Below are 192,632 nucleotides of genomic sequence, written 5' to 3'. Positions count from 1 at the left end.
CATTTTAAAATACCCCCATCTCTAATTTTTCTTTTATTTTTTTAACCTCCTCAACGGTCTCATTACTGCAATCGTAAGGAGATTTGTTAACCCTATCAGAGCTTCCCACGCTCTCTTTATAATGTATGAATCCCAAGCATACATCTTTATCTATATTTTCGAGTATATATTTCTCGTCATCTTCATTTTTAATTTTGTTTGCTACAACAAAAACTTTTTCTATACCTAAATCTTTTGCAAGCCTTTTTACATGATGGTATGTTTGAATACTTCTTATTCCAGGTTCTACAACAACAACAAATACGTCCACACCTTGAGCTGTACCTCTTCCCAAATGCTCTATACCAGCTTCCATATCCATGATTACAATATCTTTATTTTGAAGAATCAAATGAGATGTAAGTTTCTTTAGAAGAACATTTTCTGGACAAATACATCCTGTTCCTCCTGTATCTACTGTACCCATAGTTAAAAGTCTTACACCATTATGTTCTTTACAATATCTTTCAGGAATATCATCAACCTTTGGATTTATTTTAAACATTTTTCCAAAAGACCCTGGTGTAGAATTTGTTCTTTCTGCTACCAGTTTTTTCATTTCTGCTATTGGAACGATTTGATCAATTAACTCTTGAGGAAAACCCAATGCCAAGGCTAGATTAGGATCTGGATCTGCATCTACAGCTAAAACATTATAATCTTCTGAGGCATATATCCTGCTCATTATAGCTGCAAATGTTGTTTTACCTACTCCACCTTTTCCTGTGATAGCCATTTTCATTTTCATATGTAGTACCTCCTTTGTGCTGCTAAGATTACTATGAATTGCTTGCAGTAATATTTAATATTATTTTATCTCAAAATGATAACAAAATGCATTTTGTTATCATTTTGAGTATATTTTTAGTATCAATTTGATATTTTAAACATTAAAATCTCTGTTTTACGTCTGTTTATTTTTGGCATAATTATTGCTTATATATTTAGTATAATACTTATATACCTATTTTTTTACGTTTTTCATTAATTCTTTCAACTATTTGTTCAACAGTCTTGTGAGGATCTGGTTCTACAAAGAATTTAGCTCCTACCCACTCTTCTATTTTATTAGTTAGGAAGTCAACTACTGCTGGGCCACCTGTAACTGGAGGAACTACTCCTAGCCATGTGTCTATACCTGAAGATACAACATACGTTCCTATTGATATAGCTTTTTCTGACATATACTCTGGAGCTATGCCAACTACTGGTAGATCACTAATATCTACTCCTAAATGATTAGCAGTTGTTCCAACCAATTCTAAGATACGACTTATATCTACGCATGATCCCATATGAAGTACTGGTGGTATGTCTACTAATTCACATACTTTTTTAAGTCCTGGACCGCAAAGTTCTTTTGCTTCTTTTGTTAACAGGCCTGCTTTAGCTGCTGCTTGAGCTGCACAACCAGTAACAACAACTATTATATCATTCTTAATTAAACCTTTTATTACTTCTAAATGTCCTTCATCATGAACAGTCTTTGGATTGTTACATCCAACTACACCAGCTGCTCCTCTAATAACTCCAGCAACTATAACGTCTGCAAGAGGTTTAGCACTTTGCATTGGTCCTATTTGTGAGTTAACAACTCCATCTAATTTATTTAATATTTCTTCTGTACTATATCCAACTTCTGCCTTAGTTTTAACATTAGGTATTACAACTTTGCTCTTATCTCTATTTTTAAAGTTCATTATAGCTTCTTTTACTATACCTACAGCTGTTTCTAATGGTTTTTCTTCATCCATTTCTATATGAGTTGAGCCTGTTATATGAGCCTTTGGTGAAGTTGTTATGAATTTAGTATGATAGTTTGTTGCTAGTTTAGCTAATGCAGGCATTATACACTGTACATCAACTACTAAAGCTTCTACAGCACCAGTGATAACTGCTAATTCTTGTTGCATAAAGTTACCAGCTAATTTAACGCCATGTCTCATTGTAGCTTCATTAGCTGTACAACACATACCGCAAAGGTTTATTCCATCTGCTCCTTGTGATTTTGCTAATTCAATCATTTCTGGCATTTCTGCAGCTTGTACAATCATCTCTGAAAGTGATGGTTCATGTCCATGTAATACTATGTTTACTTGGTTATCTTCTAGAACTCCTAAACTTGCCTCAGTAGGACGTGAGTGAGGAGTACCAAACATGATATCACTTAATTCTGTAGCCATGTATGATCCTAACCATCCATCTGCTAATGCACATCTCATAGACATTCTAAGCATTTCTTCAGCATCTGCCATACATCCTACATGAGTTGAATGCATAATTGCAACAACTTCTCTATCAAATCCTCTAGGAACTATTCCTAGTTTTTCCCATGTTTCTTTTCTCTTTGCTGGAACTGTTGGTGGTAAAGTAATGCTTCCATATTGTCTTCCAAAATCGTTTAATCCTGCTTGAGCAAGTTCATGAGCTATATCGTATACATCTTTACCCTCAGTTTCAATTCCAAATCTTGAAGCAACTTTCTTTAATTTCTTTTCGTCTTTTACTTTTATAGCTCCATCTGGACTTGTATGCAATAATTCAAGTACTATACTTCTACCATGATCTGCATGAGCTGCTGCTCCTGCAGCCACCATTCTAGCAAAATTTCTGGATACGATAACATCGGCTGTAGCACCGCATATTCCTCTTTCAGCACCTTTACCTGGAACTGGGCTAACTCTACATGGTCCCATAGTACAGTTCCTACAACATACACCAGCAAGACCAAATCCACAAGATGCCTTTAAAATTTCTTTTCTGTCCCAAGCAGTTTCTACGCCGTCTTTTTTAGCTTTGTCTAACATCTGTACTGTAGTTTTGTCGATTGAAAGTACTTTTTCACTCATTTTAATATTCCCTCCTTGATCAAGACTAATTCTTTTCATTTTTAGAAGAATTAGTTCCTTTTTCTTACCTAAAACCCTAATTTTAAATATATTTGAAAAATTTTGAATGAACACAGTTATAATTATAATCCTTTTATGTAAAAAAGAAAAGATACATTGAAGAAAAAATGTTAAAATTTAAACATTCTTTTTTAAAAATTTTTAAGTATTCATTAAAGATTTGCCTAGAAGTTTCTAACTAAGTTTACTTACAATTATATAATAACATAAAAGTCTTTAAATTTCACTACTAAATATTATTAAAATTTTTAATAAATTATGACTTTTACTTTTTCATATATATATGATTAATTTGAAAAGTTTTCTAAAAAAATTTAATAGTTTTTACTCTATATACCTATATTACCACATATTCTTCTTGAATTGCAAAGTGTTTTTTTCTTTGATATTTAATTTATACCGTTAGAAACTTTTACAGTGTAAACTATACTAAATATTTTGTAAAATCATGTAACAATATTAACGATTTGACAAGCTAGAATTCATCTTATATTTTTTTATTTTTTCATAATTGCGATTTGAGACTTTGTTAATTTTTTAGTAAAGTTTGATTTTAATTTAATAATCTTCAGAAAATTTAATGTATATTGTCACAAAAGTATTGATATATATCAATATGAATATAACTATATTTCGACATGTACTTTTTAAATAAAAAAAAATTATTCATTTCACTTTTTTAAACGTATACATTTATATAAAAAGGCACCCTCAAAAAAATTTTAATGTAATAAATTTACTTAACATCCAAATACAATTTTAAAAGTTAATTATTTTTTAAATTTTTAATATAATCCAATATTTATATCATCTAGTGATTGTAGCAAATCTATTAATTAGATCAAATGTTAACTTAACAGCACACCCTTATAATAAAAGCCATCAGAACTAACAATTCTGCTGGCTTACTCTTTACATTTAAAACTATGTTTAATTCTTATATAAACAGATTATTACCCTTCTTTGCTGTATGCTATACCTAACTGTGCTGGTACATTGAAATTTTTTCTTCCAACGGTCAGTACAATTGTAAGAATATATGGTAATGCAATAAATAGCTCATTAGGGAAGAAGGCTCCACTGCCAATAGTTTGCATATATATTGCCAAAGCTTCTGTAAAACCAAATATTACAGTGCCAATAGCCGCACCTCTTGGATTCCAGTTTCCTAAAAAACAAATTGCAAAGGCAATCCATCCACGTCCTCCGATAATATTTGAAGTAAACATACCAAGGTATCCAACTGAATAATAGGCCCCCGCAATTCCTCCCATAATACCAGCTAAAAGTACTACAGAATAACGTACTCTATTGACATTTATACCCGCAACATCAACAGATTCAGGATTTTCACCAGTAGAACGTATAATTAAACCTAGAGAGGTTTTATATAACAAAAAGTATGCAATAGGAATAATAAAATACACAACGTAAGTCAAAATATTCTGGTTAAAAAAAATCTGGCCTATTACTGGTATATCTGAAAGCAGTGGAATCGATAGCTTTGGCAATGGGTTAATCTTAAGTGGCGTCGTTGGTACACCAAACAACACTCTCTGAAAATACGTACAAAAACCAGCTACTAAAATATTTAAGGCCGTACCAGTCACCACCTGATGTTGTTTCATAGTAATACATATCACACCATAGATAGCTGCAACAATAAGCCCACATAGCATGGCCATCATAAGACCAATAGCTGCACTTCCTGTGAGATAGGTACCCACAAAACCTCCCCATGCACCAATTAAACATATACCTTCAATCGCAGTAACCATTATACCTGATCTTTCTGCTATAACTTCCGAAATAGATCCAAATAATAGTGGTGTGCTCATTGCAAGTGCACGACTCAAAAAACTAATAATCATTCTCTCACCGCCTTTTGCAATTTACGTTTTTCTCTATTTTTCTCCAAAGAACTTCGTACAAAGTAAGATGCAATTACAAACACCATTACAGATCCCTGCATTAAATCAATAAAGCTTGAAGGTACATTTACTCCTGGCATCCTACCTATCAAAGTACCAATAACATTTAATGCTGCAAATAATATTGAAGCAAAAATTATACCAATAGGATTTGCGTTAGCAAGTATCGCAATTCCTATACCGGCCGAACCTATACCTGAGTTAAAGTCTTGTATAAGCATATGTTGCACTCCATTTACTTCAGTAAAACCCGCCGCTCCAGCTAAGGCTCCGCTTATAAAAAATGTAATAATGCATATTTTTCTTGATTGAATACCCGACATCTCCGCTGCAGATGCATTGCTGCCAACAACCCTAATACGAAAACCCAGAGGTGTCTTGTACAATAAAATCCAAACTCCAATTGCTACAAGCACTGCAAGAATAAAACCAACATGTAATCGAGTACCCTCTACAAGAGTAGGAATCCATGCCTGCCTTGTTAGAGGATCTGTTTGCGGATATTCTCCTTTAGTTTCCTTTAAAAACGTTCTTAGAAGATAGTTCATTAATGCCAATACTACGTAAGAGGACATCATGCTCACTAAGAATTCATTAGCATTGAATTTTGCCTTCAAATAGCCAATCAATGCACCTACCATACCTCCTCCTATAAAAGTAAGAATACAAACAACAGTCAACAACACTGGTATTGGCATTACACCTTGAAGTTTAAGCGATACTGCTATTGCAATAATAGCTCCCATATAAAATTGACCTTGTGAGCCAATGTTGAAAAGGTTGGCTTTAAAGGTGAAGGCAAAGGATAATGCGGTAAATATCAGAGGTGTAGCTTTAAGAAACACATCTCCCATTGTATACTTATCTGTAATAATTTTCCCTAAAGCTTCTGCAAGCACATGACTCGGACTAATTCTTAAGAAAAGAAGCATCAAACTACTTATTAATAATCCACAAAAAATCGCTAGAAAATTTGCTAATATTAAATCCCTTAATTTTGCATTCATACTTTATTCATCTCGCTTTCTGCGGAATATCCAGCCATTAACAATCCAATTTTCTCAGTCGTTAATTCTCCTTCTTTGTATATCCCCATAAATTTACCTTTAAACATAACAGCAATCCGATCACACAAACTAAAAATTTCTGACAACTCAGTAGATATCAAAAGTACACTCTTTCCATTTTTCTTTTCCTCTAATATAGTAGTATGAATGTTATTTATTGCCCCTAAATCTAATCCCCTAGTTGGCTGATTTAATATTAATAGTTTTTTTCCATTGTCAACCTCTCTTCCTAAAATTACCTTTTGCTGGTTTCCACCAGATAATCCTCCAAGCCTTGTATCCGGTCCAGGTGCTTTAACATTGTATATATTTATAATATCATCAGTATATTTATTTAACTTTTTTCTATCAATAAATCCATGCTTTAACCACTTCCTATCATAACTAGTTCTAAGCATCATGTTCTCAGCTATAGACATATTTCCAACCATTGCATCTCTATGTCTATCTGCAGGAACATATCCTATTCCCAGTGATATGCGTTCTTCTACAGATGTACTAGTAATGTCATCATCATTCATAAAAATAGTCCCCCCAGATACCGTCTGCGATCCACAAACTACTTCACATAATTCATCCTGACCATTTCCACTTACACCTGCAACACCTAGGATTTCTCCTTTATAAATGTCGAAAGAGAGATTATTCAATACCATTGTTTCTTCATTGTTTTTTACAGTAACATTCTTAACCATCAACAATGTTTCCTGATTAATAATGCTCCAGGCCGCCTTTTTCGGTTCAATAATATCTTTTCCCATCATTAGTCTTGAAAGTGCAGTTTCACTTGTATCTTTTCTTTGCAAGTCACCACAAACCTCACCGTTTCTCATAACAATAATTCTATCGGCAACTGCCATAACTTCTTTCATTTTATGTGTAATAAAAATAATAGAGTTTCCCTTTGCCGTGAATTGCAATACAAAATCCATTAGCTTTCCTGACTCCTGAGGTGTCAAAACCGCTGTCGGCTCATCCATAATTAGAACACTTGTATTTAAGTATAGGGCTTTTAGTATTTCTACCTTTTGCTGAGTACCCACATCAAGATTACATATTCTTTCATCGACAGGTATATCAAAATCATAGGTTTCTGCTAATTTTTTTACCTCTTCTTTACATTTCTTGTAATCAATCTTTCCATGCACATTTCCTAAAATAATGTTTTCTGTAACTGTATGTGCTGGTACCAATGAAAAGTGTTGTTGAATCATAGAAATACCTAAGCTCATTGCATCCCTTGGCGAGTTGATTTTCACCTCTTTTCCATCCTTTAGTATAAGTCCTTCATCTGGTTTATATAATCCATATAAAATTTTCATAATTGTACTTTTACCAGCTCCATTTTCTCCCAATAGAGCGAGTACTTCCCCTCTATTTATAGAAAATGAAACATCCTTATTTGCAATTACTTTTGCAAAGTACTTAGATACACCCTGCAATTCAAAAAAAGGCATTTCATTCATCTTATTTCCCACCTTTACGTTAATTACAAAGTGACGCCTAAAAAACGTCACTCTGCTAAACATTATTTTACAAATAACTTTTTCAAATCAACTTTTCCATCTTTAAAGTCTTGAATACCTTTATCTACGGCATCCTTAGTTTCCTTTGTGATATTATCAGTGTATACAGGCAAGAAGATGCCCTCTTTAATCCCCGCCTCGTGAACTGTATTTCCAGTTAATTTTCCATTCATGTACTGCTGAATAGCCCAAACATAGAAAGTTTTAAAATCAAATACAACAGAAGCTACAACTGTATTAGGATTAATTTTTGTCTGATCACTTGAAAAGCCAATAACTTTTGCGCCTTTTGTTTTAGCTGCTTCGATACTTCCAAGACCAACTTCATTTGCATAAACAAACAACGTATCTGAACCATTATCAATCATCTGTTCTGCCATTTGTTTTCCTAAAGCAACATCAGTCCAGCTGTTTGCATAAGCTCTTGTAGCTTTCGCGGCTGAAATACCACGTTTTTTAGCAATTTCAACTGAATTTTTTTCGTATACATCCATAAGGTGCTCCATAGGGGTATTAGGAAATCCTCCTATGGTTGCAAAATTACCATTTTTTGTAACATTACCTGCAATAATAGATGCAATATAACTTGCTTCATATTCTTTAGGGAAAATAGGAGCTACATTACTACCAACTGCTTTTGAGCCATTAACTACACAAAAAGTCGTCTTTGGGTAATTAGGAGCAACTGTGGCAACCGCCTCATCAAATTGTGAACCAGCCGCTAAAACTAAGTTATAACCTTTTTCTGCATATTCTTTAAAGGTTGATTCAAAATCTGAAGCCTTTACATTTTCAACATACTCTATTTTTGTTCCTAACTTCTGATTACACTCCAAGAGTCCTGCATAGTTTGTTGCATTCCAACTTTGATCATTTATTGGTCCTGGAAGCAACAATACAATTTTATAGTCTGCGGCTTTCTTATTTTCCGTGGTAGTATTTGTTGTCTGTGATGAATTGTTTTTCGTCCCACATGCTGAAAGAGAAGTGACCATAGCGATTGTCAGCACTGCTGTCAAAACTTTTTTAACAACACCTTTTTTCATCTTTTTTCCCCCTTTGGAATTCTAATAAACATTTACAACTATTCCTTATGATTAATTATAGTGACTTCCCCATAAAGAGACCATCCGATAAAATTACACTTTTGTTTAATATATTATCCTTCCCACTTGTTTGAAAATTTACCATTCCTGAATTCTATTGGTGAAACACCGTAAATTTTTTTAAAAGTACTACTGAAATACTTTGTATCGTTGTAACCTGCTAGCTCTGCTACTTCAGAAATCTTATATCTAATATCCATCAAATATGTTTTTGCTTTATCCATTCTATAATGTGTAATGTAATCCGACAGATTTACTCCCATCTGGCTTTTGAATAATCTACATAAATAGTTAGGAGTAACATACAATTCTTCAGAAATGCTTTTTAATGAAATTTTTTTTGCATAATTTTTGGCAATATGATCTACTGCTTTTTTTACTATTAGATTTGATACTTCTATCTTACTGGAATACTCTTCTATGCTTTTATCTATTAAATTTTTTTCCACTTCTTCAACAATTAAAAACAAATCATATATATTAGTGGGCTTTGTTAAATATCTCTTAACACCTAATTCAATCGCTCTCTGAGCATATGCAAAATCACTATATCCACTAATAATTACAATGACCACTTCCTTATTAGCGTCACGTAGTTTCTTAATTAAGTCAAGTCCAGATACCCCTGGCATACGAATGTCTGTAATTAATAAGTCCACAGGGTTATCCTCCATGTGCTTAAAGGCAAGTTCTGCAGCTTCGAAGGAAACAACAGAATATTTTTCATTGTAATGAGCAGATAAAACTTTTACCAGCCCATTTCTAATCTTAGGTTCATCATCAATCACAACGATATTCATTTTTACTCCCCCTTGCTCTTCTTAGGAATTCTAATCATGCATTTCGTTCCTTGTCCATTATTGCTAAATACATTAAGTCTAAAGTCATCGCCAAAATATAAACGAATACGACGATCCACATTTTTAATTCCTATATTAGAAACTTCTTCCGTATCATCATTCAGATAACTTTTGATGTATCGCAGTCTGCAGTCATCCATTCCCATACCATTGTCGTTAACTTCTATAAATATAAAACCTTCCTTCTCATACATAAGCACAGTTACTTTTCCGCCATTAATTTTGGGTTCTATCCCGTGGAGAATAGCATTCTCCACTAATGGCTGCAATATCAATTTAGGCATTACAAAATTATATAACTCTTCTGGAATATAAAACTCATAATCCAACCTATTCTCCAAACGATTTTTCTGAATTAGCAGATACGAAAGAACATTGTTCTTCTCATCTTCTATACTAGATATACCATTATTCTTATTTATGCTGTATCTCATGAGGTTTCCAAGCGAAATAATTATTTCACTTACATCATAAGCTTCCCTCTCAATTAGCATCCAATTGATCGAATCTAAAGTATTATATAGAAAATGAGGATTTATTTGCGCTTCCATAGCTTTGATTTCTGCGTTTTTCTGCGCAATCTTCTGCTCATATACCTCACGTATTAAAGAATTAATCTTTCTTATTAAATAATTGAAAGAATCAATAATTTGTCCAATTTCATCCTGCTTATGATTCTCAATGTTCACAGATAAATCTCCGCTCTGTGCCTTTTTCATCGCTTCAGAAAGCCTATTCAGAGGCTTTGTCATCGTGTAGGAAATAGCAATTATAATTATTGACATGCACAATGTACTCATAACTACAAATAACATAATAAAGCTACGTAGGGATGCTGACTGTGGGAATATTCTATCCTCTAATATAACTGAGAAAGTACGCCAACCTGTCAAAGCATTATATTGTCCACAAACATAATATTCTTTTCCTTCACTTGTCATCTGGAACTTGTATAATCCCGAATTAAACTTTTGATTAATAATATCTACCCAATCCTGATTCACTGAACTATTATTTGCGATTATCTTATTATTACTGTCTAGAATAAAAGTATATTGACTCTGCAATGAATTTTGCTCATTAGGCAATAAGGCATCAAAAGATGAAGCGTCAAGTTCAAGAATAAGTACTCCCAGTATTTTCTGACTTTTTTCCTCCACAATTGCACATGAACTTATAATTACCTTTCTTTTGCTTCTATTTGTCGTAAAGTTAACCATACTATTATATAAACCTGAAAAATTTACACTTCCTTTATATTCAGTTGCCTTTTGATATATTTCGCTGCGTTCAATTTCAGGTATAGTTGTAATTGATGCATTTCCTGATTTATCTTTTTGATAAATTACCTGAGCTCCACTTACAACCATTACTCCGTTAACAGCACCAATGGACTTTTGCAAGTTATCAAAAAAATCTGATACAAATACACTCTGCTCTAAATTTTTTGATTTGTTATCTTTTGTTTCAATCAAATGCTTTAATGTCTGACTTTTTGCAGAGTTTTCAATTATTTCACTCATATATTGTACTTTTGAATTGATATTGCTATCTATTAGGTTAATCATACCATTCATATTATGTATACTGTTAGCCATGGCTATTTCTGTTGCGTAATAATGAGAAAATGCACCAATTGCTGTACCTTGGATAGTCAAAGCTATTATAAATATAATTACTAATTTTATACGAAATTTCATTTAACAATTCCCCTCTTAATCAACATTATCTTGAAAACCTCATTGCATTATTTCACTCTTCTTATGCCAATTTATTTATTGTAGTAATTCTACATAAAATCACTTTTCCCTTTAGCGCATTAACATACTAAAAGATTTTATACTGCACCTCTATATTTCCAAATATGCAAAAATAAGCAGTAAAAATTCTAAAAGAATTCTTTACTGCTTCAAAATGATATTCCCATTTTTACAAATTCAAGGTTCTTAAAAACAAAAAAACTAACAGAATTAATGATTCTGTTAGTTTTTATCCTGGCAGGGGCACGAGGACTTGAACCCGGAACCAACGGTTTTGGAGACCGCTACTCTACCAATTGAGCTATACCCCTTCATTTATCAGTATTCCACCTCAACAAATCTGAAATAGTGATTACCGACAAAATTTATTATACTGCAGAAAGTTTAATCAGTCAAGTGTATTTTATTAATTCTATAGATTTTTCTAATCGGTTTTGGTAATATTTTTAGTTACTCCAATAGTTCGCAAAACACAGGTGTTTTTTCGACGAATTTCTCTATTTTTTAATATTTTGGCTCAAACTTTTTAAACTTTCAATATTATATGTAAGAACGTCCTCATATTTATCTTCTCCATTATATAATTTTATAGCTGCTACATTAATATTATACTTTTTTATCAAATCTTCATAGCTTTTAGTTAGCGAGCCATCATTATATAAAAGTATTAAATTTTTGCTATCTTTCAGTTTTGCTTCTATATTAGCTTTTTTATTAACATCTACAGATGATTGTTCTTTACTAACGTCAATTACTTTAAAGTCATTATATTTAACAAAATAGCTTAATTCATCCTCCATAACAATGAAAGTATAATCCGATAAAGAATCCCTAATACTTTTTAAGTCTTTTTGCTGATTTTCTATATTCTTTAGAGTTTCAGCGAAATTTTTCTCATAAATACTTCTATTCTTAGGATCCTTATCTTGTACAGCATTTTTTATATTCATTAAAGCAATCTTATAGTTATCTAAATTTAATAAATAATAAGGATTATCTTTTAAAACATTCTCCTTGTATTTTACAATCTTGTTATATGAAATTAAATTTACGCCCCTTGATACATTTATAACTCCGACATTGCTTTTATTTAAATTATTTATAAAACTATTTGCCCAAGGCTCAAAATCTGCCCCAAGATAAATAAATAAATCTTTCTTAGATATATTATTTAAACTATCATCTGTAAACTGAAAATTCAATTCATTATCTCTACTATTAAACATATATTCAACATTATGCCTATTTTTAACTATATTTTTTACCATGTCATATACCAATTTATTTGTAGTCATAATACTTAAATCTATATCTTTTTTTACTTCCATTTTAGTAGTCTCTACTTCTTTATTCTGAGGGTTTTCTAATTTGCTATTGCAACTTATAAAGAATACTGCAAATAAAATTAGAAATATACTCAACTTATTTTTCAAATCATTCACCCCTAAAAAACACAAATTTCATATATTAAATTGTTATAAATAATGTTAATTTCTTTTTTTACAATATTATTTATAAATTCAATCTAAGCCCCAAAAACAAATTGATATATATATTTTACATAATGTGATTTAACAATGCAAATTATTATGATCTCTTTATATGTAAATTCCAATTGCTTTTAAATCTTATTGAACAAATATTTTTGAATTCTTCCATATATTTTATCATTATGCTAAAATTGAAATGTTAATCATAATCTTTCTTTTCTTTTTGCACTGTTTTGGATAAAATATCATATGAGGTGAATTATAAATGGAGTTTATTACAAATAATGCTGACAGTACGATGAAACTTGGACGAAAGTTAGGTCATTTCTTAAAATCTGGTGACATAGTATGTATCACAGGTGACCTTGGTGCAGGCAAGACTCATTTTACTAAAGGTGTAGCTGAAGGATTAGACATAAAAGATCCTATTACTAGTCCAACATTCACAATTGTAAATGAGTATGAAGGCCGTTTGAAACTAAATCATTTCGATGTTTATAGAGTTTCTGATCCAGATGAAATAGAAGCAATTGGATTTGATGAATATATATTTAGTGATGCTGTGACCATTATTGAATGGGCAAATTTTATAGAAGAACTAATTCCTAAGGAACACATATGGATAAATATTAAAAGATCACCTGAATTCGGTAATGATTACAGAAAAATTTTTATAGAATATTATGGTGATAGATATAACTATATAAAGGAGCTAAAATAAAATTATGAAAGTTTTAAGTTTAGATACCGCTACAGAATGCGCAAGCTGTGCTGTTCTTGATGATGATAAGTTACTTGGTGAAATAAGTTTCAATTATAAGAAACAACATTCAGTTATACTCATGTCTATGATAGATAACCTACTTAGTAATTTAGGTTTAAATATTAACTCATTAGATGGTTTCGTTGTTTCAAAAGGACCTGGATCCTTTACTGGTCTTAGAATTGGAGTCTCTGCTATAAAAGGTTTAAGCCAAGGTACTTCTAAACCTTTTATTGGTGTTTCCTCCTTAGATGCTCTAGCTTACAATTTGGCTTATACTAATGGAATAATATGTCCAATATTAGATGCTCTCAGAGATAATGTATATACAGCTTTATATAAGTTTGAAGGTAACAATCTAAAGGTTATAAGTAAACCTATGATAATCCCAATTGATGATTTAATTTCCGAACTAAACAAAAGGCATGAGCAAGTTTGCTTTATTGGAGATGCAGTTCCTAAATTTAGAGAAAAATTAATATCCAATATAGAAAACACATCCTTTGCTCCTACTCATCTTAATTTAACTAAGGCTTCCTCCTTAGGTGAACTAGGACTAAAACTTTTAAAGGCTAAGACATATGATGATTTATATACCTTTGCTCCACTTTATTTAAGAAAGTCTCAGGCTGAAAGAGAATATGAAAAAAAGATGCGAGGCGCAGAAAATGAATGATATTGATATAATATGTTTAAAATCAGAACATATAGATAGTGTAATAACAATAGATACTTTGTGTTTTGCAATTCCATGGAGTAGAGAATCATTTCAGAAGGAAGTAGACAGTAATAAATTTGCAAGATATATTGTAGCTAAAAAAAATAATATAATAATAGGCTATGCAGGCATGTGGCTTATTCTTGATGAAGGCCATATAACAAACATTGCAGTTCATCCAGAATATAGAGGTATTGGCGCAGGAAATCTTTTATTAGAAGGGCTTATCGAAATTTGTAAATCCGAGTCAATAAATAGCCTTACTTTAGAGGTTAGAAAGTCTAATATAGTAGCACAAAATCTTTATAAAAAATATGGATTTGTAGAAGAAGGATTGCGTAAAGAATATTATGGTGACAATAAAGAAGATGCAATCATAATGTGGAAGCATAATATATAAATTTTGCAGCGCAAAATTTATATGAGAGGACAATTGACAGAGGACAGAGGACAATGAAGGTGAATTTTCTTCCTTACGTCAGAAAACTAATTTATTTATTATGGATTCGTTTCACTAAAGCGAAACATCATCGGTTTAATTAAGCATATCTTAATTAAACCTTATTTACCGAAGGTAAAACTAAATTAAAGATTTTTCGTAGTGTAACGGAGAAAAATCCTCCTTCACTGTCCTCTGTCCATTGTCCTCTGTCCTCTAAAAAAAATAATACGTTGTATTATTTATTCTATTACTATTCTGTTATAGTTTTTCTTACCTCTTCTCATAAGCATGCTGTTGTCGTTGAAAAGCCCTTCAGTTACTAACATATTCATGTCTGTTATCTTTTCATCGTTTACTGTAAGTCCACCTTGTTGAATTAATCTCTTTGCTTCGCTTTTTGATGGAAGTATTTTTGTATTTACAAGAAGTTCTGATATAGTACATCCTAATTCATCTTTTTTTATATAAGATGTAGGTACAGCACTCATATCTTGACCGCCTGAGAATAAAGCTTCTGCTGCTGCTTTTGATTTTTGAGCTTCTTCTTCTCCATGTATGAGTTTAGTGACTTCATAAGCAAGAACCTTTTTAGCTTCATTTATTTCAGCATCTTTAAGTGATCCAAGTCTTCTTACTTCATCCATAGGAATGAAGGTTAAAAGTGCTAAACATTTTTCAACATCTGCATCATCAATGTTTCTCCAATATTGGTAGAAATCATATGGAGATGTCTTCTCAGGATCTAGCCATAATGCTCCATTTTCTGTTTTACCCATTTTTTTACCTTCACTATTAGTTAATAGTGCAAAGGTCATACCAAAAGCTGGCTTGCTTTCTTTTCTTCTTATTAAATCTACTCCTGCTAATATGTTGGACCACTGATCATCTCCACCCATTTGAAGTACACAGCCATATCTTCTATTAAGTTCAAGAAAATCATATCCTTGCATCAACATATAGTTAAACTCTAAAAAAGTTAATCCCTTTTCAAGTCTTTGTTTATAACATTCAGCAGTAAGCATTCTATTTACAGAAAAGTGTACCCCTACTTCTCTTAAGAATTCTATATAGTTGAGATTTAATAACCAATTTGCATTATTCTCCATTATAGCTTTTCCATCAGTAAAATCTATAACTTTAGAAAACTGTCCTTTAAAACATTCGGCATTGTGTTCTATCTGCTCTTTAGTAAGCATCTTTCTCATATCAGTTTTGCCACTTGGGTCTCCAACCATGGTAGTACCACCACCCAATAAGGCAATTGGTCTATGTCCTGCTCTTTGCATATGAGCCATAACCATCATCTGTATGAAATGTCCTACATGAAGACTGTCTGCAGTTGGATCAAAGCCTATGTAAAATGTTATTTTTTCCTTTTCAAAAAGTTCCTTTATTTCTTCTTCGTGAGTAACCTGCTTTATGTATCCACGTTCTAATAAGGTATCATAAACGCTAGCCATTTCGCACACTTCCTTTCTAACTATTTAAAAATTGTCATTCTTTGTTATAATTTATAGTATATATTTAAAGTATTTTTTTATCAACATTTAAATACATAGAATCATGTTTTTGTGTTAATATTTATTATATATGTATAATTCTTAACTGAAAGGATGTAATTTATGCAAAGTTGGCATTTTAGGTCTCTCGTTTTATGTAATGAAATCAATTTAAATGCTATTGCTTCTCATTTTGGTATTAATCGCAAGTTTAAATGGGAAGATCCTCTCATTCTATCTAATAGACAACTAAGTGGTATAGTTAGAGAAACAGAAAATAAATGGGTTTACATATACTATTTTGGAGCCTTAGTTTTTATAAATATGGAGTTTCACGAAATACAAGACTTAACAAAGTATATTAAAAATGTAGACCCTAATCTTAAAAACAATGTTCCCAATGAATATATTGACGAGTATAGACTTGAGGTAGATAGCCAGTATGATTACTCCCTATATAATGACTTAATGACTTCAAATGAGTTTATTCCATACTACCTTGATATAATATCATTGATATTAGCCAAATCTACTTCTTTAAAAAAAATTGAAACAGATATAGACAGACTTTTAGATGGCATAGAGAATATAATAAACTACCTTGATAAAGGAAAGTTTAATATGTCTGATCACGAAATATCTAAAACTTCTGCTAAAGTATTGAGATTTAAATACAATACTATATCCTACCTTATGCTTTTAGATAAACCTAAAGCTGCATGGGATAATGAGGATATAGAGAATTTCTATATTCAGATAAACTCACTTTTTGATTTGGAAGAAAGATATAAGAAAATAAGTCATAAAACTGGAATACTTCAGGATATTACAGATGTTTTTGCTTCATTATCTCATGAGAAGAGAGGCACGAAGCTCGAAATAATGGTTATTATACTTATTTTATTCGAGCTCATAATATCTATAGTAGAGTTTGTATTAAAACATTAAAAAATACTTAAGACTGGAGTTTTACTCCAGCCTTTATATAAATTAATATTTATTTTCTATATAATTAAGCTACGTATTTCTTGATAAATTCAGGCATTTCACTATCGCCATTTATGTTTATATAAAAACTAACGTTATTCTTCTCTGATAGTTTTTCTATCAAATAAAATAATTGTGCCGCATTCTGAAGATCCTCTTCTATAATATTAAACAATCCATCAATTAAAATTGTGTCAATATCATAATCTTCTGAAATTATACCGCACAAAAAACCGTAGAAACCTTGTAGTTTTTCTAAATTAAAGCCTTCTGTAGAAATAAACCTTACATTCTTGTTCAATTGCAACATCGGTCTGTTATCATCATTAATAAAAACAACATGCCCTTTTCCTTCAGCTACCTTATCATTTGCTAAATTAATCAATGCTTTTGTTTTTCCTGAACCTCTTTGGTTACAAAATACATGAACCATGTTTACCACCCCTTACTTTAATATTTAGGTGCCATACTTATAAGTAAATTATATAATATTCAGAATATTTTTTCAACACATTCATGAATAATGTTAGAAAAACATTCCTACATATTATTACACAATTATTGAATAAAAACTCTTTATTAACCAACAATTGATACTTTTAACATTTTACAATTCTTAATTCTACAGTTTTATTTAAAATTTTTGATTCCAGGATATATAACTTTAAATTCATTATCCTTAAAAGAATCTATAAAACTCACTTTTCCCTTATACTTAAAAGCTTTCTGCATTCTATTAAATCCTCTTCCGGGTTTAATAAACCTCCCCTTAACATCCAAGGCTATTATTCTTTCGTATATCCACATATTTCTTTTTATATAATTTATCGAATTGTTATTCTTATTTTTTATTAAAATACCTGGACTAATTACAGCAATACTATTATAGTCAATTACAATTTCTATATCTTTATAAAATATCGTATAGTCTCTATATAGAACAGCATTGCTAATGCCTTCATTTAAGGCCTCTATTGGATAAGTTGCAGGTAATATACTTTTAAGTACCTCTTCACTTTTATCTAGCATTGATAACAAATCGCCCTGTATGATGACTGTTTCATTTAAGCTTTTATTAATTCTATTAGTTATTCTTATCATGTTATGGGGAATATATACACTGTTTATTTTTGAAAAAACTAATAATCCACCTAATGTAACCATATATTTACCTGAATCTTTATCCATATATATAATCGAAGCATTCTCCATGAGCTCTATTCTATTTTCATCAGTTACTTGAATTCCTTGAGCCATAAAATATCTATCAACAATACTGGTTTCAATACTCTTTATATCGCTATTCGGTACAGGACATAACTCAACATTTAAGGTAAGGCTTTCCTGAAGTGCTGATACTATTTCCTGCTTTCTCATAGTATCATTGGTTGACCCTCTTCTTATATAAAATGCTCCATTTTCACGTATTTGGTATGGCTTCTGATGCCCATCATAAATATTTATAATAGCAATATTTTTTTTATCTATCTCTAAAAATTCTAATGAAATCGGTACGGGAGGCTCTATTCTTGAGCTTATGATTTGTTGTATTTTTTCTTCATTTAGTGCCAACTCTACTATCCCCAATATTCTTTTAGTTTTATCTTCTATTCCTATTATAAGGTATCCCCTTCCTCCTTTAGAATTAGCTATAGCGCATATATCCTTTGCTAACTCCTTCCTTCCACTTTCAGTATCAATCTCTATAATTTGTTTAAAGTCCAATTTAGGTCCTTCCGGCTTTTTTAGTAGATTTAAAAACTTCTTCTTTTCCATATTAATAACCTCAAATTCGTTATATAAATATTTATATTCAGATTTCTTACAAATATATTAATAAATTAATTATAATCTATTTATAACTATAATTTAATGCTTATTTAATAATTTAATACCTATATAGCATTATTAATCTATTTTTGCCTTATTTTCGAGAAACTAAAATATTGTTTTTTTAAAAGAATATGATATAATATTTTTTGTAATAGTGTTATGTAGGTCAATTTTTTCAAGGTACTTATCTCTCCTGAATCATAGGAGGAAGTTATCAAGAACAAATTAGTCCTATGATCTTAAGGAGGTTTTTTAAAATGGCAGATAAAACTATAGTATGTAAAGATTGTGGAAAAGAATTTGTATTCACTGAAGGTGAGCAAGCTTTTTACAAAGAAAAAGGATTCGAAAATGACCCAGTGAGATGTCCTGATTGCAGAAGAGCAAGAAAAGCTGAAAAAAACAGAATGAGAGATAGATAATTTAAAGAGAGGTTTGAGCCTCTCTTTTATTATTTTCTTATTAAATTTGCTTTCTTAAATATTTTTCCTAGAGGTATTGCTATTACCATTCCAACTAACACTTGAGCTATATTTCCGGGAATTTCCGCTGATGCCAATATAAAAGCTTGGTTAAAAGCCACATTAGTAGTAAAATGCATTAAAATTACTCCCGCTGCATAATACCCCGCTATCATCCATATTCCCCCTAATGCGCATGCTAGTACATTATTTAATGTACTATTACCTGTATAGCTGCTTCTGTATGCTACAACTGCTGCAATATATCCCATAAATCCTTTTATTACAAATGTAAAAGGTGCCCATATAGCATAAGGAGATAATAAGTCAAACAAGCACATACCAATTGCAGATGACAAGAATGCCTTTCTTCCTCCAAGTAATATTGCTGCTAAAAATACCATACTGTCTCCAAGATGAACCACTCCTTTAACAATAACTCCGCTTGGAATGTTTATTACCGCTGTAGCAATGTATGTCATGGCTGCCATAAGTGCTATCTGAACCATATCTTGAACCTTTACACTACTCAAGGTTGTTTTCTTACTTTCCATAGCCTCAATTCACTCCTTTTCATCATTAATTAATTTTTTCTAATCCAATTATATTATTGTTCTATAAAACTTCAAAGTGTAACGGTACAATATTGACGAGTTTAAATAAAAATTTTGGTAATAATTTTAATAAATAATGTTAATACTAATATTAAGATTACATGAAAAACTTGTAAGAACTTATTTAGGAGGTAATTTTTATGACTTTTTTACGTTGGCTAGGTGGTATTGTTCTATTCTTTTGGATTATAGGATTAATATTTAAAATTGGTGGCGGATTTATAAATCTCCTTCTACTTGTAGCTGCCTTAGTATTTATAGTAGATGCTTTATTTGGAAGAAAAAAAACTATGTAGATTATGTCAAAATAAAGAGCTATTTAAAAAGAGACTGCTTATAATGTAAATCTATACATTATAAGCAGTCTTTTTCATTATTTCCATTGTAATTCTTGTCGTAATATCTGTATTTACTTGTGTACTTGTCCTAATACTCGTGATATAATTTATTTTGTGTATGGAAGGAGGATTAATTAATGTCTCGAATAAATCATAAAGAAATTTTGAGAACAATTAAAGTTATACTTGCTAAAGGTTTAAGCTTATTAAATAAATACTACTTTATTATTATAGGTTTATATCTCTTAAAAAGCGCCGTAAATACTGCATTGCACTCTGATGCTGGAGTTGGCTATAAAGCGTACTTATTTTTATTAGCTTTTGCTAGTTTTACAGCTTACTCTGAACTTCGTAAAGATGTTAGATGGATACCCTATTTAGCCTTAGCAATTCCATTTCTCATGTTTATATCCTATATAAATAATAACGGATATCACTTTTGGGGAAAAATGCTAAGCTGGCAAATGAGTAAAAGTGTTGTAATTGATTTAAATCCTATATTTAGAAAAATTCCTTTTAATGATGCTGCTTTTTTAAGAATCTACAAACCTGAAACTCTTACCTGGTTCTTAAGAATAGTTTATAATAATGGATTCGTACTCCCTATACTGTTACCAATTTATAGGGCGGCTGTATCTAAAGACTTTAAAAAGATGCTTAGATATGGATTATCTGGACATATAGTTCAAGTTTTTCTTATAACACCCTTTTATCTTATGTTCCATTTACAAGAAGTATGGTATGTACTTGGCCATCCAGATGGTCTAGCAAGAAATTTAAGTCCTCAAGCCGCCGCTGGAGTAGCTTTAAATTGCTTTCCATCTATGCATACTTCCATAGCCTTTGCAGCATTTTTATTGGTTATCAGGGAGAAGAACAGATTATTTAAATATGTATGGGGATTTTTCTGTTTAAGCGTAATATTTTCCACAATGTACCTAGAAATACATTGGGTTATAGATGTACTAGCAGGATTAGTACTTGCTTATTGCACTGTTAAACTGGTTGATTTCGTATTAGATAAAGGCAAAGGATTACTACAGAGAATTCTTAGATCTTACTACTATAAAAACATTCCTTCTACCTATATAGGAAATTATTATACAAATTATTTACAATAATACGAAACGGGGTGAACTTCTCTAAATGTTCATCCCGTTTTATATTTAATTATTCAGCTTTACCAATATCAGATAACAAAAGTCCTTTATTGTGATCTAAGGCCCAATTTATTGCCCATTCGCTTTGGAATATTAGAATATCCCTTTCTTTTAGGTCCTTAACCACCTTAGTATCACTTGTTAAAGTAAGCTTATTTACAGGAATATCGGAACTCTCTATCCATCTTATATTTCTATATGCAAGCCTATCCATTTTTATATCTACATTATATTCATGCTTTAATCTGTATTCTAGTACTTCAAATTGCAGTACTCCTACAACTCCTACTATAATTTCTTCAATTCCTATATTTAACTCTTTAAATACTTGTATTGCTCCCTCTTGTGAAATTTCAGTTACACCCTTTACAAATTGCTTTCTCTTCATTGTATCTATAGTTTTAACCCTTGCAAAATGTTCAGGAGCAAATATAGGTATACCCTCAAATCTAAACTTTTTAGGACTTGCACACAGGGTATCTCCAATACTAAAAATTCCCGGGTCAAAAACTCCAATTATATCTCCCGCATAAGCCTCTTCAACAATCTCTCTATCCTGCGCTAAAAATTGTTGTGGCTGAGCAAGCTTAATTTTGTTTCCACCTTGAATATGAAAGACTTCCATGCCCTTTTTAAATCTTCCTGAACAAATTCTCATAAATGCGATTCTATCTCTATGAGCTGGGTTCATATTAGCTTGAATTTTAAATACAAAAGCAGAAAAATCATCTTTAAACACATCTATTTCACCTTGATCCGATTCTCTTGGTAAAGGTGCTGTAGTTTGATTTAAAAACTCTCTTAAAAATGGTTCTACTCCAAAGTTAGTTAAGGCACTACCAAAAAATACAGGAGTAAGTGAACCATCCCTTACTTTTTTTATATCAAACTCATCTCCGGCTATATCAAGCAATTCTATATCTTCTTTTAATTTTTCATGCAATGCTTCTCCAAGCAAGTCTTTAAATACATTATCATCTATATGCCCCTCTGTAGACTCTACTGCAGTTTGACCATGGTTTCCTCCATTAAAGGCTTCAATTAATTTTCTTTCTCTATCATAAACGCCCTTAAAATCCGCTCCTGAACCTATAGGCCAATTAACAGGATATGACTTTATTCCTAGAACATTCTCTATATCCTCCATTAATTCAAAAGGATCTTTACTTTCTCTATCCATTTTGTTTACAAATGTAAATATAGGTATTCCTCTTAGGCTGCAAACATGAAAAAGCTTTTTAGTTTGCTCTTCGACACCTTTTGCAGCATCGATAACCATAACAGCGCTGTCTGCCGCCATTAACGTTCTATATGTATCTTCACTAAAGTCTTGGTGTCCAGGTGTATCCAATATATTTATACAAAATCCATCATAGTTAAATTGCATAACTGAAGAGGTAACAGAAATACCCCTTTGTTTTTCTATTTCCATCCAATCGGATACTGCATGTTTTGAAGCTTTTCTAGCTTTAACAGAACCAGCAAGTCTTATTGCTCCTCCATATAATAATAATTTTTCTGTTAACGTTGTCTTACCTGCATCCGGGTGGGATATTATAGCAAATGTTCTTCTTCTTTCAATCTCTTTAAATAAGTCCGCCACAGTTCTCTCTCCTCTTCTTTTTTTGCTTTCAACAATGATTTTAACTTTATTATTAAGCAATGTCAACTTAGGTTGTATATACTCATTCCCACATAGTAAGAAGATATCCCAAAGCTGTGATTTTGATATGGCCGCTTACTTAGTAAGTTATAATCTGACGTAAAGAAGAGAAATAATATGTCGAAAATTTATTTACTTAAGTTAAACGTTTAATTTTTCACCTATTTAATTTAGATAGGGTAATATAGATTATTCATAAAGTTTATTTTAACAGACTAGATGATATAATAATTCATATATTTATATTTTTAAAAATGTAACTTCGGAGGTTTAATATGTATAAATTAGTCGCCCTTGATATGGATGGAACCTTGTTAAAAGAAGATAAAACTATATCTAAAGAAAACCTTACTGCTATTGAGAAGGCTAAAGAAAATGGTGTGAAATTTGTTTTAGCTACTGGTAGACCTATTAAAGGTATTGAGAAATATTTAAAACAGTTAGATTTAATAGGCGAAAATGACTATGCTGTTTCTTTTAATGGCGCAGTAATTCAAAATACTAAAACAGGTGAAATTATAGCTAAAAGTTATATGAATTTAAATGATCTTAAATATTTATATGAATTAAGTAAAAAACTAAATGTAAATATTCACTTTCTGACTCCTTCTTCATGTGTCACTCCTAAAATTAATAAATATAGCCAATTGGAATCTGACCTAAATAATATACCACTTGAAATAGTTGACTTTGATAACATTGATAAGAACACTACTATAGTAAAAATAATGTTCATAGACCACGAAAGCATTTTAGATAAAGTTATAAAAAAACTTCCTGAAGACATTAATAATAGATATACAGTGCTTAGAAGTGCTCCTTACTTTTTAGAATTCATAAACAAAGAAGTCAACAAAGGCTTTGGAGTTAAAACTTTAGCCAAGAACCTTGGTATAAATCAGGAAGAAATCATTTGTATGGGTGATGCAGAAAACGACATACACATGATAAAATACGCTGGTCTTGGAGTTGCCATGGGTAATGCATTTCCTATAGTAAAAGAAGTTGCAAACTATGTTACCAAAACCAACGAAGGTCATGGAGTTGCTCATGTAATAAATAAATTTATATTAGGCGCTGAAAAAGTATGTTAAAATAGGGTTCCAAACGGAACCCTTATTTCTTATCTTGGTATGAATCCTATTTTCTTCTGCATTTTTCTTATCGTTTTACTTGCAACATAATTTGCTTTTTCTGCACCTTTCTTATATATATTCTCAAGGTACTCTTTATCATCTAAAATTTCTTTTATTCTTTTTTGTATAGGCTCTAATTCCGTAACTATAGCATCAGCAACATCTAGCTTAAATTGTGCATAACCTTGACCTTCATACTTTTTCTCTATTTGCTCCATAGTCATACCTGTTAGGGCATTTAATATTGTCATTAGATTTTTAACACCTGGTTGTTCATCACTATATTTAACTGTGCCTAAACTATCAGTAACAGCCCTGCTAATCTTTTTTCTTATTACATCTGGAGGATCAAGTATTAGTATATAGCTATTCGGATTATCTGCTGATTTTGACATTTTCTTTGTTGGCTCTTGCAAATCCATAATTTTTGTACCTGTCTCAGGAATATAAGGCTCTGGAATATTAAATGTTGGGCTAAATAATTTATTAAATCTTTCAGCAATATCTCTTGTAAGCTCTAAATGCTGCTTTTGATCTATTCCAACTGGTACTAGGTCTGCATTGTAAAGTAATATATCTGCTGCCATTAAAACAGGATAATTTAACAATCCTGCACTTATAGAGTCTCCATATCTCTGAGATTTATCTTTATATTGAGTCATTCGTCCGAGCTCTCCAAGATAAGTAAAGCAATTTAACAACCATGCTCCCTCAGAGTGTGCTGGAACATGTGATTGAATAAATAAAGTATTTTTCTCTGGATCAAGTCCAGCTGCTAGATATATTGCAAGTACTTCAAGAGTCCTACGTCTTAACTCTTTAGGCTCTTGTCTTACAGTTATAGCATGTAGATCTACTACACAATAATAGCAATCATACTCATCCTGCAACTTTACCCAATTCTTTAAAGCTCCTAGATAATTTCCTATTGTTAAGTTTCCTGATGGTTGAATTCCACTAAATATTACTTTTTTCTTTTCATCCATAATAATCACCTATCCTATCTTAAATTAATCATAAAAAAGCCCTATGGTTCTAAAAACCATAGGGCGTGTAATGTCGCTGTGCCACCTAATTTCAAAAAGACAAATAATAAGTCTTTTTCTTATTAAAGATACCTAAAAATATCCTGTCTTTATAACGTAAGACTTACGTCTTGGAACTACTTTTTATTCATCCCGATCCTCAAGAACCCATTCAACTTAATCATAATTGTTGTAATCCCACCATTTACAACTCTCTTCAAATCTGTTTTTAAGTCTACTTACTTTCCTTCATTGGATTTTACATTTTTAATTCTTGTAAATTATATTATTCTTTAAAATGCTTCTTGTCAATACCCTAATGTAATTTTTTTTAATTTGTACTATTTTTTCCATAATCCGTGTATGTTACAATATTCTCTTGCAAACAAAATTTCTGCATCTACTTTGAATATTGCCTCTGGCTTTTCCCCTACTTTAAGACATTTTCTATATACCTTATTAGCAGTGTGCACTTCTATCCATTCAATATGGTGTTCTTCAAGCATAGGATGCTCAACTTCTCCGACTTTAACTATTACTCCACCTTGTATTTTTTCTATAATTGGAACATGCTTTTCAACAGCTGCATCAACCGTATTTTCAACCAGCAAAGTCATTGGTTTATTACAACAAACCAAACTTCCTCCTGCCTTATGAATAACTTCTACCATATTTCCACAAATTTCACACTTATAAACCTGTCTAACCTCTGTCATAATAATTCCTCCCTTTACAAACTTCTATAACCTTATATTATAACCCTAACTTCATGCTCCCCTTCCTTCAGGAAAGGAACTATTCCATTCTCTATGAATTTTCCATCAAGCCAAATGCCCTTCTTCTTATCTCTCTGAATCTGGATATTATACCTACAATCTTTTCTGTTATAATACACTTTATAACCTTGCCATTCATCAGGCACACATGGCTTTATTGTAAACCCTTGATTCCCTATCAGTTTCAAGCCAACTATAGCTTCAATTCCAGTTCTATACATCCATCCTGCTGCACCAGTATACCAACTCCATCCGCCTCTTCCAGTGTGAGGTTCTACAGCGTAAACATCAGCTGTCATAACATAAGGCTCTACCTTATATACTTGACAATCCAAATATGACTTTGCATGATTTATAGGATTTATCATATTGAATATTCTCCAAGCCTTATTATTAGATCCCATATTAGCTAAAGCTAGTATTACCCATATAGATGCATGGGTATACTGTCCTCCATTCTCTCTTACTCCAGGAACATACCCTTTTATATATCCTGGTTCTAATGAAGATTTATCAAAGGCTGGTGTAAGTAAAAGCACTATTCCTTTATCCTCTTTAATCAGATTTCTTTCTAATGCTTCCATAGCTTCTTTTACTCTTGATTCCTTTCCAGCTCCAGAAATAACAGCCCAGGATTGAGATAACGAATCTATTTGACATTCATCATTTTGTAATGACCCTAAAGGTACTCCGTTATCAAAATAAGCTCTTCTGTACCATCCGCCATCCCATGCATTCTTTTCTAGGTTTTCTCTAATAAATTCCTTCAATTCGCTATATTTCTTAACTTTTTCCTCATCATTTTTTAATCTGCATATATCAATAAACTTATCGAGGATACTATATAAGAACCATCCAAGCCATACACTCTCTCCTTTACCTTCATTTCCAACTGTGCTCATTCCATCATTCCAATCACCAGAGCCCATAAGCGGAATGTTATGACTTCCAAAGTTCAGCGACCTCTCTATTGATTTTATGCAATGTTCATAAATTGTACCTTGTTTATCTGATTTTCTTGATATATTGTATCTTTCATCCTCTCCTTCTTTTAATTCGGAATCTTCTAAATAGCCTGCTTTCTCATCTAATATACTGTAATCTCCTGTATTTTGTATATAGTCAGCAGTAACATAAGGAAGCCATAGCAAATCATCTGAAAATCTTGTTCTAATTCCGCTTTCCACTACTGGATGCCACCAGTGTTGAACGTCTCCTTCCAAGTACTGTTTAGATGCACTGTAAATTATATGTTTTTTCGATATCTCTGGGTCTAAATAAGCTATAGGCATTACATCCTGGAGTTGATCCCTGAATCCATATGCTCCTCCTGATTGATAAAATGCAGTTCTTGCCCAGAATCTGCAGGATATAATTTGATACATAAGCCATCCATTTATCATTATATCCATGGATTTATCAGGTGTTTCTATTTGTATAGTATCAAATAAACCTTTCCAAAAGTCCTTTGTATTAATTAATTCTCTCTCAGCGGCGCCTTCTGTACTATATTTATTTATTACCTCTGATATTTTTTCGGCACTTTCCTCCTGGCCAAGAAGTATTAGTATTTCTTTTTCTTCATCATTATCAAGAGTGACTTTAACATTTTCTGCAAGACAAGGATCAAAGCCAGCTCCAACGGTATTAGATAATTTTTTAAACTTGAGTGCTTCCGGAGCATTTACACTCTTTCCTCTCCCTATAAACTCCTTTCTATCTCCAGTAAAAGATACATCTTCTCCTCCAACAATTTTTAGATAACAAATTAATCCTCCAAAATGTTCACTGTAAGGATTTCGTGAATAAATATAATTATCTTTATCATTAAATCCTGTAAATACATATTGTGCTGTCTGTTCATGCGTTACACCTAGGACAACCTTTGCATAATAACTTACAGACAACCTTCTTTTGATATTTGTAATATTCCTTAGCTTTATCCTACACAATTTAACATTTTCATTCATATCAATAAACATAGTCATTTCACCAAAAACACCATATGCTTCATGGGTAAACTTAGAATATCCAAAACCATGTTCTATTAAGTAATCCCCTTTATCTCTTATAGGCTTAGGTGCTATACTCCAAATATCTCCTGTTATTTCATCTCTTACATATATTTCTTCCGCTTCGCTATCTATTACAGGATCATTAGACCAAGTAGTTAGCTTATTCTCTCTACTGTTTTTATTCCAGGTGTATGAAACTCCACTTTCGGATACATGAAAACCAAACTTACCATTTGAGATTACGTTTATCCATGGTGCAGGCGTATTTTCATAGTTTTTTAATACTATACAATAAGAATCATCTTTATCAAACCCACCTAACCCATTAAAATATAGTAATTCTGGAATATCAAATCCATGAGAATGTACGCTGTATTCCTGTTGTTCTGCTATTAATGGTTCCTGTTCACTCTCTAATTTACTACTACTTTCTATTTGAGTTATCAGTGAACCTTTATCAGCTTCTATGACAATTCTTGCTATAGCCATCAATAAATCTATATCTTCATCAGATATAGTGGCTTTGTTATGAAGAAATACTCCACCAGTCTTATTTTGTTTATCTCTAGCATGACTCGAACTTATCAAATCTCTTACAGTATCTTGCATTGATTGAATATAAGAATTACCTTGTAAATTTAATATAACCAAATCTACCTTTAATCCTTTTAAACTCCAATACTCATGAGCATTCAAAAGTTGTCTAACTAAGTTTATATTTTCTTCTTCTTTAACTATAAGCAATACTATAGGTACATCACCTGAAATACCATAGGACCATAGAGAAGATTGACCTTTCCTTATATTCATAATGTAATCTGCCCTATTTTTAAATAGTGTATTTAAAAATATAATTCTTGATGCCATTAGTTGATATAAGTTTGCTTGAGCTGACTTTATGCCTAGATACTTCATTTCTACTTGTATTCCGCTCCAAGAAAGTTCAAAAACTCTATCTATATTTCTCATTTCTGAGTATTTTTCAGCAAGTTGTATTACTTCTTCCTTCGAGTCTGCTACTGCTGTAGCAAAAGCAATTTGACAGGTTTCTCCATTTTCTATCTTCACCCTGACTCTCATACTTATTATAGGATCAAGTACAGCACCTACGGTCATTTTTAATTGAGCATCATTATCCATTGCCTGAGGATTAGATAAATCTCTTCCTCTCCCTATGAAGTTAGCTCTACTCGTTTCATACTGAATTGAACCTATCGAACTTCCATCTAGCGCGATAGTTTGCATAACCCACGGTTGCTTATCCTTTCTCGATCTAGGCCTTCTATTTGCAACAACACAACCTAAGTTCTCCATGTACTCAGTTTTAATAAATAAATTGCCAAATGCAGGATGAACTAAGTCTGCATTATAGTGAGCTAAAGTCACTTCACAGTAGCTTGTAATCTCTACTATTCGTGAGTTATCACTATGGTTAGTTATAGAGATCTTCCTTATCTCTGCATTATCTTCATTAGAAACTGCAATTTCTGTATGCGTTAACAAATTTCCGTCTTTTCTTTTAAATTCTGCTTTGTCTAATGAAAATACCGCCTCATATCTTTCTCCTTCATACTTACATGGCTCATAAGCTGCACTCCAATATTCATTTGAATTAATATTTTTTATATAAAAAAACATACCAGTATCATCTAAGCTTACATCTTCTCTCCATCTGTAAACTGTCATATCATCCCTTTTACTATACCCGCTTCCGCTATTAGTAATCATTAGAGAGTAACTACCATTTGACATTAAATGACTCTCTGGCATTTCTGTATTGGCTGTATGGTATCTTCTTACCGATAAATTCTGCCTTTCTGATGAAATATCCAAAGTATCATATTGCTCTTCTCTATCATATACAATAGACTTAGGTACTTTTTCCTGAAGAAGCAGTTCTGTAGCTTTTACTTTAGGAATTCTATGAAACCTTTCTTGGAGAATTCTGCTATTCAAAACATTGTCTAAAGACATTAAGCTCATACCTTCATGATGTACCATAAAACATTTTACTATGGCACTTTTTTTTCCTTTAGGTACTCTTTCTTTAGTATAGTCTATAGATTCATAAAATCCATATCGTCCTTCCATTCCCATTTCTATCAACCGTTTAATATTATCAAAGGAATTTTTCAAATCAATCATTAGCGCCATAACAGTAGAGTAAGGAGAAATTACCAATTCATTTATAAGACCTCGCTTTAATCCTATACCTGGAACCCCAAAAGCCTTATATTGATAATTTAAACTAACATCAAAATAATAAAACGCAGATTCTGATATTCCCCAAGGTACCCCTCTTTTATCTCCATATCTTTTTTGTCCGGTAACTACAGTTTTATAAGTTTCATCCAACAAGGTATTAGGATAATTTTTCATAATTATGAAAGGCATAAAATACTCAAACATTGTTCCACTCCAAGAAACTAAGCCTTTTCCTTTTCCCATTGATGTCATTGACCTGCCTAATTTAAACCAATGAGTTTGATCTATATCGCCTTTTGCTATAGCTACGAAACTTGCCTGTCTTGCTTCAGATGCAAGTAAGTCATAAAAACAGTTATCTAGCCTATCCTTTTCTACATCATATCCTATAGAGAATAGTTGCCTTTTTTTGTTGTATAACATTTTAAAATCTGTGTTATCTGCTAAAAAATTCAATTTTTCTTTTAAACTTCTAACAGTATCCAAGAGAGTTCTTATTTCACCTTTACCACTTTCTAACAACCGATTTAAATTATCATTCACGGAGTCCTTCTTTTGAGAATAGCTTTCACTAAAATCATGTTGTAAATTTTCTATTTCTTCAGGCATATTGATTAATGCTATTTTTTCTAACAAATTCTTAAGTCTGTTTTTCGTTTTCTCACTTAGATTATCTACAGTTATATCTATCCATGGAAATAACAACTGAATTTCTTTTAAAATATTATTTAAATCATTCTTTAATTTATCATTCCAATATAGCTCCTTATTTTCTTGTTTCTTTTCTATTTCTAAGGATTTGTCTTTAATACTTATAACTATGCTTTTCCAAGCAGACATGTTAAATTCTGTGTTCTTTAGCTTTTCGATTTCATCAGAGTAAAACTCCCTTAATTCAAGTTCACTCTCTATTTCCGTATTTGCAAGCCGTAATGTATCAATTAATCCTTTGCATATGCTCTTATTTGTAGCAGGTCTGCTGAGACATTCATCTAAAGACTCATTAATTAACCACATATAACCTATAAGATTTCCACTATCTACAGTAGAAATATATCTAGGATTGAGGGGTTTTTTACTCTTCGTATCATACCAATTATAGAAATGTCCCCTATATTTTTCTAATGAGTCCATATTTTCCACTATATTTTTCATTCTATTAATTAATTCCAACATTCCAATATACCCCATATCAAATGCGACTATACTAGAAGTTATTCCCATACCCATATTAGTTGGTGATGTTCTAGGGGCTACACCATTATTAGGATCTTCTTGATAGTTATCGGGTGCTAACCAATTATTATCCTCATTTACAAAGTCCTCAAAATAAGCCCAAGTTTTTCTACTTAATCTTCCTAATGTTTCTTTTTGATCTTCATTTAAATTTTCTTTTTCTTGTTCTATATCTTTACTTATCCTATACGCTATATATGGACTTAGAAACCAAATCACACAGGAAGGAAACATTAAAACTGCACTTTCCAATGAACTTTTTAAGGAAATACTAAAAATCAAAACACCTATTATACTTCCTATCCACATAAATTTTATAAAATCCTCTAGGTTTCTGTTTGAACTTTTCTCTACATCCTCTGCTGTCTGCCACTGCAACAAGTTTTTCTTACTTATAGATAACCTATACAAGGTCCGTATGATAGCATCTAACATTAAATAAGCTTGATGAGGTAGAAAACAAAATATAAGAAAAAATTGTTCAATAAGGTTTTTGCCATTCACAACCTTACCACCTAGACTTATTCCTTTAGATGAAGAAATCACAACCTCAGAAACTCCAAAAAATACTGGACAAAGCAATGATATAAAAGCTATCACTAGCCATGTATCAGGATTATAAAACAAAACTAAAGATAGTATAATTAGAATCATAATAAATATTGATAATAAACTTCTTCTTAAATTATCAAATATCTTCCACTTAGATAATTTATTTAACACGGTATCTTTAAATAACCAAGGAATCAGCTGCCAGTCTCCTCGTACCCATCTATGAAGCCTCTTAGCGCTAGAATTATAGTAGGCTGGATATCCATCAATTAATTCTACATCTGTAACTAACGCAGCCCTAGTATAAGACCCTTCAAGTAAATCATGACTTAATACTGAATTTTCAGGTATTTCATTTTTCAAAACAGTATTAAAAACTTCTATATCATATATTCCCTTTCCTGTGAAAATACCCTCATTGAATAAATCTTCATATACGTCAGACACAGCATTAGTGTACATATCTATTCCAGATTCCCCTGAGAAAATCTTTGAAAATAGGGTTTTATTGGAACTTAAAGTGCTTACCCCAACTCTTGGCTGCATTAATCCATGCCCTCTTAATATCTTCTTTTTCTCATTATCCAAATAAGGCTTATTTAATACATGAGCCATAGCCCCTATTAGCTTTCTCGCACTTCCTCTAGGGAGCTGAGTATCTGCATCCAAAGTTATTATATATTTTAACTTATTTAGTTTTTCTATACTGCCACTCGATACATTATAACTTGTGTCTTTTTTGCCCTTTACTAAATTGTTAAATTCTGTTAATTTCCCACGTTTTCTTTCCCAACCAATATATATTTCTTCTTTGGGATTGTATTGCCTATATCTATTAAAGAAATAAAATATATCTTCATCATTTTCACTGTACTTTTCATTTAATTCTTTAATTGATTTTAATGCAGCTTCAATTATATTAGTATCATTTTCTTCCTGCTCATTTTTGCTATCTTTAAAATCTCCTAATAATGCAAAGTATAAGTTTTTATCCCTATTAGCTAAATAATATACTTCCATATCATTTACCAGACTTTTTACTCTAGATTCATTGTTTAGTAATGTTGGAATTACTACCATAGAACTAAATTCTTCTGGTATTGTATCTTTAAATTCAATTTTCGGTATAAAACTTGGCTCTATTAGTTTGCTTATACTCCAATTAAAAATTGAAATAACTATTTCACTACTAGGAATTAGAGCTGCTAAAATTATTACAACATATCTCCACGTACTTACCACAGGGTTGCTATAGTATCCTATGTATGTTACTAAAGCCGATAATACAAGTGTTCCAAAAACTATTATTCCAATATAATTATTTACATTTTCTTTTATAAATCTATACTCTGGACCTTTGCCTTTAAAATTAATCTTTCTTTGTAAACACTCTACTCCTTTATCAACTATATAATAACCAACGTGCTTTTCATATTCATTACTGGTTTCACTATCTGCAGCCTCATGTGAGCATTCTATAGCTTTTTTAGCTATAAAGGATTCCGGAACTCTCATATACTTAGAAAGCTTTTCTATCTTATGTCTATAATAATCCCTTGATTCAAAGTCCATATTTTCATATATATGTAATGGATCCTCTTTTAAAATACTTTCAACATAACTTAATTTTTCGAAGCTTTCTTTCCAATTCAACGCTACTACTTCTCTTATTCCAGTTATTGAATTTCCTATAGAAACTTGATATGATATCTGTTTGTGATGTTCTATGTTTATCATTTTCTCAGAGTTTGTTTCTTGACTATCTAACTTGTTATCTATCCATTCATACACATTATGATTTTCTACTCCATTGTCCCTTAGTACTTTTAAAAGTCTTTCCACCAAGTGTGAAGTAAACGTCGTATTATCTTCTGAGAGTCTTTTAAGTTCCTGCGCAACACTTTCATTGTTAAGTGCATTTATAATTTTATCAGCGATTATATCTCCTTTTTTTCTTTCTTCTTGTGCAAATACTATTCTGTCAACTATCTTACCTATATTCTGAATTAATGCAATTCTTATCATTATAGGTAATGCCCACAATTCTCCACTGGTAATAATTGTATTTTTTTGATATGAGTTTATAAAGTTTTCTATAGCTTCTTCATCAACTCTTCCATCTGTATGTGATACTAATTCAACTGCTATATAGTAAATTCTAGGATAACCTTTCATTATGCCTTTATTCATTATAGGAAGATCCTTATAATACCTTTCAGGCATGTTAACTTTTATATCTTTGTATTCTTTTTGAATTAAATAAAGGTTATCTAACAACCATTCTGCAGCTTGAATAACTTCATTTCTATTTCTAACTTCTTTATCTATGTAATCATAATTCTTCAATATTTGTTTATAACTATTATCCAAACTTCTTATTAGCTTTTTTCTACAGTTTCCCTTTTTAGCTTCAGCAGAATAAGTAGCAATCTCTCCAGCATGCTTCTTTAACTCTTCTTTATTTACATTCAAAGTGGGAACATCATCCATAATATTTTCTTTATCATCATCGTTTCTTTCAGACATAATACTAAGTATATAGGCACTGAATATTAAGATAGTTATAACTAGAAATATGAAATATAGCATATCGATCCATCCTTTCACGTTAAAAGAATTAGTGCTTTGATTATTGTTCCCAACAAATCACAAAATATGAATTTTAATAAAACAAAATGCGTTGAAAAACTCAAAAGTTTTCCAACGCATTTATATATTAATTATAAAAATTCTATTTAAGTGACAACTCATTTTCTATAATTTCTTCAAAAGTCTGTCTTTTGCAAATCAATTTATCTTCACCATTTTTAACTAAAACAACAGCTGGCTTTGGTATTTTATTATAATTGCTTGACATAGAATATCCATATGCACCCGTAGTAAGAACTGCTAAAATATCACCGCTTTCAGCCTCAGGTATTTCTACATTATTTAACAATATGTCTCCTGATTCACAGCACTTCCCAGATATCGTAACAATTTCTTTAGAACTACTTTCTACCTTGTTGGCTATAACGCACTCGTACCGAGCATTGTAAAGTGCAGGTCTTATATTATCCGTCATACCGCCATCTACAGCTACATACTTTCTTATATCAGGTATTTCCTTGATTGAACCTACTGTATAAAGAGTGGTTCCTGCATTACCAACGATTGATCTTCCAGGCTCAATTACTAATATAGGAAGACTCATACCGAGTTCTTTTGCAACATTCTCTGCTTTATTTAATACAACTTCACAGAAATCTTCTATTTTTTTAGGTGTATCTTCAGGTGTATAATATATACCAAAGCCCCCACCTAAGTCTAATTCTTCAACTTGGTATCCAGTTTCATCTTTTATACTTTTTACTAAGGCTAACATAATCTCCACTTCATCTTCATACGGCTTTGTATCAAATATCTGAGAGCCTATGTGGCAATGTAACCCAACCAATTCAATATTAGTAAGTTCTATAGCTTTTTGTACCGCATCAATAGTCTTATTATTTAATACTGTAAATCCAAATTTTGAATCTATTTGTCCTGTTTTTATATATTCATGAGTATGAGCTTCTATTCCTGGAGTTATTCTTAAAAGAACCTTTTGAACCTTATTCTTCTCTTTAGCAATAGCATTTATTTTTTCTATTTCGTAAAAATTATCTACAACAAATCTACCTACATTTAAATTTATTCCCATATCTATTTCTTCTAAGGTTTTATTGTTTCCATGAAAATAAACCTTTTCCATAGGAAACCCACTTTTCCATGCAGTATAAAGTTCTCCCCCCGACACTACATCCAGACATAACCCTTGACTATCTATAATTTGACACATAGCTAATGTCAAAAATGCCTTTCCTGCATATGCTACCTTATTTCCCTTTTCCTTAACCTTAAAGCTATCATAATATCTTCTACACTGGTTTCTTACGAGGTCTTCATCGACAACATATAGAGGAGTACCGAATTTTTTTACCAATTCTATTGTACTAACTTCACCAATATAAAGGTTATTATCTTTTATTTCCATAGTACCAACTAATCTCATAATGGTCATTTCCTCCTAAAAGACTATATTTATAGATTAAAATCTTTCGCAACAGCATTAATTGCTTTTATTTTGTCTTCCTGTCTAATTGCACAAGTAATTCTTATTTCTGAGGTCGTTATCATTTTAACTCCTATGTTGTTCTCACTTAATAATTTAAACATTTTAGAAGCAACACCTGAAGTAGTTTTCATCCCTATTCCTACTACGGAAAATTTAGTTATGTCTTCATCTATAGCAATTTGACCTTTGTTTGAGTAGAATGGTTTAATTATATCTAAACACTCATTTAGGTCAACCTTTGGTATTGTAAAGGATAAATTAACTTTACCATTTACTGGAGCTGTTTGGCTTATCATATCTATATTAATTCTTTTACTTGCAACACTTTCAAACAAACTCGATACGGTATTTATATCATTCTCTATATCCTTTATTGTTATAGCTACGTCCTCATCACTTGTTGCGAGTCCTGTCACTGGCTTGCTCTCCATATTCATACTATTTACCCCCTTAATTACTGTTCCTCTTATATCACTATTACTTAATCCAACATATATTGGAATGTTATATTTTTGTCCAAGTTCTATAGATCTTGAATGCATAACTTGAGCTCCAAGACTTGAAAGTTCAAGCATTTCCTCATAATCTATTTCATCCAGTTTATGTGCATCTTTATATTTTCTAGGATCTACACCGTATATTCCATCTACATCAGTATATATTTCACACATTCCATCCAGCTTCACTGCTATTGCAACAGCTGAAGTATCTGATCCACCTCTTCCAAGGGTAGTTATATGCCCTTCTTCATTTATGCCTTGAAATCCAGCTACTATTACGATTTTGCCCTCTGATACACTCTTTTTTATATTTTCTCCATCTATATCGTCAATAAGTGATTTTCCGTGTTGTCCAGTTGTCTTTATTCCTATTTGATATGCTGTATAACTTATAGCATCATAACCTAATGCTTTAATTGCCATAGCTAATAAAGCACTTGACATCATTTCTCCTGTTGATAAAAGGGCATCTAATTCTCTTTTATCAGGATTATTAGTAATTTCATTTGCAATTCCTATTAAATCATCTGTAGTATCCCCCATAGCTGATACTACAACTACAACATCATCACCAGATTTTTTTCTCTTTACTACTGTTTCTGCAACTTTTTTTATTTTGTCTGTAGTCCCCACTGAACTTCCACCATACTTTTGCACAACAATTGCCATATCATCACTCCCTAAGATCTTATGTTTAATGAAAAATACCCTAAAATATAAAAAATAAAAGCAGCAAAGGAACACCTCTGCTGCAAAAATATCTATGCAACTCCGTGTACCTTTGTAGCTCTCCACCTCCATAAATGGAACTATACAAAATTCGTATAGTCAAGTTTCTATATCTAACTACAGAAACTTAGGTGACAACCTTACACATATTATATGCAAAGCCAGAAAATAATTTCGCCAAAATATTTTCTTCGGCCATAATCCCTTTCTTTATTCCTCACTGTCCGCCAACTAAGAATAAATACTATTAATTAAAGCACCTCTACCCTAAGGTAAGTCTCGTTATTAAATTATATTTAGTTTAACATAAGTAATTATACATTTCAAGCTTTTTTATGCACAAGTTCAATTTATTTTTATCTCATATGTTCCTATGTTTTTACATTAAAATTATGCATACTATTGCATATTTATAAGAAAACGTTTTTATTTATTATATTCATAAAATTCTTTAAAGGATTTTATAGAATATATATAGTCCTTAATTCCACCTAGCTCTCTTATAGAATGCATCGAAAGAATAGGGAGTCCCATATCTACTGAATTTATATTTACATGACTTGAAGATATAGGTCCAATAGTAGATCCACCTTTTTCATCTGATCGGTTAACAAATACCTGAACAGGTACCCCTGCTTTATCGCATATACTTCTATAAATAGCACTAGATACACTATCCGAGGTATAGCTTTGATTCGCACTTACTTTTATTATAGGACCTTTATTAATTATCGGCCTATTTACAGGATCGCTTTTTTCACCATAGTTTGGATGAAGTGCGTGACCTAAATCACAGGATATTATAAATGATTTCGAAAGAGTTCTAAAGTAATCTTCTCTATTTTTATTCATCGAAATTATAATTCTCTCCAGCGTAAAAGCTAGCATTGGAGAATCTGCTCCCTGCTTTGTGTTGCTTCCAACTTCCTCGTTATCAAAACAAACCATCACATTAGTAGCATTTCCTATGTTAACTTCCGTTAATGCTTTGATTCCTGAATGTACCATTATCAAATCATCTAATCTTCCACAGGATATGAATTCATTATTTAATCCCATTACACTTCCTTTTTCATATTCATAAAGATATAAATCAAAATCTAATATTTCTTCCTCTTTTACTTTTAATTCTTCTGCAATAGTTTTTATAAGATATTTTCCTTTTTCAAACTTCTCATTTACTAACGAAAGTAAAGGCAATATGTCTTTCTGTTTATTTAATTCTACACCTGAATTTACATTTCTGTTCATGTGTATAGCTAAATTCGGTATTATTAAAATTGGTCTATTTATATTTAATAGCCTTACTTGTGGTGAGAAAGGATTATCGCTTTTTATTGTTACCCTTCCAGCTATAGACAAAGGCCTATCAAGCCAAGTATTTATTATTGGAGCACCATAAACTTCTGTATTTAGTTTTACATATTGTCCTTCCACTTCCATGTCTGGATTAGGCTTTATTCTAAAACCTGGTGAATCTGTATGTGCACCTATTATTCTAAAACCCTCTTGCTCCAATTCTCCTTTTCCTACAACAAATGCGATTATCGCTGAATCATATTTACGTAGAAAATACTTTCCTTCCTTTTTTAAGTTCCACTTATCCTCTTCCATAATTTCTTGGAATCCACTATTTAATAGAATTTTTCTTACGCTATCTACTGCGTGAAATGCCGTAGGGCTTTCATAAATAAAGTCTATTAATTCCTGGGTTTTTTTTAATTCTTCTGTCATTATTATTCCTCCCGATACAAAATGAAAATAAAAGTTATTACTCTATAATTATACCAAAGTATCTTTTTTTTAGTTATAGACTGCCATCTTTTAATTAAATCATTATAAATCTATATAGTTTCAATTCTTTGATTGTATAAAAATATTACAAATAATATATCAAAATTAATCATTTATGCATAGTATATAATGATTGTAATACAGTAGGAGAGTGTGTTTATGAAAGGTAAAATTAAAAATGTATTTCCAGGAGGAAATACCAGTCAGGGATTTTATTCGTTCTATCAATACATTATTAACCAAGATACAGCTAGAAGGAAAATTTGTATTAAAGGCGGTCCTGGTACTGGAAAATCAACTCTTATGAAGAAAGTAGGAGAATTCTTCAATTCAAAGGGCTATGATATCGAATATCATCATTGTTCATCAGACAATAATTCTTTAGATGGTATAGTTATAAAAGGATTAAATATAGCCATAGTTGATGGAACTGCACCTCATGTAGCGTTTTCCTAAAGGCATATTTGAATTCATAACATTAAAAATTCCAGTGAACTCTTACTTCTTGCTCCATAGTAAATTTATCTTTTTCTCCAATCTCTATACAATCAATCAACTCATTGACTATATAGTGAGTAAGTTTTGAAAGCTTTTTATATTTGTCTATTTTTCTTATTAAGCTTTCTGCAGATGTGAGCTTATTTTCTATTTCACAGATTTTCTTATTTATGTCCTCTTTTTTTAATTTTAAAAATTCTTTTTCCTTTAAAAACAACTCAGCATATTCCTTGAACTGAATCTCTGATATAATACCTCTTACTTTATCGAAGTAAATATTCTTCGAAGCATCCATTATTAGGTTTATTTCTTTATTCACATTTCTTAATTGCCTATTTAAATTTTGAACATTAGTTTCTGTACACTGCTCCTTTAGCAGCTTTGCTGCAATTTTACTATTATTGTCAATCAACTTCATATGAGCATTTATTCTCTCTAATATAACATATTCAAGTTCTTCTAATCTTATAGAATGACTTGTGCAAAGTTTTTTCTTTGTATTACTTAAGTAACATCTGCATCTTAAATAACTGTAACCATTACCATTATTATTCTTGGCCATAGTGTTTTTGCAATCCAAACACTTAACCTTCCCAGCAAATATATGGGCCTCTCCTTTCTTTGTGCTCTTTATCTTAGATTTAATTCTTTTTTGTACTAGATAAAATGTATTTTTATCCACTATCGCTTCATGAGTATTTTCTACAATAATCCATTGATCCTGATCTAAATTTTTCATTTTTTTAGTTTTATAATTAATCTTTTTACATTTATGCTGTACCATATTTCCTATATAGAGTTGATTTTTTAATATACGCTTAATAGTTGTTTTGTTCCAAAATCCATAATCATTTTTTAAAAAAGAATTTTTATATTTAAATCCTTTTAGTTGCTTATACTTTGTAGGATTAGGTATATTTTTCCCATTTAATATATTTGCTATATGATGAGTACCATTTCCTTCAGTATATAACTTAAATATTATATTAACTATTTCTGCTGCTTCTCTATCTACAATTAACTTATTTCTATTCTTAGGATCTTTCATATATCCATAAGGAGGAAATGAGCCTATAAATTCCCCCCTCTTCTGTTTCATACGAAATATCGTTTTAATGGATTCTGATAAATCTTCACAGTACCATTCATTAACTAGTCCATTTATCTGACGTGACTTTTTATTATTTTTGTCTAAAGTATCTACACCATCAACGACCGTTACGAACCTAATTCCCCATTCTAAAAATTTATTATGAAGGTATTTTTCCACTACCTCCATATCTCTAGTAAATCTTGATTGGGTTTTACAGAGTATAATGTTAAATTTTCCTTCCTCTCCATCCTTTAACATCCTATTGAATTCCGGTCTTTCTACATTAAGTCCAGAATAATCATCATCACTATATATCTTATATATGCTCCACCCTTTGTCTACTGCATAGTTCATTAATAAATTTTTTTGATTCTGTATACTCTCACTGTCATCCATAGAACTCTTTTTATTCCTATCTTCATCACTTAATCTACAATAAATTGCCACTCTAAACACTGTAGATACCTCTCTTAAATTACTATACAAAACTCATAAATTATTAAATCTAATATATTTTACTTATTTAAAATTTCTTCTCTATTTTTTATTATCCTGTAAATTAGTTTTTCTAAGACTTCCTTCCTCTTGCTTATATCATTGTTTTTAAAACTCTCAATTACTTTAATTTTACTTTCTTTTTTACACATAAAAATACCCCCATACTAAATTATATGAGGGTATAATAATTATTTATTCAGTTCTTATTATAATAAAAATTAATTATGTCATCTCTCTTTGCTATGCCGCATTTTTTTCAGCAGAAATAGATTGAAAATACTCTTGTCCTTTTTTAGCGTCATATCTTCCTTCCCATTTTGATATAATTACAACAGCTAGTGAGTTACCACAAACATTTACAGCTGTTCTTGCCATATCAAGAATACGGTCAATTCCTGCAATGAATGCCAATCCTTCTACTGGAATACCTACAGATCCTAATGTTGCTAATAATACAACAAAGGATACTCCTGGTACTCCTGCTATACCTTTAGATGTAAGCATTAATACAATAACTAAATTGATTTGTTGTATAATTGATAAGTGTATTCCATACATTTGTGCGATAAATATCGCTGCAATTGCCTGATAAAGTGTAGATCCGTCAAGATTAAACGAATAACCAGTTGGAACAACAAATGTTGCAATAGATTTCGGACATCCGAATTTTTCCATTTTTTCCATTATTTTAGGTAAAACTGTTTCTGAACTTGCAGTACTATATGCAAGTATAAGCTCGCCCTTTAAAATTTTTATAATGCTTATGATACTTGTCCCAGCAATTTTTGCTACTAAACCTAGTACAACAAGAACAAAGAAGATCATAGCACCATAAGTAGTAATAGCAAGTTTTCCAAGTGGTATTAAAGACTTAACTCCGAACTTAGAAACAGTTATTCCAATTAATGCGAAAACTCCAAATGGAGCAACCTTCATAATTTGGTTAGTTACCCAAAACATTGCATCTGCAGTTCCTTGACAGAATTGAAGCACTGGCTTTCCCTTCTCTCCAATTGCTGAAACACCTAATCCAAACATAACAGAGAAGAATATAATTGCAAGCATGTCCCCTTTGGCTAAAGAATCAACAATGTTAGTCGGAACTATATTTACAAATGTATCTGCAAAGCTGTGATGAGCTACTGTCTGAGTAGTTTGCATATAGCTAGAAATATTAGTTTTTGCAAGTGAACTCATATTTATTCCAGTTCCTGGATGGAATACGTTTGCAATAATTAGCCCAAGAACTATAGCTACTGTAGTAACCATCTCAAAATAAAGTATCGTTTTTCCTCCTAATTTTCCAACCTGTTTTATATCTCCAGCTCCTGCAATTCCAACAACAAGTGCTGAGAATACTATTGGCACAACTATCATTTTGATTAAACGTAAGAAGATATCTCCAATTGGTTGTAGATAAACCGAAACTGCTGGGTTACCATAAAATACCGCACCAACAATAATACCAAGAATAAGACCAATAAGAATTTGCGTTGCTAATCCAAGTTTTGCTTTTTTCATTATATCGCACCTTTCCCCTTTATTATAATTTTTCTTTTATGCATATATCCAATTGCATGATTTAGATTTCCTATATTTGAATTTTATAGTCTAAACTATAAAATTCAACTAAAATCTATAAACTTATTTTTGAAATTTTTAAAAATAATTAGTATTAAATTATTTCTGCCAAATGATTTAACATATAAGGTTTTATTTAAAATATAAAGCATTCTGATAAATAGGGGAAAATTTTTTTTAAAATTCATTTATTCTTTCTATTCTGATGTGCGAAGAATAAAACTTTATTAAGCTACTAGAATATTGGCGAATTTTCTGTTATTCTTTTTAAGTATGTAGTATTTAATATACAGATTCAGAGGAGCGTAGATTCTATTGAAAGAAACATTATTTAAAAAAAATCTATATATTATTATTTTAATGGTTGTGATAGTACCTCTAGCTGGAGAATTAAAGTTTTATCCCTTTCCTAACACTTTTCGTGTTACCTTTGGAGTTCCGATTTTTTTTCTACTCCTATTAGCGATACGAAAGGTACCTTTAGTGTTGTGTGGAGCTATTGTTGGAGCCTCTGTTGTATGTTTCCGCTTAGCTTTATCTATTAGCACAGAAGGTTTTTTTCAACTTCAGAACTCTTTTATACTTCATTTTCCTACTTTTTTTTATTATCTTACTTATTCATATGTATTTTATTTAGCAAAATTAAATAGATTCCATCATCATCCACTTATAGTTGGTTTCTTATCTGCTATAATAGAAATAACATCTAGTATTGTTGAACTCTCTATAAGACATTATGTCTTAAAGGATATCATTACTTTTTCAATCTTAAACGAGGTCGTCATTATCGCTGTTATTAGAAGTTTTTTTGCCCTTGGATTTTTCTACGCTATAAAACTTCATGAAGCTGAAATATATTCAATACAACAGCAAAAACAAAATCAACATATGCTCTTACTTATATCTAATTTATATGAAGAATCGATTCAACTAAAAAAGTCATTAAAAGATTCAGAAGAAATTACGAGGAATTGCTACGACTTATATCAAAATTTATTAAACGATCAAAATTCATTTACCTCCGAAGAATTAGCAAAAAAAATCTTAGGAATTGCTGGTCAGGTACATGAGATAAAAAAAGATAATCAAAGAATTTATTCTGGTCTTTCTGAAATGATTTCTGCTGAAAATTCAACAGACTATATGAATGTAGAAGAGATTGGTAACATAATTATTCAAACTAACCAAAAATATGCTCAATCTTTAGGAAAAAATATTGAATTTGTCTTGAGTATTAATGGTGTATTCCCTCCTCTACATGTTTATACAACTTTATCTCTTGTTAACAACTTAGTTTCTAATTCTGTAGAATCTATTAAAATTTCTGGCTTAATTAACATATGCATTAATAAAAATAGTACTGAAATTGAATTTAATATTTTTGATACTGGCTCAGGAATTCCTAAAAAGAAGGCGGAATTAATTTTCAAACCAGGATATACTACTAAATACGATTTATCTGGCAATCCTTCAACAGGTATTGGACTTACTTATGTTAAGGAGGTTGTAAATAACCTTAAAGGCCAAGTTTATATAGAAAGTTTTCCAGAGAAGAATGAAACTATTTTTACTATAAAACTACCAATTAGAAGTTTATCAGAGAAAGGATGATAAAATGAATTTTTTTATTGTAGATGATGATGAAGCTATTCGATCTATGTTAGAAGAAATAATAGAGGATTATGATCTTGGAAATGTTGTCGGCGAGGCTGATAACGGTTCCATTGTAGATAGTCAGCTGCTTAGGCTAAAAAAAGTCGACATTCTCATTATTGATTTATTGATGCCTATCAGAGATGGAATTCAAACCATAAATGATTTAGATGGGGATTTTTCCGGAAAAATTATAATGATTTCTCAAGTAGAAGACAAGCAGATGGTTGGTAAATCTTATTCTCTAGGAGTTGAATACTATATTACTAAGCCAATTAATCGTTTAGAAGTAGTGAGTGTTATCCAAAAGGTAATAGAACATGTTATATTAGAAAAATCTGTATCCGAAATACGTAAAACTCTAAATATTTTGGAGTTTGGCATAGAAAAAAATAAAACTGAAGACAATTACTCAAACAAGAATATAACCCTATCCGGACAATTCCTTTTAACAGAGTTAGGCATGATCGGTGAAAGTGGTAGCTCAGATCTATTAGATATGCTTGAATATTTATCTCAATACGAAAAACAAAATCCATTTGATCATGAGTTTCCTCCACTTAAAGATATATTTACCACTATAGCTACTAAAAAGCTTGGAGGATTGGCAAATCAATTGGACTTACAAAAGGAAATAAAAGCTTCTGAACAGCGAGTTAGAAGAGCTATATTCCAAGCACTAATTCATCTTGCCTCACTGGGCCTTACTGATTATTCTAATCCTAGATTTGAGGAGTATGCTACGAAATTCTTTGATTTTACAGAGGTTAGAAAAGTAATGCTGGAATTGAAAAACGATGTTAAACCATCTATATCAAGAATTCGCATCAATACTAAAAAGTTCGTAAAAGTTCTTTTTTTAGAAGCTAAAAAGGAACTATAAGTTTTAAAATAGGATTTGTAGTCAACTCTTGTTCCTAGACCTTGTGTCTTTATGATACCTTATCCCATGTAGTAGACCCTCAAAATCCAGGTGCCGTAGACGAAGTACTAAACCTGGGGGAATATTGGGATGAAAATGGATTAAAAAAATATAGAGAGAATATAATAGAGACAAACAAACAAATTCAAAATGTCTTTAATAGGGCATATAATTTTATAAATGCAGCAAAACTTATACATGATGATTGGAGCAATTACAATAAAAAGGCTTTAGATTATTCTAGATTGTCATTATTGGAAGAAGATTTAAAGGTTAAAATTCTATCCAATTATGACTTTGCTAAAATAGCAGACGAAAGACATCTATTTGCTACTGCCTTTACACCTAATGGTATTGTAACCTTTATAGATAATCTATGTGAAGATTGTGAAAAAGTATATGTACTGAATGGTGGTCCTGGTACTGGAAAAACTCAAGTTTTAAATTTTATGTTAAAAGAAACAACAAAGCGAGGACTTTTTACTGAAGTTTATCATGACCCTCTTATTCCTGAAAGAATTGAACACATTATAATACCAGAACTAAAAATTGCAATAATAACTTCTAATGAAATAAATAATAAAAAATTTAATGGAATACAGATTTACCTTGAAAATCTAGTTAACTATTCTCTTATTGATAAAGCTGAATTACAAAATGATAAGGATACATTTTATACTTTATTAAATAAAGCTTTATCTGTTATATCCTCTGCTAAAGAACTTCACGATGAACTTGAAGTCTATTATATAGAAAACATGATTTTTACAAATATGGATAAAGCCTACTATAATTTAATAGATAAAATTTTAAAGTACGAAGAAGATTATAAAGAAGAGCAGGGTTAAATATTACCCCTGCTTCCTTACAGCTGTTATGTAGTAATTTTTTTCCTCACTCTAAATCCTTTTGTACTAGAAACACTTCTTCCTATAGAAGTAATCTTTCCAGTAATACATCCTACACAATGAGCAGGCGTATCTCCTGCACACGCTTTTCCCGGATATAAAGCGTACATTTTTCTATACTCTCCTTCTGTTACATTCGGCATAACTACATTGGCTCCGCTTTGAAGCGCCACTATTCTTCCATTCCTACTTATCGTTTCCATAGCAGTAGTAGCTGGAATATTTGTATCAGGCATTAAAAGTCTAGTTATTGCCATAACCTTTAAGCTCATTGTAAATTCCCCACCTTTTTCATTCTTTAAAGGTGTATCCTCATTAGGAATGAATGGTCCAAGTCCTATCATATCTGCTCCTATTTCCTTAAAGAACAAAATATCATCAGCTAAAGATTCTAACGTTTGATTAGGCAATCCTATTAGACTTCCACTACCAACTTCATAACCTAACTCTTTTAAATCTTCTAAACATCTTTTTCTTTCGTTATGACTCATACCTGGATCCAAATCTTCATACAACTTTTTATCTGTAGTTTCTATTCTTATTAGATACCTATCTGCACCAGCTTCTTTATAGGCCTTATATTCCTCAAAGCTTTTTTCCCCTATACTTAATGTAATAGCTACATCTAGCTTTTTAATGTTAGATATTATATATTTCATTTTATCCAAAGTGTAAAATTCATCTTCTCCAGACTGCATAACTATAGTTTTATAACCATATTCGACTGCTTTTTTTGCTAATTCTATTATTTCATCTGGTTCTAATCTATATCTATCTAGATTTTTATTCGATGCCCTCAACCCACAATATAGACAATTTCTCTTGCATATATTGGAAAACTCTATCAAACCTCTCAAATGGACTTCATCGCCTACGTATTTCTTTCTCACTCTATCTGCAGCTTGAAAAAGCTCTTCATTACAACTATCGTCTTTCAATATTGTAACTATTTCTTCCCTATTCAAATTATGACTAAATTCGGCTTCTTTTATTAATTCAACGCTTGTACTCATCCTATGGATAACCCCTTTCTTAATTGCTTTTTAGTGCCCTTATAACTATTTTAATGAAATAATTCAATTTTAACTAGAGATTTATAAAATAATTTATTAAATATATCAAGTTTTTAAAATGAAGTTGGAAACTTGAAACACATATCCCAAATTCTCCAATTTGTTGATAGTCGCTTTAACAGAGTGCGAGGGACTATTAGATCAGATAGTCATCGGATGAATTATTATATAAATAAAAAGGCTTTTATAAAAGCCTTTTTATTTAATCGAGGAAATTGTATAAATATATAATTCATGTAATGCCCTTGTGGACATCACATATTTTAACTTATATTCTTCATCATAGATACTTGTGTTAGTATCTATAAGTATAACAGCATCAAATTCCAATCCTTTAGCAAAATAGCTTGGTAATATAACTTCTCCACTAGAATAAATTATATCTTCTCTATCTAGTATCTTTATTTTTATACTCTTCTTGAGGAGTTTTCCTAAAGCTTCAGTTTCTTTTAAGTCTCTACAAACTACTGCAATACTTTCATACCCTTTCTTCTTTAATCTTGCTACATCCTGAATTATTTTATTCAAAGCATTATCTAAGCTATCTATATGCTTCTCTACAACTTTTTCTCCACTTCTCACTAATGGAACAGTTTTATTGCCTTCAATATACTTGTTTGCATATTCTATTATTTCTTTTGTAGATCTATAGCTTCTTGAAAGGATAAAATTATAAATTTCAGAACCACTCAGAATATTTTTCAATTCTAGCATTGCAGGAGAACCATCTATAGGCATTATTCTCTGATTACTATCTCCCACTATGGTAAACGAATTACATGCTGTGAGTTCTTTTATTACGCTAAACTGTAATGGTGAATAATCCTGAGCCTCGTCTATAACAACATGTTTTACCTCTTCATTATATTTTAATCCTTCTAATCTTATTTTAAGGTAAATAATTGGAGCCAAATCATCATAAGTCAATTCTTTTCTGTCGTTAAATTCATTGTATATTTCGTTAATATTAGGATTGTCTAACCAAAACAACTTTTTCTTTATCCTAATAACTTCTTGCACTATCTCTCTTATTCTGTTTTTTCTAATAAACTCAATATTATTGTATTGAGCTTTAAGCTCACTTTCTGACAGCTTACTAATTGTTTCTTCATGTTCCTTATTTATCTGTCTAACTAAATTGTCTCTTTCATCTTTTATTTTAGAATATATTATTCTCTTTATCTTTTTACTTCTTCTAAATAAAGGCATATCTTTGAAATAAGAATCAAACATTTTCTGTATTTCTTCTTTATTAACAATAACTTTGTCATAAAACTTTATATTTTCTATCTTAAAATATTCATTATCTAGCTCTTGTATTATTTTATCCAATTCATTAATATATTCTAAGGAACCCTTATATGCTACATTTTTATTAAATTCTCTATCTCCACTTAATATTCTTTCCATGTAGTCTTTAAAATTCATTACCTTTTCTAGTCCTAAAATATCCATAGCTAGATCTCTAAATGTATACTGCTTTACTCCTATCTCTCCTAAACTAGGTAAAACTGTTGATATATAATCTATGAATATATTATTGGGCCCTAAAATTAGAACCTTATCCTGTAATACATCCCTATAATTATATAACAAGTAAGCTACTCTATGTAAAGCTATAGTTGTTTTGCCACTACCAGCTACTCCATCTACCACAGTAATCTGATTTCTAGGCTGTCTTATTATTTCATCCTGCTCAGCCTGTATTGTCATTATTATATCTTTTAATTTTTCACCAGCATTTTTACTTAATATCATTTGAAGTATTTCATCTTTTACATCCATACTTGTATCAAACATTCCAAGTAACTCTGCTTTTTTTATTATGAATTGTCTTTTTGATAGTACTTCAGCCGTCATTTCCCCTAAAGGACCATTATATTTTATATTTCCAAGCTTACCTGCATAAAACAAAGCAGCTACTGGTGATCTCCAATCAATAACAATTGGTTCATACTCAAGCTCCTTAGTTAACCCAAATCTTCCTATGTATATGGTTTCATCGCCAAACTCATCTTCAAAACTGAACTTACCAAAGTAAGGTGAACTACTTAATATAGTTAGTTCTTTTAGTTTTTTATCAATAATCCTAAAAGCTTCTTCTCTAACAAACCTTTCATGATCAAAATATTCAATTATTTTATCCTCATCATCTTTGTATTCTTCAAGATTCTTCTTTCTTAGATTTATGATTCCTTCTGTAATTGCTTTTCTCTTATCTGTATACTTGAGAATTTGACCTTTTATTTCTTCAACAACTTCTTTAAGCTTATCTTGTTCAAAAACAAATTCTATTTCCTTTTTCAATTCCCGTTCTAGTTCATTGTTTTCCATAGTGAAAATCTCCATTCTATTCTTGTTCTTTTGATAAATACTCTTTAGAAGCCCCATTCCCTTTTACCATAGCTATAAATTCATCACCCATTAATGTCTCTTTTTCTAACAATTTTTCTGATATCTCTCTCAGCAAATTCATGTTATCTCTAAGTAAATTCTTAACTTTTTCATGAGATGTCTTTATTATTTTTAGAGTCTCTTCATCTATAATTGCTGCAGTTTCAGCGCTGCAATTTAAAACAGGCCTTCCATCTAAATATCTATTTTGAATAGATTCAAGTCCCATCATATCAAATCTTTCAGTCATTCCGTATACGGTAACCATACTTCTTGCTGTTTGAGTTGCTCTTTCTATATCATTGGATGCTCCCGTGGATATTGTGTTAAACTCTGTTTCCTCAGCAGCTCTTCCACCTAACATTACACATATTTGGTCCATCATCTCTTCCTTGGTTATTAAATACTTTTCTTCAGCAGGGAGCTGCATAGTGTATCCTAATGCTCCCATAGTTCTAGGAACTATAGTGATTTTATGAACTGGATCTGTATGTTTTAATAAAGCTGCCACTAATGCGTGACCAACCTCGTGAAAAGCTACCGACCTCTTTTCCGCATCTGATAATATTCTATCTTTCTTTTCCTTTCCAGCTATTATTACCTCAACTGCTTCCTCTAAGTCTTCCTGCACTACTTCTTTTCTATTATTCTTTACAGCCCTTAATGCTGCTTCATTTATTATATTAGCTAAATCTGCTCCAACTGCTCCTGGAGTTCCTTTAGCTATAGCACTTAAGTCTGCCGTAGAAGATATCTTTACTCCTTTTGAATGAACCTTTAGTATATCTTCTCTCCCTTTTAAATCTGGTCTATCTACAATTACTCTCCTATCAAATCTTCCTGGTCTTAATAGAGCCTTATCTAATACTTCTGGTCTATTAGTTGCGGCTAAAATTACAACTCCTTTAGATGAATCAAATCCATCCATTTCAGCAAGCAACTGATTTAAAGTTTGTTCTCTTTCATCATTTCCTGCTATATTACCTTCTCTACTTTTACCTATAGCATCTATTTCGTCTATAAATATTATACATGGTGCTTTTTGTTGGGCTTGTTCAAAGAGATCTCTAACTCTTGATGCTCCCATTCCTACAAACATTTCTACAAAAGCTGATCCTGATATAGAGAAAAATGGTACATTGGCTTCCCCAGCTACTGCCTTCGCTATCAAAGTTTTACCCGTACCCGGAGGACCAACAAGCAACGCTCCTTTTGGGAGTCTAGCTCCTATATCTGTATACTTTTGCGGATTATGAAGAAAATCTACAATCTCAACCAGAGATTCCTTGGCTTCTTCTTGTCCTGCTACGTCATTAAAAGTTATACCTGTTTCATTTTCTGCGTATATCTTTGCAGTATTTTTACCAAAAGACATAACTCCACTACCCATTTTTTTGTCAAGTCTCCCAAATAGTATCCTTCCAATAAACATGAATATTATTATTGGAAGTATCCAATTTAAAATAAAGTTTTTTATTGGATTATTCTCTAAAGGTGATCCACTATACTTGATACCATTTTTAACTTTAGCCTCTTCAAGTTTCTTTATTAAATCTGGGTCATCTATTCTTTCTGTATATAATATCTTACTCTTTTCTCCCTCTTTTAATTTGGGAGTAATAATTATCCTATCTTTAGATATCTGTACTTCCTCAACCTTATTCTGAGAAACATATGTCATAAAATCACTATATTTTATATGCTCAGTTTTCAAATTCATTACATAACTATTAACGACGAAAAGAATAACAGCAACTGCTATTGCATAATAAATGCCGTATTTAAGCTTATTGCCATCAAATTTCTTATTGTTAAACATGTTAAGCCTCCATATCAATATACTTATAAATTACATAATTATATTATATCAACAAAAACCATTTTACCTATAGTTTTTATAAATTGTTTTAAAGTAATTTTCAAATTATACATATTTTTATTTTTCGTTTAGATAAACTAAAGCACACTCTGCAAATACAGCGGCTGCTTTATATATTATATCCTCATCTATATTAAACTTTGGATTATGTAATGGTTTAACAATTCCTTTTTCAAAATTATATGTACCTACCCAAAAAAATGTGCCAGGAACCTTTTCTTCAAAACTTGAGAAATCTTCGCCTATCATAGTAGGCTTATCAATTATAACTAAATTCTTATGACCTATAATATTACTAGCTGCTCTTCCAACAACAGCTGTAATTTCAGAATCATTAATTACAGGTGCATGATAAGGAAAAAAATCAAAATCACATTTAGCCCCATTTGCTAAACATATTCCTTCTATAATAGATCTCATTATATCAGGGATTTTATCTCTAACTTCATAAGTTAATGTCCTTATAGTTCCTTCCATTTCAGCTTTGTCTGGTATTACATTATGCGCTAAACCAGCATTAAGTTTTCCTATGGTTATAACAGCTGGCTCTAAAGGATCTACCTTTCTACTTACTATAGTTTGTAAAGCCATATATATTTCACATGCAACAGCTATAGGATCTATACACTTATGTGGTTGTCCGCCGTGCCCACCTTTTCCGTATATAGTTATCTTAAAATTGTCAGATGCCGCCATTAATGGTCCTGCCTTAATGCCTATTTTTCCTGCTTCAATATTAGGCCAAACATGCGCACCCACTACAGCATCTACTCTAGGATTTTCTAGTACTCCACTGCCTATGGTTTTCTCTGCTCCACCTTCTTTCTCCTCTGCAGGTTGAAATAAGAATTTCACATTACCACACAATTCTTCTTTGATTTCTGATAAAATTATGGCAGCTCCAATAAGCCATGAGACATGGGCATCATGTCCACAGGCATGCATTAAGTTAGGATATTCAGATTTGTAATTTACGTTATTCTCTTCTGCAATTCTTAAACAGTCCATGTCTGCTCTTAAAAGTATAGTTTTTCCTGGATGTTTTCCTCTAAGCACTCCAACAACACCAGTTCCTCCAATATGCTCTTGAACCTCTATTCCATGCTGTTCTAAGGTTTCGGCTATTAATTTTGCTGTTCTATTCTCATGCATGCCTATTTCTGGATGTGCATGTATATCTCGTCGTATATCTATAAGTTTATTTTTTATAGCTTTAGCTTTTTCTAAAATTACTTGTTTATCCACTTAATTCACCTCTTTTTTTATTTGCGAATCTATATTAAAGTATACTATATTATTCATTTGAAAATAAACCCTTAATAACTCACTTTTCAATAATTAAATCTTAAAACCATCTATTTATTTTAGACCAAATTATATATAATTATTAGTAAAAAATAAGTCATAGTTCTCTATGACTTATTTAATATATTACTTTATATTAATATGCTCTACCCCAGTAAACCATATGTTTAGCTTTTTTACCACAACATACACATGTATCAGAAAGATTTTCTTGTGCAAATGGCATACACCTTGAAGTTGCTCCAGTTTCTTCTTTAATTTTATCTTCGCAATCTCTGTCCCCACACCACATTGCTTTAACAAAACCAGTTTTATTTTCAACTATATCTTTGAATTCATCCATAGTTTTTGCAACACTAGTTTTTAGTTCTCTAACAGCTTTTGCAGCTTCAAGCATTGAATTATGTATATCATCTAATAATGCTGGTATTTTAGTTTCTAATTCATCCATAGAAACTACGATTTTTTCTCTTGTATCTCTTCTTACAAGTACAACTTGATTCTTTTCTATATCTTTAGGACCAATTTCTAAACGAACTGGAACTCCTTTCATTTCGTATTCCGCAAACTTCCAGCCTGGCATTTTGTCACTGTCATCTAGCTTAACCCTAGCAATTTTAGATATTCTTTCTTTTAATTCTCTTGCCTTATCTAAAACACCTTCTTTATGTTGTGCTACTGGTGTAATAACAACTTGAATTGGCGCTATTCTTGGTGGCATTTTAAGTCCATTGTCATCTCCATGAACCATAATTATTGCACCAATTGAACGGGTTGTGAATCCCCAAGAAGTCTGATGAACATGCTTAAGCTTACCATCCTTATCACTAAATTGAATTCCAAAAGCTTCTGCAAAGTTTGTTCCAAAGTAGTGTGAAGTTCCAGCTTGAAGAGCTTTACCATCATGCATTAAAGCTTCTATTGTATAAGTGGCCTCTGCTCCTGCAAATTTTTCTTTTTCAGTCTTCTGTCCTCTTACAACTGGCATAGCTAGCATTTGCTCAGCATGATCAGCATAAACATTTAACATTTGTATTGTCTCTGCTTCTGCCTCTTCCTTTGTAGCATGAATTGTATGACCTTCTTGCCATAGGAATTCTGTTGTTCTAAGAAATGGACGAGTTGTTTTTTCCCATCTTACAACTGAACACCACTGATTATATAGTTTTGGTAAATCTTTATAAGATTGAACTACCTTAGCATAATGTTCACAAAATAATGTTTCTGATGTTGGACGTACACATAGTCTTTCTGTTAATTCTTCATTACCACCTTGCGTTACCCAAGCAACTTCAGGTGCAAAGCCTTCAACGTGATCCTTTTCTTTTTGAAGCAAGCTTTCTGGTATAAACATTGGCATATACACATTTTCATGACCTAATTCTTTAAATCTCTTATCCAAATCCTTTTGTATATTTTCCCACATTGCATAAGCATAAGGACGTATTATCATACACCCTCTAACACTTGAATAGTCAATTAATTCAGCCTTTTTAACTATATCCGTATACCATTGTGCAAAATCTACATCCATAGGTGTTATTTGTTCCACTAGCTTCTTTTCATTATCCATTTTAATACTCCTCCTAAATAGACTTATACATTTAATATTGCTCTTTTTAAAGGTAAAATCTAATAAATATTATTGACATAAAGTATGTACTTTAATAGTAAGTCAACTAATTTTGGGCAATATAAAAAGCCTTAAATCCCTAATAGGGACCAAGACTATATCGGCGGTACCACCCTTATTAATATACTATAAATATATTCACTCTTAATTTTTAACGGAATTGACCGCTGTAGCCTACTATTATTTCAGTACAGAACTCTGAGGCAGGTTCAAAACGACTTTTTAGGAATCTTACACCTTACATTCCCTCTCTTAAAAAAGCTTTAGTTTTTACTAACCCTCTTCTTAGTTTTTTAAATACTTTAAATTTATTTTATATAATAAAACATAAACTCAAAGTTGTCAATAGGTTGACAGAATTTATTCATAGAATAAAGTTTATATTTTATTTATAATTAGTTTATGTAAAGTAGATATATAGATTTTAAAATATAATTATGAAAGTCTTTCATAAGCAGACATCTCAAATCTCTGATTTGGTGGTGCTGCTTACCCAGAGGTATTGATCTAGTAATAACTACTTTTACTCATCTGACGTACGGAAGAGAAGTTTCATAACAAAAAATAGAACTAAAATTTAAGAAGGAGTTGTTAAAATATGAAATTCAAGAAAAAAACAGCAATGATTTTAAGCTTTGCTGTAGGTACTTTAATGTTTGCAAGTACCGCCATGGCTGAAGTAGCTTCTAAAAATGGCTATGACCAAGTTAAAGATTCTCTAAAATATACAGCGGAAAGCTGTACTACTAAACTTTCAAATTATACTATGGATGTATCCCTTGTCATGAAAGATAATGGTAATACTATTGCTTCTAATAGTTCTGTTATCAAGTGTAGTGTATCAGATCAGGCTACTGAACGTACAGAAACAACTATAGAAGGCTCAACCAAAAGAGAATATTATAATTACTCTGATAAAAACTCTTTTATAAATAAAGATAATTCTCAAAATGTTTATTATGTTAATGAATATGAAAAACCTCATGAAAATAACTCTTTTAAAAATCCTTTCAAAGAGAAACAAGCTAGTGACGTAGAAAAAATAGCAGATGCCCTTATAGGTAATTTAAAAGATTCTGTTGCAGTTACTCAAAATGCTGATGGAAGTAAAGAGTTATCTGGTTCTTTAAACGAATCACAAATTCCGGCACTAGTTAACGCAGTAGTATCTTTTCAATCAAAAAATGTATTTGGAAGAAACAGGGGCGATAACGAGGACTATATGCCTAAAATTTCAAAAGATATATTTGTAAAAGATGTTACAGGAAAAATGTTAATTGATAAAAATGGTTTAATTCAAAGTGTTCTTGGAACTGGAACAATATCTGGTAAAGATGAAAGTGGTAAAGAACATATTTTAACTTTCGAACTATTAGGAAAATTGTCTAATATTAATTCAACTATCGTTAAGAAGCCCGATCTAAGTGGACAAAAGGTAGAGAAGGTTATAGAAAAAGACTACAATAGGCTATCTAATCCAGAAAAATATACTGGAAAATACAAAAGCGATATCATATTAGAAAAGGATGGAAAATTTGAAAAAATAGGTGAAAGATCGATAAATATTGAACAAATAAATGAAAAGAGCATAAGCGGAACTTATCATGAAGAGTATACAAAAGGTTATGAAGATTATGCATATAACAAAACAGATTTTAAATTTAGTGCAAGCTTTAATAAAGACCACTTTGATGCACCTTTTACTTCTTCTGACTCTAGTATTAAGGGGAACATATCTGTCAATCCGCATTCTGCCAGAATATATTTTAATATAGACTCAAGAAGAAATCAAAATCTTGTATCTGATGACGAGTTCAATAAAGTATTCAATTAATAATAAAACTTGCCAGTATTATAACTGGCAAGTTATTCTTAGCGATATTATTTATATTTGTCTTTGGGGGTATATAAATGGAAAAAGTAATCGAAATTAAAAACCTCTCCAAAATATATAAAAATGGACGAGGAATAATGGACATTAATCTTGATATAAATAGGGGTGATATTTTTGGATTTTTAGGACCTAATGGTGCCGGTAAAACTACTGCCATGAAAATTATGACTGGACTAGTAAGACCGGACAGTGGTGATGTCAAAATTTTAGGGCATAGTGTTCTAGAAGAATTTGAACAATCTATGAAAAAAGTAGGTTGTATTATAGAAACTGCTGAATCTTATTCCTACTTAACGGCCTTTGAAAACCTAAAACAATTTTCAAGGTTTTATGACAATGTTGATAATACAAGAATTGAAGAAGTTTTAGAACTTATAGGACTTTTAAAATATAAAGATGAGAAACCTAGAAAGTTTTCTCTTGGTATGAAACAAAGACTTGGAATTGCTGCTGCAATTTTATCTAAACCTGAAGTAGTTATTTTAGATGAACCTTTAAATGGTCTTGATGTTGAAGGAATGATTGCTGTAAGAAATATTATAAAAGACCTTGCGGAAATAGAAAAAACCACATTTTTCATTTCAAGCCATCTTATACATGATGTTGAGCTCACTTGTACCAGCGTTGGAATCTTATATAATGGTAAAATGCTTAGTGTAGAAACCACCAAAAATATACTAAATGATTATGCTTCCTTAGAAAATTATTTTATTAGCGAGGTGGAGAGAAATGGTAGAATTTAAAGCAGTTATAATTAATGAAATTGAAAAACTCTATAAGAAGAAAAAAGTTTTAGTTGCAGCAGCAATATCACTTATTTTTATCATACTGGGACAAGTATCCATTATCGGTTTAAGAAGTGGCTTTGGAATACGCGGAACTTCTAGTACAGCATTCCCATTACTTGTGCTTTCTGTAGTAGCTAACTCAATTCTTCCTCTATTTACTGCACTTGTCACTATAGATAGTTTTTCTGGTGAATTTGCTCAAAACACTATGAAGATTGCACTTACAAGACCAGTTACAAGATTGAAATTTTTTACTGCAAAAGTTATTTCCATAATGCTATTTGTTTCTGTTAACCTTGTATTCATAATGATTTTTTCCACTATAGCTGGTTTTATTTTTAATTCAAATTCCTTTACAATAACAAGCATTATTAAGATATTTATTGCTTATTTAGTAACATTAATGCCTATGCTAGTTTTGGCACTTCTTATTACACTTCTTACAAACATATTACGGAGTGGTATAGGTGTGTTTTTTGTATCTATCCTTATTTTTATTGTTTTTAAAGCTTTAGGGATTGTTTTTTCAAGCTATTCTGGCATATTTTTTACAAGTATGATGGATTGGTATACATTATGGATTATGAACAATGTTTCTTTTTTAAAAATATTTCGTCAGTTTATGATGCTATCAAGTTATGCTATACTATTATTTACAGGAAGCTATTATTTATTTGATAAAAAAGAGTTCTAAGGTGAAAAAATGGATATAAAAAAACGCTTGATTATTTCCAATACTATAACGGTTTTAATACCAATTATTATTGCATGCTTTACAATATTTATATTTATATTGGTATCCTCAGATATTTTTCATACAGATATGAATTATCAAAATTTCAAAAAAACAGCAGCTATTAAATCAGAGTTATTAAATTCAATAAAAAATATATCTCAATTAAATCCTGAGAATATAGAAGACCCTGAATTTCAAAAATATATGCATCATAAACTTTCAAGTATAAATGGAGAACTTATAATAACTAAAGATAATAAAGTCATATTTTCTTCAAAAGATGTTAATAAAATTGACATAGAAAGATGCCTAGAAGAAAGTAAATCTAAACTCTTTAGTAAGCCAATACAAATTGATAATACATTCTATATGACTGAAGTATCTCCAGTTGTTTTTAAAGATAAGTCTGTAGGAAACGTATTATTGCTAGCCCCTACAGGAAAGGAAGCAGATACTTTTAAAACATTTATTATAACAGTTCTAATTGTATTTTTCGCTTCCTTTGCAGCCGTAAATATATTCATGTCTTATCTTTATTCAAAAAGAATATTGGAACCTATCTCTATTCTAAAAAAAGCTACAGCGGAGATCAGTAAAGGTGACTTAGACTTTGAAATTGTAGAAAATGGAGATTGTGAAATTAGAGAACTATGTGCTGACTTTGAACGAATGAGAATACAACTAAAAGATTCTGTGCGTATGAAAATGAAATATGATGACAATAGAAAAATGTTAGTTTCCAGCATATCTCATGATCTAAAGACTCCTATAACTTCTATAAAGGGATATGTTGAAGGAATCTTAGATGGCATAGCAAATACCCCTGAAAAAACCGAACTCTATCTAAAAACTATTTATTCAAAGGCTGAACAAATGGATGCTATGATTGATGATTTGCTTTTATATTCTAGACTAGATTTAAATAAACTTCCTTTTAATTTTGAAAAAACAGATATTATTAACTATTTTGATTACTGTATTCTTGAATGTGCACCTGAGCTTCAAAAATCAAACATAGAAATTAGTTTAGAAAATAATTTAAAAGAATCAAAATACGTTAAGATTGATAGAGAAAGAATGCGAAGAGTTATAGTAAATATAATTGATAACTCTCGAAAATATATGGACAAAAAACAAGGAAAAATAGCTATCATACTTAGAGAAACTGCTTCTAGCATTATTATTGAAATAAGAGATAACGGGGTAGGCATTAATAAGAATGATATAAACAAAGTATTTGATAGGTTTTACAGAGCAGATCTGGCTAGAAGTGAGACAAAAGGCAGCGGCCTTGGGCTTGCCATTGCAAAACAAATTGTTGAGGGTCATAAAGGTAAGATATGGGCTGTAGGCCATGAAGATAAAGGCACAAGCATAATTGTATCACTGGCAAAAATATCTTAGAACTGGGGATGATATGTATGAAAAGAATTTTAATAGTCGAAGATGATTTAAGTATCGCACAGCTTCAAAAAGACTACTTGGAAGTATCAGGCTTTGAAGTTACTATATGTACTGATGGTGTAAAAGGTTTAAATACACTAAAAGAAAATGAATTTGATTTACTAATTCTTGATGTCATGCTTCCACAGATTGATGGATTTAGTATTCTACGAAGTATACAGGAGACTAAGGATATTCCTGTATTAATGGTTTCTGCTAAAAAAGATGAGATTGATAAAATTAAAGGCTTAAGCCTTGGCGCTGACGACTATATTACAAAACCTTTTAGTCCTGGCGAACTAGTTGCTAGAGTTAAATCACATATTCAAAATTACGAAAGACTAAAAAGTAAATTTACATCCAAACCGAAAAATAATGTTATTGTAATAAGAGGACTAGAAATAATAAAGGATTGTAGACAAGTGTTCATAAATGGTAACGAAATAACATTAGCTCAAAAGGAATTTGATTTATTACTTTATATGGCTGAAAATCCTAATAGAGTATTTAGTCGAGAGGAATTATTCGAGAAAGTTTGGGGACTTGATGCTATTGGTGATATTGCCACAGTTACAGTACATATCGGAAGAGTGCGAGAAAAAATCGAATCTTCTCCCTCTAATCCTCAGTATATTGAGACTATCTGGGGAGCTGGTTATAGGCTTAGGGTATAGTATTACATCCTAAGCCTATTCTTAATCATTCAATTTAACTTTTCTTTATTAATGATACTTCTCATAGATTTATATAAATTTAAATCTATTTAACTCCTGATTTTACACTATTTTTTGCCTCTATCTTTTCTATAATGACATTAATACTTTTTTTAACAAAATCAACTGCTTGAGTCTTAGTCTGTCCCTTATGCTTGACTTGCTGATCTCCTTTTGTAGCAATTGCCTTATATGGGTAATCCTTTTCATTATTCTCTATAACCGTTATTTCATATCCTCTATATTGTTCCATAAGACCTACCCCCTTTATATAAAACTATTATATCATATTCTTAATTATTTGAATATTCTATTATGTGAATTATCTAAATTTATTATACTACTCTTCTCTAAAGTTTTATACAAATATAATGCTTTATAAAAATATAATAAAACTTTTCATATTAAATGAATGAATTTAGATACAATAGGTAAATAGATTTCATTCATAAAAAGAAAAACAAATAATCCAAATAGTGCTCCGATGATACATCCATTTATACGAATCCAATGTAGATCATTACCTGCCTTTTCTTGTATAAAATCATTAAGAGAATCATCCGTCAAATTACTTAGCGTTTTGCTAACTACAATGCCTATAAGATGATGCTCTGATTTTATTATTTTATAAAGAAACCCTTTGATGTAGACTTCCATAGTACGTTTTGCTTTACTATCATTTTTGAAATTTTCCCAGTAACCATGTACTTGTTTTTTAAGCCAATATATAACCGGTTCTATGCTCTTTAGATATAATCGAAAATTTTCTACATCCCCATTTTTATACAATGACTCATCCACTTGAACATTTCCCTTTTTAATACTATACTTTAAAGCAATAATGGTATTCTCTATGACACTATTAAGTTCATTGGTAATTGTAATTTTTTCAATAGTATCTAACTTCCACTTCTCCACATTAAATATTACTTCTTCATCAGTATGTAATTTTTCTATAACTTGTTCAATTTTATTAATCATTTCAATGTGAATAGGATCATTTATGTCTTTTAGTTTTAAAAGCACTTCTAGTATCTGCTCTTGTATAGAATATGCTGCATCTAAAGTATTAACACTATTTGTTTCTTCTGCTAATGTCACTGCAACTTGCATTAGCATTCTTTGAATTCCTTTTTTACTATCTATATTTTCCTTTATAATTTCATTTATCATATTATGAATTTCACTTCTTGTATTCTCTTGTTTTGCTTTTGTTATTATTTCATCTAAAACATTGATAAACAATTTTTCACAATCACTACTTTTTACGGTAAACATTAATATTTTACTTAAATATGTTGTTAAGTCTATTTCTTTTAAATTGTTTTTTAAATCGCCTTCAATATACTTAGCAATTTTATCTACATCTATGTCGTCTAAAAACTTTATACTATACTTCTCAATAAATTCAAATATATATCCTCCCTGCTTTACACTCTTGTCAATATATTCAATTAATATATCAATAATCTTAATTTCTTTTATCTTGCCTTGTAATGTTTTTTCATTTAGCAATTCATTTTCTACCATATATGCTATGGAATTTATAACTTTATCCCTATTTCTAGGAATTATAGCTGTATGCCATGGAAAGCCTAAGGGCTTTTCATATAAAGCTGTTATAGCAAACCAGTCTGCAATTCCTCCTACCAGTGCTGCTTCAATAACAAAACCTAGCATTTCAGTTAAAAAACTTTTATGAAAATAAACTTTTATACAAATAACAGCAATAAATGCTATAAGTAATATAAATAATAGTCTATCCGCTATCTTCTTATTTTCCATATTCCTACTCCTACTAAATTTTATATGTCAGAATAAACACTATAATACCAACTAAACCACCAATGATTGAACCATTTATTCTGACTAATTGCAAGTCATTTCCTGCCTTTGACTCAATCAGTTCTATTAGCATATCATTTGAATACTTGTTTAAATTTTCTCTAACAATCTTACCTATATTTTTATGGCCACTATCAATAAGCTGTGCTGCAACATTCTTTACATAATTATCTACATTTTTCTGAAACTCAATATTATTATTAAACTTATTTCTAATATCTTGAATTTTAAGTTCCGTTTCATAAATAAATTTCTTTATAATGCCTTCTTCCTCCATACCTTTATCTTTTAAATTCTGAAAAAATATTTTTATATATTCTTCAATTCTAAGATTATTTATTTGTTGTACTTTCCATTCTTCAAGTTTTCCCCTGATATGATTATTTTGTTTCAATTCCATAAACTTGATATCAATCCATTCTTTAAGCTTTAATCTATCGCTATTATCTACATCCTTGAAATTATAAAAATAATTCTCTATCTTTTCCTGAATAACCTTTGCGATATTCCCTGACGATAATTTTAGCAGCATATCTAATACAACGACATTAAGAATAATTCTCTTCCTCATACCATTTTCATAGGAATTTTTCGTCTCTTCCACTATTTCAGTAAGTATACGGTGAAAATTATCGGTCTTTATGTAAGAAATACTTTCATCAATTATAAAATTTATTATTTTTTCATCGTATCCATTTTTTATTGATATTTCAATAGCCGAAATCAATGCCTTCCATAAATTAAATTGCGATATATTTTGCGCTATTAAGTTAGCTGCAATCTTACTTACTTCATCATTATGTATTCCAGCAAAGCTTTCTTGAATAATAGAACTGATGATCTTTTTTATATTTTCATACTCCTTATTGTTTGCAGCATACTTTAGAATTAATTTTGAAGTATCGTATTCATTCAATAGTTTTTTTAAATGTTCCTTTGTTAATAGCTCATCACTTACCATGTTACTCAATCCATCAAATATTTTTTCTCTGTTTTTAGGTATTATTTCAGTCTTAAATGATACTCCAAATGGTTTTCTAAATAAGGCGGTTATCCCATACCAGTCAGCAAATCCCCCTATCATTGAAGCACAAAATCCACTACTTACAAGACCTCCAATGAAGGTTTCATGAAATGGATAACTAATCAAAAAACCGATTGTAGCCATAACTAAAATTATAGTTGCTTTATAACGATTCATAATAATTTAATTTACCTCCCATTTAATCTGCTTAGGTTAACTATATTATAGAATCCTTAATCATTAGTTTCAATTAATTTTAAAGTTTTAAATTTCATACTTTCACCAAATTATTCTAAGGTTCTATAATAGAAAAGGAGCTATCGCACTTATTAATTTTCCTTAGCTAACAACATCATACATCCACATTCCTTGAACGACAAAAAAAGATGCCGCTTTAACCTAATTAGGCTTAGCGGCAAAATGGCTATTAATGCAGAATCTACAATTCTTCCTCACTTATTCTTTTGAATGTAATCTCAAGTACAGGAATTGACTTATGACAATATGGACATTCTCCAATTGGACTCTTAACATTCATGCTCTCTTCTTTTAATTCGCCATTCTTTTTCGTCTTTACCGCATCCATACCCGAATAGGTTTCCACGCCGTTTTCATTTTCTTTTTTAAATACAACAGAATTCAAAGGAATGCATTTGTGACAATTTGGACAAAACCCCGGTCTCTGATCACGAAGCCATGAAATCTCAACATCTCCTTGTTTTGTATTTATAACAAATACCTGTGTCTCGTTTTTATTAATATCATAATCTTTCATAATATTTCTCCTTCTCTTTCATGTTATTTCAATTTTAATACATTACACCGCGTAATATGCAAGAGATTTTTAAACAGAATATCCTTGTTTCTATAGTTTATGATGTTGAGTAAAACCAATGGTATTCGTTACACAAAAATAGTACCAGGAAACAGACCCACACAGTGACGTTCCCTGATACGGTGGCTTTTATTTGGAAGTTTGGATCCTGCTGAGAAGAAGTTAGTGGCGTAGGTAGCAGTGACAGTCTATTGTACAAATTTATCGCGCTAATCTCCAGCTTTTCTGTGAAAAGTACATATAATTCTTATCACCCATATCTACTACATATTCTTAAACATATTTTTATCCATACGGTCTAAGAGCAATGCCTTTAGTGTAATTTTCCTTTTGAATTCTAATTTTCAATAACACTTTAATCTTGAAACTAATTTTAATTTTCTACAATATTGCTGCTTAATCCTTTATAACTATTGAAATATACTTTTAGTAATTTCATTATTTTTTTCACTTATAATTCCATTATTATAAATACCAATAATTTTTCCATTATAGTATGTTTCCTTTCCTATTGAGAGCTCCTTAATTATTGATTTAGAAGTATCTTTGATAAAAATTTGTCCTTTAATATTTATATATATATCGTTAATATCTATCAAAGTTTTTATATTAATCTTTTTCCAATCCTTATTAGTTATGCTCCCATAATATATTGTTTGAGTTTTATCATTATTTATTGGTGCTAAGTATATATTATCCTTATTATCTATTCCTAATAAGCACAAATTACTATTTCCATCAACCTCCAAAGGAGAACTATTACCATATTCAAAAACCTTCCTATCTTTTGAGTTTTCATACAGTAAAACATCATCTCGCTTTGTAGAGATAATTTTTCCAATATCATGAGTTACAGTATTAATACTCTTTTCTTGAGCCATTATATTTATTCTGTATATCCTGCTATAATCATTTGAACTTGACAGTTTAACATATATAGCATTAGTGAGAGTAGACATATCAATTGCATCTATCCTTTCATTACCACTATATATAGGTATTTTTATGCTTCTATTGTTTACTTCATTAAATATTTCAACTTTATTATTACTGTCCACATCGTAATAATACAATTTAAAGAACATGTCATTTTTTGTATCAGTTGATCTTTCGGCTAATATTAATCTGTTTCTGTCATAAATCCATTTATAATATACTATTTCCATTCCAACATCTGCTGATACTTTAGTTTTACTAGCATTATCTAAATTTAAAACAAGTAAATCATTGTTCTTTAGATAAGCAAGATATTTCCCATCGTATGATGCCGATGTATTTATACTTCCTTCTTCTAAAACTAATTTTGGCTTTGATACATCTTTAGTTGAGTCGTTTTCTACTTTTTTTGATGAATATGAAGAATTATCAGCAAAATACACAGTTTCTAAAAATACTAATATTCCAAATTGAATTATTAATATTGGCAAAAAACCAATTATAAAAATCTTAAAATATCTCAATCTAATCTCTCCTAACTATTGCTGAACATATAAAGCTGTTGCTACAGTTCTTTCCCCAAGCGGATTACATGGATTGTTTATAACATTGCCTTTATAATACATTGTACTTGATGAACCACCATCTAAATTAATAGCGTTATAAGCATTGTAATCTAACATAATTTTTTGTATATCATGCAATGTTGCCCCTGGCATATTTATTCTTCTACCATCAACTACCAATAATAGTATAGCCCCATCTTTTCTTTGGCCTGCGGCGGTTCTTGCAGTAATACCTTGACCTCCATCTCCACTAAAGGTTGCTTTTCCATTTATTATTAGAGATGGTCCAAAAGATATCGCCTCAGATACTTTAAGTCTTTTCAAATCATTGATACTATGACTCCCTATTATCATTTTCCCTTGATAATCTAATGCCATGACATCTAATTGGTCTGTATCAGATACATCTTGATAAACAATTTTCCCTTGGGAAAAAACAAATCCTGTAGGATATGCTCCTGTCCCAGACCATAAACTCCCACTATTTGATTTATCCATAAATCCTCCCCCATTAATGGCCGCAATAGCATTATGGTCTTTTGCAATATCGCTGGTTCTTTCTCCTTCTTTTGTTAATTTATTTGTATAACCTACCTTAACCATAAGAGGATTTTTAATAACAAGCATATATCCTTTGAACTTTGAGCTATTTATATCATATCTTTCTATGCTATTATCCTGATAATTATTAATTTTAATATTAGAAATTTTTTGTTCTCCACTACCTGTACTCTCTGTATCACTGCTTAATATTTTAGAAATCTCCGAATCACTCAAAAATAACTTTGCAATATACTGATGCTTATAACTTGACATTGAGGTACCAACAATCATCTTTCTAACAACTGGAAATGGTCCATAAAATACTAATAAGCAACTTATTAAAGATGCTGCAAATACTTGAAAAATAAATATTAATATAATAACCACTACTGATATCTTCTTTTTCTTTAGTTTATATACTTTGTTTTTCATCTCTGAACCTCTTTGTTTATTAATAATATTTGTTATTTTATAGAATACTTAAAAATATACTTTCATTTTCACCTTGTTAGATTAAAATTACATTAAAGTCAAATTAAGAATTCCTCAGACTTTTTATTAATACAATACTAAGATAAAAAGCAGCAAAAATTGCTGCTTTTTATTTAAATCTTAAATTTGCTTACTTTTTCTAACATTTCCTTTGAAGACAAATCTAATATTTCCGCAGATTGTGCTATTTTATCTGTAAAATCACTTATTTCTTGAGATGTAGCTGATATTTCTTCTGTTGAAGCTGATATTTCCTCTGCAACTGAGGAAACTTCATTAATTCTTTCTACAATTAAATCTTTATCTTTATTTATATCAATGGACATATCATTTATCTTCTTAACCTTTGGAGTAACTTGTTCTATAGAACTTATTATATCATCAAATGAAGTTATTGAGTTATCTATTACATTTCCTTGATTGCTCAATTCATTATCCATTGATTCTGTTGTATTTATTACTACATTCGATTCCTTAGTAATATTTTGAATCAATTGACCTATCCTATCAGAAGATACTTTGGACTGCTCGGCTAATTTTCTTATTTCATCTGCAACAACTGCAAATCCCTTCCCTGATTCTCCTGCCCTAGCCGCTTCAATAGCTGCATTTAAAGCTAATAAATTAGTCTGTCCAGCTATATTATTTATAAGATTAGTAATTTCATTTATTTCATTAATATTCTTTCCAAGTTCTAATATTCTTTTCTTTACATCTATAAAAGATTGCTTCACTTCATTAACGGAGGTTATTAGCATTTTAAAGCTACTGTTTCCATTTGTAGCCTTTTCATTTACAATCTCTGTATTCTTGTTAACATCCTCAATTAAAGCTACTATTTTTGATACTTTAACTCCAAAATCACCTACATAATTGTTTATGTCATTTAAAGTATCAGCTTGCATTTCAACCCCACTTGAAACCTCTTGTATTACATTTGCCACATCTTTAGAAGAGTTTGCAATTTCACTTGATAACTCTAACAATAAACTTGATTGATTATCAACGGTATTTGATGTAGAACTTATAGACTGAATCATATATTTTATTTTTTCAATAGATATGCCCAATTCCTTCTTCATTATTCCAAACTCGTTAGTACCATTTGCATCTATTTCCACTGAAAAATCCCCTTCTGATATAGTATCTAAATTTTTAGTAAATTCTTTTATAGAATGCTTAATAATATTAATAATTATAATTGTTATAGCTCCCATTATAATAGTTAACAATATAAAAAGGTACACAAATACCTTAACACCAATCATTGCTTTTGCATTTGTATCTGACTTTAATGTATCAGCATCCTTTTTACCATAGGCTATCATATCATCTATAGCACTATCTGCATTATTACATATGGTATCAAAAGTATTAAAATCTTCTACATTCAGTTTTTCACCTGATGATAATTTTGATTTTATAGATTTCCAACCATTATTATATAGTTCATAAGCAGATTTTACCTTTTGTATATATTCATTTTCCTTAGTATCCAGACTTCTATTTTCATAATTCTTAAGTAAATCTCTAATTTCAGTATCTATTTTATCAATTTTTTGTACATACTCTTGTTTATATTCTACTGAAGTAACCTTTGTTATGTAAAATTTTGATTCCATTAAATTCGCTTTTACCTCTGAAGCCTGAGATATTGGAATCAAAGCATTTGCATACATATCCTCTTGCAACACTTTTATATTGTTAATTGTGTAATAGGCAACTCCCCCTAAAAGTAAAAAAGAGCATATAGATATTATTAATATACTGTATAAACCATTTTTGATTTTTAAATTACTACCTAAAATATTTTTTTTATTTTTCACCATAACATCCCCTCCCCATATACCTAATTTTATATTTTTATTATTAAATAGTAAATACCTTTCTAATTCCCCCATTATACACAGTAACTGCTATATCCTTATCCATTCTATTTAGGTACATTTTACCCGATAAATATCCCTAGTAAAATTCTATTTATTTACTTATTTTATATATTTGCGGAATAGTATCTGTTTTTTTAGCATAATACACATATGTTCCAGCTACAGCAAAAAAATTTATAAAATTGTCATTACCTAACTTTATATTGCCGCTTCCATCAACTTTTATCTTGTATATGGAATCATAATCCGAATTATTAATATAATATATATATCCGCTGTCTAATACCATACTACTTGAGCTGACATCATTTAGCTGAGACCTTCCAGTGCCATCACTTACAATTTTATATATTTTATTATGATCCCATCCGTTAACGTAGTAGATTGTTCCTGTTTGACTAACTATATCCATAGGCGCATCATCAGAAAGCTTACTACTATTAGAACCATCTACATTCATGATGTTTAATACATGCTTATTAGAATAATTCTCATAATAGATACTGTTGCCATCAGTATCATAGCTTCTTGTAATTATCTTTAAAGATGTTTTTGAATTATTACTTGTATTAAAAGTAGATAGATTATTATCAGAACCTATATAGTATATAAAATTATTTAGGAGTTCTAAATTTAAAGCTTTTTCATCTAATAGTTTCTTTCTATTTGTACCGTCTGTGTTCATAGCGTATAATTTGTCCGAATCCAACTCATTGTTATAATATATTGTATTATTTGATAATAGCAATTCATAAGCAGAATCATCAGAGATTTTTTTCTTTCCTGTACCGCCGACACTGATTGAATATATTTTATTGTCATCAGACCAGTTTACATAGTATATAGTATTACCATTTTGAATAACTTTAGATGATTTAACTGGAGTTCCAGGAGTATTTTGAATGACAATGCTAACGCTAGATGAAAGGTTTGCATTACCTGCTGTAGCAACTGAGTTTGTTTTTTTAGGAGCTGGACTTTGCTTTGTGTTTGAAGAAGTTGAACTGCTTTTTAATGCTGATAATGGATTTTGACAGCCTGTAAAAAAACTAATTACAGCCATAGTAGTTATTACAGCCTTTAATCTACTCATTATTTTCTCCTTATTAATTCTAATTATATTTTTTATAAAAACACTGAACTTTTTTAAAAATTCAGTATTTTTACTCTATTGATTTAATTTTATTATATTTAATAAGAAATGCAATAGATTACATTAAATTTCGCTATATAATGATTTAAATCCTAATCTTGTTGCTATTTTCTTTTCAACTACTTCATATAGGGTTCCCACTTTACTTTCTAACTTCAATTTATATAAGTAACTTGTTCCAAAAACAATAATATAGGCGCCTATAACATCCATAGGATAGTGATGTCCAACATATACTCGTGAAAAGCCTACAATTATTGATATTACAGTTAACATTCTACTAAGTAACTTACTGTATTTTGTAAGACCTAACGCTATACTCATTGTTCCTGTAGCATGGTCACTTGGGAAGGATGCATCCGTTGCATGAGGTAATAATAAATTCACTTTATTGTGCACAAAAGGCCTGTCCACATAATATATACCTCCAATGATAAAACTTAAAATTAGATTAATTACTGTAATAACAAAAGTATTAAAAGCAATTTTTCTATAGACACAGTTCTTTTTCATAATCCCTAAGATAAATATTATTGCAATAACTGCCATAAATATATAAGGTACATCCTTAGAAAAGAAAATCATTATCTTATCTAAAACATTATTTTTATTTGCTAAATTATTTATTAACCTAAAAATCTCCATATTCATTTTTTAATACCCCTTCTATAATATATTTTGATAAAGAATAGCAACCTTTGCTAAATATCCTTCTCGTAAAATTATAAAGATTAACTTAGAGCAGAATATTCCAATTATGATTCCTGCTATGACATCTGTTGGATAATGAACATATAGATATAACCTTGATAAAGCTATTAGAAATGCTATACCTATAAATATCAGCTTATATTGGCTAAAATACATGGATAGAACTTCAGCAACAGCAAAAGATGATAGAGTATGTCCAGAAGGAAAAGAATAAGATATTGGCTTTGAGATCAGGAGACTAACATTATTTTCACAACCGCACGGTCTAACACGCCTCACTATATGTTTTACTATTCCTTCTCCAATAATGGTACTTATTATTAGTGTCAATATTACTATATTACCAATTAATCTATATGGTTTATCTAAGATTAAAACCATAGCTATGACAATCCAAATGAATCCTAGATTCCCTATACTTGTTACTATAGGCATTAATCTATCTAAATATTTATTTTGCATATATTTTTTAATAGCAAATAGAATATAATTATCAAGATTATGTATTAATGACATCATTAACCTTATTACCCCCATTTCTCTTTTCTTTAATAAATGTAACTATTCCTGGAATAATAGATATTATTATAATAGCTATTAAAACATAGGAAAAATGTTGTTTTATGAATGGTAGGTCTCCAAAGAAGTACCCTCCCCATAAAAATAATACCACCCACATAAATCCACCTAATATGTTATAGGTAATAAACTTTGAATAACTCATTTCTCCTATTCCAGCAACAAATGGCACAAAAGTTCTAATTATAGGTATAAATCTTCCTACTACTATCGTCATGGACCCATGTTTTTCATAAAAACTATGCGCTTTCTTAAGATATTCTTTATTTATATATTTCACATCTTCTTTATCTAGAATCTTATTTCCTATTTTCTGTCCTATGTGATAATTAACAGTATCTCCAATTACAGCTGCTAAATAAAATATCATAAATAAAGGAATTATCTTAAGTACTCCGATAGATGCAAGTGCTCCTGTTGCAAATAAAATAGAATCTCCTGGTAAAAACGGAGTAACAACTAGACCAGTTTCACAAAATATAATTATAAATATAAGTACATATGTCCATATTCCATAATCCTGCACTACTATATTTAAATATTTATCAAGATGTAATATTACATTAATAAAAGCTCCTACAATACTCATATTTTTATCCCTTCTTTACAAAATTTATTATAGATATTAACCAAACACTTATCTTATGCTATACATTATGTTGTCTCAAGATTAAAATCACATTAAAAAACTCTTAGATTTACCTTAAGAAATAATTCTATATTTTTCAACTTAAATCATTAAAATAAAAATAAGGTGAGAGAAATATTTTCTCTCACCTTATGACCTCCAAAATGTTATTCAATTATTCACCTAAATTTAATGTTACAGTCACTTTTGTCCACTTACCTTCTTCACTTTCTACTGCTATATCTCCTTGGTGCATATTAACTATCCATTTTGCAATAGATAACCCAAGTCCTGTACCTCCATTTTCTTTGGATCTGGATTTATCTACAATATAGAATCTATCAAATATATTTTCAATCTCTTCTTTTGGTATACCAACCCCAGTATCACTAATAGTTATTTTTACACTTTTATCTTGTGCTTCCGCACTTACATCTATAATTCCATCATTGGGAGTAAACTTAATACTATTATCTATAAATATTCTTAGCATTTGTTTTATCATCTTATAGTCAGCTAAAATTTTTACTGCATCAGTTCTATTACTGGAGATTTTATGATTTTTTTCTATGAGTTTACTTTCTCTTACTACTTCATCTATTAATTCATTGAGCCAAAATTCTTTTTTTTCTACAAGTTGAGTACCACTGTCACCTTTTGCAAGAAAAAGTAATTTTTCAATCAAGCTGGCCATATTACTGGCTTCTAATTTAATACCATAAATTGATTTTTCCAAGGCATTTCTATCGTCTTTTCCCCATCTGTCCAGTAAATTAGCATATCCCTGAATAACAGCTATAGGAGTTCTAAGTTCGTGAGAAGCATCTGACACAAATTGTGCTTGCTTACTAAAAGCTCCCTGAAGTCCATCTATCATTTTGTTAAATGTGTTAGCTAGCCTCTTCAATTCATCATCTGGACCTTTTACATTTATTCTTTCCTTTAGATTATTAATGCTTATTTTTTCAGCGGTTTTAGTTATATAATCAATAGGTTTTAACATTCTCTTACTTATCATATAACCTACTATTATTGATGCGATAATACCTATAAAATCAGCTATAGCCATAACTCCAAATAATATTTTCATAAAATCGTACTCATTATGCATATCCTTTACTATTTGAACATTTACAGTTCCATTTTTTCCACTTTGTAAATCAACACTTTTATATACTAAATGTCTTTCTTTATCTTCAAGATGTTTTTCTTTGCTCTTTGATTTTTTTTCATTATCATGAGATTCTTTAATTTTATAATCAAATCCTTCAGATGAATTTAATACTTTCCCATCTTTTGTAGTTATTTTTATTGATACATTCTCCTTTGAAGGAATATCTAATAAAAGTTCTTTATCAGATAAATTGATTTTTGAAATAAGCTTATTTGTTATTATGGTTTGTATATCCTCTATTTGCTTATTTGCCTGATTATAGAAGTAATATTTTACTCCAAATAGGATTGCTGCATTTAAAAGCAATAATACTAATGAAAACATGAATGCATATACTATAGTTAACTTAATAGAAATTTTTGCACTTCTAATAATATTAAAGATATATTTAATTTTCTTTAATAACATATCCTACACCTCTTACGGTAGTTATAAGTTTATCTTCAAAATCATCATCAATCTTACTTCTTAAGTATCTTATAAATACATCGACTACATTTGTATCTCCCACATAATCATACCCCCATACTTCTTCAATCAATTGTTCTCTTGTAAGTACAATATTTTTATTAATGAGCATCATTTCAAGTATACTGTATTCTTTCTTGGTTAACTCGATTTCTCTATTGGATCTCCATACCTGATGTGTTTTATTATCCAAAACAACATCTTTAACTTTAAGTATTTCATTATTATCTTTTAATATTACATTTCTTTCATATACCCGTATTCTGGCTAACAATTCTTCTATTGCAAATGGTTTAGTTAAATAGTCATTTGCTCCTACATCTAAGCCTAATACCTTATCAGGTATATCACTTTTCGCTGTTAACATTATAATAGGAACGCTAGAAAATTGCCTTATTCTTCTACAAACTTCTATCCCATTTAAATTGGGAATCATAATATCAAGAAGTATCAAATTATAATCTGTAGTCTCTACTTTCTTTAAAGCTTCTCTGCCATCGAATGCAGCATCCACTTGATAGCCTTCATGAGTAAGTTCCATCTCTATAAATATTGACATTTGCTTTTCATCTTCCACTAAAAGAATCTTAAAATTTTTCAAGTTCTTCACCCCCATTTAAAAAATAGTGGGCTAAGCCCACTATTAAATTTTACTATACACCATTTTTTTAATGGTTTCCACACCTGCTATCTTGATTCCATGTTTGTTTTTTTATTTCATTTTTAACATCATTGACATTTTTTAGTTTTTCAAGATATTTGTGAAAAATATTTTCATTTCCATCTTTGTCCAAATTTAATTTATCATCTGATCCTATAGGTTTTCTGTTTTGATGTTCAATATTCATAATGAAATTCACAATATTCTCTGCAACATAAGGATTATTGTAGTTTCTTTGAGCTTCCTTAATTCTATTTAGTTTTTCTGCACTATTTTCAAGTAAATCACTTATAGTTATTTTTATATTTTTAATATCTTCACACACTACACCAATATTATGTTTTTCAGCAAATCGCGGATTTCCTTCTTCCTGACCAGGTAAAGCATCTATTATAACCAGAGGAACATTGCACGCTACAGCTTCCAGCATAACATTAGGACTTCCTCGTGTAAAAGCAATATCAGAATTGAGCATTAGATCTTGTATGTTCTCTATAAAGCCATATATCTCAATTCTATTACCATATTTATCCATCAATGCTTCTTCTAATTTTTTTCTCAATTTTATATTACGGCCTGCAATAATCTTTACATTACAATTGAAATTATCAAGAAGGTTTTCTGCTATCTTCTTCATATTTCCTGAGCCTTCGCCTCCACTCATTATTAAACAATTTAACGGCTTATCAGCATCATAATAATTTTCCTCTAAGGTTTTTACTATATGATTGTTAAATTTTGACCTAACCGGAAACCCTAATACTTGTACTTTTTCTTTTGAAACTCCAAATTCAACACATTTTTCTTTTGCTTCTTGAGTGGGACTTATAATATAATAAGCTCTTGGATCTGCCCATAATGGACATATACTTACCAGATCCGCAATCAAAGTAATTACTGGTATTTCTATTTTGTGCTTTTCTAATATGTTTATAATAGATCCATTAAAATTAGGATGAACAGATAAAATTAAATCTGGATTTATGTTTCTTAATGCCTGTATAAAATTGTATTCTATTTTTAATTCAACTAATTTGTTAACTAATGATGGATTTGCACATGATAAATTCCATACTATTCTCCATAATTCTTCAGCATTTCTAGTAATTGGTCCATAAGATTTCCCTATGGTTTCCAGAACCTTTTCCCCTAAAGAAAATCCATCTATAACATGAATTTTGACTCCATCATATCCTTGAAATTTTTCATATAAAGAATCTGTTATACTTTTATGCCCATGTCCTGTAAACTCGGCAGAAATAATAAGTATATTTTTAATCATAGTATTCATCCTTTCTATTAAGTCAATTTTGATCTTTTAATAAGAGTCGATTTAACTTTCTTAATGTCCTTTTCATTACTTTTAGCCATTTTTATATAGCAAAAAGCTGAAGGAATAAGGAATAACTGGAATATTATTAGTGCAATTACATAATTATGTGGCTCTGTTTTATATATAGAAACTATTAAAAGTAGAAAACCAAAGCCTACATTCCCTAAAGTCCTCCCTAAACTCCCAGAAAGATTAGCTACACTAAAAGTCGTACCTCTATGCTCTGGAAGATTCACCTCCGCTATAAGTGCAAGCCAATTTGGTGTATTGGCCGATTGTGCAGCTGAAGCAAAGAAAGACAATATAAACATTGCAAGCATCCATGGATTTATAACAATCTGCTTTAATAAACTTAGAAAAATTAAAGTTGAACTGCTATATCTAGGCAACAATAAATCATTCATTGGCACTACAAACATTGCTGAATAAAAAACTGCTGTAAGAAAAACAAAAAATGAAGTCATTATCGCTCTTCCTTTATAACTTTTTTGTTGAATTACATCCCCAAAATATCCAAAAATTGACGATGTCAATCCTCCTATTTGAAATAAAGCAAAAAGATATCCTGCTGCAATGGTGGCTATTTCCATACTATAACCATGATGTTGAATCTTTGAAATATATAATGTGGGAAGCCATATTAAACTTCCAGTTGTAATATTCATAAAAAACCCCTGGAAAAACAATAAAACATTGCTATTCTTTGAGACTATTTCGTATAAATGATCAAATTCAATATTATAATTATATTCGTACCCTTCTTTAATAAGTGCTTTTAATTCAGGCTCAGCTCCTCCTAAAGTGGGTTCTTTTATAAAAAAATATAAGATTACTAATAAGAATCCTATTATGCTGACAATCTCAAATGGTTTTCTCCAATTTGTAGCTGTAGCAACAAGGGAAGCCATCAGTGATCCTACAATTCCACCAAAGCCCTGAGACATTCCCCATAGACTAAGAAGCATTCCTCGAAATTGATGAGGGATATAGTCCGTCAAAACACTAAATCCAATTGATGCTATACAGCCTAATCCTATACCGGTAAAAATCTGAAAAATAATAAGTTGAATATAAGTACTACTGCGAGATGTTAAAAATACTGATACAGACCAAAAAATAGTTCCTATAATAATGAGCTTTTTACGATTAAATTTACCCGATAAATAACCCCAATAAATTGACGAAAGTGAAGTTATTAATATATTGATAGCTGAAACAATTCCCATAGCAGATAAAGGTACATTTAAAGTTTTGGCTATAGAAGTAAAAAGCGGTGGAAACAGCCCTATAATAATGTTATCAAAAGCAGCTAATGCCACAAAAACAAATATTGTATAAATCATCTTTGTATTGCCGATATTCATAATGTTCATATCTCCATAGTTTTCTATAATATATATAAATTCTGATATAGCATCACTGTTTTTCATATTAATAAATCACAAAATACTCAAATTTTTGAATACTGTTTCACTAGAACTATAGATATTTTATTACAAAACAATTAAATTTTAATTAAAATTTAATTAAAATTTTATAAAATCTGTATATTTTAAATCTTACTGTAATTTATATTTACCTTAAACTTTATACATCATAGTTAGTCATATACTCATCTTTAACATTCTCTATTTTAGGTGAAATTCCCTTTTTATAAATTCATACAAAAAAAATTACCAGATATCATTCCGGTAATTTTAAAAATATACTACTTAAACATAAAAATTCTTTACCTTGCCTTGAGATAGTGATAAGAAATATTTCCACATCTCCCAATCATGGAACCACACGTAAAGACAATAAGTCCTGCACCAATAAAGCTCAATCCGACTCCACCCAATAAATTTAGGGTTCACTTCACAACTATTACTATAATGTAGATTACAAGACTCAGATATGATTCCTGATAAATTTTTTGCTTTTTTCTAAAAAGCAAAGTCACTGCCTTTGCGAGAAAAAATCCAGTAAAAATATATAGAGCAGAAATACCAATATAATCTGGGATGTTTAAATTTATTTTACTAGGTACAATTATTTCAAGCCATGGAAGGACAAATAATCTTATAGGAATAAAGACAAGCCAGAGCACCATTCCAATAACAGTCTCTTCTGTAAAGACTTCCTTACCGTCAAATGTTAATTTTGCCAACATACCTTGAAGTATTCCAATCAGAATTCCGACAACTATACGGAGAGAAAGTCCAATTATGATGGCATGAAGAGATTTGAATTGAATGAAACAAATATCTTTTGTCTATACTTTGCTTTTTAAAATGATTCCTAACAAAAAATGCCACACTTTCCACATGGGTAGTTTGTCTTACAATATTATTTTAATATAACTTTTTATATTAAAATAGATTATTCTATAAGGCTTAAATTAATAAAATTATTAAAATTGTAGAGATTAAAAAAAACCGCCGTGTTTTTATATATTTAAATAGACTATAGTATAATTTCATGGCTTGGTGGAAGGTTTTAATCCTTCCACCATTTATATTTTCATAACTTCGTTGATTACGTAATTACATTCCATGAATTTTTTAATTTTAACTTTCTACATCTATATTGGTCAAATATGCCTGCTTAGGATGATTTATTTGTCCTGGATACAGTAGTTTTAATCTATTTTCTTTTACCAGTCTATTTAAATAATTGTTTCTTAATCCTACATCGTTTCTATTCAATAGCTTAGCTAATTCTTTTAATTCTATTGATTTTACTTTACACATCTCCACTATAATATTATCCATAGTGTTAACATCCAGTCTTTTTTTATTTATTGATAACTTTGCAATATCGCTTAATTTATCATATAAACTTTCATCATTATTTATAGAGTCTTCATTATTAATTATGGAGTTAGCAGTACTATTTATGGAGTTCTGTATATTATTTATGGAGTTATCATCTATGTATGGAGTTAAATTAAATTTATCTGATAATAAATATCTTGTACCTCTTCCTTGCCCTTCTGCTTCTAATAAATTTTTATCTATAAGCATACTTAATGTTTTGTTAGCTTCAATAGAATTTTTGTTTATTAATATTTGTAATCTTGCATTAGTTATTTGTAACTGTGAAGTCAGCTATAAGATGGCTTTTGCTATCTACTGCAGTTTGAACATTATAACAAACATCAAGCTTTCCATTGTTTTTCATAAGTCTTGATTCTGGATCTGTTATAGATTTTTGAGTAACATCATTTTCTTTCATCTCTTCGAGATAAGAATTGTATAGATCCTTTTTTCTATTTAATTCTTCAATTTTATTTTGGAGCTGCTCCTTTGTATATTCGGTTCCATGCCTGTCTTCCTTATCACATTTATCCATTTCTTTCATAAATTCCGTTATATTTTCATCTATCCATTTTAGACGGTCGTTCACTTTGACGCAGTAAAATTCCTATCTTTTGTGTTAACAGCCTTAAACTTACTTCCATCTATGGCGATAAGCTCTTTTACGTATAAATTCATTTCTAAACATAGTTTAACAAAGGCTCTGAATACATTTTTTAGAGCCTTTGCATTATCTTTTCTAAAATCAGCTATTGTTCTGAAATGTGGATTTAAACTTAAGGACCACATTGAACACCACTTCAATATGATCCTATAAAAAACTTTATTTAATCTCCTGAGCACTTCCACTTATAACATCTACTTTGAATTCCTTAAATATATCTGAACTACTGGTATTTTCTTTAAATATACGAACTCTATATTTATTTGTTTTATCTGGACCTGAGCAATCAAAGGAAATTTCACCTATATCTGATTTGTACAACATATTTCCATTTTCAGCTTTATAGTCTGCAACCGCATTATATTTTTTACCTACAATATCAATTGCCTTTTGAATTAAATCTGTTGTTCCATTAGACTTTGTTAAAGTTACAACCAGCGCACCCTTTATATAGTTATTTTCTTTATCTAATGTTGTTTTATATATAGCAAGTTTATTACCAACAATCTCATAAAGATATCTCATAGTCTCTTTTCCATTATTATCATTTACTATTATATAATTATATACTGCTTTCCCAGGTGATGAATTTGGAGAAAGCTTTTCTATGAATGAAACTGAGAACTTAAATGTTTTATTTGGCCATGCAGCAATACCTCCATCTTTAAAAACATATTCTTTATCTTGACCATCCTTATAAGTTCCTACTAATTGAAGCATTTGTACATATTGTTTAATCTCATCAGTGGCCTTAACATACTTAACATTTTTATCATAATCAGAAGTAATATTTATACTTTTAAAATCATCGCTTATATTAAATGTAAAGCTAATATTTTTCTTATCGTCTCCATTATGAGTTATAATTAAATATGAATTATTATTTCCAAGATATTGTATACTACTTACTTTGTATGAGAGAGCTGTATCTGGAAAAATGTCTATTAGTCTATAATCATTTCCCTTTTTCTCAATCATTATCGAACGATGCATACCATTTTCTTTAATGGATTTTTCATCATTTAAATTATACCATTCACCTTGCAATTTATTTAATAATTCAGTCATTGTCAAAATAGTTGAACTCTTAGTTTGTGTACTAGCATTGTTTTCGTTAGTACTTACCTTAGCAGCAGTGTTAGATGGTGAGCTTGTGTATTTTTCATTATTTACCACATCTTTACTTTCATTACACCCTCCTAAAATAGCTGTCAAACTTAAAAGTAAAGCTATTGTTATTACTCTTCTTTTCATTATAATATTCATTATAATATTCATTCCTTTCATATTTATAAAAACAACTTGAAATCACTTTGTAATATTATTATACATAATTTTCTTAACTTATTAATTACATTTAGTATACTTTATAGTTACAATTAGGTAACAAAATGTTTATTTTCTGTTATTCACAAAAAAAATAATAAACCAGTATGCTAGCCTATTATTTTCTTTCACCTATTTAATTTATCCTCAATTTAATTATTACATTAGTTCCTTTATTTAACTCACTTTTTAGCTCTAAGCTGCCCCCATGTAATTTTATAATTTTATCACAAACAGCTAAACCTATGCCACTACCAGATTTTTTTGAATTACCTTTAAAAAACTTATCCTTAATTTTCGGAAGATCTTCTTTAGCTATTCCATAGCCATTATCTATTATTTCAATAATCAGCTCATTTTCTAAAGTAGAAACATTTATTAGTATGTTTGAATCTTTCGGTGAAAACTTCATAGCATTATCTAAAATATTAATAATTACTTGTTTAAATCTATTTCTGTCTACTGAAAGCTCTGGGATATTTTCTGTAAATTTTGACTGAAGAGAAATTCTTTCTTTTTTTGCCCTTCCATCATATAATCTTAATATTTCTTCTATCTCTTCTTTTATATCAGTTTTTTCCATATTCAAAACCAGCGTATTGCCTTCTAATTTTGAGAAGTCTAAAAGTTCATCTACCATATTTTTTAGCCTATCCGTTTCTCTTAATATTACTTTTAACCCTTTTTCAATTTCTTCTTTATCTTCAAAACTTCCAGTAAGAATTGTTTCTCCCCACCCTTTTATAGCTGTAAGCGGAGTCCTTAATTCATGGGAAACAGAAGATATAAAACCATTTTTCGTCTCCTCTGCTTTCAAAATTTCTGAAGCCATATAATTTAAAGTATCTGAAAGTTCTCCAATTTCATCATTATAATGTTTGTTTATCCTTTCATTAAATTGCCCTTTTGACATCTTACGTGCTATATCATTAACTTCTTTTACAGGTTCAACAATTGTTTTACTTAAAATAGTGCTTGATATAAAAATACAAATTAAAATTACAATTAATAAAGTCATTGATAAAAATAAATACTTTAAAATAAGGTTATTCACATCTTCTAAAGATGTAACAACTCTTATAACTGCTATTGTATTGGAATCTAAATCCTTAATTGCACTTGATGCAGACATAACTTTTTCATTAGTGTCAATGTTATTACCTGTCCAAGTTGATACTTCACCTTTAAGTGCTTTCTGAAAATCATTCGTTTGTATTTTTTCAGCCGATACTATTTCACTACTTAAAAGAACATTGCCTTTTTTATCTATAATTTGAATTTCTACATTTTGCTGTTCAGTATTATTTTCAACAAGTGGTGCTAATGAGTCACTAAGATTAGCATAATTTTTGTTTAAATATTGATTATAAAATGTAGCTGAAGATTCAGCTTTTTCATTAAGACTTTGTTCTACTGATTTATAATAATAATTTTTTATAGATATCATAAAAATTAATTCAACAGAAAAAAGTACTAAGCAAACACCGATTAAGTAATTTAAAAATAATCTCTTTTTAATTCCTTTCATCTTTACTTATCCTTTCCCCACTTATAACCAAAGCCCCTTACTGTATTGATATATTCTGGTGAAGAAGAATCATTTTCTACTTTTTGCCTTACTCTTCTCATATTTACATCTACAATTTTTATATCACCAAAATGGTCGCTGCCCCAAACACTATCTAGAATTTCATTTCTACTTAAGACTTTCCCTTCATTTTTCAAAAAAAGTTCTATCAATAAAAATTCTGTTTGTGTAAGCTCAATTTCTTTATCTTCTTTGAAAAATCTTTTAGCTTCCAGATCTAGTTTAAATATTCCCGAAGTTAATATCTTTTTATTTTCTATATTGTTTTCATTATTTATTCTTCTTAAAATAGCATCTATCCTAGCAATTAACTCCATTGGACTAAAAGGCTTAACAATATAATCATCTGCTCCATAGGTGAGTCCTGCTACTTTATCAATTTCTTGACTTTTAGCCGTAAGCATTATGATTCCGATTGAAGAATTATTTTCCCTAGTCTTTTTTAAAACTTTATAACCATCAATGCCCGGAAGCATAATATCTAAAAGCATAATGTCTAAATTTTTTTCATTTTGTATAATGGCTAGTGCCTCTTCTCCACTTTCAGCTTCAACTACTTCAAATCCTGCTCTTTTTAAATTAATTACTATGAAGTCTCTTATATCTTCTTCATCCTCTACAATTAATACACGTTTCATAATCTACTCCTTTTTTAAAATTTCCTTTAGTTTTCTATAATCTGCAGCTTATTATCTTTTACCATAATCTCTTTAGAAAAACTTTCTGATTTTACTAAAATTGCTTTAGAGCTTTTATTAACTGCCTGTACAACTATAGAACATCCTTTAAAAACAAGAAAATCAGCCTCATCTTTTTCACTTAATCCTTGCTTATCAGCCTTGTATAATGTACATTTTTCATCATTAAATACTATCAATTCCATTGTTCCATCCATATCTAAATCCTCTAAAATGAAATTGGAACAAGGTGCTGAAAATATTTTTTTGAAACCACTTTCATTCTCTTTGTAAATACCAATATTCTCAATAGAACTCCCTTCCATCTTATAGTCTAGAATAATTTCATTTTTCCTGTCCCCATCAACATCTTTAAAAGTTACCGATTCAATGAAATTACCGTATTCACTTATATATGCTTCATTAGTCCACTTATCTTTTATTTGTTTTAATATAAGGAATCCTATTTTAGAATCATATGATTGCTTTCCTTCTTCTTTTAAAAAAATAATTGCTTCGTCTTTTTTATCACCATCAATATCTATATATTCAATTGATTTTTGATTTTCACCATAAGATGGGATAATTAATCTTACGTTTTTAGGTATGAATTTACCCATAATTTCTGAAATTTGTGACTGTGAAGCTGATAACTTTGGAGGTTTCATAAGACTATTTAATTCATCTTTGTTAGAACATCCTGATGCAAATAATAAAAACATAGATATAACTATAACAACTTTAAATTTCATATAAAGTCCCCCTAAAATATCATTTATATCAAAGCTTTATCCATTTTTTATAAATACTAACTTTATACCTAGGATTTCCATTCAAAACTTTTATAGGAAGTTCGCCGTCCTACCTAAAAATTCTAGCTAGTTTTTGATTTGGATTACACCCATACTTTAATTTTAATTCTTTAATTTGATTGTACACTCCTTTTTAAACAATAAAAAGCGCACTATCTAGGCAGTAATCTAGCCTTTACTACAATTATACATTCTTTTACAAATATTTACCATATATTCCACCGATGTGTTTTAAAACAATTTCTTATTTTCCAAAAATAGTTAGACTTTTACCTACCACCTCAAGAAAAAATCCCCTCAAACCTAAGTCTGAGGGAACATAAAACATACTATGAAATTTTATAGCAAAGCCTTCAAAGCCTTTGCTATAATCCTATTTCTTAACTAACTTAACAACTGTCTCCACGTGGGCAGTTTGTCTTACATTATTATTTTAATATAACTTTTTATATTAAAATAGATTATTCTATAAGGCTTAAATTAATGAAATTATTAAAATTGTAAAGATTAAAAAAACCAGCCGTGTTTTTCTATATCTAAATAAAATATAATATAGTTTCAGGGGTTAGTGGAAAAATGGTGGAAAGTTTTAATCCTTCCACCATATTATATTTTCATAACTTCGTTGATTACGTAATTATATTTAACAACCTTTTTTAAGCCCAAATTGGTATATACTTTGCCATTCTATTGGATTTATTTTCAGGGTCATACACTTTTATCAACTCATCTTCAATTGTATCTGTAATTACTCTGGATACCATTGAATAATTCTTTTCCGAAATATTAAATCGCTCTCTTAAAGATTTGTTAGTCATGAGTTCATTAGCTACATACTTTAAACAGCAATGCTGATAACAGGCTCTTATTTTATCCTTTTTCTCCATATCTTTAAATTCCTTATGAGCATATAAAATAATTCTAAAAGCATTTTCCTGAACTATAAAATCCGGTGCTGGAAGTTGATATGCCTCCACAGAGTTAACTACCTTATCTATGCCACTGCCTCTTTCTTCACAAATTTTCATTCTTCTCATAAGTGATGCTAATTTTTCATTTCTCGATTGAGGTGAATGATCTATTAATCTTAATACACTTATAAGCGGCTGCCCTGGATTACTTATTTCTATCCTATCACAGAATATTTCTATCATAGGTCCTGATCCAACTTCCATAAAATCCTGATGAATTAAAGCATTAGCAGCTAATTCTCTTATTGCTATATTAGGATACATTTTGACTTCTTTTCTCAGTGCTTTCTCTATTACTTCATTTGAAGGAAGTCTATCTTCTATATAATTAATTATATCTTCAAAAACTACTGCATACCCTCTTATAAATTCCTACTCCTTTTGTGTTTCCAATCTATCCTTTCCTGAGTATAATATAACTCTTACAGTCTTACGGGATAATCTTCGAAAATTTTTTAAGTTTTTAGCAAATAAAATAGCACCTAAATTTGTAATATCATATTGATCTGAATTTCTAAGAATAATCTGTTCTTCTTTAAGTTTGTCAATTATGGCTTGCTTGTTATCAGGTAATGGCAGATTCATCATTTCAAAATAATTTGGATAATCAATATTTTTAATTACTTCATCAGCAGAAATATATTCCATTGCAATCCCATCTTCAAAAGATTTAGTTAACGTCTTCATCCATATCTTTCTCGCCTTCTCAGGGAACTTGTTTAAGTCATGTTTATAGCTTCCAACTCTTATGAAATGATTGTTTTTAAAAGCAACCGGCGTATTAAATGCTGCATCTATTTCAAATATTACTATGTTTTTTGATTCATATTCAACTTCATAAATTCTAAAGTCTATCCTTGGAGATAATTGAGTTGCTAACCAATTCTCCAATTCTTGATTCCCAATTTTATATTCTTTAGGTTTGAATTTAGTTCCAACTATATCATGCTTTTTATCTTCAACACCAAATACTAAATAACCAACTTCTCTATCATGAATACAAGCTGAATTTGATAATGCAGATATATATTCCCCTATCAATTCAGGTTCATAATTGTTTTCTTTAAACTCAACCCATTCCGTTTCTAATTCTAATGCTGTAAGCTGTTTAAGCAGCCTGACAAATTCATCATTATTCAAAGTTATCCCTCCACCATAGTAGTTTATAATACTCAGTCACATACCCGTCACATAAATTTTTTTATAAAACTAGTATATCATTTTGCTATTTTTTTATCCAATCACATAACCTTATTTACTTAAACCATTGAAAACACTAGATTTATCACAAATAGCAGTATGAAATCCAGCATTACAGTCACATACCCGTCACATAAAATTACAGCTGTTCTATTCTTATCCAGTCACATAACCATCACATTAAACGTCTTCCATTATACCCTTAAAAGCTATGATTAATTATCTAATTTTGCTTTAATTTATAATCTTACAGTTCCATCTCATTTAAAACATCTCTTAACTTCTTTAACTCATCATTTGTTAAAGTTACTCCCTTACCCATCTTATTATACTCTGGATCCCAATCTCTAATATCAAACTTAGGCTCTTTATCATTCCAACTTATTAGGTTTAATTCTTTCTTCCAACCTTTTGACGATTCTGAAAGAGCTCCTATAGTTTCTTTTATTTCATATTTTATATCTGCCATACTGCCGCCTCCAAATTCACTAAATATCTTATAAATAATTATATACTAAATCTACAAGCATAAAAATCTGACTACCAAAATAAATCACTTTGTACTCATTATCATAATACATATATTCTTAAAATATAAACACTTCTGAAATAACTGATGTTAGCATGATATTGTGAATACATTTGAAAGTTTAGTATCAAAAAATAATTACTAAGAATTCATTTTCATTGATAGTAAATTCATAGTAATTTGCTACTTTTTATTATTTAAATTTCCTTTAACCCTTGATTTTACTTAACCAACAGCGCCACACATTCCACATGGGCAGTTTGTCTTACAATATTATTTTAATATAACTTTCTATATTAAAATAGATTATTCTATAAGGCTTAAATTAATGAAATTATTAAAATTGTAGAGATTAAAAAAACCCGCCGTGTTTTTATATATTTAAATAGAATATAGTATAATTTCACGGCTTGGTGGAAGAATGGTGGAAGGTTTTAATCCTTCCACCATTTATATTTTCATAACTTCGTTGATTACGTAATTACATTTGATGAATTTTTTAATTTTAACTTTCTGCATCTATATTTGTCAAATATGCCTGCTTGGGGTGATTTATTTGTCCTGGATACAATAGTTTTAATCTATTTTCTTTTACCAATCTATTTAAATAATTGTTTCTTAATCCTACATCGTTTCTATTTAATAGCTTCGACAATTCTTTTAATTCCATTGGTTTTACTCTACACATCTCTACTATAATATTATCCATAGTGTTAACATCCAGTCTTTTTTTATTTATTGCTAACTTTGCAATATCACTTAATTTATCATATAAACTTTCATCATTATTTATGGAGTCTTCATTATTAATTATGGAGTTAGCATTACTATTTATGGAGTTCTGTATATTATTTATGGAGTTATCATCTATGTATGGAGTTAAATTAAATTTATCTGATAATAAATATCTTGTACCTCTTCCCTGTCCTTCTGCTTCTAATAAATTTTTATCTATAAGCATACTTAATATTTTGTTAGCTTCAATAGAATTTTTGTTTATTAATATTTGTAATCTTGCATTAGTTATTTGCTCTTCTTGATGTGCTGCTACAAGTGCCACTACTTCATCCTTTAATAAATTATTAAATTCATTTCCAATTATACTTTTTAAAAATATAAGACTCTTTTCTGGTAAAAGAGATATTGTTCTAAGAACCATTGTAATTCTATCTGGTTGAAAGGTTTCTATTATTTCTGGTTTTCTCCAGCTTTGCTCATCCCACACTTTGTAGATATTCTCTATTCCAGACCCTGCTCTCTCACCAATTCCAATTAATGAAAACATCTTAAATATATTTTTATTTCTTGGGTCACTCACACCGCCTCTAATTGCTTACTTAAGAGAAACTCTCAATTCTCCAGGATTTAAAAACTTGAAATAATCTTTATGTTTCTCAACCACTATTCCTCGTTGTCCAAAATAATCAGCATGTATTAGAGCATTAGCAAGCGCCTCACGAAGTGCCTTATGCACTGATGTATCATCCTCTCTTACAATACCTTTAAGTTTAAATGGAATATTAATATCTGAGGTTATCTTATTTATAACTTTAAAATAAAAATCAAATATATTTCCACTCCAAGTCCCATCTTGTGAAGTTACTCTATCTTCCCACCTAATTTGAGATGCGTTATCATTTTTTTCTCTATAATCAAGAAAATATTCAGGGACTTCCTTAGTTATATCCCATTCATTTCCGAACATCAATAAACCTGCAATTGTTAATCCCTCAATATTATTGTCTCTGTCCTTTCCCCATGCTCCAATCCTATTAAGAAATTCCTTATTGTCTAAAGTAGTCCAAGGATGTGATGGTTTTAGAACACTAAATCTGTTTCTATACTTTTCTAGAGACTCTTTATTTAAATCTTCTAATGTATAGTTTTTTAATATTTTCTCATCCTGTGAAAAATCTGATTGATCTGCCAGCATTCTTTTGACTTCTGAATCATTGCATCTATAATCTCCATCAAAATTACGCCTATACGTACCTACAATTGGATTCTGTCCTAGATATATAGGTTTCTGCCTTCGGTGTGCTCTTGGGATATAGATTTTTATTACATCTTTTCCGCTAATATTTATTACTTCAACATCATCGTCTCTTAATATATTTGAACTTACTTTGTTTATATTATTTATTACACTCCAAAAATCTCTTAATATTTTTGAAACTTCGTTAACCCCTTTTACAAAAAAGTTATAACCTTTCTGCTCAATACCGAGCAAAATTATGCCGCCACTTGTATTAGCAAATGCAGAATAAGTTTTCCATAAGTCATTAGGGAGTTCTTTTTCTGATTTTTTACATTCAAGTTCAGCACTCTCATCATTTTCTATAAGTTCTAATAATTCTTTCTCATTCAAATTATTCACCCGCTTTTTTCTTGTTTAATCCTTATAATTTAATTCGATTTATAAGGATTAAGTAATATTTTTTCTCAGCACATATATAGAAGCCTAATATTTTCTTGTCCAGTTTTATACATTTGTTATATGGACTTTACCTTCTTTTACATTTTAATTATATAAAACTAAATTAAATTTTAAATCTATTAATATCTATATTTTATCCTTTTTTAAATAAAGAAAGTCTTTTCTTCTAAAATTTCTTTCTAGATAAACACACTAACATACATTTTCATCAGCATTAATAATATTTATTAATCTTTTGTAGATTTCCTCCCAGTCAGCAGAAAGATTCAAGGTTTTTACTTTAATTATTTTATCATTTATTTTATATTTTATGTTTAACTCCTGTTCTGTAGTTGGATATAACAATATTCCTGATACTGTTCCTAAATAATTACTGTTATTTAGATATGCTAATATTTGGTACAAATTATCTGAAATCAATTTCTTAGATTCACTAAAATTTCTGCTTTTCAACGCAGATGCATAGTATTTTGTATCTATAATTGTTTGAATATGCTCCAACTCATTTTCAATCACCACATCTGTTCTCATTTCAGGAAGATATTCCATACCTATGTTATTAAAATTTTTGTCTAAATCCCATTTAATTTTAGGCGAATGAACTTTATATACTTCTGCTCTTAGATGCTTTTTATAAAAATTCAAAACGAATTTTTCATATAATTTCTCCATCTGCTTATCACGGATAAAATCATGGAATTTAAATTTATTTCCACTTTCATTAGTAATAAGTCCAGAGTATATAAGCTCACAAACATTCATTAACATTTTATAATGTATATTATTGCGACTGTATTTTAATAATGAAAAAACACGTACATTTATTTTAATTTCATCGATCTGAGAAAAATAATACTTAATATCAATAAGTTCTTTTCTTAATCCATCATCAAGGTCATGAGATCTTATTATCATTCCTATAGTAGTTTTTAAAATTTGATTGAAGCATACATTAGATTTAAATTCATCATAGTCACAAACTAATCTTTTTCTTGTCAGCGATTGCTGCCTTATTGAATTCATAATATCTATTTTACCTCTAACCATTGTCAACTCTTCTTTATGATCAGTGTATTCTCTATGAAAGCCACGTTTAATAATGTTGTTAACACCATTTATTATTACTTTAGCTAATAGGTTATAAATGCTATCAAATTTTTCTATACCAACCAGTGTTTTATCTTCTATCTTTAGTGTATTCCATGCATAACATATCATATAATATATGTTTTTTATTGGTATCTTCTGATCTTCACTCATATCTATCACCCTAATAATTCTTCAATATGCTTTTTTGCATTTTCTATATCATCAAACCAATATTCTTCTAACAGGGGAGCTATTTCATACTTAACTATAGTCTGGTACCAAAATACATCTGCACTACTACAATCACAAAAATAGCTGTGACCTATTCTAAAGCCGCTTCCAAGGTTTGGATCGATTTTAATCTCACTATTTAAATAAGAAAATCTTTTAACTATTTTATCTACCAAATCTTTATCTACATTATTACCAAGTAGATATTTTTTAAAAACCTCTGTCTCAAAGGCTGGTGCAAGTTCAAAAAAGCAAAACCGTCTGCGAAGTGCATAATCAATGATTGCTAAGCTCCTATCAGCTGTGTTCATAGTGCCAATAATGTATAGATTTTCTGGAACATAAAATTCCTCGTCCTTATATGTAAGCACTATCTTTTCACCACGTTTGTCAGCTTCAATTAGCATAAGGAGTTCCCCAAATATCTTACTTAAATTCCCTCTGTTTATCTCATCAATAATAAGGAAAAACTTCTTATCAGAGTTCTGCGCTTTATGGCAAAAATTATAAAATGTACCGTATTCAATAGAGAAACCTTTATCATCTGGACGATATCCCATAATAAAATCTTCATAAGAATAACTTTGATGGAATTGTATTAATTTAACACACTCATCGTCTTTTTTACCTATTATTGAATAAGCTAGACGCTTTGCAGCATATGTTTTTCCAACTCCAGGTGCTCCCTGCAGAATTATATTCTTCTTTCTTTTAAGAAGAATAGCTAAAGTGTCGTATTCTTCTTCACTTATAAACACATCCTTTAAGAAATTTTCCTTGTTATAGGTTTCAAAAAAAGTTTTACTTTCTCCCACTGCTCTCTTACCATCAAGATCAACTATTCTTTCAACACTTCTGCAGAATTCATCAAAAGAAGTAATATCTGTAAGTGTTTTAATAGCAAACTTTTCATCTAATTCCCAATGGCCTGTCTTAATCCAGTTAACTTTGCGCAAATGTTTAAATTCTTCTCTATTTTCATCATACTCATAATCTGAAACAACTTCCCCAATACCAAGTAATGTTTTACTTCCTACTTTTGCAAATATTCTATCTCCAACTTGAATTTCATTGCAAAATTGCCACAATGCAAGTCCATCATTCATATAATTGCTTTCTGTTCCATATAATTCTTTAAGTTGTTCTTTAATTTCCTCTTTTGTATCATACGCCGTTAAATCTCCAACTTTATCCCAGCCTATTGCCATAATTCCAATTTCTTTAAACTCACTCCACTTATATCCGTCTTCTCCTGGAGAATATGACCAAGTTCTTTTTTCCTTAACAATGTTTTCTAACTCATTATTTTCTTTATCCCACAACTCTCTTATTTTCTCTGAATGTAAGATAAGTGAATATACATACCCATCATTCATAGGATTTTTTGATTCTATTCCTATTTCCTTCATACATTGAAATAGTTCTCCATCCTGCCCATCAAAAATACTTTTAGATATTTGCAGCTTCCTCTCTTCCTTAAAAACTGATATTACTTTATCTGGATGCTCAATATACCTAATTGCATTTTGAATTATCTCTGTAAGTTCTTCCAATTTGCCATTCATCTTAAATTTTATAAGGTTTTTTAGCCAAACATTTTGCCTTACATAGGCTAATGCCATAGTTCGCTTATCATCATATTGATTTAGTTTATTTTTCATTGATGCTTTTTGATCTATATAACTCACTAACTCCCCAATTATTCTTAACATTCTATACTCTTCAGTATCTTTACTGTAACTACTTAACCATTTTTCATATGAAAAAGGTTTTCTTTCAGATTGTTCAATGAGTGACCTTAATACATTTTCACTAACAGTAATTTTTTTGTATTCATCATATTTATCAATTGCCTTTTGGAAATAATATTCTTCACTTTCTAATATTGTTTTTATTTTTTCACTTTCTGCTACTTCACGCAATTTATCTTCATGCTTATTAAAGAAAAAGAAAAACATATCAACACCCCATATAAATTTTATTATAATAGTTCATCAAAACCATTAATTTTCTATATTTTTTTCTAATATCAGATTTAGGAGTTTTATCATTTTAAGTTATTAGATTTGATTTTTTATTTCAATACAAAAGAAGAGCTATCTCAAATTTAACTTTGAGACAGCATCTTCTTTACCCTGTTTAATTAATTTTCTCGAACTTTATTTTTAAATCAAGTGCAACAACATATTTTAAAAAACTCTCTAATGTTGGTGAGTTACCTAGTTTTTCTAGTCTGGAAACCATTTGCTGAGTTAACCCTGTTTTATCTGCGATATTACTTTGTGTTAAACCCTCTTGCTTTCTTATACTTGCTAAATTTTTTGCTATCTCTCTCTCTAATCTTGCTACATCCATGAAGAATGCATTCCGTTCATCTTCTTTGATTTGCATGTCTTCTTCACTATGGCTAACCCTTTTTAAACTCATTCATTAACACCTCCCTTGATTGTTTTTAGAATGCCTGTATACTAACCATTGTATAAAAAATCAATCTCATCACCTTAAATGGTAAACTACAACACTAAATATTAACTTAATATCCTTCTTTTAATAAATAAATTAATACTCATTTTATTAATTTATTAGTATTCTTACATACTTGAATTTTAAAAAACAGATATACATAAATCATTTAACTAAAAATCATTTTTGATACTTTAATACCGATCTACAATTCAATTTTAATAATTGATTTATTCTAATTTCGAATTAGTTTATTAATATTTTTACATATTTGGATCAAAAATAGGTATACATCAATAATTTAATAAAAAATCAATCTCAATAATTTAACACTAATCTACAATTTAATTTTAATAATTAATTTGTTCTAACTTCAAATTAATTTATTAATATTTTTACATACTTTAAATCAAGAATAAACATACTCAATAATTTAATAAAAAATCAATCTCAATAATTTAAGTTCATTAACAACACTTCCTTTTATTTAGATTCAAAATAGATATAATACATCAGTTGTTCAATAAAAATTAGTTTCAATATCTTATTCCTTTAGTATCAATTTTCCGTTCAGATTTTAATTAAACAATTATATTCATTTTTTCACATCGTCTATCAACACCTCCACATCCTTAAATTTCATTAAATAGAATTTTAAACTTTTAAATGAGAGTTAAAACAATAGCGGTTTCTTAACCTATATAATCCTTTTTTAGGGGGATTGGGTTTGTATAAGGATTATTTTCTCCTTATACAAATCCTTTATACAAATGTTTTACCGAGTTTTTTTCCTAATTTTACTGCCCTTTTTTTTGCTGTATTAAGATCCGATTGTGATGTCTTTCCTTTTTGCTTTTTACAGGCATGAAGTATATGGATTAAATTACAATCTATAACTACGTACATAAATCTACTGTTGTCAAACTTTATCTCGTATAACTTTCCACTTAGTTGCCTTGTATTCATGTACTCTAGAGCTTCTAATCCATCTTTTTCTAGAGACTCAAGGATTATCTTTGCTCTAGCCTTCTCCATTCCTTCAAGTTGATCAATATACTCGGTTATAACATCTTTTCCTCCTTTTGTTTTATAGGTTTCTGTCGCCATCTAATCTCTCCTTATTTATTATGAATACACCATTTTTGATGTTATAACAAAACAATACACCATATTTGATGTATTGTCAATATAAAAACAAACATTTTCCAGTTTTTATTTTTATGCCAAAAGAAGCTATGGACAGGCTTTAACTCTTCGTCTCCTCAGAATAAAAGCTAGTCCATAGCCTTTAATTACAATGGGATGCTCCGCCCCAAACCCAGGTAGAAAATCTCTGCAGGTCTTATAATAGGCTCCCTTGTCGCAAGGAAACTTTGTACAAGCTATTATTTTTCTCTTCACTCGCTGCAGCTCTGCAAGCCTTGGGTATTCCTCTAGGGTCAAAAGCTTCACTCCTTACGTTCAAAAAAATAGCTAGTCCAAAGTAAAAAATAGTGGGAAGCTTCCCAAACCCTCCATCCTGCTCTTTGTTCATTTCATATTATCAATTATTTTATTATTACTTATATTCTCTAATGCTAAAAGCTCATGAATTTATTTTAACTTCAATAATTTAGCATATACTTCTAAATACATTCTTTTCTGCTTTATTATATTTGTTTTTAATTCCAATATATATACTTTCTTGATATCCATATACATTATAATATTCATACTACTTATATATACTATACTTACTTATCATATATATATTTTTATGTATATATGATAAGTTTCCTTCGTTATCTAAATCCAGCACTTTTTATTCCTCGTCAGCTTGTCATAATAATGCTATAAACTATAAAAAAGCAGCAAGCTTCCTGCGGATAAAGTGCTTCTGTAATAAATCTAGACAACTACCTATTTGCAATTGAATTATTAGGGTATTCCTCTTTGGTCCTTCTATCACGCTCAAGCTTTATACTGATTGAAACTTTTAACAAACGCCCACCGCAGCCCTTCAGGGTGGACAACCCCAGGGGAGTCCACTTTGTTCAAGCCCTTATCAGGGCATGAACAAAGCTGCTGAGGATTACTATATTTCCCTTAACCCAAAGTTTTTCACATCATAGGCCGCATCCTTTTTTAAATGTCAAAGGAGCATGCCTATGAAGAATGAACACTTTGACATTTAAAATTTTGTGCTGTGTTTCTCTCTTATGATGCGGTGATAGGAAGTATTTAAAATACTGAACTTCCCCTCATCTCTTTCAATTATACAGCACAAAACCAGTCTGCTGTTCCAGCTACTGCCATAGTTTATGAACGGCTCCAGGAAGGTGCTTGGACTTTTTTGTTCTTGCAGCTTTATTTTGAACAAAAAAATTCTTGAGCAGTAATAGAATATATCATTCTATTACTGCTCAAGAACTTCCAGCGCTTTTTTCCTAAAATACTCTGCCAGACTATATCCTTTATCATATACAGCCTTTTCTACCTTTAAATATGTTTCAAGTTCCATATCAAAATGTATCTGCTTCATTTCCTTTTTTGCCTTCTTTGGCTTATCATATCGTTTCATAAGTATTACCTCCTTTTTCCTTATTCTTGACACAGTTACAAAATTCTATACATTTTAAATTACAGCAATTGGACTATTGCTGTAATTTCTTTAATTCACTATATCTCTTATATCTTTCTAATACACTATAAAAAGTTTCTTCTCTTAATAACATTTTATATAGTCCATAAGCTGTTACTTTTATTACTTTTCTTTCTCTTATAAGCTCCTGTATAGTATCTTTTCTAAATTCATTTCCAAACATAAAGTATAATCTCTGCTTCTTATTTGGTGCCACACACTTATAATTATTTTTCCATTTCTTGCTTATAGCAAGAAAGCCATATCTTTTTACCACCCTTAAATCATAGTTGCTTAGAATTCTTTCTGCATTAGTCATTTTATCAATTCCTCCTCTATGTTTATATTTATATTATTTCCATTGTAATAAATTTTATACATAAAAATGTAATAAATTTCGTATGATTATTTGTATGAAAAATTTAGGTTATCAAGCTTTAAAATATATAAAAAGTTGTTATTTTTATCATTTACTTAAATACCGCCTTTAGTTAGCTTAACAAAATCTAATGAAAGGATTAAAATATCAAGTTTTAATCCAATTTGATTAAATGAAAAAGTAGTATTGTTAGATAATTAATATAATGGTAAAATTACTCTATAACATATATTAAAATAAATTATATTATAGAGTAAGTAGGATAATAATATGAATAATGAAAGAGCAGAAAAAGTTTTTCCAAATTTTTTTTCAAATCTAAAATTACCTGAAGGAGCCAAGCTTGAAAATATTAATGTTTATAGATTATGTATTTGGGGGAAAATAGATAGAGAAGCCTTTTATGGAACTTATGAAGTTCAAATTAAAGGATTAACATCTAATAAAAGTTTTAACAGTAATTCAGATGATCCTGGCGATTATTCAACTTCATGTTATGAAAAAGAAAAGGATATAAAAAGAAGAAAAAAAACATTTAGTAGACATCATCCTGAAGTCAAAGTTGCATATGGCATTACAGAAAGTAGTTGTGGCCCCTGCCAAAGAACAAAGGAACGAGAGCCAAATAAAAAGGATAGCCATGTAGACTGGTGGATATATGAAAATTCAAATCCCCAAGATTATTTTAAGGAGGTGGAATTATAATGGGATTACCAAAACCATATTTTGAAAATATTAAAGGTGTAGGTAGTTTGGATATTGAATATATAATTTTTGAATCAGAGTATCCAGTATTATTTACTTGTAGAGATACTTATAATAATTTATATTTATGTTTATGTTGTGATATAAGAAATGAGCAACGATGGATAATATCTAAAACTAATTCACAAGTTGTTATAGACATGCTTTCTGATAAGATAACATTATATGATTCCTTAAGAAGTCCTTATGATAAAAATTATGTTGTTACATGGTCTTATGTAGAACAAAAAGAAACTGTTTTGGAATGTCAATTTAGTGAAATGGATGAATTAGATTTACCAGTTAAAGATGAATATATTGAAGCAGAAGATGGTGAGTTTGAAGAGTATATTGGAGATTTAGAATTGAATGAAGATAGAAAGTTTAAAATAATCACCACGAGTTCTAAAAAGATGCAATTTCACTCTATGTCTAAAATTAAAATTAATGATCAATATAGAAAAGCAGTTTACATTGGAAATTCATGGGTATATTTTAATGGAAATCTCAATAAAAATTCTCGTAAATATTTTGTTTCGAAATTTAAAAATTCAATAAGTCAAAGTATCTATATAAATAACCAATCAATTTATGATCAGAATTTTATTCCTAGTGGGATTTCAAAATCCTCATGTTTTATCTATAATAATTAAAGGAGAAATAATAATGGAAGCGAAATATAAATTTATTAGTAATAGAATAACAGATTTAAGATTTCATGAAAATATCTTAGGAAAAAAGGATGTAAATATTAAATTTTCTGTAGAAGTTGATACAACAATTATGAACTCTCAAACTGAAAGCGATAAATTTTTAATAAATTTTAAATTTAACATTAAAGATGAAGATGATAATTTTAAATTTAAAATCGAAATTGCAAATATGATTCATTTCATTATAGAAAAAAGAGAGGATTTTGACGAGACTTTTTCGAAACTTTGTTTACCTGATTTATTAGGACGCTCTAGAAAGATGATTAAAGATATTACTACTATAATGAATGTTCAACCATTAGAATTACCACCATTTGAGGATGAAATGTCTTAATAAAATTATAGTGCAAAATATAGAATTTTTTTTGGAGAAGTACTATATTACAGATATTTCAAATTGGTAGTATCCGCTCATTGTGTATTTAAGTAACTTTTGAGTCTCTAGAGAATTAAAGAATACAAATTTAAGAAAAATAGGAAACTATTATAGTTATTGCTTCCTATTTTTTCTTTATTATAATTATTTCATAAACTCTTGGTATCGCTATATAAAAATATCGCGAAATTCAATTTGATATAATCCGATGTATTATATCATCATTGGGCAGCAATCAAATTCTCTAAGTATATCAAATTAATTTATATTACAATTAATAATCATATTCTTCATCATAATTTATACATAACACATTAACAGCTTCATCAAATGTTAAATCTGTTTCATTCATGTATTTTTGAACATCGTCTGAGATTTTAAATTTAGGTTGAGCATCGTAATCATCTTTATAATCTTCTTCACATAATTCGATTGTTAACTCTTCAAAATCTTGATCACAATCTTCCTCAGTATAGTTTTCATCATCTTCTACAAACATGTCCCTAAATACATTATTATCAGAATACTCTTCTAACTCATCCATTTTATTCTCTTCCACAAATATAAAAACATAACAAATTTTATATTACTCTTTTATCATATCATTTTGTTGTTTAAAAATAATTGACTGATCAGCACTGCTTGTCCTCTCAATCAATTCAAATTCGGTAATTACTTTCACTAAATTAGCAATTTGCTGGCTTTGTTGATTTTTATCTTTATAAAAAATAGTTGTTACAACATTAGGACTCAATATTAAATCTTTTAAGATATCCTTATCCGTCATATCTAATGAGTGACCAAAAATATAAACATTATGGATATCATATGGTTTAGATGGAATTGATAAGTTGCAAAAATTTGATGTTTTTTTACAATTTTCAAGGTGTTCCTCATATTCATCTTTTATAAATTTTAACCACACTCTGTATTCGTTTCCAGTTCCTTTTATTATTCGTTGATAATATTTTTTAAAAACAATATAATCTGTATCAACATTTCTTAATTCATTAGGTAAGTACTCATTAATACCAAGCACCATATTGTTTCCCTTTGTAGAAATGTTTGTTTTACCATGAATAAAATGATAATTAGTATTATTGGAAATATCATAAATTTTCTCGTATGTATTAGTATAATTAAAGCTTAATACGTTATCTATTGATATACTTTTAATGTCTGGTGATAAACAAACTGTATTAATTTGCCCAACACAATCTTCAAGATAGATCTCCAAACATCGAATTAGACAATTTAAATCATTCTCTAATTTATTTATTAAATCATTATATCGTTTTTTATCTAGATACTCGTTTAATATAGAATAATTAACAGAGTAAAAATTCTTTAGTTCATCATTTTCAAACCGTTTCTTTCCTATCATGTCATACTTTGTATTGCACTGATTATCAAAACTTTTTATAATTCTTTTAATTTCACTTTCAAAATCTATCCAGTGTATTCCTATAGATTTCACCTTTGTATATTCATTATAAAAATACTTAAGCCAAACGTTATCCTTAATATTATCATATAATTCTTGTATATATGGTTGAGAATTCATTGTATTATTATTAAGAACCACTTTTCTTGTTTCAAATGCTTTAATTACATATTCACGCACTTCATTATTAGTCTCCCACATTTTAATATGTTTGTTTATATAAGCTTCCTTGTTACCTTGCCATGAACTTGTAATTTCAATTTTTTTCGCAAATTCTAAAAAATCGCTATACTTTGTTGGCAACCCATGTGCCAAATCAAAACCATTTCCAACAACCAAAATATTCATAATTCTTATATCTCCCTTAATGTAAATTACTACTACTTCAATCTCATACCTTTTGTCATTAATGATACACGAGAGTTTTTCAGCTAAACGACTTCTACTTTTTTATCGAGCATCTTAGTTTTCAGTTATTAGTCAAATTGGTATAAATTCAACATGTCCAATTTTATAGATAATTAAGAAGTCTTCAACTATAATTTATTAACTCTATTTTCGATATATACTGACGTTCAATTACTCATCCATCAAATTGTAAACCTTACCAAAGTAATGATTACTGTTTTTCTCCTTTACTTCTTCCAATAACTCATCAGGAAGTTCCTCACACGAACTCCATAAATATTTAGTGATTGATCGTTCATGATCATACAATGTGCCTGAAACAACTTCTAAAGTTTCTTTGTCAATAAAAAGACAATCGCTAGCTTTATTAGTATCAAGTAAACTTGCTAACAATACTTTATAACAATTTTCTGCATCATAGTCATCATCTTCTTCGCAATACCCATCCGTACGAACTACATTCCAAATATTCTCTGTATATAATGTATTAGGAATGTCATATATATTATCTACATTCTGCAGATAAAAACCTAATACATCTGCTTCTGTACTATTTATTTTATGACTTATTTTACGTACTCTTTCACCATAATAAGGATTAAATTCATGCCCTCCAGCAGCACCTACCCGATCATAAACTGCTTGAATAATAAATTTATATCCTGGATCAAAACCAGCTTCTAGCAAAAATTTGTCGTTTTTTTCAACCTCTAATACTATATATTTCATATACCCAAATCTACGGTCATCCCATACCTTTACAAATCTATTCTTCATATGCCACCCCATTAAATAACTCATTATAGTATTTTTTGATGGTTGCCCTATAGGCTCCATCTATATATAACTTTGTTGATTTCTTATCATTGTATTTATATCCTAGAAATGCTTTTGTTGCACTATATAATGTTTTTCTTACATAAGATATATTATAACCAAATTCATTAGCCAGATCTGTATCTAATATTAAATTTCTATCATAAATCATTTTTAACATTAATTTGCTTTTATCGTCAAAATGATATTTTATACGATGGTAAATATATTTATGCATTTCATTGCTAACGATATTTTCTATATATTCATAATTTTTATCTTTCCACAGCTCACTAAGTACATCACACACTTTTGTAAAGAATGTCAACAAATTATTCATAACACATCTATATATTTTTTCATCAGAATTATCATTATATAATCCTAATGCACCAATAGACATATGAAAATCTTTGTCTTTATCTTCATAACCATTAATACAATTAACTGTCGGAATTATTACCTTATTATAATATTCATTTAATTCTACTGAAAAATCAGATGCAGATGTTAATACAAACTGCATTAGTGATTCAATTGGTTCATTAGAACTATTTCCGGACAGTCGATCAAACTTATCTATGTTAAAGCTTTGCAACAGTTTTTCAACCCGTAAGAATACATTTGCTAAATTATCAGCTGCTAAATAATCTGTATCAACCGACTTTCTCCATAAATCTATACTCATATTATTAAGCAGTAATGAGTTAATTGAATTACACCTGCTGATAATTGCTTGGCTATATGGTACATCTTTATATATATTTTCACATTTTAGTTTGTCATCCAATATTTCTTCAATGGTTTCAATAATATGTTCGCCCTCATCATTTATACACTTTTTTAAAAATTTAGTCTCAAACGACAAATTCTTAAACAAATATTCATTAAGTAAATCAAAATATTCATTCAATATATTAGCTGTTTTGTCTTTATCACATGCTGAATTTTTCTTAATATAATCCCCTATCGTCTCTTTTCTCTCGTCTTCTGAAAACAATATAGATAGTCCTCTATTTTTAAAATTCAATGAATGCTTTGCTACAAAATCATCTAGCTTTTCTATATCATACTCTCCTTTTATTTCTCTTAATATTTTCTCCCTAATTTTCAAATCAATATTATCTAATTTATGCATATTGACTTTAGAAGTTCTACTTTTGTACTGTTCTTTTATCCATGAATGCAATGTAGCAAAAGAGCTTAAATTTCCGATTAAATCAAGTAATAATTTCATTGCCTTTCTTCTCCTCTCGTTAGCTAACTTATTTAGTTACTTCATCATTAGTTAAATATTCTATGTTGTTATTCAAATCTGCTATTTTTACATAGTGTATATAATTTACTATGTAAAATTTATTAGCAGCTTCCTATTATTAGGCTGATAGACAGTTAACTTTCAGTGTATTAATTAATTTCTAGTCTTTGCCTCATTGTGACTTCTGAATATTGAATCAGCTAAACGAGTTCCTGTTGAAACTAATTTTGACAGTACACGTAACTGTTCTCTACAAGCAATACTTTCTGTCGGATGAGGATAATTTATAGTATGGTCTATTTCCCCCCAAATTTCCTCAAACAAAGTTCTAACTTGTATTTCGCAACAAACACTGCTAATATCATTATTAGGTTTTACTATATAGTGAACACTAGTATAGTAAGTTTCTCTCAATTCTGTTCTTATACTTAATTTTTCATAATATTGCTTGGATTCTGGATCCCAAGTATAGGCTTTAGGTTCTTCAACAAAGCACCAATCACCAACTTCGTTTACTTTTTTAATTATTTGTTCGTGAATATCTTTAAATTGGTCTTGATAAAGATATAAAACCCTGATTCCAATTAAGTCATTTATCTCTTCAAATAAGTTTTCTTTTGTTACTATCTGACCTTTTTGAGCTTTACGTCTAATCTTATCTCTTAAATGCTCAGTATCTTTAAATCTTGACTTAACTGAATGTATTATTGGAAAAGGTTTCTTATTCAAATAAGGGTTTTCATTGAAAAAAAATTGTACTTGTCCTAAAAATCCCTTTAACTCATAACTATTCCATTGGTCTGTATAAAAATCTATTATTGCCTGTTCATTTATATCATTTTTCATTTATAGTACCTCAGCTCTCTTAATAAAATCTTTAGCAAATTCTATGTATTGATTTCTGGTAGCTCTATAACCTGGAAAATGACCACTGTTTACTTCTAATTCCATTTCAGCTAAATATGTTTGATTTTGAGCTTGAAGATTATGATAAACTTCTGGGATATTCCACATAGGACACTTTAATGCTTGAGCAACTGAAGGAAATGTATTATGAGTATGCATAACTGCTTTTTCACCAATTGGATCCATTATATTACAAATATCAGCTCTATTTGCATGGTTAATATACATATCTATTACTTCTGGTATTTTCTTAACATAAGAATAGTGTGCACTTGCTAAGTCATATTTATTTTTCTTTTTAGTATATTTCTTTGCATTATATATAGTGTAACCTATAAACTGCACAAATTTGTTCGGAAAATTTCTTCTCTTATCACTGGAAATTAAACTGTAAATTGTATTAAATTCTTTTTGCCATTGCTCAAGTGAATTTCCGATATTTCTAATTCCATATAAACTAAACATATCTGGTTGTGCAGGAATAAAAAAGCCATCAACAGTAGAAATTATTACTTTATTAAGTATTCCTAAACTTGGTGAAGTATCAATTATAATATAATCATAACTATATATATCATCATATTTTTCACAAATACGTCTAATATTTGTTATGGTCCTAATACTAAGGTTATCACTTTGATATGCACCACTCCACCTCTCAGCAATTTTATTTTCATATTTGTGAATAGATAGCCTTCCTGGGATTAAATCTAAGTTTTTAGATAATCTAAATGGCTTAGGGTATTCTTCAAGTTCATTTAATCCATCTTCAGCAGGTTTAAGTAAAAAATGAATTGACCTAGGACTACTTGTAATTTTCCCCAATCCACCTGCATTTTTAATAGCGTCAGCGAAGTCATCAATAAAAGGATCTTCTTCTAACCAAATACCATGTAACATTTCTTCGCTTAATCCAGAAATAGTTAAATTACATTGTGGATCTAAATCTACAAGTAATACCCTTTTACCCATTTCGCTCAAAGCGTGTCCTAAGTGATATCCAAGAGTTGATTTTCCAACTCCACCTTTGTTATTAAATAATGATACTATTTTCATGTTATTAAAACTTCCTTTCTCTACGATTTATAAAAATCATTTTATTTTCAATAAAATTTATATTAAATTAACTCTCGATTATAGACATAATCAACTTCTCCCACGTCAGAATATTCCTTATTTAAGTATACCATATAACACCATATTAGTAGTTTAATTTACAAATAAATTTATATTTCAATAAAATTCTTCATACACCAGCAAGGGTGGACTTGTCTTGTAACCTTGACTATAAGGACAAGTCATTTTAATGCTTGTACTTAAGGCCAAGAGTTAGGAGCATGTCCACCCCTGTGGCGAAGCGGAATTAAAAGTATCTAATTATAAAAAACTTACTACATTGAGTTTCCTCAAAGGAATCCCCCAGCAGGACCCAATAATACTCCCCTGAACGCTTGTTTATTTTGCTAAACAAAAGATTTGGCGAAGTCAGGCAAGCCTTAACGGCTTGTTTTACTTACGCTAAATCTCCCTTTGTTTAGCGAAGTAGACAAGCGAAAGACCCTAGCAGAATACTTCAGGGGGCTTGGGGTGCCTCCCCATTATATTCTTGCTTTGGACTAACTTATTGTGGTTGTATAAAATTTTAATTATAGAGTTAAAATTGAAAACGGTTAAGTCTTAGAAACATCTTTAAAACCTTCTACCACTATATGCTTGTCCAAAGCTTCCTTCGACTGTAAAGGAGCTCTTATAGGACCTGCAGAGTTTTGCTTCCTAGGTTTGGGGCGGAGCATCCCATTTTAAATCAATGTCAATGGACCAGCTTTTCTTCTGAGGAGAGGAAGATGAAAAGCTAGTCCATTGCTTCATTAATACCCATTAAAGAACTTCAATTATAATCTTTTTTATTGAGCTAAAAATGCTTTACTACCAATCTTAATCAGATGATACTTGTCTTTCTCTAGTTTTTCGATTGCATCCTTAATTTCATCAGTATTTACAGTGATTCCAATTATAACTTGGCAAGCATCTCCATAACTCAAAATGCTTTTAAAAAACTTTTCCATATCTTCACTTCCAATGCTATGTTGAGCTGGTTCATCAAAAATTAAAGAACCAAAATGATTTCCTTGCTTAGCTAATGAAGTCTGCAATAAGGCCATTGTATATGCCCAAATTGCCCTTATGTTATCACTTGCAGAAGAATCAAACTTCATATCAAAATCTTCAATCGTAGGTAAATAATTCTCTTTAGATATTTCTATATTATCTACATTAGAAGTGCTAGTATATCTATATTCTTTTAAGTTATACTTAAATTTATCTTGAAGTAACTGAATTTTAGCTAAATCACTCAATGAAAATTTTTCTTTTGGCATACTTTCCTTGTCTTCCAAGTATTTTTTCCAATCTCTTGATATTTCCATAAATTTGTTCAATATAGTTTTCAATTCAATACTAAATTTCTGCAAATCTTCAATTTTTCGCGCAATACTCATTCTCCTAAATATTACAGTTTCTGATAGATCTTCATTTACAGAATATAAATCATTCCTTATGGATTTAGCTAATCTCTGTAAGGTTATTATATTGGCTTTTATCTTTTGGATTTGTATATCAATTTCTTCTTTTATAGATTCATGTGACTTTAAAGCATACTCTAACATTTTCTTCTGTGCATTAAGATGTCTTATATTTTGTTCTATACTCATGGTTTCATACTGATGCTGTCCAGGAAGTAGCGTATCCTGAATATCCTGATGACATACAGGACATTTTCCATTTGAGGATTGACAACCTAATTGACTACCTAACTTCTGTAATTTTTCTGCATCTTTATTATTAGAAATATCATTTTTTATAACTTCAATATTCTGTTTTAAACTAACTATACTCCGAATATGGTTATTGTATTCATCTTGCAATACATTCAGTGCTGATTCCTTTTCTACAATCACTTCTTCAGTTTCATACAACTCATTCTGAAGTTCTTCAAAATTATCAACTACTTTAGGTCGTATTGTCTTTAAACTTTCATATTCACCTTTTAATCTTTCAATCCATATATCAATAGGATCATGACTTCCATGAAGTTCGAATACATTTACTTTATCATTAAAATCTTCATCTAAAATCTCTGGTAATATTGGTATACCTATGACCTTGCATTCTTCTTTTCCTTGTAAAATAATCAGCTCTTGCCATTGCATTTTCCATTTATCTTTAATATTTCTTTCCTTACTCACTAATTGGTTTCTTTTTCTCTCATTTTCAAATGTATCTAAACCTAAAACAAATTCTGTAACTCGCTTTTTAGCATCCTTTATTCCTAAATATGGCATACCTGAAAAGATATCTGACCATCCATGCTTCTGTTCAATAAACATTGATGAAAAAATAAGTTGAAGATACAATTTCCTTTCGCTATCATCTGATGTTGTTACTATAGGAAGTTTTACATTTAGGAATTTTTCCAAAAAAGAATGAAATCCTTTTGTATTTGTTGCCGAATTTTTCATATGAACATAAAATTCTTCCATTCCTATATCCTCGTTTTTTATCTGCTCTAAATCACCAAAATAGACTGTTACCAATCTGCTATCTCTATTTTTCATTTTAGCAGCTCTAAATATCGTAATACTCTCATATCCATTGTAAATCTCCAAAAAAGCACCTGATTCTAAAACTGGCCATGTATCTGCATCATCTTCAATTACACTTTTATATACTGAAGTTAATACTTTTTCATTTACTCCACCAATAATTTCTTCAAACCCTAAGCAATAATATATAGCTATAAGAACAGAGCTTTTTCCTCTTGTATTATTATCGCTTGCAACAAAATTTAGGCCAGGTTTAAATATTTCATCAAATCCGTATTCTCCTTTAGGTGTTTTTATTCGAACTTTTAACCTTTTTATCATCAACATATAATCTCCTCCAGTTTTCCATTAAGGATTCAATCTTATCCTCTGTTAACTTTGTAGATAAACTATTCAAAAATTCAACTTCATTGTAAAGTATTGTTTTATCTTTTCTAATCTCATCAACTAGCTTTTTTCCTTTACTCGTCAACTTAAACAATCCATTAACTTGTTGCACTATTAATCCATCTGCAGTTGCATATAATAGTGCTCGATTTACCACCGGATCAAAACGTATTATAATACACTCATTAAAACTCGATTCACAGAACTCTTTCAATTTCATTTGCTCATTCCTATTACTTAATGCATATGATATCATGTGCATCTTAATCAATGAGCATCCTTTCCTTCCACAACTAGCAGCTATAATTAAACAAATTACACTTACTTTATAACTAATTCTATAGTTATATGGTACTGCATCTGGTTTTGCATCAAATATTATTCCATTTCTCATAAGTTTTTCTTCATTCATAACATCACCTACATTTAAACTGCATAGAACAGTCTGCCAGCCAACTACTTACCAAATCCATTTTTAATTCCATGATTGAAGTTTTAGTTAAGTAATCAAATTCCTGTTCTAACGTTTTTTGAAAATCACTAATAATTTCATTAAATAATTTACTATTCAATGAACTATCTGTGTTCATCTTAGTTTTTATAGATACCTCTTTTTTATATGCCTGTTCTATACTTAAAATTTGCTCATAAATATCATTTTGGGAAACTCGTAGTTTCTCCATCAGTTCAATACCAATAACATATGATTTCATGTAAGTATCAACAACTTCTTTGAAATCTTCATCTTCTTCATCTATGTTGTTCATCACAGCCCTAACTTTTCTTTTAACATTTGACACTTTCTCTGAATCACATTTAGACCAATCTCCCTTTTTATTACGAAGAACTGTTAAGTCCAACTTTGCATCCATGCTTGTCCTAATTAGCCTAGCCAGTTCAACCTTAAAGTCTTCTGCCACCTTAACAAGAATTTTGAATTCATCACTAATAAAATTACATTGTTCTGAATTCAATTTTTTATATTCTAATACTTCTTTGCGTTTCTTTTCCATATGCTCTATGATTCTTTTATCTTTATATTCTGGTATAACAAAATGCCATTCACACACATTATGAATGCCTAACCCCTTGAGAGTATCTGCATAATCAGGTTTCAACAACTTATTAATGTCTCTAGTCATTTTATTACGCATGTGTTCATATAATTCATTATCTGAATACTCGCGTTCTGGACAATAGCATTGATATACTATTCCGCTTGAGGTAAATCCTTCTATTCCACCATCTCCACATACAGCAGCTGGTATTTGTGTATATCCATATTCTTGATATCTAATTCTGTAACATGAATCACACAGACTTTCCCATGCATTACCATTGAGATATGGCTGTATAAACTCTAAGACCATAATTTCTTATCCTCCAATTATTCTTAAAGAAATAGCATTGGTAAAGTCCGGAGCATAACTTAGCGCACTTATATCTACAATCATACATTCATTAGTATTTTCAAATCTTATCTTTACTAAATGAGCTAATTCATATATTTTAATAATCACTACTTTTTTATGAGCAAAATAATAAGGCCGATTTCGCTTTTGTTTGAGTTCAATAATATAATTTTCCATTTAAATTCTCCTCCTCAAACATTTAATAATTAACCATTGTGCTAATTACTTTACAAAATCAATGAAAATTACTGTGACATACTATTTGTTAACTAATAAGGGATTCATAATTATATTACTACAAATATGTTACTATGCCACCAATTATTTACTTTCCTTATTCTATATTTTTATTATATGCTTTGAACAAACATTATGAATAATTATAAATTTTATTTTCTCTTAAATCTCCAAATGAAATTTATTATATTTATCTCTAATATAATTGTTCATTTTCGTTTTGCTATAACTTTACCTCTTAGCTTATAGAATAAATTATATATTTCCCCTTAAATAGTAACTTTATATAATAAATAATACCACAATTCACCATTATATTCTATATTATGAATAACTTCACAAATAAGTATAGCAAGAATTGTCACCAAAATCTTATCATGTAAATGTATATACTAGAATCAAACTTATATTCAAAAAATAAAAGACACACAAAAACTTTGTATGCCTCTTTTATAAGCATAGAATATTTTTCTAAACATTAACCAAAACTCTTTAGATACAATCCTGTGTTATAATTCTATTTTTTCATTAATGAAGAAAATTTTTTCTCAATATATAAGTTTAACTGAAATTACTATTATAATTAGCAACATTTCTATTTTATTATGTTATTCCAAGTACTAGGTCCTACAACACCATCATCACAGATTCCAATGTCTAGCTGAAACTTTTTTATAGCCTTTAGTGTATCTTCTCCAAAATATCCATCAGCTCCGCATCTCCCAACATCATACCCCTGCTCTATAAGCTTGTTTTGTATAATCTTCACATTATCATCTTCTAAACCAGAATTCATCTTAATTAAATATCCAGGATAACTTGCACAATTCTCCCCTTCTACTGCTTCTTTTTTTATTCTATCTAAAGGAAAATTGCTCCCTGGACAATCTGTTGAGTACAATTCAAAATGTCCATATATCTTACTTATTCCATATTTATTTAATATGGATTTTGTTAACTGCAGCAGTGAACTATACTGAGATTCTACCATAGCTTCAACATTAAAGTTTCCATCTACACATATTCCTATAGATACAGCATTATAATTCAAACAATGTGCTCCTATAGCTTTTTCATCCCTTCCAATATAAACAGTTCCGTCTTTCCTTACAAAATAATGATAGCCACAGCCAGACCACCCATTCTGCAAATGCCATCTATGAATATCCTCTATACTGCAGATTACTGCATCTGCATGATGAAGTATTACCATCTTAGGATTATTACCATAGCTTAATCCATCCCTAAAACTTAAATCAGCATTTATTATATTCAAATTAAACACCTCCAAATATTAAAGCCCTGCTAAAACAGCAGGGCCGTAAAATCTATTTAACTGCAAATTCTTGTGATGTTGTGCTGACAACCTTAGCATCTTTTTTGCCAACTAATGCTCCATTTTTACTTACGAATATCTTCTTAGTAATTATAAGATCCATAGCAGCATTAATATCTGCTTGAGTAACAGCAGGCTTTCCATTTTCATCTTCTTTTATATTATCTACACTTAATGAAAAGTACTTGCCTTCCTGCTCTGTTGTAAATTTCATAGTAAGTTTATGTGCCATCTAAAATCCCTCCTTCTTATTTAATGATCAGTTTAAAGCTTAAACACTAAGCGTTAACTATTACGCTGTGATCAGCTTTTTGAATTTCATTTACTGGATAGTTTAGTAGCTTTTCTACTGCTTTTACTACATCGAAAACATCCTGATCAGCTGCCTTTAAATCCAAGTTACCCAATGTTGCCTTTTTAAGTACTTCCTTGCCCTTTTTATCTACCCCAGTCTTTATTACAATAACTAGGTCAGAAGAAAGTTTAGTTGCTGCTGCTGCCATAATATCCTCTCCTTTCTTTGTCTTTAACTATATATATGCTTTTTTTTAAATTAGTGCAGAAAAAAAGAAACAAGACCTAATCCTGTTTCTTTTCCTGGTTTTTTATAACGGCTGCCATATCTACTCTAAGACCTTCAATAGATTTGATTAATAAATCAATCTTGCTTTCAAATCTTGTAAGGAGATATACGCTAACTGCTATAGGGAACCCCACGGAACTGATTAAATTAACCAGCTGGTCATACATAATATCAACCTCCCCTGCCGCTATGATTATATATATGCTATTTCAAATATTTTCTCAGTTCATTTAATGCTTCTTTTTTTATTTCTATAGCTATTCTATACTTTATATTAAAGTCAGCTGCTGCTTCTTTTAGTGTTTTTCCTTTAATATATACAGCTTCAATTATATCTTTTTCTATCCCCTGGAGTTTGTCCAAAGCTTTCCTAACCTTTTGTGCTTCATCATAGGCTATAACTTCATCTTCCAGAGTAAAATCATGTTCCTTTAAATCAATTATGCTGTCATCCTGAATTTCTCTTAAGTGCTTTATCTCTCCCTTTAAAAGAGCTTTAAAATTATTTATAACTGCACTGTTACAATATGTAGTAAAAGAGCAGTTTCCCATTTTATATAGATGAATTGCTCTTATTATTGAAAGATATCCATGTTGAACTAAATCATCAAATTCATAAGAAGGTATTCTGTATTTAGCTGCCTGCTTAATAACAAAACAGCTGAATTTCTGAATAATTTCATCAACTGCAGAACTGTCTCCGCCTTTAGCTCTCTTAATAAGTTCTTCTATGATAAACACCACCTTTAATTGTATTTACCATCATTATACAATTAATAAGGTGGTGGTATAGCTATAATTGACAAATTGGAAATATCTTTATTTTTTATAAAGTACACTTAATAGGTATCATATTTTTAACTTATAATAATCTTATTAAATTATCACTATGTTATGTGTATTACTATACGAAACAAGCTGTAAATATAATTCTGTATATGTAAAATCTCTTTTCCTATAAGCACATCTTAAACTTGCTGCAATGTTTTTGGAGCTTGCACTGCTTCCTCTAGGTTTTCTACAAAATGCTGCAAACAATTCTATAAAGTCATGTCCTTGATTTATTTCTAATAACTCTTCTGTATTGAGAACTATTGCATTTTGAGAATTGATTTGCGATAACTTGTCCACATTTATTGCAAAATATTGCTGATTCATTTGATTTAATTTTAAAATTATTTTTTCATTTTGAATGTTTTGTGTTTCTTCATCAAATGCATTAGTAATAGAAACACCATCAATTTTAATGCCTAATCCCATAGTTTCATTATTTTTTCGGATTAAACTAAGATATTTTAACTGCTTTAGCAAAACATCCCTCAGCTCATTTGAAGAAAGTCTTCCAGAATAATATTCACTGTAAATGTTGTTAAATACTTCGTCATTTTTAACAAGCATCATTTCCATACAACAACAGTCATAGTAGAATATCTTATTGTAAATGTGCCCGCACTCATAGTCTCTATCTCTTATACCAATTACTCTTGGGTTAGATGTAAAATACTCTTCAACAATCTCAGTTATACCAGTTTTTCCGGTGAAAGATTCAAAAAGAATGACTTTCTCATTAGCAATGTTTTTCCAAAATTTCAAGTCATCCTCTCCTTCAACTACCAAAAAAGTATGCTCCTGTTTTATATCTGCTCCTAAACTCAATCTTATTTCTGATATAATGTCATCTTTAGATAAGTTAGCTCTAATAGAGTTTGTTCCCATATAACTCCCCCAAATCTACTTGTATATCCCAGTGATTATTGATTATCTGTGGGGAGTGTGTTGCTACTATTACCTTTAGCCCCTTATATTCAACAATCTTAAGTAAATCGTCCATAAACATTCTTTGCCAAACTATATGGAGGGATATTTCTGGTTCATCAATTAGCAGTGATGTATTGTTTCTTGTCTCAAATATCAATTCATAGAATAAAACAATTTCTTGTTTCTCCCCAGAAGATAACTGGTTAAGTTTCATAACACTATCTTTGCAATTTTCATCAACAATAACTATTCCATTTTCTCTAGAAATCTTAATTTTCTTAAATGATAGTCTGCTATTAATAATATCAGTGAACAAGTCTAATTTTTTAATAAAATCTTCATATACCTCATACTTTCTGTTAAAATCGTCAAAGTATACTTTAAGTGCTTTTGCATGTTCTTGCTTAAAAAAAACATTAGCCGAATTTTGCATTTCAAAAATGTCATATTTTCTTAATTTTTCAAACTTATTTGTCATTTCAAGCATTTTCTTTTTATATTCATCTTCGCTTATGCCAACTTCTGTATCAAATAACCTATTAGGGTAAGTACTATCTAGCTTATTTGCTATAGATAAATAATCACTTGAAATATCGATAATTAAACGTTTAAACTTGCTAGGCAAATCTTCTATTACATTTACCACTTGTTTTTCATCTCTTAAATTCTTCTTTTGACTTATTAATCTTTGCTCTTTTATAAAATATATAGATCCTATCAATAATCTTATTCGCTTTAGCATACGTTTATATTGTTTGCGCCATAGAATTTTACAATCACTCTGGTTAACATTATTGCAGTTATCTACTATTGAATAATCAATAATTTTTTCTTTTTCGTTATAAAATGGCGTAATTGCTACTTCATCTACTGATAACTTTGAGGTAGGTATTTTGTCCCAAAACTTACTAGTAGTACTATGAAAAATGCCGTTCCTAGTTTTATAATCCTCATCTTTTAAAAACATGCTAACTGGTATTTTTAATCCATTTAATATTATTCCATTTCCACTTTTTGATATACTAATTATTTCTTTTGATGTATCAAAAAAAATATTAAGTTTTTGAAATCTCAATTTCCAAAAGAACGCAATATCGCCTTCATATAAGGCCTCAATTGACCTAAGAATTGTGGATTTTCCATATCCATTTGGTCCAGTTATAATAGTGACCCCCTTAGGGTCAAAAACTATTTCATAATCAAAGCGTCCAAAAAGCTTATCAATTTCTATTTTATTTATCATCATAACAACTCCTATAAATCATCATGTATATATTACCATATTATGAACTTATTACACAATATATAGTCACATTTTATTTCGTGTATAAAAAATTCAACTATAAATATATTATCGTTATGTTTTTATCATTGAAATAACCTTTTTTGTCCTTTTGATTTTAGTTATAAACTATTCTTGCTTCTTAATATTAACATATTTAAAAACAAACACTTAAACTTTCTAAAAAAGAAGACCCTCTACAGCTCTTCTTTCTTGATTACCAAATTTTCTCCCCTAATCCTCATAGAACTTAAACTTAGATTTCCCACTCTTTATCCACCTAATCAATTCACAGCTGGGTACTCTTATTACTCTAGGAGCTATCCTAAGTATACAAAACTCCTTTTTATAAATAATTTGATACGCAGCATTTAACCCTATTTTTAAAACTGCTGCCATTTCCTTCACTGTTAATAATGCTGGTAGTTTCTCCATTTGTTTTTCTGTCATCATTTTTTCTCCCCCAAATTCTCTCAAATGTCTTAAAAAATTAACTCTTCCATACTTATTTTAAAAAACTCAGCTATTTTGGCTACTTCATCAATAGTGAAGCTTCTTTGTCCATTTTCTTTGCGACTATATGCAGCCACTGTCATATTTAAAGTCTTGGACATAGTTTTTTGCTTTATGTTGTTTTTGATTCTCAAAGCCTTTATCCCATCACTTACCCCATAAATTTACCCTCCGAAAAGCTCTTTAATAAATTTATCAGTCTTTTCTTTACCCTGTATTTTTCTTATATCATTACCTGTATTTCTTATAAAACTGCACATACTTGATAGTCTGCTGTAAGTTCTGTCATCATACCTTTCCTTTAACTCCTGCATACTTATGTTAGTTGTTATAATAACAGGCAAATTTACAGTATTTCTTTTTTCTATAATCTGATACATCATAGCCCTTGTCCACTTATTATCTTCTTCAGTTCCCAGATCATCAATAATAATCAAATCTGCATTTTCTAGAGTATTAAGCACTGTAAAAATCCCTTCATCCCCCCAGGTTCTTTTACTTTGACCTATCCTCTCAGTAAGAGCTATAGCTCCAACACATATAACTGGAATTAACTTTTGTACCAAAGCATTAGCTATACATGCAGAAAAGTAAGTCTTCCCATTACCGGGTTCCCCATATATGAGCATCCCCTTATTCTCTGCTTTCATCTGAGCAAACTTTGAAATATACTGTTTTGCAATATTATATAAATTTTCATTTCCAAGTTTATGATCCCAATTCTCTAAAGTAAATTCCTTAAAGTTTTTATTCATCATGCTGTTAGAAATTATCTGTTTAAGCCTAATCTGCTTTTGTCTGTTTATATCCAATGTCTGCTGCCTTTCATAAGCTTCCCTTCTACATCTGCAGGCTCTAGGGTATAATTTAGTTCCAAAAGACATTTTTACAGCTATACCTATAGGTTCTCCGCAAACTTTACACTTTGGTATATTATTAATATCTCTATACACTAAAGCCGATTCCATCTGCTTGGACCTCTCCAGAACCGTCTTCACTGCCTCCATTCTTTAATCCCCCTCTATTTCTCTGATTCAAGTAACCCTCAAATTTCGTCCCAAATAAAGTTTCCGGTCTTAAATACTTTTCCATGTTTGTATTTAGCCATTCAGAAACTTTTATATCTATCACTTTGTAAAAATCCTCTAAAGCAAAATCTTCATCCAATCTTGCTTTTATAAGCTGCTTAGTTTTCTTACTTGCTGCCTTATATCTTGTATCAGCTTTTTTGTTTAAGTAATTTATAACTTGATCATATATATTATTATCTTTAATAGATTTATCTTTTAATAGATTAATCTTTTGTTCCGGATTTAAATCCGGAAGGGTTACGGATTTAAATCCGAATGGGTACGGATCTAAATCCGAGCCCCTCGGATTATAATCCGACTCAACTGTAATATAATCTGATAATAAACTTAAATAGTTACTCCCAATATTGTAGTAAGAATATACACCTTTACTTTTTTTAGTTTTGTGATTTAATATTTCAACTTTAGCCATGTTTTTAAATCTTCTATAAATGCTGTCCTTTTTTAAATTCAGTATAGGAAGTTCCTTCATTATCCCTTCATATTTAAGCCAATAATAAAGCTCTCCTTCTATATTTTCCTTAACCATAGTACCACTATCTTTAAAATCCACAAAATATCTAAGTAATACTGCGTCTACTGCATCTAACCCAAATTCCATTAATTTAGCCTGATTATATCCTAGTATAGTAAACTTCATGGAATCACTTCCTTTGAGCTTTAATAGGTTGATGTCTCATTTTGGAATGTTAATTCTTTTATATGTTCAAGATCCGATAAGTCTTTACCGTTATACTCTCTTAAAAAGCTTAATAAAGTAGGCTTTGTTACTTTAAGCCTGCCAAGTTTAAGAGCTGTCAAAAGCCCGTTTCTAATTAAGTCATATACCGCATTTTTATTTACTTTTAATATTGCTGCTACTTCTTCAACAGTATATAAGTAAGCCTCCATAATTTATTCCCCCCAAATTCATATCTTAAACTGGAAATATATCATCAATCTTAACATTAAAAGCACTGGCTATTAACGTTTGACTTCTTTTCCTTGGGTAATTTTTTCCCTTCTCCCAGCTCCAGTACATCTTTTGATTTGTCCTGCACTTTTGAGCTGCTTCTTCCTGTGTCCAATTGTTAACCCTTCGTAATACTTCCATCTTCTTGTACCATTTTAAATTGTTTAAAACTTTGCCCATTATCATAATTAAACCTCCCTAGCATGTTGTAAACGTTATTTGCGTTAAGTAAACTATAACATTATTTGAGATAACTAGACAAATGTTAAAAAACTCTAAATTCCTATGGTTTTCTACGTTTATTTTTGATTTTCTTATCTTTTCGTTTATTTACGTTTACGAATTGACACCATAACGTTAGATACGTTATAATATAGAAAACTAAACTTTAAGTTGTTAGGAGATTGATGTAATTTGGTTCTAAGTAAAAAAGAATTAGGCTCTTTAATAAAAAAGGCTAGAAATCTAAAATCTGAAAAAATTAATAAACTCTACACTCAAAAAATGCTGGCTTCGGATTTAAACAAATCCCAAAGTTATATTGGAGATGTTGAATCAGGAAGAACGTATCCAAGTTTTAGGCTTTTATCACAAATAGCAGATGCCTGTGGAGTTCCAATAAGCTTTTTTCAGGACAGCGAGCAGTTAAATAAAGATATTGAAGTTTTTATTAAATCACAATTAGGTAAGGCAGAAGGTAAGGATGTATCTAAAATAGCAGACTATATAAAAAATGATCCTGAAACAGATATAGATTACATACAGAATTGCTTAACGGATAACTCTGACACAGTATCTGAAACTCAAAGCACTTACCAGTGCAACAAATTAGAAACTGCTGAAGGGGTTGTGCAGTCTTTGTTACATCATCCAGCAATAAAAGATTTTTGTGAATTAGATATAGATAAATTGAACTTAAATGAAACCTCTGAATTTATAAATGACTTTTTAAATCAGTTAAAGCTTATAAGTTACAAATATAAAAAATAATTTTATTCTAAATTTGTTATTAGCTAAAAATCAGTTATTTTATAACTGTTTATTATAAATAGTAAAGGAGATGCATTCTATGAAGGGCGGCGTAAGAAAAAAAGGTAACAACTGGTACTATTATTTTGATGCCGGAACCGTTGATGGTAAAAGAAAAAGAATTGAAAGGAAAGGTGGTGCTACTAAAAGAGAGGCTGAAAAAGCTCTTAGAAAAGCATTAGATGAATTTGATAATTGTGGTTCTATTATCAATGAAAGTAATATAAGTATATCTGATTACTTTGATTATTGGTATAAGGAGTATGTATTTATAAATTGCAAATATAATACCCAACAGTATTATAAAACAATTATAAATAAGCATATAAAGCCAGCTTTAGGTATATACAAACTTAAAACATTAACCCCGGCAGTCCTACAAGAATTTCTAAATAAAAAATACTTAAATGGTTTTAGTAAAAGCTCTTTATCTGGTTTCTATGGAGTTCTATCAGGAGCATTAAAAATGGCAGTATATCCTTATCAACTAATAAAAGAAAACCCTATGCATTACGTAACTATGCCTAAATATGATCAGACTAGAAAAGATAAAGAAGATTTAAAAGTAATTACTTTAGAAGACTTTAATAAAATAATAAATAGATTTCCTCAAGGCAGCAGTTTTTATGTACCGCTGCAGATTGCCTTTAATACAGGAATGAGAGCAGCTGAGGTTTGTGGGCTTACTTGGGACTGTGTAGATTTAAATAATAAAACTATAACTGTTGAAAAAATAATTATAAAAAAAGAAAGAGAATGGGTCTTTGGAACACCTAAAACTAAAAATTCCAATAGAACCATTCTAATGGGTACTACTCTTTTTAATATACTGAAACAACATAAAAAATTTCAGATTGAAAACAAGCTAAAGTACGGACAATTCTACACTGACAGTAATTTTGTCTGTACTAAAGAAAATGGCGAACCCATAACTACTGATAGTTTAAAATATTTAAGCCGTGTAGTCAATTATGAATTGAAAATATCTTACAATTTTCATTCTCTCCGTCATACTCATGCAACTATGCTTTTGGAAGCCGGTGCAAATATAAAAGATATTCAAGAACGTTTGGGACACAGTAGAATTTCAACTACAATGGATACCTATTCTCACGTAACTAATAAATTAAAACAAGACAGCGTTGATAGGTTTGAATCTATTATTTCCGGATCAAAATAATTTTTCCACCGAATATAAAATTACGGTGGAAAAATGGTGGAAAATCTCTATTTTTAGAGTGTTGATAACCTCTACACCCCTTGATTTTCCTTAACTAGTTTAGCCACACATTCCACATGGGCAGTTTGCGGAAACATGTCTACTGGTTGAATTTCCAAAGTTTTATAGCCCAATTCGTCCATTATTTTCAGATCTCTTGCTAAAGTTCCTGGATCACAGGACACATATACAACCCTCTCGGGCCCCATTTTAGCTATAGCCTCTAAAAGTATGCTCTCACAGCCTTTTCTAGGTGGGTCTACAACTACAACATCAGCTTTTACACCTTTTTCTATAAGCTTTGGTATAACTTTTTCTGATTGTCCAACAATGAACTCTACATTATTAACATTATTTTGTTTTGCATTCTCTATAGCATTTTCTATAGCTTCTGGAATTATTTCTACCCCATAAACTTTCTTTGCCCTTTGAGATAAAAACAATGATATTGTGCCAGTGCCACAATAAGCATCAAAAACAGTTTCATTTCCTGTTAGATCTGCATATTCTAAAGCTTTACTATATAATGTTTCGGTTTGTATTGGGTTCACTTGAAAAAATGATAGCGCTGATATGTTAAACTTAAAGTCTCCTATATAATCACTTATGGTATCCTCTCCCCATAAAGTTTTGCATTGTTGCCCTAAGATCACATTCGTTCTTTTATCGTTTATATTCTGTATAATACTTTTTATCCCTGCTATATTTTCTGTAATTGTTCTTACTAGTTTATCTACATGAGGTATATTTAAATTTTTTGTTACTAATACCACCATGGTTTCTCCAGTTTTAAAAGCTTTCCTTATCATTACATGTCTAATAATACCTTGATGAGCTTCTTCATTATAAGGCTCTATAGCGTATTTTTCACTCCAAGCCTTTATTAACTTAACTACCTCATCTGCAATTTCATCTTGTATATTACAAGTATCCATATGAATTATTTCATGACTTCTAGCAGCATAAAAACCTATTGTTACATCTTTGCCATTTTTACCCACTGGTAATTGCACCTTATTTCTGTATCTATATGGGTTATCCATTCCAATAGTATCATGCACAACTACAGCATTATCTTTTTCGTTAGAGTCTATACCAACAACTTTCAATTTCCCTATTCTTTCCATACAAGCTTTCACTCGTTCTCTTTTAAATTTTAATTGTTCCTTATAGGAATAATGTTGTAATTGACACCCGCCACATCTTTTATATATACTACAAACAGGTTCTACTCTTTCACTTGATTGTTCTATAATATCTACAAGCTTTCCAAAAGCAAAATTTTTATTTACTTTTACAATCTTTGCCTTAACTTTTTCACCTAACAAAGCATTTGGAACAAAGATTGTAAAATCTTCAATTTTTCCTACACCTTCTCCCTCGTACCCCATGCTGCTTATATTTAATACATATTCTTTATTCTTTTCTATTGGAATAACTTTAGCCATATTATCACCTACTATTTAAAATATTACTTAAACATTCTACATTTTTCTAGTTTATTTGTCTATAAAAACATACCACTTTGGTCAAGCTCATATTGAAAAAAAATAGCACCTTTTAAAAAGGTGCAAAGTCAATATAGAATCAGTTGTCTCTAGTTTTCTCATCGTATTATTTTACCCAGATATTTTTCTATTATACATTATTTTCACATAAATCTTCAATAAAAAATTAAAAAGATACTAATTTTTTCTTTTAATTTAATAATTTCTTAATAATTATTATTCATTAAAGGTTATTCTGGCCTTTTTAAGCATTTTTCTTATTGGTAGATTATAAGGACATTTATCCTCGCAGGCGCCACATTCTACACAATCTTTAGCTGTAGCTTTTAAAGAACCATACCTTTCTTCTGCCCATCCGCTCAAATTATATCTTTCTTTATATGCCTGGAAAATAAATATATTAGGTATGTCAATATTTTGCGGACATGGTCCACAATAACCACATCTTCTGCAAAACTCTGTTCCTAAAGATTCCTTTATAGACTTTATCTGCTCTTCTTCATCTTTAGTTAACTCAGTATCTACATCACATACCTTTGCATTTTCTTCTACCTCTTCTACTTTTCCCATTCCTGGTATAGCACAAGTTATATTCTCATTTTTTAAAATATATTTTAATGCCAAAGTTCCTTCTCTAAATGCTCCACCAGCTATAGGCTTCATAGCTATAACGCCTATTTCCAATTCTTTTGCTCGTCTAAATGCCTCCTCTGCTTGATTTTCAACTATATTGTAAGGATACATTATTGTTTCAAACTTTCCGCTTTCAATAGCTAATTTAATTATATCCAAGCTATGAGAGGTCATTCCTATATGCTTTATTTTTCCTTTATCTTTAAATTCCTGCAGAGCACTATAAGCCCCACCTTCGCCTAGAACTTTATTATACTCATCTATAGTTTTTATGTTATGAAATTGATAAAGGTCTATATACTCTGTTCTTAGGTTGGCTAAACTTTGATTCACATCTCTGATCATGCTTTCTTTATCTCTAGACATAGATTTTGTCGCAATAATCCACTTATTTCTTCTTCCTTCTAAAGCCATTCCTATATACTCTTCTGAAACAGAATATCCTCTTGCTGTATCTATGAAATTTATCCCTTTTTCTTCTGCTTTAATTATAACCTCTTTAGCCTGATTATCATCTATTCTTTGCATAGGAATTCCACCAAAACCTACTACAGAAACTTTTAGTCCTGTTTTTCCAAGATCCTTATATCTCATAATATGTCCCCCTCCTTCTTCTCACTGCAAATTTTACATTTATGTCTTTACTTTGTCAATTAGATATTATGTAAAAAAAGGGAACTGTTACACTTATAAAAAACTACAAAAGAAAGTTGACTTATACGCAGGAAGATGTTTCCAAAGATGAAAACACATATAAAAACTTTTTAGTCAATCTTAGCGAAACATTTTAGAAAATCTTAGAATCGTTTATATGTTTGAGGTACGAGTTTATAAATGATTCTTAGATTTTCAAAATGTTGAGCTTTAGATTGACAAAAGTTTTTATAATGTTGAAGCTTGGAAACAGCTCCCGGAGAATAAGTCAACTTTCGGCCGTACTCACCTAAGTGTAACAGCTCAATTTTTATTTTACATTATATTTGTTCTTCCATTATAAACAATTCCTCTTGTAACATCCATTGTTACAAATGCACCTGTTTTTAATATTTCAGTAGCACCACCTGCTCCACATATGATAGGAATTTCATTTGATATACACTCTATAGCAAGATGAGATGTTAATCCACCTTCTTCTGCTATAACTCCGCCAACTCTATCTAAGACTGAAAGATACTCTCTATCTAAGCTTCTTACAACAAGAATATCACCTTTATCTAGATTTTCATCCGCTTCTTTTACATTTTTAACTATTTTTACAGTACCATATCCTGGCTTATTACCTGCTCCTCTTCCTTGAACTAATATGTCTCCAACTATATGAACTTTAAGCATATTAGTAGTTCCCGAATAACTTACAGGTATTCCAGCTGCTATTACAACTAGATCTCCTTTTTTAACATATCCTGTTTTCAATGAAATCTCAACGGATTTTGCAATTAATTCGTCTGTAGACTCAACCTTTTCTGTAAGTATTGGAAATACTCCCCAGTTAAGAGCTAACTTTCTAGCAACCTTGTCACTTGGAGTTACAGCAATTATTGGACATCCTGGTCTATACTTTGATACAACTTTCGCAGTGTGTCCGCTTTGAGTTGCTGTAATAATTGCTGATGAATTTAATCCAGATGCAGTTGCACATGTAGCTAAACTTATAGCATTTGCTACATTATAAGTATGCGCTTCTCTTTTTTTGTTTAATAGTTCTTCATAATTTATTCTAGACTCAGCTTCCATAGCTATTCTTGACATAGTTTGAGCAGCCTCTACTGGCCACTTTCCGTTTGCTGATTCTCCACTTAACATTACAGCATCAGTGCCATCTAAAATAGCATTAGCTACGTCTGAAGCTTCTGCTCTTGTTGGTCTTGGGTTTCTTTCCATTGAATCCAACATTTGTGTAGCTGTTACAACAAACTTACCAGCTTTATTACACTTTTCTATCATCATCTTTTGAATTAATGGAACCTTCTCTATAGGAATTTCTGATCCCATATCTCCTCTAGCAACCATTATTCCATCTGAAAATTTTATTATTTCATCAATATTGTCAACGCCTTCTTGATTTTCTATCTTTGATATTATCTGTATATCCTGTCCACCAAATTGTTCCAATAACTTTCTTACAGCTAATACGTCAGCAGCCTTTCTTATAAAAGATGCTGCCACATAGTCAACACCAACTTCACAACCAAACTTTAAATCCTGAACATCTTGTTCTGTAAAAGCAGGAAGATTTGTTTTTACATTAGGTACATTAGCATTCTTCTTAGTGCTTATCATCCCACTATTTTTTACCATACAATGTATATCAGTTCCAACTACCTCTTGTACTTCAAGGCCAATTAGTCCATCTGCCATTAATATCATATTTCCTGGAATAACGTCCTTATATAGTTCGCGATAGCTTAAATTACATTTTGTAGCATCCCCTTCTACATCTTCTCCACAAACTATAGTAAATTTTGTTCCTTCGATTAATTCAACCTTTTCTGGAAAATATCCAGTTCTTATTTCTGGTCCTTTTGTATCAAGTATTATTCCTATTGGTTTGTTGTATTTCTCTCTTAATTTTTTTACTAATTTTATTCTCTCTCCATGTTCTGCATGGTCACCATGAGAAAAGTTGTGTCTTGAGCAACTCATTCCAGCTTCAATAAGTTTTGATAAGATTTCCTCATTGTCACTTGCAGGTCCAATTGTAAAAATCATTTTAGTTTTTTGCATAGTTTACTCTCCTTAATATAAATTTAAAATTTATTTTTTAAATGATAATGCTTTTGCTTTAGAAGTTGCTTTATTTAGTATGATAATGCTTTTGCTATTTCATAAAGTTTTTCATCAAATTTTCTTGGCATTGCTAGTGCTTCATCAATATCCATATCAATTATTTGACCGTTTCCTACTCCAACTACCTTCCCTGATTTTCCTTCTTGTAATAGTTCTACAGCCCTATATCCCATTCTTGAAGCCCAAACTCTATCCATACAAGTTGGACTTCCTCCTCTTTGAATGTGTCCAAGTATTGTAGCCCTTGTATCTATACCTGTAACATCCTGAACCTTTTTCGCTAATTTTTCAGCTCCACCTATACCTTCAGCCAAAATTATTAAGTTATGCATTTTCCCTCTTAGTTTACCCTCAAGTATAGTTCTACATAACTCATCTTGATTGTATCCTTTTTCAGGAACAATTATGCTTTCTGCTCCACCAGCAAGTCCTGTATAAAGAGCTATATCACCACAATTTCTTCCCATAACTTCTACGATACTTACTCTTTCATGTGATGTTGAAGTATCTCTTAATTTATTTATTGCATCTAGAACAGTATTTATTGCAGTATCAAATCCTATTGTATAATCTGTATAGGACAAGTCATTATCTATTGTTCCTGGTAAACCTATAGTTGCTATACCAAGCTTTGACAAAAGTTGAGCTCCTGCAAATGAACCGTCTCCACCTATTACTACAAGTCCATCAATTCCAAAAGTCTTTAGTATATTTGCTCCTCTTTTTCTTCCTTCTTCTGTTTTAAACTCTTCGCAACGTGCAGTTCTTAATATAGTTCCTCCTCTTTGTATTATGTCTGCCACATTATGCCTGTCCATCGGAAAAATTTCTCCGTTTATTAGTCCACTATATCCTCTTTGTATACCCATTACCTTAAAGCCTTTGTCTAATCCTGCTCTAACTACCGCTCTTATAGCAGCATTCATTCCAGGAGCGTCTCCTCCACTTGTTAACACAGCAATTGTTTTCATATTTATACCTCCTATGACCACTGGGACGTTTTATGTCCCACAAAGATTACACAAAATTTGTTATTTCCTTTTACGTATCAGTGATTTATATTATACCATAAACTCTATATCTTTTCATTACACTGGCAATATAATTTTAATAAAAATCATTTAAGTATTCAATTATTTTTGTTAAATTAATATTAAATTTAAATATTATAGAGGAGATAATCTTCCTCTATAATATTTTGTCTAATAAAGATTAAAAATATACTTATTTCTACATTATCTTAACATTTTCTTCTCCAAATTTGTTTCTTAAAGTGGACATTAATTCTATATCATTCTCTACCCAAAATTCTCTATCCACTCTAAATTTTTTTCTCTCTTTTCTTGTACACAAATAAACTGGAATTGTTCCTCTAAATTTAGAAACTATAGGTTTTAAATCACTTAGAATATTTTTCAAAAGTCCTTCTTCTTCTATTAGTATATACAATTTTTCGGTGTTTATTTTAAGTAGCGGTTCTATTGATTCACATAATATTTTAGGCTGCTCATCTTCCCTCATATTAACTCTTCCTTTTACTAAAACCATAGAATCCTCATTTACCAATTCCTTAAATCTTTGCAATACTTTGGGGAATATAACAATTTCTATCACGCCATATAGATCTTCCAATTTTGAAAAAGCCATTATGTCATTATTTTTTGTTACTTTTTTTGTTATTTCGGTTAATAGTCCACCTAATATCACATTATCCCCGTCTTTTACTTTTGCATCTTGAACTAAAGATTCTTCTAAAGTCTCATTCATTATTATATCTGAAACTTTTATACTAGTCTGTAATTTTAGTGTTTGTTCATACTCCTCTAATGGGTGCCCTGATAAATATAATCCTGTCATTTCTTTTTCCATAATCAATATATATTTCTTTTCAAATTCTTTGATAAGCGGGTATTGTATTCTAATTCCAATATCATCAACATTTTCAAAATCTGTGAAAAGGCTAATTTGTCCATTTATATTTTTCTTTCTGGAATTACTTATTCCATCTAATACCTTTTCATATACTGCAAGCATTCTTGATCTATAAATTTTGAAACAATCAAAAGCTCCTGCTTTTATAAGGCTTTCTACTACTCTTTTATTAATACAATTTATGTCAATTTTATTGCAAAAATCAGATAAATCTTCAAAATCACCTTTTTCTTCCCTCGATTTAACTATGCTGTCAATAACATTTTCACCTACATTCTTTATAGCTGAAAGTCCAAATCTTATTCTATCACCCTTAACTGTGAACTTAGCATAGCTTTCATTAATGTCTGGTGATAATACTTCTACTCCTTTCTCATTTGCAAATCTTATATAATAAGCAACCTTTTCACTGTCTCCTTTTACACTATTCAGCATAGCAGCTGTACATTCTGTAGGATAGTAATGCATTAGATATGCAGTTTGATATGTCACTACTGCATAAGCTGCTGCATGGCTTTTATTAAAGGCATAGCTTGCAAAGTCCATCATTTGGTCAAATATCTTATTAGCTATTTCTTCACTTATACCATTTCTTATACAACCTGGAACTTCTATATTACCATCGGCATCTACTATTCCATGTATAAAGTTTCTTCGTTCTTCCTCCATTACCTTATGCTTTTTCTTTGACATAGCACGCCTTACTAAGTCACTTCTTCCCATAGAGTATCCAGCTAAATCTCTCACTATTTGCATTACCTGCTCTTGATAAACCATTACCCCGTAAGTAACATTCAATATATGCTCTAATTCCGGAGTTAAATATTCTACTTCTCTAGAATTATTTTTATTTTTAATATATTTAGGTATCTCTCCCATAGGTCCTGGCCTATACAGACTATTACCTGCTATAATATCTTCCAAATTGTCCGGTTTAAGGTCCTTCATAAAGGATGTCATCCCAGCAGACTCAAGCTGAAATACCCCTACTGTTTTGCCTTCCCCAATCATTTTGTAAACATTCTTATCATCATAATCTATACTATCTAAATCTACAGCTATTCCCTTATTTTCCTTTATCATATTTACCGCATCTCTAAGAACCGTGAGAGTTCTTAAGCCAAGGAAGTCCATTTTTAGCAATCCTAATTCTTCCAAAGTTCCCATTGTAAACTGTGTAACTATATTGCCTTCATTTTTCTGTAATGGTACAAATTTCACTAATGGTTGAGACGCAATAACAACCCCTGCTGCATGAGTTGATGTGTGTCTAGGTAATCCTTCTAATGCCCTTGCAACATCAATTAATTCTTCAGTTCTTGGCTCATTGTGGTATGCATCCTTTAATTCTGGGTTTAATTCTAATGCTTTATCTATTGTTATAGTTGTGCCTTGAACTGCCGGAATCATCTTAGCTATCCTATCAACCTCAGCATAAGGATAATCCATAGCTCTTCCTACATCTCGTATGCAAGCTCTTGCTGCCATAGTTCCAAAAGTTATAATTTGAGAAACACTATCTATTCCATATTTATCTACTACATAATTTATTACCTCACCACGTCTCTCGTAGCAAAAGTCAGAATCTACATCTGGCATAGATATACGATCTGGATTTAAAAATCTTTCAAAGATTAGACCGTATTTTATAGGGTCTATTTTAGTTATTCCCAAAGTATATGCTACTAAAGATCCTGCTGCTGATCCTCTTCCCGGTCCAGTCATAATACCATTTTCATTGGAAAATCTTATAAAATCCCAAACTATAAGGAAGTAATCTACATATCCCATCTTTCTTATTATTTCGAGCTCATATTCTAATCTTTCATTCAGCTCTTTCGTAATCTCTGAATATCTTTCCTTTAATCCACTATAACATAAATTTTTCATATACTCATAGGGATCTGTTCCTTCTGGAAGCGGAAACTTAGGTAGTTTTGAATGGTGAAAATCATAATCAAAGTTACATTCTTCTGCTATCTTTACTGTATTTTCCAGAGCTTCTGGTGCATATGAGAATAGTCGATACATTTCTTCCGGAGATTTTAAATAAAACTCATCAGATGGATACCTCATTCTCTCTTGCTCATCTACAGTTTTACCAGTTTGTATACATAAAAGTATGTCATGAGCCTTAAAGTCTTCTTTGTTTATATAATGGACATCATTTGTCGCAACTAAAGGCATATTCAACTCTTTCGACATAATGATTAGTTCTTCATTTACTTTTAATTGTTCTTCCATTCCATGATATTGTAGTTCTAGATAAAATCCGTCCTTGAAAGTTTGTTTATAAAATAAAGCCGTTTCTCTTGCTTTGCTTAAGTTTCCCTTAGTGATATAAGATTGAATTTCTCCACCTAAACAAGCACTCAATGCTATTAAACCTTCACTATGTTTTACCAAAAACTCATGATCAACTCTAGGCTTATAATAAAATCCCTCAATTGAGGCCGTTGATACTATTTCCATTAAATTATTATATCCAACTTCATTTTTAACCAATAATACGAGGTGATGGTTTTCATTTTCCTTATCATTTTGCTTTATATTCATTGATTTTGGTGCCACATATATTTCGCAACCTATTATGGGCTTAATTCCTTGAGCCTTAGCCTCTTTATAAAATTCTACACATCCATACATAACTCCATGATCTGTTATGGCTATACTTTTCATTCCCAATTCTTTTGCCCTAGCTATAAGATCTGGAATTTTAGCGGATGAATCCAAAAGCGAATACCCTGTATGCTGATGTAAACTTACCCACTCTGGTTTTTCTATACTCACTGCTTCACCTTCTCTCTTGTAGAAACATTATAGACAAATTGTACTTAAATTATATCACTTTATGCTATATATTTTAATATAGAAAATAAACAAAAAAAGAGTGGCATGTAAACCACTCTTACCACATTTTAATCTTCGAAATCAACAGCAGCTGATGATTCCAACATTGGCTTTAAGTTTGCTAGCACCTCATCTACATGAACAGGATGTACTTGATATGCATCCATATCTTCACGTGAATCAAAAGTTGTAATTAGAGCCAAGTCATAAGATCTAGCTGAACGAACTACATCTATACCTACTTTTATACTCTTTAATGTTGGAACTTTTCCTTCTACTTTCATTATAATGCTTTTAGCTTTTTCCATGTTTTCTTTGCTTTTATCCTTTAATTTGAAAAAAACTACATGTGTAAACATTAGTATCCCTCCTAATTATATTTTTATTTCATAGCTTACCTTCTTAATATCTTCGCTGATAGGAAAGTTTTTGCTACTAAGTCTTTTTTATTATCAAGCATATCTATCTCAACCTTACAAAAGTTTCTTCCTGAATCTATTACATTTGTATTTATTTCTATCATACTATCCATCTGAACTGGTTTTATAAAATATGTATTGATACTATCTACTAATATATTGATATTGTTCTTTTGTCTTAGAGTCATAATTCCTATGGTTGATACAAGCATATTTAGCGAACTCCATGATGCTGTTCCTATAGGATCTAGCATTTCAGGCGTTATTTTACCATGAAAATATCCTTTATCTGCATTCATTTTAAATTCAAAATTTTTAAGTATTGAGTCTTCTAAAGTTTCAGCCGCCTGTGGTTGTCTCGCCATATGCTGAAGAGCTTTAATAACATCTTGCCTTGTTATAACTCCAACTAATTTTTTATTTTTTACTACAGGAAATAATTCTATACCTTCCCACCCCATTATGTGTGCTGCATACGCTACAGTCGTTTTGGGAGTTAAAGTTATTGGATCTTTATGCATCACTTTTCCTATAAGTTCCTCATCAGCATCTTTTCCCGATAAATCCTTCAATGTAACAATTCCTACAACTTTATTATCATCATCAACTACTGGATATCGTTGATGTTTAGTTTCCATAACTACCTTTTTCCACTTTGCTACAGTATCATTTACATTTAAAAAGTATGAATTAGGTTCCATAATATCTTCAATTAAAACAATATCTTTCTTTATAAGATTTTCTGATATAGCCTTGTTTATCATACTAGCAACAGTAAAAGTATCATAGGTTGTAGATATTACTGGAAGACATTTCTCATTAGCTAATTTTTTTATTTCGTCACTACACCCAAAGCCTCCAGTTATAAGCACTCCTGACTGATTTCCTAGTGCTAATCTATGGGCTTCTTCTCTGTTTCCAACAATAAGAAGACAATCTGCTGTTATATATTTTGCCATAGCATCAATCGTCATAGCTCCTATTGCAAATCTGTGTAATGTTTTATATATCCCATCTTTGCCTCCAAGCAAAGTTCCATCAACAATATTTATTACTTCTCCATATGTTAAAGCTTCAATATTTTTCTTCTCTACTTTTTCTATTCTCACAGTTCCAACTCTTGGAATAGTCGTAACTATTCCTAACGCGTCTGAATCCTTTATAGCCCTATACGCTGTCCCATCACTAACACCTAAAGCACTTGCTATACTTCTAACAGAAATTTTTGTACCAACTTCAAGTGAAAGTATATACTTGATTATATCCTCATGTTTTGACATAATCCAACCTACCTTCCTTCTTTTCTTAGCTCTTCTGCTATCTTTTCTATTCTTCTTAATCTGTGATTAACACCTGATTTTCCAACAGCCGGACTAAGCATTTCCCCTAGCTCCTTCAAAGATTCATCGGGATAATTCAATCTGAGCTCTGCAATTTCTCTTAGATTTTTAGGAAGTCTAGCAAGACCTATTTCTCTTTGTATAAGCTTTATACTCTCAACCTGTCTTACTGCCGCATTTACAGTTTTGCTTAAATTAGCAGTTTCACAGTTAACTAATCTATTTACATTATTTCTCATCTCTTTCATTATTCTCACATTTTCTAATTCTAAAAGAGAAGAGTGCGCCCCTATTATGTTGAGCAAGTCTACTATTTGTTCTCCTTCTTTAAGATAAACTATAAAGCTACTTTTTCTCTGTATGACTTTTGAATTTAGACCATATTCATTTATAAGATTACTTAAATCCTCTGCATAATCATTATCATGTGTTACAAATTCTAAATGATAGGTCTTTTCTGGATTAGCAATGCTCCCCCCACCTAAAAATGCACCTCTAATATATGATCTTTTGCATTCTTCAGCTTCTATTACATCTCTAGGTATACTATAGTCTAAAGAAAATATATTTTCGTTTTCTTTGAGTAAACCTACTTCTTTAAGCAAGTCTCTTACTCCCATTTCTTCTGTAATCAATATTATATAGACATTATTTTTTTTTAGTGAATTACTCCTTTTCACCATAATTTTAGTATGAATATTAAAATGTTCCTTTAACATCTTAAATATTAGCCTTGCAATAGCCGGATTTTCAGTAGCAATCTTAAAGCTAAATTGCTTATTGCCACCAAGCAGCAATGTACCACTAACTTTCATTATCGCAGATAGAGCTGCTATTGCCTCTTTCTTATCCATATTCGTATATCTACAAACTTCATTTTTAACTTTTAGCGAAAAAGACATGATTTCTCTCCCTATTTATTTTTATTTTGCTTTAACCTCTCTGATAAATAGAAATATTCAATAATTTTCTTTCTATCAAATAGTAACTTTTTGTCCATAATAGTTTCAATTAATATTGAAGCTAATTTCTCAGAATTATGTCTTATCAATCCATTTCTAACTGTTATAAAGTCACCTTCAATAATGTTTACATTCAACTTTTTTATTTCATCCTCATCTATGGAAACTAAATGTGATGCTTCTTCTTTATACTTTCCTTCTAATTCATCATCAATTTTCCCCACATTTATTACTACATAATCTATAACCTTATTACTAATATGTTTAAATATTGATCTTATATGATCCTCAACACCAAAGCCATCTGTTTCTCCCGGCTGCGTCATTATATTCGATACATATAATTTTATTGCTTGAGTTTTTTGTACTGCATCAGCAATATCTTTAACTAACAAATTAGGAATAACACTGGTATAAAGGCTCCCCGGTCCTAATATTATAGCATCTGCCTCTATTATAGCTTCTACCGCTTCCTTAAGTGCTCTTGCATTCTTAGGCTCAATAAATACCTTTTCAATTGGACTATTCCTTTTTAAAGATTCCACTGGAATATTTGATTCACCCTCTATTATTGCCCCATTTTTAAGCTTAGCTTTTAATACGACATTATCAAGAGTAACAGGCATTACCTTACCTGTTACTGCTAAAACTGAACTCATCTTGTGAACTGCTTCTTCAAAGTTACCAGATATACCATCCATAGCTGCTAGAAATAAATTCCCAAAGCTTTGATTTTTTAACCTTCCATCTTTAAATCTGTACTGGAGAAGTTCTTCCATTAGCGGTTCTGTATCTGCTAATGCAAGAATACAGTTCCTTATATCTCCTGGGGGCAGCATGCCTAAATCAAGTCTTAAGTCACCCGAACCTCCCCCATCGTCTGCGACTGTAACTATTGCAGTTATATTGGAAGTATAGTATTTTAGTCCCCTAAGCATAGTGGACAATCCTGTTCCTCCACCTATGGCTACAATTTTAGGTCCCTTTACCAATAGCCTTTTTTCATATATTAAGTTTTCGAGTTTTTTAGAGTCTAATGAAACATTTAAATAACCCTTATTTATAAGTACAATTATTGAACGCATTCCTTGCGTTATGGACAAGTATAAGACAAAGAGCCCAGAAACAATCAAAAACACATAAAAGGATATATAATAACCGTTATATAATCTTCTATTGGTAAACTCCAAAAATCCAAATGATATAAATAAAACTCCCATAGCACCAAGCATAACCCATCTTTTCACCTTTATACCTGGTCTAAACCAGTCTACTATTTTCATAGTTTTTTACCACCTTTATTAGTGTCTTCCTCTATATCTCTATGATCTATATTTACTTTATATCCGGAAGCTTTAAGCTTCTCAAAAATTGAATTTGCAATAGTTACTGACCTGTGTCTACCGCCTGTGCATCCTATAGATAGTATAAGCTGTCTTTTTCCTTCTTTTAAATAATTAGGAATTAAAAACTTTAACATATCTTCTAGTTTATCAACAAACTCTCTTGTCTCTTCAAATCCCATAACATAATCTCTAACTGGTTGATCATTTCCCGAATACTTCTTAAGTTCTGGTATATAATACGGATTTGGTAAAAACCTCACATCAAATACCAAGTCTGAGTCTATTGGCATTCCATATTTAAATCCAAAAGAGAGCACTGTTATAATTAGCTGAGTTTCCATCTGCCCTTCTTCTGAATAAATTTTTGTTATCTCTTCTCTAAGCTCCCTTGTGGCAAGTTTAGAGGTGTCAATAATTGTATCCGCTCTATCTTTAACTTCTCTTAATTTGTTTTTTTCAAGCAATATTCCATTCAATATTCTCCCATCAGGAGCCAATGGATGTTTTCTTCTACTCTCTTTGAATCTCTTTATAAGAACTTCGTCTGAAGCATCCAAAAATAAAATTTCATATTTATAACCTTCATTTTTTAAATTGTTTAAGCTTTCAAATAAATCATCAAAAAATTTCCCACCTCTTATATCTATTACCAAAGCTATTTTATCAATTTTACCATCAGTTTGATAGCAAGCTTCTGCAAATTTAGGTATCAATGTGGGCGGAAGGTTATCTACACAAAAATATCCTAAATCCTCTAAGCTTCTTATAGCTTGAGTTTTTCCTGCGCCTGATAGACCTGTTACTATAATAAATCTCATAGTCAACCCTCCTGTTGGTGATTTAATATACATCATTTCTTAATACAAATAAATATATATATATTATTATGAAAATATTAATATGCATTTACTTTATAATTATAACACAACAGTTTGTAAGAAGGAATAGAAGATAAAATGGAGAATTTAACCCTATTTTAGTGTTAAATTCTCCATTCTTTGCATCTTTGATTTAACATTTCATCAATCTTCTACATATTGCTACACTCTTCGCCTATAATTCTAACCTCAGTATAAAGATCTACGTCAAACTTATTTTTTACTCTCTTTTGAACAAGTTTAATTAAGTTCAAAACATCCGCAGCTGTAGCATTTCCTTTATTTATTATAAAGCCTGAATGTTTTGTGGATACCTCAGCATCCCCTACACTCATACCTTTTAATCCAGTGTCCTCTATTAACTTAGCTGCAAAATATCCCTCAGGCCTTTTAAATGTGCTTCCTGCTGATGGATATTCAAGTGGTTGCTTTTCACTTCTTCTTCTATTTAAATCATTTATTCTGTCTACAATCTTTTGTTGATCACCCTTATTAAGTTTAAAAGTAACCTCTAAAACAGTATATCCATTTTTAAGTATGGAACTCATTCTATATCCAAGTTCCAGCTGTTCTTTATTAATTACTACTATGTTTCCATTATTGTCTATAATTTTAGCACTTTCTATAACATTGGATATTTCTCCATTATAGGCCCCAGCATTCATTGCTGCTGCTCCTCCAATGCTTCCTGGAATTCCACATGCAAATTCAAAACCTGTCAAACTATTCTCCGCTGCAACATCAGAAACATCCTTTAACTGAGCTCCACTTTGGGCTATTATTATTTCGTCATCTACTCTTATATTGTCAAGTTTACATAATTTAACAACTACACCTCGTATTCCACCATCTTTTACAAGTAAGTTAGTTCCATTACCTATTATAAAGCATGGAACGTTATCTACCTTACATAATTTAACAACCTCTACTACCTGTTCAAAGCTTTCAGGGGTTACTAATATGTCCACAGGACCCCCTACTTTAAAAGATGTATGATTTTTCATTAGCGCATCTATTTCTATATTTCTAACATCTAGTACATTAGTTAATTTCGTACTGAAATCTTTAAATCTATTCATGTCATATTCTCCTTGAAAATTAAATTACGTATCATTTTTAGTATAATGTATGTACACCTCTTAATCAAGATTAATATCTAACAGCTTTCCATTTTCTTTAAATATTTTATAATATTATAAATTCTAATTATTATTTTTGAAATATTCTATAATACTTTGCGCCGCTTTTTTATCTAAAGATGGTGTATCTACTAGTTCTTCAAAAGTTGCCTTTTTTATCATATCTATACTTCCAAATTGCTTTAGAAGTTCCTTTCTTCTTTTTTCTCCAATATTAGGGATATCTTCTAGTACCGAATGAAGAACTCTTTTGTTTCTTAAACTTCTATGATATGTAATAGCAAATCTATGGACTTCATCTTGAATTCTTGTAATTAGCCTCATTACGTTGGATTGAATATTTATTGGAAGTTCTTCATTATTATATATTAACCCTCTTGTATTATGCCTCTCATCTTTTACCATTCCACATACAGGTATATTCATACAAAAATCCTTTAATACCTCTAATGCAATATTAACCTGACCTCTTCCTCCATCCATTAGTATTAAATCTGGAAAAACACAAAATTTTCCTGAACTTAAATCTAATTTTCTCTCCTGTATACCTTTTATCTCCTCCAATCCATGTTTAAATCTTCTCGTTAGAATTTCTCTCATACTATCATAGTCGTTTGCACCTTTTACCGTATTTATTTTAAATCTTCTATAATTACTATTTTTAGCTCTTCCATTTTCAAATACGACCATAGTCCCCACAGAGTCAACACCTTGTATATTAGAAATATCATAGGCCTCTATTCTACATGGAATATCTTCTAAATTAAGTATATCCGCTAATTCCTGCAGAGCTACATTATGAATTTCTTTTTCCTGAATAAACTTTATTTTAAAATTCTCTAATGTCATTTTAGCATTCTTTTCTACAAGATTTAATGTTTCTTTCTTCTCGCCTTTTTGAGGAATCTTTATAATTACCTTCGAACTTCTTTTCATTCCAAGCCATTCCTGCAAAAGTTGATGATCTTCAGTATCTGGAACATATATTGTTTTAGGAATATATGCCGTACCTCCATAAAATTCTTTAATAAAGTTTGAAATAATTTCTTTTTTGTCTATTCCACCAGTATTCTCAACAATGAAATGCTCTCTACCTGTTATTTTACCATCTCTTAGAAAGAACACCTGAATACAGCTGTCCTTTTCATCACTATATATATTTATAAAATCTTCATCCTCAAAGTTACCTGTAATTATCTTCTGCTTTTCAGTAACTTTTTCTATAGCTAAAACTTTATCCCTCAAGGCTGCAGCTTTTTCAAACTCTAAATTTTCTGCTGCTTCATTCATCTCTTCTTTTAAAGCTTTTAATATATTTTTTCCCTTCCCAGATAATAAATCTATAACATCAGCCACTATCTTTCCATAATTCTCTCTATTTATATATCCTCCACAGGGTGCTTTACAAAGACCTATATGATAATTAAGACATGGCCTTACTTTTTCTCCATCTACCTTTATAAACTTTTTACAATTTCTAATAGGGAATATCTTTTTAAGTAATTCTATGGTTTCGTATACAGCTGATACATCTGTATACGGTCCAAAATATTTAGCCCCATCTTTAGCCAATATTCTAGTTATAAAAACTCTCGGAAAATCTTCATTGATTGTTATTTTTATAAATGGATAGTGCTTATCATCTTTGAGTAAAATGTTATATCTTGGTCTATGTTTTTTAATCAGATTACATTCTAAGATAAGAGCTTCCATTTCTGAATCTGTTACTATATAATCAAATTCAGCAATATTTTTCACCATAGCTTTTACTTTTTCAGAATGATTTTTCGAACTTTGAAAATATTGCCTAACTCTATTTTTTAATATTTTGGCCTTTCCAACATATATTATTTCTCCTAAAGTATTTTTCATTAGATACACTCCAGGCTTATCTGGCAAAACCTTTAATTGATACTCAAAATCAAACACATGACCACTCCTGTTAATGTTTATTTATAAAAATCATTGGAATTTTGTATATTGCGAATAGAAGTCCAAATATTGCAAGTAATTCCTCTATGGTAGTCCCTATCTTAGAATTAGTCTTATATGTTATAGGAAACTTTATCTTTTTGTTTTTAAAAGGATATAAAAGAGGCACCCCTCTATTGGTAGCCATATCACATAATAAGTGCATTCCATAGCCTATCATAAAATAGTATGTTAAATAATTTATATTATATATATTCCCTATATAGCCTGCAATAAAGGAAAATATAACCATACCAGAAAGACTATGTGTCAACCCATTTCTATGAGACGATACGGCTATTATCATAAATGATATTCCTAACGCCTTTAAAACAGGTTCTTTAGTATATAGATAATCATACCATAATATTATTATACCAATACACATATAAAGAATAATCTTAGTTGTTTTATTTTTAAATGGAAGTATGTATTTATTTATAACACTTTTAGGATGATCAATATCTGGTAATATAGACGCTATAACCACTACTATTATGCCAATATAATTAAATTTCTCTGGCAATCTACTATAAAGTGATAAGAATGTCACGATTCCAATACCGGCATGAGTTTTACCTTTCATTTTATCTCCTTTTAAGTATACCTAAATCCAAATTTAGACATACTTGATATATTACTGTTTTTATATCCTCATTATTGTCTATATTATACCACTAAAATCCTAATAATTTTACTTTTTACAACAAAAAATTTCCCGGGAAAAATTTTAATATTACAAAATAAAATGTCAGTAAAACTTATTTCAGTTTACTGACATTAATGGCTTAGATATATTATAATCTTATTTTTTTAATGCTGCTCTCATTACTTCTGATGCTATTCTGGCAGCAGCTATACCTCCCTGTCCTCCATCTTCGACAATTACTGCAACAGCTACTTGCGGGTCATTATATGGAGCAAAACCGATAAACCACGAATGAGGCGGAGCATCCTTACCTCCATCTTGATGGTCCGCTGTTCCTGTCTTACCACAAACCTCAACTCCATCTATAGCTGCGTTAACACCAGTTCCTTCCTCAACAACAGATTTCATAAAATCTTTCATAGTGTTCGCGGTACTTTCAGATATAATCTGTCCCAATGCTTCTGGCTGTATAGTTCTTACTATATCTCCTTTACTTGTATCAACCTCTTTAACTAAATATGGCTTCATCATTATTCCACCATTAGCTATAGTACTTGAAACTACTGCCATTTGAAGTGGACTTGCAAGATCACTGCTTTGACCTATAGCACTTTGTGCAATACTTCCTTTTTCATAACTTTTTAATAGAGGAAATTTACTAGCTTCAACTGGAATTCCATCTGCAGGTATCTCCTTGTTAAAATAAAACTTTTCTGCAGTCTCTTTTAGCTTGCTATTTCCGAGTTCTAACCCCAGAGTTCCAAATACCACATTACTTGAATGAGTATACGCATCTCTAAAGCTTAAATTTCCTAATACCTCACCATTAAAATTATGGAGCGAATAATCCTTAGATATATATAAACTTCCATTGTCATCAAAGCTTCTATTTTTTATGCCTGATATATTTTCTAACGCGCTTATTGCCGTTATAGTTTTAAATGTAGAACCTGGCGGATATAGACCTGCAGAAGCTCTGTTTATTAATGGAAGATTCTTATCTTTATTAATACTTGCCCAAATTTCCTGTAAGTTATTAGGATTAAAAGATGGCCTTGATACCATTGATAATATTTCTCCTGTTTTAGGATTTAATGCAACTACAGCGCCTTTATTGTCACCTAGCATATCGTATGCTTTCTTTTGAACGTCATAATCGAGAGTTGTTTTTAAATTATCTCCTACTTTTTTTTCACTTTTCCCTTTGTTTATAATCAGGCTTTTCACATTTTCCTTAATGTCAGTGGACATAAGTTCTTCATCATACTTTCTCTCAAGTCCTGTTATACCATATTTTATATCCACATATCCTAATACATGTGCAAACAACTCTCCACCTGTATATTCTCTTTTCTGAGTTTCCTGATCCACTCTTTCACTCTTAGTAAGTGGTTTGCCATTTCTATCAAAAATAGTTCCTCTTAATACTTCATTTCTTTTAACCCATAGCCTTCTATTATATGCATTATTAACTATCTTAGGTCCTACTACTATTTCAAAGTATGTTATATACGATATTATTCCTATGAAGCATATTAAAAATACTACAAGAACCTTTTTTATATTATTCGATATATCATTCATATCTATCTACCCTCTTCTGATATCTTTTGAATTATACCTAATGAACAAAACGTGATAAGCATTGAAGTTCCTCCATAACTTACCAAAGGCAAAGTTACACCTGTAAGAGGTATTGCATTCATAACTCCACCTATTATGACAAGTACCTGTGATACTATCATAGAACTATATCCTACCGCAAGTAATCTCGAAAATCTGTCTTCTTCATAAAATGCAGCTCTCATACATCTATAGAATAACAGGAAGTATAATATTATTATTCCAAAACCTATAAGTATTCCAAGTTCCTCACATAAAACAGAAAAAATAAAGTCCGAAGTGTTGACTGGCACATATTCTGGATGCCCTAATCCCAAACCTGATCCTGTTAGTCCCCCTGATGCTATAGAAAACATCGACTGTACTATCTGATAGCTTTTTCCATTAGCGTATGCCCATGGATTCAGCCATATTTGTACTCTAACTTTTACATGATCAAATAACCTATAACTTATTAAAGCTCCCACAATAAATAGTCCAAAACATGTAACTATATATCTAAATTTTGATGTTGCAATATATAACATAGTTACAGATATTGCAAATATTATTAATGCTGATCCAAGATCCTTTTGGAGAACCATAAAACCTAAACATGCCATTACTACTAGTCCTGGTTTTATTAAATCTTTAAAAGTTTTATAATCCTTTAACTCTGCTCCCAGATAAGCTACTAAAAATAACTTTCCAACCTCCGAAGGCTGAAAGCTATAACCACCTATAACTATCCAGTTTTTAGAACCGTTTATTTCTCTACCAACCAGCATAGCCATTCCCATAAATATTAAGGTAACTATTAAGTAAATATACTTATGCTTCTGTTTGCTAAAGCTTCTTAAGTCTGGTAAAAGGACAACTATTAATATAAAACTCGTTACCCCTATAGCAAACCAAATTATCTGTTTTATAGAACTAGCTGTGTTAATTCTATATATCATAACCATTCCTATAACTGATAGTATACTTGAAAAGATAAATATATATTTATCACCATCCGAAAAAAACTTTCTTATTACAACATAAGAATATCCAATAAGCAAACATGTAACTACGGCCATAATCATAGCCCCTTTATCGAAAGGTTGTTTAAGTATAGCTAAATTACAAAAACATACTAAACATAGTAGGTATGTATATCTTAAGAGTTTTCTTTCATCTCTACTTGTATCCAAAAATAATCACCACCACATTTTAGATTTTTTTTAGAGGACAAAGGAGAATTGACAAAGGACAGTGAAGGATGATTTTTCTTCGTTATACTACGAAAAATCTTTAAATTTAAAGAAACTCCTGCTTTCTTGTTTCGCAAGAGTACTCTCTAAGTAAACGATGTTTTGCGTTAGCAAAACAAGTCTAAAAAAATAAGTTAGTTTTCTGACATAAGGAAGAAAAGTCACCTTCATTGTCCTCTGTCCTCTGTCAATTGTCCTCTAAAAATATATTTATTACACTATTACCCTAAAAGATGTATTTCCAATTCTAATCTCATCGCCTGAACTTAGATATTCTCTTCCTTCAAGTCTAATACCATTTAATAACGTACCATTTGTGCTACCTAGATCTTCTATAATACAATCATTATTTTTTAGATATATTCTTGCATGATAACCAGAGGAATACGGGTCGTCCAATACAAGTAAGTTTTCGCTCTTTCTCCCAATGGTTATTTCTCCTCGAATTGGAATAACACCACCTTTTCTTAAGTTACTGTTATTTCCTGGCTCTATTATTTCAAGTCCAAAAGATTTTCCGCTGTTTGGCCTTACTCGTCTGCCTCCATTTTTTATATCTTTATACATAATTCTGAGGGCTAAAAAAATTATAATATAAATTATTCCTATAATTATGATTTTAAAGATTAAACTTAATTTACTCAGATCCATATAACCACCTTCTTATAAGTTTATTTATTGAAAAATTTTTAATTGCCCATTAACACATCAAAAGACTAGCATCAGTAAGTGGTATGCTAGTCTTATATAGATTATAACATCTTTTTTAAATATTGTCCCGTATAAGAATGGTTATTTTCTGATATATTCTCTGGAGTACCTGTGCATAAAATAGTACCTCCTTTTTCCCCACCTTCCGGGCCCAAATCAATAATGTAATCAGCACATTTTACTACATCAAGATTGTGTTCAATAACTACCACGGTGTTACCAGTATCAACAATTCTTTGAAGAATATCTATAAGTCTGTTTACATCATCTATATGCAGACCAGTAGTAGGTTCGTCTAAAATATATAAAGTCTTTCCTGTGCTTCTTTTAGAGAGCTCATATGCAAGCTTAATTCTTTGGGCTTCTCCTCCAGATAGCTGAGTTGATGGCTGACCTAATCTTATATATCCTAGTCCAACATCCATAAGTGTTTGTAACTTATTCTTTATTCTAGGTATATTTTCAAAGAACTCTAAAGCTTCTTCAACTGTCATGTTTAAGATATCATCTATATTTCTATTCTTATATTTTACCTCAAGTGTCTCTCTATTATATCTTTTTCCTTTACAAACCTCACAAGGAACATATACATCTGATAAAAATTGCATTTCAATTTTTATTATTCCATCTCCGCTGCAAGCCTCACATCTTCCGCCCTTTACATTAAAGCTGAATCTTCCTGGTTTATATCCTCTCATCTTAGATTCTGATGTATTAGAAAAAACTTCTCTTATAATATCAAATACACCAGTATAGGTAGCTGGGTTTGACCTAGGAGTTCTGCCTATAGGACTTTGATCTATATTTATTATCTTATCTATATTCTCTACTCCTAAAATATCCTTGTGTTCTCCTGGATTATCTTTGGAGTTATTAAGTCTCTTATTTAAGCCTTTAAATAAAATTTCGTTTACTAAAGTACTTTTTCCCGAACCTGAAACACCAGTTACACAAGTCAGTATTCCTAGTGGAAATTCTACATTTACATTTTTAAGGTTATTCTCTTTGGCTCCTTTGACAATTATAGCTTTTCCATTGCCTTCTCTTCTCTCTTTAGGAACTTCAATCTTTTTCCTACCACTTAAATACTGTCCAGTTATAGATTTTTCATTTTTGATTATTTCATCTATAGGTCCGGTTGCTATAATCTCCCCACCATGTTCTCCTGCTCCTGGACCTATATCAACTATATAATCTGCTTCTCTCATTGTATCTTCATCATGTTCAACTACAACTAAAGTATTACCTATATCTCTCAAATGTTTTAATGTAGTTATAAGCTTATCGTTGTCTCTTTGATGAAGTCCAATGCTTGGTTCATCTAGTATATATAAAACTCCAACCAAACTTGAGCCTATCTGGGTTGCTAACCTAATTCTTTGGGCCTCTCCTCCTGATAGCGTTCCTGCAGTTCTGGATAATGTCAAATAGTCAAGACCTACGTCTATTAAAAACCTCAATCTACTTTTTATTTCTTTTAGTATTTGATCACTGATTATTGCTTCTTTTTCTGACAGACTAAGCTCTTCTAAAAATTTCAGCTCATCTCTTATAGGCATTTTACAGAACTCAAAAATATTTTTGTCACCAACAGTTATAGCTAAAACTTCTGGCCGAAGTCTTGCACCCTTACACTTAGGACAAGGTTTATTACTCATATAATTTTCAAATTCACTTTTTATATAATCTGAATTTGTTTCCAAATATCTTCTCTTTAAATTGTTGATTACACCTTCAAAAGCGTGATTAAATTGCATTGTTCCATTTTCTCGAGAATAATTAACCTTAATTTTCTCTCCTTTTAGGCCGTATAATAAAATATCTACTACTTCGGGTTTTAATTTTTCTATAGGCGTATCTAACTTGAATTTATATTCCTTAGAAAGTGCCTTTAGTATAGCAAATGTCCATGAATCTTCCTTTAAACTTCCACTTCCCCACGTGGCAACAGCTCCATCTAGTATACTTTTGCTTTTGTCTGGAATAATTAAATCTGGATCTAGCTCCATTAGTGTACCAAGTCCATCACAATTATCACATTTTCCAAAAGGTGCATTAAATGAGAATAGTCTTGGCGTAATTTCACCTATGCTTATACCACACTCAGGGCAGGCAAACTTTTCGCTAAATAGTATATCTTCTTCTCCTATTATATTTACTATGACCAACCCCTCAGCAAGTTTTAATGCTGTTTCTAAAGAGTCTGCTAATCTACTCCTTATGTCTGGCTTTACAACTAACCTATCTACTACTACTTCAATAGTATGCTTTATATTCTTCTCAAGTTTTATTTCATCCTCTTGTAAATCAATAGTTTCTCCATCTATCCTTGCCCTGACAAATCCATTCTTTTTTATATTTTCTAACACTTTGACATGTTCACCTTTTCTAGCCTTTATAATTGGTGAAAGAATTTGTATTTTAGTCCTTTCTGGCATAGATAACACTTTATCTACCATTTGGTCCACTGTCTGTTGAGTTATCTTTTTACCACATTTGGGACAATGAGGAATTCCTATTCTCGCATACAATAGTCTTAGATAATCATATACCTCAGTAACGGTTCCAACTGTAGAACGTGGATTCCTACCTGTAGTCTTCTGATCTATAGAAATTGCTGGTGATAAACCCTCTATATACTCCACATCTGGTTTGTTCATTTGCCCTAAGAACTGCCTAGCATAGGCAGATAAAGATTCCACATACCTTCTTTGTCCTTCTGCATATAAAGTATCAAAAGCCAAAGAGGATTTTCCTGAACCAGAAAGTCCTGTAAACACAATCAACTTATCTCTTGGTATCTCTAAACTTACGTTTTTTAAGTTATGAACCTTAGCACCCTTTATTACTATGCTATTTCTCATTAGCTTTACTTACACTCCTTAACATTTTTATTAATAAGAACTCTAGTTCTTTTTTTGTTTTTTAAGTTTTAATATAATATCACGTAATTTCGCTGCTTGTTCAAATTGAAGATTTTTGGCAGCTTCCTTCATGTCCTTTTCATACTTTTCTATAAGTTTATCTATATCTTCATTATTAGCCTTAACAGCATCTTCTAGACTATCATATTCCACGTTTTCCTCTGAAATCTTTGTAGCTTCTATTACTTCTCTAATTTCCTTTATGATAGTTTTAGGAATAATTCCATTTTTCTCATTATACTCTATTTGTATTTTTCTTCTTCTATTAGTTTCTGATATAGCTTTGTTCATAGAGTCTGTTATTCTATCTGCATACATTATAACTTTGCTTTCTGAATTTCTTGCTGCTCTTCCTATAGTCTGTATAAGTGATCTCTCAGATCTTAAGAACCCTTCCTTATCTGCATCAAGTATTGCAACTAACGCTACCTCTGGAATATCTAATCCTTCTCTTAGTAGATTTATACCTACAAGTACATCAAAGTCGCCTTTTCTTAAATCTCTTATTATCTTCATTCTTTCTATAGTATCTATACCAGAATGAAGATATCTAGTTTTTATATTCATTTCTTTAAGATAATCTGTTAAATCTTCTGCCATTTTTTTCGTAAGCGTTGTTACAAGTATTCTATGACCTTTAGATACAGTTTCTTTTATCCCTGCATACAAGTCATCAATTTGACCTTTAACTGGTTTCACCATAATTTCAGGGTCCAATAATCCTGTAGGCCTTATTATTTGCTCGGCTATATTAGTTGAATGGTCTAATTCATATTGAGCAGGAGTAGCACTAACAAACACTACTTGATTTAATTTACCTTCAAACTCTTCAAATCTTAAAGGACGGTTATCAAAGGCTGAAGGAAGTCTAAATCCATACTCCACTAAGGATTCTTTCCTGGATCTGTCTCCTGCATACATTGCCTTTACTTGCGGTAAAGTAACATGACTTTCATCAATAAAAAGTAAATAATCGTCTGGGAAATAATCTATGAGCGTCTGTGGAGGACTTCCTTTGGCTCTTCCATCCAATATTCTTGAATAATTTTCTATACCACTACAATATCCAACTTCTCTCATCATTTCTATGTCAAAATTAGTTCTTTGCTTCAATCTTTGTGCCTCTAGAAGTTTATCTTGAGACGTTAAGTCTTTAAGCCTTTCCTCCAACTCTTCCTCTATTTTACTTATTGCTATTTCGAGTTTCTCCTTTGATGTTGCAAAGTGGGATGCTGGAAATATAGATGCATGTTTGGTTGTCCCTATGATTTCCCCAGTTAGAACGTCAAATTCACGTATTTTCTCTATCTCATCACCAAAAAATTCTACTCTTATGCCTCTATTTGTTGATGATGCTGGAAATATATCCAATACATCGCCTTTTGCTCTAAAGGTACCTCTCACGAAATTTATTTCGTTTCTTTCGTATTGTATCTCAACTAATCTTTTTATGATCTCATCTCTATCCTTAATCATACCCTGTCTTAATGACACTGTAAGTTTCTTATATTCCTCTGGATTACCAAGACCATATATACATGAGACTGAAGCTACAACAATTACATCACTTCGTTCGAGCAATGCCGATGTTGCTGAATGCCTTAATTTGTCTATATCGTCGTTTATAGACGCATCTTTCTCAATAAAGGTATCTGTTTGTGGTACATATGCTTCTGGTTGATAGTAATCATAATATGATACAAAATACTCAACACAATTTTCAGGAAAAAAGTCCCTAAACTCCGAGCAAAGTTGAGCTGCTAAAGTTTTATTATGGGCTAAAACTAGTGTTGGTTTTTGAACCTTTTCAATTATATTTGCCATAGTAAAAGTTTTTCCTGAACCAGTTACTCCTAAAAGAGTTTGAAACTTTTCTTTCTTTAACATTTTTTCTGCTATACTATTTATAGCTTCTGGCTGATCCCCTGTAGGTCTAAATTTAGAATGTATTTTAAAAACACTCATTCTCTATTCATCCTCACCTTTATCTTTGTTTTTTATTTTATCTAGTATTTCACCGAACCTGTTTTCATCAAGCTTTACAACCATACTATCCTTTGGAACTCCTCTAGGTACAAATACTATACCTAATCTTTTATTACTATTTAATTTGCTATAGCTTACTTGTTCAAATTTTCCTGTTACTTTCTTCACCTTAAACCATATAAAGTTAGAACATTCTCTTATTGCTTCTGCTATCTTTTCTTCATTTTCTATTTTCTTATTGTTAACTTCTACTAGCAAATCACCACTTTTAATTCCCATTTCATTTGCTGGTGAATTAGGGGCAACAGCTAATACCATAATTCCTTCTTCTCCACTTATGAATTTAGGCTTTCCGCTTACCTCTATATATCTCTGAAATGCTATAATGCCTTCATGTGCTGCAGGTGCGAATATAGCTACTAAAAATTTAAGTGGCAAATTCAAAACTGAAACTTGCGCTAATGCAAACAATGCAATACTATATACTATTACTAAAGAACCTGAAATCAAAGTTTTTGATTTCTTATCCTTTGTGAAGGTTATGCTATTATAACCTACCATTCCATAAAAAGGTATCAAGGATACTACTGCGTATTTTAATATATCTGATGATATAGAGCTTTTAACTAAAGGCCACCATTCTGGCGTTGGTATTTGCCAAGTTGTGCCTACAATTGAGTTATTATGAATAATAAAAAATAGTGCTATAGGTAGTGCCCAATGTCTTTGGAAGGCAAAACCACCTATTATTTTTTCGTCCTTGTTAGTAAACACGGGTATCGCACCTGTTTTTCCATCTATAATAATAAGTATGCCCTCAATAAAATGAAGCACTGCAACCATAGTCATAAGTGATACAACATCTATTTTCAGGAAATCTAAGTTAGGAATATTAAACGACTTTGAAATTAAGTTCAACATCAAACTGGTAAAAGCAAGCGCTGCTCCTGAGTAAGAAAAGCATATAAATCTTGGGTTAAAAAACATAAATATTATAGACATTAAAAATATTAAGTCTACAGCTGAACTTTCATCAAATACTATTCCTAAATATGACATTGTTATACTTGCTAAAGCGCCTGCAAATATCCCTATAACAATTTGAGATATTGTAAGTTCAAAAGGAGTATTAATCTTTTCTCCTATTATCATTCTTTGCATTACAGTAATTCTCTTGTTTTTCCTATATAGAATGAATCCCAAAATAATCAAAAAAACTACTAAGTAAGGTTCTGTCAACGCATAGGCTATTGCTCTTAATGTAGACATTAAAATGTTCATTAAAAAAAATTCCCCTCTCCATAAAGTGAAATTTGCGTAAAATAAATTTCACTTCATCTTACGCGTAAGTAATGAAGTTAGACAGATAAAATCTGCCTAACTCTATAAATTAAGTATTCTATAAGATACTTTAAATACTAATTATTTAATTTTACTTTTTGCTATCTCAAGCGCTTTTGCAAACTGAGGATCTGTATTTCTATCATAAGGCTTTTGCCTTAATTCATCTGGATATTTTACTTCCACATTAGGTTTTATTCCTGTATGATGTATATTTTCACCATTTGGAGTATAGTATTTTGAAACAGTAACTTTAAGAGCTGTTCCTTCTCCTGCATTTAATATAACTTGAACTACTCCTTTACCAAAGGTTTTCTCACCAACTAAGGTTGCAAGTTTATAATCTCTCATAGCACCAGAAAATATCTCTGAAGCACTAGCTGACCCTTCATTTGTAAGTATAGTTACTGGCAATCCTTGAGCTACTCCTCCTTTAGATTTATACTCTGTCTTCTTATTATACTTATCTATAGTAGAAACTATAACCTTATCTTTTGGAATAAAGTTAGAAACCATATCTACACATTCATTAAGTAGTCCACCTGGATTTCCTCTTAAATCAATTATTAATGATTTCATTCCTTTTCCCTCAAGCTCTTTTAATTTATCAGTAAAGTTTTTTGCTGTATTTTCGTCAAACATTGAAACTTGAATAAGTCCTACACTATTGTCAATCATTTCACCTTTTACAGTAACAAGATTTATTTTTGCTCTTTTAAGCTTTACATCAAAAGTACCTTTGTTTTCCCTATATAATGTTAATGTAACCTCTGTTCCTTCTTGACCCTTCATTAAAGTTGCTGCTTTATCAAGTTCCTTGCCGCTTACATCTTTGCCATCTACTTTTTCAATTATATCTTTTGGCAATATACCTGCTTTTTTTGCTGGTGAATCTTCAAACATATCTGCTATAACTATATTGTTGTCTTTAGCTTGAATTTGCAATCCAACCCCACTATAATTTCCTTCCGTCTGAGTATTAAATTCATCATATTCCTTTTTATTCATAAATACGGTATATGGATCATTTAATGCTGAGGTCATACCTTTAATGGCTCCTTCTAATAAGTCTGCATCGTTTATATTACCATCATAATATTTATATAGCGTATTTCTTATTTCAAATAACTTATCAAATTTAGCTAATTGAGTTGATGATATATAAGCTTTTGTTCCAAACATTGTAATTGTATTAGTAATTAATAATGCTACTACAGTTCCTAGCACCCATTTTTTTTTGCTATTCAAATTTTCCACCTCTTTGCTATAAGCCTTATGTTTTATAGTATTTATATAAACCTTAAATAATTATAACATTAAAAAAAATAAATTTGCAAAATTATTTGTAAAATTTTAATAAAATGAGCATGCAGTTAAAAACTGCATGCTTATTAAACAGCTAAGAATTTTCTTATTGATAAAATACTACCCAATGAACCTATTATTAAACCTGCTAACATAAATAATCCTAAAATTGTAGAAAAAACATATTGTGGTGAAATAAGCTGAATCATTATTAGTCCCACAGATGCCTTAACATAAGCAATTTTATATACATAGTATAAAGCTACATCGGCCATTACTCCTCCAGCAATTCCTATAATTATACCTTCAATTATAAATGGCCATCTTATAAACCAATCTGTAGCTCCAATATATTTCATTATTCCTATTTCTCTTCTTCTTGAATAAACCGTAATTTTTATAGTATTTCCTATTAAAAATAATGAAACTCCTATTAATATTACGAATATAACACTACCAACCCATTTTATGGTTTTTGTTATAGCTAAAAGTTTATCTACAATTTCTCTTCCATCTTTTATAGTATCAATACCATCTGCACCTTTTATAGCACTAACGACATTTGACACTATTTCTGGCTTTTCAACTTTAATTATATATGAATTAGGCATAGGATTATCTTTTTCAAGACCGTCTACAAGACTTTTATTTTGATCTCCTAATTGCTTTTTAAACTTATCCATAGCCTGTGCTTTACTTTCAAATTGAACATCAACAACGCCATTCACAGCTTTGATCTTGCTCTCTAAGCTTTTTTGCTGTGGCGTGGTAATATTATCCTTTAAAAACACCTTAACTTCAACTCTTGATTCAACCTCTAGTATTCCTTGCTTAACATTTAATATAGTAAGGAGAAACAAACCAAGAATAAATAATGTTGCTGCAACAGTAGCGGCTGATGCTGTGCTTATAGTCTTGTTTCTTCTCAAGCTTCTTAATGCATCATGCATATAAAACTTAACAGTACTAATCCTCATATCCATAAGCTCCCTTCTGCTCGTCTCTTACAATTATACCTTTTTCAATAGCTATAACTCTTTTTCTCATATTATCAACTATTTCTTTAGCGTGTGTTGCCATAAGAATTGTTGTACCTGCATAGTTTATGTCATTTAGCGTTTGCATTATATCCATTGCAGTTTCAGGATCTAAGTTTCCTGTAGGCTCATCTGCAATTAATATAGATGGATTATTAACTATCGCTCTAGCTAGCGATACCCTTTGCTGCTCTCCTCCAGATAACTCATGTGGAAATGCTTTATATTTATTAGCTAGTCCAACTAAAGAAAGCACCATTGGTACCTTTTTTCTTATTTCTCTTAAAGGAGCCTCTACTACTCTCATAGCAAAAGCTACATTCTCATATACATTTAAAGTAGGTATTAATCTAAAGTCTTGGAAAACTACACCTATTCTTCTTCTGTAATACGGTATCTCTTTTCTTTTTAAGTTAGTTACATCGAGATTATTTACTATTATGTTTCCATTTGTGGGCTGCACCTCTTTTAATAGCATCTTTATAAAAGTAGATTTACCTGCTCCACTTGGTCCAACTAAGAATACAAATTCACCTTTTTCTATTTTTACATTTATATTTGATAATGCAAATATATTATTGTTATATACCTTACTTATATTTTTGAATTCTATCATTAGAACATCTCCTCATACCAACATAAGTTTCATTTTTTTTTACATAACCATGTTTATTATAACATAATAAGACATGAAATAAATATTTTATTGTATTAATTTATTATTAACAGCGAAAAAAGCATATACAATTGAGTCTTATTTAACCGTATATGCCATTTATATGAACAAATTAATGTTCTATAATATCCTTAAATCCTTCTCCTAAAACTTCATGTGCATCGTTTATAGTAATAAAAGCCCTGGTATCAATTTCCTTTATGTACTTTTTTAACCTTATAAATTCTTTTCTTCCTAATACAGTATAAAGAATATATGTATCTTCTTTTGTATATCCACCCTTTCCAGCTAACAAAGTACATCCTCTTTCGAGCTGTTCTATTATAAATTTACTTATCAAATCATTTTGAGAACTTATAATCATTATTTGTTTTGAAACATTAAGACCTTCAATAACTGTATCTATCACAAATCCATTTATTATAACAGATAAAAGTGCATACATACCTGCATCAGCCCCAAAGGAAATTGCAGCGAAAAGAGTTATAATAAAATCCACTACAAGAAGTGACTTTCCTATGTCAAGATGAACAAATTTATTTAATATTTTTGCCAATATATCGGTACCACCAGTTGACGCATTCTGATTAAAAACTATTCCGAGTCCAATTCCACACATAAAAGTTCCAAACAAAGATGCCAGCATTAGATTTTTTGTAACTACCATACTTGGTGTCATTATCCTATCTATAATCCATATTATTCCTGAAAGACTTAAACTTGTATAAATAGTTTTCCCACCGAATTTATTTCCTATAATGATGAAGGCAATAATAAATAATACTACATTCATTATTAACATTAATAGTCCTATGGATATTTTAGGCATATAATAATTAATTATTATTGCCATTCCTGAAACTCCACCAGCTGCTATTTTATTAGGTGCTAAAAAAAATTCTATGCCTATGGCAACTAATACAACACCTATTGTAATTAGGACATATTCTTTAAAATTTCTCATATATATCAAACCCCACTAATAAAATAATATTATAAACAGAATTAGAATAATAAGAATAATATTCCCTATTTTTAAATTTAATATTAGAAATAAAAAAACACCCTAATTAAAATTAGGATGTTCTAATTGAACTTAAATATATTACTTTAAAGTTAAACCTTTTTTTACAGCTTTAACTATATCTTCGGCAGTTAAACCATAAGCCTTTAAAAGTTCAGCTGGCTTACCACTTTCTCCAAAGGTATCTTTTATTCCTACTCTAACTACTGGTGTTGGTTGATTTTCACTTAAAACTTCACAAACAGCAGAGCCCAATCCGCCTATTATACTATGTTCTTCTGCAGTTATTACAACTCCAGTTTCTCTTGCTGCTTTTATAATAGCCTCTTTATCTATAGGTTTTATTGTATGTATGTTTATAACTTTTACCTTTATTCCTTCTTCAGATAGAGTATTGTAAGCCTCTAAAGCAGCATCTACCATAATTCCTGTTGCAATAATAGTTGCTTCTTTTCCTTCTCTTAAAGTTATAGCCTTACCTATTTCAAATTTATACTCTGGATTATCATTGATAACAGGCACTCCTGATCTTCCAAGTCTCACATAACAAGGGCCTTGATATTCTGCGATTGCTTTAATTACAGCTTCTGCTTCTACTCCATCACTTGGACTTATAACTGTCATATTGGGTAAGCTTCTCATTAAAGCTATATCTTCAACTGATTGATGTGAAGCCCCGTCTTCTCCTACTGTAATTCCTGCATGTGTAGCGCATATTTTTACATTTAGCTTTGGATAACATATTGAGTTTCTTATTTGCTCAAAAGCTCTACCACTAGCAAATACAGCAAATGTACTTGCAAAAGGAATCTTTCCACAAGCTGCCATACCAGCAGCTACAGTCATCATATTTCCTTCCGCTATTCCCATATTTACAAATCTTTCTGGACATACTTTCTTAAAATCAGCTGTTTTAGTTGATTTAGATAGATCAGCATCCAATACAACTATTTTCTCATTTTCCTGTCCTAATTTTGCTAAAGCCTTTCCATACGCTTCTCTTGTTGCTATTTTATTAGACATTATTCTTCACCTCCAAGTTCATTTAAAGCTTTTTTACATTGCTCTACGTTTGGTGCTGTCCCATGCCAACCTGCTTCATTTTCCATGAAGGATACACCCTTGCCTTTTATTGTTTTACAAACCACCACTGTTGGTTTATCCTTTGTTGATTTAGCTGTTTCAATTGCATCGATTAGTTGTTCAATACTATGTCCATCTACCTCTACAACATTCCACCTAAAAGCTTTAAATTTATCAGAGATTGGTTCTGCTGACATTACTTCTTGAATAGGTCCATCTATTTGAAGTCCATTATAATCGATAAAAGCAGTTAAGTTATCTAACTTATATTGAGCTGCTGCCATAGCGGCTTCCCAAACTTGACCTTCTTCTAACTCACCATCACCTAATAATGTATATACTCTATAATCTTTTTTATCTATTTTTCCTGCTATAGCCATACCAACTGCTGCTGATACACCTTGACCTAAAGAACCAGTAGACATATCTACTCCCGGAACTTCATTCATATTTGGGTGTCCTTGAAGTATTGAGCCAAGTTTTCTAAGATTTTTTAATTCTTCTACATCAAAAAATCCTCTTCTAGCAAGTGTACTATATAATACTGGTGCAGCATGGCCTTTAGAAAGAACAAATCTATCCCTATTAAGATCCTTTGACTTTTCAGGATCTATATTCATTTCATTAAAATATAATGTAGTTAAAATTTCTACTGCTGACAATGAACCGCCTGGATGACCTGATGCAGACTCAGTTAGCATCTTTACGATGTCTTTTCTAATTGTTGTTGTTATTTGTTTGAGTTCTTCTAAGTTTTTTTTCACAATTCCGACCTCCTATAGTAAACCTTAAGTTTAGAAATTCTTCTACTATTTTACCACAAAAAAATCTTTTTATATACAATACAATAGTGAAATTTTTCTTTAATTAGGACTGTAACATTTAAATTCGTCTAATAAAAAACACGACAAATTGCAATATAACAAATTGTCGTGTTTAAATTTATTTATTGTAATCCAACACTTATTAAAAGTGCTTCATCTACCTTTAGCATATCATCATCAGTCATATGACCTATTTTCTCTTTAAGTCTTCTTTTATCTAAAGTTCTTATTTGTTCAAGCAAAACTACCGAATCCTTATTGAGTCCATACGCTTCTGAAGAAATTTCTACGTGCGTTGGAAGTTTTGCTTTGTTTATCTGAGAGGTAATTGCTGCTACAATAACGGTAGGACTATATTTATTGCCAACATCATTTTGTATAATGATTACTGGCCTTATCCCACCCTGTTCTGAACCCACTACTGGGCTTAAGTCAGCATAAAATATATCTCCTCTTTTCACTACAGTGGTCATCAGCTAAATCACACTCCGAAAGCTTCGCTTCATATTCTTTAAATTCTTTCATGTCACTTGCAAAGCCCATTTCTGCAAACTCAAGATTGAGTTGAGACATCTCTTTATATCCTTTTTCCATTTGCTCTATAATGCTTAACCTTTTTTTCTCTTTAATATATAATATGATAGCTTCCCTAATAAATTCACTTCTTTTTTTGCAATCTTCTTCAAGTGCCTTATTAAATTCATTATATAGTGCTTCTGAGAGGTTTACCACTAATCTCTTTGAATTTGACATATAAAAATTAATACCTCCTATTAACTTAAGCGAAAGATATGTACACACAAATTATAATCCTAAAGCTGTCAACATGTCAAAGAAATTATACGTAATTTCACCACTTTTCTACTTGTATTTTTACACATAATCCCCTTTTTTTACAATGTATTTGTGTGCATTACCAAATTTATTTTAAATTGATATATGTACTTCGCATTATAATTAATAGTTTAAATTGGCCTTACCTTAATAATAGAAGTTAATTTTTATTTTTTGAAATAAGTAATTAAGAAAAGTTATCTTTTATATTTTTAAATTTACTTCATAACAATATATTAGTATATTATACAAAGCATTAATTTTATATACATCATTTACGGCAATTAGCAATAGGGAGATATAAAACCTTCTAATTGTAAGTTATACATAATTTTTTACTTTTATTATCTTTCCATCTTCTATATAAACTCTTGGAACCCTCTTGCTTATCATACACATAATTTCATAACTTATAGTACCTAGTATCTCTGCAATGTCATCAGCATTAAACTTTAGATTTCCGTCACTTCCCATAAGTATAACTTCGTCGCCTACTTTTACATCACCTACATCTGTAACATCTATCATACACTGATCCATACATATATTGCCAATCACAGGGGCAAATTTGCCATTAATTATTACTTTTGCCTTACCTGACAGCATCCTAGTATATCCATCAGCATATCCAACAGGTAGAGTCGCAATTGTGCTTTTTCTTTTTGTCATAAACTTTCTTCCATATCCTATATATTCATTTTTGTCTAATTCTTTAACATATATAACATTTGTTTTTAATGTCATAACACTTCTTATATCTAATTCATTTTTGTCAACTTCATTTGATGGATAATATCCATATAATATTATACCAGGTCTTGTCCCCTCGTAATGAGTATCAGGAAGTTCCATTATAGCCGCACTATTAGCTATATCTCTCATATTTACTTTTATATCCTTTTGTTCTAATTTTTCATAGAACCAGTTATATTTCTTAAATTGCATACTAGAGTAATTTTTATCTATTTCATCTGCAGTACAAAAATGTGAGAATAAACTTTCTATTTCTATATTAGGCAGTTTGCTTATTTTATATACTTCTTCTACACTCTTTTCATTTGGCAAAAATCCTATTCTCCCCATTCCTGTATCTACGGCTACATGAACTTTTACCTTTTTTTCTCTAGCTTGCGCTGCTTTTGATAAATTCAAGGCATACTCATATGAAGAAACCGCTGGTTCTACATTATATTCTATCAACGTATCAGATAATGTTTCAGGCGTTAACCCTAATATCATTATAGGACATTCAATGCCGCTTTTTCTTAACTCTACAGCTTCAGTTAAAACAGCAACTGCAAGTCTTGTGGCACCATTTTGCAAAATTACTGGTGCTACATCCACTGCCCCATGTCCATAAGCATCAGCTTTTACAACTCCTATTAACTCCTTGCTTTTAGCCTTTTCTCTAATTTTCTTAACATTGTATTTAAGGTTGTCTAAATTAATTTCTGCCCATACAGGCCTAAAGTTTCTAAACATATTATCTCCCCCATAGCTCATTTATAATACATATAAAATAAATTTATTTTCATATATATTAATTATACAATATATTTCGAACAATTTCACAATTCAGACTACATTTTTGGAACAATCTTGAATACGAACCTTTTAAAACCTAACTATGTTATGTCAAATATATCTTTTTGAAATTCTTCATTAGCTTTAAAATTAATATACTCGATTTGAATTTTCTTTTTTCCTTTTGAATCATATATAAATAAGTACTTAGGGAAACTTTCAATTTTGTTTACATATAATTCAGCTTTACTGATATTCTTATTGTTACCTGGTATATCTAATTGTATTACTTCAAATTCCTCATTTCCAACTTTTTTAAGGGAACCCTTTATAACTTCATTAGTATAAAGTAACTTAACATATTCGCCAATAAAACTTAATTTGAACAAACTATCAAAATCTTTATCGGTATCATATTTTAATCCACTTTGTAAATCCTTAACAGATATTTTATCACCTTTATATATCAATACTCTGCTTTTGTCTAGCTCAAATCTATAACCATACCTTTTATCATAAAATTGTTTTCCGGTATAGTTTATAGTCTGCTTATCATTTTCTATCTTCATATTTATGTCGCAACTGTAGCTGTCTAAATTTTTTAAATAATCAATAGCTTTTTCTGTATAATCATTTTTCTTTCCACATCCTATAACGACTATAGATGCAGTAATAAGAATAAATATTAATAGAAGCCTTTTCCCCATCTTAATCCCCCTAAAATTACATTTATTTAAGCATCTTTACTATTAATACTATTCTTTTTTATATTTTTATATTCTTATATTTTTGTTAACCTTTAATTACAATCCTGTATCTGCTTTATTGAAAAAGGAATATCATCTAATATATGACTTGCATTCACACAAAACATGTTTTTTGAAAGCTTTTCACCAGAATATCCATGTATGTAAGCAGCAATATATGCAGCTTTTATAGGTTCATACCCTTGACCTACAAAAGATGCTATCATTCCTGTAAGACAGTCTCCCATTCCTCCTGATGCCATGGAACTATTTCCTGTAGAATTTATAATTGTCTTTTCACCATCTGTAATTATGGTATTAAATCCTTTAAGAAGTACAACTATATTATTTTCTTTTGCGAACTGTTTAGAAACTTCTATTCTATTTTGTTTTATATAATCTATTGAAAGTCCAGTTATCTTAGACATTTCACCTAAGTGAGGCGTTATAACAACCTGTGACTTTTTGTTCTTTAATATGTCTATTCTATCCTTTAATACATTTATTCCATCGGCATCTATAATTATAGGACAAGAAGAATTATTGATAATATTGTTTAGCATTTTAAGTGTTAATTCATTGTTTCCCATACCAGGACCAATAGCAATAGCATTGCTTCTCTTTACGGCCTCATTCAGCTTATTTTCATCATCAAAAGAAATAGTCATGGCTTCTATAAACTTTGAACTTAAAATATCTCTAATTTCATTACTGCAGCATAAAGTTACAAGACCTGCTCCACTTCTTATTGCTCCCTGCGTACATATATATGCTGCCCCAGTATATCCTTTTGATCCGGCAATAACTAACACTCTTCCATAGTCTCCCTTATGAGAATACTTATCTCTTATCTGAAGCATATCTCTTACCATTGTTTCATCTATAATGAATTCATCATTATGAAATTTGTTTATAACTGTTTCAGGAATCCCTATATCCTCTACAATTATTTTACCTGTCAATTTATCAGTTCCATAATTTAAAAATCCCTTTTTATATAGTTGAAAGGAAACAGTTTTATCAGCCCTAATGCAGTTTCCTAGTACTTTTCCTGTATTGCTATCCAGTCCAGAAGGAACATCAATAGAAACTATATACTTGCTATTCTCATTAATTATAGATATGACAGAATCATATATCCCTTCAATGTTTCGAGAAAGACCTGTGCCAAAAACAGCATCTATTGTCATGTCATTCTTCTCTATAGAATCTCTTAGACTGTTAATGTCTTCAAAATTGCCAACATTATTAATACTGACTCCCATTTTTTTTAATATATTATAATTTATCTTGCAATCTTTTCTCATGTTTTCTTTACCACCAACTAAAAACACTTCTATCTTCTTATTTAAAACCTGAAGGTGTCTAGCTACGGCAAATCCATCTCCACCATTATTTCCCTTAGTACATACTATACAAAAAGAATTATATCTTTCTAATTCTAAATTCTTGATAACTTTTAGAGCAGCATTTTCCATTAACACAATTCCTGGTATATCAAGTTCATTTATACAATAATCATCTATTTTCTTCATTATTTCTGAAGTTGCAATCCTCAAGTTTATCAACCTCCATCACTGCATAGGCAACTGCATTATCTATTCCATGGGATATACTCAAATGAATTCTATAGTTTCCGTATTTTTGAGCTATTAGCTTAGCTTTGCCTCTTAATACTACTATAGGTTTTCCAGATGCAGTTCTATCAATTTCTATATCCTTAAATTCAAATCCACTAAAGCCTGTTCCTAACGCTTTAGAAACAGCCTCTTTTGCCGCAAATCTACCAGCTACAAATTCAGGTCTCAGATTTCTTCTTTTAAGATATTCAATCTCATTTTTGCTAAACATCTTATCTACAAAACTAGTATTCTTGCTTAGTGCGTCTTTAATTCTTCTAATTTCAATGATATCAATCCCAACTCCTAAAATCAAAGATATCACCCCCATTATTAATAATAAATTAAATCTTTCTATTTTAAAAGCTTCAAGTTAACACATAATCAGCAGCTAAAAGAAAAAAAGAGGATTTTTCCTCTTCTCACTATTATAAATGCCTATTGTCTTCCTAATAAGCTATATATTTTACTTCCTTATCAAAATCTATTATATACTCATCAATATAGTCACCTAACACATCAATTAAATGAATTGGTGATACAGCATTATCATATAATAACTTTAACAAGTTATGGACTTTATATCTCTCTGGACTTATGCTGTTTACACTATCTCTTTCTATGTTTACTAATTTTCCGTCTATTACGTCCTGTCTTTCAATTTCAATCCCATATGATTGTACCTCTATGGTATCTTTTCCATATGTAATATTGATGCCGTTTTTTAATAGTCTATAGAGATAAATATTCCTCATATTTTCTCTGCTCTCTGTTCTTATTAAATTTTCAACTACCATAGTGCTGTTCCCCCCATAACTAACTTCATAGTTATATTAACATATCTATCAAAAGAAATATGTCATTTCATGATAATGTTAAATATAACTTATCTCTTTTATATGACATTAAAAAACTTCTACCCCCTATTATGCAAACATGTATATTACTTTAATGTAATTATCTACCTTTTTATTATGTGTGATTGTCGAAATGCTAATTATTTTGACAATTTCTTTTTTTGCTTATATAATTAATGGTTTCTTCTAAAATATCGTCATTTATCCCTAAATATTTACATATATCTTCCAATATTAATATTACAGCTACTACTAAAACACAATCATCGCCCACACAATGCTTTAAATCATATAAATCAATATATTTCTTTAATGTGTCTTTTTTGAACTTTATGTCTGAATATATAGTATTTAATATATTATTTAATGTATTATAAGAAAGCATCAAAAAATCTTTTTTAGATTTTCTGTTGCCATTTATAACATGTTTTACTATGTTATTTAACGAAGCCTCCTTGTAATATTCCTCCATATGAAGATTGTAATTATTTCCTATGTATCTTCCCACCACATAGCTATCTATTAATGCTATTTCTCCCTCAGTATTAAATAGTATTGCAAGTTCTATACTTTTCTTTCCTTCCTTTCTTATATCCTCTACTATCTCGCCTATTCTTTCATTAAACATTGTTGTAAATTTTGAATCAAAAATAAAATATTCTAATTCCTGACTAGAACACTCCGATACAAATTCAAAAAAATTTCTATAAACCTTCTTCATGTAATCTTTACTTCTCAAAATATCACCCTCTAGAAAATTCTTTTAAGCATAAGTACATATCTTATATCTTTTCTCATTAATAAAAAAATATACTATATACCTAATACCTAATGCCTTTAGCCTTTTCTTTTCCTTCCCTGTCAAAAGCTAGTGTAGCATTTAATTCCCCTCCCATTATTATTATTATTGACAATAAAAATAACCATGTTAACAGTACTATTACTGTACCTATACTCCCATATACTCTTGAATAACTAGAAAAATTATTTACATAATATGCGAACCCTAAAGACACTACAGCTAAAGTTATAGTTGAAAAAACAGCTCCCGGTACTACCTCTTTCCATGTAAGTCTTCTACAAGGAGTATACCTATATAAAGCTGCAAAAATAAATATAGTAGCTGCGGTCATAATAAAGTATCTCAAATTATTCCATAAAAACTTGAAAAAATACGATGCTCCCAATTGATCAGCTAAGGTTTTTCCTATTATCTCACCAAAAACTAATACTAAAATTGTTACCAATATTATAAAAGTCAGAGCTAAGGTACTCAAGATTGCTATAAGTTGAACTTTAATAAAGGATCTTTTCTCCGATTCATTATATGCTTTATTTATTCCTCTAATTACTGCATTTAATCCAGTAGAAGCTGACCATATAGTAATAATTAAACTTAAAGATAATAGGTGACCATGTCTTGTATCGACTACCTCTATCACTATATTTTCTATAAGTTCTACAGTATTATGTGGTAATATTTGTGTCAATCCTTCTAAAACATATGAGCTATTTATTGAACTAACCCCAATAACCGTCATAAGAAATATTATGAACGGAAAAAATGAAAATATTAAACTATATGCTAATTGAGATGATAGTGCTAATACTTCATCATCGATAAATCTAATCGATAAATTTTTTATATCCTTTACTACCTTGCTTTTAATCGATACCTCACCCTCCCTCAATGTTTCGACTTAAATTCTATTTTTTCAAAACATAAATAGCTTTGTTATAATAAGTACCTGCAAATATAGTATGTACTATGATAATATAATAATACCTACATCCAAAATAAGATGCAGGTATTATTATGTTTTTAAAAATTTTTAACCCACTTAATTGCTTCTATATATGAATCTAGAATATCTTCTGAACTTACAGAAAGTTCTTCAGAATAAATTATAGTTTTATCCCACTCCCCTCTTTCATAACTCTTAATTAAATTAAGTATAGTTCCAAGATAGTTGTTTTCGCCAAGTAGTGCAGCGTTAACCTCTGAAGGAAGAAAAATCTCATTTAACACATCAGAGATAGGCCTGCTTAAAATAGAGTCAATTAGCGAGAATATCCCCATAATGTAAGCAGTAATAGAATCACAATTACAACTACATTTGTTAACTATTAATTCAGCAAATTTAGCTCTAATCAAGGAACAAGTTATAAGTTCATCATTTTTGTTCCCAGCAATATTCTTCATTAAGATTGCATAAAGCCATTTTCTAGTTTCATTTTCACCGATCAAAGCAATCGCTCGACTTATAGAGCCAATCTTACCATTAAAACCATAAGCTGAGGAATTTATAAGCTTAAAAAATTTATAAGGAATAGAAACATCCCTTAAAACAAGTTCCTCTATTTTCTTTATATTCAGCTCCGATTTCACCAATTCTTGTAAAATCCTTAAACTAACAAGTTTGTTTGTCGGGATACCCTTTCCAGTAATAATTACAGGTTTGCTAAAATAGTATCCTTGGAAATAAGAATATCCATAATCTATTGCTTCATTAAATTCCTCTATAGTTTCTACTTTCTCAGCCAAAAACTTTATATTTTTACTTTTCAGTCTATTTATTATATCTCTTCGTTCTTTTCCTTTGGTTATTCTAAAATCAATTTTTATTATATCTACTATATCGATAAGTTCTTTATATTTTTCATCAAATACAAAATCGTCAAGGGCTATTCTATATCCTAATTGCTTCAAATTTTGGCACTCTAAAACTATATCAAAACTTGGTTCTACAGTTTCTAATATTTCAACAACAAGAATATCTGGACTAATGGCTTCTGGAATGCCATCTTTTATAAGCTTATCTGTAAAATTTATAAATGCCTTTTTCCCACATATTACATTATCAATACCTATCGTAGATAGACTATATATAACATCTAGGGTAGCCTTGTCTCCATCATCGTTATTGTATAAGTTATTATAATCACTTCTAAATAATAACTCATAGGCAATAACTTTGTTGTTTCTATCAAAAATAGGTTGTCTAGCTATGAATACATCCATAAAAATCACCTTCTCAAACACTAACATATTTGTGGCTGTATTATTATTTATAATTCACTTTTATATCACGAATATTATTACAATATATGAATTTTTTATACCAACATATTAATATTTTAACATGTTTCCTTAGAGTATTCTATCTATCTTACATTCGTTCGGCAGCTTTTATTTTATAGAAAAGGTAGAGGACATTATCTCTTTAAAAGTATAAAACTAAACATTTAGGATAAAATGAAAATCCGGCACCTTAGTACCGGTTTTTTTCTTAACGCTAATATTTGCCAAACTCGTTATCTGTTAATGAAATTTTTCTCTTGCTTGTAGTTGCAGCAGCTTCAGAAAGGCTTCTTTTCTTTTCAGACATCCCTTGAATTATTTGCAATAAATCTGGGTTTAACTCTTCAATTCCACTATATGATACATCGCTGCCTTTTTTAAGTTGAAATCTGCCAACCATCCCTTTAAGTACTTCAGCTTGACTTGAAAGTTCTTCACTTGCTGCTGCACTTTCCTCTGCTGTAGCAGAATTGCTCTGGGTTACTTCAGATACCTGCATAATTCCCTGATTAACTTGTGCAATTCCCGAAGCTTGTTCATTAGATGCTGCAGCGATTTCTCCAACAAGACTTGCTGCTTTTGCCACACCATCGACTATCTTGTCAAGTGCCTCTGCAGTGTTGTTGGCAATCTGTGTACCACCTTCAACTTTTTTGATTGAACCTTCTATAAGAACAGTGGTTTCTTTAGCCGCATTTGCTGATCTTGCTGCTAGATTTCTTACTTCTTCTGCCACAACAGCAAAACCTTTACCATGCTGACCTGCCCTTGCAGCTTCTACTGCTGCATTCAATGCAAGAATATTTGTCTGAAATGCTATTTCGTCTATAACCTTTATTATCTTAGATATATTGGAAGATGATCCATTAATATCCTCCATTGCTTCTAACATTTCTTTCATCTGCTCATTGCCTTTAACGGCATATTCTTTTGCTAATAAAGAAAGTTCATTTGCCTTGTTAGCATTAGCAGCATTCTGTTTAGTTTGTGATGCAATTTCTTCTACAGAAGCTGTTAACTGTTCAATAGAACTTGCCTGTTCCGTAGAACCTTGTGAAAGAGCCTGAGCCGAATCAGACACCTGTCTTGCTCCTGATGCTACTTGTGAAGATGCATTATTAATATCATTTAGAATATTATTAAAGGCTTTAATAATATTATTCAATGAAATCTTAATTTCAGCAAAGTCCCCCATGTATTCCTTATTAATGCCAACAACAAGATTACCTTTCGCCATTTCAATAAGCGTCTCAGATATTTCCTGTACATAAGAGGCTATATTATTAATTGTATCATTAAGTTCATTCTTGATTTTTGCATGATCACCTTTATAATCTCCCTTGACAGCAACCTGAAAATTTCCTTTTGACATTTCCTCTAAAACACCTGCAGCTTCTTGTATAGGCTCTATAACTAAATCTAAAGTATGATTTATACCTTCTCCGATTTTTTTAAAATCTCCTTCATGTTTTGAGTTGTCAATTCTTGTTGAAAGCCTGCCTTCAATTGCTGCTTCTGAAAGTGTTATTATATCAGCTATTAAGCTTCCTACTGCATCTTTCGCCTTCTCAAGATTTATATTTATCTTAATAAAATCATTCCTAGTTTCTTCAGTATACTGATCTGCCTCCAAAACTTGAAAATCCATATTTATATTTCCTTTAGCAAGCATTGCAAGATTTGTAGATAATCGCTCTACTTCTTTCTTTGTATACTTGCTTACTCTTAAAATAGGTGTCAAATCTGTTACTACTTCAACAAAACCAATATTTTCACCTTTAATATTCTTTAAATAAGCTGTATCCTGTTTGCAATTCATTCCACACCAATCAAAGAAACTTTCACTTTTCCCCTTTATTAATTGTTTTATTCCACAATTTTGTGTATTACATATGTTCGCTCCAGCATTGCTACAAGATTTCCCATATCCGTCTTTCTTCTCTCTCACAACTCCTTGTTCAATCATCAATTTTTCAAAAGCTTTATTCATATATGTCCATTTCATATCGTTATCAGTAACATGTATTGGAAACGGCACAGCATCAATTATTGATTCATACCATAAATTTTTATCATTAACTGTATCCAATGTGTGATTTACCTCGTCAACAATTTTCTTATATTCTCCATCATGCCTTGTAACATCCGCTCTTACACTAAGGTTTCCTGCAATAGCCGCATCTGAAAGCATAAATACATCATTAATTAGTTTACCAACTGCATCTTTAGTTTTTTCAAGATTTTGGTTGATTTTTATAAAGTTATTTCTTGTCTCAAGAGTATATTTATCAGCAGGTGTTACCTCAAAATCTAAATTTAAATCTCCTTTAGCAAGAAGGTCAAGATTGCCAGCTAAGCGGTCCACCTCTTTCTTTGTATAATCACTTACTTGCAGTATAGATGTCAAATCCGTTACCACTTCAACAAATCCAATATGTTCACCTTTAGCATTCTTTAAATAAGAAGTATCCTGTTTGCAATTCATTCCACACCAATCAAAGAAACTTTCTCCTGTTCCCTTTAATAGTTGTTTTATTCCGCAATTTTGTGTGTTGCATATATTGGCTCCAGCATTACTGCAGGCTCTTCCATATCCATCTTTACGCTCTTTTACTACGCCTTGCTCAATCATTAACTTTTCAAAAGCCTTGTTCATATATGTCCAGTTCATATTATCATCAGTAACATGTATCGGAAATGGTACAGCATCTATAATCCCTTCGTACCACATCATTTTTTCAGCTATCTTTTTTAATGATTCTGTAAGATTACCTATTTCATCATTTGTGCTTGACTCTATTCCAATATTAATTTCACCATCTGCTAATTTATTAGCTACCTTAACAGCACTAGTAATCGATTCTACAATGACTTTTGATAGCATAGCACTAAATATAAAAACTAGAAATACTTGTACAATTATAATAGTTAGAATTCTTGAAGTTGAACTAAAATGGTTTGTTACATTATATACAGCAGCTCCTATAGCTGCCACTAATAACTCTACTGTTGTAAATCCAGCAATTAGTTTTGTATTTATTTTCATATTATTGAACCATTTCATACTTTTGCCCCCTTATTACGTTTTAAAATAACCATTACATTTTAAATTTCCATAACAGCTTATACCTTTTTTTATATAATCTAAATCTATTTTCATCCTTTCTATATTTCCTTCTTGCTTATAAATTAGATAAGCTTTCAATTTCCTCTTCATTAAGCATTTTATTGCAATCTAAAATTAATTTAACCTCATTTCCAACCTTTCCTATACCTTTTATGTATCTATTAGAACTCTTACTAAGCCCTGGTGGTGGAACTATATCTTGCTCAGGTATAGACATAACCTCTGAAACACTATCAACAATGAGACCAATAAACATATCCCTTATATCTATGACTACAATACAAGTTCTATCATTATATTCTCGCGGCTCCTTTTTAAAGCGTAATCTTACATCCATTAAAGGAATAATCTTACCTCTTAAATTAATAATTCCTTTAATATAATCTGGTAGTTCTGGAACCTCAGTAATGCTTTGAATTCCTATAATCTCTGTTACATACATAATTTCAATACCATAAAATTCGTTTCCTAGAGAGAATGTAAGAAACTTATCTTTTTGAGTATCTTCTTCTCTGTCAATTATATCTTGTGTATTAATGTTATCCACTATCATATCCCCTTTCACACACTTATTTTAAAATTCTGAATTTTATATTGTTACTTTTTTGTAATTTCACTTAATTAGATAAAAATATGAACCAAACGGTATGCCTAAATCGAATTGAAATTATTTAAATTGGAATTTTATTATTTCGAGTAAATACTTACTTACTTATTTTTATAATATATGCGAATCTATCTTTTGTCAATTAATATATATTGTAGAAAACTTAATTTTAAAAGCAAAAGTCAGAAAATTCCAATCGCTTTAGATTAAAATCTCCTGACCTATAATATAATCTTTTTATACAGGCCTTATTCCTTAGATTGCATCAAAGAAACACATTTGATCACTCTCTGGAAGACCCTTCAAACAATTAAACTTTTTAAGTAAATCTATAGTGGAATTTCCAATCTTAGCACGTTTCTTTACATCCTCTATTGAGCTAAAAGTCTCTTCTTGAGCTGCGTTAAATATACCTTCAGCAGCCACATTTCCCATTCCAGATATGCTGTTTACAGGTGGTCTTAAACCATCCTCTTCTACCAAAAATCTAGTGGCATGGGACTTATATAAATCAATAGGTAAGAATTTAAACCCTCTCTCATACATTTCTAGAACTATCTCTAAATCATCGTACATATCCTTATCCTTAGGTGCGGCTTGATTACCCATTGTTTCAATTTCCTTCATCTTTTCTTTAACCTTTTCTTTTCCAAAAATCATAAACTCAGAGTCAAAGGCCTTTGCTCTAATAGTAAAGTATGCTGCATAATATGCCATAGGTATGTGAACTTTAAACCAAGCTATTCTAAATGCCATCATTACATAAGCTGCAGCATGGGCTTTAGGAAACATATACTTTATTTTCCTACAAGAATCTATATACCATTCTGGTACGTCATGTTCCCGCATTAAAGCTTCATACTCTGCCCATTTTTCAGGATCCTTTAAAGCCTTTCCTTTACGTACTAACTCCATTATCTTAAAAGCAGTATTGGGCGGCAAACCTTTTTTAATAAGATAAACCATGATGTCATCTCTGGTACACACTGCCTCATTTAAGGTTACTGTTCCATTATCAACTAAGTCCTTAGCATTTCCAAGCCATACGTCAGTACCATGTGAAAGTCCTGATATACATATCAAATCAAAGAAAGCTTTTGGCATTGTGTCTAAAAGCATTCCTCTTACGAACTTAGTACCAAACTCAGGAATGCCAAAGGTTCCTACCTTAGAATTTATCTGCTCTGGTATTACTCCTAATGCCTGCGTTGATGAAAAGATGGACATAGTTTCCTTATCGTCCATAGGTATCGTTTTGGGATCAACTCCTGTTATATCCTGAAGCATTCTTATAACTGTTGGATCGTCGTGTCCTAGTATATCAAGCTTCAGCAAATTTTGGTCAATAGAGTGATAATCAAAATGTGTTGTTATAATATCTGAATTAGGATCATCTGCAGGATGTTGTACAGGACAAAATTCAAAGATTTCTCGACCTTTTGGAACTACTATTATTCCACCAGGGTGCTGACCAGTAGTTCTCTTTATTCCTGTACAGCCTTTTGAAATTCTGAGGATTTCTGCTTTGTTTACTGTACGGTTTTTTTCTTCATAATACTTTTTCACGTAACCGAAAGCTGTTTTCTCTGCTATGGTACCTATGGTTCCTGCTTTAAAGGTTGTGCCTTTTCCAAAAATAACCTCTGTATATCTATGTGCCTTTGCCTGATATTCACCTGAAAAGTTTAAGTCTATATCTGGTTCCTTATCTCCATTGAAGCCTAAGAAGGTTTCAAAAGGTATGTCTATGCCATCCTTGGAAAGCTTTTCTCCACAAACAGGACACACTTTATCTGGTAAGTCAAAACCATTTTTAATTCCATAATCCGTAAAATCCGAATATTTACAACTAGGACATCTATAATGTGGCGGCAAAGCATTTACTTCTGTTATACCCGTCATATAGGCTACAACAGATGAACCAACAGACCCTCTGGATCCTACCAGATAGCCATCCTCATTTGATTTCCATACCAGTTTTTGAGCAATGATATACATTACAGAGAAACCATTTTTTATAATGGAATCCAGCTCTCTATCTAGTCTGGACTGAACAAGTTCTGGAAGAGGATCACCATATAGCTCATGAGCTCTTCCGAAGGTAATGTCCTTAATTGTCTGCTCACAGCCGTCTATATGTGGTGTAGCTTTTTCTGGGGAAATAGGACTAATTGGCTCACACATCTCCGATATTAAATTGGTATTTGTAACTACCACTTCATAAGCCTTTTCCTGTCCTAAATATGAAAATTCCTCAAGCATCTCCTCAGTGGTTCTTAAATATAGCGGTGCTTGATTATCTGCATCCTTGAATCCCTGTCCTGCTTCCAGTATACGTCTGTATATCTCATCCTCTGGGTCCATAAAGTGAACATCTCCTGTAGCTACTACAGGTTTATTAAATTTTTCTCCTAATGCAATAATTTTTCTATTGATTTCCTTTAAGTATTCCTTATCTGGTACCTGCTCTTGTCTTACTAAATAATCATTATTTCCTAGAGGTTGAATTTCCAAATAATCGTATTCCTCTGCAATTGCTTCAATTTCCTCATCAGACTTTCCTAGAAGTATTGCCTGATACAATTCACCTTCACTGCAAGCACTTCCAAGGATCAATCCCTCAGAATATTTTTTAAACATGCTCTTTAAAATACGAGGTTTTTTGTAAAAATAATCTAAGTGCGAGTAAGATACTAACTTATATAAATTCTTTAAACCCACATAATCCTTTGCTAATATTATTGCATGATAGGTTTTAAGCTTTTTATATGCTTCCTTCTTAGCCTGTTCATCAGAGCCATATATATCTATATCTTCAAGAGTTTTAGCTCCTCTTTCTTTTAGTTTCTCAAGCATTACATTAAAAACCTTAACAGTAGTATTCACATCATCTAAGGCTCTATGAGCAACTTCTACCTTTATGCCAAGGTTCTTAGCAATTCTACCCAATTTATAGGTTTTAAAATCTGGAAAAACTTCTTGTGCTAAAGACAAGGTATCTAAATATGTGAAATCAAAGTCATAGCCTAAAACCTTAGCATTATTTTTTAAAAAACCTACATCAAATCCCGCATTATGAGCAACTAAAACACTGTCCTTGATAAAATCAAGCATTTTAGGAAATACCTGATCTATGGTTTCTGCATCTTTTACCATGTCATCAGTTATATTGGTAACCTCCACAACTCTTGGAGGAATAGACTTTTCGGGGTTTACAAAGCAGCTAAATTCATCTATTACTTTTCCGTCCTTCAATTTCATAATCCCTATTTCAGTAATTTTTTCTGTGACTGGTGAAAAACCTGTGGTTTCCAAATCCAGTACACAATATGTAGTGTCAATACTCTGTCCTTTTAGATTGGTTACGGATGGTTTTTTATCTGGTGCTAAATAAGCCTCCACTCCATATATAACCTTCATGTTTGGATTATCTCTTCCTAAAAGCTTATGTGCCTCAGGAAAAGACTGCACAACTCCATGATCTGTTATGGCAATAGATTTCATCCCCCAACTCATAGCTCTTTTAATTAAATCACCAGCATTGGTCATAGCATCCATCTGACTCATTTGTGTATGCATGTGAAGTTCAACTCTCTTCACTTCTGTATTGTCTTGTCTCTTAGTTTTCTTTATTCCTTCTGTTTCTATTATAGTATTAGCAATAAGTTCAATTTCGTCGGAAAACTTGCTATATCCTGAATTTCCAGCAATTCTGACACCCTTAGCCTTTTTAAGCCTTGATAATACCTCACCATCTTCACCAGGCTTGCAGAAGGCTTTACAGGTCATAGAACTTGAACCATCATATAATGCAAAGGAAATTAATGTTTTTCCACTTCTTAATTCCTTTGTTTCCATATTGGATATCTCTCCCTCTATAGCTACCCTACCTTCATCTGGTGTAATATCAGTAATTTTTACTACGGTGTCTTTAATATTAGCATTTCTTCCTAATATCAAAAATGGACTGACTTTTTTCCCAAGTGTTTCTGACTTTGCTTCTTGCTTTTTTTCTACTGCTTCCTTAGGCAACTTCGGAGCATTATTGCTTGGTGTACTATTGATTTCTTTTTTGATAAACATTACTTCACTTGCGCGCTTATCTTCCACCATTTTAGCTAATTCTTCACTGCTTAGCTTATCAATAAAGCTTATTCTATATTCCGTGCCATAGAGGCTTTTTATAGCTTTATAAATCTTTTTATCATAATCCATAGTCTTTAAGAAGCCTGATACTGGAATTTTAAAATTAAAACTTATAGTATTTTCATCTACTTCATATTCACTGTTATTTATCACTGCCTTTAAAGCAGGATATTTATCTGATACAGAAAATACAATTTTTTTTAATTCCTCTTCTATGGGCTTTTTACTCGTTCCTTCAGCATACTTTACAGCAATTTTGGAATCTTCTAGTGAAAATCTTTCTTTTATAAATTTATTAAGCCCCTCAAATTCTCCTATTTCAATATATTTATCTGAGCTGATTTTCATTTCAAGGATTTTAGTTTTTTTGCTTAAGGCTACTGACTCTACAATAGCAGTATTTATGTTACCCTTGGCTTCATAATCACTAAAAATTTCATTTATTCTTTTCATCTCTATCTTTAACCATCTCCCAAAAATTTTTAGTATGTTTCTATTATATAGGATAGTATTATGCTTTGTCATGTAGCAGAAAAAGGTATAGAGACACCCTTTTATAAAAAGTGCCTCTATATCTCCTTCATATTTATTTTATATGATATTTATATTATTTTTAAAGTCCTGGTAAATTATACACATGATTATGTCTTTTCCTCCAAAACAAAAATCATGAATGGCTTTAAGATTTCTCACTCATTCCACCCATGATTCTTAATCTTTCTCTATTACATTTAACTAAATTCTATAATAAATTCAAATTACTTAACAATATTTATTCAACAGTTACAGATTTTGCCAAATTCCTAGGCTTGTCAACATCGCATCCTTTTTGAACAGCCATATAATATGATGCTAACTGTAAAGGTATTACTGAAATTACTGGTGCTAATATATCATGAGTTCTTGGTATATATAAAGCTGCATCCACTGTTTTTTCAATTTCTGTATGACCCTCATATGCAATTCCTAATACATTTGCACCTCTTGTTTTAACCTCTTTAACGTTGCTTACCATTTTATCAAATAAACCAAGTTGTGTTGCTAAAGCTATTACTACTGTTCCTTTTTCTATTAATGCAATAGGGCCATGTTTTAATTCTCCACCTGCATATGCTTCAGAATGAATATACGATATTTCCTTAACTTTTAATGATCCTTCCATTGCAACAGCATAATCAAGACCTCTACCTAAAAAGAACATATCTTTGTGCATATAAGTTTTTGAAGCAAATTTTTGTAAAACTTCTTTATGCTTTAATACTTCTTCTGCTTTTTCTGGCAATTCAAGCATTGCAGCCTTTATTTTTTCTATTTCCTCACTGTTTACACTATTTTTATTTTCAGCAAAGAATAGTGCTATTATATACATAGCTATAAGCTGAGTTACATATGCCTTAGTAGATGCAACTGCAATCTCAGGACCAGCCCAAGTATATAATATATCATCAGCTTCTCTTGATACTGAACTTCCTACTACATTAGTTACAGCTATTACTCTAGCTCCATGTGCTTTTGCTTCTCTAAGCGCTGCTAAAGTGTCTGCTGTTTCTCCTGATTGACTTACAACTATCATTAAAGTTCTTTCATTTATTATAGGATCTCTATATCTAAACTCTGATGCAATATCTACTTCAACAGGTATTCTTGCAAGCTTTTCTATAGCATATTTACCTACAACCCCTGCATGATAAGCAGTACCACATGCTACTATATATATTTTATCTATATTGGCAATTTGTTCTTTTGTTATTGTTATGTCATCAAGAGTTACTGGTTTTCCTGGCATTATTCTTGATGTCATAGTATCTTTTATTGCCTTTGGCTGTTCGTGGATTTCCTTAATCATAAAGTGCTCAAATCCACCTTTTTCAGCAGCATCTGCGTTCCATGTTACATGGTATATATCTCTCTTTATTTCATCGCCTTCTGCTGTTAAAAGCTTGACTCCTTGTTCAGTTAAAACTACGAACTCATTATCATTTAAAAGATATATATCCCTTGTATGATTTAATATTGCAGGTATATCTGAAGCTATAAAGTTTTCTCCTTTACCTAAACCTACTATTAATGGACTGTCTTTTCTAACTGCTACAACTTTGTCTGGCTCCTTTGAGCAAACCACCCCTATAGCATAACTTCCTTCCATTTTAGCAGCTGCTTTCATAACAGCATCTATCAAATCGCCATTATAGTAGTAATCAACTAAGTGAGGTATAACTTCTGTATCAGTTTCAGATACAAATTTATATCCTTTTGAAATTAACCATTCTCTTATATGAATATAATTTTCTATAATTCCGTTGTGAACAACGCTTATAGTTCCATCTTCATTAGTGTGTGGATGTGAATTCAAGTCTGATGGTTCTCCATGAGTTGCCCATCTTGTGTGCCCTATTCCAACACTTCCAACTAAAGGACTTTCCTTAAGTTTTTCCTCAAGGTTTGCAAGTCTTCCCTTGCATTTTGTTACGTTTAGTTTATCTCCATCTAATATAGCTACACCTGCTGAGTCATATCCTCTATATTCAAGTTTACTTAAACCCTCAATTAAAACTGGTGAAGCTCCTCTTTTTCCTACAAAACCAACTATTCCGCACATAATAATCTTCCTTTCTCATTTTAAATTTATTTTTCTCTTCTTGGAGAACTAGCGAATTAGAATTGATAATTTTAATTACACGATTATTAAACCCTTTTTTGAGTATCAAAAAACAAAGGGATTAAATAAAACTTTTTAAAATTTTAAATTCGCTAATGATGAAACTTCCTCATATTGCATGAAGAAGTAAGCATTCCAAAAAACACAAAAGCAGTTTGGATGCTTAGGTTTTAACACCAGGTTGATGTTGTAACGGAAATCACTTCCCGATTTTATCAACCGTTAACGGTAGTGCGATACCGTGGGGCACCCGCCGAAGAATCGATACTCCCCATCCTCGTCAACTTAAGTGAGACTCTAAATCTTTGATTTAACTAGTCGAACTTACATAGGCATGCAAGTGAGACTCTAAATCTTTGATTTAGTTAGCTGAACTTACACAGTGGTGTAAGTGAGATTCCAACTCTTCCACCTAGTTAGTCCAACTAATCCAAGTGTTTCAGGATTTCCACATAAGTTCTGGCGCTTTAAATTAATTTATCTATTACCTTTTATATTCTATTCTCCTCCCCTTTCTATTGTTACTTTATATAAAGCATAATCAAGCTGTCAATTTATTATATTTATAACTGCATTTTTTGTCAACTTAAATGATTCAGTCAAAAGCTTTATTTGTTACCTTATTATGCACATAGAAATCCTCTAAGACTATATTTTATGTATTTTTAATTAGCCTTTATTATACATTTCTTATATTTAAACTACATATTAAGTCCCAAATAGCATATACATATAACTTTTATTAATATATATTAGACAAGTTAGCCAATATCTAAATTTTTTGTTAATTTGTACTTAGATAAAAAGACACAGGAAACTCCTATGTCTTTAATAATATCTAACTATTTGCTTTTCTTTCTATAAGTGCTGCTAGCTTGTGAGCCATTTCATCAATCTCTTCTTGATTCTCTCCCTCAAGCATTACTCTAACTAATGGTTCTGTACCTGAAGGTCTTATTAAAACTCTTCCGCATCCATCTAAAGCTTCCTCTATCTTCTTTATTTCTGCAATTATTTTTTCATCCTCAAGATATATATTTTTCTTATCATTTGGTACTGTAGCATTTACAAGAACTTGTGGAAGCTCTTTCATTATTGAAGCAAGCTCTGATAATGAACTACCAGTATTTTTAACTATCATTGAAAGTTGAAGCGCCGTAATAAGTCCGTCCCCTGTAGTGTTATAATCAAGCAATATTATATGACCTGATTGTTCTCCACCTAAAGAGTATCCCTCTTTTATCATTTCCTCAAGTACATATCTATCTCCAACGTTTGTTTTAATTGATTTTATATTTTCTTTCTTTAATGCTATATCTAATCCAAGATTACTCATTACTGTAGTAACTAAAACATCTTTGTGTAATTTTCCCTTGTTTTTTAGATATTTACCTATTATAGCCATTATAAAATCACCGTGTATGAGATTGCCTTTTTCATCTACTGCAAGACATCTATCTGCATCTCCGTCAAAAGCCAAACCAAGGTGACATCCTTTTTTAACTACATAGTCCATTAATTCTTCTGGATGAGTTGATCCACAATTCTTATTTATATTTATTCCATCCGGATCATTGTTTATAATATATAATTGTGCTCCCAGTTCTTTAAATGCTCTTACTGTAGTCAAGTATGCTGCACCATTAGCACAATCTAAAGCAACTTTTAATCCTTTTAAATCTCCTTGGACAGTGGATTTTGCAAAATCCACATAGTCTGAAATCGCTTCTCCTGCTTCTTCGAGTTTTCTTCCTATTTCTTCTCCTACTGGAAGAGGAACTCCTTCAAAATCACTTTCAATAACTTTCTGAATCCTGTCTTCTAGTTCATCTGATAACTTATATCCTTGTCCATTAAAAAATTTTATGCCATTATATTCAACTGGATTATGAGATGCTGAAATAACAACTCCTGCATCAGCTCCATATTTTCTTGTCAGGTAAGCTACGGCCGGAGTTGGTATAATTCCTATACAAATAGCTTCTGCACCCACAGAAAGTATTCCTGCAACTAGTGCATTTTCTAGCATGTCCCCAGATATTCTTGTATCCATTCCAACTACTATTTTAGGTTTGTGAGCTCCTTCTGTAAGAACATACGCACCTGCTCTACCTAAATTATATGCTACTTCCGCTGTTAGTTCTTTGTTTGCAATGCCTCTTACCCCATCAGTTCCAAACATTCTATGCATACTAATACCTCTCTCTTTTATCTTCTATATTATTTCTAACAATATCTATTACATTATAATATTATATTACAATTTATTCATTGTAACAACAGGTATTAACTTGCTTGATGTCAATATAAAAATGCCCAAATTAAACACTAAACATCTCTCGAAGGATAAATTTCTTATCATATTCATATGATATTGATAACAAATATAAGTATTTCGGTATAGTAAAATACTGGTATGTTAACCCATCTGGTACAGGTGGTGGTTAGATATAACAATTAGTAAAGGTTATGCATTTTATAGAGAACTACACCAGAAAGTTTACTTATACGCAGGAAGATGTTTCCAAAGCTGAAGACACATATAAAAACTTTTTAATCAATCTTAGCGAAGTATTTTAGAAAATCTTAGGTACTTTTATATGTCTGAGGTACGAGTTTATAAAAGTTCCTTAGATTTTCAAAATACTGAGCTTTAGATTGATAAAAAGTTTTTATTGTGTTGAAGCTTTGGAAACATCTCCCGGAGCATAAGTAAACTTTCGGCGGTATTTCATATATAAAAAAGCCACCCAAATTTCTTGGGCGACTTCTATAAACCTTATTTTACGTATTCAATTCCTTTTTCAATAGCTTTCTTATTCATTTCAAAGAATTTTTCTTTTCCATGAGCTCTTAATGATTCAAGCAATTCTTCTATTGAAACTATCCCTGTTTTCTTGACAAGTGCTCCCAAAAGAACCATGTTTGCTATTGTTTTAGTTCCAAGTTCTTCTGCTATTGTTTGAGCTGGAATAGCTATAACTTCTATGTCTTTTCTTTCAGGCACTCTATCTACTAAGTCTGAATCTATTATAACAAGACCATTTGGTTCTATTGTATCTTCAAACTTATCTAGAGAAGGTCTATTCATTACAACTACACTATCAGCTTTTGTAACTATTGGTGAACCTATTCCCTCATCAGTTAGTATAACTGAACAGTTAGCTGTACCTCCTCTCATTTCTGGACCATATGATGGTAACCATGAAACGTTTAAATTAGCATCCATTCCTGCATATGCAAGGAACTTACCCATAGATAATATACCTTGTCCACCGAACCCTGCGAAAATTATCTGTTGTGATGCCATTTATTTCACCTCCTCAGTTGTATCCTTCTTTATTCCAAGAGGATAATATGGTATCATGTTGTCTTTTAACCACTGCATTGACTCTGAAGGTGTTAATCCCCAGTTAGTTGGACAAATTGATAATACTTCTACCATTGAGAAGCCTTTTCCTTCTAACTGATTTTGGAAAGCTTTCTTTATAGCTTTTTTAGCTTTTAATATATTTGGAACTGTATCTACAGAAACTCTTTCGACATAGCAAGCACCAGTCAAAGTTGATATCATTTCAGCAACTCTTATTGGATGTCCAGCTAATTTTACGTCTCTTCCATATGGTGATGTTTCTGTAACTTGACCTGGTAATGTTGTTGGAGCCATTTGTCCACCAGTCATACCATATATACAGTTATTTACAAATATTGAAGTTATGTTTTCTCCTCTAGCAGCTGCGTGTACAATTTCAGCAGTACCTATAGCAGCTAGGTCTCCATCTCCTTGATAAGTAAATACAACTTTATCAGGGTTTGTTCTCTTTATACCAGTACCAACTGCAGGTGCTCTTCCATGTGCAGCTTCAAACATATCACAAGCAAAATACTTATATGCTAAAACTGAACATCCTACTGGTGCTACACCTATAGTTTTATCTAATATACCAAGCTCATCCATAACTTCAGCAACTAGCTTATGAATTACTCCATGAGTGCATCCTGGACAATAGTGAGTTGGCACATCAAGTAATGATTTTGGTGTTTCATATACTATAGCCATTATTTTGCACCTCCTACTATATCTTTAACTTTATTAAGGATATCTGTTGGATCTGGAACCATACCACCTGATCTTCCGTAGAAGTCAACTGGTTTTCTTCCACTTACAACGAGTCTTACATCCTCAACCATCTGTCCACAGCTCATTTCTACTGATAAATAACCATGTTTTGTTTTATCTATTGTATTTTCAAATGCCTCTACAGGGAATGGCCATAACGTTATTGGTCTTACTAACCCTAACTTTATTCCTTCCTTCGCAGCCATTTTAATTACATTCTTACATATTCTTGATGTAGTTCCATACGCAACCAATATCAAATCACAATCTGATTCGCAATTAAATACTTCATATCTAACTTCATTTGCTTTTATAACAGAATATTTCTTTTGAAGATGTATATTGTGATCTTCTAATAGTTCCGGTTCTAAATATAATGAATTTATAATATTATGTTCTGTTCTTCCGTTTAATCCATTAGCTGCCCAAGTTTTTTCTGGAAGTTCTCTTGCTTGTCTTTCTTTAAATTCAACTGGTTCCATCATTTGACCAAGCATTCCATCTCCCATAACCATACAAGGAGTTCTATACATATCTGCTACATCAAAAGCGTCTTGTATTAAGTCAACCATTTCTTGTATTGAAGATGGTGCAAATACAGGCATATTGAAATCTCCATGTGCTCCGCCTTTTGTAGCTTGGAAATAATCGGATTGCGCTGGTTGAATACTTCCAAGACCAGGGCCTCCTCTAACTATATTAACAATAACACAAGGTAACTCAGCACCTGCAATGTATGAGATACCTTCAGCTTTTAAGCTTATTCCTGGTGAACTTGACGATGTCATGCATCTAAGTCCAGTACCAGCTGCTCCATAAACCATGTTTATAGCAGAAACTTCACTTTCAGCTTGAATAAATGTTCTACCTATCTTTGGCATTTTTTTTGCCATATAAGCAGCAACTTCTGTTTGTGGGGTAATAGGATAACCGAAGAAAGCTTTGCAATTTGCTCTAATTGCAGCTTCTCCTATCGCTTCATTACCCTTCATTAATACTTTCTCTCCCATAAAAGACCCTCCTTACTCTTTTTCAACTGTTATTACACAATCAGGGCATATTCTTGCACATGAAGCACATGCAATACATTCACTCATCTTGTCTTCTGTAACAGTTGCAGGATGATATCCTTTTACATTAAGCTTGTCAGCAAAAACTATTATTTTCTTAGGACATGCAGCTAAACAGTGTCCACAGCCTTTGCATCTTTCTTCTCTAAAAGTCACCTTTGCATTTGGCATAAGAAATTCCCTCCTTAAGGTTGGTAATTGAAGTTCTTTTGACTACTTCTAAACTAGATAGCTTTTCTTCTAGAAAATTGTTGGGTATTTCAACCCATCTATATAAATTTTATTTCTAGCGACTTTAGATTTATCTCCAAGGTGGTTTCATATATATATCTATTGGTAAAAGTTCTCCTTGTACTTTTCCTTTAACTTCATCGACTAAATCTCTTCTGCATACAGTATATTTATGAGGTATATTAAGCTTTTCAGCTAACCTGCCTACTGTTTTATCACCTTTTATAATATCCTCTACTGCAGTTTCATAGGATAAATTAGTATTAGATATTAAATGAGTCACTTTAAGCCTAGATGCTGTTTGTATAGCTCTAATATAGTCTTCTGTGTCATCATTATTAGAAGTCAAAGGTCTATTATTATTTATAACAAAATACATATCATATGGTTCTTCTTTTAAGTATTTATTATATTGACCAAGTACAATAGCTCCTTGGTCATCACCACCTATATCCATGACTACTTCATAACTCTTGTCATTAAATACAGCTAGAACCTCTGCTGGAACCACCATTAATTCAGCATTAGATAAATTAGGATCTGAGGCAATTACTCTTACTCCATGCTCTTCAAGCTCTTTTCTTATTCCTCTAGTGCAAAAATAAGGATTCACTATATCAAGATCGACAATTGCAACTTTTTTACCTGTCTTTGCAATATTTATTGCATAATTTATGGATATCTCTGTTTTTCCACTTCCAAAATGTCCTGTAAAAATATTTATTCTACTCATCATATCACCTCTCAAACTAGTGAAGCGCAAATTTTTTTCTCTAAAATTCCAGTAAACGTATTCATGTCGAGTACAACTCAACATTTATGTCTTTAAAATTTATCCATATGATTTAATATTAGCAAAAGTTACATTAATTGTCTACTACAAATTATTTGCTAAATTTCATATAAATACGAAAATATGAATTTTTTGTTTTAACATATTTTTTTAATGACTAAATTTTAATCACATACTTATTATATCACAAAACTTTTAAAACTTCTAATGCCTTTTTTATTTATAATTTCGCTAAAAAATTCACTTTGCCTTTTAAATTGTGTTAATACTTGTATTTACTTCGTTTAGAAGGATTTCACAAATAATAGAAGTACAGAAAAATATGTATTCTGTACTTCTAGGATAACCTATTTAATTATTTATATTCTTTAGCTGTTTCTTCACCTTTTAAAACTCTAAGGCCGCCTTGTGTTAAAGCTAAAAGCTCGTCTTCTCCTGGATAAACTACAACTGGTGCAATAAATGATACCATTTCTTTTATAGACTCTGCTACAGACTTACTATAAGCAATACCTCCAGTAAGTAATATAGCATCAACTTTTCCTTTTAAAACAGCAGCACATTTGCCTATCTCTTTTGCAACTTGGAAAATAAATGCATCAAATATTAATTTTGACTTTTCGTCTCCTTCTTCTGCTTTTTTCTGTAAATCTCTAAAATCATTTGTATCTAAATATGCTACTACTCCGCCTTTACCATTTATCTTTTTCTTTAATTCTTCTATTGTATATTTCCCGCTGAAACAAAGTTTAATAAGGTCTCCAACTGGTAGTCCTCCACTTCTTTCTGGTGAGAATGGACCTTCCCCATCAAGTGCATTATTTACATCTACAACTCTTCCATTTTTATGAGCTCCAACAGAAACTCCTCCACCCATATGTGTAACTATTAAACTCAATTCATCATAAGATTTATTATTTTCTTTAGCATATCTCTTTGCAACAGCTTTTTGGTTTAATGCATGAAATATACTTTTTCTTTCAATTTCTGGCATACCTGATATTCTTGCAACAGCATCCATTTCATCAACAACAACTGGATCTACAATAAATGCTGGTATATTTAATGATTTACCTATTTCATTAGCTATTATTCCACCAAGGTTTGATGCATGTTGTCCTTGAACTCCTATTTTCAAATCTTCAAGCATAGCTTCGTTCACTGCATAAGTACCACCTTCGATAGGTTTTAAGAGTCCACCTCTTCCTACAATGGCACTTAATGTTTTTATATCAAATTTCTTTTCTTGTAAAACCTTTAATATAACATCTTTTCTAAACTGAAGCTGATCAAATATAGTAGCATATTTTCCTATTTCTTCTGAAGAATGTCTTAAAGTTTCTTCTAATATTTGTTTTTCATCTTCATATACACCTATTTTAGTTGATGTTGATCCTGGATTTATTATTAATAATTTATAAGACATTGTTTTTCCTCCTTTAAATTTAACTAAAATATTCTCAATTTTAACTATGTAACTATTTCTTTTTTAACTCACTAGCAACTAATGCCGCTAAAGCTATTGAGTACATTTTTGTTTCATGGCTATCGTTTCTTGAAGTTAAAACAACTGGTGCTGATGTTCCAACTAACAATGCACCACTCTTACATTCTGTTGTGTAAGTTAGAGTTTTATACATAATATTCCCTGATTCTATATTTGGCATTAATAATATATCAGCTTTACCTGCTACTGGTCCTGTTACTCCCTTATGTGCAGCAGCTTCTTCCGATAGAGCATTATCTAATGCTAATGGGCCATCAATAAAACATCCTTTTATTTGTCCCCTATCATTCATTTTTGATAGTATAGAAGCATCCACAGTAGCCTGCATACTAGGGTTTACCACTTCTACCGCACAAATTGGAGCAACTCTTGGAGTTTCCACTCCAACTGCTTTCGCAACAGTTACTGCATTTTTAACTATATCTACTTTATCTTTAAGTTCTGGATACATATTGAAAGCAGCATCTGTTACAAATAATAATCTATCAAATTTATCTAATTGAAATACACCAACATGGGACATCAATTTTCCTGTTCTTAAACCAACTTCTTTATTCAATACTGCTCTTAAAAAGTTTGCTGTATCAATAAGGCCTTTCATTAACATGTCAGCTTTGCCTGTTGAAACTAATTCAACAGCCTTTAGTGCAGCTTTTACTTTATCTTTTTCATCAATCACTTCAAAATTGCTTAAGTTCATTCCTATTTCTTTTGCTATATTTTCTATTTCTGATTTTTCGCCAACCAGAATAGCATCTGCTATCCCCTGCTCTTTGGCATCTCTAATAGCTTCAAGAACTGGCTTATCTTGAGCTACTGCAACAGCTACTTTTTTAAGTTCTTGTTCTTTGGTTTTCTTCAAAACCTCCATAAAATTTTTAATCATTAATAAACACCTCTTCCTCATATACTTTAGCTATTTCTTCACCCTTCAGTGCTCTTAATGCACCTTGAGCTAATGCTAGCATCTCTTCTTCTCCAGGAATTAATATAACTGGTGCGATAAATTTAACCATTTCTTCCACATAATCTGTAAGTTTTTTATTGTAAGCCATCCCACCAGTCAATATTATTCCATCTATTTTTCCTTCCAACTGTACAGCCATAGATCCTATTGTCTTTGCAATTTGATAGGACATGGCATTTAAAATAAATTCTGCTTTTCTATCGCCTTCATCTATTCTTTTATTAACTTCTCTTCCATCATTAGTTCCTAAATAGGCTGTAAGTCCACCTTGACCTATTAGTTTTTTCTTTACTTCATCATATGTATATTGTCCACTATAGCAAAGCTTTATTAAATCCCCAACTGGAAGTCCTCCTGTCCTATCTGTTGAAAAAGGACCTTCAGCATTAGCATGATCTACGTCAATTATTTTTCCATTTTTTACTGGAGCTATAGATATTCCACCGCCTATATGTGCCACAACAAATGAACTTTTGTCAAAAGTCTTATCTAAGCTATTACATACTCTTCTAGTAACAGCTTTAATATTTAACGCATGGACAAGTGACCGCCTTGGAATCTCTGGTAATCCTGATATTCTAGCTACATCTTGTATTTCATCTACTGCTACAGGATCAACAATATATGCAGGTATATTTACTTTTCCAGCTATCATATGTGCAATTATTCCACCAAGATTTGATGCATGTTGAGCTTGATATCCTATTTTTAAATCTTCAAGCATTTTTCCTGTCACTTTATATACTCCACCTGGCATCGGCCTTAGAAGTCCACCTCTGCCTACTACTGCTGCTAAGCTTTCAATAGAGACATTTTGTTCCTTCAACCAATTCATTATGACTTCCGTACGCATTTCTTTTTGTTCATAAATGCTTTCAAACTTTGATATTTCCTCTACACTGTGAGACAAATTCTCAGAAGATACGCATTTTTCATTGTCAAATAATGCTATTTTGGTAGAAGTTGAACCAGGATTTATTACAAGAATAAGATAATTAGCATCCATAAAACAATACCTCCATGAAACCGTTTTATACGTATGATTATATTTTAACAGATATATTTACAAAAAAGTATTTTTCAGAAAATTTAATATAATGGGTAATACTCCTTCATTATACTTTCTGCAGCTTTTAGACCATCTACTGCCGCAGAAACTATTCCTCCTGCAAAACCGGCACCTTCTCCACAAGGATATAGGCCTTTTATATTTATGCTTTCAAGTCGATCATTCCTTATTAATCTAACAGGAGCCGATGTCCTCGTTTCAATTCCAGTTAAGACAGCACTATGGCTTGCAAATCCCTTAATTTTTGAATCAAAATTTACTAACCCTTCTTTTAAAGATTCAATAACATAATTAGGTAAGCAATTTCTTAAATCTCTAAATTCATATCCAGGCCTATATGTTGGTTTTATATTTCCAAGCTTAGTGGATATATTATCTTCTAAAAAATCTCCAACTAGCTGTATAGGGGCTTTATATTCTCCTCCTCCAAGTTTATATGCTAATCCTTCATAATGCCTTTGAAATTCCATACCTTTTAATGGTGAGTTACCTTCAAAATCCTGTTCTCCTACAGTAACTACAAGAGCAGCATTAGCGTTATCTTTGTCACGCTTGTAGTTACTCATTCCATTAGTAACAAGTCTATTTTCTTCCGATGAAGCACCTACCACTTCACCGCCAGGACACATACAGAAGCTATATACTGATCTTCCAGTAGCCTTTGCAGCATGGGTAAGCCTATAGTCTGCGGCTTTTAACCTTGGATGGTCAACATATTTACCATACTGATTTATATTTATTAGCTTCTGAGAATGTTCAACTCTAACTCCTATTGCAAATGCTTTCGGCTCCATAAACACATTATTTTTATATAACATTTCATATGTATCTCTTGAGCTGTGACCAATAGCTAATATCAAACTATCGCAAGGAATCTCTTCTCCGTTTACTATAATAGCTTTTAAATCTTTATCTCGAATAATTAAATTTTCTAACTTGCTATTAAATCTAATTTCTCCTCCAAGTTCTATTATTTTTTTCCTTATGTTTTTTACAACTGTTTTCAGTATATCTGTTCCAACATGCGGTTTTCCACTGTATATAATTTCTTCTGGCGCTCCTGCCTTGACTAATTCTTCAAGCACAAAATCACACCTAATATCTTTTATCCTAGTGGTAAGCTTGCCATCCGAAAAGGTTCCTGCCCCGCCTTCTCCAAACTGTACATTAGAATTAATATTTAATTTACCAGTCTTCCAGAACTCCTCTATAGTTTTTGTTCTTTCTTCAACTTTTTCTCCACGTTCTATTATTAAAGGTTTATAACCTTTTTGCGCCATTAAAAGACCTGCAAACATGCCTGCAGGCCCCATTCCCACTATAATTGGTCTATGATCAATTTTTTTTATTCCAAAACTGAACTCTTCTTTAAATTTTTTCTCTTTCATCTTAACATCTTTGTCTTTTGCTCTGTTAACTACCTTTGATTCATTTTCACATTCTATTTCAATAGCATAATTAAATTTAATAAGGTCTTTTTTTCTAGCATCTATTGACTCCTTTATTATTTTAAAATTATTTATGTCGGCGATAGATAACTTCAACTTTTGAGCAGCTTTTATTTTCAAATTATTTATATCTTCATCTATACTAATTGATATATTGTTTATTCTAATTGCCATTTTTGTCCTCCAATACCTTTTTAGTTATTGTTACTTTTATACTAGAAGGATCTTGTGATACCTTAGACACGCCATCAGGTAAATTTATATTAATATTTACATTCTGATCTCCTTCTTGTAAAGAATTCAAGTCTACGAAGCATTCTATATTTTCAGGTTTTAAATTATTTATAATATTCTCAGCCCCTGAAATAGTTATGTTGACCTTGTTTTTATCTAGATTTGCCGTGTAATTATTTCCTAAATTTTTTGTCACTATATCCAAGCTTAACTCTTTTTGGGTACTCTTATTAAAATTAATATTCAACTTAATAGTACCATTACTGTTTATAAGAATTACATTCTTTGGAACAATTATTTTAGCTTCTATGCTATCTTTATTATTGATTTTACTTATATCTATATCCTCTGTATCAATGCTGTTTACATTTGAAATAACTTTTTCATCTCCAGCAATGTCTATCATCTCTGGAGTTGGAGTTATTGATTTTATATTTGACTGATTATTTAGATTCCCTAGCATTTTTACATTTATAGGAACACTCTTTATTTTCTTAATAGGTACAGTTATTTCTATGGACTCAGGTTTTATAGAAACGCCCTTAACAACATTTCCAGAGGAATCCAAGGGCTGCAATGACAATACTGTAACTATGTCTTTTTCTGAATTTTTAACATCATATTTTGCCACTGCACTATTTACATATTTAATTGAGTCTGACGGACCATTTGCCTCTACTTCAGTAGTCTTATATATAGGCTGCATTGCAAAAAAGCCTTCTTTTGCCTTTCCTTCAATAACAACCTTTACTGGAATTGTTTTTTGTTTCAAATCATCTAGAACTACTCTTATCCATAGATTTTCACTATTCACTACACTAACATTCTGCGGACTTTTTTTAATTACGACTGGTATCTTATTTTCTCCTTTTTTTACTCCATAAGCACTCAAGTCTGATTCCAATTTAAACTCCTCAGGTTTAACCAAATATACATCAGAAGAGTTCCCTCTTATTGTTAAAGATACTTTTGTTTGCTCTTCCCCTACAGTTACTAAGCTTGATTCAGAAAGTTTATCCTTATTCACTACTGTAACAGGTACAGAAATTTTCCTTTCTCTTATAGGATTTTCAACATTGAAAATATATAGCCATAATATAAATGATGCAATAATGCAGCATGCTCTAATAATTAATTGCTGCCTTTTATTTTTTTCTTCCACATCATCACCTGCTCTCTAAAAGTTAACTTAGTCTGCTGTCTTTTCTTAATTATTCTAATAAGAATATCCTTAAGTCTTTCTCTACTGTAGTTTCTTGTAAGAACACCATTTACAGCAAGTGAAATATTACCAGTTTCTTCAGATACTACGATAACTAAAGCATCAGAGTTTTCAGATAAGCCTATAGCCGCTCTGTGCCTAGTTCCTAGCTTTTTATTTATCTCTTGGCTATTTGTTAATGGTAAAAAGCAACCTGATGAAACTATTCTATCATTTCTAATTATAGTTGCTCCATCATGCAGCGGTGTATTAACAACAAAAATATTTTCCAAAAGTGCAGAAGATACAACCGCATCTAGTCTAGTTCCAGTATTTATTATATCTTCCAAACCAGTAATCTGCTCGATTACAATAAGTGCTCCCGTTTTTGTTTCTGATAAGTTTTCTGCTGAATTTACAATTTCTGTTACAATTCTTTCCATCGTTTCTTCATCTTCTAAAATATGTCTGTCATTAAATGCAGTTCGCCCTAGTTGCTCTAACGCACGACGAATTTCTGGCTGAAATATAATAATGAATGAAAGAACTCCTATAGTTAAAGTTTTAGTCAAAATCCAGTTCATCATAGTTAAATTCAAAAAATTACTTACTGGAATAAGTAGGATTATAAATATTATTCCTTTTAGCAGTTGCTCAGCCCTAGTTTCTTTTATTAACATATATGCTTTATAAAAGATATATGAGACCACTAATATATCCATTATAGAAGATAAACTCATATTCTTAATAGAATTAACTACTATATCTATCATTTCCACCCGTTTCACCACCATTATAAAAATACCTATTTACAATTATACACTATTTAATATTGTTTATATCAATACTTAATTTTATTTTATAAAATGTTAATAAAAAAATTATACTTTTGTATTTTTTTTAAATTAATGGGTACAATACCATTAGCCTAAGTTTTTTTATTAAACACGGGGAAACCAAGATTTTGGGGTGAATCGCTTTTTGCGTAGGTTATGCCTTTACCGAACCCGTCAGCTAACCCCGTAGGTAAAAGGAGAGGATTTTATTGAAAAAATTTACTTTTTTTCTTATTTTATTAATACTTTTAATTTTTCATATTAACAAAGTAGAAGCTATCGACTCTAATAACTCTGATTCAACATTATTTAATCAACAAGAACAAGTAGTTCAAGTTTTCAACTACTCTGATAAAAAAATATATATTACTCAAAAAGATATACGCTTAATGGCACAAATAGTTTATGCAGAAAGTAATTGCGAGCCTTTTGAAGGCAAGGTAGCAGTTGCGTCTGTAATATTAAACCGTTTAAAATACCCTGAGTTCCCCAAGACTGTTGAAGAAGTAGTTAAACAAAGAGGAGCTTTCTCTTGTGTAAGAAATGGGAACATAGATGTAGTTCCTGATGAAGATTGTTATAAGGCAGTATTTCAAGCATTAAAGGGAGAGGATCCTACTGAAAAGGCAATTTTCTTTTATAATCCTAGGATAGCAACATCCCAGTGGATGAAAAATATAAACAAAAAAAATGTTAAAACTATCGGCAATCATGTTTTTTTCGTAGTTAAATAGACATATTATATTTTAGCTAACCTAGCTAAGCACATAATCAAATAGAAAGTGGCAGTAAATAATCTTTATAAAAATAGAAGGTTATTTACTGCCACTTTTAAATTTTAAAAACACCATTGCTTTTTTAATTCATAATCCTTTACTCAATAGAATCTAAGTATGCAACAGCACTTAGTGCTGCCACCTGTCCTTGGCCTGCTGCTCTCATATATTGATAAGGCTTACCTGTACAATCTCCCGCTGCAAAACAACCTTTAATGTTAGTCTTCATATCTAAATCTACTTTTATGTGATCGCCTTCCATTGCTAGGCCTGGAACAAGTTGACTTGGAGCTACACTATCTTTTAATACAAATATTCCATCAGTATTAATTTCACTGCTTTTCAAAATTAACTTGTTAACCCTATCATCTCCTTGAATTTCTAGAGGTCTATCATTGACAGTCTCTATATTCCCTCTTAATTTATAACTCCCATTATACATAGGTATATAATATAGTTTTTCTGCCAACTCACTCACATAGTTTGCCTCTTCTTCTGCATCTCTGTTATATCCGATTATTGTTACTACCTTCCCTTTATAAAGAGGAGCATCACATGTAGCGCAGTACCCTACCCCTTTACCTAAAAATTCTTCTTCACCTTTCAATGGCTTAGTATACTCTATGCCAGTAGCAACGATTATAGCATTGGCTTCATACATCTTCTCATTTACCATTAATGCAAAATAATCGCCCATTGCATATATATTATTTATTCTTTCATTTGTTATACCTATATCCATAACATTTATATGTTTTTCAAATTGAGCTTTTAGTTCAGAACCAGTTATATCATAGAATCCTAAATAATTATTAACTTTAGGAGCCTTAATGAGTTTACTACTAAAATCTTTACTTCCAAATAAAATTATATTTTTATTTCTAATTTTAGAGTTTATTGCTGCTGATAATCCTGCTGGACCAGTTCCTATAATAGCTATATCATATCGCATTTTTTTCACTCCTTAATTGTAGAGTATATACTCTTCATAAAACAAAAAAATTACGATGTAATTTTTTATAAGACAATTGACAGCGGATAAAGGACAATTAAAGTAAATTTTCTCTCTTACGTCAGAAAACTAATTTATTTTTAGGCCTGTTTTGCTAATGCAAAATATCGACATATTATATAAATTAAAAATTTTTCGTAGCGTAGCAGAGAAAAATCCTCCTTCACTATCCTCTGTCCTCTTAAAAAATATTGCTTCGCAATATTTTTATTATATATGTTTTTCTATTAGACTTTTTATTGCTTCTTTAGGTCTAAATCCTACTAAAGTTTCCAATACATTTCCATTCTTAAATACCATTATAGTTGGTATACTTGAAATTCTATACTGAGTTGATGCTACTGGATTTTCATCTACATTCAACTTAAAAAATTGAGCTTTACCATCAAGTTCTGTTGCAATTTCTTCCATTACTGGAGCTAACATTTTACATGGCCCGCACCAAGTAGCCCAAAAATCTACAATTACAGGCATTGAGGATTCTTCAATCGTCTGAGGAAAATTTTCATCTTTAATTTCTCTTACCATTTTTTACGCCTCCATACATACCCCTCATGGGTAATTTATATATAATTTTATATCATTTGTAAATAACAGTCAATAGTTTTTAATAATTATTATCAAAAACATCCTTTTTATTTATATAACTATTTTTTTCTACGAACATTAATAATATGTATTATATATGTAATTAACAATAATATATTATTGTTTAGGAGTTTGCTACTTCATTTACTATAGAATTATTGTACATAGAGTTCGGATACTTGCTCATCAGTTTTTGAGCATATTTTTTAGCCATTTCCTTATTGGAGTCCTTATTTAAAATAACCAATTTATATAGAACTGTATCTTGATAAATACCACCATCGAAACTATTGTCATATTGTATATAATACTGTATTGCATTCTGAATATCCCCGGACAACTCGCAACTAGTTGCAAGCATATAAACTACATGAGTATATAAATCGCTATGAACATCTAATGTGTAGGCTTTTGTTAAGCTCACCTTAGCATCTGAATAATTTTTATTATTTAGCGAAGCACATCCCTTATTGTAAAAGTATTCTACACTTTCTCCTTTTAATAATTCACCTGCTTGCAATATAATTAATTTGTTATCTTCTGATATGTTTTTGTCCCTCCATTTCATATATTCCTCATACAAATCATCAAAGCTCTTATTTTGGATATCACTTTTTATCTTATCGGAGGGAAATACTTCAGTTTCTGTCTTACCTTTACTCTCTATACTAGTTTGTTGTTTATTACCTTGTACTTTACTGTTTTGTGATTTATTATTTTCATCTTTTACAATGTTTGGCGTTGGTTGCTTGAACATGTTTTTTACATATTTTTCAAAAGAAGATATATATTTATTTGAAATTTGTTTGTTTGTTGAAATCAATTTATTAAACTCAATATATCTAATAGAAACACTCATCATAATTAAAAACAATAAGCAAAACGATACAATTAAGACTTTTTTCATGTTCCAAACCGAAATATTACATCCATATTTTTTAAGAAGCTTAATATTCTCTTTTGCTGCAACATTATTTTTATCTAATTTAAATACTTTCTCTATATATTCAAAAGCCTTATCATAATCTCCTTTACTTAAGTAGCACCAAGAAATACAATTGTTTACGTTTATGCAATTATAATCACTTTCCTCACATTTCTTCAAGGCATCTAATGCTTCGCTGATTTTTAATTCATTAATAAAGCTTACAGCTGTATTATAGAGATTCTGCCTTTCAGAATCGCCTTTACTATCAATTAAATATCTTTGTGAAACGCTATCTTTATTAATTTGATAGTTCATTTTCCATATTTTTTGTGAGCTATCTAATTCTCCTTTAAAATAGAATAACAGTCCCTTAAGATTGATAGCTGCGCTGTTTTTTATATCAAGAGATATACTTTCCTCACATAGTTCTATCGCTTTATCTATATAACCATTATTATATTTATCAATTGCCTTAATATATATTTTCTTGGATTTATCCATGTGCTACTCTCCTCAGGTTTAAATGACTACTAGTTTTCGCCATTTATTGTACATATAAGTTTTCCTTCAGAATTTTTCACCTCCATTTTTTTGCTTAAATTTATATCAAAAGAATAAATAGTCCAATTTTCTACATGTGACTTATTATATTGATCGTCTTCATAAACATCTACTTTTAAATTTATATTGTTTCCCGATTTTTTTGCTGATACTATTTGCTGCTTTTTATCTGGTGTTTCAAGAACTACAGAAGTTTCTCCTGTATTAACATTAAGCAAATATAAATTTCCTCCATTAGAAACAGTTCCATGGGCATTGCTTGTTATAAATAATAAATTTTCATCATTTATCCATTCTATATATCTTGGTGTAAGCTTCTTATTATTTGAAATTTCAAAACTAAATATGTTTCCACCTTTATCCTTTACGAGTATTTTTCCTATACCCTCTTCTGAAGCTTCTGATCCTCTTCCATCTATGCATGCATTATTTGTTCCGTCAACGCTGGTTATCCAAGGTGTGCTAAAACTTGGTTTTGTTCCTTTAGAAAGTTGAGTCTTGATAAATTTAGGTGCATTAGAATTATCTTTTTTAACTGTATTTTTAGCATTGTTTATTTCTTTCGTTTCTTTGGAACTATTTTCATAAGTATTAGCTTTTTCACTACTATTTTGTTGTACATTAGATTCATTATTTGAGGTCGCTGCAGGCTTATTTGAACCTTGTGAGCAAGCAGTAAGTCCTAATACTAGTGCTATTGATATAGAGCATAGTGCATATATTCTTGTTTTTATTTTTAAGTTCCTCATAATAAACTCCTCCTTTGGTAATTCAAATAATAATATATTTTTATACCTTATATTATATACTAAAATAAGTGTTTAAAGTTGATATTTTATTAATAAATAAAGCCTAAACTAGATTTTTATCCAGTTTAGGCTTTATTTTTGTTAAGTTGAGTAAACTTATATAATTAATTTTGCATTATCAACTGTTTTGCTTTTAGTATAGATGATGCACTCATTGAGAATTCGTCTAATCCATACTCTACTAAAGTAGCAATAGCCTTCTCATCTCCTGCCATCTCACCACACATACCACACCATTTTCCTTCTTTATGTGCGCCTTCTATAGTCATCTTTATAAGTCTTAATACAGCTGGATGCATTGGATTATAAAGATACGATACTTTTTCGCTCATTCTATCTGCTGCTAATGTATATTGTATTAAATCATTAGTTCCTATTGAGAAGAAATCAACATATTTCGCAAGTTCATCAGCACAAACTGCTGCTGCTGGTATCTCAACCATGATACCCCACTGAATATTTTCAGAAACATCTTTTCCTTCGGCTTTTAATTCAGCTTTACATTCTTCAACAACTTCTTTAGCTTGTAAGAATTCTTCTAATCCTGAGATCATTGGAAACATCACTCTTAAGTTTCCATATACTGAAGCCCTAAGTAAGGCTCTTAATTGAATTTTAAATAATTCTTTTCTATCTAAACATAATCTTATTGCTCTATAACCTAAGAATGGATTCATTTCTTCTGGTAATGGCAAGTATGGAAGAGTCTTATCTCCACCAATATCTAATGTTCTTATAACAACTGGTCTTCCTTCCATCTTTTCAAGAACATATTTATATGCTTCATATTGTTCTTCTTCTGTAGGAGCATCATTTCTATCCATGTATAGGAATTCTGTTCTAAATAATCCTATTCCATCTCCACCATTTGCTAAAACCGAGTGAACGTCTTCTGGTTTTCCTATATTTCCTGCAACTTCAATACGCTTTCCAGCTTTAGTAACTGTTTTTACACTTATTAGTTTCTTAAGTTCTTCTCTTTCTCTTTCAAAACCTTCTTTTTTTGCTTCATATGCTTTTATTGTCTCTTCATCAGGATTAATTACAACAGAACCTTCGATTCCGTCTACAATAATTGTATCTCCATTTTTTACTGATGAAGTTATATCCTGTAGTCCAACAACAGCTGGTATTTCTAAAGTTCTTGCCATTATTGCACTATGAGAAGTTCTTCCTCCTATATTAGTTAAAAAAGCTATAACTTTACTCTTATCAAGCTGTGCAGTATCTGATGGTGTCAAATCATGTGCGACAACTACTGTGTTATCTGCCATAATATCTGAATCCACTGATATTTTTCCTAATAAGTTAGCTAATACTCTTTTCCCAACGTCTTTTACATCTGCGCCTCTTTCTCTCATATATTCGTCTTCCATGGAAGCAAATATTCCAGCATACATATCTACAACATCCTGAAGCGCCTTCTCTGCATTTATTTTACTATTCTCTATACCCATTTCAACTGCTCCTGCAAATTCAGGATCTTCTAATAGCATTGCATGACTTTCAAAAACCGCTGCCTTATCTGCACCCATTTCTTTTTCTGCTTTTTCTTTTATTTTTACTAATTGTTCTTTTGAATTTTGTAGAGCTTTCTTAAATCTTTCTTTCTCCGACTCTACATCTTTCACTGCTCTTTCTTCTATCTTTAGTTCATTCTCTTCTTTAATTACTACTGTACCTATAGCATAGCCTTTTGAAGCTGCAATTCCTAGTTTCATTTCTTTTCCTCCTTAAGATAAAACAATATCAATTTATAATTAAGTTTTTAACTTTAAGCCTTTTTCAAATTAATGACAATATTATTAGAGCAATTTTCGTGCCAATATTTCGAAACTATAAATATAAAAATATTATTTGTCTATTTTTCACGCTATATTCCTATGTTTTTTTAAAATACACTAAATTTATATCACATTATGGAATTTACCTTATAATTTGTAAAGATAAAGCATAAACTCTCTTGATAAAAAATATCAACTCAAACATATACACAAGTAAAAAAAATGTTAAATTCTCCTTATAAAAATTTCTAGACTTATTGACTTACATAAGTTAATATATAATTGATAATTTTTATCAATTTTTCTCATATGTATGATATTTTTTATCAATTGGAGGTCAATTATGTATAAAAATAGCATAACAGTTCCTATTCGTAATGGTATACACACTAGAGTAGCTGCAATGATAGTTCACAAAGCAGCAGAATTAAAAAATAAATATGATATAAATCTCTACATAAGAAATCTCTCATCTAAGGAACCTTTAGCTATAAGTATGTTAGCCTTGCTCTCCTTAAAAGTGAGGGAAGATGAAATAATAGAAGTTTCCTGCAAAGAAGATTCACTTAATGGACAAAAGGCAGTAGTTGATTTATGTAATTTTATAACTAAGGATATGGCTACTAATAACTCTGTACTATCTAAAATAGATGACATAATTGAAGAAAACATTATTGCTTACGAACAAATTGTTGAAAATATACCTGTAGGTATATTAGTTATAGATGCAAATGGTTATATTGTGACGATAAATGATTATGCTTTAGACATTGCTGGCAAAAACTCAAGTAACGTTATTGGAAGAAATATAAAAGATATAATTCCGACTACAGATCTCCCCAATACTATTTTATCTAAAAAACGTGAAGTGGGCGAAACTCAATATATAAACAATCGCCTTGTTATTACAAATAGATCACCTATATTCTCTAATGATAAAGTTATAGGAGCTCTTGGTGTGTTTCAGGATATTTCTGAATTAGTAGGTGTTAAAGAACTAAACGAAAAGTTTCAAAAGATATTAGAAGCATCTCATGATCTAATCTGCTTTGTAGATGATAGAAAGATAATAAGTTATGTAAATCCTGCTTATGAAAAGTATTTTGGAATAAATAGTTCAGATATAGTAGGCAAAAATATTATCCAAGTCTCATTTTCAAATTTACTAGACAGTGTTTTTAACACAAAAAAACCTATTGAAAATTCGATACACAAAGCAGATGGTATAAATGTAATTTCTACCATCGAGCCTATTTTTATTGACGGAAACTTTAAAGGAGTTATGTCTATATCTAAAGCAGTTGATGAATTAAAAGACCTTGTTAACAAGCTAGAGGAATCAGAAGAAGAATTAAACTACTATAAAGAAGAATTAAAAAGACATTCAGAGCTTGGCAGTTCATTCAATTCTATAATCGGCTGCAACGGTTCTCTTAAAGACTGCCTTATGATAGCTCAAAAGGCTTCACAATCAACTTCTACAGTACTGATACGTGGAGAAAGCGGAACTGGAAAAGAAGTTATAGCAAAATCTATTCATAACAATAGTGATAGAAAGGATAATCCTTTTGTTAGAGTTAATTGTGCTGCTATACCAGAAAATTTACTTGAAAGTGAATTATTCGGATATGAGAAAGGAGCTTTTACAGGAGCAATAAAAAGCAAGCCTGGAAAATTCAATATAGCTAATGGTGGAACTATATTTTTAGATGAAATAGGGGATATGCCTCTTTCTATGCAAGTTAAACTTCTGAGGGTTCTTCAAGAGCGAGAATTTGAAAGTGTAGGTGGCCTTGTTACCCAAAGCGTAGATGTAAGAATAATTGCTGCTACTAATAGAAACTTAGAAGAAATGATAAAACAAAATAAATTTAGAGAAGACTTATATTATAGACTAAATGTTATAGCAATTATACTTCCTCCCCTGCGAAACAGAAAGGAAGATATAAATCTTCTAGTTGAACACTTCATTCACAAGATAAATGATAAATTAAATAAAAACGTAACAGGTATAGATCAAAAGTCTCTCATGTATCTTCAGGAATATCATTGGCCAGGTAACATAAGAGAGCTTGAAAACATTATAGAGAGAGCAATTAACATGTGCGATGGCAATATAATAACAAAGAAAGACTTACCTTTCTATATTATAGATATCAATTCGGAAAGCGATAGCCTAATAAATTTAACAAATGGAGATTTACAACCTCTAGAACATTATGAAAAAGAACTTATAACTTTAGCCATGAAAAAATACAAAAGTTACAATAAAGCCGGTAAGGTACTAGGCATAACTCATAGAACTGTGGCTTTAAAGTGCAAAAAATACAATATTAATATCAACGATCTTTAATTTTATCCACAAGCTTGATTAAAAACTATCCCCAGC

164 protein-coding genes, 1 tRNA gene, 1 pseudogene, 2 riboswitches and 1 other annotated feature are annotated in these 192,632 nt (G+C 30.6%); of the genes and pseudogenes, 24 read left to right on the top strand and 142 right to left on the bottom strand.

Annotation, left to right across the window (positions count from 1 at the left end; translation table 11 throughout):
- Positions 1-4 precede the first annotated feature (4 nt).
- The 10 genes from I6U48_RS02165 to I6U48_RS02120 form a co-directional block, all read right to left on the bottom strand.
- A complete protein-coding gene (locus I6U48_RS02165) occupies positions 5-781 on the bottom strand; it encodes an ATP-binding protein (protein WP_218318757.1) in 777 nt (258 codons plus the stop codon).
- Between the two features lie 214 nt (positions 782-995).
- Positions 996-2,888: an anaerobic carbon-monoxide dehydrogenase catalytic subunit gene (cooS, locus tag I6U48_RS02160; protein ID WP_218318749.1), complete on the bottom strand. Its 1,893-nt coding sequence runs from the start codon at positions 2,886-2,888 to the stop codon at positions 996-998.
- Between the two features lie 1,013 nt (positions 2,889-3,901).
- Positions 3,902-4,819 (bottom strand): ABC transporter permease, encoded by a 918-nt coding sequence (locus I6U48_RS02155; protein WP_218318748.1) that lies wholly within the window; start codon positions 4,817-4,819, stop codon positions 3,902-3,904.
- On the bottom strand, positions 4,816-5,886 hold the full coding sequence (locus tag I6U48_RS02150; protein WP_218318747.1) for an ABC transporter permease: 1,071 nt from the start codon (positions 5,884-5,886) through the stop codon (positions 4,816-4,818). Before I6U48_RS02150 ends, I6U48_RS02155 begins: the two co-directional genes overlap by 4 nt.
- Positions 5,883-7,412 carry an ABC transporter ATP-binding protein gene (locus tag I6U48_RS02145; protein ID WP_218318746.1) on the bottom strand — a complete coding sequence of 510 codons (1,530 nt, stop codon included), beginning with the start codon at positions 7,410-7,412 and terminating at the stop codon, positions 5,883-5,885. The genes I6U48_RS02150 and I6U48_RS02145 overlap by 4 nt, the downstream gene beginning before the upstream one ends.
- Before the next feature lie 62 nt (positions 7,413-7,474).
- Positions 7,475-8,518, bottom strand: coding sequence for a BMP family protein (locus I6U48_RS02140; RefSeq protein WP_218318745.1), 1,044 nt, complete (start codon positions 8,516-8,518; stop codon positions 7,475-7,477).
- Between the two features lie 113 nt (positions 8,519-8,631).
- Entirely contained in the window at positions 8,632-9,378 is a 747-nt protein-coding gene (locus I6U48_RS02135; RefSeq protein WP_218318744.1) for a response regulator transcription factor, read from the bottom strand.
- Between the two features lie 2 nt (positions 9,379-9,380).
- The gene (locus I6U48_RS02130; protein WP_218318743.1) at positions 9,381-11,138 is read right to left on the bottom strand and encodes a sensor histidine kinase; all 1,758 of its coding nucleotides are present in this window, start codon (positions 11,136-11,138) and stop codon (positions 9,381-9,383) included.
- A gap of 295 nt (positions 11,139-11,433) precedes the next feature.
- A tRNA-Trp gene (locus I6U48_RS02125) sits at positions 11,434-11,509 on the bottom strand.
- Positions 11,510-11,695: 186 nt separating this feature from the next.
- Positions 11,696-12,640: a metal ABC transporter substrate-binding protein gene (locus I6U48_RS02120; RefSeq protein ID WP_376774509.1), complete on the bottom strand. Its 945-nt coding sequence runs from the start codon at positions 12,638-12,640 to the stop codon at positions 11,696-11,698.
- 313 nt (positions 12,641-12,953) lie between these two features.
- Between I6U48_RS02120 and tsaE the strand changes: the two genes are divergently transcribed.
- The 3 genes from tsaE to rimI are packed head-to-tail and all read left to right on the top strand — an operon-like array spanning position 12,954 to position 14,569.
- Positions 12,954-13,409: a tRNA (adenosine(37)-N6)-threonylcarbamoyltransferase complex ATPase subunit type 1 TsaE gene (gene tsaE, locus I6U48_RS02115; RefSeq protein WP_218318741.1), complete on the top strand. Its 456-nt coding sequence runs from the start codon at positions 12,954-12,956 to the stop codon at positions 13,407-13,409.
- A 4-nt stretch (positions 13,410-13,413) separates the two neighbouring features.
- A complete protein-coding gene (gene tsaB / locus I6U48_RS02110) occupies positions 13,414-14,127 on the top strand; it encodes a tRNA (adenosine(37)-N6)-threonylcarbamoyltransferase complex dimerization subunit type 1 TsaB (protein ID WP_218318740.1) in 714 nt (237 codons plus the stop codon).
- Positions 14,120-14,569, top strand: coding sequence for a ribosomal protein S18-alanine N-acetyltransferase (gene rimI / locus I6U48_RS02105; protein WP_218318739.1), 450 nt, complete (start codon positions 14,120-14,122; stop codon positions 14,567-14,569). Before tsaB ends, rimI begins: the two co-directional genes overlap by 8 nt.
- Before the next feature lie 281 nt (positions 14,570-14,850).
- Here rimI and tyrS read toward each other — a convergent pair whose 3' ends face one another.
- The gene (gene tyrS, locus I6U48_RS02100; RefSeq protein WP_218318738.1) at positions 14,851-16,071 is read right to left on the bottom strand and encodes a tyrosine--tRNA ligase; all 1,221 of its coding nucleotides are present in this window, start codon (positions 16,069-16,071) and stop codon (positions 14,851-14,853) included.
- 162 nt (positions 16,072-16,233) lie between these two features.
- On the opposite strand from tyrS, the gene I6U48_RS02095 reads away from it, so the two are divergent.
- Complete coding sequence (locus tag I6U48_RS02095) at positions 16,234-17,058, top strand: RMD1 family protein (protein ID WP_218318737.1); 825 nt, start codon at positions 16,234-16,236, stop codon at positions 17,056-17,058.
- Positions 17,059-17,122: 64 nt separating this feature from the next.
- On the opposite strand, the gene I6U48_RS02090 is transcribed toward I6U48_RS02095, so the two are convergent.
- Entirely contained in the window at positions 17,123-17,530 is a 408-nt protein-coding gene (locus I6U48_RS02090) for a DUF960 domain-containing protein (protein ID WP_218318736.1), read from the bottom strand.
- A gap of 197 nt (positions 17,531-17,727) precedes the next feature.
- Positions 17,728-18,873: an AlbA family DNA-binding domain-containing protein gene (locus I6U48_RS02085; protein ID WP_218318735.1), complete on the bottom strand. Its 1,146-nt coding sequence runs from the start codon at positions 18,871-18,873 to the stop codon at positions 17,728-17,730.
- Positions 18,874-19,187: 314 nt separating this feature from the next.
- Between I6U48_RS02085 and I6U48_RS02080 the strand changes: the two genes are divergently transcribed.
- Complete coding sequence (locus I6U48_RS02080; RefSeq protein ID WP_218318734.1) at positions 19,188-19,352, top strand: zinc-ribbon domain-containing protein; 165 nt, start codon at positions 19,188-19,190, stop codon at positions 19,350-19,352.
- Between the two features lie 29 nt (positions 19,353-19,381).
- Here the strand turns inward: I6U48_RS02080 and I6U48_RS02075 are convergent, their stop codons facing one another.
- The gene (locus I6U48_RS02075; RefSeq protein WP_218318733.1) at positions 19,382-19,945 is read right to left on the bottom strand and encodes an ECF transporter S component; all 564 of its coding nucleotides are present in this window, start codon (positions 19,943-19,945) and stop codon (positions 19,382-19,384) included.
- Between the two features lie 200 nt (positions 19,946-20,145).
- On the opposite strand from I6U48_RS02075, the gene I6U48_RS02070 reads away from it, so the two are divergent.
- Positions 20,146-20,301 carry a DUF5670 family protein gene (locus I6U48_RS02070; RefSeq protein WP_218318732.1) on the top strand — a complete coding sequence of 52 codons (156 nt, stop codon included), beginning with the start codon at positions 20,146-20,148 and terminating at the stop codon, positions 20,299-20,301.
- 179 nt (positions 20,302-20,480) lie between these two features.
- Entirely contained in the window at positions 20,481-21,464 is a 984-nt protein-coding gene (locus tag I6U48_RS02065) for a phosphatase PAP2 family protein (protein WP_218318731.1), read from the top strand.
- Between the two features lie 49 nt (positions 21,465-21,513).
- Here I6U48_RS02065 and I6U48_RS02060 read toward each other — a convergent pair whose 3' ends face one another.
- Positions 21,514-23,106 (bottom strand): peptide chain release factor 3, encoded by a 1,593-nt coding sequence (locus I6U48_RS02060; protein WP_218318730.1) that lies wholly within the window; start codon positions 23,104-23,106, stop codon positions 21,514-21,516.
- 335 nt (positions 23,107-23,441) lie between these two features.
- Here I6U48_RS02060 and yidA point away from each other — a divergent pair, with 335 nt between their 5' ends.
- Entirely contained in the window at positions 23,442-24,260 is an 819-nt protein-coding gene (gene yidA, locus I6U48_RS02055; RefSeq protein WP_218318729.1) for a sugar-phosphatase, read from the top strand.
- Between the two features lie 29 nt (positions 24,261-24,289).
- Here the strand turns inward: yidA and trpS are convergent, their stop codons facing one another.
- The 6 genes from trpS to I6U48_RS02025 all read right to left on the bottom strand — a co-directional run bounded on the left by trpS (position 24,290) and on the right by I6U48_RS02025 (position 39,170).
- Positions 24,290-25,288 (bottom strand): tryptophan--tRNA ligase, encoded by a 999-nt coding sequence (gene trpS, locus I6U48_RS02050; protein ID WP_218318728.1) that lies wholly within the window; start codon positions 25,286-25,288, stop codon positions 24,290-24,292.
- A gap of 380 nt (positions 25,289-25,668) precedes the next feature.
- Entirely contained in the window at positions 25,669-26,043 is a 375-nt protein-coding gene (locus tag I6U48_RS02045; RefSeq protein ID WP_218318727.1) for a desulfoferrodoxin, read from the bottom strand.
- 32 nt (positions 26,044-26,075) lie between these two features.
- Entirely contained in the window at positions 26,076-34,700 is an 8,625-nt protein-coding gene (locus I6U48_RS02040) for a glycoside hydrolase family 94 protein (RefSeq protein WP_218318726.1), read from the bottom strand.
- Between the two features lie 142 nt (positions 34,701-34,842).
- Positions 34,843-36,144, bottom strand: coding sequence for a diaminopimelate decarboxylase (lysA, locus tag I6U48_RS02035; RefSeq protein ID WP_218318725.1), 1,302 nt, complete (start codon positions 36,142-36,144; stop codon positions 34,843-34,845).
- 29 nt (positions 36,145-36,173) lie between these two features.
- On the bottom strand, positions 36,174-37,376 hold the full coding sequence (locus I6U48_RS02030) for an aspartate kinase (RefSeq protein ID WP_218318724.1): 1,203 nt from the start codon (positions 37,374-37,376) through the stop codon (positions 36,174-36,176).
- Positions 37,377-37,483: 107 nt separating this feature from the next.
- A riboswitch (Lysine riboswitch) is annotated at positions 37,484-37,709 on the bottom strand.
- Between the two features lie 153 nt (positions 37,710-37,862).
- A complete protein-coding gene (locus tag I6U48_RS02025) occupies positions 37,863-39,170 on the bottom strand; it encodes a M18 family aminopeptidase (protein ID WP_218318723.1) in 1,308 nt (435 codons plus the stop codon).
- A gap of 219 nt (positions 39,171-39,389) precedes the next feature.
- On the opposite strand from I6U48_RS02025, the pseudogene I6U48_RS02020 reads away from it, so the two are divergent.
- Positions 39,390-39,674, top strand: a pseudogene (locus I6U48_RS02020) (P-loop domain-containing protein); the annotation flags it as partial.
- 34 nt (positions 39,675-39,708) lie between these two features.
- Here I6U48_RS02020 and I6U48_RS02015 read toward each other — a convergent pair.
- From I6U48_RS02015 to I6U48_RS02010, 3 genes are all read right to left on the bottom strand, one after another.
- Complete coding sequence (locus I6U48_RS02015) at positions 39,709-41,277, bottom strand: recombinase family protein (RefSeq protein WP_218318721.1); 1,569 nt, start codon at positions 41,275-41,277, stop codon at positions 39,709-39,711.
- A gap of 59 nt (positions 41,278-41,336) precedes the next feature.
- Positions 41,337-41,468 carry a hypothetical protein gene (locus I6U48_RS29995; RefSeq protein ID WP_281421787.1) on the bottom strand — a complete coding sequence of 44 codons (132 nt, stop codon included), beginning with the start codon at positions 41,466-41,468 and terminating at the stop codon, positions 41,337-41,339.
- Positions 41,469-41,559: 91 nt separating this feature from the next.
- Complete coding sequence (locus I6U48_RS02010; RefSeq protein ID WP_218318720.1) at positions 41,560-42,840, bottom strand: cation:dicarboxylate symporter family transporter; 1,281 nt, start codon at positions 42,838-42,840, stop codon at positions 41,560-41,562.
- A gap of 375 nt (positions 42,841-43,215) precedes the next feature.
- On the opposite strand from I6U48_RS02010, the gene I6U48_RS02005 reads away from it, so the two are divergent.
- Genes I6U48_RS02005 through I6U48_RS01995 form a run of 3 tightly spaced genes read left to right on the top strand, consistent with a single transcriptional unit; the run spans position 43,216 to position 46,323 of the window.
- Positions 43,216-44,511 carry an ATP-binding protein gene (locus tag I6U48_RS02005; RefSeq protein ID WP_246615159.1) on the top strand — a complete coding sequence of 432 codons (1,296 nt, stop codon included), beginning with the start codon at positions 43,216-43,218 and terminating at the stop codon, positions 44,509-44,511.
- A 4-nt stretch (positions 44,512-44,515) separates the two neighbouring features.
- Complete coding sequence (locus tag I6U48_RS02000; RefSeq protein WP_218318719.1) at positions 44,516-45,436, top strand: response regulator; 921 nt, start codon at positions 44,516-44,518, stop codon at positions 45,434-45,436.
- Between the two features lie 41 nt (positions 45,437-45,477).
- Positions 45,478-46,323: an ATPase gene (locus tag I6U48_RS01995; protein ID WP_218318718.1), complete on the top strand. Its 846-nt coding sequence runs from the start codon at positions 45,478-45,480 to the stop codon at positions 46,321-46,323.
- A gap of 26 nt (positions 46,324-46,349) precedes the next feature.
- Here the strand turns inward: I6U48_RS01995 and hydE are convergent, their stop codons facing one another.
- From hydE to proS, 5 genes are all read right to left on the bottom strand, one after another.
- On the bottom strand, positions 46,350-47,396 hold the full coding sequence (hydE, locus tag I6U48_RS01990; protein ID WP_218318717.1) for a [FeFe] hydrogenase H-cluster radical SAM maturase HydE: 1,047 nt from the start codon (positions 47,394-47,396) through the stop codon (positions 46,350-46,352).
- A 258-nt stretch (positions 47,397-47,654) separates the two neighbouring features.
- On the bottom strand, positions 47,655-49,790 hold the full coding sequence (locus I6U48_RS01985) for a HelD family protein (RefSeq protein WP_218318716.1): 2,136 nt from the start codon (positions 49,788-49,790) through the stop codon (positions 47,655-47,657).
- Between the two features lie 16 nt (positions 49,791-49,806).
- Positions 49,807-51,669, bottom strand: a complete 1,863-nt coding sequence (gene ftsH / locus I6U48_RS01980) for an ATP-dependent zinc metalloprotease FtsH (protein WP_218318715.1) — start codon at positions 51,667-51,669, stop codon at positions 49,807-49,809.
- Between the two features lie 117 nt (positions 51,670-51,786).
- On the bottom strand, positions 51,787-52,974 hold the full coding sequence (locus I6U48_RS01975) for a M20 metallopeptidase family protein (protein ID WP_218318714.1): 1,188 nt from the start codon (positions 52,972-52,974) through the stop codon (positions 51,787-51,789).
- A gap of 196 nt (positions 52,975-53,170) precedes the next feature.
- Entirely contained in the window at positions 53,171-54,607 is a 1,437-nt protein-coding gene (gene proS, locus I6U48_RS01970) for a proline--tRNA ligase (RefSeq protein WP_218318713.1), read from the bottom strand.
- 141 nt (positions 54,608-54,748) lie between these two features.
- Positions 54,749-54,963, bottom strand: a binding site (T-box leader).
- A 302-nt stretch (positions 54,964-55,265) separates the two neighbouring features.
- Here proS and I6U48_RS01965 point away from each other — a divergent pair.
- From I6U48_RS01965 to I6U48_RS01945, 5 genes are all read left to right on the top strand, one after another.
- Positions 55,266-56,501, top strand: coding sequence for a hypothetical protein (locus I6U48_RS01965; RefSeq protein ID WP_218318712.1), 1,236 nt, complete (start codon positions 55,266-55,268; stop codon positions 56,499-56,501).
- 77 nt (positions 56,502-56,578) lie between these two features.
- Positions 56,579-57,304 (top strand): ABC transporter ATP-binding protein, encoded by a 726-nt coding sequence (locus tag I6U48_RS01960; protein WP_218318711.1) that lies wholly within the window; start codon positions 56,579-56,581, stop codon positions 57,302-57,304.
- The gene (locus tag I6U48_RS01955; RefSeq protein ID WP_218318710.1) at positions 57,291-58,043 is read left to right on the top strand and encodes a DUF2705 family protein; all 753 of its coding nucleotides are present in this window, start codon (positions 57,291-57,293) and stop codon (positions 58,041-58,043) included. The genes I6U48_RS01960 and I6U48_RS01955 overlap by 14 nt, the downstream gene beginning before the upstream one ends.
- Positions 58,044-58,052: 9 nt before the next feature.
- Positions 58,053-59,489: a sensor histidine kinase gene (locus I6U48_RS01950; RefSeq protein WP_218318709.1), complete on the top strand. Its 1,437-nt coding sequence runs from the start codon at positions 58,053-58,055 to the stop codon at positions 59,487-59,489.
- Between the two features lie 17 nt (positions 59,490-59,506).
- Entirely contained in the window at positions 59,507-60,202 is a 696-nt protein-coding gene (locus I6U48_RS01945; protein WP_218318708.1) for a response regulator transcription factor, read from the top strand.
- An 85-nt stretch (positions 60,203-60,287) separates the two neighbouring features.
- Here the strand turns inward: I6U48_RS01945 and I6U48_RS01940 are convergent, their stop codons facing one another.
- From I6U48_RS01940 to I6U48_RS01780, 34 genes are all read right to left on the bottom strand, one after another.
- Entirely contained in the window at positions 60,288-60,494 is a 207-nt protein-coding gene (locus tag I6U48_RS01940) for a hypothetical protein (protein ID WP_218318707.1), read from the bottom strand.
- Between the two features lie 146 nt (positions 60,495-60,640).
- Positions 60,641-62,026, bottom strand: coding sequence for a DUF445 domain-containing protein (locus tag I6U48_RS01935; protein WP_218318706.1), 1,386 nt, complete (start codon positions 62,024-62,026; stop codon positions 60,641-60,643).
- A 13-nt stretch (positions 62,027-62,039) separates the two neighbouring features.
- On the bottom strand, positions 62,040-63,287 hold the full coding sequence (locus tag I6U48_RS01930) for a DUF445 domain-containing protein (protein WP_218318705.1): 1,248 nt from the start codon (positions 63,285-63,287) through the stop codon (positions 62,040-62,042).
- Between the two features lie 262 nt (positions 63,288-63,549).
- Positions 63,550-63,885, bottom strand: a complete 336-nt coding sequence (locus I6U48_RS01925; protein WP_218318704.1) for a hypothetical protein — start codon at positions 63,883-63,885, stop codon at positions 63,550-63,552.
- A 470-nt stretch (positions 63,886-64,355) separates the two neighbouring features.
- Complete coding sequence (locus I6U48_RS01920; protein WP_218318703.1) at positions 64,356-65,405, bottom strand: hypothetical protein; 1,050 nt, start codon at positions 65,403-65,405, stop codon at positions 64,356-64,358.
- Between the two features lie 15 nt (positions 65,406-65,420).
- Positions 65,421-66,422, bottom strand: coding sequence for a phosphodiester glycosidase family protein (locus tag I6U48_RS01915; RefSeq protein WP_218318702.1), 1,002 nt, complete (start codon positions 66,420-66,422; stop codon positions 65,421-65,423).
- 173 nt (positions 66,423-66,595) lie between these two features.
- Positions 66,596-68,311 (bottom strand): methyl-accepting chemotaxis protein, encoded by a 1,716-nt coding sequence (locus I6U48_RS01910; RefSeq protein WP_218318701.1) that lies wholly within the window; start codon positions 68,309-68,311, stop codon positions 66,596-66,598.
- Between the two features lie 151 nt (positions 68,312-68,462).
- Positions 68,463-69,464 (bottom strand): DUF5050 domain-containing protein, encoded by a 1,002-nt coding sequence (locus tag I6U48_RS01905; RefSeq protein ID WP_218318700.1) that lies wholly within the window; start codon positions 69,462-69,464, stop codon positions 68,463-68,465.
- 123 nt (positions 69,465-69,587) lie between these two features.
- Complete coding sequence (locus I6U48_RS01900) at positions 69,588-70,175, bottom strand: undecaprenyl-diphosphatase (protein WP_218318699.1); 588 nt, start codon at positions 70,173-70,175, stop codon at positions 69,588-69,590.
- Between the two features lie 15 nt (positions 70,176-70,190).
- Positions 70,191-70,751 (bottom strand): phosphatase PAP2 family protein, encoded by a 561-nt coding sequence (locus I6U48_RS01895; protein ID WP_218318755.1) that lies wholly within the window; start codon positions 70,749-70,751, stop codon positions 70,191-70,193.
- A complete protein-coding gene (locus I6U48_RS01890; protein WP_218318698.1) occupies positions 70,735-71,403 on the bottom strand; it encodes a DedA family protein in 669 nt (222 codons plus the stop codon). Before I6U48_RS01890 ends, I6U48_RS01895 begins: the two co-directional genes overlap by 17 nt.
- A 214-nt stretch (positions 71,404-71,617) precedes the next feature.
- Positions 71,618-73,024 carry a sensor histidine kinase gene (locus tag I6U48_RS01885; protein WP_218318697.1) on the bottom strand — a complete coding sequence of 469 codons (1,407 nt, stop codon included), beginning with the start codon at positions 73,022-73,024 and terminating at the stop codon, positions 71,618-71,620.
- A complete protein-coding gene (locus I6U48_RS01880; RefSeq protein ID WP_218318696.1) occupies positions 73,005-73,685 on the bottom strand; it encodes a response regulator transcription factor in 681 nt (226 codons plus the stop codon). The genes I6U48_RS01885 and I6U48_RS01880 overlap by 20 nt, the downstream gene beginning before the upstream one ends.
- A gap of 67 nt (positions 73,686-73,752) precedes the next feature.
- The gene (locus tag I6U48_RS01875) at positions 73,753-75,027 is read right to left on the bottom strand and encodes an MGDG synthase family glycosyltransferase (RefSeq protein WP_218318695.1); all 1,275 of its coding nucleotides are present in this window, start codon (positions 75,025-75,027) and stop codon (positions 73,753-73,755) included.
- A 17-nt stretch (positions 75,028-75,044) separates the two neighbouring features.
- Positions 75,045-76,442, bottom strand: a complete 1,398-nt coding sequence (locus I6U48_RS01870) for an MFS transporter (RefSeq protein WP_218318754.1) — start codon at positions 76,440-76,442, stop codon at positions 75,045-75,047.
- A 488-nt stretch (positions 76,443-76,930) separates the two neighbouring features.
- The gene (locus I6U48_RS01865) at positions 76,931-77,230 is read right to left on the bottom strand and encodes a hypothetical protein (protein WP_218318694.1); all 300 of its coding nucleotides are present in this window, start codon (positions 77,228-77,230) and stop codon (positions 76,931-76,933) included.
- A 397-nt stretch (positions 77,231-77,627) separates the two neighbouring features.
- A complete protein-coding gene (locus I6U48_RS01860) occupies positions 77,628-78,083 on the bottom strand; it encodes a hypothetical protein (protein ID WP_218318758.1) in 456 nt (151 codons plus the stop codon).
- A 58-nt stretch (positions 78,084-78,141) separates the two neighbouring features.
- Complete coding sequence (locus I6U48_RS29515) at positions 78,142-78,465, bottom strand: hypothetical protein (RefSeq protein WP_246615158.1); 324 nt, start codon at positions 78,463-78,465, stop codon at positions 78,142-78,144.
- Positions 78,462-78,665 (bottom strand): hypothetical protein, encoded by a 204-nt coding sequence (locus I6U48_RS29510; protein WP_246615157.1) that lies wholly within the window; start codon positions 78,663-78,665, stop codon positions 78,462-78,464. The genes I6U48_RS29515 and I6U48_RS29510 overlap by 4 nt, the downstream gene beginning before the upstream one ends.
- A gap of 34 nt (positions 78,666-78,699) precedes the next feature.
- On the bottom strand, positions 78,700-79,806 hold the full coding sequence (locus I6U48_RS01850; protein ID WP_218318693.1) for a hypothetical protein: 1,107 nt from the start codon (positions 79,804-79,806) through the stop codon (positions 78,700-78,702).
- A 196-nt stretch (positions 79,807-80,002) separates the two neighbouring features.
- A complete protein-coding gene (locus tag I6U48_RS01845) occupies positions 80,003-81,394 on the bottom strand; it encodes an ATP-binding protein (protein WP_218318692.1) in 1,392 nt (463 codons plus the stop codon).
- A 2-nt stretch (positions 81,395-81,396) separates the two neighbouring features.
- Positions 81,397-82,092 (bottom strand): response regulator transcription factor, encoded by a 696-nt coding sequence (locus tag I6U48_RS01840; RefSeq protein WP_218318691.1) that lies wholly within the window; start codon positions 82,090-82,092, stop codon positions 81,397-81,399.
- Positions 82,093-82,118: 26 nt separating this feature from the next.
- Positions 82,119-82,883 (bottom strand): hypothetical protein, encoded by a 765-nt coding sequence (locus I6U48_RS01835; RefSeq protein WP_218318690.1) that lies wholly within the window; start codon positions 82,881-82,883, stop codon positions 82,119-82,121.
- Positions 82,884-83,599: 716 nt separating this feature from the next.
- Positions 83,600-84,178 carry an ATP-binding protein gene (locus I6U48_RS01830; protein ID WP_218318689.1) on the bottom strand — a complete coding sequence of 193 codons (579 nt, stop codon included), beginning with the start codon at positions 84,176-84,178 and terminating at the stop codon, positions 83,600-83,602.
- Positions 84,179-84,286: 108 nt separating this feature from the next.
- Entirely contained in the window at positions 84,287-85,054 is a 768-nt protein-coding gene (locus tag I6U48_RS01825; RefSeq protein ID WP_218318688.1) for an AlbA family DNA-binding domain-containing protein, read from the bottom strand.
- Positions 85,055-85,361: 307 nt separating this feature from the next.
- Positions 85,362-85,583 (bottom strand): YdbC family protein, encoded by a 222-nt coding sequence (locus tag I6U48_RS01820; protein WP_218318687.1) that lies wholly within the window; start codon positions 85,581-85,583, stop codon positions 85,362-85,364.
- A gap of 565 nt (positions 85,584-86,148) precedes the next feature.
- Positions 86,149-86,961, bottom strand: coding sequence for a putative DNA binding domain-containing protein (locus I6U48_RS01815; protein WP_218318686.1), 813 nt, complete (start codon positions 86,959-86,961; stop codon positions 86,149-86,151).
- Positions 86,962-86,976: 15 nt separating this feature from the next.
- Complete coding sequence (locus tag I6U48_RS01810) at positions 86,977-88,011, bottom strand: AlbA family DNA-binding domain-containing protein (protein ID WP_218318685.1); 1,035 nt, start codon at positions 88,009-88,011, stop codon at positions 86,977-86,979.
- Positions 88,012-88,272: 261 nt separating this feature from the next.
- Entirely contained in the window at positions 88,273-89,340 is a 1,068-nt protein-coding gene (gene mcrC / locus I6U48_RS01805; protein WP_218318684.1) for a 5-methylcytosine-specific restriction endonuclease system specificity protein McrC, read from the bottom strand.
- A 5-nt stretch (positions 89,341-89,345) separates the two neighbouring features.
- On the bottom strand, positions 89,346-91,358 hold the full coding sequence (locus I6U48_RS01800) for a DUF8426 domain-containing protein (protein WP_218318683.1): 2,013 nt from the start codon (positions 91,356-91,358) through the stop codon (positions 89,346-89,348).
- A 181-nt stretch (positions 91,359-91,539) separates the two neighbouring features.
- Positions 91,540-91,827 (bottom strand): helix-turn-helix domain-containing protein, encoded by a 288-nt coding sequence (locus I6U48_RS01795; RefSeq protein WP_218318682.1) that lies wholly within the window; start codon positions 91,825-91,827, stop codon positions 91,540-91,542.
- Positions 91,828-92,625: 798 nt separating this feature from the next.
- Positions 92,626-92,970, bottom strand: a complete 345-nt coding sequence (locus I6U48_RS01790; RefSeq protein WP_218318681.1) for a type II toxin-antitoxin system RelE/ParE family toxin — start codon at positions 92,968-92,970, stop codon at positions 92,626-92,628.
- A gap of 1,288 nt (positions 92,971-94,258) precedes the next feature.
- Positions 94,259-94,423 carry a hypothetical protein gene (locus I6U48_RS01785; protein ID WP_218318680.1) on the bottom strand — a complete coding sequence of 55 codons (165 nt, stop codon included), beginning with the start codon at positions 94,421-94,423 and terminating at the stop codon, positions 94,259-94,261.
- Between the two features lie 73 nt (positions 94,424-94,496).
- Positions 94,497-94,802, bottom strand: coding sequence for a hypothetical protein (locus I6U48_RS01780; RefSeq protein ID WP_218318679.1), 306 nt, complete (start codon positions 94,800-94,802; stop codon positions 94,497-94,499).
- Between the two features lie 330 nt (positions 94,803-95,132).
- On the opposite strand from I6U48_RS01780, the gene I6U48_RS01775 reads away from it, so the two are divergent.
- Genes I6U48_RS01775 through I6U48_RS01765 form a run of 3 tightly spaced genes read left to right on the top strand, consistent with a single transcriptional unit; the run spans position 95,133 to position 96,653 of the window.
- A complete protein-coding gene (locus I6U48_RS01775) occupies positions 95,133-95,567 on the top strand; it encodes a hypothetical protein (RefSeq protein WP_218318678.1) in 435 nt (144 codons plus the stop codon).
- On the top strand, positions 95,567-96,259 hold the full coding sequence (locus I6U48_RS01770; RefSeq protein ID WP_218318677.1) for a hypothetical protein: 693 nt from the start codon (positions 95,567-95,569) through the stop codon (positions 96,257-96,259). The genes I6U48_RS01775 and I6U48_RS01770 overlap by 1 nt, the downstream gene beginning before the upstream one ends.
- Before the next feature lie 13 nt (positions 96,260-96,272).
- Positions 96,273-96,653 (top strand): hypothetical protein, encoded by a 381-nt coding sequence (locus tag I6U48_RS01765; RefSeq protein ID WP_218318676.1) that lies wholly within the window; start codon positions 96,273-96,275, stop codon positions 96,651-96,653.
- 316 nt (positions 96,654-96,969) lie between these two features.
- On the opposite strand, the gene I6U48_RS01760 is transcribed toward I6U48_RS01765, so the two are convergent.
- The 23 genes from I6U48_RS01760 to I6U48_RS01650 form a co-directional block, all read right to left on the bottom strand.
- Complete coding sequence (locus I6U48_RS01760; RefSeq protein WP_218318675.1) at positions 96,970-97,239, bottom strand: hypothetical protein; 270 nt, start codon at positions 97,237-97,239, stop codon at positions 96,970-96,972.
- 42 nt (positions 97,240-97,281) lie between these two features.
- Complete coding sequence (locus I6U48_RS01755; RefSeq protein WP_218318674.1) at positions 97,282-98,487, bottom strand: bacteriophage abortive infection AbiH family protein; 1,206 nt, start codon at positions 98,485-98,487, stop codon at positions 97,282-97,284.
- Between the two features lie 231 nt (positions 98,488-98,718).
- Complete coding sequence (locus tag I6U48_RS01750) at positions 98,719-99,324, bottom strand: hypothetical protein (RefSeq protein WP_218318673.1); 606 nt, start codon at positions 99,322-99,324, stop codon at positions 98,719-98,721.
- The gene (locus I6U48_RS01745) at positions 99,314-100,600 is read right to left on the bottom strand and encodes a hypothetical protein (protein ID WP_218318672.1); all 1,287 of its coding nucleotides are present in this window, start codon (positions 100,598-100,600) and stop codon (positions 99,314-99,316) included. The genes I6U48_RS01750 and I6U48_RS01745 overlap by 11 nt, the downstream gene beginning before the upstream one ends.
- A gap of 174 nt (positions 100,601-100,774) precedes the next feature.
- Complete coding sequence (locus tag I6U48_RS01740) at positions 100,775-101,467, bottom strand: RelA/SpoT domain-containing protein (protein WP_218318671.1); 693 nt, start codon at positions 101,465-101,467, stop codon at positions 100,775-100,777.
- The gene (locus tag I6U48_RS01735) at positions 101,468-102,583 is read right to left on the bottom strand and encodes a ParA family protein (RefSeq protein ID WP_218318670.1); all 1,116 of its coding nucleotides are present in this window, start codon (positions 102,581-102,583) and stop codon (positions 101,468-101,470) included.
- Positions 102,584-103,431: 848 nt separating this feature from the next.
- Positions 103,432-105,456 (bottom strand): coiled-coil domain-containing protein, encoded by a 2,025-nt coding sequence (locus I6U48_RS01730; RefSeq protein ID WP_218318669.1) that lies wholly within the window; start codon positions 105,454-105,456, stop codon positions 103,432-103,434.
- A complete protein-coding gene (locus I6U48_RS01725; protein WP_218318668.1) occupies positions 105,413-105,928 on the bottom strand; it encodes a hypothetical protein in 516 nt (171 codons plus the stop codon). Before I6U48_RS01725 ends, I6U48_RS01730 begins: the two co-directional genes overlap by 44 nt.
- Before the next feature lie 4 nt (positions 105,929-105,932).
- The gene (locus tag I6U48_RS01720; protein WP_218318667.1) at positions 105,933-106,886 is read right to left on the bottom strand and encodes a hypothetical protein; all 954 of its coding nucleotides are present in this window, start codon (positions 106,884-106,886) and stop codon (positions 105,933-105,935) included.
- 6 nt (positions 106,887-106,892) lie between these two features.
- Positions 106,893-107,105, bottom strand: coding sequence for a hypothetical protein (locus I6U48_RS01715; RefSeq protein ID WP_218318666.1), 213 nt, complete (start codon positions 107,103-107,105; stop codon positions 106,893-106,895).
- Between the two features lie 655 nt (positions 107,106-107,760).
- Entirely contained in the window at positions 107,761-108,441 is a 681-nt protein-coding gene (locus tag I6U48_RS01710; RefSeq protein ID WP_218318665.1) for a peptidoglycan recognition protein family protein, read from the bottom strand.
- A gap of 52 nt (positions 108,442-108,493) precedes the next feature.
- Positions 108,494-108,733 carry a DUF2922 domain-containing protein gene (locus I6U48_RS01705; protein ID WP_218318664.1) on the bottom strand — a complete coding sequence of 80 codons (240 nt, stop codon included), beginning with the start codon at positions 108,731-108,733 and terminating at the stop codon, positions 108,494-108,496.
- Between the two features lie 46 nt (positions 108,734-108,779).
- Complete coding sequence (locus I6U48_RS01700) at positions 108,780-109,004, bottom strand: DUF1659 domain-containing protein (RefSeq protein WP_218318663.1); 225 nt, start codon at positions 109,002-109,004, stop codon at positions 108,780-108,782.
- Positions 109,005-109,080: 76 nt separating this feature from the next.
- On the bottom strand, positions 109,081-109,251 hold the full coding sequence (locus I6U48_RS01695) for a YvrJ family protein (protein ID WP_218318662.1): 171 nt from the start codon (positions 109,249-109,251) through the stop codon (positions 109,081-109,083).
- 37 nt (positions 109,252-109,288) lie between these two features.
- Positions 109,289-109,828, bottom strand: coding sequence for an RNA polymerase sigma factor (locus I6U48_RS01690; protein WP_218318661.1), 540 nt, complete (start codon positions 109,826-109,828; stop codon positions 109,289-109,291).
- 132 nt (positions 109,829-109,960) lie between these two features.
- Positions 109,961-110,800 (bottom strand): DUF4435 domain-containing protein, encoded by an 840-nt coding sequence (locus tag I6U48_RS01685; RefSeq protein WP_218318660.1) that lies wholly within the window; start codon positions 110,798-110,800, stop codon positions 109,961-109,963.
- On the bottom strand, positions 110,781-112,085 hold the full coding sequence (locus I6U48_RS01680; RefSeq protein ID WP_218318659.1) for an AAA family ATPase: 1,305 nt from the start codon (positions 112,083-112,085) through the stop codon (positions 110,781-110,783). The genes I6U48_RS01685 and I6U48_RS01680 overlap by 20 nt, the downstream gene beginning before the upstream one ends.
- Positions 112,086-112,358: 273 nt before the next feature.
- Complete coding sequence (locus I6U48_RS01675) at positions 112,359-112,577, bottom strand: helix-turn-helix domain-containing protein (protein ID WP_246615156.1); 219 nt, start codon at positions 112,575-112,577, stop codon at positions 112,359-112,361.
- Between the two features lie 29 nt (positions 112,578-112,606).
- A complete protein-coding gene (locus tag I6U48_RS01670; RefSeq protein WP_312890849.1) occupies positions 112,607-112,780 on the bottom strand; it encodes a helix-turn-helix domain-containing protein in 174 nt (57 codons plus the stop codon).
- 21 nt (positions 112,781-112,801) lie between these two features.
- Positions 112,802-113,644, bottom strand: coding sequence for an ATP-binding protein (locus tag I6U48_RS01665; RefSeq protein WP_218318657.1), 843 nt, complete (start codon positions 113,642-113,644; stop codon positions 112,802-112,804).
- Complete coding sequence (locus tag I6U48_RS01660; protein WP_218318656.1) at positions 113,583-114,368, bottom strand: conserved phage C-terminal domain-containing protein; 786 nt, start codon at positions 114,366-114,368, stop codon at positions 113,583-113,585. Before I6U48_RS01660 ends, I6U48_RS01665 begins: the two co-directional genes overlap by 62 nt.
- A gap of 20 nt (positions 114,369-114,388) precedes the next feature.
- Positions 114,389-114,619 (bottom strand): helix-turn-helix domain-containing protein, encoded by a 231-nt coding sequence (locus I6U48_RS01655; protein WP_218318655.1) that lies wholly within the window; start codon positions 114,617-114,619, stop codon positions 114,389-114,391.
- 25 nt (positions 114,620-114,644) lie between these two features.
- Positions 114,645-114,866 (bottom strand): helix-turn-helix transcriptional regulator, encoded by a 222-nt coding sequence (locus I6U48_RS01650; protein WP_246615155.1) that lies wholly within the window; start codon positions 114,864-114,866, stop codon positions 114,645-114,647.
- A 228-nt stretch (positions 114,867-115,094) separates the two neighbouring features.
- Here I6U48_RS01650 and I6U48_RS01645 point away from each other — a divergent pair, with 228 nt between their 5' ends.
- Complete coding sequence (locus tag I6U48_RS01645; RefSeq protein ID WP_218318654.1) at positions 115,095-115,670, top strand: helix-turn-helix domain-containing protein; 576 nt, start codon at positions 115,095-115,097, stop codon at positions 115,668-115,670.
- 79 nt (positions 115,671-115,749) lie between these two features.
- Positions 115,750-116,889, top strand: a complete 1,140-nt coding sequence (locus tag I6U48_RS01640; RefSeq protein ID WP_218318653.1) for a site-specific integrase — start codon at positions 115,750-115,752, stop codon at positions 116,887-116,889.
- A 71-nt stretch (positions 116,890-116,960) separates the two neighbouring features.
- Here I6U48_RS01640 and rlmD read toward each other — a convergent pair whose 3' ends face one another.
- From rlmD to cdaA, 51 genes are all read right to left on the bottom strand, one after another.
- Complete coding sequence (gene rlmD, locus I6U48_RS01635) at positions 116,961-118,376, bottom strand: 23S rRNA (uracil(1939)-C(5))-methyltransferase RlmD (RefSeq protein ID WP_218318652.1); 1,416 nt, start codon at positions 118,374-118,376, stop codon at positions 116,961-116,963.
- A 276-nt stretch (positions 118,377-118,652) separates the two neighbouring features.
- Positions 118,653-119,663 (bottom strand): aldo/keto reductase, encoded by a 1,011-nt coding sequence (locus I6U48_RS01630; RefSeq protein ID WP_218318651.1) that lies wholly within the window; start codon positions 119,661-119,663, stop codon positions 118,653-118,655.
- A gap of 375 nt (positions 119,664-120,038) precedes the next feature.
- Positions 120,039-121,793, bottom strand: a complete 1,755-nt coding sequence (pyk, locus tag I6U48_RS01625; RefSeq protein WP_218318650.1) for a pyruvate kinase — start codon at positions 121,791-121,793, stop codon at positions 120,039-120,041.
- Positions 121,794-121,867: 74 nt separating this feature from the next.
- Positions 121,868-122,827 carry a 6-phosphofructokinase gene (gene pfkA / locus I6U48_RS01620; protein ID WP_218318649.1) on the bottom strand — a complete coding sequence of 320 codons (960 nt, stop codon included), beginning with the start codon at positions 122,825-122,827 and terminating at the stop codon, positions 121,868-121,870.
- Positions 122,828-123,086: 259 nt separating this feature from the next.
- The gene (locus I6U48_RS01615; protein WP_218318648.1) at positions 123,087-126,578 is read right to left on the bottom strand and encodes a DNA polymerase III subunit alpha; all 3,492 of its coding nucleotides are present in this window, start codon (positions 126,576-126,578) and stop codon (positions 123,087-123,089) included.
- Between the two features lie 128 nt (positions 126,579-126,706).
- Positions 126,707-126,997 carry a Dabb family protein gene (locus I6U48_RS01610; RefSeq protein ID WP_218318647.1) on the bottom strand — a complete coding sequence of 97 codons (291 nt, stop codon included), beginning with the start codon at positions 126,995-126,997 and terminating at the stop codon, positions 126,707-126,709.
- 35 nt (positions 126,998-127,032) lie between these two features.
- On the bottom strand, positions 127,033-128,337 hold the full coding sequence (locus tag I6U48_RS01605; protein ID WP_218318646.1) for a DRTGG domain-containing protein: 1,305 nt from the start codon (positions 128,335-128,337) through the stop codon (positions 127,033-127,035).
- Positions 128,338-128,345: 8 nt separating this feature from the next.
- Entirely contained in the window at positions 128,346-129,299 is a 954-nt protein-coding gene (gene whiA / locus I6U48_RS01600) for a DNA-binding protein WhiA (protein ID WP_218318645.1), read from the bottom strand.
- Between the two features lie 11 nt (positions 129,300-129,310).
- The gene (gene mgfK, locus I6U48_RS01595; RefSeq protein ID WP_218318644.1) at positions 129,311-130,642 is read right to left on the bottom strand and encodes a gluconeogenesis morphogenetic factor MgfK; all 1,332 of its coding nucleotides are present in this window, start codon (positions 130,640-130,642) and stop codon (positions 129,311-129,313) included.
- Positions 130,639-131,523 carry an RNase adapter RapZ gene (gene rapZ, locus I6U48_RS01590; protein ID WP_218318643.1) on the bottom strand — a complete coding sequence of 295 codons (885 nt, stop codon included), beginning with the start codon at positions 131,521-131,523 and terminating at the stop codon, positions 130,639-130,641. The genes mgfK and rapZ overlap by 4 nt, the downstream gene beginning before the upstream one ends.
- A gap of 212 nt (positions 131,524-131,735) precedes the next feature.
- Complete coding sequence (gene murB / locus I6U48_RS01585; protein ID WP_218318642.1) at positions 131,736-132,662, bottom strand: UDP-N-acetylmuramate dehydrogenase; 927 nt, start codon at positions 132,660-132,662, stop codon at positions 131,736-131,738.
- Between the two features lie 123 nt (positions 132,663-132,785).
- The gene (gene uvrC / locus I6U48_RS01580; RefSeq protein WP_218318641.1) at positions 132,786-134,651 is read right to left on the bottom strand and encodes an excinuclease ABC subunit UvrC; all 1,866 of its coding nucleotides are present in this window, start codon (positions 134,649-134,651) and stop codon (positions 132,786-132,788) included.
- Between the two features lie 13 nt (positions 134,652-134,664).
- Positions 134,665-135,279 carry a metal-dependent hydrolase gene (locus tag I6U48_RS01575; RefSeq protein ID WP_218318640.1) on the bottom strand — a complete coding sequence of 205 codons (615 nt, stop codon included), beginning with the start codon at positions 135,277-135,279 and terminating at the stop codon, positions 134,665-134,667.
- A 219-nt stretch (positions 135,280-135,498) separates the two neighbouring features.
- Positions 135,499-136,926 carry a peptidoglycan D,D-transpeptidase FtsI family protein gene (locus I6U48_RS01570; RefSeq protein ID WP_218318639.1) on the bottom strand — a complete coding sequence of 476 codons (1,428 nt, stop codon included), beginning with the start codon at positions 136,924-136,926 and terminating at the stop codon, positions 135,499-135,501.
- Between the two features lie 2 nt (positions 136,927-136,928).
- Entirely contained in the window at positions 136,929-138,137 is a 1,209-nt protein-coding gene (locus I6U48_RS01565) for an FtsW/RodA/SpoVE family cell cycle protein (protein WP_218318638.1), read from the bottom strand.
- 273 nt (positions 138,138-138,410) lie between these two features.
- The gene (locus tag I6U48_RS01560; protein ID WP_218318637.1) at positions 138,411-138,848 is read right to left on the bottom strand and encodes an FHA domain-containing protein; all 438 of its coding nucleotides are present in this window, start codon (positions 138,846-138,848) and stop codon (positions 138,411-138,413) included.
- A gap of 101 nt (positions 138,849-138,949) precedes the next feature.
- A complete protein-coding gene (gene uvrA / locus I6U48_RS01555; protein WP_218318636.1) occupies positions 138,950-141,772 on the bottom strand; it encodes an excinuclease ABC subunit UvrA in 2,823 nt (940 codons plus the stop codon).
- Positions 141,773-141,814: 42 nt separating this feature from the next.
- A complete protein-coding gene (gene uvrB, locus I6U48_RS01550; RefSeq protein ID WP_218318635.1) occupies positions 141,815-143,797 on the bottom strand; it encodes an excinuclease ABC subunit UvrB in 1,983 nt (660 codons plus the stop codon).
- A 3-nt stretch (positions 143,798-143,800) separates the two neighbouring features.
- Positions 143,801-145,099 carry a PDZ domain-containing protein gene (locus I6U48_RS01545; protein ID WP_218318634.1) on the bottom strand — a complete coding sequence of 433 codons (1,299 nt, stop codon included), beginning with the start codon at positions 145,097-145,099 and terminating at the stop codon, positions 143,801-143,803.
- Between the two features lie 141 nt (positions 145,100-145,240).
- Positions 145,241-146,407 carry a S41 family peptidase gene (locus I6U48_RS01540; protein ID WP_218318633.1) on the bottom strand — a complete coding sequence of 389 codons (1,167 nt, stop codon included), beginning with the start codon at positions 146,405-146,407 and terminating at the stop codon, positions 145,241-145,243.
- Between the two features lie 143 nt (positions 146,408-146,550).
- On the bottom strand, positions 146,551-147,441 hold the full coding sequence (gene ftsX, locus I6U48_RS01535; RefSeq protein WP_218318751.1) for a permease-like cell division protein FtsX: 891 nt from the start codon (positions 147,439-147,441) through the stop codon (positions 146,551-146,553).
- Positions 147,431-148,117 carry a cell division ATP-binding protein FtsE gene (ftsE, locus tag I6U48_RS01530; protein ID WP_218318632.1) on the bottom strand — a complete coding sequence of 229 codons (687 nt, stop codon included), beginning with the start codon at positions 148,115-148,117 and terminating at the stop codon, positions 147,431-147,433. The genes ftsX and ftsE overlap by 11 nt, the downstream gene beginning before the upstream one ends.
- Positions 148,118-148,289: 172 nt before the next feature.
- Positions 148,290-149,141, bottom strand: coding sequence for a YitT family protein (locus I6U48_RS01525; RefSeq protein ID WP_218318631.1), 852 nt, complete (start codon positions 149,139-149,141; stop codon positions 148,290-148,292).
- Between the two features lie 141 nt (positions 149,142-149,282).
- Complete coding sequence (locus I6U48_RS01520; RefSeq protein ID WP_218318630.1) at positions 149,283-150,224, bottom strand: transketolase family protein; 942 nt, start codon at positions 150,222-150,224, stop codon at positions 149,283-149,285.
- Positions 150,224-151,048, bottom strand: coding sequence for a transketolase (locus I6U48_RS01515; RefSeq protein WP_218318629.1), 825 nt, complete (start codon positions 151,046-151,048; stop codon positions 150,224-150,226). Before I6U48_RS01515 ends, I6U48_RS01520 begins: the two co-directional genes overlap by 1 nt.
- A gap of 182 nt (positions 151,049-151,230) precedes the next feature.
- Positions 151,231-151,581, bottom strand: a complete 351-nt coding sequence (locus tag I6U48_RS01510) for a type II toxin-antitoxin system PemK/MazF family toxin (protein ID WP_218318628.1) — start codon at positions 151,579-151,581, stop codon at positions 151,231-151,233.
- Positions 151,541-151,861: a CopG family ribbon-helix-helix protein gene (locus I6U48_RS01505; protein ID WP_218318627.1), complete on the bottom strand. Its 321-nt coding sequence runs from the start codon at positions 151,859-151,861 to the stop codon at positions 151,541-151,543. Before I6U48_RS01505 ends, I6U48_RS01510 begins: the two co-directional genes overlap by 41 nt.
- A gap of 402 nt (positions 151,862-152,263) precedes the next feature.
- Positions 152,264-153,424 carry an alanine racemase gene (alr, locus tag I6U48_RS01500; protein WP_218318626.1) on the bottom strand — a complete coding sequence of 387 codons (1,161 nt, stop codon included), beginning with the start codon at positions 153,422-153,424 and terminating at the stop codon, positions 152,264-152,266.
- 143 nt (positions 153,425-153,567) lie between these two features.
- The gene (locus tag I6U48_RS01495) at positions 153,568-154,173 is read right to left on the bottom strand and encodes a germination lipoprotein GerS-related protein (RefSeq protein ID WP_218318625.1); all 606 of its coding nucleotides are present in this window, start codon (positions 154,171-154,173) and stop codon (positions 153,568-153,570) included.
- Between the two features lie 92 nt (positions 154,174-154,265).
- The gene (locus I6U48_RS01490) at positions 154,266-155,771 is read right to left on the bottom strand and encodes an NAD(P)H-hydrate dehydratase (protein ID WP_218318624.1); all 1,506 of its coding nucleotides are present in this window, start codon (positions 155,769-155,771) and stop codon (positions 154,266-154,268) included.
- The gene (gene acpS / locus I6U48_RS01485; protein ID WP_218318623.1) at positions 155,731-156,147 is read right to left on the bottom strand and encodes a holo-ACP synthase; all 417 of its coding nucleotides are present in this window, start codon (positions 156,145-156,147) and stop codon (positions 155,731-155,733) included. The genes I6U48_RS01490 and acpS overlap by 41 nt, the downstream gene beginning before the upstream one ends.
- A gap of 133 nt (positions 156,148-156,280) precedes the next feature.
- Positions 156,281-156,628, bottom strand: a complete 348-nt coding sequence (locus tag I6U48_RS01480; protein ID WP_218318622.1) for a DUF6514 family protein — start codon at positions 156,626-156,628, stop codon at positions 156,281-156,283.
- Between the two features lie 196 nt (positions 156,629-156,824).
- A complete protein-coding gene (locus I6U48_RS01475) occupies positions 156,825-157,427 on the bottom strand; it encodes a hypothetical protein (RefSeq protein ID WP_218318621.1) in 603 nt (200 codons plus the stop codon).
- 82 nt (positions 157,428-157,509) lie between these two features.
- Positions 157,510-158,358, bottom strand: coding sequence for a YihY/virulence factor BrkB family protein (locus tag I6U48_RS01470; RefSeq protein ID WP_218318750.1), 849 nt, complete (start codon positions 158,356-158,358; stop codon positions 157,510-157,512).
- A 152-nt stretch (positions 158,359-158,510) separates the two neighbouring features.
- The gene (locus tag I6U48_RS01465) at positions 158,511-159,710 is read right to left on the bottom strand and encodes an EAL and HDOD domain-containing protein (protein WP_218318620.1); all 1,200 of its coding nucleotides are present in this window, start codon (positions 159,708-159,710) and stop codon (positions 158,511-158,513) included.
- Between the two features lie 274 nt (positions 159,711-159,984).
- Positions 159,985-162,834 carry a methyl-accepting chemotaxis protein gene (locus I6U48_RS01460; protein ID WP_218318619.1) on the bottom strand — a complete coding sequence of 950 codons (2,850 nt, stop codon included), beginning with the start codon at positions 162,832-162,834 and terminating at the stop codon, positions 159,985-159,987.
- A gap of 118 nt (positions 162,835-162,952) precedes the next feature.
- On the bottom strand, positions 162,953-163,450 hold the full coding sequence (locus I6U48_RS01455; RefSeq protein ID WP_218318618.1) for a chemotaxis protein CheW: 498 nt from the start codon (positions 163,448-163,450) through the stop codon (positions 162,953-162,955).
- Between the two features lie 309 nt (positions 163,451-163,759).
- Positions 163,760-168,103, bottom strand: a complete 4,344-nt coding sequence (polC, locus tag I6U48_RS01450; RefSeq protein WP_218318617.1) for a DNA polymerase III subunit alpha — start codon at positions 168,101-168,103, stop codon at positions 163,760-163,762.
- A 319-nt stretch (positions 168,104-168,422) separates the two neighbouring features.
- Positions 168,423-170,249 carry a glutamine--fructose-6-phosphate transaminase (isomerizing) gene (glmS, locus tag I6U48_RS01445; RefSeq protein WP_218318616.1) on the bottom strand — a complete coding sequence of 609 codons (1,827 nt, stop codon included), beginning with the start codon at positions 170,247-170,249 and terminating at the stop codon, positions 168,423-168,425.
- 898 nt (positions 170,250-171,147) lie between these two features.
- Positions 171,148-172,500: a phosphoglucosamine mutase gene (glmM, locus tag I6U48_RS01440; protein WP_218318615.1), complete on the bottom strand. Its 1,353-nt coding sequence runs from the start codon at positions 172,498-172,500 to the stop codon at positions 171,148-171,150.
- 588 nt (positions 172,501-173,088) lie between these two features.
- Complete coding sequence (locus I6U48_RS01435) at positions 173,089-173,619, bottom strand: 2-oxoacid:ferredoxin oxidoreductase subunit gamma family protein (RefSeq protein WP_218318614.1); 531 nt, start codon at positions 173,617-173,619, stop codon at positions 173,089-173,091.
- Positions 173,620-174,369 (bottom strand): thiamine pyrophosphate-dependent enzyme, encoded by a 750-nt coding sequence (locus I6U48_RS01430; protein WP_218318613.1) that lies wholly within the window; start codon positions 174,367-174,369, stop codon positions 173,620-173,622.
- Positions 174,369-175,439 (bottom strand): 3-methyl-2-oxobutanoate dehydrogenase subunit VorB, encoded by a 1,071-nt coding sequence (locus I6U48_RS01425; protein ID WP_218318612.1) that lies wholly within the window; start codon positions 175,437-175,439, stop codon positions 174,369-174,371. Before I6U48_RS01425 ends, I6U48_RS01430 begins: the two co-directional genes overlap by 1 nt.
- Before the next feature lie 12 nt (positions 175,440-175,451).
- Positions 175,452-175,670, bottom strand: coding sequence for a 4Fe-4S dicluster domain-containing protein (locus I6U48_RS01420; protein ID WP_218318611.1), 219 nt, complete (start codon positions 175,668-175,670; stop codon positions 175,452-175,454).
- 130 nt (positions 175,671-175,800) lie between these two features.
- On the bottom strand, positions 175,801-176,463 hold the full coding sequence (locus I6U48_RS01415; RefSeq protein ID WP_218318610.1) for a ParA family protein: 663 nt from the start codon (positions 176,461-176,463) through the stop codon (positions 175,801-175,803).
- A 415-nt stretch (positions 176,464-176,878) separates the two neighbouring features.
- Positions 176,879-177,949, bottom strand: a complete 1,071-nt coding sequence (gene buk, locus I6U48_RS01410) for a butyrate kinase (RefSeq protein ID WP_218318609.1) — start codon at positions 177,947-177,949, stop codon at positions 176,879-176,881.
- Positions 177,950-178,001: 52 nt separating this feature from the next.
- Positions 178,002-178,916 (bottom strand): phosphate butyryltransferase, encoded by a 915-nt coding sequence (ptb, locus tag I6U48_RS01405; protein ID WP_218318608.1) that lies wholly within the window; start codon positions 178,914-178,916, stop codon positions 178,002-178,004.
- Positions 178,909-180,003, bottom strand: a complete 1,095-nt coding sequence (gene buk, locus I6U48_RS01400) for a butyrate kinase (RefSeq protein ID WP_218318607.1) — start codon at positions 180,001-180,003, stop codon at positions 178,909-178,911. The genes ptb and buk (I6U48_RS01400) overlap by 8 nt, the downstream gene beginning before the upstream one ends.
- Positions 180,004-180,086: 83 nt before the next feature.
- Positions 180,087-181,688, bottom strand: a complete 1,602-nt coding sequence (locus I6U48_RS01395) for an NAD(P)/FAD-dependent oxidoreductase (RefSeq protein ID WP_218318606.1) — start codon at positions 181,686-181,688, stop codon at positions 180,087-180,089.
- Positions 181,678-182,910, bottom strand: a complete 1,233-nt coding sequence (locus I6U48_RS29505; protein ID WP_218318605.1) for a CdaR family protein — start codon at positions 182,908-182,910, stop codon at positions 181,678-181,680. Before I6U48_RS29505 ends, I6U48_RS01395 begins: the two co-directional genes overlap by 11 nt.
- The gene (cdaA, locus tag I6U48_RS01385) at positions 182,880-183,728 is read right to left on the bottom strand and encodes a diadenylate cyclase CdaA (protein WP_218318604.1); all 849 of its coding nucleotides are present in this window, start codon (positions 183,726-183,728) and stop codon (positions 182,880-182,882) included. Before cdaA ends, I6U48_RS29505 begins: the two co-directional genes overlap by 31 nt.
- A gap of 136 nt (positions 183,729-183,864) precedes the next feature.
- Positions 183,865-183,992: riboswitch (cyclic di-AMP (ydaO/yuaA leader) on the top strand.
- Positions 183,993-183,994: 2 nt separating this feature from the next.
- Between cdaA and I6U48_RS01380 the strand changes: the two genes are divergently transcribed.
- The gene (locus I6U48_RS01380; protein WP_218318603.1) at positions 183,995-184,519 is read left to right on the top strand and encodes a cell wall hydrolase; all 525 of its coding nucleotides are present in this window, start codon (positions 183,995-183,997) and stop codon (positions 184,517-184,519) included.
- 139 nt (positions 184,520-184,658) lie between these two features.
- On the opposite strand, the gene I6U48_RS01375 is transcribed toward I6U48_RS01380, so the two are convergent.
- The 5 genes from I6U48_RS01375 to ptsP form a co-directional block, all read right to left on the bottom strand.
- Positions 184,659-185,513, bottom strand: a complete 855-nt coding sequence (locus I6U48_RS01375) for an NAD(P)/FAD-dependent oxidoreductase (protein ID WP_218318602.1) — start codon at positions 185,511-185,513, stop codon at positions 184,659-184,661.
- Positions 185,514-185,783: 270 nt separating this feature from the next.
- Positions 185,784-186,101, bottom strand: a complete 318-nt coding sequence (trxA, locus tag I6U48_RS01370; RefSeq protein ID WP_218318601.1) for a thioredoxin — start codon at positions 186,099-186,101, stop codon at positions 185,784-185,786.
- Positions 186,102-186,285: 184 nt separating this feature from the next.
- Positions 186,286-187,590, bottom strand: a complete 1,305-nt coding sequence (locus I6U48_RS01365) for a tetratricopeptide repeat protein (protein WP_218318600.1) — start codon at positions 187,588-187,590, stop codon at positions 186,286-186,288.
- Positions 187,591-187,619: 29 nt separating this feature from the next.
- Positions 187,620-188,399, bottom strand: coding sequence for a DUF4652 domain-containing protein (locus tag I6U48_RS01360; RefSeq protein ID WP_218318599.1), 780 nt, complete (start codon positions 188,397-188,399; stop codon positions 187,620-187,622).
- 164 nt (positions 188,400-188,563) lie between these two features.
- Positions 188,564-190,180 carry a phosphoenolpyruvate--protein phosphotransferase gene (ptsP, locus tag I6U48_RS01355; protein ID WP_218318598.1) on the bottom strand — a complete coding sequence of 539 codons (1,617 nt, stop codon included), beginning with the start codon at positions 190,178-190,180 and terminating at the stop codon, positions 188,564-188,566.
- Between the two features lie 406 nt (positions 190,181-190,586).
- Here ptsP and I6U48_RS01350 point away from each other — a divergent pair, with 406 nt between their 5' ends.
- Positions 190,587-192,596 carry a sigma 54-interacting transcriptional regulator gene (locus I6U48_RS01350; RefSeq protein WP_218318597.1) on the top strand — a complete coding sequence of 670 codons (2,010 nt, stop codon included), beginning with the start codon at positions 190,587-190,589 and terminating at the stop codon, positions 192,594-192,596.
- The last annotated feature ends 36 nt before the right edge of the window (positions 192,597-192,632 follow it).

It is taken from the genome of Clostridium thailandense, assembly GCF_019207025.1.
GTDB classification, from domain to species: Bacteria; Bacillota; Clostridia; order Clostridiales; family Clostridiaceae; genus Clostridium_AM; species Clostridium_AM thailandense.
This window is presented reverse-complemented; position numbering and strand designations above follow the sequence as displayed.

Excerpts from the sequence above, each read along its gene's own strand:
- I6U48_RS02165 (WP_218318757.1), bottom strand. The coding sequence starts at position 781 with ATGAAAATGGCTATCACAGGAAAAGGTGGAGTAGGTAAAACAACATTT.
- cooS (WP_218318749.1), bottom strand. The coding sequence starts at position 2,888 with ATGAGTGAAAAAGTACTTTCAATCGACAAAACTACAGTACAGATGTTA.
- I6U48_RS02155 (WP_218318748.1), bottom strand. The coding sequence starts at position 4,819 with ATGATTATTAGTTTTTTGAGTCGTGCACTTGCAATGAGCACACCACTA.
- I6U48_RS02150 (WP_218318747.1), bottom strand. The coding sequence starts at position 5,886 with ATGAATGCAAAATTAAGGGATTTAATATTAGCAAATTTTCTAGCGATT.
- I6U48_RS02145 (WP_218318746.1), bottom strand. The coding sequence starts at position 7,412 with ATGAATGAAATGCCTTTTTTTGAATTGCAGGGTGTATCTAAGTACTTT.
- I6U48_RS02140 (WP_218318745.1), bottom strand. The coding sequence starts at position 8,518 with ATGAAAAAAGGTGTTGTTAAAAAAGTTTTGACAGCAGTGCTGACAATC.
- I6U48_RS02135 (WP_218318744.1), bottom strand. The coding sequence starts at position 9,378 with ATGAATATCGTTGTGATTGATGATGAACCTAAGATTAGAAATGGGCTG.
- I6U48_RS02130 (WP_218318743.1), bottom strand. The coding sequence starts at position 11,138 with ATGAAATTTCGTATAAAATTAGTAATTATATTTATAATAGCTTTGACT.
- tsaE (WP_218318741.1), top strand. The coding sequence starts at position 12,954 with ATGGAGTTTATTACAAATAATGCTGACAGTACGATGAAACTTGGACGA.
- tsaB (WP_218318740.1), top strand. The coding sequence starts at position 13,414 with ATGAAAGTTTTAAGTTTAGATACCGCTACAGAATGCGCAAGCTGTGCT.
- rimI (WP_218318739.1), top strand. The coding sequence starts at position 14,120 with ATGAATGATATTGATATAATATGTTTAAAATCAGAACATATAGATAGT.
- tyrS (WP_218318738.1), bottom strand. The coding sequence starts at position 16,071 with ATGGCTAGCGTTTATGATACCTTATTAGAACGTGGATACATAAAGCAG.
- I6U48_RS02095 (WP_218318737.1), top strand. The coding sequence starts at position 16,234 with ATGCAAAGTTGGCATTTTAGGTCTCTCGTTTTATGTAATGAAATCAAT.
- I6U48_RS02090 (WP_218318736.1), bottom strand. The coding sequence starts at position 17,530 with ATGGTTCATGTATTTTGTAACCAAAGAGGTTCAGGAAAAACAAAAGCA.
- I6U48_RS02085 (WP_218318735.1), bottom strand. The coding sequence starts at position 18,873 with ATGGAAAAGAAGAAGTTTTTAAATCTACTAAAAAAGCCGGAAGGACCT.
- I6U48_RS02080 (WP_218318734.1), top strand. The coding sequence starts at position 19,188 with ATGGCAGATAAAACTATAGTATGTAAAGATTGTGGAAAAGAATTTGTA.
- I6U48_RS02075 (WP_218318733.1), bottom strand. The coding sequence starts at position 19,945 with ATGGAAAGTAAGAAAACAACCTTGAGTAGTGTAAAGGTTCAAGATATG.
- I6U48_RS02070 (WP_218318732.1), top strand. The coding sequence starts at position 20,146 with ATGACTTTTTTACGTTGGCTAGGTGGTATTGTTCTATTCTTTTGGATT.
- I6U48_RS02065 (WP_218318731.1), top strand. The coding sequence starts at position 20,481 with ATGTCTCGAATAAATCATAAAGAAATTTTGAGAACAATTAAAGTTATA.
- yidA (WP_218318729.1), top strand. The coding sequence starts at position 23,442 with ATGTATAAATTAGTCGCCCTTGATATGGATGGAACCTTGTTAAAAGAA.
- trpS (WP_218318728.1), bottom strand. The coding sequence starts at position 25,288 with ATGGATGAAAAGAAAAAAGTAATATTTAGTGGAATTCAACCATCAGGA.
- I6U48_RS02045 (WP_218318727.1), bottom strand. The coding sequence starts at position 26,043 with ATGACAGAGGTTAGACAGGTTTATAAGTGTGAAATTTGTGGAAATATG.
- I6U48_RS02040 (WP_218318726.1), bottom strand. The coding sequence starts at position 34,700 with ATGCTATATTTCATATTTCTAGTTATAACTATCTTAATATTCAGTGCC.
- lysA (WP_218318725.1), bottom strand. The coding sequence starts at position 36,144 with ATGAGATTAGTTGGTACTATGGAAATAAAAGATAATAACCTTTATATT.
- I6U48_RS02030 (WP_218318724.1), bottom strand. The coding sequence starts at position 37,376 with ATGGCAATTGTTGTGCAAAAGTATGGTGGAAGTTCAGTGGGGACTACA.
- I6U48_RS02025 (WP_218318723.1), bottom strand. The coding sequence starts at position 39,170 with ATGACAGAAGAATTAAAAAAAACCCAGGAATTAATAGACTTTATTTAT.
- I6U48_RS29995 (WP_281421787.1), bottom strand. The coding sequence starts at position 41,468 with ATGTGTAAAAAAGAAAGTAAAATTAAAGTAATTGAGAGTTTTAAAAAC.
- I6U48_RS02010 (WP_218318720.1), bottom strand. The coding sequence starts at position 42,840 with ATGAAAAAAGCAAAACTTGGATTAGCAACGCAAATTCTTATTGGTCTT.
- I6U48_RS02000 (WP_218318719.1), top strand. The coding sequence starts at position 44,516 with ATGAATTTTTTTATTGTAGATGATGATGAAGCTATTCGATCTATGTTA.
- hydE (WP_218318717.1), bottom strand. The coding sequence starts at position 47,396 with ATGAGTACAAGCGTTGAATTAATAAAAGAAGCCGAATTTAGTCATAAT.
- I6U48_RS01985 (WP_218318716.1), bottom strand. The coding sequence starts at position 49,790 with ATGGAAAACAATGAACTAGAACGGGAATTGAAAAAGGAAATAGAATTT.
- ftsH (WP_218318715.1), bottom strand. The coding sequence starts at position 51,669 with ATGTTTAACAATAAGAAATTTGATGGCAATAAGCTTAAATACGGCATT.
- proS (WP_218318713.1), bottom strand. The coding sequence starts at position 54,607 with ATGGATAATGAAAAGAAGCTAGTGGAACAAATAACACCTATGGATGTA.
- I6U48_RS01965 (WP_218318712.1), top strand. The coding sequence starts at position 55,266 with ATGAAATTCAAGAAAAAAACAGCAATGATTTTAAGCTTTGCTGTAGGT.
- I6U48_RS01960 (WP_218318711.1), top strand. The coding sequence starts at position 56,579 with ATGGAAAAAGTAATCGAAATTAAAAACCTCTCCAAAATATATAAAAAT.
- I6U48_RS01955 (WP_218318710.1), top strand. The coding sequence starts at position 57,291 with ATGGTAGAATTTAAAGCAGTTATAATTAATGAAATTGAAAAACTCTAT.
- I6U48_RS01950 (WP_218318709.1), top strand. The coding sequence starts at position 58,053 with ATGGATATAAAAAAACGCTTGATTATTTCCAATACTATAACGGTTTTA.
- I6U48_RS01945 (WP_218318708.1), top strand. The coding sequence starts at position 59,507 with ATGAAAAGAATTTTAATAGTCGAAGATGATTTAAGTATCGCACAGCTT.
- I6U48_RS01940 (WP_218318707.1), bottom strand. The coding sequence starts at position 60,494 with ATGGAACAATATAGAGGATATGAAATAACGGTTATAGAGAATAATGAA.
- I6U48_RS01935 (WP_218318706.1), bottom strand. The coding sequence starts at position 62,026 with ATGGAAAATAAGAAGATAGCGGATAGACTATTATTTATATTACTTATA.
- I6U48_RS01930 (WP_218318705.1), bottom strand. The coding sequence starts at position 63,287 with ATGAATCGTTATAAAGCAACTATAATTTTAGTTATGGCTACAATCGGT.
- I6U48_RS01925 (WP_218318704.1), bottom strand. The coding sequence starts at position 63,885 with ATGAAAGATTATGATATTAATAAAAACGAGACACAGGTATTTGTTATA.
- I6U48_RS01915 (WP_218318702.1), bottom strand. The coding sequence starts at position 66,422 with ATGAAAAACAAAGTATATAAACTAAAGAAAAAGAAGATATCAGTAGTG.
- I6U48_RS01910 (WP_218318701.1), bottom strand. The coding sequence starts at position 68,311 with ATGGTGAAAAATAAAAAAAATATTTTAGGTAGTAATTTAAAAATCAAA.
- I6U48_RS01905 (WP_218318700.1), bottom strand. The coding sequence starts at position 69,464 with ATGAGTAGATTAAAGGCTGTAATAACTACTATGGCTGTAATTAGTTTT.
- I6U48_RS01900 (WP_218318699.1), bottom strand. The coding sequence starts at position 70,175 with ATGAATATGGAGATTTTTAGGTTAATAAATAATTTAGCAAATAAAAAT.
- I6U48_RS01895 (WP_218318755.1), bottom strand. The coding sequence starts at position 70,751 with ATGTCATTAATACATAATCTTGATAATTATATTCTATTTGCTATTAAA.
- I6U48_RS01890 (WP_218318698.1), bottom strand. The coding sequence starts at position 71,403 with ATGAGTATTGTAGGAGCTTTTATTAATGTAATATTACATCTTGATAAA.
- I6U48_RS01885 (WP_218318697.1), bottom strand. The coding sequence starts at position 73,024 with ATGTTATTAAAGAAAATTAAATATATCTTTAATATTATTAGAAGTGCA.
- I6U48_RS01875 (WP_218318695.1), bottom strand. The coding sequence starts at position 75,027 with ATGATTAAAAATATACTTATTATTTCTGCCGAGTTTACAGGACATGGG.
- I6U48_RS01870 (WP_218318754.1), bottom strand. The coding sequence starts at position 76,442 with ATGAATATCGGCAATACAAAGATGATTTATACAATATTTGTTTTTGTG.
- I6U48_RS01865 (WP_218318694.1), bottom strand. The coding sequence starts at position 77,230 with ATGTTGGCAAAATTAACATTTGACGGTAAGGAAGTCTTTACAGAAGAG.
- I6U48_RS01860 (WP_218318758.1), bottom strand. The coding sequence starts at position 78,083 with ATGCTTATAGATAAAAATTTATTAGAAGCAGAAGGGCAAGGAAGAGGT.
- I6U48_RS29510 (WP_246615157.1), bottom strand. The coding sequence starts at position 78,665 with ATGTGGTCCTTAAGTTTAAATCCACATTTCAGAACAATAGCTGATTTT.
- I6U48_RS01850 (WP_218318693.1), bottom strand. The coding sequence starts at position 79,806 with ATGAATATTATAATGAAAAGAAGAGTAATAACAATAGCTTTACTTTTA.
- I6U48_RS01845 (WP_218318692.1), bottom strand. The coding sequence starts at position 81,394 with ATGAAAGGAATTAAAAAGAGATTATTTTTAAATTACTTAATCGGTGTT.
- I6U48_RS01840 (WP_218318691.1), bottom strand. The coding sequence starts at position 82,092 with ATGAAACGTGTATTAATTGTAGAGGATGAAGAAGATATAAGAGACTTC.
- I6U48_RS01835 (WP_218318690.1), bottom strand. The coding sequence starts at position 82,883 with ATGAAATTTAAAGTTGTTATAGTTATATCTATGTTTTTATTATTTGCA.
- I6U48_RS01830 (WP_218318689.1), bottom strand. The coding sequence starts at position 84,178 with ATGTATCCTAATATAGCAATAAGAGAATTAGCTGCTAATGCTTTAATT.
- I6U48_RS01820 (WP_218318687.1), bottom strand. The coding sequence starts at position 85,583 with ATGGCAGATATAAAATATGAAATAAAAGAAACTATAGGAGCTCTTTCA.
- mcrC (WP_218318684.1), bottom strand. The coding sequence starts at position 89,340 with ATGAGTGAAGATCAGAAGATACCAATAAAAAACATATATTATATGATA.
- I6U48_RS01800 (WP_218318683.1), bottom strand. The coding sequence starts at position 91,358 with ATGTTTTTCTTTTTCTTTAATAAGCATGAAGATAAATTGCGTGAAGTA.
- I6U48_RS01795 (WP_218318682.1), bottom strand. The coding sequence starts at position 91,827 with ATGAGTTTAAAAAGGGTTAGCCATAGTGAAGAAGACATGCAAATCAAA.
- I6U48_RS01790 (WP_218318681.1), bottom strand. The coding sequence starts at position 92,970 with ATGGCGACAGAAACCTATAAAACAAAAGGAGGAAAAGATGTTATAACC.
- I6U48_RS01785 (WP_218318680.1), bottom strand. The coding sequence starts at position 94,423 with ATGAAACGATATGATAAGCCAAAGAAGGCAAAAAAGGAAATGAAGCAG.
- I6U48_RS01780 (WP_218318679.1), bottom strand. The coding sequence starts at position 94,802 with ATGACTAATGCAGAAAGAATTCTAAGCAACTATGATTTAAGGGTGGTA.
- I6U48_RS01775 (WP_218318678.1), top strand. The coding sequence starts at position 95,133 with ATGAATAATGAAAGAGCAGAAAAAGTTTTTCCAAATTTTTTTTCAAAT.
- I6U48_RS01770 (WP_218318677.1), top strand. The coding sequence starts at position 95,567 with ATGGGATTACCAAAACCATATTTTGAAAATATTAAAGGTGTAGGTAGT.
- I6U48_RS01765 (WP_218318676.1), top strand. The coding sequence starts at position 96,273 with ATGGAAGCGAAATATAAATTTATTAGTAATAGAATAACAGATTTAAGA.
- I6U48_RS01760 (WP_218318675.1), bottom strand. The coding sequence starts at position 97,239 with ATGGATGAGTTAGAAGAGTATTCTGATAATAATGTATTTAGGGACATG.
- I6U48_RS01755 (WP_218318674.1), bottom strand. The coding sequence starts at position 98,487 with ATGAATATTTTGGTTGTTGGAAATGGTTTTGATTTGGCACATGGGTTG.
- I6U48_RS01750 (WP_218318673.1), bottom strand. The coding sequence starts at position 99,324 with ATGAAGAATAGATTTGTAAAGGTATGGGATGACCGTAGATTTGGGTAT.
- I6U48_RS01745 (WP_218318672.1), bottom strand. The coding sequence starts at position 100,600 with ATGAAATTATTACTTGATTTAATCGGAAATTTAAGCTCTTTTGCTACA.
- I6U48_RS01740 (WP_218318671.1), bottom strand. The coding sequence starts at position 101,467 with ATGAAAAATGATATAAATGAACAGGCAATAATAGATTTTTATACAGAC.
- I6U48_RS01735 (WP_218318670.1), bottom strand. The coding sequence starts at position 102,583 with ATGAAAATAGTATCATTATTTAATAACAAAGGTGGAGTTGGAAAATCA.
- I6U48_RS01730 (WP_218318669.1), bottom strand. The coding sequence starts at position 105,456 with ATGTTGATGATAAAAAGGTTAAAAGTTCGAATAAAAACACCTAAAGGA.
- I6U48_RS01725 (WP_218318668.1), bottom strand. The coding sequence starts at position 105,928 with ATGAATGAAGAAAAACTTATGAGAAATGGAATAATATTTGATGCAAAA.
- I6U48_RS01720 (WP_218318667.1), bottom strand. The coding sequence starts at position 106,886 with ATGGTCTTAGAGTTTATACAGCCATATCTCAATGGTAATGCATGGGAA.
- I6U48_RS01715 (WP_218318666.1), bottom strand. The coding sequence starts at position 107,105 with ATGGAAAATTATATTATTGAACTCAAACAAAAGCGAAATCGGCCTTAT.
- I6U48_RS01705 (WP_218318664.1), bottom strand. The coding sequence starts at position 108,733 with ATGGCACATAAACTTACTATGAAATTTACAACAGAGCAGGAAGGCAAG.
- I6U48_RS01700 (WP_218318663.1), bottom strand. The coding sequence starts at position 109,004 with ATGGCAGCAGCAGCAACTAAACTTTCTTCTGACCTAGTTATTGTAATA.
- I6U48_RS01695 (WP_218318662.1), bottom strand. The coding sequence starts at position 109,251 with ATGTATGACCAGCTGGTTAATTTAATCAGTTCCGTGGGGTTCCCTATA.
- I6U48_RS01685 (WP_218318660.1), bottom strand. The coding sequence starts at position 110,800 with ATGGGAACAAACTCTATTAGAGCTAACTTATCTAAAGATGACATTATA.
- I6U48_RS01680 (WP_218318659.1), bottom strand. The coding sequence starts at position 112,085 with ATGATAAATAAAATAGAAATTGATAAGCTTTTTGGACGCTTTGATTAT.
- I6U48_RS01675 (WP_246615156.1), bottom strand. The coding sequence starts at position 112,577 with ATGATGACAGAAAAACAAATGGAGAAACTACCAGCATTATTAACAGTG.
- I6U48_RS01665 (WP_218318657.1), bottom strand. The coding sequence starts at position 113,644 with ATGGAGGCAGTGAAGACGGTTCTGGAGAGGTCCAAGCAGATGGAATCG.
- I6U48_RS01660 (WP_218318656.1), bottom strand. The coding sequence starts at position 114,368 with ATGAAGTTTACTATACTAGGATATAATCAGGCTAAATTAATGGAATTT.
- I6U48_RS01655 (WP_218318655.1), bottom strand. The coding sequence starts at position 114,619 with ATGGAGGCTTACTTATATACTGTTGAAGAAGTAGCAGCAATATTAAAA.
- I6U48_RS01650 (WP_246615155.1), bottom strand. The coding sequence starts at position 114,866 with ATGATAATGGGCAAAGTTTTAAACAATTTAAAATGGTACAAGAAGATG.
- I6U48_RS01640 (WP_218318653.1), top strand. The coding sequence starts at position 115,750 with ATGAAGGGCGGCGTAAGAAAAAAAGGTAACAACTGGTACTATTATTTT.
- rlmD (WP_218318652.1), bottom strand. The coding sequence starts at position 118,376 with ATGGCTAAAGTTATTCCAATAGAAAAGAATAAAGAATATGTATTAAAT.
- I6U48_RS01630 (WP_218318651.1), bottom strand. The coding sequence starts at position 119,663 with ATGAGATATAAGGATCTTGGAAAAACAGGACTAAAAGTTTCTGTAGTA.
- pyk (WP_218318650.1), bottom strand. The coding sequence starts at position 121,793 with ATGCAAAAAACTAAAATGATTTTTACAATTGGACCTGCAAGTGACAAT.
- pfkA (WP_218318649.1), bottom strand. The coding sequence starts at position 122,827 with ATGAAAACAATTGCTGTGTTAACAAGTGGAGGAGACGCTCCTGGAATG.
- I6U48_RS01610 (WP_218318647.1), bottom strand. The coding sequence starts at position 126,997 with ATGTTTACACATGTAGTTTTTTTCAAATTAAAGGATAAAAGCAAAGAA.
- I6U48_RS01605 (WP_218318646.1), bottom strand. The coding sequence starts at position 128,337 with ATGTCAAAACATGAGGATATAATCAAGTATATACTTTCACTTGAAGTT.
- whiA (WP_218318645.1), bottom strand. The coding sequence starts at position 129,299 with ATGTCTTTTTCGCTAAAAGTTAAAAATGAAGTTTGTAGATATACGAAT.
- mgfK (WP_218318644.1), bottom strand. The coding sequence starts at position 130,642 with ATGAAAATAGTAGACTGGTTTAGACCAGGTATAAAGGTGAAAAGATGG.
- rapZ (WP_218318643.1), bottom strand. The coding sequence starts at position 131,523 with ATGAGATTTATTATAGTAACAGGTCTATCAGGCGCAGGAAAAACTCAA.
- murB (WP_218318642.1), bottom strand. The coding sequence starts at position 132,662 with ATGAATAGATTTAAAGATTTCAGTACGAAATTAACTAATGTACTAGAT.
- I6U48_RS01575 (WP_218318640.1), bottom strand. The coding sequence starts at position 135,279 with ATGAAAGGTAAAACTCATGCCGGTATTGGAATCGTGACATTCTTATCA.
- I6U48_RS01570 (WP_218318639.1), bottom strand. The coding sequence starts at position 136,926 with ATGAATGATATATCGAATAATATAAAAAAGGTTCTTGTAGTATTTTTA.
- I6U48_RS01560 (WP_218318637.1), bottom strand. The coding sequence starts at position 138,848 with ATGGATCTGAGTAAATTAAGTTTAATCTTTAAAATCATAATTATAGGA.
- uvrA (WP_218318636.1), bottom strand. The coding sequence starts at position 141,772 with ATGAGAAATAGCATAGTAATAAAGGGTGCTAAGGTTCATAACTTAAAA.
- uvrB (WP_218318635.1), bottom strand. The coding sequence starts at position 143,797 with ATGAGTGTTTTTAAAATACATTCTAAATTTAGACCTACAGGGGATCAG.
- I6U48_RS01545 (WP_218318634.1), bottom strand. The coding sequence starts at position 145,099 with ATGAACATTTTAATGTCTACATTAAGAGCAATAGCCTATGCGTTGACA.
- ftsX (WP_218318751.1), bottom strand. The coding sequence starts at position 147,441 with ATGAGGATTAGTACTGTTAAGTTTTATATGCATGATGCATTAAGAAGC.
- ftsE (WP_218318632.1), bottom strand. The coding sequence starts at position 148,117 with ATGATAGAATTCAAAAATATAAGTAAGGTATATAACAATAATATATTT.
- I6U48_RS01525 (WP_218318631.1), bottom strand. The coding sequence starts at position 149,141 with ATGAGAAATTTTAAAGAATATGTCCTAATTACAATAGGTGTTGTATTA.
- I6U48_RS01520 (WP_218318630.1), bottom strand. The coding sequence starts at position 150,224 with ATGTCTAATAAAATAGCAACAAGAGAAGCGTATGGAAAGGCTTTAGCA.
- I6U48_RS01510 (WP_218318628.1), bottom strand. The coding sequence starts at position 151,581 with ATGACCACTGTAGTGAAAAGAGGAGATATATTTTATGCTGACTTAAGC.
- I6U48_RS01505 (WP_218318627.1), bottom strand. The coding sequence starts at position 151,861 with ATGTCAAATTCAAAGAGATTAGTGGTAAACCTCTCAGAAGCACTATAT.
- alr (WP_218318626.1), bottom strand. The coding sequence starts at position 153,424 with ATGTTTAGAAACTTTAGGCCTGTATGGGCAGAAATTAATTTAGACAAC.
- I6U48_RS01495 (WP_218318625.1), bottom strand. The coding sequence starts at position 154,173 with ATGGGGAAAAGGCTTCTATTAATATTTATTCTTATTACTGCATCTATA.
- I6U48_RS01480 (WP_218318622.1), bottom strand. The coding sequence starts at position 156,628 with ATGGTAGTTGAAAATTTAATAAGAACAGAGAGCAGAGAAAATATGAGG.
- I6U48_RS01465 (WP_218318620.1), bottom strand. The coding sequence starts at position 159,710 with ATGGATGTATTCATAGCTAGACAACCTATTTTTGATAGAAACAACAAA.
- I6U48_RS01460 (WP_218318619.1), bottom strand. The coding sequence starts at position 162,834 with ATGAAATGGTTCAATAATATGAAAATAAATACAAAACTAATTGCTGGA.
- I6U48_RS01455 (WP_218318618.1), bottom strand. The coding sequence starts at position 163,450 with ATGATAGTGGATAACATTAATACACAAGATATAATTGACAGAGAAGAA.
- polC (WP_218318617.1), bottom strand. The coding sequence starts at position 168,103 with ATGAAAAGAATAAATGAAATTTTTAGTGATTATGAAGCCAAGGGTAAC.
- glmS (WP_218318616.1), bottom strand. The coding sequence starts at position 170,249 with ATGTGCGGAATAGTTGGTTTTGTAGGAAAAAGAGGAGCTTCACCAGTT.
- glmM (WP_218318615.1), bottom strand. The coding sequence starts at position 172,500 with ATGCATAGAATGTTTGGAACTGATGGGGTAAGAGGCATTGCAAACAAA.
- I6U48_RS01435 (WP_218318614.1), bottom strand. The coding sequence starts at position 173,619 with ATGGCATCACAACAGATAATTTTCGCAGGGTTCGGTGGACAAGGTATA.
- I6U48_RS01430 (WP_218318613.1), bottom strand. The coding sequence starts at position 174,369 with ATGGCTATAGTATATGAAACACCAAAATCATTACTTGATGTGCCAACT.
- I6U48_RS01425 (WP_218318612.1), bottom strand. The coding sequence starts at position 175,439 with ATGGGAGAGAAAGTATTAATGAAGGGTAATGAAGCGATAGGAGAAGCT.
- I6U48_RS01420 (WP_218318611.1), bottom strand. The coding sequence starts at position 175,670 with ATGCCAAATGCAAAGGTGACTTTTAGAGAAGAAAGATGCAAAGGCTGT.
- I6U48_RS01415 (WP_218318610.1), bottom strand. The coding sequence starts at position 176,463 with ATGAGTAGAATAAATATTTTTACAGGACATTTTGGAAGTGGAAAAACA.
- buk (WP_218318609.1), bottom strand. The coding sequence starts at position 177,949 with ATGTCTTATAAATTATTAATAATAAATCCAGGATCAACATCAACTAAA.
- ptb (WP_218318608.1), bottom strand. The coding sequence starts at position 178,916 with ATGATTAAAAATTTTATGGAGGTTTTGAAGAAAACCAAAGAACAAGAA.
- buk (WP_218318607.1), bottom strand. The coding sequence starts at position 180,003 with ATGGATGCTAATTATCTTATTCTTGTAATAAATCCTGGTTCAACTTCT.
- I6U48_RS01395 (WP_218318606.1), bottom strand. The coding sequence starts at position 181,688 with ATGGCAATTAGAATAAACAATATATCAATTAGTATAGATGAAGATATA.
- I6U48_RS01375 (WP_218318602.1), bottom strand. The coding sequence starts at position 185,513 with ATGCGATATGATATAGCTATTATAGGAACTGGTCCAGCAGGATTATCA.
- trxA (WP_218318601.1), bottom strand. The coding sequence starts at position 186,101 with ATGGTAAGAGAAATTAAAGATGAAAATTTTCCTCAGACGATTGAAGAA.
- I6U48_RS01365 (WP_218318600.1), bottom strand. The coding sequence starts at position 187,590 with ATGGATAAATCCAAGAAAATATATATTAAGGCAATTGATAAATATAAT.
- I6U48_RS01360 (WP_218318599.1), bottom strand. The coding sequence starts at position 188,399 with ATGAGGAACTTAAAAATAAAAACAAGAATATATGCACTATGCTCTATA.
- ptsP (WP_218318598.1), bottom strand. The coding sequence starts at position 190,180 with ATGAAACTAGGAATTGCAGCTTCAAAAGGCTATGCTATAGGTACAGTA.
- I6U48_RS01350 (WP_218318597.1), top strand. The coding sequence starts at position 190,587 with ATGTATAAAAATAGCATAACAGTTCCTATTCGTAATGGTATACACACT.